General features: G+C 51.9%; 205 protein-coding genes, 1 tRNA gene, 2 other RNA genes, 1 pseudogene and 1 riboswitch (2 of these 210 cut by a window edge). Of the genes and pseudogenes, 90 read left to right on the top strand and 119 right to left on the bottom strand.

Going from position 1 to position 230,686, the window contains the following annotated elements:
* The 4 genes from pabA to ppiA all read right to left on the bottom strand — a co-directional run.
* Nucleotides 1-296, bottom strand: the 5' portion of a protein-coding gene (gene pabA, locus OGY01_RS11035) for an aminodeoxychorismate synthase component 2 (RefSeq protein WP_286493105.1). The gene continues 268 nt to the left of window position 1, outside the view; 296 of the gene's 564 nt are visible here — the first part of the coding sequence; it begins with the start codon at nucleotides 294-296; the stop codon falls past the left edge of the window.
* Between the two features lie 31 nt (nucleotides 297-327).
* A complete protein-coding gene (locus tag OGY01_RS11030) occupies nucleotides 328-930 on the bottom strand; it encodes a putative adenosine monophosphate-protein transferase Fic (protein WP_045448383.1) in 603 nt (200 codons plus the stop codon).
* A complete protein-coding gene (ficA, locus tag OGY01_RS11025; protein ID WP_200013183.1) occupies nucleotides 920-1,087 on the bottom strand; it encodes a FicA/YhfG family antitoxin in 168 nt (55 codons plus the stop codon). The genes OGY01_RS11030 and ficA overlap by 11 nt, the downstream gene beginning before the upstream one ends.
* Before the next feature lie 106 nt (nucleotides 1,088-1,193).
* On the bottom strand, nucleotides 1,194-1,766 hold the full coding sequence (gene ppiA / locus OGY01_RS11020; protein WP_048222857.1) for a peptidylprolyl isomerase A: 573 nt from the start codon (nucleotides 1,764-1,766) through the stop codon (nucleotides 1,194-1,196).
* Between the two features lie 277 nt (nucleotides 1,767-2,043).
* Between ppiA and tsgA the strand changes: the two genes are divergently transcribed.
* The 5 genes from tsgA to cysG all read left to right on the top strand — a co-directional run bounded on the left by tsgA (nucleotide 2,044) and on the right by cysG (nucleotide 8,814).
* Nucleotides 2,044-3,225: an MFS transporter TsgA gene (tsgA, locus tag OGY01_RS11015; RefSeq protein WP_045448387.1), complete on the top strand. Its 1,182-nt coding sequence runs from the start codon at nucleotides 2,044-2,046 to the stop codon at nucleotides 3,223-3,225.
* Nucleotides 3,226-3,563: 338 nt separating this feature from the next.
* A complete protein-coding gene (gene nirB / locus OGY01_RS11010; protein WP_045448389.1) occupies nucleotides 3,564-6,107 on the top strand; it encodes an NADPH-nitrite reductase large subunit in 2,544 nt (847 codons plus the stop codon).
* Nucleotides 6,104-6,430 carry a nitrite reductase small subunit NirD gene (gene nirD / locus OGY01_RS11005; protein ID WP_045448391.1) on the top strand — a complete coding sequence of 109 codons (327 nt, stop codon included), beginning with the start codon at nucleotides 6,104-6,106 and terminating at the stop codon, nucleotides 6,428-6,430. Before nirB ends, nirD begins: the two co-directional genes overlap by 4 nt.
* A gap of 180 nt (nucleotides 6,431-6,610) precedes the next feature.
* Nucleotides 6,611-7,414 carry a nitrite transporter NirC gene (gene nirC / locus OGY01_RS11000; RefSeq protein WP_045449812.1) on the top strand — a complete coding sequence of 268 codons (804 nt, stop codon included), beginning with the start codon at nucleotides 6,611-6,613 and terminating at the stop codon, nucleotides 7,412-7,414.
* Between the two features lie 26 nt (nucleotides 7,415-7,440).
* Nucleotides 7,441-8,814: a siroheme synthase CysG gene (cysG, locus tag OGY01_RS10995; RefSeq protein ID WP_045448393.1), complete on the top strand. Its 1,374-nt coding sequence runs from the start codon at nucleotides 7,441-7,443 to the stop codon at nucleotides 8,812-8,814.
* A gap of 80 nt (nucleotides 8,815-8,894) precedes the next feature.
* Here the strand turns inward: cysG and OGY01_RS10990 are convergent, their stop codons facing one another.
* From OGY01_RS10990 to OGY01_RS10895, 20 genes are all read right to left on the bottom strand, one after another.
* Nucleotides 8,895-9,989, bottom strand: coding sequence for a PLP-dependent aminotransferase family protein (locus tag OGY01_RS10990; RefSeq protein WP_286493104.1), 1,095 nt, complete (start codon nucleotides 9,987-9,989; stop codon nucleotides 8,895-8,897).
* Between the two features lie 10 nt (nucleotides 9,990-9,999).
* Entirely contained in the window at nucleotides 10,000-11,304 is a 1,305-nt protein-coding gene (locus OGY01_RS10985; RefSeq protein ID WP_286493103.1) for a YhfT family protein, read from the bottom strand.
* Between the two features lie 10 nt (nucleotides 11,305-11,314).
* Entirely contained in the window at nucleotides 11,315-11,668 is a 354-nt protein-coding gene (locus OGY01_RS10980) for a DUF2620 domain-containing protein (RefSeq protein WP_045448399.1), read from the bottom strand.
* 10 nt (nucleotides 11,669-11,678) lie between these two features.
* Nucleotides 11,679-12,557 carry a phosphotriesterase-related protein gene (locus tag OGY01_RS10975; RefSeq protein ID WP_286493102.1) on the bottom strand — a complete coding sequence of 293 codons (879 nt, stop codon included), beginning with the start codon at nucleotides 12,555-12,557 and terminating at the stop codon, nucleotides 11,679-11,681.
* Nucleotides 12,554-13,780: a phosphopentomutase gene (locus tag OGY01_RS10970; RefSeq protein WP_045448403.1), complete on the bottom strand. Its 1,227-nt coding sequence runs from the start codon at nucleotides 13,778-13,780 to the stop codon at nucleotides 12,554-12,556. The genes OGY01_RS10975 and OGY01_RS10970 overlap by 4 nt, the downstream gene beginning before the upstream one ends.
* On the bottom strand, nucleotides 13,780-14,943 hold the full coding sequence (locus OGY01_RS10965; RefSeq protein ID WP_286493101.1) for a YhfX family PLP-dependent enzyme: 1,164 nt from the start codon (nucleotides 14,941-14,943) through the stop codon (nucleotides 13,780-13,782). The genes OGY01_RS10970 and OGY01_RS10965 overlap by 1 nt, the downstream gene beginning before the upstream one ends.
* A gap of 83 nt (nucleotides 14,944-15,026) precedes the next feature.
* On the bottom strand, nucleotides 15,027-15,389 hold the full coding sequence (locus OGY01_RS10960) for a hypothetical protein (RefSeq protein ID WP_045448407.1): 363 nt from the start codon (nucleotides 15,387-15,389) through the stop codon (nucleotides 15,027-15,029).
* A gap of 14 nt (nucleotides 15,390-15,403) precedes the next feature.
* A complete protein-coding gene (gene yhfZ, locus OGY01_RS10955) occupies nucleotides 15,404-16,309 on the bottom strand; it encodes a GntR family transcriptional regulator YhfZ (protein ID WP_048222877.1) in 906 nt (301 codons plus the stop codon).
* A 166-nt stretch (nucleotides 16,310-16,475) separates the two neighbouring features.
* Complete coding sequence (gene trpS / locus OGY01_RS10950; RefSeq protein WP_045448410.1) at nucleotides 16,476-17,480, bottom strand: tryptophan--tRNA ligase; 1,005 nt, start codon at nucleotides 17,478-17,480, stop codon at nucleotides 16,476-16,478.
* Nucleotides 17,473-18,231, bottom strand: a complete 759-nt coding sequence (gene gph, locus OGY01_RS10945; RefSeq protein WP_225761397.1) for a phosphoglycolate phosphatase — start codon at nucleotides 18,229-18,231, stop codon at nucleotides 17,473-17,475. Before gph ends, trpS begins: the two co-directional genes overlap by 8 nt.
* Entirely contained in the window at nucleotides 18,224-18,901 is a 678-nt protein-coding gene (gene rpe, locus OGY01_RS10940; RefSeq protein WP_045448414.1) for a ribulose-phosphate 3-epimerase, read from the bottom strand. The genes gph and rpe overlap by 8 nt, the downstream gene beginning before the upstream one ends.
* Before the next feature lie 17 nt (nucleotides 18,902-18,918).
* The gene (dam, locus tag OGY01_RS10935) at nucleotides 18,919-19,755 is read right to left on the bottom strand and encodes an adenine-specific DNA-methyltransferase (RefSeq protein WP_045448416.1); all 837 of its coding nucleotides are present in this window, start codon (nucleotides 19,753-19,755) and stop codon (nucleotides 18,919-18,921) included.
* Nucleotides 19,756-19,872: 117 nt separating this feature from the next.
* Entirely contained in the window at nucleotides 19,873-21,153 is a 1,281-nt protein-coding gene (gene damX, locus OGY01_RS10930; protein ID WP_286493100.1) for a cell division protein DamX, read from the bottom strand.
* Between the two features lie 96 nt (nucleotides 21,154-21,249).
* Nucleotides 21,250-22,338 (bottom strand): 3-dehydroquinate synthase, encoded by a 1,089-nt coding sequence (gene aroB, locus OGY01_RS10925; protein WP_048222884.1) that lies wholly within the window; start codon nucleotides 22,336-22,338, stop codon nucleotides 21,250-21,252.
* A gap of 55 nt (nucleotides 22,339-22,393) precedes the next feature.
* A complete protein-coding gene (gene aroK, locus OGY01_RS10920) occupies nucleotides 22,394-22,915 on the bottom strand; it encodes a shikimate kinase AroK (protein ID WP_003023552.1) in 522 nt (173 codons plus the stop codon).
* A gap of 405 nt (nucleotides 22,916-23,320) precedes the next feature.
* Nucleotides 23,321-24,559 carry a DNA uptake porin HofQ gene (gene hofQ, locus OGY01_RS10915; RefSeq protein WP_286493099.1) on the bottom strand — a complete coding sequence of 413 codons (1,239 nt, stop codon included), beginning with the start codon at nucleotides 24,557-24,559 and terminating at the stop codon, nucleotides 23,321-23,323.
* Complete coding sequence (locus OGY01_RS10910; protein ID WP_045448425.1) at nucleotides 24,471-24,875, bottom strand: HofP DNA utilization family protein; 405 nt, start codon at nucleotides 24,873-24,875, stop codon at nucleotides 24,471-24,473. The genes hofQ and OGY01_RS10910 overlap by 89 nt, the downstream gene beginning before the upstream one ends.
* Nucleotides 24,865-25,335, bottom strand: a complete 471-nt coding sequence (locus tag OGY01_RS10905; protein ID WP_045448427.1) for a HofO family protein — start codon at nucleotides 25,333-25,335, stop codon at nucleotides 24,865-24,867. The genes OGY01_RS10910 and OGY01_RS10905 overlap by 11 nt, the downstream gene beginning before the upstream one ends.
* On the bottom strand, nucleotides 25,319-25,858 hold the full coding sequence (locus OGY01_RS10900; RefSeq protein ID WP_048223479.1) for a PilN domain-containing protein: 540 nt from the start codon (nucleotides 25,856-25,858) through the stop codon (nucleotides 25,319-25,321). The genes OGY01_RS10905 and OGY01_RS10900 overlap by 17 nt, the downstream gene beginning before the upstream one ends.
* Nucleotides 25,858-26,637 carry a type IV pilus biogenesis protein PilM gene (locus tag OGY01_RS10895; RefSeq protein ID WP_286493098.1) on the bottom strand — a complete coding sequence of 260 codons (780 nt, stop codon included), beginning with the start codon at nucleotides 26,635-26,637 and terminating at the stop codon, nucleotides 25,858-25,860. The genes OGY01_RS10900 and OGY01_RS10895 overlap by 1 nt, the downstream gene beginning before the upstream one ends.
* A gap of 120 nt (nucleotides 26,638-26,757) precedes the next feature.
* On the opposite strand from OGY01_RS10895, the gene mrcA reads away from it, so the two are divergent.
* A complete protein-coding gene (mrcA, locus tag OGY01_RS10890; protein ID WP_286493097.1) occupies nucleotides 26,758-29,310 on the top strand; it encodes a peptidoglycan glycosyltransferase/peptidoglycan DD-transpeptidase MrcA in 2,553 nt (850 codons plus the stop codon).
* Nucleotides 29,311-29,400: 90 nt separating this feature from the next.
* On the opposite strand, the gene nudE is transcribed toward mrcA, so the two are convergent.
* The gene (gene nudE, locus OGY01_RS10885) at nucleotides 29,401-29,961 is read right to left on the bottom strand and encodes an ADP compounds hydrolase NudE (RefSeq protein ID WP_045449813.1); all 561 of its coding nucleotides are present in this window, start codon (nucleotides 29,959-29,961) and stop codon (nucleotides 29,401-29,403) included.
* 322 nt (nucleotides 29,962-30,283) lie between these two features.
* Between nudE and igaA the strand changes: the two genes are divergently transcribed.
* From igaA to hslO, 4 genes are all read left to right on the top strand, one after another.
* A complete protein-coding gene (gene igaA / locus OGY01_RS10880; RefSeq protein WP_045448434.1) occupies nucleotides 30,284-32,419 on the top strand; it encodes an intracellular growth attenuator protein IgaA in 2,136 nt (711 codons plus the stop codon).
* A 117-nt stretch (nucleotides 32,420-32,536) separates the two neighbouring features.
* The gene (gene yrfG, locus OGY01_RS10875; RefSeq protein WP_286493112.1) at nucleotides 32,537-33,208 is read left to right on the top strand and encodes a GMP/IMP nucleotidase; all 672 of its coding nucleotides are present in this window, start codon (nucleotides 32,537-32,539) and stop codon (nucleotides 33,206-33,208) included.
* Between the two features lie 10 nt (nucleotides 33,209-33,218).
* Nucleotides 33,219-33,620, top strand: coding sequence for a ribosome-associated heat shock protein Hsp15 (gene hslR, locus OGY01_RS10870; RefSeq protein WP_048222895.1), 402 nt, complete (start codon nucleotides 33,219-33,221; stop codon nucleotides 33,618-33,620).
* A 24-nt stretch (nucleotides 33,621-33,644) separates the two neighbouring features.
* Nucleotides 33,645-34,523, top strand: coding sequence for an Hsp33 family molecular chaperone HslO (gene hslO / locus OGY01_RS10865; protein ID WP_045449817.1), 879 nt, complete (start codon nucleotides 33,645-33,647; stop codon nucleotides 34,521-34,523).
* Between the two features lie 45 nt (nucleotides 34,524-34,568).
* Here the strand turns inward: hslO and OGY01_RS10860 are convergent, their stop codons facing one another.
* Nucleotides 34,569-36,287 (bottom strand): DUF4153 domain-containing protein, encoded by a 1,719-nt coding sequence (locus OGY01_RS10860; RefSeq protein WP_286493096.1) that lies wholly within the window; start codon nucleotides 36,285-36,287, stop codon nucleotides 34,569-34,571.
* 379 nt (nucleotides 36,288-36,666) lie between these two features.
* Here OGY01_RS10860 and pckA point away from each other — a divergent pair, with 379 nt between their 5' ends.
* Nucleotides 36,667-38,289 carry a phosphoenolpyruvate carboxykinase (ATP) gene (gene pckA, locus OGY01_RS10855; protein ID WP_286493095.1) on the top strand — a complete coding sequence of 541 codons (1,623 nt, stop codon included), beginning with the start codon at nucleotides 36,667-36,669 and terminating at the stop codon, nucleotides 38,287-38,289.
* Nucleotides 38,290-38,369: 80 nt separating this feature from the next.
* On the opposite strand, the gene envZ is transcribed toward pckA, so the two are convergent.
* Together envZ and ompR are read right to left on the bottom strand one after the other, a co-directional pair.
* Nucleotides 38,370-39,722: a two-component system sensor histidine kinase EnvZ gene (gene envZ / locus OGY01_RS10850; RefSeq protein WP_045448442.1), complete on the bottom strand. Its 1,353-nt coding sequence runs from the start codon at nucleotides 39,720-39,722 to the stop codon at nucleotides 38,370-38,372.
* The gene (ompR, locus tag OGY01_RS10845; protein WP_001157751.1) at nucleotides 39,719-40,438 is read right to left on the bottom strand and encodes an osmolarity response regulator transcription factor OmpR; all 720 of its coding nucleotides are present in this window, start codon (nucleotides 40,436-40,438) and stop codon (nucleotides 39,719-39,721) included. The genes envZ and ompR overlap by 4 nt, the downstream gene beginning before the upstream one ends.
* Nucleotides 40,439-40,666: 228 nt before the next feature.
* Between ompR and greB the strand changes: the two genes are divergently transcribed.
* The 6 genes from greB to OGY01_RS10815 all read left to right on the top strand — a co-directional run bounded on the left by greB (nucleotide 40,667) and on the right by OGY01_RS10815 (nucleotide 47,961).
* Complete coding sequence (greB, locus tag OGY01_RS10840) at nucleotides 40,667-41,140, top strand: transcription elongation factor GreB (protein ID WP_045448445.1); 474 nt, start codon at nucleotides 40,667-40,669, stop codon at nucleotides 41,138-41,140.
* A 101-nt stretch (nucleotides 41,141-41,241) separates the two neighbouring features.
* Complete coding sequence (locus OGY01_RS10835) at nucleotides 41,242-43,581, top strand: Tex family protein (RefSeq protein WP_200013168.1); 2,340 nt, start codon at nucleotides 41,242-41,244, stop codon at nucleotides 43,579-43,581.
* Between the two features lie 403 nt (nucleotides 43,582-43,984).
* Complete coding sequence (feoA, locus tag OGY01_RS10830) at nucleotides 43,985-44,212, top strand: ferrous iron transporter A (protein WP_045448450.1); 228 nt, start codon at nucleotides 43,985-43,987, stop codon at nucleotides 44,210-44,212.
* 18 nt (nucleotides 44,213-44,230) lie between these two features.
* Complete coding sequence (feoB, locus tag OGY01_RS10825) at nucleotides 44,231-46,549, top strand: Fe(2+) transporter permease subunit FeoB (protein WP_045448452.1); 2,319 nt, start codon at nucleotides 44,231-44,233, stop codon at nucleotides 46,547-46,549.
* Between the two features lie 11 nt (nucleotides 46,550-46,560).
* Nucleotides 46,561-46,797: a [Fe-S]-dependent transcriptional repressor FeoC gene (gene feoC, locus OGY01_RS10820; protein ID WP_045448454.1), complete on the top strand. Its 237-nt coding sequence runs from the start codon at nucleotides 46,561-46,563 to the stop codon at nucleotides 46,795-46,797.
* Between the two features lie 225 nt (nucleotides 46,798-47,022).
* Nucleotides 47,023-47,961 (top strand): Rpn family recombination-promoting nuclease/putative transposase, encoded by a 939-nt coding sequence (locus tag OGY01_RS10815; RefSeq protein WP_200042285.1) that lies wholly within the window; start codon nucleotides 47,023-47,025, stop codon nucleotides 47,959-47,961.
* 43 nt (nucleotides 47,962-48,004) lie between these two features.
* Here OGY01_RS10815 and bioH read toward each other — a convergent pair whose 3' ends face one another.
* Entirely contained in the window at nucleotides 48,005-48,775 is a 771-nt protein-coding gene (gene bioH / locus OGY01_RS10810; protein WP_048222907.1) for a pimeloyl-ACP methyl ester esterase BioH, read from the bottom strand.
* Nucleotides 48,776-48,836: 61 nt separating this feature from the next.
* Between bioH and gntX the strand changes: the two genes are divergently transcribed.
* From gntX to gntT, 3 genes are all read left to right on the top strand, one after another.
* Nucleotides 48,837-49,520 (top strand): DNA utilization protein GntX, encoded by a 684-nt coding sequence (gene gntX, locus OGY01_RS10805; RefSeq protein WP_286493094.1) that lies wholly within the window; start codon nucleotides 48,837-48,839, stop codon nucleotides 49,518-49,520.
* Nucleotides 49,521-49,578: 58 nt separating this feature from the next.
* Nucleotides 49,579-50,154: a Fe-S biogenesis protein NfuA gene (nfuA, locus tag OGY01_RS10800; protein ID WP_045448462.1), complete on the top strand. Its 576-nt coding sequence runs from the start codon at nucleotides 49,579-49,581 to the stop codon at nucleotides 50,152-50,154.
* 316 nt (nucleotides 50,155-50,470) lie between these two features.
* Nucleotides 50,471-51,787, top strand: a complete 1,317-nt coding sequence (gntT, locus tag OGY01_RS10795; RefSeq protein WP_045448464.1) for a gluconate transporter — start codon at nucleotides 50,471-50,473, stop codon at nucleotides 51,785-51,787.
* A gap of 76 nt (nucleotides 51,788-51,863) precedes the next feature.
* Here the strand turns inward: gntT and malQ are convergent, their stop codons facing one another.
* On the bottom strand, nucleotides 51,864-53,951 hold the full coding sequence (gene malQ / locus OGY01_RS10790) for a 4-alpha-glucanotransferase (protein WP_045448466.1): 2,088 nt from the start codon (nucleotides 53,949-53,951) through the stop codon (nucleotides 51,864-51,866).
* Nucleotides 53,952-53,960: 9 nt separating this feature from the next.
* Nucleotides 53,961-56,354, bottom strand: coding sequence for a maltodextrin phosphorylase (gene malP, locus OGY01_RS10785; protein ID WP_045448468.1), 2,394 nt, complete (start codon nucleotides 56,352-56,354; stop codon nucleotides 53,961-53,963).
* A gap of 635 nt (nucleotides 56,355-56,989) precedes the next feature.
* Here malP and malT point away from each other — a divergent pair.
* On the top strand, nucleotides 56,990-59,695 hold the full coding sequence (malT, locus tag OGY01_RS10780) for an HTH-type transcriptional regulator MalT (RefSeq protein WP_045448470.1): 2,706 nt from the start codon (nucleotides 56,990-56,992) through the stop codon (nucleotides 59,693-59,695).
* A gap of 42 nt (nucleotides 59,696-59,737) precedes the next feature.
* Here the strand turns inward: malT and OGY01_RS10775 are convergent, their stop codons facing one another.
* The 3 genes from OGY01_RS10775 to glpE all read right to left on the bottom strand — a co-directional run bounded on the left by OGY01_RS10775 (nucleotide 59,738) and on the right by glpE (nucleotide 61,823).
* Nucleotides 59,738-60,496 carry a DeoR/GlpR family transcriptional regulator gene (locus OGY01_RS10775; protein WP_045448472.1) on the bottom strand — a complete coding sequence of 253 codons (759 nt, stop codon included), beginning with the start codon at nucleotides 60,494-60,496 and terminating at the stop codon, nucleotides 59,738-59,740.
* Nucleotides 60,497-60,590: 94 nt separating this feature from the next.
* Nucleotides 60,591-61,421 carry a rhomboid family intramembrane serine protease GlpG gene (gene glpG / locus OGY01_RS10770; protein WP_045448474.1) on the bottom strand — a complete coding sequence of 277 codons (831 nt, stop codon included), beginning with the start codon at nucleotides 61,419-61,421 and terminating at the stop codon, nucleotides 60,591-60,593.
* Between the two features lie 75 nt (nucleotides 61,422-61,496).
* Nucleotides 61,497-61,823 (bottom strand): thiosulfate sulfurtransferase GlpE, encoded by a 327-nt coding sequence (gene glpE / locus OGY01_RS10765; RefSeq protein ID WP_045448476.1) that lies wholly within the window; start codon nucleotides 61,821-61,823, stop codon nucleotides 61,497-61,499.
* A 191-nt stretch (nucleotides 61,824-62,014) separates the two neighbouring features.
* On the opposite strand from glpE, the gene glpD reads away from it, so the two are divergent.
* The gene (gene glpD / locus OGY01_RS10760; RefSeq protein WP_286493093.1) at nucleotides 62,015-63,523 is read left to right on the top strand and encodes a glycerol-3-phosphate dehydrogenase; all 1,509 of its coding nucleotides are present in this window, start codon (nucleotides 62,015-62,017) and stop codon (nucleotides 63,521-63,523) included.
* A gap of 105 nt (nucleotides 63,524-63,628) precedes the next feature.
* Here glpD and glgP read toward each other — a convergent pair whose 3' ends face one another.
* The 6 genes from glgP to asd all read right to left on the bottom strand — a co-directional run bounded on the left by glgP (nucleotide 63,629) and on the right by asd (nucleotide 74,466).
* Entirely contained in the window at nucleotides 63,629-66,076 is a 2,448-nt protein-coding gene (gene glgP / locus OGY01_RS10755; RefSeq protein WP_286493092.1) for a glycogen phosphorylase, read from the bottom strand.
* A gap of 19 nt (nucleotides 66,077-66,095) precedes the next feature.
* Nucleotides 66,096-67,529: a glycogen synthase GlgA gene (glgA, locus tag OGY01_RS10750; protein ID WP_045448482.1), complete on the bottom strand. Its 1,434-nt coding sequence runs from the start codon at nucleotides 67,527-67,529 to the stop codon at nucleotides 66,096-66,098.
* Nucleotides 67,529-68,824 (bottom strand): glucose-1-phosphate adenylyltransferase, encoded by a 1,296-nt coding sequence (gene glgC, locus OGY01_RS10745; RefSeq protein ID WP_045448484.1) that lies wholly within the window; start codon nucleotides 68,822-68,824, stop codon nucleotides 67,529-67,531. Before glgC ends, glgA begins: the two co-directional genes overlap by 1 nt.
* Nucleotides 68,825-68,838: 14 nt before the next feature.
* Nucleotides 68,839-70,815 carry a glycogen debranching protein GlgX gene (glgX, locus tag OGY01_RS10740; RefSeq protein WP_286493090.1) on the bottom strand — a complete coding sequence of 659 codons (1,977 nt, stop codon included), beginning with the start codon at nucleotides 70,813-70,815 and terminating at the stop codon, nucleotides 68,839-68,841.
* Nucleotides 70,815-72,998: a 1,4-alpha-glucan branching enzyme gene (gene glgB / locus OGY01_RS10735; protein WP_045448489.1), complete on the bottom strand. Its 2,184-nt coding sequence runs from the start codon at nucleotides 72,996-72,998 to the stop codon at nucleotides 70,815-70,817. Before glgB ends, glgX begins: the two co-directional genes overlap by 1 nt.
* Before the next feature lie 361 nt (nucleotides 72,999-73,359).
* Nucleotides 73,360-74,466 (bottom strand): aspartate-semialdehyde dehydrogenase, encoded by a 1,107-nt coding sequence (asd, locus tag OGY01_RS10730; protein ID WP_286493089.1) that lies wholly within the window; start codon nucleotides 74,464-74,466, stop codon nucleotides 73,360-73,362.
* Nucleotides 74,467-74,656: 190 nt separating this feature from the next.
* On the opposite strand from asd, the gene yhgN reads away from it, so the two are divergent.
* Complete coding sequence (gene yhgN / locus OGY01_RS10725) at nucleotides 74,657-75,250, top strand: NAAT family transporter YhgN (protein WP_045448493.1); 594 nt, start codon at nucleotides 74,657-74,659, stop codon at nucleotides 75,248-75,250.
* Nucleotides 75,251-75,356: 106 nt separating this feature from the next.
* Here the strand turns inward: yhgN and gntU are convergent, their stop codons facing one another.
* The 5 genes from gntU to OGY01_RS10700 all read right to left on the bottom strand — a co-directional run bounded on the left by gntU (nucleotide 75,357) and on the right by OGY01_RS10700 (nucleotide 80,351).
* Entirely contained in the window at nucleotides 75,357-76,697 is a 1,341-nt protein-coding gene (gene gntU, locus OGY01_RS10720) for a gluconate transporter (protein ID WP_045448495.1), read from the bottom strand.
* Nucleotides 76,697-77,227, bottom strand: coding sequence for a gluconokinase (gntK, locus tag OGY01_RS10715; RefSeq protein WP_045448497.1), 531 nt, complete (start codon nucleotides 77,225-77,227; stop codon nucleotides 76,697-76,699). Before gntK ends, gntU begins: the two co-directional genes overlap by 1 nt.
* 141 nt (nucleotides 77,228-77,368) lie before the next feature.
* The gene (gene gntR / locus OGY01_RS10710; RefSeq protein WP_045448499.1) at nucleotides 77,369-78,364 is read right to left on the bottom strand and encodes a gluconate operon transcriptional repressor GntR; all 996 of its coding nucleotides are present in this window, start codon (nucleotides 78,362-78,364) and stop codon (nucleotides 77,369-77,371) included.
* A 130-nt stretch (nucleotides 78,365-78,494) separates the two neighbouring features.
* Nucleotides 78,495-79,190: a quercetin 2,3-dioxygenase gene (gene yhhW / locus OGY01_RS10705; protein ID WP_045448501.1), complete on the bottom strand. Its 696-nt coding sequence runs from the start codon at nucleotides 79,188-79,190 to the stop codon at nucleotides 78,495-78,497.
* 123 nt (nucleotides 79,191-79,313) lie between these two features.
* On the bottom strand, nucleotides 79,314-80,351 hold the full coding sequence (locus OGY01_RS10700) for an oxidoreductase (RefSeq protein ID WP_286493088.1): 1,038 nt from the start codon (nucleotides 80,349-80,351) through the stop codon (nucleotides 79,314-79,316).
* Between the two features lie 459 nt (nucleotides 80,352-80,810).
* Between OGY01_RS10700 and yhhY the strand changes: the two genes are divergently transcribed.
* Nucleotides 80,811-81,299, top strand: a complete 489-nt coding sequence (gene yhhY / locus OGY01_RS10695; RefSeq protein WP_045448505.1) for an N-acetyltransferase — start codon at nucleotides 80,811-80,813, stop codon at nucleotides 81,297-81,299.
* A gap of 45 nt (nucleotides 81,300-81,344) precedes the next feature.
* Nucleotides 81,345-82,229, top strand: a complete 885-nt coding sequence (locus OGY01_RS10690) for a hypothetical protein (RefSeq protein WP_048222936.1) — start codon at nucleotides 81,345-81,347, stop codon at nucleotides 82,227-82,229.
* Between the two features lie 47 nt (nucleotides 82,230-82,276).
* Here the strand turns inward: OGY01_RS10690 and ggt are convergent, their stop codons facing one another.
* A complete protein-coding gene (ggt, locus tag OGY01_RS10685; RefSeq protein ID WP_048222939.1) occupies nucleotides 82,277-84,022 on the bottom strand; it encodes a gamma-glutamyltransferase in 1,746 nt (581 codons plus the stop codon).
* A gap of 117 nt (nucleotides 84,023-84,139) precedes the next feature.
* Between ggt and OGY01_RS10680 the strand changes: the two genes are divergently transcribed.
* A complete protein-coding gene (locus tag OGY01_RS10680; RefSeq protein WP_045448511.1) occupies nucleotides 84,140-84,583 on the top strand; it encodes a DUF2756 family protein in 444 nt (147 codons plus the stop codon).
* On the opposite strand, the gene ugpQ is transcribed toward OGY01_RS10680, so the two are convergent.
* From ugpQ to livK, 10 genes are all read right to left on the bottom strand, one after another.
* Complete coding sequence (gene ugpQ / locus OGY01_RS10675) at nucleotides 84,580-85,323, bottom strand: glycerophosphodiester phosphodiesterase (protein ID WP_048222942.1); 744 nt, start codon at nucleotides 85,321-85,323, stop codon at nucleotides 84,580-84,582. The genes OGY01_RS10680 and ugpQ overlap by 4 nt on opposite strands.
* Complete coding sequence (locus tag OGY01_RS10670) at nucleotides 85,320-86,390, bottom strand: sn-glycerol-3-phosphate import ATP-binding protein UgpC (protein WP_045448515.1); 1,071 nt, start codon at nucleotides 86,388-86,390, stop codon at nucleotides 85,320-85,322. Before OGY01_RS10670 ends, ugpQ begins: the two co-directional genes overlap by 4 nt.
* 2 nt (nucleotides 86,391-86,392) lie before the next feature.
* Complete coding sequence (ugpE, locus tag OGY01_RS10665; protein WP_045448517.1) at nucleotides 86,393-87,238, bottom strand: sn-glycerol-3-phosphate ABC transporter permease UgpE; 846 nt, start codon at nucleotides 87,236-87,238, stop codon at nucleotides 86,393-86,395.
* Nucleotides 87,235-88,122: a sn-glycerol-3-phosphate ABC transporter permease UgpA gene (ugpA, locus tag OGY01_RS10660; protein WP_045448518.1), complete on the bottom strand. Its 888-nt coding sequence runs from the start codon at nucleotides 88,120-88,122 to the stop codon at nucleotides 87,235-87,237. Before ugpA ends, ugpE begins: the two co-directional genes overlap by 4 nt.
* Before the next feature lie 100 nt (nucleotides 88,123-88,222).
* Nucleotides 88,223-89,539 (bottom strand): sn-glycerol-3-phosphate ABC transporter substrate-binding protein UgpB, encoded by a 1,317-nt coding sequence (gene ugpB / locus OGY01_RS10655; RefSeq protein WP_286493087.1) that lies wholly within the window; start codon nucleotides 89,537-89,539, stop codon nucleotides 88,223-88,225.
* A 304-nt stretch (nucleotides 89,540-89,843) separates the two neighbouring features.
* On the bottom strand, nucleotides 89,844-90,557 hold the full coding sequence (livF, locus tag OGY01_RS10650) for a high-affinity branched-chain amino acid ABC transporter ATP-binding protein LivF (protein ID WP_136345540.1): 714 nt from the start codon (nucleotides 90,555-90,557) through the stop codon (nucleotides 89,844-89,846).
* 1 nt (nucleotide 90,558) lies between these two features.
* On the bottom strand, nucleotides 90,559-91,326 hold the full coding sequence (gene livG / locus OGY01_RS10645; RefSeq protein ID WP_003023438.1) for a high-affinity branched-chain amino acid ABC transporter ATP-binding protein LivG: 768 nt from the start codon (nucleotides 91,324-91,326) through the stop codon (nucleotides 90,559-90,561).
* Nucleotides 91,323-92,600 (bottom strand): branched chain amino acid ABC transporter permease LivM, encoded by a 1,278-nt coding sequence (gene livM, locus OGY01_RS10640; protein ID WP_045448520.1) that lies wholly within the window; start codon nucleotides 92,598-92,600, stop codon nucleotides 91,323-91,325. The genes livG and livM overlap by 4 nt, the downstream gene beginning before the upstream one ends.
* Nucleotides 92,597-93,523: a high-affinity branched-chain amino acid ABC transporter permease LivH gene (livH, locus tag OGY01_RS10635; protein WP_286493086.1), complete on the bottom strand. Its 927-nt coding sequence runs from the start codon at nucleotides 93,521-93,523 to the stop codon at nucleotides 92,597-92,599. The genes livM and livH overlap by 4 nt, the downstream gene beginning before the upstream one ends.
* A gap of 104 nt (nucleotides 93,524-93,627) precedes the next feature.
* On the bottom strand, nucleotides 93,628-94,737 hold the full coding sequence (livK, locus tag OGY01_RS10630; protein ID WP_045449822.1) for a high-affinity branched-chain amino acid ABC transporter substrate-binding protein LivK: 1,110 nt from the start codon (nucleotides 94,735-94,737) through the stop codon (nucleotides 93,628-93,630).
* 526 nt (nucleotides 94,738-95,263) lie between these two features.
* Here livK and panM point away from each other — a divergent pair.
* A complete protein-coding gene (gene panM / locus OGY01_RS10625) occupies nucleotides 95,264-95,647 on the top strand; it encodes an aspartate 1-decarboxylase autocleavage activator PanM (RefSeq protein ID WP_045449824.1) in 384 nt (127 codons plus the stop codon).
* A gap of 211 nt (nucleotides 95,648-95,858) precedes the next feature.
* Here the strand turns inward: panM and livJ are convergent, their stop codons facing one another.
* The 5 genes from livJ to ftsY all read right to left on the bottom strand — a co-directional run bounded on the left by livJ (nucleotide 95,859) and on the right by ftsY (nucleotide 101,584).
* Entirely contained in the window at nucleotides 95,859-96,962 is a 1,104-nt protein-coding gene (gene livJ / locus OGY01_RS10620) for a branched chain amino acid ABC transporter substrate-binding protein LivJ (protein ID WP_200013230.1), read from the bottom strand.
* A 270-nt stretch (nucleotides 96,963-97,232) separates the two neighbouring features.
* Nucleotides 97,233-98,087 (bottom strand): RNA polymerase sigma factor RpoH, encoded by an 855-nt coding sequence (gene rpoH / locus OGY01_RS10615; RefSeq protein WP_045448525.1) that lies wholly within the window; start codon nucleotides 98,085-98,087, stop codon nucleotides 97,233-97,235.
* A 254-nt stretch (nucleotides 98,088-98,341) separates the two neighbouring features.
* Entirely contained in the window at nucleotides 98,342-99,400 is a 1,059-nt protein-coding gene (gene ftsX / locus OGY01_RS10610; protein WP_045448527.1) for a permease-like cell division protein FtsX, read from the bottom strand.
* Complete coding sequence (ftsE, locus tag OGY01_RS10605) at nucleotides 99,393-100,061, bottom strand: cell division ATP-binding protein FtsE (RefSeq protein WP_006687468.1); 669 nt, start codon at nucleotides 100,059-100,061, stop codon at nucleotides 99,393-99,395. Before ftsE ends, ftsX begins: the two co-directional genes overlap by 8 nt.
* Before the next feature lie 2 nt (nucleotides 100,062-100,063).
* Complete coding sequence (gene ftsY / locus OGY01_RS10600) at nucleotides 100,064-101,584, bottom strand: signal recognition particle-docking protein FtsY (protein ID WP_286493085.1); 1,521 nt, start codon at nucleotides 101,582-101,584, stop codon at nucleotides 100,064-100,066.
* Between the two features lie 151 nt (nucleotides 101,585-101,735).
* On the opposite strand from ftsY, the gene rsmD reads away from it, so the two are divergent.
* Together rsmD and OGY01_RS10590 are read left to right on the top strand one after the other, a co-directional pair.
* Entirely contained in the window at nucleotides 101,736-102,332 is a 597-nt protein-coding gene (rsmD, locus tag OGY01_RS10595) for a 16S rRNA (guanine(966)-N(2))-methyltransferase (protein WP_045448532.1), read from the top strand.
* Entirely contained in the window at nucleotides 102,322-102,597 is a 276-nt protein-coding gene (locus OGY01_RS10590) for a DUF1145 family protein (RefSeq protein ID WP_045448534.1), read from the top strand. Before rsmD ends, OGY01_RS10590 begins: the two co-directional genes overlap by 11 nt.
* 44 nt (nucleotides 102,598-102,641) lie before the next feature.
* Here OGY01_RS10590 and OGY01_RS10585 read toward each other — a convergent pair whose 3' ends face one another.
* Nucleotides 102,642-103,001, bottom strand: coding sequence for a DUF2500 domain-containing protein (locus OGY01_RS10585; protein WP_045448536.1), 360 nt, complete (start codon nucleotides 102,999-103,001; stop codon nucleotides 102,642-102,644).
* 141 nt (nucleotides 103,002-103,142) lie between these two features.
* Between OGY01_RS10585 and OGY01_RS10580 the strand changes: the two genes are divergently transcribed.
* Complete coding sequence (locus tag OGY01_RS10580) at nucleotides 103,143-103,769, top strand: lysoplasmalogenase (protein ID WP_286493084.1); 627 nt, start codon at nucleotides 103,143-103,145, stop codon at nucleotides 103,767-103,769.
* Nucleotides 103,770-103,844: 75 nt separating this feature from the next.
* A complete protein-coding gene (gene zntA, locus OGY01_RS10575; RefSeq protein WP_286493083.1) occupies nucleotides 103,845-106,043 on the top strand; it encodes a Zn(II)/Cd(II)/Pb(II) translocating P-type ATPase ZntA in 2,199 nt (732 codons plus the stop codon).
* A gap of 50 nt (nucleotides 106,044-106,093) precedes the next feature.
* Here zntA and tusA read toward each other — a convergent pair whose 3' ends face one another.
* Nucleotides 106,094-106,339: a sulfurtransferase TusA gene (gene tusA / locus OGY01_RS10570; RefSeq protein WP_003827551.1), complete on the bottom strand. Its 246-nt coding sequence runs from the start codon at nucleotides 106,337-106,339 to the stop codon at nucleotides 106,094-106,096.
* Between the two features lie 168 nt (nucleotides 106,340-106,507).
* On the opposite strand from tusA, the gene OGY01_RS10565 reads away from it, so the two are divergent.
* Both OGY01_RS10565 and OGY01_RS10560 read left to right on the top strand, forming a co-directional pair.
* On the top strand, nucleotides 106,508-107,173 hold the full coding sequence (locus OGY01_RS10565) for a 7-cyano-7-deazaguanine/7-aminomethyl-7-deazaguanine transporter (protein ID WP_045448542.1): 666 nt from the start codon (nucleotides 106,508-106,510) through the stop codon (nucleotides 107,171-107,173).
* Between the two features lie 72 nt (nucleotides 107,174-107,245).
* Nucleotides 107,246-107,803, top strand: coding sequence for a DcrB family lipoprotein (locus OGY01_RS10560; RefSeq protein ID WP_045448544.1), 558 nt, complete (start codon nucleotides 107,246-107,248; stop codon nucleotides 107,801-107,803).
* Nucleotides 107,804-107,806: 3 nt separating this feature from the next.
* Here the strand turns inward: OGY01_RS10560 and OGY01_RS10555 are convergent, their stop codons facing one another.
* A complete protein-coding gene (locus tag OGY01_RS10555) occupies nucleotides 107,807-109,024 on the bottom strand; it encodes an MFS transporter (RefSeq protein WP_045448546.1) in 1,218 nt (405 codons plus the stop codon).
* Nucleotides 109,025-109,156: 132 nt separating this feature from the next.
* Between OGY01_RS10555 and OGY01_RS10550 the strand changes: the two genes are divergently transcribed.
* The 21 genes from OGY01_RS10550 to nikR all read left to right on the top strand — a co-directional run bounded on the left by OGY01_RS10550 (nucleotide 109,157) and on the right by nikR (nucleotide 126,733).
* Complete coding sequence (locus tag OGY01_RS10550; protein ID WP_045448548.1) at nucleotides 109,157-110,203, top strand: AI-2E family transporter; 1,047 nt, start codon at nucleotides 109,157-109,159, stop codon at nucleotides 110,201-110,203.
* A gap of 452 nt (nucleotides 110,204-110,655) precedes the next feature.
* Complete coding sequence (locus tag OGY01_RS10545) at nucleotides 110,656-111,033, top strand: hypothetical protein (protein ID WP_144243109.1); 378 nt, start codon at nucleotides 110,656-110,658, stop codon at nucleotides 111,031-111,033.
* Nucleotides 111,034-111,101: 68 nt separating this feature from the next.
* Nucleotides 111,102-112,163 (top strand): class I SAM-dependent methyltransferase, encoded by a 1,062-nt coding sequence (locus tag OGY01_RS10540; RefSeq protein WP_045448552.1) that lies wholly within the window; start codon nucleotides 111,102-111,104, stop codon nucleotides 112,161-112,163.
* A 40-nt stretch (nucleotides 112,164-112,203) separates the two neighbouring features.
* Complete coding sequence (locus OGY01_RS10535; RefSeq protein ID WP_286493082.1) at nucleotides 112,204-112,926, top strand: beta-ketoacyl synthase chain length factor; 723 nt, start codon at nucleotides 112,204-112,206, stop codon at nucleotides 112,924-112,926.
* Complete coding sequence (locus tag OGY01_RS10530) at nucleotides 112,923-113,738, top strand: lysophospholipid acyltransferase family protein (RefSeq protein WP_045448556.1); 816 nt, start codon at nucleotides 112,923-112,925, stop codon at nucleotides 113,736-113,738. Before OGY01_RS10535 ends, OGY01_RS10530 begins: the two co-directional genes overlap by 4 nt.
* Nucleotides 113,719-113,976: a phosphopantetheine-binding protein gene (locus tag OGY01_RS10525; protein ID WP_016154854.1), complete on the top strand. Its 258-nt coding sequence runs from the start codon at nucleotides 113,719-113,721 to the stop codon at nucleotides 113,974-113,976. Before OGY01_RS10530 ends, OGY01_RS10525 begins: the two co-directional genes overlap by 20 nt.
* Before the next feature lie 12 nt (nucleotides 113,977-113,988).
* On the top strand, nucleotides 113,989-114,240 hold the full coding sequence (locus OGY01_RS10520) for an acyl carrier protein (RefSeq protein WP_005121566.1): 252 nt from the start codon (nucleotides 113,989-113,991) through the stop codon (nucleotides 114,238-114,240).
* Between the two features lie 6 nt (nucleotides 114,241-114,246).
* Nucleotides 114,247-114,828 carry a COG4648 family protein gene (locus tag OGY01_RS10515; protein WP_045448560.1) on the top strand — a complete coding sequence of 194 codons (582 nt, stop codon included), beginning with the start codon at nucleotides 114,247-114,249 and terminating at the stop codon, nucleotides 114,826-114,828.
* Complete coding sequence (locus OGY01_RS10510; protein ID WP_045448562.1) at nucleotides 114,825-116,186, top strand: AMP-binding protein; 1,362 nt, start codon at nucleotides 114,825-114,827, stop codon at nucleotides 116,184-116,186. The genes OGY01_RS10515 and OGY01_RS10510 overlap by 4 nt, the downstream gene beginning before the upstream one ends.
* A complete protein-coding gene (locus OGY01_RS10505; RefSeq protein WP_045448564.1) occupies nucleotides 116,173-116,526 on the top strand; it encodes an ApeI family dehydratase in 354 nt (117 codons plus the stop codon). The genes OGY01_RS10510 and OGY01_RS10505 overlap by 14 nt, the downstream gene beginning before the upstream one ends.
* Nucleotides 116,517-118,208: a glycosyltransferase family 2 protein gene (locus OGY01_RS10500; RefSeq protein ID WP_286493081.1), complete on the top strand. Its 1,692-nt coding sequence runs from the start codon at nucleotides 116,517-116,519 to the stop codon at nucleotides 118,206-118,208. Before OGY01_RS10505 ends, OGY01_RS10500 begins: the two co-directional genes overlap by 10 nt.
* A gap of 3 nt (nucleotides 118,209-118,211) precedes the next feature.
* Nucleotides 118,212-118,634, top strand: a complete 423-nt coding sequence (locus OGY01_RS10495) for an acyl-CoA thioesterase (protein WP_045448568.1) — start codon at nucleotides 118,212-118,214, stop codon at nucleotides 118,632-118,634.
* A complete protein-coding gene (locus OGY01_RS10490; RefSeq protein WP_045448572.1) occupies nucleotides 118,631-119,236 on the top strand; it encodes a LolA family protein in 606 nt (201 codons plus the stop codon). The genes OGY01_RS10495 and OGY01_RS10490 overlap by 4 nt, the downstream gene beginning before the upstream one ends.
* Nucleotides 119,205-121,523, top strand: coding sequence for an MMPL family transporter (locus OGY01_RS10485; RefSeq protein WP_286493080.1), 2,319 nt, complete (start codon nucleotides 119,205-119,207; stop codon nucleotides 121,521-121,523). The genes OGY01_RS10490 and OGY01_RS10485 overlap by 32 nt, the downstream gene beginning before the upstream one ends.
* Nucleotides 121,520-122,104: a DUF3261 domain-containing protein gene (locus tag OGY01_RS10480; protein ID WP_286493078.1), complete on the top strand. Its 585-nt coding sequence runs from the start codon at nucleotides 121,520-121,522 to the stop codon at nucleotides 122,102-122,104. The genes OGY01_RS10485 and OGY01_RS10480 overlap by 4 nt, the downstream gene beginning before the upstream one ends.
* A gap of 1 nt (nucleotide 122,105) precedes the next feature.
* A complete protein-coding gene (locus OGY01_RS10475) occupies nucleotides 122,106-123,275 on the top strand; it encodes a beta-ketoacyl-[acyl-carrier-protein] synthase family protein (protein ID WP_045448582.1) in 1,170 nt (389 codons plus the stop codon).
* Nucleotides 123,272-123,748 carry a hotdog family protein gene (locus OGY01_RS10470; protein ID WP_286493077.1) on the top strand — a complete coding sequence of 159 codons (477 nt, stop codon included), beginning with the start codon at nucleotides 123,272-123,274 and terminating at the stop codon, nucleotides 123,746-123,748. Before OGY01_RS10475 ends, OGY01_RS10470 begins: the two co-directional genes overlap by 4 nt.
* Nucleotides 123,745-124,476: a 3-ketoacyl-ACP reductase FabG2 gene (locus OGY01_RS10465; RefSeq protein WP_045448588.1), complete on the top strand. Its 732-nt coding sequence runs from the start codon at nucleotides 123,745-123,747 to the stop codon at nucleotides 124,474-124,476. The genes OGY01_RS10470 and OGY01_RS10465 overlap by 4 nt, the downstream gene beginning before the upstream one ends.
* Nucleotides 124,473-125,702, top strand: coding sequence for a beta-ketoacyl-ACP synthase (locus OGY01_RS10460; RefSeq protein WP_045448590.1), 1,230 nt, complete (start codon nucleotides 124,473-124,475; stop codon nucleotides 125,700-125,702). Before OGY01_RS10465 ends, OGY01_RS10460 begins: the two co-directional genes overlap by 4 nt.
* A gap of 1 nt (nucleotide 125,703) precedes the next feature.
* A complete protein-coding gene (acpT, locus tag OGY01_RS10455) occupies nucleotides 125,704-126,282 on the top strand; it encodes a 4'-phosphopantetheinyl transferase AcpT (protein ID WP_048222979.1) in 579 nt (192 codons plus the stop codon).
* A 49-nt stretch (nucleotides 126,283-126,331) separates the two neighbouring features.
* Nucleotides 126,332-126,733 carry a nickel-responsive transcriptional regulator NikR gene (gene nikR, locus OGY01_RS10450; RefSeq protein ID WP_005121550.1) on the top strand — a complete coding sequence of 134 codons (402 nt, stop codon included), beginning with the start codon at nucleotides 126,332-126,334 and terminating at the stop codon, nucleotides 126,731-126,733.
* Between the two features lie 63 nt (nucleotides 126,734-126,796).
* Here nikR and OGY01_RS10445 read toward each other — a convergent pair whose 3' ends face one another.
* Genes OGY01_RS10445 through OGY01_RS10435 form a run of 3 tightly spaced genes read right to left on the bottom strand, consistent with a single transcriptional unit; the run spans nucleotide 126,797 to nucleotide 131,732 of the window.
* On the bottom strand, nucleotides 126,797-127,921 hold the full coding sequence (locus OGY01_RS10445) for an ABC transporter permease (RefSeq protein ID WP_045448595.1): 1,125 nt from the start codon (nucleotides 127,919-127,921) through the stop codon (nucleotides 126,797-126,799).
* Nucleotides 127,921-130,668 (bottom strand): ribosome-associated ATPase/putative transporter RbbA, encoded by a 2,748-nt coding sequence (rbbA, locus tag OGY01_RS10440; protein ID WP_048222982.1) that lies wholly within the window; start codon nucleotides 130,666-130,668, stop codon nucleotides 127,921-127,923. Before rbbA ends, OGY01_RS10445 begins: the two co-directional genes overlap by 1 nt.
* Nucleotides 130,665-131,732, bottom strand: coding sequence for an HlyD family secretion protein (locus tag OGY01_RS10435; protein ID WP_048222983.1), 1,068 nt, complete (start codon nucleotides 131,730-131,732; stop codon nucleotides 130,665-130,667). The genes rbbA and OGY01_RS10435 overlap by 4 nt, the downstream gene beginning before the upstream one ends.
* A 411-nt stretch (nucleotides 131,733-132,143) precedes the next feature.
* Nucleotides 132,144-132,327: riboswitch (M-box (ykoK) riboswitch) on the top strand.
* Between the two features lie 55 nt (nucleotides 132,328-132,382).
* On the opposite strand from OGY01_RS10435, the gene OGY01_RS10430 reads away from it, so the two are divergent.
* On the top strand, nucleotides 132,383-133,396 hold the full coding sequence (locus OGY01_RS10430) for a magnesium transporter (protein WP_045448601.1): 1,014 nt from the start codon (nucleotides 132,383-132,385) through the stop codon (nucleotides 133,394-133,396).
* Nucleotides 133,397-133,433: 37 nt separating this feature from the next.
* Here the strand turns inward: OGY01_RS10430 and OGY01_RS10425 are convergent, their stop codons facing one another.
* Entirely contained in the window at nucleotides 133,434-134,627 is a 1,194-nt protein-coding gene (locus OGY01_RS10425; protein ID WP_045448603.1) for a BaiN/RdsA family NAD(P)/FAD-dependent oxidoreductase, read from the bottom strand.
* Nucleotides 134,628-134,856: 229 nt separating this feature from the next.
* Between OGY01_RS10425 and pitA the strand changes: the two genes are divergently transcribed.
* Nucleotides 134,857-136,356, top strand: coding sequence for an inorganic phosphate transporter PitA (gene pitA, locus OGY01_RS10420; RefSeq protein ID WP_045448605.1), 1,500 nt, complete (start codon nucleotides 134,857-134,859; stop codon nucleotides 136,354-136,356).
* A 72-nt stretch (nucleotides 136,357-136,428) separates the two neighbouring features.
* Here the strand turns inward: pitA and uspB are convergent, their stop codons facing one another.
* Nucleotides 136,429-136,764, bottom strand: a complete 336-nt coding sequence (uspB, locus tag OGY01_RS10415; RefSeq protein WP_003023371.1) for a universal stress protein UspB — start codon at nucleotides 136,762-136,764, stop codon at nucleotides 136,429-136,431.
* Nucleotides 136,765-137,157: 393 nt separating this feature from the next.
* Here uspB and uspA point away from each other — a divergent pair, with 393 nt between their 5' ends.
* Nucleotides 137,158-137,595: a universal stress protein UspA gene (gene uspA / locus OGY01_RS10410; protein WP_003023368.1), complete on the top strand. Its 438-nt coding sequence runs from the start codon at nucleotides 137,158-137,160 to the stop codon at nucleotides 137,593-137,595.
* Between the two features lie 282 nt (nucleotides 137,596-137,877).
* Nucleotides 137,878-139,350 (top strand): dipeptide/tripeptide permease DtpB, encoded by a 1,473-nt coding sequence (gene dtpB / locus OGY01_RS10405; RefSeq protein WP_045448607.1) that lies wholly within the window; start codon nucleotides 137,878-137,880, stop codon nucleotides 139,348-139,350.
* Between the two features lie 87 nt (nucleotides 139,351-139,437).
* Here the strand turns inward: dtpB and OGY01_RS10400 are convergent, their stop codons facing one another.
* Nucleotides 139,438-139,941 (bottom strand): RrF2 family transcriptional regulator, encoded by a 504-nt coding sequence (locus tag OGY01_RS10400; RefSeq protein ID WP_286493076.1) that lies wholly within the window; start codon nucleotides 139,939-139,941, stop codon nucleotides 139,438-139,440.
* 230 nt (nucleotides 139,942-140,171) lie between these two features.
* Between OGY01_RS10400 and OGY01_RS10395 the strand changes: the two genes are divergently transcribed.
* On the top strand, nucleotides 140,172-141,371 hold the full coding sequence (locus OGY01_RS10395; RefSeq protein ID WP_286493075.1) for an NAD(P)/FAD-dependent oxidoreductase: 1,200 nt from the start codon (nucleotides 140,172-140,174) through the stop codon (nucleotides 141,369-141,371).
* Nucleotides 141,372-141,421: 50 nt separating this feature from the next.
* On the opposite strand, the gene rsmJ is transcribed toward OGY01_RS10395, so the two are convergent.
* Entirely contained in the window at nucleotides 141,422-142,183 is a 762-nt protein-coding gene (gene rsmJ / locus OGY01_RS10390; protein ID WP_048222997.1) for a 16S rRNA (guanine(1516)-N(2))-methyltransferase RsmJ, read from the bottom strand.
* Entirely contained in the window at nucleotides 142,184-144,226 is a 2,043-nt protein-coding gene (gene prlC / locus OGY01_RS10385; protein ID WP_286493073.1) for an oligopeptidase A, read from the bottom strand. It abuts the gene before it with no gap.
* 295 nt (nucleotides 144,227-144,521) lie between these two features.
* Here prlC and OGY01_RS10380 point away from each other — a divergent pair, with 295 nt between their 5' ends.
* Together OGY01_RS10380 and gorA are read left to right on the top strand one after the other, a co-directional pair.
* Entirely contained in the window at nucleotides 144,522-145,364 is an 843-nt protein-coding gene (locus OGY01_RS10380; protein ID WP_045448618.1) for a 23S rRNA (adenine(2030)-N(6))-methyltransferase RlmJ, read from the top strand.
* 104 nt (nucleotides 145,365-145,468) lie between these two features.
* Nucleotides 145,469-146,821: a glutathione-disulfide reductase gene (gene gorA, locus OGY01_RS10375; protein ID WP_286493072.1), complete on the top strand. Its 1,353-nt coding sequence runs from the start codon at nucleotides 145,469-145,471 to the stop codon at nucleotides 146,819-146,821.
* 139 nt (nucleotides 146,822-146,960) lie between these two features.
* Here gorA and OGY01_RS10370 read toward each other — a convergent pair whose 3' ends face one another.
* Both OGY01_RS10370 and OGY01_RS10365 read right to left on the bottom strand, forming a co-directional pair.
* On the bottom strand, nucleotides 146,961-147,518 hold the full coding sequence (locus tag OGY01_RS10370; protein ID WP_200011335.1) for a hypothetical protein: 558 nt from the start codon (nucleotides 147,516-147,518) through the stop codon (nucleotides 146,961-146,963).
* A 510-nt stretch (nucleotides 147,519-148,028) separates the two neighbouring features.
* On the bottom strand, nucleotides 148,029-149,423 hold the full coding sequence (locus OGY01_RS10365) for a cytochrome-c peroxidase (protein ID WP_286493070.1): 1,395 nt from the start codon (nucleotides 149,421-149,423) through the stop codon (nucleotides 148,029-148,031).
* 425 nt (nucleotides 149,424-149,848) lie between these two features.
* Here OGY01_RS10365 and OGY01_RS10360 point away from each other — a divergent pair, with 425 nt between their 5' ends.
* Nucleotides 149,849-151,498: an alpha,alpha-trehalase gene (locus tag OGY01_RS10360; protein WP_286493068.1), complete on the top strand. Its 1,650-nt coding sequence runs from the start codon at nucleotides 149,849-149,851 to the stop codon at nucleotides 151,496-151,498.
* Between the two features lie 38 nt (nucleotides 151,499-151,536).
* Here the strand turns inward: OGY01_RS10360 and OGY01_RS10355 are convergent, their stop codons facing one another.
* On the bottom strand, nucleotides 151,537-153,126 hold the full coding sequence (locus tag OGY01_RS10355; protein WP_286493066.1) for an STY4199 family HEPN domain-containing protein: 1,590 nt from the start codon (nucleotides 153,124-153,126) through the stop codon (nucleotides 151,537-151,539).
* Nucleotides 153,127-153,302: 176 nt separating this feature from the next.
* Here OGY01_RS10355 and OGY01_RS10350 point away from each other — a divergent pair, with 176 nt between their 5' ends.
* Both OGY01_RS10350 and OGY01_RS10345 read left to right on the top strand, forming a co-directional pair.
* Nucleotides 153,303-153,842: a GNAT family N-acetyltransferase gene (locus OGY01_RS10350; RefSeq protein WP_286493064.1), complete on the top strand. Its 540-nt coding sequence runs from the start codon at nucleotides 153,303-153,305 to the stop codon at nucleotides 153,840-153,842.
* 90 nt (nucleotides 153,843-153,932) lie between these two features.
* Nucleotides 153,933-154,304 (top strand): glycoside hydrolase family protein, encoded by a 372-nt coding sequence (locus OGY01_RS10345; RefSeq protein ID WP_286493063.1) that lies wholly within the window; start codon nucleotides 153,933-153,935, stop codon nucleotides 154,302-154,304.
* Here the strand turns inward: OGY01_RS10345 and OGY01_RS10340 are convergent.
* On the bottom strand, nucleotides 154,301-154,903 hold the full coding sequence (locus OGY01_RS10340) for a helix-turn-helix transcriptional regulator (protein ID WP_200042295.1): 603 nt from the start codon (nucleotides 154,901-154,903) through the stop codon (nucleotides 154,301-154,303). The two genes, OGY01_RS10345 and OGY01_RS10340, sit on opposite strands and share 4 nt — an antisense overlap.
* A gap of 369 nt (nucleotides 154,904-155,272) precedes the next feature.
* Complete coding sequence (locus tag OGY01_RS10335) at nucleotides 155,273-156,031, bottom strand: SDR family NAD(P)-dependent oxidoreductase (RefSeq protein WP_045448633.1); 759 nt, start codon at nucleotides 156,029-156,031, stop codon at nucleotides 155,273-155,275.
* A gap of 119 nt (nucleotides 156,032-156,150) precedes the next feature.
* On the opposite strand from OGY01_RS10335, the gene OGY01_RS10330 reads away from it, so the two are divergent.
* From OGY01_RS10330 to OGY01_RS10320, 3 genes are all read left to right on the top strand, one after another.
* Nucleotides 156,151-157,050 (top strand): LysR family transcriptional regulator, encoded by a 900-nt coding sequence (locus OGY01_RS10330; protein WP_048223014.1) that lies wholly within the window; start codon nucleotides 156,151-156,153, stop codon nucleotides 157,048-157,050.
* Nucleotides 157,051-157,129: 79 nt separating this feature from the next.
* Complete coding sequence (gene yhjD / locus OGY01_RS10325; RefSeq protein ID WP_286493062.1) at nucleotides 157,130-158,131, top strand: inner membrane protein YhjD; 1,002 nt, start codon at nucleotides 157,130-157,132, stop codon at nucleotides 158,129-158,131.
* Between the two features lie 321 nt (nucleotides 158,132-158,452).
* On the top strand, nucleotides 158,453-159,775 hold the full coding sequence (locus OGY01_RS10320; RefSeq protein WP_045448639.1) for an MFS transporter: 1,323 nt from the start codon (nucleotides 158,453-158,455) through the stop codon (nucleotides 159,773-159,775).
* A gap of 45 nt (nucleotides 159,776-159,820) precedes the next feature.
* Here OGY01_RS10320 and OGY01_RS10315 read toward each other — a convergent pair whose 3' ends face one another.
* Together OGY01_RS10315 and pdeH are read right to left on the bottom strand one after the other, a co-directional pair.
* Nucleotides 159,821-161,881: an AsmA family protein gene (locus OGY01_RS10315; RefSeq protein WP_048223016.1), complete on the bottom strand. Its 2,061-nt coding sequence runs from the start codon at nucleotides 161,879-161,881 to the stop codon at nucleotides 159,821-159,823.
* Nucleotides 161,882-161,958: 77 nt separating this feature from the next.
* Nucleotides 161,959-162,726 (bottom strand): cyclic-guanylate-specific phosphodiesterase, encoded by a 768-nt coding sequence (pdeH, locus tag OGY01_RS10310; RefSeq protein WP_286493061.1) that lies wholly within the window; start codon nucleotides 162,724-162,726, stop codon nucleotides 161,959-161,961.
* Nucleotides 162,727-162,956: 230 nt separating this feature from the next.
* Between pdeH and kdgK the strand changes: the two genes are divergently transcribed.
* Nucleotides 162,957-163,886 carry a 2-dehydro-3-deoxygluconokinase gene (kdgK, locus tag OGY01_RS10305; RefSeq protein ID WP_286493060.1) on the top strand — a complete coding sequence of 310 codons (930 nt, stop codon included), beginning with the start codon at nucleotides 162,957-162,959 and terminating at the stop codon, nucleotides 163,884-163,886.
* A gap of 54 nt (nucleotides 163,887-163,940) precedes the next feature.
* Here the strand turns inward: kdgK and OGY01_RS10300 are convergent, their stop codons facing one another.
* The 4 genes from OGY01_RS10300 to OGY01_RS10285 all read right to left on the bottom strand — a co-directional run bounded on the left by OGY01_RS10300 (nucleotide 163,941) and on the right by OGY01_RS10285 (nucleotide 169,440).
* Entirely contained in the window at nucleotides 163,941-165,434 is a 1,494-nt protein-coding gene (locus tag OGY01_RS10300; protein WP_045448650.1) for a M16 family metallopeptidase, read from the bottom strand.
* A 221-nt stretch (nucleotides 165,435-165,655) separates the two neighbouring features.
* Nucleotides 165,656-166,942: a C4-dicarboxylate transporter DctC gene (dctA, locus tag OGY01_RS10295; RefSeq protein ID WP_045448651.1), complete on the bottom strand. Its 1,287-nt coding sequence runs from the start codon at nucleotides 166,940-166,942 to the stop codon at nucleotides 165,656-165,658.
* Between the two features lie 157 nt (nucleotides 166,943-167,099).
* On the bottom strand, nucleotides 167,100-169,106 hold the full coding sequence (hmsP, locus tag OGY01_RS10290; protein ID WP_071829050.1) for a biofilm formation regulator HmsP: 2,007 nt from the start codon (nucleotides 169,104-169,106) through the stop codon (nucleotides 167,100-167,102).
* A gap of 226 nt (nucleotides 169,107-169,332) precedes the next feature.
* Nucleotides 169,333-169,440 carry a type I toxin-antitoxin system toxin Ldr family protein gene (locus OGY01_RS10285; protein WP_200042298.1) on the bottom strand — a complete coding sequence of 36 codons (108 nt, stop codon included), beginning with the start codon at nucleotides 169,438-169,440 and terminating at the stop codon, nucleotides 169,333-169,335.
* Nucleotides 169,441-169,869: 429 nt separating this feature from the next.
* Here OGY01_RS10285 and megL point away from each other — a divergent pair, with 429 nt between their 5' ends.
* Nucleotides 169,870-171,066, top strand: a complete 1,197-nt coding sequence (megL, locus tag OGY01_RS10280) for a methionine gamma-lyase (RefSeq protein ID WP_045448656.1) — start codon at nucleotides 169,870-169,872, stop codon at nucleotides 171,064-171,066.
* 117 nt (nucleotides 171,067-171,183) lie between these two features.
* The gene (locus OGY01_RS10275; protein WP_045448658.1) at nucleotides 171,184-172,482 is read left to right on the top strand and encodes an SLC5/6 family protein; all 1,299 of its coding nucleotides are present in this window, start codon (nucleotides 171,184-171,186) and stop codon (nucleotides 172,480-172,482) included.
* 33 nt (nucleotides 172,483-172,515) lie between these two features.
* On the opposite strand, the gene OGY01_RS10270 is transcribed toward OGY01_RS10275, so the two are convergent.
* From OGY01_RS10270 to OGY01_RS10210, 13 genes are all read right to left on the bottom strand, one after another.
* Nucleotides 172,516-173,718 (bottom strand): sigma-54 interaction domain-containing protein, encoded by a 1,203-nt coding sequence (locus OGY01_RS10270; RefSeq protein ID WP_045448660.1) that lies wholly within the window; start codon nucleotides 173,716-173,718, stop codon nucleotides 172,516-172,518.
* A 176-nt stretch (nucleotides 173,719-173,894) separates the two neighbouring features.
* A complete protein-coding gene (gene dppF / locus OGY01_RS10265; protein ID WP_286493059.1) occupies nucleotides 173,895-174,899 on the bottom strand; it encodes a dipeptide ABC transporter ATP-binding subunit DppF in 1,005 nt (334 codons plus the stop codon).
* The gene (dppD, locus tag OGY01_RS10260; protein ID WP_045448664.1) at nucleotides 174,896-175,879 is read right to left on the bottom strand and encodes a dipeptide ABC transporter ATP-binding protein; all 984 of its coding nucleotides are present in this window, start codon (nucleotides 175,877-175,879) and stop codon (nucleotides 174,896-174,898) included. Before dppD ends, dppF begins: the two co-directional genes overlap by 4 nt.
* 10 nt (nucleotides 175,880-175,889) lie before the next feature.
* Nucleotides 175,890-176,792: a dipeptide ABC transporter permease DppC gene (gene dppC / locus OGY01_RS10255; protein WP_045448666.1), complete on the bottom strand. Its 903-nt coding sequence runs from the start codon at nucleotides 176,790-176,792 to the stop codon at nucleotides 175,890-175,892.
* A 9-nt stretch (nucleotides 176,793-176,801) separates the two neighbouring features.
* A complete protein-coding gene (gene dppB / locus OGY01_RS10250) occupies nucleotides 176,802-177,821 on the bottom strand; it encodes a dipeptide ABC transporter permease DppB (RefSeq protein WP_045448668.1) in 1,020 nt (339 codons plus the stop codon).
* Between the two features lie 162 nt (nucleotides 177,822-177,983).
* Nucleotides 177,984-179,591, bottom strand: a complete 1,608-nt coding sequence (gene dppA, locus OGY01_RS10245; RefSeq protein ID WP_045448670.1) for a dipeptide ABC transporter periplasmic-binding protein DppA — start codon at nucleotides 179,589-179,591, stop codon at nucleotides 177,984-177,986.
* Nucleotides 179,506-179,742, bottom strand: a complete 237-nt coding sequence (locus tag OGY01_RS10240; protein WP_162604169.1) for a hypothetical protein — start codon at nucleotides 179,740-179,742, stop codon at nucleotides 179,506-179,508. The genes dppA and OGY01_RS10240 overlap by 86 nt, the downstream gene beginning before the upstream one ends.
* Nucleotides 179,743-180,162: 420 nt before the next feature.
* A non-coding RNA gene (locus OGY01_RS10235) (RtT sRNA) lies at nucleotides 180,163-180,295 on the bottom strand.
* Between the two features lie 32 nt (nucleotides 180,296-180,327).
* Nucleotides 180,328-180,460: non-coding RNA, RtT sRNA (locus tag OGY01_RS10230), on the bottom strand.
* A 32-nt stretch (nucleotides 180,461-180,492) separates the two neighbouring features.
* A tRNA-Pro gene (locus OGY01_RS10225) sits at nucleotides 180,493-180,569 on the bottom strand.
* Between the two features lie 91 nt (nucleotides 180,570-180,660).
* Nucleotides 180,661-182,352, bottom strand: a complete 1,692-nt coding sequence (gene eptB, locus OGY01_RS10220; RefSeq protein WP_286493056.1) for a kdo(2)-lipid A phosphoethanolamine 7''-transferase — start codon at nucleotides 182,350-182,352, stop codon at nucleotides 180,661-180,663.
* Between the two features lie 212 nt (nucleotides 182,353-182,564).
* Entirely contained in the window at nucleotides 182,565-183,767 is a 1,203-nt protein-coding gene (locus tag OGY01_RS10215; RefSeq protein ID WP_045448674.1) for an L-lactate MFS transporter, read from the bottom strand.
* A gap of 250 nt (nucleotides 183,768-184,017) precedes the next feature.
* Nucleotides 184,018-184,722: an autotransporter outer membrane beta-barrel domain-containing protein gene (locus OGY01_RS10210; protein ID WP_045448676.1), complete on the bottom strand. Its 705-nt coding sequence runs from the start codon at nucleotides 184,720-184,722 to the stop codon at nucleotides 184,018-184,020.
* Between the two features lie 159 nt (nucleotides 184,723-184,881).
* Here OGY01_RS10210 and tag point away from each other — a divergent pair, with 159 nt between their 5' ends.
* Entirely contained in the window at nucleotides 184,882-185,445 is a 564-nt protein-coding gene (gene tag / locus OGY01_RS10205) for a DNA-3-methyladenine glycosylase I (RefSeq protein WP_200011309.1), read from the top strand.
* On the top strand, nucleotides 185,442-185,882 hold the full coding sequence (locus OGY01_RS10200; protein WP_045448678.1) for an N-acetyltransferase: 441 nt from the start codon (nucleotides 185,442-185,444) through the stop codon (nucleotides 185,880-185,882). Before tag ends, OGY01_RS10200 begins: the two co-directional genes overlap by 4 nt.
* On the opposite strand, the gene OGY01_RS10195 is transcribed toward OGY01_RS10200, so the two are convergent.
* The gene (locus OGY01_RS10195; RefSeq protein WP_286493055.1) at nucleotides 185,851-188,184 is read right to left on the bottom strand and encodes a molybdopterin guanine dinucleotide-containing S/N-oxide reductase; all 2,334 of its coding nucleotides are present in this window, start codon (nucleotides 188,182-188,184) and stop codon (nucleotides 185,851-185,853) included. The two genes, OGY01_RS10200 and OGY01_RS10195, sit on opposite strands and share 32 nt — an antisense overlap.
* 161 nt (nucleotides 188,185-188,345) lie before the next feature.
* Here OGY01_RS10195 and OGY01_RS10190 point away from each other — a divergent pair, with 161 nt between their 5' ends.
* From OGY01_RS10190 to ghrB, 6 genes are all read left to right on the top strand, one after another.
* Complete coding sequence (locus OGY01_RS10190) at nucleotides 188,346-189,008, top strand: OmpA family lipoprotein (RefSeq protein ID WP_045448680.1); 663 nt, start codon at nucleotides 188,346-188,348, stop codon at nucleotides 189,006-189,008.
* Nucleotides 189,009-189,120: 112 nt separating this feature from the next.
* A complete protein-coding gene (locus tag OGY01_RS10185; RefSeq protein WP_048223036.1) occupies nucleotides 189,121-190,137 on the top strand; it encodes a LacI family DNA-binding transcriptional regulator in 1,017 nt (338 codons plus the stop codon).
* Between the two features lie 100 nt (nucleotides 190,138-190,237).
* Nucleotides 190,238-190,987 carry a sugar phosphate isomerase/epimerase family protein gene (locus OGY01_RS10180; protein ID WP_048223039.1) on the top strand — a complete coding sequence of 250 codons (750 nt, stop codon included), beginning with the start codon at nucleotides 190,238-190,240 and terminating at the stop codon, nucleotides 190,985-190,987.
* Nucleotides 190,988-190,990: 3 nt separating this feature from the next.
* Complete coding sequence (locus OGY01_RS10175; protein ID WP_284097062.1) at nucleotides 190,991-191,929, top strand: sugar kinase; 939 nt, start codon at nucleotides 190,991-190,993, stop codon at nucleotides 191,927-191,929.
* A gap of 64 nt (nucleotides 191,930-191,993) precedes the next feature.
* The gene (locus tag OGY01_RS10170; protein WP_200011298.1) at nucleotides 191,994-193,280 is read left to right on the top strand and encodes an MFS transporter; all 1,287 of its coding nucleotides are present in this window, start codon (nucleotides 191,994-191,996) and stop codon (nucleotides 193,278-193,280) included.
* 22 nt (nucleotides 193,281-193,302) lie between these two features.
* Nucleotides 193,303-194,277, top strand: coding sequence for a glyoxylate/hydroxypyruvate reductase GhrB (gene ghrB, locus OGY01_RS10165; protein ID WP_200042305.1), 975 nt, complete (start codon nucleotides 193,303-193,305; stop codon nucleotides 194,275-194,277).
* Nucleotides 194,278-194,365: 88 nt separating this feature from the next.
* Here ghrB and OGY01_RS10160 read toward each other — a convergent pair whose 3' ends face one another.
* Entirely contained in the window at nucleotides 194,366-195,076 is a 711-nt protein-coding gene (locus OGY01_RS10160) for a DUF3053 domain-containing protein (RefSeq protein ID WP_045448690.1), read from the bottom strand.
* 378 nt (nucleotides 195,077-195,454) lie between these two features.
* Here OGY01_RS10160 and OGY01_RS10155 point away from each other — a divergent pair, with 378 nt between their 5' ends.
* The 3 genes from OGY01_RS10155 to cueP all read left to right on the top strand — a co-directional run bounded on the left by OGY01_RS10155 (nucleotide 195,455) and on the right by cueP (nucleotide 196,965).
* Complete coding sequence (locus tag OGY01_RS10155) at nucleotides 195,455-195,745, top strand: HTH-type transcriptional regulator (protein WP_045448692.1); 291 nt, start codon at nucleotides 195,455-195,457, stop codon at nucleotides 195,743-195,745.
* Between the two features lie 281 nt (nucleotides 195,746-196,026).
* Complete coding sequence (cspE, locus tag OGY01_RS10150; protein WP_000014594.1) at nucleotides 196,027-196,239, top strand: transcription antiterminator/RNA stability regulator CspE; 213 nt, start codon at nucleotides 196,027-196,029, stop codon at nucleotides 196,237-196,239.
* 186 nt (nucleotides 196,240-196,425) lie between these two features.
* Nucleotides 196,426-196,965 (top strand): copper-binding periplasmic metallochaperone CueP, encoded by a 540-nt coding sequence (gene cueP, locus OGY01_RS10145; RefSeq protein ID WP_225761355.1) that lies wholly within the window; start codon nucleotides 196,426-196,428, stop codon nucleotides 196,963-196,965.
* Between the two features lie 66 nt (nucleotides 196,966-197,031).
* Here cueP and glyS read toward each other — a convergent pair whose 3' ends face one another.
* The 3 genes from glyS to OGY01_RS10130 form a co-directional block, all read right to left on the bottom strand.
* Nucleotides 197,032-199,101 carry a glycine--tRNA ligase subunit beta gene (glyS, locus tag OGY01_RS10140; protein ID WP_045448701.1) on the bottom strand — a complete coding sequence of 690 codons (2,070 nt, stop codon included), beginning with the start codon at nucleotides 199,099-199,101 and terminating at the stop codon, nucleotides 197,032-197,034.
* Nucleotides 199,102-199,110: 9 nt separating this feature from the next.
* Nucleotides 199,111-200,022, bottom strand: coding sequence for a glycine--tRNA ligase subunit alpha (glyQ, locus tag OGY01_RS10135; RefSeq protein WP_001168551.1), 912 nt, complete (start codon nucleotides 200,020-200,022; stop codon nucleotides 199,111-199,113).
* 95 nt (nucleotides 200,023-200,117) lie between these two features.
* On the bottom strand, nucleotides 200,118-200,429 hold the full coding sequence (locus OGY01_RS10130; protein WP_045448705.1) for a YsaB family lipoprotein: 312 nt from the start codon (nucleotides 200,427-200,429) through the stop codon (nucleotides 200,118-200,120).
* A gap of 177 nt (nucleotides 200,430-200,606) precedes the next feature.
* Here OGY01_RS10130 and OGY01_RS10125 point away from each other — a divergent pair, with 177 nt between their 5' ends.
* The gene (locus tag OGY01_RS10125; protein WP_045449826.1) at nucleotides 200,607-201,602 is read left to right on the top strand and encodes an acyltransferase; all 996 of its coding nucleotides are present in this window, start codon (nucleotides 200,607-200,609) and stop codon (nucleotides 201,600-201,602) included.
* On the opposite strand, the gene yiaB is transcribed toward OGY01_RS10125, so the two are convergent.
* The 3 genes from yiaB to xylA all read right to left on the bottom strand — a co-directional run bounded on the left by yiaB (nucleotide 201,599) and on the right by xylA (nucleotide 204,982).
* A complete protein-coding gene (gene yiaB, locus OGY01_RS10120; protein WP_045448707.1) occupies nucleotides 201,599-201,964 on the bottom strand; it encodes an inner membrane protein YiaB in 366 nt (121 codons plus the stop codon). The genes OGY01_RS10125 and yiaB overlap by 4 nt on opposite strands.
* Nucleotides 201,965-202,132: 168 nt before the next feature.
* Nucleotides 202,133-203,587 (bottom strand): xylulokinase, encoded by a 1,455-nt coding sequence (gene xylB / locus OGY01_RS10115; protein ID WP_200011291.1) that lies wholly within the window; start codon nucleotides 203,585-203,587, stop codon nucleotides 202,133-202,135.
* A gap of 72 nt (nucleotides 203,588-203,659) precedes the next feature.
* Nucleotides 203,660-204,982, bottom strand: a complete 1,323-nt coding sequence (xylA, locus tag OGY01_RS10110) for a xylose isomerase (protein WP_045448712.1) — start codon at nucleotides 204,980-204,982, stop codon at nucleotides 203,660-203,662.
* A gap of 364 nt (nucleotides 204,983-205,346) precedes the next feature.
* Here xylA and xylF point away from each other — a divergent pair, with 364 nt between their 5' ends.
* From xylF to xylR, 4 genes are all read left to right on the top strand, one after another.
* Nucleotides 205,347-206,339 carry a D-xylose ABC transporter substrate-binding protein gene (gene xylF, locus OGY01_RS10105; protein ID WP_045448714.1) on the top strand — a complete coding sequence of 331 codons (993 nt, stop codon included), beginning with the start codon at nucleotides 205,347-205,349 and terminating at the stop codon, nucleotides 206,337-206,339.
* 109 nt (nucleotides 206,340-206,448) lie between these two features.
* On the top strand, nucleotides 206,449-207,990 hold the full coding sequence (locus OGY01_RS10100) for a xylose ABC transporter ATP-binding protein (RefSeq protein ID WP_048223063.1): 1,542 nt from the start codon (nucleotides 206,449-206,451) through the stop codon (nucleotides 207,988-207,990).
* Nucleotides 207,968-209,149 (top strand): xylose ABC transporter permease XylH, encoded by a 1,182-nt coding sequence (xylH, locus tag OGY01_RS10095; RefSeq protein ID WP_286493053.1) that lies wholly within the window; start codon nucleotides 207,968-207,970, stop codon nucleotides 209,147-209,149. The genes OGY01_RS10100 and xylH overlap by 23 nt, the downstream gene beginning before the upstream one ends.
* Nucleotides 209,150-209,229: 80 nt before the next feature.
* Entirely contained in the window at nucleotides 209,230-210,408 is a 1,179-nt protein-coding gene (xylR, locus tag OGY01_RS10090; protein ID WP_045448719.1) for a D-xylose utilization transcriptional activator XylR, read from the top strand.
* 69 nt (nucleotides 210,409-210,477) lie between these two features.
* Here the strand turns inward: xylR and OGY01_RS10085 are convergent, their stop codons facing one another.
* Complete coding sequence (locus OGY01_RS10085; RefSeq protein ID WP_045448721.1) at nucleotides 210,478-211,302, bottom strand: protein bax; 825 nt, start codon at nucleotides 211,300-211,302, stop codon at nucleotides 210,478-210,480.
* 316 nt (nucleotides 211,303-211,618) lie between these two features.
* Here OGY01_RS10085 and malS point away from each other — a divergent pair, with 316 nt between their 5' ends.
* On the top strand, nucleotides 211,619-213,649 hold the full coding sequence (gene malS / locus OGY01_RS10080) for an alpha-amylase (protein ID WP_286493051.1): 2,031 nt from the start codon (nucleotides 211,619-211,621) through the stop codon (nucleotides 213,647-213,649).
* 176 nt (nucleotides 213,650-213,825) lie between these two features.
* Nucleotides 213,826-215,076: a valine--pyruvate transaminase gene (avtA, locus tag OGY01_RS10075; protein WP_045448723.1), complete on the top strand. Its 1,251-nt coding sequence runs from the start codon at nucleotides 213,826-213,828 to the stop codon at nucleotides 215,074-215,076.
* A 36-nt stretch (nucleotides 215,077-215,112) separates the two neighbouring features.
* Here the strand turns inward: avtA and OGY01_RS10070 are convergent, their stop codons facing one another.
* Complete coding sequence (locus OGY01_RS10070; RefSeq protein WP_048223070.1) at nucleotides 215,113-215,586, bottom strand: 4Fe-4S binding protein; 474 nt, start codon at nucleotides 215,584-215,586, stop codon at nucleotides 215,113-215,115.
* A 190-nt stretch (nucleotides 215,587-215,776) separates the two neighbouring features.
* Here OGY01_RS10070 and OGY01_RS10065 point away from each other — a divergent pair.
* Nucleotides 215,777-215,869: pseudogene (locus OGY01_RS10065) on the top strand (class II aldolase/adducin family protein); the annotation flags it as partial.
* Nucleotides 215,870-215,983: 114 nt separating this feature from the next.
* On the opposite strand, the gene OGY01_RS10060 reads toward OGY01_RS10065, so the two are convergent.
* Nucleotides 215,984-216,724: a MipA/OmpV family protein gene (locus OGY01_RS10060; protein WP_286493049.1), complete on the bottom strand. Its 741-nt coding sequence runs from the start codon at nucleotides 216,722-216,724 to the stop codon at nucleotides 215,984-215,986.
* 121 nt (nucleotides 216,725-216,845) lie between these two features.
* On the opposite strand from OGY01_RS10060, the gene OGY01_RS10055 reads away from it, so the two are divergent.
* Nucleotides 216,846-217,799 carry a LysR family transcriptional regulator gene (locus tag OGY01_RS10055; RefSeq protein WP_045448746.1) on the top strand — a complete coding sequence of 318 codons (954 nt, stop codon included), beginning with the start codon at nucleotides 216,846-216,848 and terminating at the stop codon, nucleotides 217,797-217,799.
* Nucleotides 217,800-217,828: 29 nt separating this feature from the next.
* Here the strand turns inward: OGY01_RS10055 and OGY01_RS10050 are convergent, their stop codons facing one another.
* The 12 genes from OGY01_RS10050 to OGY01_RS09995 form a co-directional block, all read right to left on the bottom strand.
* Nucleotides 217,829-218,965, bottom strand: coding sequence for an HlyD family secretion protein (locus OGY01_RS10050; RefSeq protein WP_045448747.1), 1,137 nt, complete (start codon nucleotides 218,963-218,965; stop codon nucleotides 217,829-217,831).
* Nucleotides 218,966-218,970: 5 nt separating this feature from the next.
* Nucleotides 218,971-219,294, bottom strand: a complete 324-nt coding sequence (locus tag OGY01_RS10045; protein WP_045448749.1) for a DUF3302 domain-containing protein — start codon at nucleotides 219,292-219,294, stop codon at nucleotides 218,971-218,973.
* Between the two features lie 220 nt (nucleotides 219,295-219,514).
* A complete protein-coding gene (aldB, locus tag OGY01_RS10040) occupies nucleotides 219,515-221,053 on the bottom strand; it encodes an aldehyde dehydrogenase AldB (protein WP_045448751.1) in 1,539 nt (512 codons plus the stop codon).
* 102 nt (nucleotides 221,054-221,155) lie between these two features.
* Nucleotides 221,156-223,003 carry a selenocysteine-specific translation elongation factor gene (selB, locus tag OGY01_RS10035; protein WP_200011277.1) on the bottom strand — a complete coding sequence of 616 codons (1,848 nt, stop codon included), beginning with the start codon at nucleotides 223,001-223,003 and terminating at the stop codon, nucleotides 221,156-221,158.
* Nucleotides 223,000-224,391, bottom strand: a complete 1,392-nt coding sequence (selA, locus tag OGY01_RS10030; protein WP_286493047.1) for an L-seryl-tRNA(Sec) selenium transferase — start codon at nucleotides 224,389-224,391, stop codon at nucleotides 223,000-223,002. The genes selB and selA overlap by 4 nt, the downstream gene beginning before the upstream one ends.
* A gap of 201 nt (nucleotides 224,392-224,592) precedes the next feature.
* The gene (locus OGY01_RS10025) at nucleotides 224,593-225,201 is read right to left on the bottom strand and encodes a glutathione S-transferase (protein WP_284097071.1); all 609 of its coding nucleotides are present in this window, start codon (nucleotides 225,199-225,201) and stop codon (nucleotides 224,593-224,595) included.
* 84 nt (nucleotides 225,202-225,285) lie between these two features.
* Nucleotides 225,286-225,573, bottom strand: coding sequence for a DUF202 domain-containing protein (locus tag OGY01_RS10020; RefSeq protein WP_052369295.1), 288 nt, complete (start codon nucleotides 225,571-225,573; stop codon nucleotides 225,286-225,288).
* Entirely contained in the window at nucleotides 225,564-225,944 is a 381-nt protein-coding gene (locus tag OGY01_RS10015) for a YidH family protein (protein WP_045448756.1), read from the bottom strand. The genes OGY01_RS10020 and OGY01_RS10015 overlap by 10 nt, the downstream gene beginning before the upstream one ends.
* Nucleotides 225,928-226,809, bottom strand: a complete 882-nt coding sequence (locus OGY01_RS10010) for a MurR/RpiR family transcriptional regulator (RefSeq protein ID WP_045448758.1) — start codon at nucleotides 226,807-226,809, stop codon at nucleotides 225,928-225,930. Before OGY01_RS10010 ends, OGY01_RS10015 begins: the two co-directional genes overlap by 17 nt.
* Nucleotides 226,810-226,854: 45 nt before the next feature.
* Nucleotides 226,855-227,718 carry an aldose epimerase family protein gene (locus tag OGY01_RS10005; RefSeq protein ID WP_286493044.1) on the bottom strand — a complete coding sequence of 288 codons (864 nt, stop codon included), beginning with the start codon at nucleotides 227,716-227,718 and terminating at the stop codon, nucleotides 226,855-226,857.
* Between the two features lie 10 nt (nucleotides 227,719-227,728).
* On the bottom strand, nucleotides 227,729-229,456 hold the full coding sequence (locus OGY01_RS10000) for a sulfatase (RefSeq protein WP_286493042.1): 1,728 nt from the start codon (nucleotides 229,454-229,456) through the stop codon (nucleotides 227,729-227,731).
* 13 nt (nucleotides 229,457-229,469) lie between these two features.
* Nucleotides 229,470-230,686, bottom strand: partial view of a PTS transporter subunit EIIC gene (locus tag OGY01_RS09995; protein ID WP_286493040.1) — the 3' portion only. Its footprint extends 322 nt past the window's final position; 1,217 of the gene's 1,539 nt are visible here — the last part of the coding sequence; the start codon falls outside the window, past its right edge; it ends in the stop codon at nucleotides 229,470-229,472.

The raw sequence follows: 230,686 nt of genomic DNA, 5'->3' as shown, positions 1-230,686 counted from the left end.
ACTTTCGCCGCCCGAACCACGGTCGCGCCAAATGCCTGTGCCATCGCCTGGTGCCCCAGGCAAACACCCAACATGGGCGTTTTTCCCGCAAAATGTCGAATCACATCCAACGAGATCCCGGCGTCATCCGGGGTACAGGGTCCGGGAGAAATAACGATTTTTTGCGGATTAAGCGTGTCAATTTGCGGCAACGTCAACTCGTCGTTACGCCTGACGAGAACATCAGCGCCCAGTTCACAGAAGTATTGATACAGGTTCCAGGTAAAAGAATCGTAGTTATCGATAAGCAGGATCATGGCGGCTCCGGTACATAAGAACCGCGCTATTCTACTCAGTTTCCTCGGCTACGCTTACCACTTTACGAAATATCGCTCGCAACGCAGACAGGTCACCCATTGCACCACTTTGATTTGCCAGGTTCCACTCCGCGACCTGAATGCCATTCCAGTTGAGCACATACCCGGCATGAATCGCTAACTGCTCAAAGAAAATACGTTGCGCCAAACCGCTGCCGATACGAAACGGATGCAACACATTAATTTCGCAATAATAATGCGTGAGCCGGTCGACAAATTTTTCTTCCGGTAATCCTGCCAGCCAGGACTCTTCTTCAAGATCCTGCATCAGCGCATTACCCTCTTTCTCGATATATGCAAAATGGCAGAAACGGGTATCCCCCTGATAAATGTCGACCTCACGCAGATGACCTGCCCAGTCGAAAATATCCTGATACAGCTGGCGATGGATAGCACACAGATGCGGCAGGCCCCGTTTTAGCGGCCCCAGCTCAATCGTCGCCGCACGCAACGCCGTCAACTCCCAGGCGGCCTGCTCAAGACGCTGAGTTTGATGAACGCCCAGACGATTACGCATGACGTTCAGACCTGGATACAGATAGGGATCACGTCCATCACCAAATTTATCGCTCATAGTGCCTCCTCAATTCTTCAAGGCGCACCAGTGCGTCTTCAGCGCTCAGAGTAACCCGTGGAATATCCACGCCTTCCAGCCGCCGGCTAGCCTGAAAATTGCCGTTTCGCCGTTGTACCCAGAGACTGGACTTTTGTTTATCGGTGAGTTTTTTCACGTGACCTCCCTGAATGTGCCGACACTTGCCACAAGTATAAGCAGCAATTTCGGGTTACGCAGAGAAGGGAGAGAACGCGGACAGGAACTGCCCGCGCAAAATTCGATTATGGCAGGACTTTCGCTGACAGGATAACAATCGGTTTTGATGGCACGTTCTGGTATGGACCGACATCGTGAGTCGGAACCTGAGAAATCTTATCCGCGACATCCATACCCTTCACAACTTTACCGAAGACAGCGTAACCAAAGTCGCGCTGGCCATGATCAAGGAAGGCGTTGTCCGCAATGTTGATAAAGAACTGACTGGTCGCGCTGTCTTTGTCCGCAGTACGTGCCATGGCAATGGTACCGCGGGTATTACGCAGTCCATTATCGGCTTCATTCTTGATTGGCGGATTAGGTTTCTTCTGCTGCATCTGCTCGTTAAAACCACCACCCTGTACCATAAAGCCAGGGATCACACGGTGAAACGTGGTGTTGTTATAGAAACCGCTATTTACATAATCGACAAAATTTTGCACTGATACCGGGGCTTTCTGGCTATTCAGCTCCAGCTCAATGTTACCGGCAGAGGTTGTCAGCAGGACATGTGGGTCACCTTTCGCTGCCAGTGCTGCGGGAGAGAGAGCAGAAAGGGCGAGAACAGCTGCAACAGCCGCCAGAGTCGATTTGAGCATGAGAATTCCTTAACAAGAGCAGAAATAGAGCAAGTGAATTGATTCTAAAGAGCCTTCATGGACAAGGCCATCCCTTTACTTAATTTTACGAACCTGAAACAAATGTAACGATGCGGATTATCCCGCCACTCAAACCTCATAAAGTGACCTTGATCACATTAAAAAATGTAACGCCAACCCAATTTACCAATAAACATTTAAATACATCACTAAAACGCCTAAAATCTGCCCGCTCATAGCGCTGTCAACGCGCTTTACACTTCAATACAGGCCAGTCATGACTAACAGCAATCGTATCAAGCTCACATGGATTAGCTTTCTCTCTTACGCCCTCACAGGTGCGTTGGTAATTGTCACCGGGATGGTGATGGGAAACATCGCAGAATATTTTCATTTGCCTGTTTCCAGTATGAGTAACACTTTCACCTTCCTGAATGCCGGGATCCTGATCTCTATTTTTCTCAATGCCTGGCTGATGGAAATTGTGCCCCTGAAAACGCAATTGCGTTTTGGCTTCGTCCTGATGGTGCTGGCCGTCGCCGGGCTGATGCTCAGCCATAGTCTGGCGCTGTTCTCAGCGGCGATGTTTGTACTGGGCCTGGTCAGTGGTATCACCATGTCAATTGGGACATTCCTGGTTACCCAGATGTATGAAGGTCGCCAGCGCGGTTCCCGTCTGTTGTTTACCGATTCATTCTTCAGCATGGCAGGGATGATTTTCCCAATGGTCGCGGCATTCCTGCTGGCACGCAGCATTGAATGGTATTGGGTTTACGCTTGCATTGGCCTGGTTTATGTCGCGATTTTCATTCTGACCTTCGGCTGTGAATTCCCGGCGCTGGGTAAACATGCACAGCAGCCGGAAACGCCAGTGGCGAAAGAGAAATGGGGCATAGGCGTGCTGTTCCTGGCTATTGCTGCATTGTGTTACATCCTTGGTCAACTTGGTTTTATCTCCTGGGTACCGGAATACGCCAAAAGCCTCGGTATGAGCCTGAACGATGCGGGTAAACTGGTGAGTGACTTCTGGATGTCTTACATGGTCGGCATGTGGGCGTTTAGCTTTATCCTTCGTTTCTTTGATTTGCAGCGCATTCTGACCGTACTGGCCGGTCTGGCTACTGTGCTGATGTATCTGTTCATCACTGGCACGCCAGAGCATATGCCGTGGTTCATTCTGACACTGGGCTTCTTCTCCAGCGCGATCTATACCACTATTATCACCCTCGGCTCTCAGCAGACTAAAGTCGCATCACCAAAACTGGTTAATTTCGTACTGACCTGCGGCACTATTGGTACCATGCTGACCTTCGTGGTCACCGGCCCTATTGTCGCCCACAGTGGTCCTCTGGCTGCATTACAGACGGCTAACGGACTGTATGCCGTGGTGTTCGTGATGTGCTTTATCCTTGGATTCGTTACGCGCCATCGTCAGCACAGCACACCAGCCGCACATTAAATCTGAATACCGGATAATGATGTTAAAGCACCTTATCCGGCGTATAAAAGCATTCCCCAGGCCGGATGACCATCCGGCCTTTGATCATCCGCCTTCCCTTCTCCAGACTGCGTAGTCCTCGCAATCTTAAGAGGCAGGAGAACTCACGCCAAAACCCTTCGATTTGTATGCTTTTCATACAAACATGAAAAGCCTGTCAATTCCGTGACTTATAAAAATGCTGACAAATCAGTTATATACCTCTTAAGGAGTATATAAGGGCGAATTTGATTTGTATCAATAAGCGGGGTTGCTGAATCGTTAAGGTAGGCAGTAATAGAAAAGAAATCGAGGCAAAAATGAGCAAAGTCAGACTCGCTATTATTGGTAATGGTATGGTCGGCCATCGCTTTATTGAGGATCTTCTTGATAAATCTGATGCGGACAAGTTTGATATTACCGTCTTCTGTGAAGAACCCCGCAAAGCATACGACCGTGTACACCTGTCTTCTTACTTCTCTCACCACACCGCTGAAGAACTGTCATTGGTGCGCGAGGGATTCTACGAGAAGCATGGCGTTAAAGTATTAGTCGGTGAACGCGCGATTACCATCAACCGTCAGGAGAAGGTGATCCACTCCAGCGCAGGCCGTACGGTCTATTACGATAAACTGATCATGGCGACCGGGTCCTTCCCGTGGATCCCGCCAATTAAAGGCTCAGAAACTCAGGACTGTTTCGTTTACCGCACCATCGAAGATCTCAATGCCATTGAATCCTGCGCTCGCCGTAGCAAACGCGGTGCCGTTGTCGGTGGTGGCTTGTTAGGTCTGGAAGCCGCCGGCGCCCTGAAAAGCTTAGGCGTTGAAACCCACGTAATTGAATTCGCCCCGATGCTGATGGCTGAACAGCTGGATCATATGGGTGGCGAACAGTTACGTCGCAAAATTGAAAGCATGGGCGTGCGTGTGCACACCAGCAAAAACACGAAAGAGATCGTCCAGGAAGGTACTGAAGCACGTAAAACCATGCGTTTTGCCGACGGGAGCGAACTGGAAGTTGACTTTATCGTTTTCTCCACGGGTATTCGCCCGCGCGACAAACTGGCAACCCAGTGCGGCCTGGACGTGGCACCACGCGGCGGTATCGTGATTAACGATGCCTGCCAGACCTCTGACCCGGATATCTACGCCATTGGCGAATGCGCCAGTTGGAACAACCGTGTTTATGGCCTGGTTGCCCCTGGTTACAAAATGGCGCAGGTCGCTGTTGACCATATTCTCGGTAGCGAAAATGCCTTCGAAGGCGCGGATCTGAGTGCCAAACTGAAGCTGCTGGGTGTCGATGTTGGCGGTATTGGCGACGCACACGCACGCACGCCGGGTGCCCGCAGCTACGTCTATCTCGACGAAAGCAAAGAAGTCTACAAACGCCTGATTGTCAGCGAAGATAACAAAACGCTACTCGGTGCGGTCCTGGTGGGTGACACCAGCGATTACGGTAACCTGTTGCAGCTGGTGCTGAACGCTATCGAACTGCCGGAAAATCCGGATTCACTGATTCTGCCAGCGCACGCAGGCAGCGGTAAACCCTCAATAGGCGTGGATAAGCTGCCGGACAGCGCGCAAATTTGCTCCTGCTTTGACGTCACCAAAGGCATGCTGGTCGCCGCTATCAACAAAGGCTGCCATACCGTTGCGGCGCTGAAGGCTGAAACCAAAGCCGGTACCGGTTGCGGCGGGTGTATTCCTCTGGTTACCCAGGTACTGAATGCTGAACTGGCGAAACAAGGGATTGAAGTCAACAACAACCTGTGCGAACACTTCCCGTATTCGCGTCAGGAACTGTTCCATCTCATCCGTGTGGAAGGTATTAAAACCTTCGAAGAGTTGCTGGCAAAACACGGTAAAGGTTACGGCTGTGAAGTGTGTAAACCGACCGTTGGCTCCCTGCTGGCCTCCTGCTGGAATGAATACATTCTTAAACCGCAGCACACGCCGCTGCAGGATACTAACGACAACTTCCTGGCGAACATCCAGAAAGACGGTACTTACTCCGTTATCCCGCGTTCTGCAGGTGGTGAAATTACTCCGGAAGGTTTGGTTGCCGTTGGTCGTATCGCACGCGAATTCAACCTGTACACCAAGATCACCGGCTCTCAACGTATTGGCCTGTTCGGTGCGCAGAAAGATGACCTGCCGGAAATCTGGCGTCAGCTGATTGAAGCGGGCTTCGAAACTGGTCATGCGTACGCTAAAGCATTACGTATGGCGAAAACCTGCGTAGGCAGCACCTGGTGCCGCTATGGCGTGGGTGACAGCGTAGGTTTCGGCGTTGAGCTGGAAAACCGCTACAAGGGCATTCGTACGCCGCACAAAATGAAATTTGGTGTCTCTGGTTGTACCCGTGAGTGCGCTGAAGCCCAGGGTAAAGACGTGGGTATCATCGCCACTGAAAAAGGCTGGAACCTGTACGTTTGTGGTAACGGCGGGATGAAACCACGCCATGCTGATCTGCTGGCGGCGGATATCGATCGCGAAACGCTGCTCAAATATCTTGATCGTTTCATGATGTTCTACATTCGTACTGCAGACAAACTGACCCGTACCGCACCGTGGTTAGATAACCTGGAAGGCGGCATTGAGTATCTGAAGTCCGTCATTATTGACGACAAACTGGGTCTGAATGAACACCTGGAAGAAGAAATGGCGCGTCTGCGTGAAGCCGTCGTGTGCGAGTGGACGGAAACCGTCAACACCCCATCTGCACAGGTTCGTTTTAAACACTTTATCAACAGCGATAAACGCGATCCGAATGTCCAGGTTGTGCCTGAACGTGAACAACATCGTCCGGCCACGCCATATGAGCGCATCCCGGTCACTCTGGTGGAGGAAAACGCATGAGCCAGTGGAAAAACATCTGCAAAATCGATGACATTCTGCCTGCAACAGGCGTCTGCGCCCTGTTAGGTACTGAGCAGGTTGCTATTTTCCGCCCATATCACAGCGATCAGGTGTTTGCGATCAGCAATATCGACCCGTTCTTTGAGTCCAGCGTGCTTTCTCGCGGGCTGATTGCTGAACATCAGGGCGAATTGTGGGTTGCCAGCCCGCTGAAAAAACAGCGTTTTCGCTTAAGCGACGGTCTGTGCATGGAAGACGAACAGTTTTCTGTGAAACATTACGAAGCTCGGGTGAAAGACGGCATGGTGCAACTGCGCGGTTAATTAATTTTTAGGGAGGCGCAATGCCTCCCCTTTTTTGACGTATTTGTAGTTCTTTTATTGGTAGTCCTGATAAGCGTAGCGCCATCCGGCAATTGCAATTGCCGGATGGCGGCATAAATGCCTTATCCGGCCTACGGTTACGATTTCTTTTTATTTTTGTACTTCAAGGATAATCAACATATGTTCACAGACACTATTAATAAGTGTGCGGCTAACGCTGCGCGCATTGCACGCCTGTCGGCTAATAATCCACTTGGCTTCTGGGTCAGCTCAGCTATGGCAGGGGCCTACGTTGGCCTCGGCATCATCCTTATTTTTACTCTCGGTAATCTGCTCGACCCATCCGTACGTCCTCTGGTAATGGGTGCAACCTTTGGTATTGCCTTAACGCTGGTGATTATCGCCGGTTCTGAACTGTTCACCGGCCACACAATGTTTCTGACACTTGGCGTGAAAGCGGGCACCATCAGCCACAGCCAGATGTGGGCAATTCTGCCGCAAACCTGGCTGGGAAATCTGGTCGGTTCCGTATTCGTTGCCCTGCTGTACAGCTGGGGCGGCGGCAGCCTGTTACCGGTCGATACCAGCATCGTACATACGGTAGCACTGGCAAAAACCACCGCACCTGCAACAGTACTGTTCTTTAAAGGTGCGCTGTGTAACTGGCTGGTTTGCCTGGCGATCTGGATGGCAATCCGTACTGAAGGTGCGGCGAAATTCCTCGCTATCTGGTGGTGCCTGCTGGCTTTTATCGCTTCCGGCTACGAGCACTCTGTTGCCAATATGACGCTGTTTGCCCTCTCATGGTTCGGTCACCACAGCGATGCTTATACGTTGGCTGGAATTGGTCATAATCTGCTGTGGGTAACACTAGGTAATACTTTGTCCGGTGTCGTATTCATGGGATTGGGTTATTGGTATGCTACGCCAAAATCGGAGCGCCCTGTTCCGGCAAAAATCAACCAAACTGAGAATCTGGCATAACAGCCAAATCATTAAGGGGTAATGTCGTGGATCATTTGCCTATATTTTGTCAACTACGTGACCGCGACTGCTTGATCGTCGGCGGTGGTGATGTCGCAGAACGCAAAGCGCGGTTACTGCTGGAAGCGGGTGCCCGTTTAACGGTTAATGCACTTGCGTTTATTCCTCAGTTTACCGTATGGGCAAATGAAGGAATGCTGACGCTGGTTGAAGGGCCGTTCGATGAAGCCCTGCTCGACTCCTGTTGGCTGGCGATCGCCGCAACCGATGACGATGCCGTCAACCTTCGCGTCAGCAATGCCGCTGAATCACGACGTATTTTCTGTAACGTGGTCGATGCGCCAAAAGCCGCCAGTTTCATCATGCCTTCCATTATCGACCGCTCGCCGTTAATGGTGGCAGTCTCCTCTGGTGGCACCTCACCTGTCCTTGCCCGCCTGCTGCGTGAACGGCTCGAATCCGTGTTACCGCAGCATCTGGGCCAGGTCGCGCAGTATGCGGGGCAACTACGTTCCCGGGTGAAAAAACAGTTTGCCAGCATGGGCGAACGTCGCCGCTTCTGGGAAAAGTTGTTCGTTAACGATCGTCTGGCGCAATCGCTGGCAAATAACGATCAGAAAGCGATTGAGGAAACCACCGAACAGTTGCTCAGCGAACCGCTGGATCATCGCGGTGAAGTGGTACTGGTTGGCGCCGGACCTGGTGACGCTGGGCTGCTGACGCTGAAAGGACTACAGCAGATCCAGCAGGCCGATGTCGTGGTGTATGACCGCCTGGTTTCTGATGACATCATGAACCTTGTGCGCCGCGATGCAGATCGTGTATTTGTCGGTAAACGCGCAGGCTATCACTGTGTACCGCAGGAAGAAATTAACCAGATTCTCCTACGCGAAGCGCAACAGGGCAAACGCGTAGTACGCCTGAAAGGCGGCGATCCGTTCATCTTTGGACGCGGTGGCGAAGAGCTGGAAACGCTGTGCCACGCAGGCATTCCGTTCTCTGTGGTTCCAGGCATTACCGCAGCTTCTGGCTGCTCTGCATATTCGGGTATTCCACTGACACATCGAGATTACGCCCAGAGCGTACGTCTGGTCACCGGCCACCTGAAAACTGGCGGCGAGCTGGACTGGGAAAACCTGGCAGCAGAAAAGCAGACACTGGTGTTCTATATGGGACTGAACCAGGCTGCCACTATCCAGGAAAAATTGATCGAGTTTGGTATGCAGGCTGATATGCCGGTTGCGCTGGTAGAAAACGGAACCTCCGTTAAACAACGCGTCGTCAACGGAGCGCTGACGCAACTCGGTGAACTGGCGCAGCAGGTTGAAAGTCCGGCCCTGATTATTGTTGGTCGTGTTGTTGGATTGCGCGATAAGCTGAACTGGTTTTCGAATCACTAATTCGACGCTAACACTGCAGTATGAAGCCAATAAAAAAACCGGGAGTTTCCCGGTTTTTTTATGCCTGTCGTCACCCATTTTCAGCCAGTCATGACTTGCTTAATGCTTTCCCGCAAAATACGTAGCACCGTTTGCTCTCCACTACGGTTTGGATTAATGCGAATCGCATATTCCTCAAGCCCCGGACTGGCTTCACGAAAAGTCCCGGAGAGGCGATAAAACAGAGGAGGGAGCTCATATTTCGACTCCGCACCCACCGGATACGGCAGCGCCCCTCGTTTTTGCGCCTCTTCCAATACCCTTTTAGCTATCGGCTGATGAAACTCGACGATCAGAACCTTCGACTGCGCATTAGCGATCGCCGCCAGTTTCACCTCGGGAAGCCCCCCGCTATTCAGGTACGTTAGCAATCGCTCAGACACGCCTGCCTGCACCGCATGCATCACTGGGGCGAAAACCAGCCCCCGAAGTACCTCCAACGCCTGCGCTCCCTGAATCTGGCAGCCGCCGGAATACTGAGTCGCACGGATTCTACCGATAATATCCGCCTTGCCAACCACCGCCCCCACCCCTTCCGGCCCAAAGAGCTTAAAACAGGAGAAGGTAGAGAGCGTCGCCCCACATTCACAGCCAATACGGTCAACTTTCATCACCGCATAGTTGTCATCGGTTAACGTTGGCAGCCCACACAGGGCAATCTCCGCCAGTACTTCAGCCAGCACATAGCTGTCCTGCGGCTGCTGACGGGTATGCTGTACCAGCGCTGCATCGGGGCGATGTTCAGCGATAACCTGTCTTAATGCCGCAAGGTCATTGAAGTCGGCCCTGACCAGCTCAATTCCCATCTGCTCAACGAGCACCATCGTGGTGGGATAAACCGGCGCAACATGCACCAGTAGCCGCAGCCCTGGTTTGAGTAACGACGCCAACCCCGCGCGAATCGCCCCGGTTCCTGCGCCCTGAACCAACACCGCCGCTTCCGCATGAAAGGCATCAGCCAACACGTGTTCCACTCGCTGCGTCACCCGGGGCTGATTCAACCCAGGACTCAGCCCCAGGTCGCCGCCCGACAGAAAATCTGCACCGGGAAAGTGGTGGCAGAGGGAGTCTACAAGTGCAAACTGCTTTTGCTGCGCCTCAGCAAGTGTCAAACTTTGCAACGGAAACGTCTTCATTTACGCCACCTTATGCCGGGACAAACAGCCCCAACCAGTAAAGAATATTCAGCACAATGCCGGTTATCATCACTGCCACCACGGGTGCAGCCATTTTCTGTACCGGGCGTCCAATCGATTCGTTGAGGAAATAAATCGCGACGGCGATAGAAAAACCGGTATAGCCCGCCATCTTAATCGCAGCAAAAATAGAGCCGACCAGCAGCGCCATTTCCATCAACATATTCATGGCGTTACGAATGTTATCCGATGCGTTACGCACGGACGGATAACGTCCCAGCCATTTACCGATAGAGCGCAGCAACAGGACTTCTGCGGAAATGACCAGTGCGCCAAGAAGTGCCGCAATCCACGGATTCGGCGCTAAATAGCCCACGGCATAGACAAAGGTAAAGCCCGCCACTGCGTACACCCCGGTCGCCAGCGCCGTAGTGGCAATCAACGGCACAAAACCTAAACCGCGCATAAATTCAGCTAATGCCGCCTGATTAACCAGTGTTTGCGACTGCTCCGGTGTAATACCTGCGGAATAGGCTTTTTCCAGCGTAAAGATGGACACCTCACTACCCGCGAAAATCTTCATACTGGCAACCGCTGCAATCAATGCCCCGACAATCGCGATATACGGCAGGTTTTTAATGATCCGCGAGGTACGCTCTTCAAACACCGATAGCCCGCTGGTATCCATTCCTTCATCGCCCCGATGACGCAGGTCGTGCGTGATAGCGATCGCCAGCAGCATGATCATCCCCACGAAAATCTCGATCGATTCGGGGTTCAGATGCGGGAAGTAGCGCACGACAATAACGCGGGTCATCAGCACCACGACCGCAGCGATAAGGCTACGTTGCCAGCCGAACTGGTAGAAAATCGCCACCAGCGGAAAAAGTGCGAATGCAGAAACAACCGGAGAGCTCAGCTCACCCAAACTCCCCAGCACATCGACCGGCAACGCTGTCAGCAACTGGTTTACCGGCAGCAGGCAGGTGAGGATCAATACGCCCCAGATAGCCCCCATACCAAACGCCAGCAGACTGTTGGCCGCCAGCACACCGAGGATGTCCGTCGGCAGGAACAGCAGCCAGGCGTTGAGCAACCCGGTTTTCAGGGTGAACGAAATCCCCACTGACGCCACAAAACCAATGCTCAGACCAAAGGCAATACTCCCCGCCTCCCGGCGGTTCATGTTACCTTCGATAAGCTGCGGCAGAATTGGGCGAATGCCGTCATGGAATACGGCAGCTGACCGATACGCCAGCAGTGATGTCATACCGGTCAGGCAGGCCACCACGATAATCTGAATATACAGATCCATATTCGTGCCTTTATTTCAGATGGTTAATCAGCATTGGGATTGCGTGTTCAATGTGTTCAACGGAGAGACCAAACGCGACTTTTCCTTCCGTAATCATTTTTGCAATATGGTCGTCTTTCGCCTTAATCCCCGGCTTGGCAATGGTGCAGCTTTTGTTGTAACCAATCACCGCAATGGCAATCGACAACGCCGCGCCCGCACCGGTGTTACAAGCGCCAATGTAGTAATCCAGTTGCCCGGATTTCACCTTCATCGCCGCTTCCATATCGTTATGAATAGAGACTTCAAAGCAGCCAGGAGCCACTGTTTCGATAGTTTTTTTAATCTGCTCACGCTGTAAGCCAGCAACGCCAATCTTTTTCATTATTCTGTCCTTATTGGAAAAATTGAGAGGGGTTATCACGTAACATCGTATCCACATCGGCCTGACTGAATCCTGACTGGCGCAGCTGTGGAATAAAGTTGTTTAACAGGTAGTTGTAACCATTACCGCCATTGGCTTTCAGATGGGAGCGGCGGGTAATATCCATTGAGAGCATCACGCGGTTAAGCAACCCACGATCGCGTAACGCATGCAGCATCCCAATACGCTTTTCGTCCGGGTAGTAGCTGTTTTTACCGATGGTGTCGAACTGCACATACGCGCCGAGATCGATCATGTGCAGAATATTGTCGAGGTTATCTTTCAAATCGCAGTGGCCTACAACCACGCGAGAGAGCGAAACGCCTTGCGCTTTCAGTAGCGCCAGCTGTTCCAGCCCCATGGTGCTAAAAGAGGTATGAGTCGAAACCGGTCGCCCGGTTTCGTTATGCGCTCGTGCGGCGGCAATAAACACCTTCTCTTCCAGTGGCGTAATCACCCCTTCGCTGGAGCCAATTTCCGCAATAATCCCAGCTTTGAGTTCGCTGCCATCGATACCGATAAGGATCTCATCAATCATCTCCTGAGCAAGCTGCTCCACGCTGCGGGTCGCAACATGCTCCGGGAAAAACGCATCCTGGTAATAGCCAGTACAGGCCACCACGTTCATCCCCGTATCACGCATGATATCGAGCATAAATTGTGGATCCCGCCCCATGTATCGGTTAGTCATCTCAATAATGTTGCGAACGCCCAACGCCCGCAGATCCTTCATCTCCTGACAGATGAGATCGTATTGATCCAGTCGACAATCGAGGTTGTTCTTAAAACCAGAGAGATCGATATGCAAATGCTCGTGGACGTAGGTATAGCCCGTCGTATCAATCTTCATAAGGTGTCTCCTGTAAGTCGCAACGATGAAAGAAAAGAGGTGCCGTTTTGTGGAGGTGGTGCACCAAAAAACTCGCAAACCGTTGCCCCTACATCCGACAACGTGGTACGAACGCCCAACCGGGTGGGTTCCAGTCCCTGCTGATAAACCAATATCGGTACGACTTCGCGGGTATGGTGACTATGTCCGATGGTCGGATCGTTGCCGTGATCGGCCATGACGACCAAACAATCATCCCGAGCCATAGCCGCCAGAAGACGTGTAAGATTACGGTCGACAAGCTGTAAACGTTCGGCATAACGTGCGACATCCTCTGCGTGTCCGGCGAGGTCGGTTTCCTGGATGTTGGTGCAGATGAACACTGTTGATTTGGCCTGAAATTCATTCAGCGTGATATCCATAATCTGCTGACTGTCTACCAGGTTTTGCCAATTGCGGCCGTGAGGATTGCTGACGATATCCGCTACTTTACCAACCAGAACCGTAGGCACTCCCACCTCATACAGCTGTTGTGGTACCTGTACCCGATCATCAACGCCGTAGCCCATATGTCTGACCTGGAAACCACGTTCATAAGCACCGGAACGCGGAGCGTTAATACCGATAAAGCGGCCTTCTTTTATCTCAGCGGCATCCAGAATGCGTTGGCTGTCATTAAGCTGCCCACCAAAGGCAATCACCCGCCCTACTTGTACTTGTTCGCGTACCACGTGCCCTATCTTCAACACCTCATCAAACGGGATAACAGAAAGATTCGCGGTAAGGTTATAGACCTGACCTAAATCGGCTTCGAGGTTGTCACCCACTGCAACCGCCTGGTTGACCCACAGATACGTCAGCTCGCCACCACGTCGCTCTACCAGCCAGCCTTCGGCAATCAGTGCCCGTTCAACGTCGGCAATCACTTCGCTAAACGGCATACGTAACGGAGACTGTGGTTGGGTTCCTAAAATTTCCTGATGTCCCATAAAGGTGTCGCCACCTTCATGTTGCAATTCAGCTACGCCCCAAACCGCTGACGCAGAAGGATTCATCACACCAGGCGTATAGCCCAACGCGTTAATCAGCCCCAGTTTTTCCAGCGTGGGAAGCTGCAACTGCGGTAATTTGCCAAGAATATGTCCGCAGGTATTTGCCCCGGCATCCTGCGGCCTGACCCGCGCCACGTCTTTCATTGCGCCAACGCCAAAGCTATCGATCACCAACACCACGAATCGGGCCATCAGTCCTCCAGAACGTTGCCAAGGCTGTCGTAACGGGCCACAATTTCTGCCGCACCACGTTGAATCCCGGATACCAACACCACATCACTGCGCGTCACAAAAATTTGGGTACGGAAGCAGAACACCACCACACTGCTCACCGGGAACTCTCCAGCCAGAGGCAGGTAATAATCGATACTGCTGGCGTCGACAGGTTTCAGCTTCGCGTCAATGGGCGTATTACTGTCAGGAGTAAAAATCAGTGCATTTTGCGCATGACCGCGACGGTAATAACCACCGCCATAGCAATAGCTATCTCCACGAAAATTGTGCGAAATTTCACTCAGCCAGAGCATCGCAATACGTTCAGGTTGATCACCTTTTTGATTGGAAGGGACAGTCCCTGTCAGGGCATGTCCTGGTTCAGCATGAGTTACACCATATTTCGCCAGTAGCGGCAGCGACGCGCAGCTGCTGGCAGAAGGGGCATTAAGTTGTTCAATCTCAATTCCCGCTGCCTCTAACTGACATCTGGCTTCCACCAGAGTGTGCAGGTTTGGTGTCGGTATCGTTTCGGCAGATTTCTCATCCCATAGCAGACAAGGAAAATGCGTTAAGCCGCTCAGGCGAAGGCCAGGTAAACGACGTATTTCACTTACCACTTCATTCAGATACGTCACTGGGAAACCGCTTTCTTGTCCCGGATAAAGAAAATCATCTTTGCCATACACTTTAAGCATTACGCTCTGTTCACGACCGGTCTTTAGCGCTGCTGCAGAAACCTCACGCGCTTTCTCCAACGAAAACAGGGTAATAACGTCGGTCCCCTGAGCTACCGCTTCACTAACCTGTCGCGAAGGGATCTGCACCAGGTGTCCCTGATGTGCGACCGGCAGCCCCGCACGTCGCATGACCCGACCTTCTTTGTAATCAACGACCACAATGCCTTCGTATCCCAGCTGTAAAAGCTTGTCCGCCAGCCAGGGATTACGACCTATCTGCTTCGTCATCAAATAGAGTGACATACCGTGCTGTCTGGCTACGTCTAGCAGGCGTTTGCCATTCTCCATCACCTGGTCAACATCAATGACCCAACTGTCCGGAGCGATCTTTCCCTTCTGCCACAAGCTAACCGCAGCAGTAATAAGAGCAGGGTTCTGGCGTTTCAATGCATGTATAAACATCTGTATGCCTCGTTTCTAATCCCTCAGTTAAATATTCATTTTTTTGAATATTTAAAGTGCAATACGCCGATACTCTATTTACTTCAGACGACTTCGTGCGCCGCCATCCACAAACCGTACAGATTTGCCAACAGATACCCCTCTTCATTCGGATGCAGTGTCACCGCAAACTCTTTCAGCAAAATCTGGTGTACCAACAAAATAGTTGGCCAGAGGTTGGATTGCGTCAGTTCTGTCAACAGTTCATCATCCAGCGCTTCAATCACTTCTCCCCGACGACTGCGCATTAATGCACTTGCCATATGGGTCATCGCCATCGTCCCTTGCTCGGAATAAACCGGCAAACGCCACTCTTCATCCAGTCGCTTCACAACCTGCAGCATGCCGCTGCAGATATCTTGGTCGATAACGCCTGCGTCACACAGCAGGTTCAGTCTGTTTTCCATCCCATGCCCTTCGCTTAATAACTGGGTTCCTGCTCGCCATTTGCCACTCGTTGCTGATGGGCAAGCAGCGCCTCTTTGTTAACGATGGTACGTAGCAATTGCTGCATCGGATAATCATCTGTCCGGGTCAGCACCACAGCCTCCGTGGCCTGAAGGAATCTCGGGTCGCTAGTCAGCGGTGTAGCTTCTAATCCCAGCACCGCCAGTTCAGCCTCCGCAACCACATTCCAGATAACCGCATCTACATCCCCTTTCGCAATACGCTGAAGGCTTTCGTGATAAGGAAGATCAATTAGCTCAACATCACGCTCGCCAAAACAGGCTTCGGTCATGATCTTCTGATCCGCCGAACGATTATCCAACCCAACACGCTTCACGCTCCCGGACTCACCCTTGCGACAGATTAACTGGTGTTCACCTACATAAGTGTGCGGCCCCAGCGCCAGTGCGATGAAAAGCCCATTTTGCGCAAGGTAGCTTTCCGCCGCCAGACGGGAAACAACCGCCATGTCGTAGACACCATTTAGCAAGCATTCCACACGAATATCTGCCCCACGCATATGCGCGTAATAAAATGGAATGCCGTCAAACTGTGCCTTCAACCCACTCGCCAGTCCTTCATATAAACGGGTATAGGGCAGCGGCATTGCACAGACCACGTTATTGATGTCGACATGCTTCAACAACGTCCGATTATCCATCTCCACCAGATAGCTACCGTTGCGCCCGCGACGTTCAATACGGATCGCCCCTGAGGATTCCAGCGTTTTAAGCGCGGCCTGCGTTAACCCTACCGATGAATGGCATTCATTTGCCAGTTCATCAATCGTTTTCAAACGGTTACCGCACTTCTCTCCGAGCAAGTAACGGGCCAGGGTTGTCTGCACAACCCCCTCTTTCTTGATAAATGTCCGGCTCATCATATATTTTCAGTAAATTGAATATTTATATCTTCATTAAATTGAAGGTATAACGCAATGGGGGAATGTGCAAACGGCGAAGCGCTTCACAATTTTTGTGGGTTGCAAAAAACACAGACGAAAAAAAACCGGGGTTTACCCGGTTTTTTTAATAACACTGAATGAATCACGGCTTAGCGACAAAACCAATCGCTTCATAAACCGCTTTCAGCGTTTCAGATGCGCGAGCACTGGCTTTTTCTGCGCCGTCTTTCATTACTTTCTGCAGGAAAGCTTCATCATTACGATAACGGTGGTAGCGCTCCTGAAGCTCAGTCAGCATACCGGAAACAGCTTCCGCAACTTCGCCTTTCAGGTGACCATACATTTTGCCTTCAAAGTGCTGTTCCAGTTCTGGAATGCTCTGGCCGGTCACGGCAGAGAGAATATCCAGCAGGTTAGCAACACCCGCTTTATTCTGCAGATCGTAGCGCACAACAGGCGGCTCATCGGAATCCGTCATTGCACGTTTGATTTTTTTAACCACTGATTTCGGATCTTCCAGCAGGCCGATCACGTTGTTACGGTTGTCATCCGACTTAGACATTTTCTTCGTCGGCTCCAGCAGGGACATCACGCGCGCACCAGATTTAGGAATAAACGGCTCAGGCACTTTAAAGATATCGCCATACAGCGCATTAAAACGCTGGGCAACATCGCGGCTCAGTTCCAGGTGCTGCTTCTGATCCTCACCTACCGGTACCAGATTCGTCTGGTACAGCAGAATATCAGCGGCCATCAGTACCGGATAGTCAAACAGACCGGCGTTGATGTTCTCAGCGTAGCGCGCAGATTTGTCTTTGAACTGGGTCATACGGCTCAGTTCACCAAAATAGGTGTAGCAGTTCAGCGCCCAGCCTAACTGTGCATGCTCTGGTACGTGGGACTGAACAAAAATGGTGCTTTTCTCAGGATCGATACCACACGCCAGATAAAGCGCCAGCGTATCCAGTGTTGCTTTACGCAGCTTCTGAGCATCCTGACGGACGGTGATAGCATGCTGGTCCACAATACAGTAGATGCAATGGTAGTCATCCTGCATGTTTACCCATTGACGCAGCGCACCCATATAGTTGCCAATGGTCAATTCACCTGAGGGCTGTGCGCCACTAAAAACGATGGGCTTAGTCATTTTTCAATTCCTGATTTTCGCTATGCGGAAGCCCGAGTGCGGGCAGAAGGTCATTAATGCTGTCGTAAATTACATCTGGCTGGCTGAGATCTATCCCTTCACCGTAGTTATAACCATACGTTAGGCCAACTGAGGGACAACCAGCCGCTTTTGCGGCCTGAATATCATTACGCGAATCGCCCACAAAGAGCAATTGCTCGGGGGGAATCCCCATCCTGTCAGCCACTAACAGTAGTGGATCGGGATGCGGTTTTTTGTTTTTCACGTCGTCACCACCGATGACCACGCTAAAATATTTGGCGATGTCCAATGCGTTGAGCAACGGCGCCACAAACGGCGTTGGTTTGTTGGTCACCAGGCCTAACGGCAGGCCTTGCGCATGCAACGCACCCAGCGTATCAGCAACATGAGGGAACAAGAAGGTTCCTTCTTCAGCGATATCACCGTAATAGCGGTCGAACAGCTTACGTAAAATACGCACCTGCTCTTCAGCAGGAATGTCGTCATCTACGGGCGGTTTACCCATCGTTTTACGCAGCGTGGCACGCTCCAGACGAGCCCAGGTGAGCGCACGCTCCATCAACACATCAGCGCCATTACCTATCCAGGTAATCACGCGTTCTTCACCCGCCGTCGGTAACTCCAGCGCGTACAGCGCCATATCCACCGCTGCGGCTAATCCTGGCGCACTGTCAACCAGCGTACCGTCGAGGTCGAATGCAACGCCACGAATGTCCTGAAATTTATGCATGACTTACCTTCGCCAATTCATTGCGCATTTCATCAATGACTTTTTTGTAGTCTGGTTGGTCGAAAATTGCAGAGCCTGCGACAAACATATCAGCACCCGCTGCCGCGATTTCGCCAATGTTGTTTACCTTGACGCCGCCATCGACTTCCAGGCGGATGTCATAGCCGGATTCATCAATACGGCGACGGACTTCACGTAATTTTTCCAGCGTTTGAGGAATGAAAGACTGCCCGCCAAACCCCGGATTTACGGACATCAGCAGGATCACATCCAGCTTATCCATTACGTAGTCCAGGTAGCTCAGCGGTGTCGCCGGGTTAAACACCAGACCCGCCTTGCAACCATTCTCTTTGATGAGCTGTAAAGTGCGGTCGACATGCTCGGAGGCTTCAGGATGAAAAGTAATGATGCTGGCTCCTGCCGCAGCAAAGTCCGGGACAATACGATCAACCGGCTTCACCATCAGATGGACATCAATTGGGGCAGTGATCCCATATTTACGCAGCGACTTCAACACCATCGGCCCGATAGTCAGATTCGGTACATAGTGGTTGTCCATGACGTCGAAGTGCACGACATCGGCACCGGCAGCTAATGCTCTCGCGGTGTCCTCACCCAGGCGGGCAAAATCAGCCGACAGAATTGAGGGGGCAATCAAATACTGTTTCATCCGCTTCTCCTTGAGAATTATTTTTTCGCAGGCGTTACGACCCCTGGTTTGTACAGAGCCAGCAATTCGTTCACCTTTTTACGTGTGCCGCCGTTGCTGCTTATACTGCGCCGCACTTTGACCTGAAAATGTTTCGCCGCTTTGTACCACTCTCGGGTATCGGGCGTGTCATGGTTCGAAATTAACACCGGGATTCGCTTACTGACCAGCTTTTCCGCCATCTCAGCCAAACGGGCCTGCTCTTTTGGGCTGAAGCTGTTGGTATGATAAGCGGTGAAATTCGCCGTAGCAGACAATGGGGCATACGGCGGATCACAATAGACAACAGAGTTTACATCGGCACGATCCATGCACTCTTCATACGAAAGGCAATGGAATTCTGCATTCTGCGCTTTTTCTGCAAAATGATACAACTCTGCTTCCGGGAAATAGGGTTTTTTATAACGGCCAAATGGCACGTTAAATTCGCCACGGAGGTTATAACGACACAGGCCATTGTAGCCAAAACGGTTCAGATATAAGAACAGCACCGCACGTCGAAACGGATCCTGACAGGCATTAAATTCTTCCCGATACTGATAGTACACCTCAGCCTGATTAGTTTCAGGTACAAACAGCTCGCGTGAAGCCTGCACATACTCATCAGTACGCGCCTTCACGATGTTATAGAGACTGATGAGGTCGCTGTTGATATCGGCAAGAATATAACGAGAAAAGTCGGTGTTGAGGAACACCGACCCGGCACCCACGAAGGGTTCAACCAGACATTCACCTTGGGGCAAATGCCGCTTGATATCATCAAGCAGGGGGTATTTTCCCCCTGCCCACTTCAGAAAAGCGCGATTTTTTTTCATGCTGACTAACTAATTACACCTTCTCCGGCTGTGGAGAAAGCTCCGACAGCATCCTGCGCTTTAGTCTTTGTCCCGCAATTGGGCGAAACATCAAACAATTGCAGAACATAGCCTATCTTACTTCAAATCTGCCTGAACCTGATGCAGCGGTTTTGCCCACGGATTTTTCGCCTGAATATCGGCAGGCAACGTAGACACTGCACGTTTAGCGTCATCTTTAGACGCATACACGCCAGTCACCAGAACATACCACGGTTGACCGTTACGCGTCGTCTGATACACCACGTAGTTTTTCAGGTTCTCTTTCTTCGCCCAACCATTCAGGTTGTCGTAGTTAGAAGAACTGCTGAGCTGCAAAGTGTAATGACTGGACGGTGCGGATTTTAAAGCACCAACATTCCCTGCACTTTTCGCGCCGCCAGCAACAGGTGTTGTAGTCGTTGTCGCAGGTGCAGCAGTCTGGGCAGGCGTCGTACTTACGGTTGCTTTTGGCTCAGTTGTCGCTTTTGGTGTAGCTGTCACGGCTGGCGCTTTCGTCGTAGTGACTGGCGCTGTCGGTTCAGTGCGTTTCGCCTGAGCAACCGGTTTTGGCTCTGTCGGCGTCGCTTTCACTGTAGTTTGCGGCTTACTCTTCGGCTCAATAACAACCTGTTTGCGTTCTGCCGGACGCGTAGTTGCGTGGCGTTCCGCAGGTTCTGTTGTAGCAGTCTGACGTGCCGTATTGCCATTGCGAATTGGTGCAACGGTAGCAGGTTCAGTGGGCAGCGTAGAATTCACTACCACATTATTAACTTGTTCCTGGCCTTGCGGCTGCGTCAGGGCATTGTTCAGATCGCCCTGCACTTCAACCCGCTGCTGACCTTCAGCGGCAGCAGGTGCCTGTCCTTGGGTCGGTGTAGAGGAAATCGGTGGCAGAGAAACATCCTGCTGCGTATTGCCAGCCGGCTGAGCCGTGCTCGCTTGATCCGTTGCGTTACTGCCAGAAAGATCGATGCTCTTCTCGCCAGACGCAGTCTGATCACTGGAAGAGGAGGATGAGGGGGCCTTCAGCGCTGAACCGATACCGATGATCAACAGCAATAGCACCAGGACACCTACGCCCATCATCATGTACTGACGAGAGGCAGGTTTACTGGCAGCTTGTTTACGCTTACGCGGACGACGTTCTACACGCTCTTCATCCACGGTTTCGTCATCAGATTCATAGTCTTCTTCAACTTCTTGCTCTTCATCACGCTCTTTACGCGCACGCGTTGGACGACGATCGTCGGCATCCAGATCAACATCATCAAAATTGATTTGCGGCTCATTATCACGTTCAGACGATTGACGAGAACGACCAGTACGACGATCGCTGGGATCGGGTTTCAGCTCGTCTTCTGGTTTGAATTCATCCATTTAACACCCCACTCAAAGGTTAATGCTTACGACTTTGCACATAACCTGAAGCTAAAAGACTTACGCTTTGCAACGCAAGCCGGACCTTTCTTGTTGTTACACCTGCTGGCAATCAGCAATAGCGTTAAGAACCACCTCGTGCGACACTCCGCCGCGTACTTCACTCTTCCCTATGGCCAGCGGAAGCACTAAACGAATCTCTCCCGCCAACACTTTCTTATCACGCAGCATGTGCGGCAAATATGCCTGAGTAGACATCTCACGAGGTCCATTAACCGGTAAGCCTGCTCGCTTAAGCAGCGTAATGATGCGCTGCGTATCAGAGGAGGTAAACTGGCCCAGGCGCTCTGACGTACGAGCCGCCATCACCATACCTGCTGCAACAGCTTCACCATGCAACCAATTGCCATAACCCATTTCAGCTTCGATTGCGTGGCCAAACGTATGCCCCAGATTCAGTAAAGCACGTAAGCCCATTTCGCGCTCGTCTGCTGCGACAACTTCTGCTTTCAGCTCACAACAACGACGGATACAGTACGCCATTGCCGGGCCATCCAGACGTAACAGCGCGTCCAGATTTTCTTCCAGCCAACTGAAAAATTCACCGTCAAGAATGATGCCGTACTTGATTACTTCCGCCAGTCCCGATGCCAGCTCTCGCGCAGGAAGCGTTTTCAGACAGTCGAGATCCACCACCACGGAGGCCGGTTGGTAAAACGCGCCAATCATATTTTTACCGAGGGGATGGTTTACGGCAGTTTTGCCGCCAACGGAGGAGTCAACCTGCGACAACAGCGTTGTCGGAACTTGAATAAAACGTACACCACGCTGATAGCTTGCCGCAGCAAAACCGGTAAGATCGCCAATCACGCCGCCACCGAGAGCAACCAGCGTGGTATCACGACCGTGCGGTTTTTGCAGTAACGCGGTGAAAACCGTGTCCAGAACCGTCAGGCTTTTATATTGCTCACCATCGGGAAGGATCACGCTATCAACGTTAACACCCGCCTGTTCAAGTACGCCGCGAATCTTATCGAGATAAAGGGGAGCCAGAGTTTCGTTGGTCACCAACATAACCTGATCGCCCGATTTCAGCGGTAAGAATGAAGCCGGTTCATTAAACAAACCAGCCGCGATGGTGATAGGGTAACTACGTTCCCCGAGAGTGACTGTAATCCTCTCCATGACGCGACATCCACCTTAGTTACTTGTACCCGCAGACGAGTGTATTAAGCCAGAATCAGTTGCTTTCCAACATATGAATAATCTGGTTTGCCACGACTTTTGCGCTCTGATCGTCGGTGCGAATGGTCACGTCAGCAATCTCTTCATACAGAGGATTGCGTTCATCAGCCAACGCTTCCAGAACTTCACGAGGCGGCGATTCTACCTGCAGCAGCGGGCGTTTCTTGTCGCGTTGAGTTCGCGCAAGTTGTTTTTCAATTGTCGTTTCAAGATAGACCACGACGCCACGAGCGGAAAGACGGTTACGTGTTTCACGTGATTTAACAGAGCCACCGCCAGTTGCCAGCACAATACCCTGTTTTTCCGTCAACTCGTTGATGACTTTTTCTTCGCGATCACGGAAGCCGTCTTCACCTTCTACATCGAAGACCCAGCCCACATCAGCTCCGGTTCGTTTCTCAATCTCTTGATCAGAATCGTAAAATTCCATATTGAGTTGTTGAGCTAACTGGCGCCCAATAGTGCTTTTTCCGGCACCCATAGGCCCAACCAGAAAGATATTGCGTTTCTCTGCCATTTTTTCGGTACTACTAAGACTATTCGTTAATGGTAAACCCGCTTCGCAGACACACAGCGCAGCAGGACATGAACTGAAACCTCATAAGATATTGCGAGAGTCAGACTGAAAATTATCTCAATACTCAAGCGGGTTTGGCAACTGAATAAATCACCAATCCTTGCGCATTTCTGGTTGTGGTAGATAAGCTACCCCGTAAACATCAGGCTCAGCGACGTATCGCGTAGCCAAATGAGGCCAAATAAGCCAATGACACACCACCAGAAAGGCAAGGCATGTTCACTGCTCGCATAAGTAAAGAAAAGTACCGACGCTCAAATCGGTACTCCTTGTATGCTAAATACACCCGCACGTCAAATCCCTGAAACGTGTTCAGTGCAAAAACAACGGCTTTTCCTGCATAAGTTATTCTGTCGGGACCAGTCTTGGCGTGATAAACACGACTAACTCGCGTCGCTCATCTTCTTTGCCGTCATGACGAAAAAAATAACCCAGCCAGGGGATATCGCCTAACAGCGGGACGCTGTCCTCCGCAGATTTATTTTTACGCGAAAAAATCCCACCCAGCGCGATTGTTTCTCCACTTTTTACTTCTACCTGGGTTTCAATCTCTTGCTTATCAATAGCCAGCACTTCGCCATCCGCTTGTTGTAATACCTGACCGGGAACATTCTGGCTGATATGCAGTTTAAGTCTAATCCGCCCTTGCTGCAGCACAGTTGGCGTGACTTCCATTCCCAGCACAGCCTCCTTGAACTCAACGGAGGTCGCGCCACTTTCTCCGCTGGAAACCTGGTAAGGGATCTCACTCCCCTGCTTAATACTGGCAGGTTGCAAGTGAGATGCCAGTAACCGTGGGCTGGCAATAATATCGAGCTGCTGCTTTTGCTCGAGTGCAGAAAGCTCCAGCTCAAGTAAACGCCCATTAATACGCCCAATGTTAAACCCTACACGGGTGGTCGCAGCAGGTACGGAGATATCGCTGACAAGCGTCGTGACATCACCCACCGTCGCCGATTGTTGTGCATCAGCCAGTGACCACTTAACTCCCAGCTCGCGCAGGCTTTTCTCATTAATCGTAACAATGTGTGCCGCCAGTTCAACCTGCTCAACGGGTAAATCCATTTGCGCCACCCACTTCTCCAGAGCGAGCAGCGCAACGTTGTTATCACGCAGTAATAACCGGTTGGTTCGTTTGTCGACCGTCATGCTGCCCTTTGCACTCAGCAGCTTCTCACCGGCTTTAGCCAGCTCTGTTGCATCAGCGTAGTGCAAAATTATGTTGCGATGTTCCAGCGGTAGACTCGCCTGAATCCGTACCTGCTCACTCTCCTGACGTGCCGCATTTTCATTCTGCCAGCGAACAGAATGCACATGCAGGATGTTTCCCTCCTGACGCAGTACCAGTCCGGCGCTTTTCACCACAGTCTGGAATGCCAACTTCCACGGTACATCAGCCAGGTGCAGTGACAGTACGCCACTGACATCGGGAGAAACCACCAGATTTTTGCCTTCCTGTTCAGCAAGCGCCTGCAGCACCTGAACAACTGGAACCTCATCCACCACCAGCGTCACGTTTTGCGTTTTCCCCGCCAGCAAGGTGGGAACTATTGTCATCAGAACTGCCGCTATCCATCGCTTCATTCACCTCTCCTTGTCGTTGCCATTGCCTCCGTGACGGCTCGCAATTTTTATCCGTGTCAATGGTCATGTTTTGCGCCGTAACCTGAGAGACCGTCCAGCCACTGTTCAAAACATCGTGCTGCTCTACACGCCGCCATTTATGCTTGCCATCCAGCACCAGGCCTATCGTTCGCTCTCCCTTGATCACGGCGCCTTGATAGCGCCACGTCGATAGTTCAGAAAGCTGACAGTGATCTTCTGGCGGCTGGAAGGGATTACGCATACCGGTCAATATCAGCAAGCTGGAACACACCAACAGCCAGCGTTTACCCTTCATTCAGACGCTCCAGCTGTATCGTTAATAGCAGCTCAGCATCCTCCACGCTGAGAGAGAACCGATTGACATTCATTCCCTGCTCCGCCAAACGCACGAACATTGGCGGGATCGCATCCCAGGCTGACCTCAGCGCCATCTCGCCTCCCTGCGCGGAGGGTTGCCAGTGAATCAAACGTGTAACAGGGGTCTGGAACGCTAAAGCAGAAAAAGGAATTATCTTCTCTTCAGTTGCCGAAAGCGTTGAGTCGACCGAAGCAGCCAACTGGTACAGGTTTCGCCACTGCAATTGAATTACCGCACGTTGCTGTGTTAACGCTGTTCGTTGTGCATTTCGCGCCTGCACCGCAGGGTAAAACAGGCATAACGCGACAATAATAACCAGCGCAAAACTCCAGCCAGCCCAACAGGCGGTGCGAAAACGCGGCGATTGTGTCAACCAGCCATCACAGAGGGCTATCATGCGTAGCGCTCCGTATCAGACGATAGTGGAAATGCCAACGGCCCTGTGCATCCTGCTGTGTTTCCCCTGGGCTACCTACCTGAAGAAAGGTCTGCTGATGCAATTGATTTTCCAGCACTTTTAATGCAGCAAAGTTCAGCGTACTGCCGGTAATTTCCAGCGTATCTTGCTGCCAGGTCATTTTCGTCAACCACGCATGCTCTGGTAACAGAGCCGCCAGCCCTTCCAGAATGGGCTGCCAACTTCGCGTCTGGTCACGCAGTCTTTCTCGTTGCTGAGCTTGTTGCCATTGTTGCTGACGTAGTTGCAAACGAGGCTTTAGCGCCGCCAGGGCATCAGCCCGCATTTTTTCGGCGGTTATCAGCACAGTATCAGCCCGGTTTTCTACACGGGTAACGGCGTAATAGCTCAACGCGCAGCCGACAATCAACAGCAGTGAACCGCTAAATAAAGCCCCCCAAAACCGCAGGCAGGCATTGCGTCGTGACTGACGCCAGGGCAAAAGATTGATTGTCGGTGTCATCACTCCATTTCCCCCATAGCAAGACCCAGCGCAATGGCAAAAACGTGGCTTTCTGGAGGAATGGGCGGCTGGCGGACAGACACGACGCTTAAGGGATCGAATCCTTTGGGCGCGCACAGAGCAATGTTTTCTGTTGCCAGAGATAATGTCGCAGCAAGATCGTCAAGAACGGTAATATCACTTGCCGATTTACGTCCCCAGGCATAACGGGTCGCCCATAGCCATTGCTCATCGTCACGCCAGGCCAGACACTGTTGATGCGGTGGCAAATAGGAAATAAAGCGTTGTAGTGCGCTGGCATCAGGCGTGATGGCAGCAACCTGTACTTTCAGCGTTTGCATCAGTGTCAGGAGTGTTGAAATTTCTTTGCTTTGCGCAGCTGTCACGTTAAATGCCGGGCTTAACGTATCTTCACTATAATCAAAATTCAGCGCATCCGGCTCCATATCCAGCTCACGTGCCATAGACCCCGACAACCATGCCGTTTGTTCTGGCTCACGTAAGGTCATTGCAGGGCGTGGAAATTTTTTTTGTAGTGTCCTGTTGGCGGGAAAGGACAGATAGATATGGTGTCGGCGGGGAAGCTCACGACTCCACGGCATTAACACTGCCGCAAGCTGTTCAGGCTCGCGAATGTGACCCTCAACGATAACCTGACGTGCCAATGGCATACGCCACCAGCGTGGTAGAAACCAACCAGAGCCGTCACGAGAGACGACAACAGCCAGCACTTCATGTTGCTGAATATGCAGACCAATTTTCCAGATACTGAAAGCCATTGCTGATGATCTCCTTATCACCCGTTGCTTTAACGGGTATATCAATGCGTCTGGCTTGCCTTTATACTACCGCGCGTTTGTTTATAAACTGCCCAAATGCCACTAAATGGGAAATCTCCAGTGAAGTTCGTAAAGTATTTATTAATCCTTGCAGTATGTTGCATCCTGCTGGGAGCAGGCTCGATTTATGGCCTCTATCGCTATATTGAGCCGCAATTACCTGACGTCGCGACGTTAAAAGATGTACGTTTGCAGATCCCGATGCAGGTTTACAGCGCTGACGGCGAGCTGATCGCGCAATATGGCGAGAAACGTCGAATTCCGGTAAAGCTGGATCAAATGCCGCCGGAAATGGTCAAAGCTTTTATCGCGACAGAAGACAGCCGTTTTTATGAGCATCATGGTGTTGACCCGGTCGGGATCTTCCGTGCGGCAAGCGTAGCGCTGTTCTCCGGCCATGCGTCGCAGGGGGCAAGTACCATTACCCAACAGCTGGCGAGAAACTTCTTCCTTAGCCCGGAACGCACGCTGATGCGTAAGATCAAAGAGGTGTTCCTGGCGATCCGCATTGAGCAATTGCTGAGTAAAGACGAGATCCTCGAGCTTTATCTGAACAAGATTTATCTGGGGTATCGCGCGTATGGCGTGGGTGCCGCGGCACAGGTCTATTTCGGCAAGACGGTCGACCAGCTCAGCTTAAGCGAGATAGCCGTAATTGCCGGGCTGCCAAAAGCGCCGTCAACATTCAACCCGCTCTATTCAATGGACCGAGCTACCGCGAGACGTAACGTCGTGTTGTCACGTATGTTGAGCGAGAACTACATTACCGAGGCCCAGTACGATCAGGCGCGTAGCGAAGCCATTGACGCCAACTACCACGCTCCGGAAATAGCCTTCTCTGCACCCTATTTATCAGAGATGGTACGTCAGGAGATGTATAGCCGTTATGGCGAAAAAGCCTATGAAGACGGGTATCGCATCACCACCACCATCACACGCAAAGTACAGCAAGCAGCCCAGCAGGCAGTACGCAACAACGTAATGGATTACGACATGCGCCACGGCTACCGCGGCCCGTCGAATGTGTTGTGGAAAGTGGGTGAAAGCGCTTGGGATACCAAAAAAATCACCGATTCGCTGAAAGCTCTCCCAACCTACGGACCATTACTACCGGCAGCGATCACCAGCGCTAATCCGCAGGAAGCAACCGCTACACTGGCAGACGGCACGTCGGTTGCATTGCGCATGGAAGGCATGCGCTGGGCGCGTCCATACCGGTCAGATACACAACAAGGCCCGACACCGCGTAAAGTGACAGATGTCGTCCAGACAGGTCAGCAAATCTGGGTACGCCAGGTCGGCGATGCCTGGTGGTTGGCACAAGTACCGGACGTTAACTCCGCCCTGGTCTCTATCAACCCGCAAAACGGTGCGGTACTGGCGCTGGTGGGTGGTTTTGATTTCAATCAGAGCAAATTCAACCGTGCAACTCAGGCGTTGCGTCAGGTCGGTTCGAATATCAAACCATTCCTCTATACCGCCGCGATGGATAAAGGTCTGACGCTGGCAAGTATGCTGAATGACGTGCCGATTTCTCGCTGGGATGCGGGTGCCGGTTCTGACTGGCAGCCGAAAAACTCACCGCCGCAGTACGCCGGGCCTATCCGCTTACGTCAGGGACTCGGTCAGTCGAAGAACGTCGTGATGGTTCGCGCGATGCGAGCGATGGGCGTGGACTACGCGGCAGAATATCTGCAGCGTTTCGGCTTCCCGGCCCAGAACATTGTCCACACCGAATCACTGGCTCTGGGTTCCGCATCATTCACCCCAATGCAGGTGGCACGCGGCTACGCGGTTATGGCCAACGGTGGTTTCCTGGTTGACCCATGGTTTATCAGCAAGATTGAAAGCGATCAGGGCGGGGTCATCTTCGAAGCGAAGCCGAAAATTGCCTGCCCGGAGTGTGATATTCCTGTCATTTATGGTGATACCCAGAAGTCTAACGTACTGGAAAACAGTAACGTTGAGGACGTCGCCATCTCGCAGGAACAGCAGAATTCCACCGTGCCGATGCCGAAGCTTGAGCAGGCTAATCAGGCGCTGGTCGCACAAAGCGGGACACAGGAATATGCTCCTCATGTGATCAACACACCGCTGGCTTTCCTGATTAAAAGCGCGCTGAACACCAATATCTTCGGCGAGCCGGGCTGGATGGGAACCGGTTGGCGTGCGGGTCGCGATTTACAACGTCGTGATATCGGCGGTAAAACCGGGACCACCAACAGCTCTAAAGATGCATGGTTCTCCGGCTATGGGCCTGGGGTTGTAACCTCGGTATGGATCGGTTTTGACGATCATCGCCGCAATCTCGGACACTCCACCGCCTCTGGTGCAATCAAAGATCAAATCTCTGGCTATGAAGGTGGAGCAAAGAGCGCACAGCCGGCGTGGGATGCCTACATGAAGAGTGTGTTAGAAGGCGTTCCTGAGCAGCCGCTGACGCCACCGCCTGGCATCGTGACGGTCAATATTGATCGCAGTACTGGGCAACTGGCGAGCGGCGGAAACAGTCGCGAAGAGTATTTTATTGAGGGCACGCAGCCAACTCAGCAGGCTGTACATGAAGTGGGGACAACCATTATCGATAATGGTGAGACACACGAGTTGTTCTAATCTTTTGCCGGATGGTGCGTTGCTCATCCGGCCTACGTACAGTGGCTAAATCGTAGGCCGGATAAGCGACAGCACCACCGGACATAAAAATCAAAGTCGTCCCTGTCCTTTCAGCCATTCGCGAACCAGAAACAGTGCGCTCACATTACGCGCTTCATGAAAATCAGGATCTTCTAACAGGTCCATCAAATGTGCCAGCGGCCAGCGCACTTGTGGTAACGGTTCTGGTTCATCGCCTTCCAGCGATTCAGGATAAAGATCCTCCGCCACCACGATGTTCATCTTGCTGGAGAAATAGGAGGGTGCCATGCTGAGTTTTTTCAAAAACGTCAGGTCCTTTGCCCCAAATCCCACTTCTTCTTTCAGCTCCCGATTCGCCGCGTCAAACACGCTTTCACCGGGATCGATTAATCCCTTAGAAAACCCAAGTTCGTAGGATTCTGTCCCCACCGCATATTCGCGGATGAGAATCAGGTGGTCGTCAACAATCGGCACAATCATTACCGCTTCGCGAGTGGACGGGCGCATACGTTCATACACACGGCGTACGCCGTTGCTGAACTCAAGGTCCACGCTTTCGATTTTAAACAACCGGGATTGTGCGACGGTTTCCACTTTCAAAATCGTGGGTTTCTGTAATGATTTGCTCATCATGAGGATCTTTGCTGTGAAATCTGGGGTCATTGTGCGATAGACCGCACGGTTTCGGCAACGTGAATTGCCGTTTATTTACATTTATGTAACGTACTAAAAGTTAATTCTCATTTCAAATTAAAAGTCAATAGGTTGAAATAACTCCAGGAATTTGCTGATATTCCGTTTTTAGTGATTTTGCTATTATTCGCATTTACTGGGCTGTTCATAAAGATGCTCAAGTTCAACTCCACGCTTGCCGATAGCCAACCACAGAATCACGAATATTGTACAAGGTGCGACTGACTACACCTGACAGACTAAGTAAGATGGGGAAAGCATGAGCACCATTCTGATTTTTTTAGCTGCTTTGCTGGCCTGCTCGTTACTTGCAGGTTGGCTACTCAGATTAAAATCCAGGCGGCAAAAATTGCCCTGGAGCAACGTATTCTCAGACGCGACAAAGCGTAAACTGACACCCGAAGAGCGTGGTGCAGTCGAAAACTATCTTGAAAACCTCAGTCAAATTCAGCAAGTTCCTGGCCCAACAGGAGCCAGTACTGCGCCTGTATCGTTAACGTTGAATTCCCAAAGTAACAGCGTCATCGTTCTGACTCATTCGATTACGCGCTATGGCATCACCACCGACGATCCTAACAAATGGCGCTACTATCTGGACTCCGTTGAGGTACACCTGCCTCCATTCTGGGAACAGTACATCAATGACGAAAATAACGTTGAGCTGATCCACACCAATACGCTGCCTTTGGTTATCTCTTTAAACGGGCACACACTGCAAGAGTATATGCAGGAGGCGCGTGGCTACGCGCTGCAACACACCGCGTCTACGCAGGCATCCATTCGCGGCGAAGAGAGTGAGCAGATTGAACTGCTGAATATTCGCCAGGAAACACACGAAGAGTATGTACTTAGCCGCCCTGCGGGGCTGCGCGAAGCGTTACTGATTGTGGCTTCGTTCCTGCTGTTCTTTTTCTGTTTAATTATGCCGGATACTTTCGTGCCGTGGATGGTCGGCGGAGCCGTGCTGCTGCTAGCCGCTGGGCTGTGGGGATTGTTTGCCCCGCCGTCTAAAACCGCGCTGCGGGAAATACATTGTCTGCGTGGAACCCCGCGCCGGTGGGGACTATTTGGTGAAAACGACCAGGAGCAAATCAATAATATCTCGCTGGGAATTATCGATTTGATTTACCCGCCTCACTGGCAGCCATACATTGCGCAGGACCTCGGGCAGCAAACGGATATCGATATTTATCTGGATCGCCACGTTGTCCGCCAGGGCCGTTTTTTATCCCTGCACGACGAAGTAAAAAACTTTCCGCTACAACACTGGTTACGCAGCGCCGTCATCGCTGGCGGCTCGTTGCTGGTACTGCTGATGCTGCTGTTTTGGATCCCGCTGGATATGCCGATAAAATTCACCCTTTCATGGATGAAAGGCGCACAAACTATCGAAGCCACCAGCGTTAAGCAGCTTGAAAACGCAGGCGTTCGTGTTGGTGACACACTCCATCTGAGCGGTACGGGAATGTGTAATATTCATACACCAGGGAGCTGGAGCGCGCTGCCCGCCACGCCTTTTACGCCTTTCGACTGCTCGCAAATTATCTGGAACGATGCCCGCGCGCTGCCGTTGCCAGAATCCGATCTGGTGAATAAAGCCATTGCGCTAACGCAGGCCGTCAACCGTCAGCTCCATCCAAAACCAGATGATGACTCCCGCGTCAGCGCATCGCTACGTTCAGCAATCCAAAAATCCGGTATGGTACTGCTGGATGATTTTGGTGAAATTGTCTTGAAAACTGCCGATCTGTGCGCCGCCGAGGATGAATGCGTGCGCCTGAAAAATGCGCTGGTTAATTTAGGCAACAGTAAAGACTGGACTGCGCTGGTTAAGCGGGCAAACGCCGGGAAGCTGGATGGCGTAAACGTTCTGCTGCGACCGGTTAGCGCAGAGTCGCTGGATAATCTGGTGAATACGTCTACAGCACCGTTTATTTCACGAGAGACCGCACGGGCGGCTCAGGCGCTGAACAGCCCTGCCCCGGGGGGATTCCTGATTATTAGTGATGAAGGCAGCGATCTGGTCGATCAAGCCTGGCCATCGACCTCTCTGTACGACTACCCGCCGCAAGAACAGTGGAGCGCCTTCCAGCGCCTGGCACAGATGCTAATGCAGACTCCCTTCCGCGCTGAAGGAATTGTCACCAATATCTCTACCGACGCCAACGGCACTCAGCACATTGGCCTGCATCGAATCCCGGATCGCGCGGGCTTATGGCGTTATCTTGGCACCACGCTGTTGATGTTTAGCATGCTGGGTTGCGCCATCTACAACGGCGTTCAGGCCTTCAGACGCTACCAGCGTCACCGCTCCCGCATCGCGGAAATTCAGGGATACTACGAAAGTTGCCTGAATCCAACGCTGATTGACGACCCGGAAAGCCTGATTCGATAACACGCCCGCGCGACAGGATATGCTACCCTGTCGCGCATCTAATTTTCCTCAGGATAATTCCCAGGTGCTGATTAAAGTCAGTCTCTGGGGTCAACAAACGCAGGGGCAGCTTGAATGATGAAGTGTATTGATATTGCCTGGCAGAATGTCGACACGGTCTTGCTGGACATGGACGGCACGCTGCTCGATCTGGCGTTCGATAACTATTTCTGGCAAAAACTGGTGCCGGAAACCTATGGCGCTCAGCAAGGCATTACCCCCCGGGAAGCTCAGGAATATATTCGCCAGCAGTATCATGCCGTACAGCATACGCTAAACTGGTACTGCCTGGATTACTGGAGCGAGTGCCTGGGTCTGGATATTTGCGCCATGACGACGGAACAGGGGCCGCGTGCGGTGCTGCGTGAAGATACGGTTCCGTTTCTTGATGCCTTAAAAGCGTCCAGTAAACGACGTATTTTGCTCACCAATGCACATCCGCACAACCTGGCGGTGAAGCTGGAGCATACCGGACTGGCCTCACACCTTGATTTATTACTTTCCACCCACACATTTGGTTATCCCAAAGAGGATCAGCGGTTATGGCACGCTGTGGCTGAAGAAACGGGAATAAGTGCCGAGAAGACGCTGTTTATAGACGACAGCGAACCCATTCTCGACGCCGCTGCTCAATTCGGCATTCGTTACTGCCTCGGAGTGACCAATCCCGACTCAGGTATTGCGGAAAAACAGTATGCACGCCATCCGTCACTGAATGACTACCGCCGACTGATCCCCTCACTGATGTGAAGGAGATGCCATGAAAGAGAAGCCCTCTGTTGAAGTCAGGCTGGATAAATGGCTGTGGGCAGCACGTTTTTATAAAACACGTGCGATAGCCCGTGAAATGGTTGAAGGCGGTAAGGTGCATTACAACGGGCAGCGCAGTAAGCCGAGTAAAATTGTCGAACTGAATGCCACCCTCACCCTGCGCCAGGGAAATGACGAGCGGACGGTCATTATCAAGGCCATTACCGAACAGCGTCGCCCGGCAACTGAAGCCGTTTCGCTGTATGAAGAAACCGCGGAGAGCGTTGAAAAACGCGAAAAAATGGCGCTGGCACGTAAGCTTAACGCCCTGACTATGCCGCACCCGGACAGGCGGCCGGACAAAAAAGAGCGCCGCGACCTGTTACGATTTAAACACGGCGACAGTGAATGACTGTCACCTGCAAGAGAGATGATTATGCCGCAACATGACCAATTACATCGTTATCTGTTTGAAAACTTTGCCGTGCGCGGCGAGCTGGTAACCGTTTCGGAAACCCTGCAACAGATCCTCGAAAACCATACTTACCCGCAGCCGGTCAAAACCGTGCTGGCCGAGCTGCTGGTTGCTACCAGCCTGCTGACCGCTACACTGAAATTTGCCGGTGATATCACCGTGCAGTTGCAAGGCGATGGCCCGCTCAGCCTGGCGGTAATTAATGGCAACAACAATCAGCAAATGCGCGGAGTCGCTCGCATACAGGGCGATATCCCTGAAAATGCCGACCTGAAAACTCTGGTCGGCAACGGCTATCTGGTGATCACCATTACCCCGGAAGAAGGCGAGCGCTATCAGGGCGTGGTCGGTCTGGAAGGAGATACTCTGGCGGCCTGTCTGGAAGACTACTTCCTGCGTTCAGAACAGCTGCCAACGCGTCTCTTTATCCGTACTGGCGACGTCGATGGCAAACCAGCAGCTGGCGGTATGCTGCTGCAGGTGATGCCAGCACAAAATGCGCAGGCGGATGATTTTGATCACCTTGCTGCGCTGACAGAAACCATTAAAGCTGAAGAACTGCTAACGCTGCCTGCCAACGAAGTACTGTGGCGTTTGTACCACGAAGAAGAAGTGACGCTTTACGATCCGCAGGATGTTGAGTTCAAATGTACCTGTTCACGCGAACGTTGTGCTGGCGCACTGAAAACGCTGCCGGACGAAGAAGTGGACAGCATTCTGGCAGAAGAAGGCGAAATCGATATGCACTGCGATTACTGCGGTAGCCACTATCTGTTTAACGCTATGGATATTGCTGAGATCCGTAGTAACGCGTCCCCTGCTGACCCGCAGGTGCATTAAGTTCTTAGCCCGGCGGGCTGTTCATCCTGCCGGGCTAACGCTCGCTTACTCAGCGTAATAATTCATTTTTAGCCGTTCGCCATTAATGGTGATATCCCGCCAGACTCTGGGGGCTGAATCCAGTTTATGATTCACCAGCACCTGCAGAAGTTGGTCCTTATTGAATCCCTCCGGTAACTGAGCAACGGCGACCAGATCCCATTGTTCCCCTTTCATACCAATGACCAGACTTTCTCCCTCAGCAAATGCATACAGCACCTGTTCAGGCTTGCCATCAGCGTTGAGATCCTGATCAACGAGCACACATGCGTCCTGTTCAAAACAGGAGCTAATACGGTAGCTCTGCCCTTTGACAAACACCCAGAACGCCTCGTCTGGCTTCTTGCTGCCCGGCGCGATCATCACCTTTGGAGCTAGCTGTGTCGCGGTCAGAGTCTTAATCGGATCGCGCTCTCCCTGTAGAAGTGAGTTTAAGTCACGCCTGCGCTTACTATCCTTGTTGAACGCCTCATCATTGCGTAATGCCTCCAACGCTGCCCGTCCCGGTTTTCCGCTACGATCCAGCATATACAGACTGACCTGATCCGGCGTATTTTTACCACTGTAGTAGCGTGCCATATGACTGTTGACGCTAATGCGCCATGCGTCGAGTACGGGCGACGTCAACAGAATCAACAGCCCCAGGGCCAGTAATGAAACACCAAGGATAACCTTTCCCTGAATTTCAAGTGGGTTACGGCTACGACATAATATGCTCGCCAGATAGCCAAGCGACCAGGTCAGCAGCACAACGACAACCAGCACACCATGCAAGCGCTCAGGCGTCCAGCCATATTGGTGAATGCGCACCCATAGTGCCCAACCGGCAATCAGCATATAAATGGGGGCGACAACGAGTGAGAATTTGATCAGATAGCGTAACGCGCCAGGATAGGGTAACGCCTCTTTTTGCGGCTCGCGCACAATGGCCATCAACAGCAGGAGGATCAGCGTCAACGTGGACATCAAGCCAGCCGCCGACACCCGCTGTGAAATCGCCTCCAGCCCGGTGAAAGGCACGGTCAGCATAAACATCAGCGCTAACAGCGCAACCAGCGGTAAAAGACCCGTAGCGATAAATGTCAGTAACTTTTGAACGGCAGCCACCAAACGCGACTGCGTACGCGCCAGAACTACCGCCAGTGCGGTAATCAAGCTAAATGCCACATAACCGAACCAATCGGTCTCAAAGAAAAGCGTCTTAAAGAAGGTAATATCGACGAGCTTAAACATCTCACTCCACAGCAGGAGCACCAGCCAGAACAAGCCGTTAGTGACAAAGATAATCAGCAGCGTCAGCGTGTTAAGCCAAAAGCAGGTATAAAACTGAGAATAGCGAGACTGATCGGTACGCGCGTGGAGTTGGTATTGAATCCAGGGCAGTGCCAGCATTGCCATGAGAAGTAAGCGCCAGCCGTAAACGAAAAAAACGTCTTCCTGCCTCCACCGATTACTGCCCCCGACGTTCCATTTCAGCCAAACGCTCATCGCCAGCACAACAACGAAGATCAGTGCCATCCAGCACCACAGCGCACGCTGCCTGAAAGAAACGACAGTAAGCAGAAGTGCCGAAGTCAGCGCAACCGTTACGGGCATCCCATAGAACAGCCAGTCGCTGTTATGAGGTATGAGGTATGTCATCAGCAGATAACACAACACGCCTTGCAGCAGGCCGACTAACATCATGCCCCAACGAGTCGTAGGTGAAAGTTCAACACTATCCATATCGTTATCCTGACTGGAGAGAAAGGCTAATTATCGCATCATCTTCACAATTCGTTGCACCAACATGCCGCTTTCAGTCCACAACTGCGCGAAGTGAATCGATATTTCTCATGTTTTAGTTACGTTATTTTCTTACATGAATGCGATTACACTCACAACATTCCCGCCAAATACACTCTCCATTAACGTTTTAAGAACATTTTCCACAACAAAAAAGGGTTTCCTGCCATAATATCCGCCTCTTTGTGACAGGAGTCGCAGCGTATTCGGTCGCCCGTGATTTTGCCCGGATACGTAAATCTATGAGCCTTGTCGCGGTTAGCAACCCCTAAAAAACCTTACTATTCCAGGTAATACATATTGGCTAAGGAGCAGTGAAATGCGTGTGAACACCAGTTTAACCCCGCAAGATCTCAAGGCTTATGGTATCAATGACGTTCAGGATATCGTTTACAATCCAAGCTACGACCTGTTGTACCAGGAAGAACTTGATCCAAACCTGGAAGGTTACGAGCGTGGCGTATTAACTAACCTGGGCGCCGTTGCAGTTGATACCGGTATCTTTACCGGGCGTTCGCCGAAGGATAAGTACATTGTCCGCGACGACACCACGCGTGACACGCTGTGGTGGTCCGACAAAGGTAAAGGCAAGAACGACAACAAACCGCTCTCCCAGGAAACCTGGCAGCATCTGAAAGGGTTAGTCACCCAACAACTTTCTGGCAAGCGCCTGTTTATCGTTGATGCGTTCTGCGGTGCCAACGCAGATACCCGTCTTTCCGTGCGCTTCATTACCGAAGTCGCCTGGCAGGCGCATTTTGTCAAAAATATGTTCATCCGTCCGAGCGATGAGGAACTGGTTGATTTTAAACCTGATTTTATCGTAATGAACGGCGCAAAATGCACCAACCCACAATGGAAAGAGCAGGGTCTGAACTCTGAAAACTTCGTTGCATTCAACCTGACTGAACGCATTCAGTTGATCGGTGGCACCTGGTACGGCGGCGAGATGAAGAAAGGTATGTTCTCCGTCATGAACTACCTGCTGCCGCTGAAGGGTATTGCATCCATGCACTGCTCTGCGAACGTAGGCGAAAAAGGTGATGTGGCGGTCTTCTTTGGCCTCTCAGGTACCGGTAAAACCACCCTGTCCACCGACCCGAAACGCCGCCTGATTGGCGACGATGAGCACGGTTGGGATGACGATGGTGTATTTAACTTTGAAGGCGGCTGCTACGCGAAGACTATCAAGCTGTCTAAAGATGCCGAGCCGGAAATCTACAATGCAATCCGTCGTGATGCGCTGCTGGAAAACGTCACCGTTCGTGAAGACGGTTCTATCGATTTCGACGACGGTTCTAAAACCGAGAATACCCGTGTTTCCTACCCGATTTATCACATCGACAATATCGTTAAGCCGGTGTCAAAAGCGGGCCATGCCACCAAGGTAATCTTCCTGACCGCCGATGCATTTGGTGTTTTGCCGCCAGTCTCTCGCCTGACAGCAGATCAAACTCAGTACCACTTCCTCTCAGGCTTTACCGCTAAACTGGCCGGTACCGAGCGTGGTGTGACTGAGCCGACCCCAACCTTCTCTGCCTGCTTCGGTGCGGCATTCCTGTCACTGCACCCAACCCAGTATGCAGAAGTTCTGGTGAAACGTATGCAGGCCGCAGGCGCACAGGCTTATCTGGTGAATACCGGCTGGAACGGTACCGGCAAGCGTATCTCAATTAAAGATACTCGCGCCATTATCGACGCCATTCTGAACGGTTCGCTGGATGATGCAGAAACGTTCAGTCTGCCGATGTTTGACCTGGCGATCCCAACGGAACTGCCGGGCGTGGATGCGCGTATTCTCGATCCGCGTAATACCTACGCATCACCAGAACAATGGCAGGAAAAAGCCAATGCATTGGCGAAACTGTTTATCGAGAACTTTGAGAAGTACACCGATACACCAGCTGGTGCAGCATTGGTTAGCGCAGGTCCGAAACTGTAAATTGACGTGCCGGAAGGTGGGTATCCTTCCGGTCAACAGAAATGACCGAGACAAAAAGGGAGGCATCGCGCCTCCCTTTTTTATACGTCTTTAGTTGCACCCTGTACGCGGGTGAAAGGAACCGGAAGCCAGGCGCGAATCGACAATCCCCCGCGCTCACTGGTACCAATTTCCAGCATACCGTTATGGTTATCAATAATACGCTGTACGATAGCCAGACCCAGACCGGTACCACTGGTGCTACGCGCGCTGTCGCCGCGGACAAACGGCTGGAACAGATGTTTGCGTTGCTCCGGCTTGATACCCGGACCATCATCTTCCACCTGGAACCAGGCGCGATGTGGCTCCGTTCCGCTGCTGACCTTAATCCAGCCATTACCATAGCGGGCTGCGTTAACCACCATATTGGCGACCGCACGTTTAATCGACAGTGGATGCATCTTCACCTGAATAACGCCAGGCTGCAGTGCGGTGTCAATTTCACGCTCATAACCACTTTCCGCCGCAACCACTTCCCCCAGCACGGAGTTCAGATCCGCCATCTCCATTGGCATCTCCTGACCCGTCCGCAGGTAATCGATGAACTGCTCGATAATGGCGTTACACTCTTCAATATCCTTATTGATGGACTCCGCAAGATAACCATCTTCTTCGCCCATCATTTCCGTCGCCAGACGAATACGCGTCAGCGGCGTACGCAGATCGTGGCTGACTCCCGCCATCAGCAGGGTTCGGTCATCGGCGAGTTGCTTAACGCCCGCCGCCATATGGTTGAAAGCACGGGTAACAGAACGCACCTCTGAAGCGCCATACTCTCGCAGCGGCGGTGGGATAATACCTTTCCCCACCTGCAATGCCGCATGCTCAAGATCTACCAGCGGTCGGTTCTGGATACGAATAAACAGCCACGCCCCCCCGATAGCCAGCAGCATAATCGCCAACGTATAGCGGAACAGCGGTGAGAAATCGCCTTGATGGATTTCCGTCAGTGGTACGCGCACCCAGATATTAGGCGACAGCCAGGTTTTCAGCCAGACAACAGGCGAGCTTTTGTTGACCTCAACGCGAACTTCCGTCGGGCCACCGAGCTGTTGCGCCATCTGATGGCTTAAGAATTCATAGTGTTGCGCCCAACGCAGTCCAGCTTCTTCAGCGGCTTCGTTGGAATAGAGGGAAATTCCCAGCTCACGGTAAATTTCCCGGCGGAATGCGGGAGGCACAACCAGCTGTGTACCGTCCTCCAGTTGCAGTTTATCGGTCATCAGCATACGAACTTCGTAGGCCAGGACCTTATTAAACTGCTGGAGGCTCGGCAGGATCGCGAAGTTCAGCACCACCAGATAAGTCGTCACCAGGCTTGCAAAAAGCAAGGTGACGATGAGCAATAATGTGCGAGCAAACGAACTTCGTGGCGAGAAGCGCATTCGCCTCATGCTTTAGAACCGTCCGGGACAAAGACGTAGCCCAGACCCCATACGGTCTGAATGTAACGCGGATGTGCTGGATCCTCTTCCACCATGCGACGCAGACGAGAAATCTGCACGTCAATGGAACGCTCCATCGCGGAATACTCGCGACCACGGGCAAGATTCATCAGCTTATCGCGAGACAGCGGTTCACGCGGGTGACTGACCAGCGCTTTCAGCACCGCAAATTCACCGCTGGTCAGCGGCATAGGCTCATCTTCGCGGAACATTTCGCGAGTACCGAGGTTCAGTTTGAACTTACCGAAAGCAATTACCGCTTCTTCCTGAGAAGGCGCGCCCGGTAGCTCATTCGCCTGACGACGCAGCACAGCGCGAATACGCGCCAGCAGTTCACGCGGGTTAAACGGTTTAGGGATGTAGTCGTCAGCACCGATTTCCAGCCCGACGATACGGTCAACTTCTTCGCCCTTCGCCGTCACCATAATGATGGGCATCGGGTTACTCTGACTGCGCAGGCGGCGGCAAATTGACAGGCCATCTTCACCAGGAAGCATTAGATCCAGTACCATAAGGTGGAAGGATTCACGGGTTAGCAGACGATCCATCTGCTCAGCGTTTGCGACGCTTCGAACCTGGAAGCCCTGCTCAGTCAGATAACGCTCCAGCAGCGCACGCAGGCGCATGTCGTCATCGACCACCAGAATCTTATAGTTCTCTTGCATTGTTTTATACTCCCAAAGGTTCGCAACAATTGTAAGTGTGTATTCTTAAGAAAGCTTACGAGAGTAACCAGTGAATTCTGGTATGAATTCCAGGCTAAATTGTTACAAAGCATATTAAACAGCAGCTTAAGTATACAATGTTTCTCGCAATACATTATTTATTCTGTTGATATGCTCACGTAATACTAATTGTGCGCATCATCACAGAGTCGAAGGTAAAACAATAAGATGAAAACGCCCCTGATAACCCGTGAAGGGTATGAAAAACTCAAACAAGAGCTGAATTATCTCTGGCGTGAAGAGCGCCCGGAAGTCACCAAAAAAGTCACCTGGGCCGCAAGTCTGGGCGACCGCAGCGAAAATGCTGACTACCAGTATAATAAAAAGCGCCTGCGAGAGATCGACAGGCGTGTCCGTTATTTGACGAAGTGCATGGAGAATCTGAAAATAGTCGATTACTCCCCACAGCAGGAGGGCAAAGTATTCTTTGGCGCGTGGGTTGAGATTGAAAATGATGATGGCGATACCCGCAAATTCCGCATTGTCGGATACGATGAAATTTTTGGTCGTAAGGATTACATCTCTATCGACTCACCGATGGCACGAGCACTGCTAAAAAAAGAGGTGGGCGATCTCGCGGTGGTGAACACACCTGCCGGGGAAGCCAGCTGGTACGTTAACGAGATTGAATACGTTAAATAAGCCTGGAACATTCCGAGAGAATCGGGTCTCGGCTGGCATTTTGGCGTGTCAGTCCGTATAACTATCCCCTGATTTTTGATCCTAAAGATGAAACTAAATCCATGATGAATGATTCGTTCTGCCGCATTATCGCGGGTGAAATTCAGGCTCGCGCCGAACAGGTAGAAGCTGCCGTTCGCCTGCTTGACGAAGGGAACACCGTGCCGTTTATCGCACGTTATCGTAAGGAAATCACCGGCGGTCTGGATGACACGCAGTTGCGTAACCTGGAAAGCCGTCTGGGTTATTTACGTGAACTGGAAGACCGCCGTCAGGCCATTCTCAAATCTATCAGCGAGCAAGGCAAACTGACCGACGACCTGGCGAAAGCGATCAACGGCACGTTAAGTAAGACCGAACTCGAAGACCTCTATCTGCCGTACAAACCAAAACGCCGCACCCGCGGACAAATCGCCATTGAAGCCGGCCTTGAGCCGTTGGCTGATCTGCTGTGGAACGAACCTTCCCACGATCCAGAAACCACAGCGGCACAATACATCAACGCCGACAACGGCGTAGCGGATACTAAAGCCGCACTCGACGGCGCACGTTACATCCTGATGGAACGTTTTGCTGAAGACGCTGCGCTGCTGGCAAAAGTGCGTGATTACCTGTGGAAGAATGCGCATCTGGTTTCCACCGTAGTGAGCGGTAAAGAAGAGGAAGGCGCAAAATTCCGTGATTACTTCGATCACCATGAACCGATTTCCAGCGTCCCTTCTCACCGCGCACTGGCAATGTTCCGTGGCCGTAACGAAGGCGTGCTACAGCTTTCATTGAATGCCGATCCGCAATTCGATGAGCCGCCAAAAGAGAGTCACGGTGAGCAGATAATTCAGGATCACCTTGGCCTGCGACTGAACAACGCACCAGCAGACAGCTGGCGAAAAGGCGTCGTCAGTTGGACATGGCGCATCAAAGTGCTGATGCATCTTGAGACTGAACTTATGGGGACCGTGCGCGAGCGTGCGGAAGATGAGGCGATTAACGTCTTTGCCCGAAACCTGCACGATCTGTTGATGGCTGCTCCGGCAGGCCTGCGCGCTACGATGGGTCTCGATCCCGGCCTGCGCACCGGCGTTAAGGTTGCGGTCGTCGACGGCACCGGCAAACTGGTTGCTACCGACACCATTTATCCACATACCGGTCAGGCAGCCAAAGCCGCCGTTGCCGTTGCTGCGCTGTGTGAAAAATACAACGTTGAACTGGTAGCGATTGGTAACGGCACCGCGTCCCGCGAAACCGAACGCTTCTTCCTGGATGTGCAAAAACAGTTCCCGAAAGTCACCGCGCAAAAAGTGATCGTCAGCGAAGCCGGGGCATCTGTCTACTCCGCTTCCGAACTGGCCGCACAGGAGTTTCCTGATCTCGACGTCTCACTGCGCGGTGCGGTCTCTATCGCCCGTCGTCTGCAGGATCCACTGGCTGAGTTGGTGAAAATCGATCCGAAATCGATCGGTGTCGGTCAGTATCAACACGACGTTAGCCAGACACAGCTTGCCCGTAAGCTGGATGCGGTAGTGGAAGACTGCGTAAACGCCGTCGGCGTAGACCTGAACACCGCCTCCGTCCCGCTGTTAACGCGTGTCGCGGGCCTGACCCGGATGATGGCGCAAAATATTGTTGCCTGGCGTGATGAGAACGGTCAGTTCCAGAATCGTCAGCAGCTACTAAAAGTCAGCCGACTGGGGCCAAAAGCGTTTGAACAGTGTGCGGGCTTTCTGCGCATCAACCACGGCGATAACCCGCTGGATGCCTCGACCGTGCACCCGGAAGCCTATCCGATCGTAGAACGTATTCTGGCTGCGACCGAGCAGTCACTGCGTGACCTGATGGGCAACAGCAATGAACTGCGTAACCTGAAGGCATCTGACTTTACCGACGAACGTTTCGGGGTGCCGACCGTCACCGACATCATCAAAGAGCTGGAAAAACCGGGCCGAGATCCGCGTCCGGAGTTCAAAACCGCACAGTTTGCTGATGGCGTGGAAACCATGAATGACCTGCTGCCAGGAATGATTCTGGAAGGCGCAGTCACCAACGTCACTAACTTCGGTGCATTTGTTGATATTGGCGTTCACCAGGACGGTCTGGTACATATCTCCTCTCTGTCGAATAAGTTCGTCGAAGATCCACACACCGTGGTGAAAGCGGGAGACATTGTGAAGGTGAAAGTGCTGGAAGTGGATCTACCACGCAAGCGTATCGCCCTGACCATGCGTCTGGACGAACAGCCAGGTGAAACCAACGCCCGTCGCGGCGGCGGTAGCAATGATCGCGCTCAGGGCAATCGCCCGGCAGCGGCAGCTAAAGCGGCAAAACCGCGCGGGCGTGATACACAGCCTGCCGGCAACAGCGCCATGATGGATGCACTGGCGGCGGCGATGGGTAAGAAACGCTGACAGAATGCCGGGGGGCACTTGTGCTCCCCCGGCTATATCACTTCGATTAACAATTAAATAATACAAATTGAAGCGGTTATTTAATTAGCCAAGGACTAACCGCACAATTAATTTTCACATCGTTAACAGATGAAACCTTAATTAAACATTAAAAAATCAATAATTGCCGAATTAAATTAACGGTCTCAAACCAGATTAAATGTTGAGGCATATCAAAATTGACTCAAATTATTATCCAATTCTACATTCCGTCACACTTATTCTATTGATGATAAAAACCATTCTCATTATCATTGCATTGTTGATTATTTACTCTTTCCTCCGTTAGCTAATCATCTGGTCTCATGCCGCCCTGCAGCCCCATGAGGTAATCATCCAGTTAGCGAGATATAAGTAGGTCCCTATGCAATTCACTCCAGACACTGCGTGGAAAATTACCGGTTTTTCTCGTGAAATCAGTCCGGCGTACCGTCAGAAGTTATTGTCACTCGGCATGCTACCAGGCTCATCATTCAACGTGGTACGTGTCGCACCTTTGGGCGATCCTATCCACATTGAAACTCGCCGCGTAAGTCTGGTATTGCGTAAAAAAGATCTGGCGTTATTAGAAGTGGAAGCGGTTTCCTGTTAATACAGTGAGTCAATAAAAATGAAAAAACTAACCATTGGTTTAATTGGTAATCCTAATTCCGGCAAGACAACTTTATTCAATCAGCTCACCGGCGCGCGTCAGCGTGTAGGCAACTGGGCTGGAGTCACCGTTGAGCGTAAAGAAGGCCATTTTGCGACGACGGACCATCAGGTCACGCTGGTGGATTTACCAGGTACGTATTCACTGACGACGATCTCATCCCAGACCTCCCTCGATGAGCAAATTGCCTGTCACTATATTTTAAGCGGCGACGCCGACTTGCTTATCAACGTCGTCGATGCCTCAAACCTTGAGCGCAACCTCTACCTGACGCTGCAACTGCTTGAACTGGGTATCCCCTGTATCGTCGCGCTTAACATGCTGGACATTGCTGAGAAGCAGCAAATCCGTATTGATATCGATGCGCTTTCCGCCCGTCTTGGCTGCCCAGTGGTTCCACTGGTTTCTACGCGTGGACGTGGGATTGAAGCGCTGAAGCTGGCGATCGATCGCTATAAAGAGAACGACGCCGTCGAGTTGGTCCATTATGCTCAGCCACTGCTACGTGAAGCAGATTCTCTGGCTGACGCAATGACCGAAGAGATGCCGCTACAACAACGTCGCTGGCTTGGCCTGCAAATGCTGGAAGGCGATATCTACAGCCGCGCCTACGCGGGCGATGCTGCGCAAAATCTGGATGGTGCAATTGCCCGTCTGAGTGAAACTATGGACGATCCCGCGCTGCACATTGCCGATGCGCGATACCAGTGCATTGCCGCGATCTGCGATACCGTCAGCAACACGCTGACCGCCGAGCCAAGCCGCTTCACCACCGCTGTCGATAAAATCGTCCTCAACCGCTTCCTCGGTCTGCCAATATTCCTGTTCGTGATGTACCTGATGTTCCTGCTCGCCATTAACATCGGTGGCGCGCTGCAGCCGTTATTTGACGTCGGTTCGGTAGCACTCTTTATCCATGGTATTCAATGGATTGGTTACACGCTGCACTTCCCGGACTGGCTGACCATCTTCCTGGCGCAGGGTCTTGGCGGCGGGATTAACACCGTTCTGCCACTGGTCCCTCAAATCGGTATGATGTACCTGTTCCTCTCCTTCCTCGAAGACTCCGGCTACATGGCGCGAGCCGCGTTTGTAATGGACCGTCTGATGCAGGCGCTGGGGCTACCGGGTAAATCGTTTGTCCCGCTGATTGTTGGTTTCGGCTGTAACGTACCGTCGGTGATGGGCGCACGTACACTGGATGCGCCGCGTGAACGTCTGATGACCATCATGATGGCACCGTTTATGTCCTGCGGTGCACGTCTGGCGATTTTCGCTGTGTTTGCAGCGGCATTCTTTGGTCAGAACGGTGCGCTGGCGGTCTTCTCGCTATATGTGTTAGGTATCGTCATGGCAGTGCTGACTGGCCTGATGCTCAAGCACACCATCATGCGTGGCGAAGCAACGCCGTTCGTGATGGAACTGCCGGTTTATCACGTCCCGCATATTAAAAGCCTGATCATCCAGACCTGGCAGCGCCTGAAAGGCTTCGTCCTCCGTGCCGGTAAAGTCATTATCATTGTCAGTATTTTCCTTAGCGCGTTTAACAGTTTCTCCCTGAGCGGGAAAATCGTCGATAACATCAACGACTCAGCTCTTGCTTCCGTCAGCCGCGTTATTACCCCGGTCTTTAAACCGATTGGCGTACACGAAGATAACTGGCAGGCCACCGTGGGTCTGTTCACCGGTGCGATGGCCAAAGAAGTGGTTGTCGGTACACTGAATACACTCTATACCGCTGAAAATATTCAGGAAGAAGAGTTCAACCCGGCAGATTTCCACCTCGGTGATGAGTTAGTCGGCGCACTGGATGAAACCTGGCAAAGCCTGAAAGATACCTTCAGCCTGAGCGTCCTGGCTAACCCTATCGAAGCCAGTAAAGGTGACGGTGAGATGGCAACTGGCGCCATGGGCGTGATGGGCGAAAAATTTGGCAGCGCCGCAGCCGCTTACAGCTACCTGATTTTCGTACTGCTGTATGTTCCGTGCATTTCAGTTATGGGGGCTATCGCGCGTGAATCCAGCCGTGGCTGGATGGGCTTCTCCGTTCTGTGGGGCCTGAATATCGCCTACTCACTGTCGACGCTGTTCTATCAGGCAGTCAGCTACAGTCAGCACCCGACCTATAGTCTGGTCTGCATTTTAGCCGTCATCCTGTTTAACATCGTATTGCTGGGTCTGCTACGCCGCGCCCGTAGCCGTGTGGATATTGCGCTGCTGGCAACCAACAAAACGGTAAGCTCGTGCTGTGCCAGCACGACTGGCGATTGCCACTGAGGTTGTGGATCATGGCATCGCTTATACAGGTTCGTGATTTACTGGCTCTGCGGGGACGTATGGAGGCTAAGCAAATTAGCCACACGCTGCATACCCCGCAGCCAATGATTGACGCCATGCTGAATCAGTTAGAGAAAATGGGCAAAGCGAAGCGAATTCAGGAAGATGCCGAGGGGTGTCTTTCCGGAAGCTGCAAAAGCTGCCCGGAAGGCAAAGCCTGCCTGCGCGAATGGTGGGCTTTGCGTTAAACGTAATGCTATTTGCCGGATGACGCTACGTTTGTCCGGCCTACAAACGGCACCTAATATCCATGCTGTCCGGGATTTTGCGAAACGAATTCCATAAGAATGTCACTCTTTCAGCAAAACAGATTTATCCTCCAACCCTCTGCACATCGTTAACATTACGGGGATGCTTCCCTTTTCTACGGCAAGTAGAGTCTCATCATCTTGTTCTTCAGGTGACGGACCGCCATGAATACTGACGCTACAGCTACGCCGCATGACGCAATTTTCAAGACTTTTATGGGCCATCCAGCTACCGCTCGCGACTTTCTTCAACTTCATCTTCCAGACTCTTTACGTATTCTTTGTGACCTAAAGACACTGAAACTGGAACCGGGCAGTTTTATTGAGGACGATTTGCGTGCGCACTATTGCGATGTGTTGTGGTCACTAAAAACTCGTGAAGGCGATGGCTACATCTACACGGTTATTGAACATCAGAGCACCGCGGATGCACATATGGCGTTTCGTCTTATGCGTTATGCTATTGCAGTCATGCAGCGACATCTGGATGCGGGCCACAAAAAGCTGCCACTGGTGATCCCCATGCTTTTTTATCACGGCACCGTCAGCCCATATCCCTACTCCTTGTGCTGGCTGGATAAATTTAACGATCCGGAGACAGCCAGACAACTTTATGCGAACACTTTTCCATTAATAGATATCACGGTAATGGCTGATGACGAGATCATGCAGCATCGCCGTATAGCACTACTGGAGCTGATTCAAAAACATATCCGGAAACGAGATTTGATGGGATTAGTGGAAAAACTGGTCGTCCTGCTTGTTAAAGGAAACGCTAATGACAACCAGTTGAAAGCCCTGTTTAATTACATGATTCAGGCTGGCGACACAGCGCATTTCAAAGAATTTATGGACGAAGTAACCGGACGCCTACCTCAACACAAGGAGAGACTGATGACTATCGCAGAGAGATTACGCCAGGAAGGGCATATGAATGGGTTACAGGAAGGGTTACAGGAAGGGTTACAGGAGGGCTTACAACAAGGTAAACGAGACGAAGCACGACGCATTGCTGCCACCATGTTAGCCGACGGTATCGACAGACTGACCATTCTCAGAATCACTGGCCTTTCTGCTGAGGAGTTAATGGCAAAAAGGCATTAATGTCGGCCCGGTAAGCATCGCGTCACCGGGCAAGTCAAAGGCGCTATAACCGCTGTTTCAACGCCATCAGCGCGGCACAGAACTCACCAGGATGCGAGATAAACGGCGCATGTGCCGCTTTGGCAAACACCAGAGATTCGCTCTCCGGCCACAGTGCATCCAGCATCGGTACAACTTTGCGCGGTACCAGCCCATCAAGATATCCATACAACCGCAGGAACGGCATGCGCAATGCGCAGAGAGATTCACGCAGATCAACCGTTTTCAGGATCTCCAGCCCTCCATTCAGTACCGCCACTTCCGGCATCGGTAATGCCAGCACCGTTTTCTTCAAAGTTCGCGCGTCCTGACGTGCGGTTTCCGTTCCCATCGTTTGTAGCGCCAGAAAACGCTCTACCGTACGCTGGAAGTCTTCGCTAAGCTGTTGCTGGAATCCCGCCAGCACGTCCGGCTTAATACCCGGCCACTCATCACGAGCGCTAAAACATGGCGAAGAAGCCACAGTAACCAGCGCCTGAACACGAGCAGGATGGGTCAACGCTACCTGACTTGCTACCAGCCCGCCCAGGCTCCAGCCCAGCCAGATGGCTTTCTCTGGTGCCTGTTGTAAAACACGTTCCGCCATCTCCTCCAGTGGCATCGCGCCGAAACCCTGACTACGGCCAAATCCCGGTAAGTCGACAAGATGTAGCGTGAAATGCGAACTCAGTTCCTCACTTATGCAATGCCATACTTCCGCATTCAATCCCCATCCGTGCAGCAGCACAAGATGGCAATTTCCCGAACCTCGGGTCTGCCACCAGATGTCATTCATCAGTTACTGTTCTCTTTTTTGGAGCCTAGCCCTGTAGGCATACATTGTTAAGGATAAACCTATGCTAACAGTACCGGGATTGTGCTGGCTATGCCGAATGCCACTGACGCTGGGACATTGGGGAATTTGTTCCGTTTGTACACGGGCGACACGCCGTCATATCAATTTGTGCCCCCAGTGCGGGATGCCAGCCGCCCACACCGCCATTCTCTGCGGCCGGTGTCTGCAAAAACCGCCGCCGTGGCAGCGGTTGGTTACGGTCAATGACTATGTTCCACCGCTGAGTAACCTTATCCACCAACTGAAATTTTCGCGCCGTAGCGAGATTGCCACTGCACTTTCACGCCTGCTGCTACTGGACGTGTTGCAGGCTCGCCGTACCAGCGGGCTTCCTCTGCCGGACAGGATCGTCAGCGTCCCACTCTGGCAACGCCGACACTGGCGAAGAGGGTTTAACCAGAGCGATTTATTGTGCCGTCCTTTGGCGCACTGGCTGGGTTGTGACTGGGACAGTCAGGCAATAACACGGGTTCGGGCGACCGCCACGCAGCATCATCTCAGCGCCCGATTACGCAAACGCAACCTGAAAAATGCTTTTCGCCTTGAATTGCCGGTACAGGGACTCCATATGGTTGTTGTGGATGATGTCGTCACTACCGGAAGTACCGTCGCGGAAATCGCGCAACTGCTTTTGCGCAACGGCGCGGCGACTGTCCAGGTATGGTGCCTGTGTCGAACCTTGTAGAGCCTCGATGATGGGCGTATTATAACCAAGTAAAATAGTCAACTATTAGGCCATTACTATGATCCATATTTCCGATGCTGCACAAGCGCACTTTGCCAAACTGCTGGCAAATCAGGAAGAAGGGACACAAATCCGCGTATTTGTGATTAATCCCGGCACGCCTAACGCTGAATGCGGCGTTTCTTATTGTCCACCGGACGCCGTGGAAGCAACCGACACCGCCATCAAATTTTCCCTGCTGACCGCATATGTTGATGAACTGAGCGCACCCTATCTGGAAGATGCTGAAATCGATTTCGTTACCGATCAGTTAGGCTCCCAGCTGACCCTGAAAGCGCCTAATGCGAAAATGCGTAAAGTATCCGATGATGCGCCGCTGATGGAACGCGTTGAATACATGCTGCAGTCGCAGATCAACCCGCAACTGGCTGGCCACGGTGGACGCGTCACTCTGATGGAGATCACCGATGAAGGCTACGCTATTCTGCAGTTTGGTGGCGGCTGTAACGGCTGTTCAATGGTAGATGTCACGCTGAAAGAAGGCATCGAGAAACAGCTGCTGGGGGAATTCCCTGAACTGAAAGGCGTTCGCGATTTGACCGAACACCAGCGCGGCGAGCACTCTTACTACTAAGTCCCCATCTGTATTCGCCCGGTGACGCGCAGCGATCCGGGCCTACGTTCTTCTGCTACCATCTTGCAATTACCCCACCATAATTTGACCTGCCTCTCATAATTTAAATTTTGCTGTCCCAGGTGATTTTCAACCACCATATGTTACCCGTATCATTCTTATGGGCACCTAACTACTCCATAATAGCCAGCTGAACTGATTAGTTTTGAAGGCAATCAGCATTGGTGCTGTAAATACTCTGTTCCCGGTCGGGACAATCAGAATTTGTCATCTAAACACTGACGTTACCCATAACAAAGTAAAGGCCAGGTAAATCATGCCATTAGTCATCGTTGCTATCGGTGTAATCTTGTTACTCCTCCTGATGATCCGTTTCAAAATGAACGGTTTCATCGCTCTCGTCCTGGTGGCGCTTGCTGTCGGATTGATGCAAGGGATGCCACTGGATAAAGTCATCGGTTCTATTAAAGCCGGCGTCGGCGGAACCCTTGGCAGCCTTGCCCTGATTATGGGTTTTGGCGCCATGCTGGGTAAAATGCTGGCAGACTGCGGTGGTGCGCAACGTATTGCGACCACACTGATTGCTAAATTCGGTAAAAAGCACATTCAGTGGGCGGTAGTATTAACCGGCTTCACCGTGGGCTTTGCACTGTTCTACGAAGTTGGCTTCGTACTGATGCTGCCGCTGGTATTCACCATTGCCGCCGCCGCGAATATCCCGCTGCTGTACGTTGGTGTTCCGATGGCCGCTGCGCTGTCTGTAACCCACGGTTTCTTACCACCGCACCCGGGCCCGACCGCTATTGCGACCATTTTCCACGCAGATATGGGCAAAACGCTGCTGTTTGGTACGATTCTGGCTATCCCGACCGTTATTCTCGCCGGTCCGGTTTATGCACGTTTCCTGAAAGGTATTGATAAGCCGATCCCGGAAGGTCTGTACAGCGCCAAAACCTTCACTGAAGAAGAGATGCCTGGCTTTGGCGTCAGCGTTTGGACCTCTCTTGTTCCGGTGGTATTGATGGCGATGCGTGCTATCGCAGAGATGATCCTGCCGAAAGGACATGCCTTCCTGCCAGTTGCGGAATTCCTCGGCGACCCGGTCATGGCTACGCTTATTGCGGTGTTGATTGCGATGTTCACATTTGGTCTGAACCGTGGACGTTCGATGGATCAGATTAACGACACGCTGGTTTCCTCAATCAAAATCATCGCCATGATGCTGCTGATTATCGGTGGTGGCGGTGCCTTCAAACAGGTTCTGGTTGATAGCGGCGTCGACAAATACATCGCCTCGATGATGCATGAAACCAACGTATCTCCGCTGCTGATGGCGTGGTCCATTGCCGCCGTACTGCGTATCGCGCTGGGTTCTGCCACCGTTGCGGCAATCACCGCAGGTGGGATTGTGGCACCGCTGATTGCGACCACCGGCGTTAGCCCAGAACTGATGGTTATCGCGGTAGGTTCGGGTTCCGTGATTTTCTCCCACGTGAACGATCCGGGCTTCTGGCTGTTCAAGGAATACTTCAACCTGACCATCGGCGAAACGATCAAGTCATGGTCAATGCTGGAAACCATTATTTCGGTATGCGGCCTGGTAGGGTGCCTGCTGTTAAATATGGCAATCTAATGTAAAAAAGCCGGGTTCGCTAATGCTTACCCGGCCAACATAAATATAAAGAACCCGCCATCTGGCGGGTTCTTTTTTACCTCTTCCTGGCGGCTGCTTTTCGCCGTTTATCTAAATCCTTAATCAGCTTGTTCACCTCATCATCAGCAAACATCTTCTCAAGCGTAGTGGAGAGCTTACGTCGCCAGTTTTTATACTGATAGCTGGTCCCAGGGATGTTGACCGGCTCAGCCATATCAAGCCAGTCTTCCGGCTGCAGCCCCAGCAGGGCGCTGTTACTGTCGGCAATGTAGCGTTGCATCCCACGATTGAGGATAGGCGTCATCGACATCAGCGACGCCTTGTGCCCGGCTCGTTTCGGCAGACAGCCATATTTATGCAGCGCATCCAGCAGGCCCTGCTTCGCCAGTTCCCTGTCCTGATACAAGCCGCGCAGTACGACCTCATCCGGGTACAGCCCCAGCGTTTTACCCAGCGTCAAATCACCGCTGTCCCAATAACCTTTAAGCGTTGGAAGGTCATGCGTCGCCGCGACTGCCATTGATTGTTCCGGGTACGCTTGCGGCGCACGGAAATTCTTCTCATGGTCATTCTCAAAATAGAGCACTTTGTATGAATACACGCCGCTGTCGCGCAGCTTGCTGACAATTTCAACCGGGACAGTACCCAGGTCTTCGCCAATCACCATGCAGTGATGACGTTTACTTTCCAGCGCCAGAATAGAGAGCAGGTCGTCTACCGGATAATGCACATACGCACCGTGATCTGCTGTCTCACCGTAAGGGATCCACCACAAGCGCAGCATCGACATGACATGATCAATGCGCAGCGCACCACAGTTCTGCATATTGGCGCGCAGCAGTTCAATAAATGGCTCGTAAGCGCGCGCCGTGATGATGTGCGGATCCATCGGCGGCAGCCCCCAGTTTTGGCCGAGCGGGCCGAGTATATCCGGCGGTGCGCCAACAGAGGCTTTCAGGCAATACAGCTCACGGTCACACCAGGTTTCCGCTCCGCCTTCTGCGACGCCGACCGCCAGGTCGCGGTACAGACCGATTGGCATATCAAAGCCCTGGCTGGTTTCCCAGCAGGCGGCAAACTGGGTATATGCCAGCCACTGTAACCAGAGGTAGAAATCCACTTCATCACGATACTCTTCGCAGAACTGCTTCACCTGCGGTGAGTCCACCGACTGGAACCCCTCCGGCCATACTGGCCAACCCCAGCGCAATTCATCTTCTTTCACCTGATGCGCATGCAGCGCGTCAAACGCCGCCTGCCAGTACAGGCTATCGCCCTCCTGAGTCACAAAACGACGGAATGCCGCCATCTGTTCATCATCACGGGCAGAGAAACCTTTCCACGCCATGCGCAGCGCCGTCATCTTCAACGCGGTCACGGTGGAGTAATCAACCCACTCAGCATCCCGCGCACGTTGCAGAATTTGCTGAGTAGATGGCATCTGCCACCAGTCCTGCGCCTCTTTACTCAGACGGAAATCGTCTACCGCATTCACATCAATATAAATCACGTTCAGCCAGCGGCGTGAAGACGGGCTATACGGGCTGGCACTCTCCGGATTCGCCGGATACAGCGCATGAATCGGGTTCAGACCGATAAACGCCCCGCCACGTTTTGCTACGTCTGCCAGCATGGCGCGGAGATCACCAAAGTCGCCAATCCCCCAGTTGTTCTCTGAACGCAGAGTGTAAAGTTGCACGCATGCGCCCCACAGCTTTTTCCCGGCCAGCAAAGCCGGCGGCTCATAGCAGCGTTTAGGGGCGACGATAATACGACAATGGGTACGCAATTCTCCCTGTGTCAGGGTGAGCGCGTGATACCCCTCCGGCAACTTCGCCGGAAGGTGAAAAGATTTACCGCCGAAGACATGACCTTTGTGCTGCACGCCATCTTCGGTGGTGAGCAGCCAGCTAAACTCACCGTTACCCTCCACCGCCAGCGGCATTTTTTTCCCCACTGTATAAACCATGACGTTTGGCACCGGTGTTACCGCCACTTTCGTGGCGGAGGTAGTGCGATGCATGGCATCAAGCAAACGCCGCTTGGTTTCGGCGCCAATAGACTGCGGTTTACCGTGGGCATTGATGTAATTGGGGCTGATCCCCGCCGCCAGTGCGGCATTATCCAGACGTTTGCTTTCCATCGCGATTCCTTAGCGTTTCGCCTGCCAGATACGAGCCTGATAATCGCGGATGGAGCGATCCGAACTGAACATACCGCAGCGAGCAGTATTCAGAATGGCAGCCCGGGTCCAGGCATCCTGATCACGGTACAATACGTCGACCTGCTTCTGCGCCTCAACGTAAGCTGTGAAATCTGCCATTACCAGATACGGATCGCCGCCCTGCTTACCGATACTGTGCAGCATCTGGTCGAAGGCATGCTTATCGCCATCGCTGTATTTGCCGCTTTCCAGCTCTTTGAGTACCGCATCCAACACTTTGTCTTTCTTGCGCCATTTCACCGGATCATAGCCTTTCGCTTTAAGCCGCTGAACCTCCTCCACGGTGTGACCAAAGATAAAGATGTTCTCGTCTCCCACTTTCTCGGCGATTTCGACGTTCGCACCGTCCAGCGTACCGACCGTTAACGCCCCGTTCAGCGCCAGTTTCATGTTACCGGTGCCGGAAGCCTCTTTCCCAGCAGTCGAGATCTGCTCTGAGATATCCGCCGCCGGAATCAACATTTCCGCCGCCGAGACACAATAATCAGGCAGGAACACAACTTTCAGCTTGTCACCGACTTTCGGGTCGTTATTGATGGTTTCTGCCACCTTGTTAATGGCGAAGATAATATTTTTTGCCAGGTAGTAACCTGGTGCCGCTTTCGCGCCAAACAGGAATACGCGCGGTACGCGATCCGCCTGTGGGTTTTCACGGATTTCTTTGTACAACGCCAGAATATGCAGCAGGTTCAGGTGCTGACGTTTGTACTCATGCAGGCGTTTGATCTGAATATCAAATATCGCGTTGGTTGTAATCTCAATACCGGTACGCGCTTTGATAAACTTCACCAGCCGCTCTTTGTTCGCCAGCTTGATATCGCGATACTGCTGACGGAACGTCGCATCGTCAGCGTATTTTTCCAGATTGATCAACTGATCGAGATCGTTCGCCCACTCTTTCTTCAGCGATTTATCCAGTAAGGCAGCAAGCGCCGGGTTGCACTGTTTGATCCAGCGACGCGGCGTAATCCCGTTGGTGACGTTATGGAATTTATTCGGCCACAGCTGGTGGTATTCCGGGAACAGGTCTTTCACGACCAGGGAGGAGTGCAGCGCTGCCACACCATTGACCGCAAAGCCGCTGACCACGCACATGTTCGCCATGCGCACCTGTTTATTGTGAACTACCGCCAGCTTCGCCCAGACGGCGGCATCGCCCGGCCAGGTTTTATCGACCAGCTTCTTAAATCTGTCGTTTATCTCTTTGATAATCTGCATATGACGCGGCAGCAGTGCTTTCACCAGCTTCTCATCCCAGCACTCCAGCGCCTCCGGCATCAACGTGTGGTTGGTGTAGGCAAAGGTCTTACTGGTAATCGCCCATGCGTCGTCCCAGCTCATCTGGTGCTCATCAATCAGCACGCGCAGCAGTTCTGGAATGGCGATGGTCGGGTGGGTATCGTTCAGTTGAATGACTTCATAATCAGCCAGTTCATGCAATTTACGTCCCGCCAGATGATGACGGCGCAGAATATCGGCAACGGAGCAGGCACACTGGAAATATTGCTGCATCAGGCGCAGTTTTTTACCTGCCGTATGGTTGTCGTTCGGGTACAGCACTTTAGTCAGTTTTTCGGCGTCAATACCCTGCTGCTCTGCGCGCAGGAAATCGCCGTCGTTAAATTTAGTCAGGTTAAACGGATGTGCATGGCTGGCCTGCCACAGACGTAGCGGTTGCGCCACGCCGTTACGGTAGCCCAGTACCGGCAGATCCCAGGCCTGTCCGGTGATGGTAAACCCAGGCTCCCAGAGCCCCTCTTTGCTAACTTTACCGCCAATACCGACCTGTACATCCAGCGCCTCATTATGGCGGAACCACGGATAGCTTCCGCGATGCCAGTCATCCGGGGCTTCCATCTGCTGACCGTCGGCAAAAGATTGACGGAACAGACCGTACTGGTAGTTCAGGCCATAGCCCGTAGCGGACTGGCCAACTGTCGCCATCGAATCGAGGAAACATGCCGCCAGACGCCCCAGGCCGCCGTTACCCAACGCCGGATCGATTTCTTCTTCCAGCAGGTCGGTCAGATTGATGTCATGCGCTTTCAGCTCATCGCTCACGCCCTGATACCAGCCCAGGTTAAGCAAGTTATTGCCCGTCAGACGACCAATCAAAAACTCCATTGAAATGTAGTTAACATGACGCTGATTTTTTGCCGGTTTCGCCGCAGGTTGGGCGCTGAGCAACTCAGCTAAAGCTCCGCTCACCGCCTGCCACCACTGGCGTGACGTCATTTCTGAAGCCGACAATAAACCGAAGCGCTGCCACTGACGCGTCAGTGCAGCCTGAAAGTGATCTTTGTTGAAGGTAGGCTGTGACATAGAGATTCCAGATCCTTAGGTAATAAACAACGTTATCGCTAGTTTGCCAGGCTCGTTGTTGACCTTCCTCATCCTGGCGAGGATTAGGCAGGGAGGAGGAGTGGGGATGAGCATAAAAATGTGATCGCGGCCACTTAAAGGGGATGTGATGGCTCGTACAGATACAGAATACCCGTACATCATCCCCGAAATGCACCACACATTTCGCATTAGCCTGTTGGGCCAGGCTCTTAACCAGACAATACCAAACAGGGAGATGATGTTGAGAAAAAATATGTAAACAGAGAAATAATTTCCAGTCTGAAATACATATAATAATTAAGATATTTCACGCGAAAGTTATATGCCGATCGCAAAATTTGCCGATTTCATTAAACACCCCGGTAGGCGCACGCATAGTAAGGTATTTTTCAATACGGTAAAAATAACGTTGGATCCAGTCGCCACGCCTGTTGCGGCTCTTTGAGATAATTATTGCAATAGATGTATAAAATTGTGACATAGTGCAAAATCAGACACACAAAAAGTCCACTTAGCTTGCATAAAATGACTTTCTGGCCGACCTTATAACCATTAATTACGAAGCGCAAAAAAAATCATTTTTCCCCATTTTCACACAGTGAAGTGACTAACCTATGTTGATTCCGTCTAAATTAAGTCGTCCGGTTCGACTCGACCATACGGTGGTTCGTGAGCGCCTGCTGGCTAAACTTTCCGGCGCGAACAATTTCAGGCTCGCTCTGATAACAAGTCCTGCTGGCTACGGAAAAACGACGCTTATTTCGCAGTGGGCTGCGGGGAAAAATGAATTAGGCTGGTACTCTCTTGATGAAGGTGATAATCAGCAGGAGCGATTTGCCAGCTATTTGATTGCCGCTATCCAGCAGGCAACTGGTGGGCACTGTACGACCAGCGAAACGATGGTGCAAAAACGCCAGTACGCCAGCCTGACTTCTCTCTTTGCTCAGCTATTTATTGAGCTGGCAGAGTGGCATCGTCCGCTTTATCTGGTCGTAGATGATTATCATCTGATCTCTAATCCGGCTATCCACGAAGCGATGCGCTTTTTCCTGCGCCACCAGCCTGAGAATCTCACGCTGGTCGTACTGTCACGTAACTTACCGCAACTGGGTATCGCTAACCTGCGTGTGCGTGATCAACTGCTGGAGATAGGCAGCCAACAATTAGCCTTTAACCATCAGGAAGCCAAACAATTCTTTGACCGTCGTCTTTCATCCCCCATTGAGGCGGCGGAAAGCAGCCGAATGTGTGATGACGTCGCTGGCTGGGCAACCGCATTACAACTGATCGCCCTTTCAGCTCGCCAGAATAACAATTCTGCGCACCAATCAGCGCGCCGTCTGGCGGGTATCAACGCCAGTCATTTGTCCGACTATCTGGTCGATGAAGTTCTGGATAGCGTTGATCAGGGTACTCGTCACTTCCTGCTGAAAAGCGCCATCCTGCGTTCAATGAACGACACGTTGATTACCCGGGTAACCGGTGAAGAAAACGGCCAAATGCGGCTGGAAGAAATTGAGCGTCAGGGTTTATTCCTGCAACGGATGGATGACGTTGGCGAATGGTTTAGCTATCACCCTCTGTTTGGCAACTTTTTACGCCAGCGCTGCCAGTGGGAACTGGCGACCGAGCTCCCCGAAATACACCGTGCCGCCGCAGAAAGCTGGATGGCACAAGGTTTCCCCAGCGAAGCGATTCATCATGCACTGGCCGCGGGCGATGCCCATATGCTGCGCGATATCCTGCTCAATCATGCATGGGGGCTGTTTAACCACAGCGAGCTGGCGTTACTGGAAGAGTCACTGAAAGCCCTGCCGTGGGAAAGTCTGCTGGAAAACCCACGTCTGGTGCTGTTGCAGGCCTGGCTGATGCAGAGTCAGCATCGCTACAGTGAGGTTAACACCCTGCTGGCGCGTGCCGAGCAGGAAATGAAAGGCGATATGGAAACAACCCTGCATGCGGAATTTAATGCTCTGCGTGCACAGGTGGCGATTAACGACGGTAACCCTGACGAAGCAGAACGTCTGGCAAAACTGGCGCTGGATGAATTACCTATCGCCTGGTTCTATAGCCGCATTGTCGCCATGTCGGTACACGGTGAAGTCCTGCACTGCAAAGGCGATCTCACTCGTTCGTTGTCGTTGATGCAACAAACAGAGCAAATGGCACGTCATCATGACGTCTGGCATTACGCGCTCTGGAGCCTGATCCAGCAAAGTGAAATTTTATTCGCTCAGGGCTTTTTGCAGGCCGCCTGGGAGACTCAGGAAAAAGCGTTCCAGTTGATTAAAGAGCAGCATCTGGAGCAACTGCCGATGCACGAGTTTCTGGTTCGTATCCGGGCACAGTTACTATGGGCCTGGGCACGTCTGGATGAATCCGAAGCCTCTGCCCGCAGCGGTATTGAACTCCTTTCCACTTTTCAACCCCAGCAGCAGCTTCAATGCCTGGCTCTGCTGGTTCAGTGCTCACTGGCACGGGGTGACCTGGACAACGCCCGCAGTCTGCTTAATCGCCTGGAAAACCTGCTGGGTAACGGACGTTATCACAGCGACTGGATTTCCAATGCCGATAAGGTCCGGGTAATTTACTGGCAAATGACCGGGGACAAAAACTCGGCTGCCAACTGGCTGCGCCACACGCCAAAACCGGAATTCGCCAACAACCATTTCCTGCAAAGTCAGTGGCGTAACATCGCCCGTGCGCAGATCCTGTTGGGTGAATTCGAGCCGGCAGAGATTGTGCTGGAAGAATTAAACGAAAATGCGCGCAACCTGCGCCTGATGAGCGATCTGAACCGCAACCTGCTGCTGCTCAATCAGCTTTACTGGCAGGCAGGACGCAAAAATGACGCCCAACGCGTATTGCTTGATGCGCTGCAACTGGCTAACCGTACCGGGTTTATCAGCCACTTTGTCATCGAAGGTGAGGCCATGGCGCAGCAGTTGCGTCAGTTGATTCAGCTCAATACGCTGCCGGAACTCGATCAGCATCGTGCCCAGCGTATTTTGCGTGAGATTAACCAACACCATCGCCACAAATTCGCCCACTTTGATGAAGGATTCGTTGAACGTCTGCTGACTCACCCGGAAGTGCCGGAACTGATCCGTACCAGCCCACTGACCCAGCGTGAGTGGCAGGTTTTAGGCCTGATTTATTCCGGTTATAGCAACGAACAAATCGCCGGAGAACTGGCGGTAGCGGCGACAACCATCAAAACGCATATTCGCAACTTGTACCAAAAACTTGGCGTGGCACACCGCCAGGATGCGGTGCAGCATGCGCAGAAACTGCTGAAGATGATGGGGTACGGCGTTTAATTTTGCCCGGTGGCATTGAAGCTTACCGGGCCTACAGATGACCTAGCACAGCTCTAACTGAATGTGATTATCCGCAATCACCTGCATCACGCCCGCTGGCGGCAAGATATCGGTATAGACGGCATCCACCATGCTGATACTCCCCATATTCACCATCGCGTTACGTCCAAACTTCGAGTGATCCACCACCAACATCACATGACGTGAATTTTCAATAATGGCACGTTTGGTGCGAACTTCGTGATAATCAAACTCCAGCAATGAACCATCGCTGTCGATGCCGCTAATACCCAAAATACCGAAGTCCAGACGGAACTGTGAAATAAAGTCGAGGGTCGCTTCACCCATAATACCGCCATCACGGCTGCGCAGTTCGCCACCGGCCAGAATGATACGGAAATCCTCTTTCGCCATCAGCGTGTTTGCCACATTGAGGTTGTTGGTCACAATGCGTAAGTTGCTGTGATTCAGCAATGCGTGAGCCACCGCTTCCGGCGTGGTACCGATGTCTATAAACAGCGTGGAGCCGTTAGGGATCTGCGTGGCAACTTTACGAGCAATACGCTCTTTTTCCGCCGTCTGCGTCGCCTTACGGTCATGCCACGGGGTATTCACTGAGCTGGATGGTAATGCCGCGCCACCGTGGTGGCGCAAAATCATATTCTGATCGGCCAGATCGTTAAGATCCCGGCGAATCGTTTGTGGGCTGACGGAGAAATGCTCCACCAGTTCCTCGGTGCTGACGTATCCCTGTTTTTTTACCAGTTCAATGATCGCGTCATGTCGTTGTGTTTGTTTCATTATAAGTCCCTGGAATTAACAAAGATCTTGTGCCGGATGGCGGCTGCGGCCTTATCCGGCCTGCAATTCGCATTACCATCCCGCTCAATCTCATTCACGTTCGTTTTCGTACATGAATAGTATCTGCAAATGCCATTGCCAGACCGACGGCCAGCCCGGCAATATGTGCTCCGTTCGCCATAGACATGCCGAACAGATCAAACCAGCCGGCAACAATCCAGATCAAGGCAAAGATAATCAAACCGCGTTGCAGGAAAATACCGCTTTGCGGATCGCGCTCGCCGCGCAACCACACGTACCCCATCAACGCATAAACCACGCCAGACAATCCACCAAACCACGGGCCACTAAATTTTTGTTGAACATAGCCGCTCAGCAGCGCGCTGATAACGGTAATGACAATGAGTTTGCCGCTGCCCAGACGTTTTTCTACCGCCCCGCCGAGATACCACCACCACAGCAGGTTAAAAAGAATGTGCATCAGCGAAAAGTGCATAAAAGCGTGGGTGAAATAACGCCAGAACTCAAACTTCAGCGTCGGGTCAAACGGCCACGCCAGCCATAGCATGACCGTCTGGTCGCCCACGACGTTCATCGCGATATACACCAACACGCACGCCGCCATCACAGCCCAGGTCACCGGACCAGCCCGTTCGCGCAGCGTGGCAAGAAACGGAAAACGTTGATAGCGCAGCCCACTGTCTGTCTGGCCAGACTGCCAGCTGGCAGCCAAATAACGCGGGTCCCCTGGATTTTCCAGAAAACGCGCCAGTTCAGCCCGCACGCGCTCAGCCTGGGACTCATCCGCCAGCCAGACATCGGTTTGCTGATGTTGTTGAATTGTCAGAATAACGCCCTGTGTCGCCATATAATCAACAAATGCCTGCGCCACGCGGGGGTTAGCAAAAGAGGTAATCATCAACATTGTTGCTGTCGCTTATTCCACACAAAAGGGGACAGTATATATACCCTGCTCATTTCAGGCTGCATCTTTGTTAGCTTACGAACCAAAAGCCACTTCTGCAGGAAAATGTCGATGCCACGCATCAAAGCCGCCGTCAACGCTGTATACCGCGTCATATCCCTGTTGAAGCAGATATTGCGCCGCGCCCTTACTGCTGTTGCCGTGGTAACACATCACCATCACTGCGGTATCGAAATCATGGTCGCGCATAAATGAACCCAGCGTATCGTTAGTCAAATGAAACGCTTGTGGCGCATGACCCATTGCATAACTTTGCGGATCGCGGATATCCACCAGCACCGCCATTCCATGCAGCAACTTTTGATGGGCTTCTTCGACATTAATACATTCAAACTGATCCATGGTGTTCTCTTTTTCTTTCTCTGCAGGTGTTCAATATTACCGTCCAGTGTACGTTGCCTGCACAGGTAAACGCCATAATGTTATATGTATCACTGTAAATTGTTTATCCGATGTTACCAATGGCGCTATTCTTTGCTATTATGCTCGATAACGAACATTAATGAGCTATAACGAAAGTGCGAGAGGCCAGCATGGAAACCAAAGATCTGATTGTGATAGGTGGAGGCATCAACGGTGCCGGTATCGCGGCAGATGCCGTTGGACGCGGTTTATCCGTGCTGATGCTGGAAGCGCAGGATTTAGCCTGTGCGACCTCTTCCGCCAGCTCTAAACTCATCCACGGTGGCCTGCGCTACCTGGAACACTATGAATTTCGTCTGGTCAGTGAAGCGCTGGCTGAACGTGAAGTGCTGTTGAAAATGGCACCGCATATTGCTTTCCCGATGCGTTTTCGTCTGCCCCATCGCCCACACCTGCGCCCGGCATGGATGATTCGCATTGGTCTGTTTATGTACGATCACTTGGGCAAACGCACCAGTTTACCAGGTTCAACTGGTTTGCGTTTTGGCGCAGACTCGGTGATGAAGCCTGAGATCGTGCGCGGTTTCGAATATTCTGACTGCTGGGTAGACGATGCGCGTCTGGTTCTGGCAAACGCCCAAATGGTGGTACGTAAAGGTGGCGAAGTCTTGACCCGCACTCGCGCCACTTCCGCTCGTCGCGAAAACGGTCTGTGGATTGTCGAAGCAGAAGATATCGATACCGGTAAAAAACACACCTGGCAGGCTCGCGGCCTGGTAAACGCCACTGGCCCGTGGGTAAAAGAGTTCTTCGATGACGGAATGCACCTGCCATCACCGTATGGTATTCGCCTGATTAAAGGCAGCCACATCGTGGTACCACGCGTGCATACCCAGAAGCAGGCTTATATCCTGCAAAACGAAGATAAGCGTATTGTTTTCGTTATCCCCTGGATGGATGAATTCTCAATTATCGGTACCACTGACGTTGAGTATCAGGGCGACCCGAAAGCGGTGAAGATTGATGAAAGCGAAATCAATTACCTGCTGAAGGTCTACAACGCACACTTTAAGAAACAACTGGGCCGTGATGATATCGTCTGGACCTATTCTGGCGTCCGCCCGCTGTGCGATGACGAGTCCGATTCACCGCAGGCTATCACCCGTGATTACACGCTGGATATCCACGATGAAAACGGCAAAGCGCCGCTGCTTTCCGTCTTTGGCGGCAAACTGACGACCTACCGTAAGCTGGCAGAACACGCGATGGAAAAACTGTCGTCTTACTATCAGGGCATTGGCCCGGCATGGACCAAAGAGTGCATCCTGCCCGGCGGTGATATTGGCGGAGATCGTGAAGACTACGCGGCAAAACTGCGCCGCCGCTATCCGTTCCTGACCGAGTCTCTGGCACGCCACTACTCGCGCACCTACGGTAGCAACACGGAATGGATCCTCGGTGACGCGACCTCGGTTGCTGAGCTGGGCGAAGACTTCGGCCATGAATTCTACGAAGCAGAGCTGAAGTATCTGGTCGATCACGAATGGGTGCGTCGCGCAGACGATGCCCTGTGGCGTCGTACGAAAGAAGGTATGTGGCTGAATGCCGAACAGCAGTCGCGCATGACCCAGTGGCTGGTGGAATATGTGGAAAAACACCAGTTGTCGCTAGCGTCTTAAGACACACGCTATAAAACTGTAGGCCCGGTAAGCGTCAGAGCCACCGGGCCTTTTGCCGGATGGCGGCTAACGCCTTATCCGGCCTACAGGTCATCCTATCCCTTGTTACAACCGCACCGAATCAATATGCCAGATGTTTTCGGCATACTCTTTGATCGTCCTGTCTGATGAGAAGTACCCCATATTGGCGATATTGATCATCGACTTCGTGGTCCACTCTTCCGGACGGCGATACAGTTCGTCTACCTTATCCTGGCAATCGACATAGCTGCGGTAATCCGCCAGCACCTGGTAGTGGTCGCCAAAGTTGATTAACGAGTCCACCAGATCACGATAGCGTCCCGGCTCCTCAGGGCTGAATACGCCGCTGCCGATTTGCGTCAGCACCTGATGCAATTCTTCATCTTTCTCGTAATATTCACGCGGTTTGTAGCCTTTACTGCGTAATGCTTCGACTTCTTCCGCTGTATTACCGAAGATAAAGATATTTTCCGCACCCACATGCTCCAGCATCTCGACGTTTGCTCCGTCCAGCGTGCCAATAGTCAGCGCTCCGTTCAGAGCAAACTTCATATTGCTGGTACCGGAAGCTTCCGTCCCTGCCAGAGAAATCTGTTCAGACAGGTCGGCTGCAGGGATGATCATCTGCGCCAGGCTGACACTGTAATTGGGAATAAACACCACCTTCAGCTTGTCGCCAATCTGCGGATCGTTATTGATCACTTTAGCGACATCGTTGATAAGATGAATAATGTGCTTCGCCATGTAATAGGCCGAAGCAGCCTTACCGGCGAAGATATTGACGCGTGGTACCCACTCGGCTTCAGGATCGTCCTTAATGCGGTTGTAGCGGGTGATCACATGCAGCACATTCATCAACTGCCGTTTGTACTCATGAATACGTTTGATCTGCACGTCAAACAGCGATTTCGGGTTCACTACCACGTTAAGCTGTTGGGCAATGAGCGCAGCCAGACGCTTTTTATTCTCCAGCTTTGCCTGGCGCACTGCGTGATTCACCAGCGGATAATCACAGTGCTGCTCAAGCTCGCTGAGCTGGCTGAGATCGGTACGCCAGGTGCGGCCAATATTCTCATCCAGCACATCGGAGAGCGGCGGGTTCGCCAGCGCCAGCCAGCGACGAGGAGTCACACCGTTGGTCACATTACAGAAGCGCGTCGGGAAAATCTTCGCAAAATCCGCAAACAACGACTGCACCATCAGGTTGGAGTGCAGCTCAGAAACGCCGTTCACTTTATGGCTCACCACTACCGCCAGCCATGCCATACGCACACGACGACCGTTGGATTCATCAATGATCGACGTCCGCCCCAACAGGCCGGTATCATTCGGATACTGCTCCTGTAACGTTTTCAGGAAGTAATCGTTAATCTCAAAGATGATTTGCAGATGGCGCGGCAAAATTTTACCCAGCATATCGACCGGCCAGGTTTCCAGCGCTTCACTCATTAACGTATGGTTGGTGTAAGAGAAGACCTGACAGCACACTTCAAACGCGTCATCCCAGCTAAATTTGTGCTCATCAATGAGCAGGCGCATCAGCTCCGGAATAGACAGCACCGGATGGGTATCGTTGAGGTGAATGGCGATTTTATCCGCCAGATTGTCGTAGGTTTTGTGCAACTGATAATGACGACTCAGGATGTCCTGCACCGTGGAGGAGACCAGAAAGTACTCCTGACGCAAACGCAGCTCGCGCCCTGAATAGGTGGAGTCATCCGGATATAGCACACGAGATACGTTCTCGGAGTGGTTTTTATCTTCCACCGCCGCGAAGTAATCCCCCTGGTTAAATTTACCAAGGTTGATTTCGCTACTGGCCTGGGCGTTCCACAGGCGCAGCGTGTTGGTGGCGTCGGTATCGTAGCCCGGGATAATCTGGTCGTAAGCCACCGCGAGGATCTCTTCAGTTTCAATCCAGCGCGTTTTCTTGCCTTCCTGCTGAATACGACCGCCAAAACGTACTTTGTAGCGGGTATTGTGGCGTTTAAACTCCCACGGGTTACCATATTCCAGCCAGTAGTCCGGGGATTCTTTCTGTCGGCCATCAACAATGTTCTGTTTGAACATGCCGTAGTCATAACGAATACCGTAACCACGTCCCGGCAGGCCCAGCGTCGCCAGAGAATCCAGGAAACAGGCTGCCAGACGCCCGAGACCACCGTTTCCGAGGCCGGGGTCATTTTCTTCGTCGATCAGATCTTCAAGATCTAACCCCATACCTTCCAGTGCATTTTTTACATCGTCGTAGATTCCCAACGATAACAGTGCATTAGAAAGTGTGCGGCCAATCAGAAACTCCATTGACAGATAATAGACCTGGCGAGTTTCCTGAGACAATTGCGCACGGTTAGAACGCAGCCAGCGCTCCACGAGACGATCCCGCACCGCGAATAATGTGGCGTTCAGCCACTCATGTTTATTGGCAATGACCGGATCTTTACCAATAGTGAACATCAGCTTATAGGCAATAGAATGCTTAAGTGCCTCTACGCTGAGTGTGGGCGATGCATAAGTAAATGGAGCATTCATATAGGTGATTCCTGGATATCTATTTCAAGCGATAGTAAAGCTCACGGTAAGACTTCGCCGCGACTTGCCAGCTAAAATCCATGGTCATGGCCTGACGTTGTACAAACCGCCAAAGCGAAGGCCGGGACCACAATACGAAAGCACGCCGAATCGCCCGCAACAGCGACCAGGCATTACTATCTTCAAATACAAACCCACTGGCGATACCGTCCGCCAGGTTTTCCAGCGAACTATCAGACACCGTATCAGCCAGCCCACCGGTGCGCCGCACCAGCGGCAGCGTGCCGTACTTCAGTCCATACAATTGCGTTAAGCCACATGGCTCAAAGCGGCTGGGAACCAGAATGACATCGGCCCCACCCATGATGCGATGAGAGAAGGCCTCGTGATAACCAATCTGCACCCCCACCTGCCCTGGATGCTCTGCTGCAGCGGCCAGGAACCCCTCCTGCAACACCGGATCGCCCGCGCCGAGTAACGCCAGCTGTCCACCCTGCTCTAACAAACCCGGCAGCGCTTCCAGCACCAGGTCCAAACCTTTCTGGCTGGTCAGGCGACTTACCACTGCAAAGAGCGGCACTTTATCGTTAACCTTAAGCCCCATTGCAATCTGCAACTGACGCTTGTTCTCTGCTTTATCCTCCAACGTATCGCGGGTATAGCGCGATGCCAGCAGCAAGTCCGTTTCCGGACTCCAGATGTTTTCATCGACACCGTTCAGTACGCCGGAAAGACGCCCCTCGCGATGGCGCTGCTGCAACAAACCTTCCATCCCGTAGGCAAACTGCGGCTCAGTGATTTCCCGCGCATAGGTCGGGCTGACCGCTGTAATGTGGTCGGCGTAGTACAAACCGGCCTTCAGGAATGAAATCTGCCCATTGAACTCCAGACCATGCACATTAAAGAACGACCATGGCAATTGGATGTCATCCATATGCTTTGCATAAAACATGCCTTGATACGCCAGATTGTGCACAGTGAACACAGACTTCGCCGGATGGCCGCGCGCCGCCAGATACGCCGGGGCCAACCCGGCATGCCAGTCGTGCGCGTGCACCACATCCGGGCGCCAGAATGGATCAAGACCACAGGCCATTTCACATCCGACCCAGCCGAGCAGTGCAAAGCGCAGGACGTTATCGGTATAAGCAAACAGATTTGTGTCGTGATACGGGCTGCCGGGGCGGTCATAGAGATGCGGCGCATCAATCAGGTAAATGCCGACACCGTTGTAATGTCCGAACAGCAAGGTGATTCTGCCAGCAAAGGTATCCCGGCGCGTTACAACCTGCGCATCAGGGATACCACGGCGAATATCGGGAAACGCCGGGAGCAGCACGCGGGCATCCACTCCGTCCGCAATTTGCGCAGCGGGCAATGCCCCAATCACATCCGCCAGTCCCCCGGTTTTTAACAGGGGAAACATCTCTGAACATACGTGTAAAACCTGCATTATCGCTCCTGTTTGATCTGCAGTTTGCGTAGCATTTCACGCGTGACCAGCACAATGCCTTCCTCTGAACGGTAGAAGCGACGTGCATCTTCTTCCGCATTTTCACCAATGACCATACCTTCAGGGATAACGCAGGCGCGGTCGATGATACAGCGACGTAACCGGCACGAACGCCCTACCCACACTTCAGGTAACAACACTGCCGAATCAATGTTACAGAATGAATTCACCCGCACCCGCGGGAACAGCACGGACTGCACCACCACCGAACCGGAAATAATACACCCACCGGAAACCAGCGAGTTCAGCGTCATTCCGTGGCTACCGGAACGGTCCTGCACGAACTTCGCTGGTGGCAGTGATTCCATATGTGTACGAATCGGCCAGTCCTGGTCATACATGTCCAGTTCAGGCGTTACCGAAGCCAGATCGAGGTTCGCCTTCCAGTAGGCCTCCAGTGTTCCAACATCACGCCAGTACGGCTCGGATTCCGGGTCGGACTGTACGCAGGACAACGGGAAAGGATGTGCAAACGCCATACCCGCTTCGGTGATTTTCGGGATGATATCTTTGCCGAAGTCATGGCTTGAGTTTTCGTCCAGGTCATCTTCCGCCAAAAGTTCATAGAGATAATCGGCGTCAAATACGTAGATCCCCATACTGGCGAGGGATTTTGTTGGATCATTTGGCATGGCTGGCGGATTTGCCGGTTTTTCAACGAATTCGATAATTTTGTCGTTTTCGTCCACATCCATTACGCCAAATGCGCTGGCCTCTTCAATCGGTACCGGCATACAGGCTACGGTGCAGCGAGCGCCCTTCTCAACGTGGTCGATCAGCATGCGCGAGTAATCCTGTTTATAAATATGATCCCCCGCGAGTATCACCACATACTCCGCTTTATAGCGTCGAATGATGTCCAGGTTTTGCGTTACCGCATCTGCCGTTCCGCGATACCAGTTTTCCCCCTGCATTCTTTGCTGAGCAGGAAGCAGGTCGACAAACTCGTTCATCTCTTCGCTGAAGAACGACCAACCGCGCTGGATATGCTGTACCAGCGTGTGCGACTGGTACTGCGTGATCACGCCAATACGGCGGATCCCGGAGTTAAGACAGTTGGATAAAGCAAAATCGATAATGCGGAACTTACCGCCAAAGTGTACGGCTGGCTTGGCGCGTTTGTTGGTTAAATCTTTCAGGCGTGTCCCGCGGCCACCGGCCAGGATTAGGGCAACAGATTTCAATGGCAGCTGGCGCGCCAACATTACACGATCGTTCTTATCTAAACTCACCATGACTAACTCCTTTTTTATCTTCTCTGGAACACACACAGTCCGTGCGCAGGTCCCTGCCAGACAGCCGTAAGCACCGGATTATCCTCTCCGGCAAATGGGGGGATGGCGTGCCATTCCCCTTCAGGTAAAACGATATCTGTCACCTCAAGCGAAGCGTTTATCGCAATCAAAAAACGCTCTGAAAGCAGGATTTGCATCTGCTTCAGGCCGTTTTGCCACTCATCCGCACTTAAGGGTTGTGCATACTTGTTCAGCCAACGGACATTGCCATCACCCTCTTCCCACCAGCGATCGTTTGTTAACGCGGGGATCTGCCGGCGAAGATGAATCAAGGCGGCGGTAAATGCGGTTAGCCCACTGTTTGCCTGCTGCCAGTCCAGCCAGGTTAAAGCGTTATCCTGGCAGTAAGCGTTATTGTTGCCGTGCTGGCTATGACCATGCTCATCGCCCGCCAACAACATCGGCGTCCCCTGAGAGAGCAACAGCGTCGTTAACAGGGCATGAATGCTGTCGCGCCGCCTTTCAATCAGGTCCAGCGTGCCGCCTAACCCTTCTTTACCATGATTATCACTGTAGTTATTGCTAGTGCCGTCCCGATTTTCCTCACCGTTCGCTTCATTGTGCTTATTTGTGAAGCATACACAGTCGCGCAGCGTAAAACCGTCATGCGCAGTAACCAGATTAACCGTGGCGCTGGGTTTACGACCATTACGTTTAAACACATCGCTGGATGCTGCAAAACGTCCAGCAAACTCCCCCAGCGACAGATTACGCTGTAGCCAGAAGCGTCGGATTGCGTCGCGGAAATGGTCATTCCATTCGACAAACGGTGGTGGGAAATTACCCACCTGATAACCGCCTTCACCAATATCCCACGGCTCTGCAATCAGCTTAACGCGTGAGAGCAACGGACAGTTTTGGATGGCGGTAAACAGCGGTGCATCCTGACGAAACGCAGGCGTGCGCCCCATAACGGAAGCTAAATCGAAACGAAAACCATCCACGTGGCAGGTTTCAACCCAATAACGCAGGCATTCACACGCATACTCCACCACACCGGGATGGCTCAGATTGATGGTGTTCCCACAGCCGGTCCAGTTGTAGTAATCACCATCTTCCCTAATCCAATAATAGCTACGGTTATCAATTCCGCGCAGCGAGAAGAGCGGCCCCTCAAGATCCAACTCGGCGCTGTGGTTTAAAACGATATCGAGAATGACCTCAATACCCGCTTTGTGCAGCGCTTTCACCGCGTCACGAAACTCATCAAGAGCGCTCTCTGGCGAGCAGGCATAAGCCGGATGCAGCGCAAACATCGCCAACGGGTTGTAACCCCAGTAGTTAGATAATCCCAGCCGTTGAAGACGGGGTTCGCTGGCGAAATGCGCCACCGGCAGCAGCTCCAGCGCGGTAATGCCAAGGTGCCTGAAATAGTCAATCATCACCGGATGACCGAGCGCTTTGTACGTGCCGCGAATATCCTCCGGGATATCGGGGTGCAGATACGTCAGTCCTTTGACGTGTGCTTCGTAAATGACGGTGTTGCCCCACGGTGTACGCGGCGGGACATCATCCTCCCAGTCATATCGGTCTGATACCACCACGCACTTGAGCGCAATCTCCGCATTGTCACGATGATCCGGCTCATCCACCCCACCGTGTAGCAGCGGGTTATCTTTTAACTCGCCTTCCACGCGGCGTGCACAGGGGTCAATCAGCAGTTTCGCCGGGTTAAAACGATGACCTTGCCCAGGTTGCCACGGCCCATGTACACGATAACCATAACGCAAACCCGGTTTGGCACCGGCCAGATAACCGTGCCAGACATCACCGCTACGTCCAGGCAGGTCATAGCGGTGCTCGCAGCCTTGCTCATCGAAGACGCATAGCTCAACGCGCTCAGCGTGGGCCGAGAAGAGTGTAAAATTGACGCCATGACCGTCATACATGGCACCGTGGGGGGTGGCGTTACCGATTGCCAGTTGCGTCATCACCCCTCCCGAACCAGCCAAATCGTGGCCAGCGGAGGCAAGGTGAGACTCAACGAGTGCTGACGACCATGGCTGGCGATTTCATCGCTGTGTACCACGCCGCCATTACCGGTATTGCTGCCGTGGTAATGCATCGAGTCAGTATTAAGGATCTCACGCCATTTACCCGGCTGATTGATGCCAAAGCGATAGCCGTAACGTGGCACTGGCGTAAAGTTGCTGGCGACAATAATTTCGTTGCCAGCTTTGTCACGACGGACAAAAATCAGCACCGAACGCTCGTTGTCGTCCACCACCAGCCATTCGAACCCATACCCGTCAAAGTCGAGCTCATGCAACGCCTTGTGGTGACGGTAGGTGTGGTTCAAATCACGTACCAGGCGTTGTACGCCGTGATGCCAGTTATCGCCCCCTTCCAGCAAATGCCAGTCGAGGCTGGCATCGTGGTTCCATTCTCGTCCCTGGGCAAATTCGTTACCCATAAACAGCAGTTTCTTGCCGGGGAAGGCCCACATCCAGCCATAGTAGGCACGTAGATTGGCAAACTTCTGCCATGCGTCGCCTGGCATGCGATCAAGGATCGATTTCTTACCGTGCACCACTTCATCGTGGGACAACGGCAGAACAAAGTTTTCGGTATAGTTGTAGAGCATGCCGAAAGTCAGCTTATCGTGATGATGCTGACGATAAATCGGATCCAGCTTCATGTAGTCCAGCGTGTCATGCATCCAGCCCAGGTTCCACTTGTACCAGAAACCCAAGCCGCCCATATCCTGCGGTCTCGATACTCCGGCAAAGTCGGTGGATTCCTCCGCCATGCTCACAGCACCAGGTACCTGTTCACCAAGAATACGGTTGGTATTACGCAAAAACTCAATGGCTTCGAGGTTTTCGCGCCCGCCAAATTCGTTAGGAACCCATTCCCCTTCCTTACGACTGTAATCGCGATAGATCATCGACGCCACGGCATCGACCCGTAGCGCGTCAATGCCAAATCGTTCAATCCAGTACAGGGCGTTGCCCACCAGATAGTTGCTGACTTCACGGCGACCGTAGTTGTATATCAGCGTGTTCCAGTCCTGGTGATACCCTTCGCGCGGATCGCTGTGTTCATACAAATTGGTGCCATCAAACTCTGCCAGCCCAAAATCGTCCGACGGAAAATGGCCCGGCACCCAGTCAAGGATGACATTCAGCCCGGCCTGATGCGCGGCATTCACGAAATAGCGGAACTCATCGCGCGTGCCGAAACGACGGGTCGGTGCGTACATGCCAGTCGGCTGGTAACCCCAGCTACCATCGAACGGATGTTCGTTAATTGGCAGCAACTCAAGGTGGGTAAACCCCATCCACTTCACGTAGGGGATTAGCTGATCCGCAAGTTCGCGGTAGCTCAACCAAAAATTGTTGTCCGTATGGCGACGCCATGAGCCCAGATGGACTTCATAGATAGAGATCGGGGCATCAAACTGGTTAGCTTTTTTACGCTCCTCAGTTTGCACGACTTTTTCCGGCAAACCACAGATCAGCGATGCTGTTTCAGGACGCATTTGCGCTTCAAAAGCGTAAGGATCAGCTTTGATGCGTAGCTTGCCGTTAGCATCGATCATCTCGTACTTATATAGCTGACCATGCTGTGCACCGGGGATAAACAGCTCCCAGATGCCGCTCTCTTTACGCAGACGCATCGGGTGTCGGCGTCCATCCCAGTAATTGAACTGCCCGACTACCGAGACACGTTGTGCATTCGGCGCCCAGACGGAGAAACGAGTACCTGTTACGCCGTCCATGGTATCCGCATGTGCGCCCAGCGTTTCGTAGGGGCGCAGATGCGTCCCTTCAGACAGCAGCCAGGCATCCATATCTTGTATTAGTGGGCCAAAACGGTAAGGGTCATCAATCAGATTCTGCTGTCCATGCCAGACAACAGCCAGTTGATAGCGAAAGAAATTTTTACGTCGGGGAAGTACAGCACAGAAAAAACCGCGAGAGTCGAGACAGTCCAGTTTGCCGACTTTGCGTCCGGTTTTAGGTTCGATCACCCACACTTCGGTGGCGTCAGGCAATAGGGCACGGACTTCAAGTCCCGCTTCAGTTTGGTGCATACCGAGTACGGAAAAAGGATCCGCAAAATGGCCTGCAATTAGCGCATTAATCACGTCTCTATCAACACGAACGGACATGGTTGTCATCCTGTTTTATGTGTCACCCCTTCCAACTGATTTTCGACATCAGGTAGTGACATTTTTTTGACCTGAACGGCGCAGCACAATTGTGCATCCTCTCTGCGTCGTCCCACCTTCAGGCAACAACTTAATACCTCCGGTACTAAGCCACCCTTAAAGAATAGCCAATGCTTTATCTTACTCCCGGTAAAAAATGAAACATCTGCGCTTACTCCTGTATTACGCAAAAAAAAGGGCGACTCAGCACCCATTGTTTACACATGATTATCATCTGCCTGATGACGAACTCGTCTAACCTGGCCTACTGACTCACGTCATGTGCAGGCCAGATAAATAGAGTGCCGTCAGGCAGTCATCATTACGCCAGTTGACGCAGCATCCGGCGCAGTGGCTCAGCAGCACCCCAGAGCAGTTGGTCGCCAACGGTAAAGGCTGACAGGAACTCCGGTCCCATATTCAGCTTACGCAGACGGCCTACTGGCGTGGAAAGCGTACCGGTTACGGCCGCAGGGGTTAACTCACGCATAGTGATATCCCGATCGTTAGGCACCACTTTCGCCCATGGATTGTGAGCTGCCAGCAGTTCTTCCACGGTCGGAATTGACACATCTTTTTTCAGTTTAATGGTGAACGCCTGGCTGTGGCAGCGCAGTGCGCCTACGCGCACGCAAAGACCATCCACCGGGATCACGGAAGACGTGTTGAGAATTTTGTTGGTTTCTGCCTGCCCTTTCCACTCTTCGCGGCTCTGACCGTTATCGAGCTGTTTGTCGATCCACGGAATCAGGCTCCCGGCCAGCGGTACACCAAAGTTATCAACCGGCAGGTCACCGCTGCGGGACAGGGTTGTCACTTTACGTTCGATATCGAGAATAGCAGAAGAAGGGGTCGCCAGTTCATCGGCCACATGGCTATACAGATGGCCCATCTGGGAGAGGAGTTCACGCATATGACGTGCACCGCCGCCTGAAGCCGCCTGGTAGGTTGCTACGGATACCCAGTCCACCAGATCGTTGGCAAACAGGCCGCCGAGTGACATCAGCATCAGACTAACGGTGCAGTTACCGCCGACAAAGGTCTTAACGCCTTTGTTCAGAGCGTCGGTAATCACATCCTGGTTAACCGGATCGAGGATAATGATGGCATCGTCTTTCATACGCAGCGAAGATGCCGCATCAATCCAGTACCCTTGCCAACCGCTTTCACGAAGCTTTGGATAGATTTCGTTGGTATAATCGCCGCCCTGACAGGTCACAATGATGTCGAGCGCCTTCAGCGCTTCCAGATCAAATGCATCCTGAAGCATGCCAGTGGAGGTCGTACCAAACGTCGGTGCCGCCTGTCCGAGCTGGGAAGTAGAAAAGAAAACAGGGCGAATGGCGTCGAAGTCACGTTCTTCTACCATGCGTTGCATGAGTACAGAGCCGACCATACCGCGCCAGCCGATAAAACCAACATTTTTCATAGCGTTTTTTCCTGCAGAGATGTGTGCTGTGTATGCTAACCAGTATCCTACTGGCCTATCCTTCACCATACAAAAAGCAGCCAAAGTCGCAAGTGAAATTAATCAATGATAGCGAAGCCATCAGTAATGCGACTTATCCCGCTGCGCAAGCAAGCAGAAAGTCCGCTGTAATTATCAGGGAATTTGACTTATGAATGAAATCATTTCTGCGGCAGTTTTATTGATCCTGATTATGGACCCGCTCGGAAATCTGCCCATTTTCATGTCCGTATTGAAACATACCGAACCTAAACGTCGTCGCGCGATTATGGTTCGCGAGCTGTTTATTGCGCTGTTGGTGATGCTGATATTCCTGTTCGCGGGCGAGAAAATTCTGGCATTTCTTAACCTGCGAGCGGAAACCGTCTCCATCTCCGGGGGCATCATTTTGTTCCTGATTGCCATCAAGATGATTTTCCCCAGCGCAACCGGCAATAGCACCGGACTTCCGGCGGGTGAAGAGCCCTTTATCGTGCCGTTGGCCATTCCACTGGTTGCAGGACCGACTATCCTGGCATCGTTGATGCTGTTATCGCATCAATACCCGAATCAGATGGGACATCTGGTGATTGCACTGCTGATCGCCTGGGGCGGTACATTTGTGATCTTGCTGCAGTCATCGCTGTTTTTGCGTCTGCTGGGCGAGAAAGGTGTTAATGCGCTGGAACGCCTGATGGGGCTGATTCTGGTGATGATGGCGACCCAGATGTTCCTGGATGGTGTGCGGATGTGGATGAAGGGGTGATGTACTCGTTTTACGCCGGGAGGCGGCTTCGCCTTACCCGGCCTACGGTGTGGATATGTGCCAGTTTGTAGGCCCGGTAAGCGCAAGCGCCACCGGGCTTTCTAACTCAGCTCAGGAGCTGAAAGGCAATCATACCGACAATTGCACCGACCGTTCCGAGGATAGTTTCCATCATCGTCCAGGTCTTCAGCGTTTGTGCTTCAGTCGCACCGGTGAATTTACCGAACAGCCAGAAACCAGCGTCATTGACGTGGCTGACCACGATAGAACCACCCGCGATGCAAATAGACAGCGCCGCCATCTGCGCCCCGGAGAAGTTCAGCTGTTCAATCACTGGCATCACCAGACCGACCGCCGTTAAGCAGGCCACCGTCGCGGAACCCTGGATGATACGAACCGCAGCCGCCAGCACAAAGCAGGTAATGGCAATTGGCAGCCCCATGCCGGTTAACGCTTCACCCAGTGCCGGACCGACACCAGAATCCACCAGCACCTGCTTGAACACGCCGCCAGCACCAATCACCAGCAGAATAATCCCCGCAGGTTGCAACGCGTGACCACAGATCTCCATCACGCGGTCCTTCGCCATACCCTGACGGATTGCCAGACCATAAATAGCGACCAGGCAGGCGACCAGAATCGCGGTGAACGGGTGACCAATAAACTCAAACCATTCGTAAGCGGTAGAACCGACCGGCACAAAGCGAGCAGCAATGGTTTTCAGGCCAACCAATACCAGCGGCAGCAGGATAAGCGCGAGACTGAAACCAAAGGACGGCATTTTGCCTTCGCCCAGATGCGGCTCGGTAATATCGTCCGGCACATGCAGTTCAACGAAACGACTGATGAAATTGCCCCACAACGGTCCGGCGATAATCATGCCAGGAATTGCCGCACACAGGCCAATCAGGATCATCCAGCCGAAATCGGCGTGCATCTGAGAGGCCAGCAGCATTGGCGCAGGCCCCGGCAGCAGAAACGCTGCAGCCGCCGCCACACCCGCAAACAGCGGGATAACCAGCTTCACGAGGTTGGTGCCCGTATGACGCGCCATAGAGAACGCCACGCTTATCAGCAGCACAATCGCAACTTCAAAGAACAGCGGCAGCGCGCAAATCAGGCCGGCCAGGCCAATCGCATAATGCGCGCGGCTGTGGCCGAAGGACTTCAGCATTTTGACGGCAATCTGATCGACCGCCCCGGTCTCATGCAAAATCTTACCGAACATCGCTCCCAGAGCGACCACAATCGCCAGGAAACCGAGTGTGCCTCCCATCCCTTTTTCCATAGTCGCAGCGATTTTATCGAGCGGCATACCGGAAAAGAGACCTGCACCTATAGAAACCACCATCAAAGCAACGAAGGCGTGCATACGCGCCTTCATCACTAAAAACAGCAGTAATAAAACGGACCCTACTGCTGTTAAAACAAGCGTTAATGTACTCACTACTTACTGCCTTGGTTAATGACCTCAATGGTGCTTGCTACCACACCGTCCAGCGGCTGATCGATATCCACCACCAGAACATCACTTTCGTTCGCACCCGGTTCTTCCAGCGTTTCAAACTGGGTCACCAGCATCTGCGTTTTGAAGAAGTGGCCTTTACGCTCCTTCAGGCGGCTTTCGATAACGTCAAACTCCCCTTTCAGATAGATGAAAGAGAGATTCGGGTTACCTTCACGCAGCAGGTCACGATAGTGTTTTTTCAAGGCAGAACAGACGATAAGCGACACTTTGTTGGTACGCTGCATCGCAAAAGCGGCGTCATTCAGCGCCTGTAACCACGGTTTACGGTCATCATCGTTTAACGGCTCACCGGAAGCCATTTTCATGATGTTGCTGCGTGGATGGAGAAAATCGCCATCAAGAAACGCGGCCTGCAGTTGATGCGCCACTTCGCTGGCGACAGCAGATTTACCGCTGCCCGATACGCCCATCAGAACGTAAACGTGGTGATCATGATTAGTCGTGCTCAAAGCGTTGCCCCCACTGGTACAAGAATCAGGAAATTGTTACGGGTAACTGTTATCGGTAACATTGTCCGACCGGATAAATGGAGAAGCAATATCCATTCGTGCCAGAAGTGTATAAGTGTGAGCTACTTCAAACTTGTTGGGCTAAATAGATCCGCCCGGTGACAAGGTGAAACCTAAATCTAACATTTTAGGGGTAACTGTTTCACCACGGATACGCGCCAGCAGACGTTCTGCGCCAATGCTGCCCATCCGTTCACGCGGCGTGAGCACACTCGCCAGGCGTGGCTCCATCACCTGCCCGATATCGTGACCGTGGAAACCAGCAATCGCCATATCATCAGGGATTTTCAATCCTAACCGCTGGCATTCAAATGCCGCCCCGACAGCCAGGTCATCGTTGGTACAAAAGACACCGTCCAGTTGCGGATATTCACGTCGCGCCTGGCGGATTAGCTCAATACCGGAGGAGTAAGAAGAGGATTGTTCCACCATCACGCTGTAAGGCACCAGGTTCGCATCCCGCATTGCCTGTTCGTAGCCTCTTTGTTTGATGATAGTACGTTCATCAAGACGCGCGCCAAGATAAGCAATATGGCGATGTCCGCGAGCAATGATGGCGGCGGTCATCTGGCGAGCAGCCTCGAAGTTGTCAAAACCCACAGCGATATCAAGACACGGAGTCTGGCTATCCATCAGCTCAACCACCGGGATCCCCGCGACTTCAATCATTTTTAACGTGCGGGGAGTATGACTACGTTCGGTGAGGATCAGACCATCGATATTCCACGACAGCATCGATTCCAGACGCTCTTGTTCCATCTCGGGTTTATAGCCATAGTGCGCCAGCATAGTCTGATAACCGTGAGCGTCAGTAACGGCCTCAATACCGCGTAATACTTCAGCAAAAACCTGGTTGGTAAGAGATGGTAACAGTACGCCGATAGCGCGGCTGGTAGCGTTAGAAAGGATATCAGGAGCACGATTGGGAATATAACCCAGCTCATCAAGTGCAGCGGCAATTTTGCCCCGCAGCGCGACGGAGACCTGCTCCGGATTACGCAAAAAGCGGCTGACCGTCATTTTGGTCACACCCACGCGGTCGGCTACATCCTGAAGTACGGGTCTTTTCTTTTTCATCGTCCTGAAGTATTAAAAAGGGGATAGATATCCCCAGTTTACCACGGACGCGCGGAATTAATGACAAACGATGAAAAGCCGGATGTCGACGCTTTCGCGTTTTATCCGGCCTACAAAGGGTTACAGCACATTAGACTGGCGGCAGGTCAAACAGTAACACTTCACTATCACTGTCGGCATGGATAGAAATCGCCTGCTCGTCCCAGATAGCCAGTCCATCACTGGTGGACGCTTTGGTTCCATTAATAGTCACATTGCCTTTTACCACCTGGATCCAGACGCGGCGTTCAGCGGCAATCTGATGCACTGACTGCTCATCTTTGACCAGCGCCCAACGGTACAGCTCCATATCCTGATAAACCTTAAGCGAACCATCGCGAGCATCCGGCGAAAGCACCAGTTGTTTGCCCTGAGCGGCATCGAAACGACGTTGCTCGTAACGCGGCGTAATACCGTTCTCCTGCGGAATGATCCAAATCTGATACAGATGCAGCTTCTCAGTATCGCTCGGATTGTACTCCGAGTGACGGATCCCCGTCCCGGCGCTCATAATCTGGAATTCACCAGCCGGAACCTGCTCTTTGTTGCCCATGCTGTCCTGATGCTCTACCGCGCCTTCGAGCACGTAGGTCAGGATCTCCATATCTTTATGGGGGTGAGTACCAAAACCCTGACCTGCGTCGATAACGTCGTCGTTAATCACGCGCAGTGCAGAGAACCCCATAAAATTCGGGTCATAGTAGTTGGCAAAAGAGAAGGTATGCCAGGAATCGAGCCAGCCATGATTAGCATGACCACGGTCGTTAGCTTTGCGTAAATAGATCATTGTGTTCACCCCCAGATGTTTTCGATGAAGTAAGTGTGGACTTAATCAGTCTGGGATCATAGAGGGTGAAAATTGACTCCTCTGTTCAAAAAATATGAACAAACCCAGAGGAGTCGGTAAACGCTATTTGGCGAGCGTTATCGTCGCAGGAGATGCCTGTTCAAACGCACGTTCGAGGATTTCCAGGTTGGTAAGAACTTCAGATTCCTTGACGTAATTGGGCGTACCGGATGTCAGTGTCTGGTACAGCGCATCATAGACGCGACCATAGTCTCCCACTTCCGGTTTCACCTCTTCTTTCACCGTCACACCTTCATCATTGACGTACTCCAGCATCCCAATGGAATCGTCGGCGGCAAAACCGGGTTCACCCGGCATGATATTCGCTTTCAGGCTGGTTTCCTGTTGGTCGATACCGTACTTCACAAACGAGCCGTTCGTACCGTGGACGATAAACTTCGGGTAGTCGATTTTCACCAGATGACTGGTTTTGACAATCGCCTTCAGATCGCCGTAAAACAGTTGTGCTTCAAAGGTATCATCCGGATTCGCTTTGTTGCGCAGACTACGGATGTCATACGCCACATGATCGGGGCGGCCAAACAGCGAAATAATCTGATCCATCGTGTGCACGCCCAGACCATAAAACGCACCGTCCTGCGGCAATCCTGGTTTGGTTTCCGCAACAGGTCGGTAGTAGTCGAAATGGCTTTCAACCTCAACAATCTCGCCCAACGTGCCGCTCTCTATCGCTTTTTTGGCGGTAAGGAAGCAGGAGTCAAACCGACGGTTCTGATACGGAGTAACGGTGAGTCCCTTACTTTTCGCCAGTTCGAACAACACTTTCGCTTCAGCCAGCGTCGGGGTGAAAGGTTTCTCGACCAGTACACTTTTCCCTGCTTCCAGCGCACGTTTGGCGTATTCAAAATGGCTATCGGCGTGGGTGCAAACGATCACCAGTTTCACCTGCGGATCGTTTAAGATCTCGTCGAGGTCGCTGGTGAAGTGAATATGTGAATACTGGGGTGCCTGCTCTTCCGGTTTAGCATGACGACGGAAGATATGAGCAACATGCCAGCTCTCTTTGCGGTTAAGGACGTATGGCAAATGATAGCGCGTGGTGCTTTTACCAAAACCAATGAATGCGCAGTGTAAGGTCATGGGACAGTCCTTTTGAAGGTGATTGTCTACACCATAGCGCAAAGTGGGGGGAGACTGAATATTGGATTCTTTGCCTGATGTGGCGCGGCCTTATCCGGCCTACAAAACAAAAAGATCGACCATCGGCGTCGCCGTCAGTTTGTTAACGGCAAGCGCGCAGGGCCAGGAGCGTACACAGAGTATGTGAGGATTGTGAGCACAGCCCGGGATTAAGCTGGCAAGCAAACTAGTCCGAAACCCAGCCAAAAAAAAAGCCAGCGCAAGGCTGGCTAAAGTAATACTGGAAGCAATGTGAGCAATGTCGTGCTTTCAGGTTCTCCGTAGGGTTCCCCTGAACGCAGAGCAATAATAATCATTCTCATTCGCACTTGTCCACTTCTTTTTGCAAAAAAATGCAGTTGACGGCATTTTCAATCTCAGCGAGTGTAAATACACAATTAACCCTGCAGGAGATAAGGAATGAGTGAGATAGTGATACGCCACGCTGAACCGAAAGATTACGACGCAATTCGTCAGATCCATGCCCAGCCGGAGGTGTACCACAACACGCTACAGGTTCCTCATCCTTCTTTGGAGATGTGGCAGGAAAGACTCGCCGAGCGATCTGGAATTAAACAACTGGTCGCCTGTGTTGATGATATTGTCGTTGGGCATCTTTCCATTGAAGTCGCACAGCGCCCGCGCCGTAGCCACGTCGCCGATTTTGGTATCTGTGTAGATGCCCGATGGCAGAACCGCGGCGTTGCCAGCGCGCTAATTCGCACGATGATCGATATGTGCGACAACTGGCTGCGCGTCGATCGTATCGAGCTCACAGTGTTTGTCGATAATGAACCTGCTGTTGCGGTCTATAAGAAGCATGGTTTTGCAATCGAAGGCACAGGCAAGAAATACGGCCTGCGCAACGGTGAATACGTTGATGCTTACTTTATGGCGCGGGTGAAATAATTTTTTGGGCGAGTTATATCGCCCTTTATCTTGAAAGGACGCATTGTGAAAAAGGTTTTTTCGCTTGTTCTGCTGGCAGCAATCTTCCCTGGCTATGCCACGACCGTACAGAATCTGGACTCCGTACCCAGCGCCATTCACCATCCGGAAGGTAAGCAGATCTTCACCGAACAAATGATGGGTGCGACACCTGCCAAAGGGTTTGGCGAACTTCCGCAAGGGTTGGATGTGGCCCAATGGATTGCCTGGGTTGCGCCGAATGAAGACCCCAAAAACCTGATCATGAGCGGTGCCAAAGCCTGGGGCAAAAACGGGAAATACATTGGTGTTGCCTGTTTTGCAGATAATCAGGCAGAGGCAGAACAAACCAGGAAACGCGCAGATAACGGCTGTCCGGAAAATTACAGCACCAGCCGCGTCAATAAATTATATCTCGGCGTATTTTCCTGGCAGAATCAACAGTTGCAGCCGATCGCACGTTCAGAAAACCCGCTGGACCAGCTTTCAACATGGAATAACGCTGCCGAGAAAGAGAGCAATGATGAATCGGTCAGACCGCTGGCCTATTACACCAAACTGGATCTGGCCCCTTATCGGATCGCACCCGATACCCTGGCATTCGGGGTACGCGGCGGATACTCTGATGCGTATTCCGGCGGCGGTGCCTTCTATGAAGTGCTGGAGCTCTACGCGATCAAAGATAACAGGATAATCAACGTCTTTTCCGACCTTGTTTACCAATATCAGGATCTCGCCGGAGACTGGAATCAGGATGGAACGCGACAGCACGACATCAGCGAAAGTAAATACATCCTGAAAATGCGTTCAGCAAAAACCGAGGGGTTTTATGACCTGGAACGCGTTGATCTACAGGATAAAAGCAGTCACATATTTCGCTGGTCCGAATCGAAGCAACGGTATCTCCCGTAACCGACAGATAAGGCCTACAGCGTTCCAGACGATGTAGGCCACTAACCTTAGAACCCTGCCGTTAAATCATCCACAGAGCGTGGATCGGAAGCACCATACAGTGCGCCGTCCGGTCCAACCATGATGCTCTGGGTGCTACCCATAGCCTCTTTCAGCACCACTTTCTGCCCCTTCTGCTCCAGCAGCTTGATAGTATCCGGGCTGAAGCCTTTTTCCACACGCAGTTCATCCGGCAACCACTGGTGGTGGAAGCGAGGCGCATTGGTGGCTTCGGCAACGTTCATCCCAAAGTCGATACTGTTCACCACCATTTGCAGCACAGTGGTGATAATTCGGCTACCGCCTGGGCTGCCAGTGACCAGCCAGGTTTTACCATCTTTGACCACGATGGTCGGTGACATCGACGACAACGGACGTTTCTTCGGACCCACGGCATTGGCATCGCCGCCTACCAATCCGTAGACATTCGGGACTCCCGGCTTGGCAGAAAAATCATCCATCTCGTTATTGAGCAAAATGCCTGTGTTACCCGCCACAATACCAGTACCAAAGGTGGTGTTCAGGGTGTAGGTCACCGCCACAGCATTACCGTCTTTATCCACCACCGAGAAGTGGGTGGTCTGGTTACTTTCATATGGGGCAAGCTTACCTGGCTTAATCTGGCTTGAAGGCCTGGCCTTATTGATATCAATCTGATCGGCAAGGGATTTGGCATAGGCCTTATCGGTGAGTGCCTGCCACGGAACCTTCACAAAATCCGGATCGCCGAGATACTCTGAACGGTCGGCGTAGGCATGTTTCTCCGCTTCCGCCATCACCTGCATGGCATCGGCACTGCCAAATCCGTATTTCTTCATATCGAAGTTTTCGAGAATATTAAGGATCTGCACGATGTGAATACCGCCAGAGGATGGAGGCGGCATCGAGAAAACCTGATACCCACGATAGTCGCCGCTGATTGGCGTACGCTCCACAGCTTTATAGGTGGCTAAGTCCTCTTTGGTCATCAGACCACCGTTCTTCTTCATCTCCGCGGCTATCTGATCGGCAATCGCCCCTTTATAAAACGCATCCGGGCCGTTCTCAGCAATCATTTCCAGGCTTTTCGCCAGGTTTGCCTGTACCAGCTTGTCGCCTTTTTTCAGCGGCTCACCGTCTTTCCAGAAAATGGCTTTGCTGTTCTCGTGGTTTGGGATCACTTCACTGCCGTAGGTCTTTAGATCGTCGGCCAGCGCATCGTTAACCACAAAACCCTCTTCGGCCAGCTTCATCGCCGGGCGCACCACTTTATTCAGCGGCAGGGTGCCATACTTTTCCAGAGCCAGCGAGAAACCCGCCACAGTGCCAGGCGTGCCGGAAGCCAGATGTGAAGTCAGCGACTTTTTCGCATCAGCGTTGCCCTGTTCATCGAGGAACATATCACGGGTTGCGCCAGCAGGCGCCATTTCACGGAAATCAATCGCGGTAGTCTTTCCGTCTTTGGTGCGCAGCAGCATAAACCCACCGCCACCCAGGTTCCCCGCCTGAGGATGCGTCACCGCCAGCGCGTAGCCAACGGCAACGGCGGCGTCTACAGCATTGCCACCCTGCTTAAGGATATCAACGCCAACCTGCGTAGCCAGCGCATCCACGGAGGCCACCATCCCCTGCTGCGCGCGCACAGGATGGAACACATCTTCCTCAACACCGTATGACACCGGTGAGGGTGTCGGCGGTGCGGCGGCAACACTAAAACAACTTCCTGAGAGCAGAGCAGCAATGGCTACCCGGCGTAAAAACGTCGGTTTTATCATCGTTATTCTCCAGATGTATGGGGTCAGCCCCCACTAAGCCTGGTGCATAACTCTGAAATAATCATCGTAACGGTGAATAAGGAGTAAACTTAAGAGATCCCCGGGAGGAGAAAAGCGATGAAACGACTCTTGATATTAGCCATGCTATTGCCGTTTGCAGGCTTTGCACAGCCCATCAACACCATGAATAACCCGAATCAACCGGGTTATCAGATCCCGAGTCAGCAGCGTATGCAGACGCAAATGCAGACACAGCAAATTCAGCAGAAAGGGATGCTCAACCAGCAGTTGCAATCGCAGACGCGTATGCAACAGCAGCATATGGAAAATCAAATCAACACCAACTCCCAGCGAGTACGTCAGTCTCAGCCAGGGGAGTTGAATTCCACCCAACAGCAAATGCTGCCCAACAACAACGGTGGGATGTTAAACGGAGCCCGTAATCCGGACAGCTCGCTGAATAAACAGCAGCAAATGCTTCCGGAGAAAAAGAACGGCGACATGCTGAGACCCTCCAACACGCCGCAGCCTAACGTTCCGTTAAAAACGATTGGGCCTTAATCGGGCTGAAAATCAGGGCCAATCACATCAATAGCATCGGTACAAATGCAGTCCACTCCCCAGCGCAACAGCTCAGCAGCGCGCTGGGGCCGGTTGACGGTATACACCAGAATTCTTAAACCCGCATCGCGCAACGCGTCCACTCTCGCCTCATCCAACAGCTTATGGTTAAGATGAATCGAGATGCAGCCCAGGCGCGCGGTGAGTTCTCGCCAGTCTTCACGCCACTCGTCAAGCAGTAGCCCACGCGGCAGTTCAGGAACAGCCAATTGCGCCGCTTCAAGGGCGTCAATCTCGAATGATGAAAGCAGCGGCGGCGTCATTTCAGCCCATAATTCACGCGCGGCGAGCGCGACGGCTTTCCCCGTGATGGTTCCGCTACCCGTGGTAGGTTTAATCTCTATATTCGCCATCATACCGTGCTGGCGACAGCGCTCAGCCACCTGTGAGAGCAACGGCAACGGCTCGCCTTTGAACTCACCGCTAAACCAACCGCCAGCATCCACACGCAGCAAATCCTGCCAGTTCAGTTCACCGGCAACGCCCCAACCGTTGCTGGTACGCTCGAGGTTGTCATCGTGCAGTAAAAAGATCTCGCCATCCTTCGACAATTTAGCGTCAAATTCAATCATGGTATGCCCGTATCGCGCCCCCATGTCGATTGCCGCCAGGGTGTTCTCCGGAGCCAGTTTGCCGCCACCACGGTGGGCGACAATATGAGGATAAGGCCAGTTACTCATACGCGTTGTCCTGTTTCGCCATCAAAGAGATGCAAATGATTTTCTGGCAGATGCAGCCATAGCGTACTGCCAGCTGTCGGGCGATGCTGATGTGCCAGTCGCACCACCAACTTTTGCTCACCCCAACGTCCGTGTGCCAGGTTATCTGCTCCCAGCATTTCCAGCGTGTCGACTACCAACGGCACGCCGCCTTCGGCTTGCGAGCTTAGCGCAATATGCTCCGGGCGGATACCCAACGTCATTTTCCGTCCACTATAGCGACGATAGTCATGACCGGCAGGCAACGCCATGCCCCCCTCCAGTTCAAAATGGGTACCCGAGGCGCTGATGTGTCCGTCCATCAGGTTCATGGCCGGGCTACCAATAAAACTCGCCACAAAGCGGCTGGCGGGTTTTTCGTATACCTCGACCGGGGTGCCAATTTGCTCAGCGACACCTTTGTTCATCACCAGCACGCGCTGGGCAAGTGTCATGGCCTCAACCTGATCGTGCGTAACGTATAGCGAGGTGGTTTTCAGTCGGCGGTGCAGATGTTGTAACTCAAGGCGCATCTGCACACGCAGCTTGGCATCAAGGTTAGAAAGCGGTTCATCGAACAGGAATACCGCCGGATCGCGCACAATCGCCCGCCCCATCGCCACACGCTGCCGCTGACCACCGGAAAGCTCACGCGGGCGGCGTTTGAGCAGTTCACCCAGTTCAAGAATACGCGCGGCTTCTTTCACCCTCTCCGCAATATGTTCCTTGCCCATCCCGCGGATTTTTAACCCCCAGGCCATATTTTCTTCCACGCTCATATGCGGGTAGAGCGCGTAGTTTTGAAACACCATGGCAATACCGCGATCCTTTGGCTCCATCTCAGTGACGCGCTTACGATCAATCCAGATGTCACCGCTAGTCACCCGTTCCAGCCCGGCGACCATTCGCAGCAGCGTGGACTTACCGCAGCCCGACGGGCCGACCATCACAATAAATTCCCCGTCCGCAACATCCAGCGTCAGTGGTTGAATAACCTGGGTTTTACCGTCCCAGCTTTTAGTTACTGCCTGTAGTTTTAAACCAGCCATTTTTATTTCTCACTGTCTACTAAACCACGCACAAATGCGCGCTGCATGGCTAACACGATGATTACCGGGGGGATGAGCGTCAGCAGCATGGCTGCCATTACGTGGTTCCACTGCGTGGTGCCTTCGCCAGTGGCGATCATGCCTTTGATGCCTGCCACGGCCGTGCCCAAATTAACGTCGGTAATAATTAACAACGGCCAAAGGTACTGATTCCAGCCGTAGATAAAGGTGATGACAAACAGCGCCGCCAGGTTGGTTTTCGACAACGGCAGCACGATGTCCCGGAAGAAACGCATTGGAGAAGCGCCGTCAATACGCGCCGCTTCGACCAGTTCATCCGGCAGAGTCATAAAGAACTGACGGAACAGGAAGGTGGCGGTAGCCGACGCCATCAGCGGTAGCGTCAGGCCTGCATAACTGTCAAGCATCTTCAGGTTGGCGATAACCTCCACCGTTGGAAAGATACGCACCTCAACCGGCAGCATCAGCGTGATAAAGATCATCCAGAAAAACAGGTTACGCAGCGGGAAGCGAAACCAGACAATGGCAAACGCAGAGAGCATGGAAACCGTAATTTTCCCCACCGTAATGCTGAACGCCATGATGAAACTGTTCAGCATCATCAGCCAGAACGGCGCGCTATTGACGCCCACGCCGTTGACCCAGATGGTGTACATGTTTTCCAGCAGATGCGTACCAGGAACCAGCGTCATCGGCGTTTCAAACACCGCTTTGTTATCCAGCGTCGCCGCGACGAACGCGACGTACAGAGGAAAAAGGATCACCATAATCCCCAGAATCAACATGGTATGGCTGAATATTGTCAGCCCGCGACGATTCTCAATCATTGGTAACGCACCTTACTTTCGACATAGCGGAACTGCACCACTGTCAAAATAATGACAAGGAACATCAGCACCACTGACTGTGCGGCGGAAGCTGAGAGATCCAGTCCAACAAACCCTTCACGATAGATCTTATAAATCAGCGTAGTGGTCGCCTGTACCGGCCCACCTGCAGTCGCTGCATCGATAACCGGGAAAGTGTCAAAGAAGGCATAAACCAGATTCACCACCAGCAAAAAGAAGCTCACCGGGGCAATTAACGGCAGCGCCAGTTTAAAGAAACGGCGAATCGGCCCTGCACCATCAATTGCAGCGGCTTCTATCAACGAACGAGGGATAGACTGCAAGGCAGCAAAGAAGAACAGGAAGTTGTAACTAATCTGCTTCCAGACGGACGCGAACACCACCAGGAACATCGCCTGGCCACTGTTTTGCGCATGGTTCCAGTCATAGCCAAACTCACCGAGAAAATGCGTAATCAACCCACGTCCGGGGTTGAACAGGAAGATCCACAGCACGGCAGCGACGGCGGGGGCCACGGCGTAAGGTAATAGCATCAGCGTCTGGTAAAGACGGCTACCACGCACCACATAATCCACCAGTGCGGCAAAAAACAGCGAAACCAGCAGGCCGCTTGCCGTGACCAGCGTACTGAACTTCATCGTTGTCCAGAAAGAGTCGAGGTAGTAGATGTCATGGAACAGAGCGACGAAGTTATCCAGGCCTACAAACTGGCTGGAAAGACCAAACGGATCGACGCTTTGCAGTGAATACCACAGCGCTTCACCTGCGGGCCAGATAAAGAAAATAACGGTGATGACCAACTGCGGGGCAACCAATAAGTAGGGAAGCCAGCGCGAGCGGAACACCGGACGGGATGAGGACATTGAGGTTTGATTCCTGAACAGCGCCGGATGGCGCTACGCTTATCCGGCCTACGCGCATTTGTAGGCCGGGTAAGGCGAAGCCGCCACCCGGCATTTCACATTAAGACTTGGTCGATTGCTCAAAGCGGCGCAGCAACTGATTCCCACGTTCAACAGCGGAATCCAGCGCCTGCTGTGGCGTTTTCTTACCGGTCCATACGCTTTCCAGTTCCTCATCCACGATAGTGCGGATCTGAGGCATATTGCCCAGACGCAGACCTTTGGTAAACGACAACGGCGGTTTGTTCAGCATCTGACGTGTAGCGATATCCGCTCCCGGATTCTTGTCATAGAAACCCTGCTCACGGGTCAGATCGTACGCGGCGGTAGTAATCGGCAGATAACCTGTTTTCTGGTGCCATTCGGCAGCGATTTCAGGTTTCGCCAGGAAGTTGAGGAACTGCGCCACACCCTGGTATGTTGCTTTGTCTTTACCCTGCATCACCCACAGGCTCGCACCGCCAATAATCGCGTTCTGCGGCGCGCCTTTCACGTCGGCATCGTATGGCATCATGCCTACACCGTAGTTGAATTTAGCGTAGTGACGAATATCAGCCAGAGAACCCGAAGAGGCGGTAGTAATTGCGCAGTCACCGTTGTAGAACTTCTCAGTGGATTCATCTTTGCGCCCGAAGTAGCTGAAATCCCCTTTCTTGTTCAACTCTTCCAACAGAGCAATGTGTTTCACCTGCTCTGGCTTATTGAACTCCAGAACCGCATCGGTACCGTCAAAGCCATTATTTTTGGTTGCAACGGGTAAGCCGTTCCAGGCGCTGAAGTTTTCAATCTGGATCCACCCCTGCCAGCCGCTGGCGTAACCACACTTCATGCCTGCGGCTTTCAACTTCTCGGTGTATTCGGCCAAATCCTGCCAGGTTTTCGGCGGCTGATCGGGATCTAAGCCGGCTTTTTTAAAGGCATCTTTGTTGTAATACAGCACCGGAGTGGAGCTGTTAAACGGCTGAGAGAGTAAGTGCCCGGTTTTAGAGTCGGTGTAATACCCGGACACCGTCGGCACAAACTGGGACTCATCGAAGTTAATTCCGGCCTCTTTAAACACTTCGAAAACTGGCTTAATCGCTTTCGAAGCCATCATCGTCGCCGTACCAACTTCATACACCTGCAGCAGCGCAGGCGCGTTTCCGGTACGGAAGGCGGCAATACCTGCGCTCAGACTCTGCTCGTAATTACCTTTGTACTGCGGAACAATTTTGTAATCGGGGTTGGATTCATTAAAACGTTGCGCCAGTGAATCAACTTCTTTACCCAGTTCGCCTTCCATTGAATGCCAGAATGGGATGGTAGTTACTGCCAGAGCCTGACCTGCAAATGCCAGACTGAGAGCCAGTCCTAAAGCTGTATGTCGTAACGATATCATCGGTTATCTCTCTTGTTGTGCCGGATGCGCGATATCACGCGTTTTATGCTCGCGGGGGTAACATGACATGCTCGAATGACAGAAAAATAACTTTTTTATTACAAAAAAAAGATAGTAAGGCGACAAACAGATGGCAAGGCAGTGAAGGTTATGAGAGGAGAAAGTGGGAGCTAAGACACGTATAGATACGGTGCTGCTTATGAACACTCTGCAGGATGACAACGCTGGTGCGTTTTACCCGGCCTACGATCACGTGTAGGCCGGGTTAAGCGTTTACGCTGCCATCCTGTAGTGCCGCAAAGGGCTAACCGCCGAGATACGCGCTGCGTACCGCTTCGTTGGCAAGCAAGGCGTCACCGGTATCGGATAGCACCACATGACCGTTTTCCAGCACGTATCCGCGGTCGGCGAGCTTCAGCGCCTGGTTGGCGTTCTGCTCAACGAGGAAGATTGTCATCCCCTGCTCGCGTAGCTGCTCGATGGTGTTAAAAATCTGCTGGATAATGATCGGTGCCAGCCCCAGGGAAGGCTCATCAAGTAGCAGCAGGCGCGGTTGACTCATCAGTGCACGACCAATCGCCAGCATCTGCTGCTCGCCGCCGGACATGGTCCCTGCGCGCTGGATACGGCGCTCATGCAGGCGGGGGAACAGATCATATACCCACTTGATGCGTTCCTGAAACTGGTCACGCTCAGCAAAGAAGCCGCCCATCGCCAGGTTCTCTTCCACCGTCATACGGGAAAACACACGACGTCCTTCCGGAACAATCGCTACCGCTTCACGCATAATTTTCGCCGTCTGCCAGTCGGTAATATCTTTACCGTCAAAGACAATATGCCCGCTTGTCGCACGCGGATCGCCGCACAGCGTACCGAGCAGCGTCGTTTTCCCTGCACCGTTGGCACCAATCAGCGTCACGATTTCACCCTGGTTAATATACAGGCTGACGTCGTGCAGCGCCTGGATCTTGCCGTAGTGGGCACTGACTTTGTCAAAGGACAACATGACTTTTTCCATCTTACGCCTCACCAAGGTATGCGCGGATCACGTCCGGGTTATTACGAATCTGTTCCGGCGTCCCGTTCGCCAGCGGCGTGCCCTGGTTCACCACATAAATACGGTCAGAAATGCCCATCACCAGTTTCATGTCGTGTTCAATCAGCAAAATGGTGGTGTTGTGATGATTACGTAGTTCGGCAATCAGCTCGTCCAGCTCTTTAGTCTCTTTCGGGTTGAGACCCGCAGCGGGTTCGTCGAGCATCAGGATTTCCGGCTGCGTGACCATACAACGGGCTATCTCCAGGCGACGCTGATCACCGTACGCCAGGTTACTGGCCTGACGGTTGGCATGCTCCAGCAGACCAATACGCTCCAGCCAGGTGGCGGCGCGGTCCAGCGCTTCGCTCTGTGCACGACGGAACGACGGAGTCTTCAGCAAACCAGAGAACACGCCCGTTTTCAGTTGCTGATGTTGTGCTACCAGCAGGTTTTCAATCACCGTCATTTCACGAAACAGACGCACATGCTGGAAGGTGCGCACCACGCCCATACGGGCGATTTGCTGGCCCGGTAGCCCTTCCAGGTGCTGGTCACGCAACTTGATCGTGCCGCCGGTCGGCTTATAAAAGCCGGTCAGGCAGTTGAAGACCGTAGTTTTTCCCGCGCCGTTTGGCCCGATTAACGAAACGATCTCCTGCGGCCTCAGCTCCAGCTCAACGTTGTTGACCGCCAGCAGTCCACCGAAGCGCATCATCAGGCCGTTAACGGATAATAATGGCTGACTCATGCCTGCTCTCCTTTTGCTTGACCGTTTTTCAGCTTCAACTGTGGACGGGTCATCGGCAGCAAGCCCTGTGGACGCCAGATCATCATCAGTACCATTAAACCACCCAGCATCAACATGCTGTATTCATTGAAATCGCGCATCAGCTCGCGTGATACAACCAGCAGGACAGCCGCCAGGATCACCGCAAACTGCGACCCCATTCCCCCCAGGACGACAATCGCCAGCACAAAGGCGGATTCGGCAAAGGTAAAAGATTCCGGGCTGACAAAGCCCTGGCGAGCGGCAAACAACGTTCCGGCAAAGCCGGCAAACGCAGCGCTGATAGTAAAAGCGGTCAGTTTGATGCGCGTTGGGTTTAGGCCCAGCGAACGACAGGCAATTTCATCTTCACGCAACGCTTCCCATGCGCGACCCAGCGGCATACGTAACAGACGGTTAATGACGAAAAGCGAGAAGACCACCAGCAGCAGCGCCACCAGATAAAGGAAAATCACGCGGTCAGACGGATCATACTTCACGCCAAAGAAGTTGCTGAAGGTATCCCAGCCGCCTTCGCGGGCACTACGACTGAACTCAAGGCCGAAAAAGGTTGGTTTCGGGATCTGGCTGATACCGTTCGGACCACCGGTCACTTCAGTATTGTTGAGCAACAGAATACGAACGATCTCGCCAAAGCCCAGCGTCACAATCGCCAGGTAGTCACCACGCAGGCGCAGCACCGGGAAGCCGAGCATAAAGCCTGCAGCTGCCGAAACCAGCCCTGCCAGTGGCAGGCAGGTCCAGAAACCAAGACCGTAATAGTGGTTCAGCAGCGCGAAGGTGTAAGCGCCAATCGCATAAAAACCACCGTAGCCCAACACTAACAGACCGGAAAGACCAACCACGACGTTTAAGCCCAGACCGAGGATGATATAAATCATCGTCAGCGTGGCGATATCCACCGTCCCACGTGACACCATAAATGGCCATGCCACGGCAATGACCAGCAGCGCCACCAGGAACAGCTTTTGTTTGACAGTTGAGCCGTCAATCGCTGGCAGAATAAACTTCGGTCCGGAGACGCTTTTCAAGCTCTTCTGGAACACCGGACGCAGCAGCTGGAACAGAAAAACGACTCCAGTGCCAATAAACACCCACTGCCAGCGAATATCACTGGCGACATCAACAACCAGCTTAGTGCCATCCAGCTCTAGCTGGACGCCCATAAAGACACCCGCCAGGATGAAAAACATAACGGCAGAGAGCAGCGCCATCGCAAAATGCATTGGTTTCATACTTTCTCTACCTCCGGACGACCCAGAATACCGGTCGGCATCACCAGCAGCACCAGAATCAGCAGTGCGAACGACACCACGTCTTTGTATTCCGTACTCAGATAAGCAGAGGAAAGCGCTTCAGCTACGCCCAGAATCAGGCCGCCGATCATCGCACCAGGAATGCTGCCAATACCGCCGAGAACCGCAGCAGTAAAGGCTTTCATCCCGGCCATAAAGCCAATATACGGATTAATTACGCCGTAGAACTGACCGAGCAGCACACCCGCCACCGCCGCCATCGCCGCACCAATCACAAAGGTCAGCGCAATGACGCGGTCAGTATTGATACCCAGCAGACTGGCCATTTTCAGGTCTTCCGCACAGGCGCGGCAGGCGCGTCCCATACGTGAATAACGGATAAAAATGGTCAGCGCCAGCATCGCCATGAAGGTCACTATCCAGATAACCAACTGCATGGTAGTGATGGAAGCAGAAAAGTTTTCGCTACTGCCGATAGTCCATTGACCGTTAAACAGGCTTGGCAGCGCCACATCACGCGAGCCTTCCGTCAGGCTGACGTAGTTTTGCAGGAAGATAGACATCCCGATCGCAGAAATCAGCGCAATCAGACGCTTGGAGCTACGCACGGGCCGGTATGCCACGCGCTCGATACTCCAACCGTAGGCGCTGGCAATCACGATAGCACCGATAAATCCGGCCGCCACCAGCAGCCAGCTGGTATCAATGCCCATCATCATCAGCACGGCGATAATCATAAAGGAGACATAGCTGCCGATCATATACACCTCGCCGTGGGCGAAGTTGATCATGCCGATAATGCCGTACACCATCGTGTAACCGATGGCAATCAGCGCATAGGTGCTTCCCAGCGTGACGCCGTTAAACATCTGCTGCAAAAAATAGAGGAACTGCTCGGACATAAAATAACCTTTCCAAACCCGCCCGGACGGGATATTGAATCCACTCTAAATAATTCGAGTTGCAGCCAACGCACCTGCGATTCGAAGTATAACGAGTGGCTGCCTTATTTGGCGGCGGTGGAAGAACCATCCGCGTGCCACTGGAAGACACCAAACTCAAATCCCTTCAAATCGCCTTTTTCGTCCCAATTCAGCGGCCCAATCACGGTGTCAGCCCCGTGAGCTTTCAGATCTTTCACCAGCTCCAGCGGTTCTTTGCTACCGCTACGATCCATAGCTGTCGCCAGCGACTGTACGGCGGCGTAGGTGATCCATACATAAGGTCCAGTTGGATCTTTCTTGTCAGCTTTGAGCGCATCCACGATACCTTTATTCGCCGGATCCTGGTCATAGCGTTTTGGCATCGTAACCAGCATGCCTTCAGCGGCATCACCTGCAATGTTGGACAGTGAGGCATTACCCACACCTTCTGGTCCCATAAACTGAGTTTTCAGACCAACAGAACGGGCCTGGCGCAGCATTTGTCCCATCTCCGGGTAGTAGCCACCGTAGTAGACGAAGTCGATGTTCTCTTTTTTCAGGCGAGCAATCAGCGCAGAAAAATCTTTTTCACCCGCGGTGATCCCATCAAAGAAGACAATATTGGCTTTGCCCGCTTTCAGGCTGTCTTGTACCGAACGCGCAAGACCTTCGCCGTACTGCTGTTTATCGTGGATGATGGCGATACGCTGGGGCTTCACCGTCTCCAGAATGTATTTCGCGGCGGTCGGTCCCTGGGAGGAGTCCAGACCTGCGGTACGCATGATGTGCGCGTAGCCGCGTTGCGTCAGTTCCGGGTTGGTGGCTCCCGGGGAGATCATCAAAATACCTTCGTCTTCGTAGATATCGGAGGCTGGCTGAGTGGAGGACGAGCACAGGTGACCAATAACATACTGAATGCCGTCGTTAACGATTTTGTTCGCCACAGCCACAGCCTGTTTCGGATCGCAGGCATCGTCATATTCCACGCCCACCAGCTTGTCGCCTTTGATCCCGCCTTTAGCATTGATATCTTTAATTGCCTGACGTGCGCCATTAAATTCCATATCGCCCCACTGCGCGACCGGGCCTGACATCGCTCCGACAACAGCGACCTTAATATCTTCCGCCATGGCAGTGTGCGACATTGCCAGTGCTATCACTCCCGCGATGATTGTTTTCGCATTCCGTTTCATTAACTGAATCCCCATTCGTGATGTGTTTACACTTCATCCTTCAAGCTGCCTCAGTGTTGGCTGTTCAAATTCGTTCCAGACGAATTTGTCACTCCCTTGCCGCCTTGATGCAACTTGAATGATTTTGCGTATATATTTTGTATTTATATGGTTAAAAAGCAGACTGTGCTTTTTTTGAACTGCGCTATTTTTACCAGTCTCATTAATGGCTTAGCGCAGATTTTTAAGCATAATCAGGCTAAAATCTCTATTTTTCAGTCGATTAAGAAAAGATAATATTCTGCTTTTCACTATAGATAAACAAAAAAAAGTGCGTTTGTCAGCATAAAATAACGGCATAATGAGCGGAATAAAATGCTGCATTCCAGGGTATTATCCTGCCTATTTTTCAATCTCTAATGTTTCAAACTGTCATTATCGTTGTTACAAAACTATTAACCTGGTTATTCGCATAAAAAAGAGAAAGCGTCCGGGTGAATTATTTCGGTACACTGATTTCATCTTTTGTGATTTGGACATGCTGTCAATGAAGCTGACCATCATTCGTTTAGAAAACTTTAGCGCTCAGGATCACATCGATCTGGGCAAAATCTGGCCTGAATATTCCGCCTCATCCTTAAGCGTAGATGACGCCCACCGGATCTATGCTGCGCGTTTTAACGAGCGTCTGCTGGGAGCGGTACGTGTGACACTGAGCGGTACGCAAGGCGCGCTGGATTCATTACGTGTTCGTGAAATCACGCGTCGTCGAGGCGTCGGGCAGTATTTAGTAGAGGAGGTTCTCCGGGATAACCCGGACGTTTCATGCTGGTGGATGGCGGATGTTGGCGTCGAGGACCGAAATACCATGGCCGCGTTTATGCATGCGTTAGGGTTTACTGCGCAGGCGGATGGCTGGGAGAAAAGATAAAAAAACCGCCTCGCAATTTTCCAAGAATTTCGCGTTGCAGGAAGGCGGCAAGGGAGTGACAAATTCGTCTGGAACGAATTTGAACAGCCAAAGGCTGCCTTCGGTGAGGGACAGGGATGTCCCTCATTAAATCCCCGGGAACTTACATAAGTAAGTTTCCGGGGGGGAATAACGCAGCCAACGCCCCTGCAGCGCGAAAGGCGCAGGAAAATTATTTAGCGTCGGTTGCAGTACCGTTAGCGTGCCAGTCGAACACGCCAAACTCGAAGCCTTTCAGATCACCCTTCGAATCCCAGGACAGCGGCCCCATGACGGTTTCCACTGAGTTTGCTTTCAGGTATTTGGCAATTTCAGCTGGATCTTCAGACTGGTTCAGACCGGCCTGCAAAGACTGCAGTGCAGCGTAGGTCGTCCACACGAAGGCTCCGCTCGGATCCTGTTTCTTGGCCTTAATCGCATCTACGATTGGTTTGTTCGCAGGAACCTGATCGTAGTTCTTCGGCTTGGTTACCAGCAACCCTTCAGCAGATTCACCGGCAATGTTAGACAGCGATACGTTCGCAACTCCTTCCGGCCCCATAAACTGCGTTTTCAGACCTGCGGCGCGCGATTGACGTAAAATCTGCCCCATTTCCGGGTGATAACCACCATAGTAAACAAAGTCGATGTTCTCTTTCTTCAGGCGCGCTACCAGGGTAGAGAAGTCTTTCTCACCGGCGGTGATCCCGTCAAAGAATACTACGTTGGCGTTGCCTTTTTTCAGACCGTCCTGCACTGCGCGCGCCAGACCTTCACCATACTGCTGCTTATCGTGGATGATAGCGATGCGCTGCGGCTTCACTTTTTCCAGAATGTATTTCGCGGCGGTTGGCCCCTGATCGGAGTCCAGGCCGGTCGTACGCATAACCAGGTTATAGCCACGCGCAGTCAGTTCCGGTGCCGTAGCCGCCGGGGTGATCATCAGAATACCTTCATCTTCATAAATATCTGACGCTGGCTGAGTGGATGATGAGCAAAGGTGACCGATAACGTATTTGATCCCGTCGTTGACCACTTTGTTAGCGACCGCTACCGCCTGCTTAGGGTCACAGGCGTCGTCGTATTTCACTACGACCAGTTTGTCACCCTTAACGCCACCTTTTGCGTTGATGTCCGCAATCGCTTGTTCTGCACCGGTAAATTCCTGGTCGCCATACTGCGCCACCGGGCCCGACATCGCGCCGACGACGGCAACCTTAATATCCTTAGCAAACGCCATATTGCTCAAAGACAGGGCGATACATCCTGCCAATAACGCTTTACCCTTCATATTCATCCTGACAATCCCCATTATTGTGGTTATTACGTGTGTTGTGATGTTGTTGTTCAGCACTTTATTTCAATTATTGGATAGCCACCCGTGCTTTAGCAGCATACTCTGCTAAAACATACCCGATTTTTATTATTTTGGAATAGCTAAATTTGACATGCAGATAACAACTTGATGACAAAAAGCATAGACCTCAGGAGAGAGCAGGAGAGATAAAAACAAAAAACCCCGGATTTTCATCCAGGGTTTATAAGCATTTCCAGGTTTACTGGAAGGTTACGCTTCGATTGCCGCGCGCAGTTTTTTCATGGCGTTCTTTTCAAGCTGACGCACACGTTCAGCGGAGACGCCGTAGCGATCGGCCAGTTCCTGCAACGTCGACTTGTTGTCTTCGTCCAGCCAACGGGCACGAATGATGTCCTGGCTACGCTCGTCCAGACCCTGCATTGCGTCGGTCAGTCGGTTAGCCGCCTGCTCTTCCCAGTTGTCATCTTCGATGCCGTCAGCAAAGTTAGACGATTTATCCTGCAGATAAAGCACCGGAGCCATCGGCTGGCTGTCGGACTCGTCGTCCGAAGACATATCAAACGTCATGTCCTGCGCCGCCATACGGGATTCCATTTCGCGGACGTCTTTGCTGGAAACACCCAGCTCACGAGCAACCATTTCAACTTCATCCTGATTAAACCAGCCCAGACGCTGCTTGGTTTTACGCAGGTTAAAGAACAGCTTACGCTGTGCTTTGGTGGTCGCGACTTTAACGATACGCCAGTTACGCAGAACGTATTCGTGGATCTCAGCTTTGATCCAGTGCACGGCGAAGGAAACCAGGCGCACACCCACTTCCGGGTTGAAACGGCGCACGGCTTTCATCAGGCCGATATTACCTTCCTGAATCAGATCCGCCTGCGGCAGGCCATAGCCCGCATAATTACGAGCAACATGAACAACAAAGCGCAGGTGAGACAGGATCAGCGTTTTAGCTGCTTCCAGATCGCCCTGGTAATGCAGCTTTTCAGCCAGTGCCCGCTCCTCGTCAGCCGACAACATCGGCCACGCGTTCGCAGCCCGGATGTAAGACTCCAGGTTACCAACAGGGGCTAAAGCTAAATTTTGCATTTCTTTGGTCATTCAAATCCTCTCAATCTGTATCATCTGGCGCGATGGAAAACCAATAGCAACAACCATGCCAGAGCTTATGAGCAACGAGAATATCATTCAATCTTTTATCAGACAGTGATTTTATCCACAAGTTCCATGTCGTATTGTGTATAAATTACGCACAAAATGTGACATCACGATGAATGCGCCGGGAAGAGAAAACAGTGACTCTTTCCCTGCAGAGCGAACTACTCAGTGCAGGGAAAGATTATACCAGAGATTTTTTAATCGGGGGTAAAGTGGCGTAAATGTTGAACCGTGGCAAGCCAGGCTGCCACCCAGCCAATCATCGAGCACACCAGCAGAAGCAGCAGGCATTCATCAAATGATAAGCCATTGATATCAAACTTTGTTCCAAAAATCTGCGCCACTTCTGTTACCGCTGACGACAGCCGCATCACCAAAATTTCTGACAAAATCAGTGAAAGAAATGCGCCAGAAAAACCTAACAGCGCTCCACCGTAGAGGAACGGTCGCAGGATAAATCCATCCGTTGCACCAATCAGTTTCTGTACGTTAATGGTATCGCGACGAGCAAAGATACTCAGACGTACACTGTTACCGATGACCAGGAAGACCGCTGCCACCATCAGCACGCCAATCATCGCTGACACACGCCCAACCAGTCCCGTCAGCGCAGCCAGCCGCGCAAACCAGCTGTCATCCATGCGAACTTCATCAATACCATTGATTTGCGTAATACGGTCACGCAGCGTATTCAGCGACTCCGTGCCCTGGAAATCCAGTTTCGGGATCACCACCGCCACAGCCGGAAGCGGGTTCTCTTCCAGCATATCCAGCGCACCACCAAAACCGGACCAGTTGCGGAATTCGCCCAGCGCATCATCGCGGGAAAGATAATTCACTTTCTCCACGCCCTGCTCTGCCTGCAATTGACCCACCACCCGCGCCGCCGCATCGTCATCCAGCGTTTTTTGCAGATAAACAGTGATCTGCGGGGACGGATAATACTGGCTTGCCGCCTGGTTAACGTTCTTATAAACCATGTAGCAGACGCTTGGCAGCGTCAGGGAGATGGCGATTACCATCACCGTCAGGAATGTCGCCAGTGGCTTACTTTTCAGATCCTGTAACGCCCCCTGGAATGCATAGCGCACCTGCTCGTTAAAGACGTTGGTTTTACGCGAGTTCGGCTTCGGCGATGATTTTGCACGCTTTGGCGCGTTGCGACCACCGTCCCCCGGAGCACCGCCCGATTTACGGAAGCGGTCCAGTCGGCCACCAAACTGTTTAATTTGATTGATAGCGTCGCGCCTATTCATGAGCCAGGCCTCCATGCAGATGTCCATCGCTCAGGACAAGCTGACGATATGAACGTCGGGAGATCAGCCCAATATCGTGCGTTGCCATTAATACCGTTACTCCTACGCGGTTAAACTCTTCAAACAAGCGTAAGATCCCTTCCGACAGCGCATCGTCGAGGTTCCCTGTAGGTTCATCCGCCAGAAGTACCGCAGGCTTATTCACCACCGCACGGGCAATCCCCACGCGCTGCTGTTCGCCGCCGGAGAGTTGAATCGGGAAGTTCTTCGCTTTGTCCAACAGCCCGACCTTGTCCAGTGCCGCCGACACGCGGCGACGGATATCGTCCCCGCTGGCACCCGCAATGATGAGCGGGATTGCTACGTTGTCAAAAACGGTTCGGTCCATCAACAGATGGTGATCCTGAAAAATCATCCCGATCTGACGGCGCAGAAAAGGCACTTCACGGTTTTTTAAACGGCTAATGTCATGCCCACTGAAGTAGATTTTCCCGGCGCTGGGCCGCTCAATTCCACAGATCAGCTTCAGCAGGGTACTTTTCCCCGCACCGGAGTGGCCGGTCAGAAACGCCATCTCGCCAGGCTGCATATGGAATGTGACTCCCTGCAGCGCTTGTCTCCCACCGAGATAGGCCTTGCTGACATGTTCAAAGCGAATCATTGTTAATCCTCTCGGGCAAAAAGTGCCTCTATAAAATCGTCCGCTTTAAACGGACGTAAATCCTCGATACGTTCGCCCACGCCGATATAACGGATAGGGATGCCAAACTGGTCGGCAACCGAGAAAATTACTCCACCTTTCGCCGTACCGTCCAGCTTGGTCAGGGTAATACCGGTCAATCCCACCGCTTCATGGAACAGTTTGGCCTGGCTTATTGCATTCTGCCCGGTACTGGCGTCAAGGGTCAGCATAATTTCATGCGGCGCATCCTCGTCCAGCTTCTTCATGACACGAACGATTTTTTTCAATTCTTCCATCAGGTGCGCTTTGTTCTGCAAGCGACCTGCAGTATCAGCGATCAGCACGTCAACGTTACGCGCCTTCGCAGCCTGAATAGCATCAAAGATAACGGATGCGGAATCCGCGCCGGTATGCTGAGCAATCACCGGGATGTTGTTACGCTGACCCCAGACCTGCAGCTGTTCTACCGCCGCAGCACGGAAGGTGTCTCCGGCTGCCAGCATCACCGACTTACCCTGCTGCTCAAACTGGCGCGCCAGCTTACCGATGGTGGTCGTTTTACCCACACCGTTCACACCCACCATTAAAATAACAAATGGCGTTTTACCATCAACATTCAGCGGTTCATCAACCTTTGCCAGAATCTCGCCCATTTCATCTTTCAGCAGACCATACAGCGCTTCTGCATCACGCAGTTGCTTGCGGCTGGCGCCTTCCGTCAGATTGGCGATGATCTTGCGGGTGGTTTCCACACCCACGTCAGCGATCAGTAACTGCTCTTCCAGCTCTTCAAACAGATCATCGTCGATCTTTTTACCACGGAACAGACTGATAAATCCGGAACCGAGGTTTTCTTTTGTTTTCAGCAAGCTGCGTTTAAGACGCGCAAAGAAACCTTCTTTCGTCGGCTTTTCCTGCTCCTGCGCGGCCTCTTCTTCTACCGTTTCCTCTACCAAACCCTCTTCCGCTGGGGTGCCTTCAACCGGTACAACAGTTTCGGCTTCTTCCACCGCCACGGCTGCCAGCGCCTGCGCTTCCAGCTCTTCGTCAGTCAGTTGCGGTTCGTTATCCGCTTCTTCTTCAACCGCCTCCACAATTTCAACGGTTTCCGCTTCGGCCTGCCACTCCTCAGGTGAAGTTTCTTCAGCTTTCACCTCTTCCGGCAGCGGCAACTCTTCGCGTTCAATAACCTCAACGGCGGCCACTGTCGGTTCAGGTGCTTCAACAACCGGCTGAACATGTTCGGCAACGGGCTCTATTTCAGGCTGCAGCTTTTCGATTTCCGCAACCTGTTCCGTGACTTCAACAACTTCAGCAGCAAAAGCTTCTGATTCCGCTTCACTATGCGTTTCCTGCGCGCGAGGTTGTTCCTCTACGACGACAGTTTCTTCGGCAACCGATTGTTGTTCTTCGTTTTTTAATTCTGTCTCGTTTTCCGGTGCCTGCTCTTTTTGACCAAAGCCCAGCCAGGAAAAAAAGCCACGTTTTTTCTCTTTCGCCATTTGCGACTACACTCCCCCGCTGTTGCTTCATGGCACAGCGTCAACGCTATGTACATAGCAGCTATAAAAATGATGAAATAGTCTATCACTTAACTCAACTCACATCACCGCCTGGAACGACATGCTATAGGCGGATTGAGCAATAATCGAAATGAAAAAACCGAATCACTCAGGCAGCGGTCAGATCCGCATTATTGGCGGGCAATGGCGGGGCCGTAAACTCCCGGTTCCGGACAGTCCCGGTTTACGACCGACGACCGACCGAGTCCGCGAAACATTGTTTAACTGGCTGGCCCCGGTGATGGTCGACGCGCGTTGCCTCGACTGCTTCGCCGGAAGCGGCGCGCTGGGGCTGGAAGCCCTCTCCCGTTATGCAGCAGACGCCACGCTGCTGGAGATGGACCGTGCGGTATCGCAGCAGTTACAAAAGAATCTTGCCACACTTAAGGCAAGCCATGCCCGCGTCATCAACACCAACACGCTCGCGTTTCTGGCCCAGGCGGGTACGCCGCATAATGTGGTGTTTGTTGATCCACCTTTTCGCAAAGGTTTACTGGAAGAAACATTAACTCTTCTGGAAACAAACAACTGGCTGGCAAACGAGGCGTATATTTACGTGGAAAGCGAAGTTGAAAACGGTCTGCCTCCGGTTCCTGTTAACTGGTCGTTGTATCGCGAAAAGGTAGCCGGACAGGTCGCCTATCGCCTGTATCAACGCGAAGCCAAAGGAGAGCACAATGCTGATTAATCTGGGACGCTTATTGATGCTGTGCGTCTGGGCCTTTTTACTGCTTAATATTTTTCAGCCGTTTCCACGCCCACTCAACATCTTCGTTAACGTTGCACTGGTGTTTATGGCACTGATGCATGGGATGCAGTTAGCGCTGTTAAAAAGCACGTTACCAAAAGATGGCCCGCAGATGACCCGCGGTGAGAAAATCCGCATTTTTCTGTTTGGCGTGTTTGAGCTACTGGTCTGGCAGAAGAAAATTAAGACTCAGTTGAAGAAGTAACCGCAATGCCGGATGGCGGTTTACGCCTTATCCGGCCTGCTCAATTACGGTTGTGCGCTAAACCCCTCAAAGCGCGAGCCTTTGTAACTCAGCGTGCCCTTGTCCCCGACCGTTAATGCATGATATTGCTGCGCATCAAGACGAAACGTCTGCTCCAGACCTCCATTTTGCGGCTTGAAGCTCGCTTCATAACGCATGCTGGTGCCCGCCGGAGTCACTTCCTGCTGACGTGAACGCCTGTCGTTAAGCGGCTTTTCTCGTTTATTACTTACCACCACCTGCTTTTGCACCAGCGGTGCGGCATCATTATCCGCTTTTTCACGTCGCTGCTGAACAAAGCGAAACGATGCGGCGATAACAATTAATACAATGATAACAATGAAAAAAAGTGGTGGTTTACTCATATTATTAACCCATCAGAAAATGCGGAAATAAGCATAACCTGCCTGTTATGGTGTTGTCATCTGGCGCTATCGGCCTCTACACTGGTCAGAAGAGCCGTAGGCACCCCGCTTACGAAAAAATAACGAATTCAAGGAACTAAGATGCTTTGGTCGTTTATCGCTGTCTGTCTTTCCGCATGGCTGTTTGTAGATGCCTCTTATCGTGGCCCCGTCTGGCAACGTTGGGTCTTTAAGCCACTCACATTATTACTCCTGCTGTTACTGGCCTGGCAGGCGCCGATGTTTAACGCCGTCAGCTACCTGGTGCTGGCAGGCTTGTTTGCCTCACTACTGGGCGATGCACTGACACTGTTGCCACGTCAACGCCTGTTGTATGCCGTGGGCGCGTTTTTCCTGTCGCATTTGCTGTATACCATTTATTTCGCCAGCCAAATGACACTGTCGTTCTTCTGGCCACTGCCGTTGGTGCTGCTGGTGATAGGAGCCTTACTGATCGCCGTGATCTGGACGCGACTGGAAGAGCTTCGCTTAGCAATATGTACCTTTATCGGCATCACCCTGATGATGGTATGGATGGCCGGTGAGCTCTGGTTCTTCCGCCCAACTGCCCCGGCGCTGTCAGCATTTATGGGGGCCGCGTTACTGTTTGTCGGCAATATTGTCTGGCTGGGAAGTCATTATCGTTGCCGCTTCCGCGCTGATAATGCAATTGCCGCCGCCTGCTACTTTGCCGGACATTTCCTGATTGTTCGTTCGCTGTATCTTTAAAAACGCTTGACTCTGGAGTCGACTCCAGAGTGTATCCTCCGGTTAATACGAAATGATTATCGACCGGAGGATGCCATGTCGACACCAGATGCCAATGGCAAAAAGGCCCCACAGTTTTCTTCATTCAAGCTTGCTCCTGCACCACAGAAGGCAGATGACTGCTGCTGTGAAGGGAGTTGCTCAACCCCACCGCCCGTTTCCGATGCCGTTGAAGGTACTCGCTATTCCTGGAAAGTAGCGGGTATGGATTGCGCTGCCTGCGCCCGTAAAGTTGAAAATGCGGTCCGTCAGGTCAGTGGTGTCAATCACGTTCAGGTGCTGTTCGCGACTGAAAAACTGGTGGTCAATACCGACGCCGATATCCGCCAACAAATTGAAAAAGCGGTGCAAAAGGCAGGCTATACCCTGCGCGATGAGCAGGCTCCGCAAGAGGCCCCCGAGTCCCGATTTAAAGAGAACCTGCCGCTGATTACGCTGGTCATCATGATGGCTATCAGTTGGGGACTGGAGCAGTTCAATCACCCCTTTGGTCAGATGGCGTTTATCGCCACCACGCTGGTTGGTCTGTATCCCATTGCCCGTCAGGCCCTGCGCCTGATGAAAACCGGCAGCTACTTCGCCATTGAAACACTGATGAGCGTTGCCGCCATTGGCGCGCTGTTTATTGGTGCCACGGCTGAAGCCGCGATGGTTTTACTGCTGTTCTTAATTGGCGAACGCCTGGAAGGATGGGCAGCCAGCCGCGCCCGTAAAGGCGTCAGCGCCCTGATGGCACTGAAACCAGAAACCGCCACACGCCTGCATAATGGCAAGCGTGAAGAGGTCGCCATTCATACTCTCCAGCCTGGCGACATTATCGAAGTTGCCGCGGGTGGACGTTTACCTGCCGATGGCAAACTGGTCTCCGATTTTGCCAGTTTTGATGAAAGCGCACTCACCGGCGAATCTATCCCGGTTGAACGCGCAACCGGCGAAAAAGTCCCGGCGGGCGCAACCAGCGTCGACCGTCTGGTCACACTTGAAGTTCTCTCTGAACCCGGTGCCAGCGCCATTGACCGCATTCTGAAACTAATTGAAGAAGCCGACGAGCGTCGCGCGCCCATTGAGCGTTTTATTGACCGCTTCAGCCGGATTTACACCCCAGCTATTATGGCGGTTGCCCTGCTGGTCACCCTCGTGCCGCCGCTGCTGTTTGCTGCATCCTGGCAGGAGTGGATTTATAAAGGGCTGACGCTGTTGTTGATTGGTTGTCCATGCGCATTGGTTATCTCTACGCCTGCAGCGATCACCTCCGGTCTGGCAGCAGCGGCACGTCGTGGGGCGCTCATTAAAGGCGGTGCGGCACTGGAACAACTGGGCAGAGTCACTCAGGTGGCGTTTGATAAAACCGGAACGCTGACTGTAGGTAAACCCCGCGTAACAGCCATTCATCCAGCGAGCAATATCAGCGAGTCCGAACTCCTGGCACTGGCGGCGGCGGTAGAACAAGGCGCCACGCATCCACTGGCACAGGCGATTGTTCGCGAAGCACAAACCCGTGAATTGACTATCCCAGGGGCCAAAGCACAGCGTGCGCTGGTTGGTTCAGGCATTGAAGCGCAGGTTAATGGCGAACGCGTGCTGATTTGCGCCGCAGGTAAACAACCTGCCGAAGCCTTTACCGGGCAGATAAGTGAACTGGAAAGCGCAGGACAAACGGTAGTGCTGGTGCTGCGCAACGATGCCGTGTTGGGTGTAATTGCCTTGCAGGATACGTTGCGTGACGACGCCCGCACCGCCATCAGCGAGCTTCATCAGTTAGGTGTGAAAGGTGTGATCCTCACCGGCGATAATCCACGAGCGGCAGCAGCGATTGCCAGTGAGCTGGGTCTGGAGTTCAAAGCCGGGCTACTGCCGGAAGATAAAGTTCGGGTGGTAACCAGCCTGAACCAGCAGTCGCCGCTGGCAATGGTCGGTGACGGAATTAACGACGCTCCGGCAATGAAAGCCGCCACTATCGGCATTGCAATGGGAAGCGGGACCGACGTCGCGCTGGAAACGGCAGACGCCGCCCTGACCCATAACCGTTTGCGTGGTCTGGTACAAATGATTCAACTGGCGCGTGCCACTCACGCCAATATTCGTCAGAATATTGCGATTGCGCTGGGACTGAAGGGAATTTTTCTGATTACCACACTGCTCGGGATCACCGGATTGTGGCTGGCGGTGCTGGCAGATACGGGGGCGACGGTTCTTGTGACTGCCAACGCGTTGCGGCTGTTACGTAAAGGATAACGCGTTATGTCGGCCGGATGGGGCGCTTTAGCGTCGGCATCCGGCAGCGATTACTGACCCTTACGCACTAAATAACGGTACGGCAGAGAGTCGGTCTCTTTTGCCACCAACTCATGCTCCATAAACGTGCAGAAGCCGGGAATATCGCGGGTTGTCGCCGGATCGTCCGCGACAATCAGCAGCGTTTCTCCGGCCTGCATGCCGCGTACGGTTTTACGCACCATCATTACCGGTTCCGGGCAGCGCAGTCCCTGTGCATCAAGGGTATGGTCGGGAGAGGTAAACAAATCGCTCATCATTATCTCGTTCAATAAAAAACGGCGTTATTTTACGCTCTGTTGGTCAGTAAGCCAATCAGGTTAACGATTGCGTGAAAAACAACCATTGCAATGTGCTCTTAAAGCAGTATCATGCGACGGTTTTTTATTGGGTTCCCTCACCCCATCCAACAAAAAGGTCACAATATGACTCCGTTTACACAAACTCAGCGCGTAAAAGCGTTGTTCTGGCTATCGCTATTTCATCTGCTGGTGATCACCTCCAGCAACTATCTGGTGCAGCTTCCGATCTCCATCTTTGGTTTTCATACCACATGGGGTGCTTTTAGCTTTCCGTTTATTTTCCTCGCAACCGACCTGACCGTACGTATTTTTGGCGCACCGCTGGCACGACGCATCATCTTTGCAGTGATGGTCCCCGCGCTGCTGATCTCATATGTTATTTCAGCACTGTTTTATATGGGATCCTGGCAGGGATTCGGCGCGCTGCTGCACTTTAACCTGTTTGTTGCCCGTATCGCCGCCGCCAGCTTTATGGCCTACGCGCTGGGACAAATTCTGGACGTGCATGTCTTCAACCGTCTGCGTCAGAACCGTCGCTGGTGGCTGGCACCCACGGCTTCAACGTTGTTTGGCAATATCAGCGATACGCTGGCCTTCTTCTTTATCGCCTTTTGGCGTAGCCCGGATGCCTTTATGGCAGAGCACTGGATGGAAATCGCGCTTGTTGATTACTGCTTCAAGGTGCTGATCAGTATTATTTTCTTCCTGCCGATGTACGGCGTGCTGTTGAATATGTTACTGAAAAGGCTGGCAGATAAATCCGAAATATCGGCATTGCAGACGAGTTAAAGGTTCATTTTCCGAGTTGTGATAAGATGGACGAATGAGCCGTTATGGCCGTTTATCGAAAGGAAGAAGTCAATGCGCAATCTGGTTAAATATGTCGGTATTGGCCTGCTGGTTATGGGGCTTGCGGCCTGTGATAATAGCGATTCAAAAGCGCCAGCAGAGGGTGCTGCCGCAGAAAGTAGCGCTACCGGACAACCGGTTAGCCTGCTGGATGGCAAACTCAGTTTTTCCCTGCCAGCAGACATGACCGATCAGAGCGGCAAGCTGGGTACTCAGGCCAACAACATGCACGTGTACTCTGATGCTACCGGCCAAAAAGCAGTGATTGTGATTGTCGGCGATGATACCAGCGAAGACCTGGCTGTTCTGGCAAAACGTCTGGAAGATCAGCAGCGCAGCCGTGACCCGCAGTTACAGGTGGTCACTAACAAGTCGATTGAACTGAAAGGTCACACTCTTCAGCAGTTAGACAGCATCATCTCCGCGAAAGGCCAGACTGCTTACTCTTCCGTGGTACTGGGGAAAGTCAACAACCAGCTGCTGACTCTGCAAATCACGTTGCCTGCTGACGATCAGCAGAAAGCGCAGACTACCGCAGAAAATATCATTAACACCCTGGTTATCCAGTAATCGTTAAGATGATGATGCGGCCTCCGATGATGCAATCGGGGGCCGTTTTTTTAGCCTCCAGGTCAGCAGGAACGCCACCGCAACCAGCCCGGCTGCCGCCAGATAGATAACTGGCACGTCCGCCCATGTCATCACCAACCCCGCCAGCGGCCCGGTGACCCCTAGCGATAAATCCATAAACACCGTATAAGTTGCCAGCGCAGCACCCTGATTCTGTTGCGGTACAGCTTTTACCGCCACTACGCCCAACGCAGGGAAGACCAGCGAGAATCCCGCACCTGCCAGCAAAACGCCTATTTTCGCCATCCACGGCATGGATGCCATCCCTACCAGCAGCAGCCCAACGATCTCTACGCTGAAGCAGATCATCGCCACATTCAAACCACCTAACCGATTGATACCATTTGGGAATAACAAACGAGTACCGACAAACGTGCAACTGAACAGCGTTAGCGCAAATGCAGCACCGTCCCAACCTTTGGCGTCATAAAACAGCGTAATAAAGGTGGCGATCACCCCAAATCCTGCGGAGGCCAGCGCCAGCGCCATGCCATACAACCAGACGCGTCCGAGTACCGCGCGAAACGGCAGCGGTTTGCCCTTGCTGGCCTTCACTGCCGGGCGAGGGAGTGCCAGCAGTATCGCCAGTAGCGCCACCCCCATGACGGTTAATGCCAGTCCTTGTAATCCGCCCCAGGCATAGCACAGTACGCCTAGTGGTGCGCCTATCGCCATCGCGCCGTAGGTGACGATGCCATTCCACGAAATCACCCGGCCAATGTGTATTGACCCCACTACTCCCACGCCCCACAACGTGGATCCCGTGCCAGCAAAACTTTGCCCAATTCCCAGTATCACGCGTCCCAGACACAGCAGCAGCAAACTCGCCATTGGCCAGCCGCTGGTCGAACCTGCCAGCAAATAGCCCAGACCACTTAAAAAGCAGCCACACAGTCCGAAAACTACGATCTTCTTCGGCCCCAGCAGATCGGCATATCGACCAGCATGGGGACGACTCAGTAGCGTGGCGAAATACTGCAGGCTAATCACCAGTCCGGCCCAGAAGGCGCTAAAGCCCATAACATCATGGACATATCCCGGCAGAACCGCGAGCGGCAAGCCGATAGTCAGGTAGCTGGCGAAGTTAAACATCACCACGGAGACAATGCGCAGATTGAGACGTAATCCGCTAAACGTTGGTTCAGCGACGGGTTCGGGCATGGAGGGTCACCACATTTTTACAACAGTGTTTCATATCTACCATGTTGCAGAAGAGAAATCAGCAGCCAGATTAGGAATATCTGTCGCAAGCCAGCCGCTACACTTAATGCAAAACGTAAAAAGGAAGAATACATGACAACCTCTCCGCCCGATAAAACGGGTTTGCACATTCTGCTCAAACTTGCCGCTCTGGTTGTTATCCTCGCAGGCATACATGCCGCCGCAGATATTATTGTGCAACTACTGCTGGCCCTCTTTTTTGCCATTGTATTGAATCCACTGGTCACCTGGTTTATTCGCCGGGGAGTACGTCGACCGATCGCCATTACGCTGGTAGTGATGGTGATGTTGATCGTTCTCACCGCGCTGGTGGGTGTTCTTGCTTCCTCAGTCAATGAGTTTATCGGCATGCTGCCAAAGTACAACAAGGAGCTAACACGCAAAGTACTGTATCTGCAGGATATGATGCCCTTTCTTAATCTGCATATGTCGCCAGAGCGCATGCTACAACGCATTGATTCTGACAAGCTGATGACCTTTACAACCACGCTGATGACCGGAGTTTCCGGTGCGATGGCAAGCGTCGTCCTGCTGGTAATGACGGTGGTATTTATGCTGTTTGAAGTACGCCATGTCCCCTACAAAATGCGTTTTGCGCTGAATAATCCGCAAATCCATATTGCTGGTCTTCATCGGGCATTAAAGGGCGTCTCTCACTATCTGGCGCTAAAAACGCTACTCAGCCTATGGACAGGAGCTATCATCTGGCTTGGGCTTGCGCTAATGGGTATTCAGTTTGCTCTGATGTGGGGCGTACTGGCATTCCTGTTAAATTACGTACCCAATATTGGTTCCGTCATTTCCGCCGTACCACCGATGATCCAGGCACTGTTGTTCAATGGCATCTACGAATGCGTGCTCGTTGGCGCACTTTTTCTGGCGGTACATATGGTGATTGGTAACATCCTTGAGCCACGCATGATGGGACATCGCTTAGGATTGTCGACGCTGATCGTATTTCTCTCCTTGCTGGTATGGGGATGGCTACTCGGCCCGGTAGGAATGCTGCTCTCCGTACCATTAACCAGCGTGTGCAAAATTTGGATGGAAACCACCACAGGCGGCAGCAAACTGGCTATTTTACTTGGACCAGGCAGACCCAAAAGCCGGCTTCCCTGAAAAAACTACCAACCGGGGTAGTTCTTACACGACCATTAAACTGGTATAAGCGTAGATATATATGCCGATTTGCCATAAATAAGATAATGAAAATAAGTTCATTATCTTATTTAAGGAAACACATTAAATTCATGAATTGAATATATAAAACAATAAATTTCAAAAATCATTTAACCCAAACCAACCCTCTATATTTAAAGGTTATTTCCATTGATATCGTTTGCTTGACAACCTATACTTATCACCGACAATAGCGACGTAGACTTTCCGTTGCAGAAAAACATAGAATATTATACTCAGGTAATTCCATCACCTTGCTATCAGTCTTGTGAAATAGACCACAAATTTAGCTTAAATAAAATCACAAGGTGATGCGGGTGATCATTATTTCGCAGCTTATTATTTAACACGTATAAACAGTACTTTGATAGGGAGTTTTAATGAAACAGTATATTAAATGGTTTGCGGCAATTGCTGTTGTCGGTGCGCTGGCAGGTTGTGCGCGTACCGCGCCGATTGATCAAGTACACTCCAGCGTTAGCGCAGGGCACACTCAGGATCAGGTTAAAACCGCAATTCTGAAAGCAGGCGTTCAACGCCAGTGGATCATGTCTGAGGTTAGCCCTGGCGTCATCAAAGCACGTCAGCAAACCCGCGATCATGTGGCTGAAGTCCGTATTACCTATACCGCCACCAGCTACGACATCAAATATGACAGCAGCCTCAATCTGCAGGCTTCAGGCGGGAAAATTCACAAAAACTATAACCGCTGGGTGCGCAATCTGGATAAAGACATCCAGATCAATTTGTCAACCGGTGCCAATCTGTAATTATGCCTAAAGTCGGGCCGATAAGGCCCGATACTCTAACTATCTGCCATTTAACAGGTTGTTCCCACATGTACGAACAGGATTCGCTTAGCGCACTGGATGCCATTACTGAAGCACAACGAATCGCATTTGCCCCTATGCTTTTTCAAACCGCGTTGTGCCTGCGAAATGCGGGAGTACTCGCCTGGCTGGACAAGCAAGGTAAACGCGGCGCGACACTCGACGAAATTACTGAAAACAGTACCATCAACGAATATGCCGCCAGCATACTGCTGGATATGGGGTTAAGCGGGCGAATCATTACCTATAAAGAGGGGCATTATTACCTCGCTAAAGTCGGTCATTTTCTTTTACATGACACGATGACGCGTGTGAATATGGATTTCACCCAGGATGTTTGCTATCAGGGTTTGTTCTATCTGGAGAATGCACTGAAAGAAGGTAAACCCGCTGGATTAAAAATCTTTGGTGACTGGCCAACAATCTATCCCGCTCTGTCGCAATTACCGCCGGCTGCGCGTGAAAGTTGGTTTGCTTTCGATCATTACTATTCAGATGGGGCATTTGACGCCGCACTGCCATATGTATTCGCCAGCGCCCCTGCAACCCTGTACGATATTGGCGGAAATACCGGGAAATGGGCATTACGTTGTTGTCAACATGATGACAATATTGCAGTAACCCTATTAGATTTACCGCAACAAATTGCACTTGCACGTGAAAATATCGAAAATGCAGGATTATCTCATCGCATAAATTTCCATCCTGTGGATATGCTTAGCGATTCGCCTTTACCCGCCGAGGCGGATATCTGGTGGATGAGCCAATTCCTGGATTGTTTTTCTCCGGAACAAATTATCACCATGCTTAGCAATATTGCCCGCGTGATGAAACCCGGCGCAAAGTTGTGCATTATGGAACTGTTTTGGGATGCCCAAAAATTTGAAGCGGCCTCATTTAGCCTGAATGCGTCTTCGCTTTATTTTACCTGTATGGCGAATGGCAACAGCCGTTTCTACAGCGTAGAGAAGTTTTATCACTATCTGAATCAGGCAGGATTTCAGGTAGATGAACGCCACGACAACTTAGGTGTTGGACATACTTTATTGATATGTCAGAAGAAAAAATAATAAACAATCGGAACTACCGATTTATCGCGGACGCGCGTTGATGAAATTTGCATTAAACATTATCGACTGGCAGGCCAAGGCGCCAGGGTTAAGCGAAAGGACACAGTGGCATGAATGGTCACGGCTTTCGCACGCTATCGATCCAGCCGCACCACTGGCTAAACTCAGTGAGTTACCGATGATGACGGCTCGCCGCCTCAGTTCCGGCAGCAAGCTGGCCGTCGATTGCGGGCTGGCGATGCTACGCCGCCATGAGATCGATGCCATCCTCTATACCAGCCGCCACGGTGAACTGGAGCGTAACTACCGGATCCTGCACGCCCTGGCAACAGAGCAGGCACTCTCACCGACCGATTTTGCCCTTTCTGTGCATAACTCCGCCGTGGGTAACCTGACTATCGCTGCGAAAAAACCGATCGTCTCTTCCTCACTCTCTGCAGGCAGGGATACATTCCAGCAAGGATTATGCGAAGTCATGAGCCTGTTGCAGGCGGGATATCAGCGCGTGTTAATGGTCGATTTCGACGGTTTTCTGCCTGAGTTTTATCACCCACAACTGCCTCCTGAAATGCCGACATGGCCATTTGCCGTCGCGCTGGTAATTGAATCAGGTGATACCTGGCAATGCAAAACCCGTCCGCATAGCGCCCATAGTGAGACCACGTTGCCGCAAAGCTTGTTGTTTTTACAGCACTATCTACAGGATATCGATACGTTTACCCTGCCGGGTGAACGCGTGCAGTGGCAGTGGAGTCAGGGATGAACAGGATACTTCTGCGCCTTAATTGGGGATGGCGGCTGGTAATGACCGGATTTTGCTTTGCCTTGTTTGGTCTCGGGGGACTACTGCTTTCTACTATCTGGTTTAACTTATTGTTAGTTGCGATATGGAATAATACCAGACGTCGGCGCATCGCCAGACGCAGCATTGCCGCCAGTTTTCGTCTCTTTTTAACCGTGGCGAAACGACTTGGCGTACTGGATTACCGCATTGAAGGACGAGACATCTTGCGCAAAGAGCGAGGGTGTCTGGTGGTCGCCAATCATCCGACGCTAATCGACTATGTGTTACTGGCCTCGGTTATGCCGGAAACGGACTGCCTGGTGAAAAGCGCGCTCCTGAAGAATCCGTTCCTCGGCGGCGTAGTCCGGGCGGCAGATTACCTGATTAATAGTCAGGCCGATGCGCTATTGCCTGCCTGCCAGCAACGGCTGGAACAAGGCGATACAATTTTAATTTTCCCCGAGGGTACTCGCACACGCCCCGGAGAGGAAATGACGCTACAGCGCGGTGCAGCAAATATCGCTGTGCGCTGCAGCAGCGATTTACGCATAGTGACCATTAACTGCAGCGAACAAATGCTGGATAAAGAAAGCAAATGGTATGACGTCCCATCGGTAAAACCCGTATTTACTATTTCAGTACACGAACGAGTTAAAATCGATCAATTTTACGATGCAAATTCACAAGAACCGGCGCTGGCCGCAAGGCAGTTAAACCGGCATCTTTTGCTTCAATTACAACCAGGTAATTTACCTCTTTCAGGAATTAATGATGCAAGCGCTTTATCTTGAAATCAAAAATCTCATTATAACGACACTGAATCTCGACGAACTGACAGCTGACGATATTGAAACCGAAGCGGCACTCTTTGGTGATGGCTTAGGGCTGGACTCGATCGATGCTCTGGAGCTGGGTCTGGCGGTGAAAAACGAGTATGGCGTGGTGCTCTCTGCTGAGAGTGAAGAGATGCGCCAGCACTTCTTCTCCGTCGCCACGCTGGCATCTTTCATTCACGCGCAACGTGCCTGAGGATAGTCCGTTATGACCGAACAAAAAGCCATTTACGAAGAAGTCTCCTCGCTGCTGGTTAAGCTATTCGAAGTCGACCCACAGGATATCAAGCCTGAGGCACGCCTGTACGAAGATCTGGAGCTCGACAGCATTGATGCCGTCGACATGATCGTGCATCTGCAAAAGAAAACCGGTAAGAAAATCAAGCCGGAAGAGTTCAAAGCAGTACGCACCGTACAAGATGTCGTCGATGCGGTAGAACGCCTTCTCAAAGAAGCGTAACTCACCGTGTCGGGCACTCGCTCGCTGCCAGTCGTACAACTGCTAACAGGTTTACTGCTGTTGGCCTGGCCATTTTTAATCTGGTTTGGCCTGGCGCATAACAGCCTGCACTGGCTGCTGCCGTTGATGGCGCTACTCCTGTTTTTACGCTTTCGCCAGACCCGGCGACAGGCGGGGCCGTTGCGCGTCGTGACACAGGTAGTGGCGGTCGCTGGCATCACACTGTGCATTGCCAGCTATCTGCTCAAAACGCACCAACTGTTGCTGTTTTATCCGGTGGTGGTAAATGGCGTCATGCTGGCGGTATTTGGCGGCTCACTCTGGTCAGCCATGCCAATTGTCGAACGGCTGGCGCGACTGCGTGACCCAAACCTTCCCGAAGCAGGTGTGCGCTACACTCGCCGTGTGACGCAAATCTGGTGCGCCTTTTTCATCCTTAACGGCAGCGTTGCGCTTTTTACCGCACTGTATGGCGATATGTCACTGTGGACGACCTGGAACGGTATGATCTCCTATCTGCTGATGGGAACACTCATGGCGGGTGAGTGGTTAGTTCGCCAACAGATGATAAAACGAGATACCCAATGAAGCAGCCCCTCACTCTTGCTCAATGGCTCAGTGCCCCACGTCCGGACGGAGTGCCTGTAGCGTGGCAGGAAGAGCACACCTGGACACTTGGTCATCTGCGCCATGATGTGGCCCGGTTGATAACGCATCTGCAGCAGCAGGAAGGTGAACGCTGGGCATTGTGCTTCGAGAACAGTTATTTATTTATCGTCGCACTGCTGGCAACGCTCCACGCAGGCAAAATACCGGTGATCCCTGGTCATTGCCGTGTTTCATTATTAAACGAGCAGCATGCGCTGTTTGATGGCGTACTGAGCGATAAAGCGCTGGACTGGCAAGGTGCACTGCTGGTTGTCAGTTCTGCCATGAAACCCGCTACCTACGATATTACTTTCCCGGCAATACCCAGCGACGCCTTCGTGGAACTCTTCACCTCCGGCTCCACCGGCCAGCCGAAACGGGTCATCAAGCCAATCAATCGTCTGGATAACGAAGCCGCGCTGCTCGCGACGCGTTTTGCCGATCGCCTGGCAGGTTGTCGGGTGGTCGCGTCAGTGGTGCCACAGCATCTGTATGGTCTGACGTTTCGTATCTTCTTGCCAATGGCCTTAGGTTTACCGTTACATGCTGCAATGCTGTGGTACGCCGAGCAGTTGGCGGCGCTAAGCCATGAACATCGCTATGTGTTTATCAGCAGCCCGGCGTTTCTGAAACGCCTCGATCATCAGCTTACCCCGCCGCCGGTCGAGATGATTCTGTCCGCAGGCGGCATGCTGCCCTGGCAGGACGTCACGCAGGCCGCTGACTGGCTGAACGTATGGCCCGATGAGATCTACGGCAGCACCGAAACCGGTATCCTCGCCTGGCGTTATCGCCAGCGGGATGATGTGGCATGGCAGCCCTTCCCTGGGGTCAGATTCCAGCCAGAAAATGAGGCATTTCGCGTGTTTTCTCCACTTATCGCCGCTGATGATGGCCTGTTGCTCGACGATATTCTGCATTTTACAGAAAGCGGGCAGTTCCGTCTGATGGGTAGACGGGGTCGCGTGGTCAAAATTGAAGAGAAGCGTATTTCACTCAGCGAAGTGGAGCAACGCTTACTGGCTCTGGACGGTATCCGCGAAGTCGCGGCATTGCCCGTCTCACGCGGAGGTCGTCAGGGAGTTGGCGTCTTGTTAGTGCTGGATAACGAGGCGCGTCAACGCTGGCATGAATGCGGGGGTAAACCGCAAGAGCTGAGCTGGAGGCGCTCGCTGCTGCCGTGGCTGGAGCCGGTCGCCGTTCCTCGCTACTGGCGCGTGATTGACGAAATCCCGGTCAACAGTATGAACAAGCGTGTCTATGCGCAATTACAGGAGTTATTTCATGAAACCCCATGAAATCGAGCGCCACCAGGCACAGCCTCAACAGGCTGAGATCGTTTTACATCTCGACCCTTCTTTGTTCTGGTTCAGCGGGCATTTTGCTGTGCAGCCGCTGCTGCCTGGCGTTGCACAGCTGGATTGGGTGATGCATTACGCCACCACGCTGCTGATCCCCGGCTGGCGTTTTCACAGTATTCAGAACGTGAAATTCCAGTCACCGCTCCTGCCGGGAACAACCGTAACCCTGAGTCTGAGCTGGCAGGAAGAGCGTCAGATGCTCTCTTTCAGCTACCAGCGTCACGACGGCGAAGCGCGTCATACCGCCAGCAGCGGGAAGATTCGGTTATGTCACTAACCTTTTCCCCTTGCGTGCTGATCCCTTGCTACAACCATGGCGCGATGATGTCGCGCGTACTGGCACGTCTACAGCCGTTTGACCTCCCCTGCATTGTGGTCGACGATGGCAGTGATGACGCCACACGGGATGAACTGGCTCGCCTGGCAGCTGAAAATAGCAATCTGACATTAATCCGCCTGCCTGTAAACGCGGGCAAAGGTGCTGCGGTGCTCCGGGGAATGCAGGCCGCGGCAGACGCAGAGTTCAGCCATGCGGTGCAAGTGGATGCCGACGGACAGCATGACATTGAAGATATTCCCAGACTGCTTGCGCTGGCGAAAGAACATCCGACGGCACTGATTTCCGGACAACCGATTTACGATGGCTCAATTCCCCGCTCGCGCCTGTACGGACGCTGGGTAACCCACGTCTGGGTGTGGATAGAAACGCTTTCGCTGCAGTTAAAAGACAGCATGTGCGGTTTCCGGGTGTATCCGGTTGCGCCAACGCTTCAACTGGCGCAGCGCGTGACGCTTGGCAAGCGAATGGATTTTGACACCGAAGTGATGGTACGCCTCTACTGGCAAGGCAACACCAGCTATTTTATTCCAACCAGGGTTACCTACCCACTGGATGGACTGTCCCATTTCGACGCGCTCAAAGACAACCTGCGCATTTCACGGATGCATACACGCCTGTTCTTTGGCATGTTGCCGCGCATCCCTTCCCTGCTTCTTCGCCGCTCATCCACACACTGGGCACATCAGCAAGAGGTCAAAGGGCTGTGGGGAATGCGTCTGATGGTGCTGGTCTGGCGTTTTCTGGGACGCAAGGTATTTTCCCTGATGCTATATCCGGTAGTCGGCGTTTACTGGCTCACGGCTTCGGCCGCTCGTAAAGCATCTCAGAGCTGGATTAGCCGCGTACGGGCACAACTGACCGCACGTCAGATGGCAGTGCCGTCAAACCTAACCAGCTATCAACATTTCCTGCGTTTTGGCGACGCAATGTTAGATAAAATTGCCAGTTGGCGCGGTGAACTGCACTTTGGTCGCGATGTGGTTTTCGCGCCAGGCGCAGAAGAGGCGTTAAACGTCAGCGATCCGCGGGGAAAACTACTGCTGGCTTCACATCTGGGCGATGTCGAAGCCTGTAGGGCTCTGGCCCAACTACAGGGCAGCAAAACCATCAATGCACTGGTATTCAGCGAGAACGCCCAGCGTTTCAGGCAAATCATGGAAGAGATGGCCCCACAGGCCGGACTAAACCTGCTTCCGGTGAACGATATCGGCCCGGATACCGCCATTCTGCTCAAAGAGAAACTGGAGCGCGGAGAATGGATCGCCATCGTCGGCGATCGCATCGCGGTAAATACCCAACGTGGCGGCGAATGGCGCGTCTGCTGGAGCCGCTTTATGGGACAAGCTGCTCCCTTCCCGCAGGGGCCGTTTATCCTTGCGTCTATTTTACGCTGCCCGGTCGATCTGATTTTTGCCCTACGCCAGCAGAATAAACTACGCATTCACTGCGAGCCGTTTGCCGACCCGTTGCTCTTACCGCGCGCCAGCCGGCAACACGCGTTACAGAATGCTATCGATCGCTACGCCGAACGCCTGGAGCACTATGCGCTTCAGTCGCCGCTTGACTGGTTTAACTTTTTCGATTTCTGGCAACTGCCGGATACCAAAGACAAGGAGTAAAGGGTGCTTAACGATCCCCGATTTACGGCTGAAGTCGAGCTGACTATTCCGTTCCATGACGTCGATATGATGGGCGTCGCGTGGCATGGCAACTACTTCCGCTATTTCGAGATTGCCCGTGAGGCACTGCTGAACCAGTTCGATTACGGCTATCGGCAGATGAAAGAATCTGGCTATCTGTGGCCGGTGGTCGATACACGGGTGAAATACCGTAACGCCCTGACCTTCGAACAGCGTATCCGTGTACGTGCTCAGATTAAGGAATTCGAAAATCGTCTGCGTATCGGCTACGAAATTTTCGATGCTGAAACAGGGAAACGCGCCACCACGGGCTACACCATTCAGGTCGCGGTGGACGAAAAAAGTCGTGAGCTATGCTTCGTCAGCCCGGATATTCTGTTTGAACGCATGGGGGTCACACCATGAAATTATGGCCACTGCTGGCGCTACTCATCAGCCCATTCGTCAGCGCCCTGACGCTTGACTCCCTGCAACAGCGTTTTACCGAACAGCCGGTAGTCCGTGCCCACTTCGATCAAACCCGGACGATAAAGGATCTGCCGCAGCCGTTGCGATCTCAGGGCCGGATGCTGATCGCACGCGACCAGGGCTTACTGTGGGATCAAACCGCTCCGTTCCCGATGCAGTTGCTGCTGGATGACAAACGGATGGTTCAGGTGATTAACGGTCAGCCACCACAAACCATCACCGCCGATAACAACCCGCAAATGTTCCAGTTCAACCATCTGCTGCGTGCGTTATTCCAGGCGGATCGTAAAGTGCTGGAGCAGAACTTCCGTGTAGAGTTTGCAGATTTAGGTGAAGGCCGCTGGACGCTACGCCTGACGCCTATTACCACACCGCTGGATAAGATTTTTGCGACTATTGATTTAGCCGGAAAAACCTATCTGGAGAGTATTCAGCTCAACGATAAACAGGGCGATCGCACCGATATCGCGCTTTCTCAACACCAACTGACGCCAGCGCAACTGACCGATGACGAACGCCAACGCTTTGCAACCCAGTAAACGTCCCGCGCTGTTATGGGGAATCGCCTGCCTGATACTGCTGGGCGTTTTGCTGACGCTGCTACCTCAGGCGCGTCTCAACAGCAGCGTGCTGGCAATGTTGCCAAAACAGACGTTGGGGACCATACCACCGAGCCTGAACGAAGGTTTCATGCAGCGCCTCGACCGGCAACTGGTCTGGCTGGTGAGTCCCGGTAAACGGCCAGACCCGGCGGTGGCCCACGGCTGGCTGACGTTGCTGCAAAAATCACACGCGCTGGCACAGGTGAAAGGCCCGATGGATGCCGACAGCCAGCAGGCATGGGGGGCATTCTTCTGGCAAAATCGCAACGGCCTGATAGATAACGACACCCGCGCCCGACTGCAAAACGGCGGTGAAGCGCAGGCCCAGTGGATCCTCTCCCAACTTTACTCAGCCTTTTCCGGCGTCAGTGGTAAAGAGCTGCAAAACGATCCACTGATGCTGATGCGCGGCTCGCAGCTGGCGATGGCCAAAAACGGCCAGCGCTTGCGCCTGATGGATAGCTGGCTGGTCACTCAGGATGAACAAGGCAACTACTGGTATCTGCTGCACGGCGAACTGACCGGTTCATCGTTTGATATGCAACAGACACACCACCTGGTCACCACGCTTACTACGCTGGAAAATGAACTCAAAGCACAATATCCCCAGGCACAACTGTTGTCGCGCGGGACGCTGTTCTATAGCGATTACGCCAGCCAGCAGGCGAAACAAGACATCTCTACCCTCGGTATAGCTACCGTGATCGGGGTGATACTGCTGATTGTGGCAGTGTTTCGCTCGCTGCGCCCGCTGCTGCTATGCCTGATTTCGATTGGTGTTGGCGCGCTGGCAGGTACTGTCGTCACGCTGCTGATTTTCGGTGAACTCCACCTGATGACGCTGGTCATGAGCATGAGCATCATCGGTATTTCCGCTGACTATACGCTCTACTATCTGACCGAGCGGATGGTACACGGTGCGGAAACATCGCCATGGCAAAGTCTCGCCAAAGTGCGTAACGCACTGCTGCTGGCCTTACTCACCACCGTCGCAGCATACCTGATCATGATGCTGGCCCCCTTCCCCGGAATCCGTCAAATGGCGGTATTCGCGGCGGTGGGTCTGAGCGCCTCCTGCCTGACGGTGATTTTCTGGCACCCATGGCTGTGCCGCAGTCTGCCGGTGCGTCCGGTTCCGGCGATGGTGCTGATGTTACGTTGGCTTGCCGCCTGGCGACGCAATAAAAAACTTGCCGTTGGCCTGCCGGTAGCGCTGGCGCTGTTCTCGCTGGCAGGCATGGCGACGCTGCGCGTGGACGATGATATCTCCCAGCTACAGGCGCTGCCGCAGGATATTCTGGCTCAGGAAAAAGCGATTACTGCCCTGACCGGGCAAAGCGTCGATCAGAAGTGGTTTGTGGTGTACGGCAAATCTGCACAACAAACGCTGGAGCGGCTGGAAACCTTTATTCCGGCGCTGGAACAGGCGAAAAAAGAGGGATTACTCGGCGGATATCGCACTATTCCGCTAAATTCGCTCGCCCGACAGCAACAGGATCTCACTCTGCTTAAAGACGCTGCGCCCGCTGTAACGAAAGCCCTGAATCACGCCGGACTGGCAACGGTAAATCCCGACCTTACCGCCATGCCGGTAACAGTCGAAGCCTGGCTTGCCAGTTCAGCCAGCGAAGGCTGGCGGTTACTGTGGCTGACACTGGCTGATGGCGAGAGCAGCGTACTGGTTCCCGTTGAAGGCGTTAAACAAAGTACGGCATTAAACACACTCAGCGCGAAATATCCCGGCGTCGCGTGGGTGGACCGTAAGAGCAGCTTCGACACGCTTTTCGCCCTGTATCGCCATATCCTGACCGGCCTGCTATGCATTGCGCTGGCGGTAATCGCTTGCGGGGCTGTCATCCGACTTGGCTGGCGTAAGGGTTTTATCAGCCTGGTACCCTCAGTGCTGTCTTTAGGTTGTGGCCTGGCGGTACTGGCCCTGAGTGGTCATGCGCTCAACCTGTTCTCACTGCTGGCCCTGGTGCTGGTATTGGGAATCGGCATTAACTACACGCTGTTTTTCAGTAATCCACGCGGCACACCGCTGACATCGCTGCTGGCTATCACTCTGGCGATGATGACCACGCTCCTGACGCTCGGCATGCTGGTATTCAGCGCCACTCAAGCCATCAGCAGTTTTGGCATTGTACTGGTGAGCGGTATTTTCACCGCATTCCTGCTTTCACCACTGGCGATGCCTGGTAAAAAAGAGAAAAAAAGAAAATGATCAAACAGACATTCTGGCGCGCCGCCGCACTGGTCGCTACGTTAATTCTCACCGGATGCAGCCACTCACAACCGGAACAGGAAGGCCGTCCGCAAGCGTGGCTGGAGCCGGGCACTCGCGTGACGCTGCCTGCCCCGGGGATTATCCCCCAGGTTAATTCACAACAGTTGCTGACCGGCAGTTTTAATGGCAAAACCCAGTCACTGTTGGTAATGCTTAACGCCGACGACAGGAAAATAACGCTTGCCGGGCTGTCGTCGGTCGGCATTCGTCTGTTTCTTGTGACTTACGATGAAAAAGGCTTACATACCGAACAATCAATCATCGTGCCGCAACTGCCGCCAGCCAGCCAGGTGCTGGCTGACGTGATGCTCAGCCATTGGCCAATTAGCGCCTGGCAGCCACAATTGCCGAAAGGCTGGACGCTCATTGATATGGGTGACACACGCGAACTGCGCAACGCCAACGGCAAACTGGTTACGGAAATCACGTATCTGAATCGGAAAGGAAAACGCGAGCCGATCAGTATCGAGCAGCACGTTTTTAAATACCACATCACCATTCAATATCTGGGTGACTGAAATGATCTACATTTCTGCCGTTGGCATGATTAACGCATTGGGCAACGACGCCGATGAAATCGCAGCTAACCTCACACGTGGCATAGCACCCGGAATGCGCGCCCGCACAGACTGGCTGCAAGGGCATCCGTGCGCCGTATTAGCAGGCATTGACGGTGAACTTCCAACCATTCCCGACAATTTTCGCGCTCATCGTTCACGCAATAATCAGCTGCTGCTGGCGGCACTGGCGCAAATACAGCCACAGGTGGATGACGCCATCGCCCGGTATGGCCGCGATCGGATTGCTATCGTGCTCGGCACCAGTACCTCCGGACTGGATGAAGGTGACGTTCACGTTGATCTCACGCTCAATGGCAAAGAGAGCACCGAATGGCACTATCCGCAGCAGGAGTTGGGCGATCCCTCGCGCTTTCTCAGCCACTGGCTGGCGCTGGATGGTCCGGCCTTTACCCTCTCAACTGCCTGTTCATCCAGCGCGCGCGCTATTATGAGCGGACGTCGCCTGATTGAATCCGGTCTGGCGGACATCGCGATTGTTGGCGGTGCTGATACGCTCAGTCGGATGCCAATCAACGGCTTCCACAGTCTGGAATCTCTCTCCCTGACGCGGTGTCAGCCGTTTGGCCGCGACCGTAGCGGGATCACCATCGGCGAAGGTGCCGCGTTGATGCTATTGACCCGTGAACCACAGCCCATTGCGCTACTGGGCGTCGGTGAATCCAGCGACGCTTACCATATTTCAGCTCCCCATCCACAGGGGGAAGGTGCTATTCGCGCCATAGGCCAGGCGCTTAACGACGCGGGGATTACGCCGGATCAGGTGGGCTATATCAATCTGCACGGTACCGCTACACCGTTAAACGATCAGATTGAGTCCAAAGTCGTGAACGCGATTTTTGGCGAAAATGTCCCGTGCAGTTCGACTAAACACCTGACCGGGCACACTCTGGGCGCGGCCGGGATTACCGAAGCAGCCATCAGTATGTTGATTTTACAACGCGACCTGCCGCTGCCGCCGCAGGATTTTAGCCAGTCGCCACGCGATGAAACGCTGCCGCCCTGCGGCATCATTGAGCAGCCGCAGCCGCTGGCTCGCCCGGTAATCTTGTCTAATTCGTTTGCCTTCGGCGGGAACAATGCCAGTATCCTGCTCGGGAGAATCTCATGAGCCACTATTTATCGCCTGGCGACTATTTACCGCACGATGCGCCGATGCTGCTACTCGAAGAGGTCGCAAGCGTGACGGACGAGACCGCCATCTGCCGCGTGACAATATCAGCAAACAGCGTGCTGGCCCTCTTTCTCGATCCAGACGGCAACCTGCCCGGCTGGTTCGCGCTGGAATTAATGGCGCAGACCATCGGCGTCTGGTCTGGCTGGCACCGTCAGCAACAAGGTCAGGAGAGTATTGCTTTAGGCATGGTGCTTGGCGCGCGCGAGTTAGTCTGTGCTGCGGGGGTTCTGCCTGCAGGCAGGATGCTAAGTATCAATGTCAAATTGCTGATGCAGGACGCACGTTTCGGCAGCTTCGAATGCGCCATTCAGGCGGGCGAAGAGACGCTGGCAACCGGTCGCGTCAACACCTTCCAGCCGACATCTGAAGAAATTAACACGCTATTTCAACAAGGAGCGTCCACATGAGTCGTTCAGTTTTAGTTACGGGTGCCAGCAAAGGTATCGGTCGCGCCATCGCCCTACAGTTGGCGGCGGACGGTTTTGTGGTCGGCGTTCACTATCATCGTGATGCGCAAGGTGCGCAAGAAACGCTAGATTCTATCCTCACCGCTGGTGGCGCAGGGCGTCTGCTGACGTTTGATGTTGCTAATCGCGAACAGTGCCGTGAAGTACTGGAGCAGGATATTGACGCACATGGCGCATGGTACGGCATCATCAGCAACGCCGGGGTCACCCGCGATGCCGCTTTCCCTGCGCTCAACGATAATGACTGGGATGCGGTGATCCACACCAACCTCGACAGTTTCTATAACGTCATTCATCCATGCATTATGCCGATGATTAGCGCACGCCAGGGCGGACGTATCATCACGCTGTCCTCGGTTTCCGGCATAATGGGCAATCGCGGCCAGGTCAATTACAGTGCAGCAAAAGCAGGGATTATCGGTGCAACCAAAGCGCTGGCCATTGAGCTGGCAAAACGCAAAATCACCGTAAATTGCATCGCACCGGGACTCATTGATACCGGAATGATCGAGATGGAGGAAGCCGCGCTGAAAGAGGCCATGTCGATGATCCCAATGAAACGGATAGGTCAGGCCGAAGAAGTGGCCGGACTTGCCAGCTATTTAATGTCGGATGTGGCGGGTTATGTGACTCGTCAGGTGATTTCCATCAATGGAGGGATGTTATGACACGTCGTGTCGTGATTACAGGCATGGGCGGCGTCACCGCCTTTGGGGAAAAATGGCAGGATGTCTCCGCCAGGTTACTGGCGTATGAAAATGCGGTACGCAAAATGCCGGAGTGGCAGGTTTATGACGGACTGCACACGCTGCTTGGCGCGCCGATCGACGATTTCACCCTGCCGGAACACTATACCCGCAAGCGTATTCGCGCCATGGGACGCGTGTCGCTGATGTCCACGCGCGCATCCGAACTGGCACTTGAACAAGCAGGGCTGATTGGCGATCAGATACTGACCAACGGTGAAACTGGAATCGCGTACGGTTCCTCCACCGGAAGTACCGGCCCGGTGAGCGAGTTCGCCACCATGCTGACCGAGAAGCACACCAATAACATCACCGGCACAACTTACGTGCAGATGATGCCGCACACCACTGCCGTTAACACCGGTCTGTTTTTCGGCCTGCGCGGGCGGGTAATCCCAACCTCCAGCGCCTGCACCTCTGGTAGTCAGGCGATTGGTTACGCATGGGAAGCTATTCGACACGGTTATCAAACGGTGATGGTCGCAGGTGGCGCAGAAGAACTGTGTCCTTCTGAAGCCGCAGTGTTTGATACACTATTCGCCACCAGCCAGCGCAACGATGCACCGAAAACCACCCCCTCCCCGTTTGATGAAAAACGCGATGGTCTGGTGATTGGTGAGGGCGCGGGCACGCTGGTGCTGGAAGAACTGGAACACGCTAAAGCGCGCGGGGCCACTATTTACGGCGAAATCGTCGGTTTTGCTACCAACTGCGATGCTGCGCATATTACCCAACCACAACGCGAAACGATGCAGATTTGCATGGAAAAATCGTTGAAGATGGCCGGTATTGGTGCCCGGGATATCGGTTATATTTCTGCACATGGTACCGCAACCGATCGTGGTGATATTGCAGAAAGCCAGGCAACCGCCGCAGTTTATGGTGATAATGTACCGCTCTCCTCGCTTAAAAGTTATTTTGGGCATACCCTTGGCGCCTGTGGCGCACTGGAAGCCTGGATGAGTCTGCAAATGATGCGTGAAGGCTGGTTTGCACCTACGCTAAATTTGAGCCAGCCAGATGCCAATTGCGGCGCGCTGGATTACATTATGGGTGAAGCCCGCAAGATTGATTGTGAGTTCCTGCAGAGCAATAACTTTGCGTTTGGCGGCATCAATACTTCCATTATCATCAAACGTTGGCCCTGATATGTACCGGATCGTTCTCGGGAAAGTTTCTACTTTAAGCGCTGGCACATTGCCTCCCGCGCTCTTCGAGCAGGCACCGCAGGGTGCTCGCCGTGAACGCTGGCTGGCGGGCCGCGTGCTGCTTTCCCATACCCTTTCGCCATTGCCTGACATCATCTACGGCGAGCAAGGAAAACCGGCTTTTACAGCCGACACGCCGCTATGGTTCAACCTTAGCCACAGCGGCGATGACATCGCTCTGCTGCTCAGCGACGAAGGGGAAGTGGGCTGCGATATTGAAGTCGTACGCCCACGCGACAACTGGCAGACGCTGGCAAATACGGTGTTCAGCCTGAGAGAACATGCCGAAATAGAAGCAGAACATCCAGACCAACAGCTGGCGGCTTTCTGGCGTATCTGGACGCGTAAAGAAGCCATCATTAAACAGCGAGGCGGTAGCGCCTGGCAAATTGTCAGCGTCGACAGCACCACGCTGACATCCTCGCTCTCTGTTAGCCAGTGTCAGCTCGATACGCTGAGCCTGGCAGTGTGTACTCCGACACCATTTACCCTGACAGCCGACGCCGTTCAGAGGCTGTAACTCCCGCATTCCCTGTGCGCCGACGCACCATATGAAAGGTTAACTGCAGATGCAACGAGTCACCATTACTCTCGATGACGATTTACTGGAAACGCTGGATAGCCTGAGCCAGCGCCGTGGCTACAACAACCGCTCCGAAGCGATCCGTGACATTCTGCGCGGTGCGCTGGCACAAGAGACCACCCAGGAGCACGGCACTCAGGGTTTCGCCGTGCTGTCCTATGTTTACGAACATGAGAAACGCGACTTAGCCAGCCGCATTGTTTCAACCCAACATCATCACCATGATTTGTCAGTCGCCACGCTACATGTTCACATCAACCATGACGACTGCCTTGAAATCGCCGTTCTGAAAGGCGACATGGGCGATGTCCAGCATTTTGCTGACGACGTCATTTCCCAGCGCGGCGTACGCCATGGCCATTTGCAGTGTTTGCCAAAAGAAGAGTAATTGCCCGTTACGTTGCCGGGGGCGCTTAGCTTGTCCGGCCTACGTCGGTTCTGTTTTCCGGCACTACGCCATTGTGCCAATCGTCTTTCTGAAACGCAGCAGTGCTATCAGGAAGAACGCGCAGCCGATCGCCAGTAACGTCAGGAACTGCGGCCAGACGATGCTGAACCCTGCGCCACGATAGAGTATCGCCTGTGCGAGACTGACAAAGTGGGTGGTCGGCATGGTCAGCATGATATCCTGCACCGCCTGCGGCATGCTTTCGCGCGGCGTAGAACCCCCAGAGAGCATCTGTAATGGCAGCAGCACCAGAATCATCAGCAACCCCAGTTGTGGCATTGAACGCGCCAGCGTGCCCATAAAAATGCCAATGGACGTTGTGGCAAACAGGCTCAGCGCCACGCCGAGCATAAACAATGGTATGGAGCCTTCAATCGGCACGCCGAGAACGCCTTTCACCATCAGCATCAACGACAGGCCAGAAACCACCAGCACCACCAGCCCCATCGACCAGATTTTTGCCATCATTATCTCAAACGGCGTCACCGGCATCACCAACAGGTGCTCAATGGTCCCGTGTTCGCGCTCGCGGATCAGCGCCGACCCGGTGAGTACAATCGCCAGCATGGTGATATTGTTGATGATTGCCATTACCGCCCCGAAACGCGCGGGTTCCAGATTCGGGTTGAAGCGCATACGGATCTCCAGCCCGACCGGCGTCATACTGTTATCACGATAGCGAGCAACAAAGCTGTTCACCTCACCACTGATAATATTCTGGATATAGCTGTTGCCAGTAAATGCCTGGCTCATACGCGTGGCATCCACATTAACCTGTAGCTCTGGTTGCCGCCCTGCCAGCACATCACGCTGAAAGTTGGGGGGAATATTCACCGCAAAGGTATAACGTCCGGCATCAAGGCCAGCATCCATTTCATCCGCGGTGATCATCTCCGGCGGTAAAAACCATGGGCGATAAAAACTGTTCACGATACGGTTCGACAGTTGTGACTGGTCCATATCGGCAATAGCAATCGGCGCAAGATGCAGAGAACCCGGCAGAACCGTTGCAGAAGAATAAACCGAAATGGTGAAGGCGAAGACAATCAGTGCCAGCATCGCCTTATCACCCAGCAGGCTGCGCAACTCTTTGACTCCGAGGTTATAAATATTGCGTAATCGGCGCATCACCCCTCCTGTTTTTTCAGCAGCAACACGCTCAGGCCAATCACCACCGGAATAGCGATCACCAGCGGGATAAACAACTGCCAAAGATCCATCAAATCCAGCGCTTTCGAAAACGTGCCGCGCGCAATGGTCAGAAAGTGGCTGGTCGGGTAAATTTCACCGATCCAGCGCCCCGGTCCTTCCAGCGACGCCACCGGATCGATCATCCCGGAAAACTGCGTTGCCGGGATCAGCGTAATAATCGCCGTACCGAAGATGGCCGCAATCTGGCTTTTCATAAACGTGGAGATCAGCAATCCCAGACCGGTAGCGATAGTGACATACAGCAACGCAGCAAGCGTCAGCGTCAAAAAACTCCCCTTATGTGGCACGCCAAAAACAAATACCGATAGCGCACACAGCAGCAGAAAGTTCAGCATCCCCAGTACGATGTAAGGCAGTTGTTTACCGAGTAAAAACTCACTGCGGGTAGTGGGCGTGACATACAGGTTGATTATCGACCCCAGCTCTTTCTCGCGCACCACGCTCAGGGCGCTAAGCATCGAAGGGATCATCATCAACAGTAATGGGATCACGGCAGGAACAATCGCAGGCAGGCTCTTCACATCCGGGTTATAGCGATAGCGTGTTTCAATGGTCATCAGTCCGTTCTGCCCGCTGGCGTTTGGTTGACGCGCCATCACGTCTTGTAGCCAGGCCTGGTGCATCGCCTGTACGTAACCCCTCACCGTTTCGGCACGGCTGGGCATCGCGCCATCCACCCAGACACCAAGCTGCACCGGCGTGCCGCGTGCAATGTCACGACCAAAATTAGGTGGAATTTCTATTGCTACCGCCACCTCACCCGAGCGCATCCGTTTGTCCAGTTCGTCATAACTGGTAAGCGGCGGTTGCTCGATAAAATAGCGGGAACCAGACAGATTCAGCGACCACGCCTGGCTACTGACGGTTTGGTCACGATCGAGCACCGCAAAACGCAGGTTTTCCACATCCATGCTAATGCCGTAGCCCATAATCAACATCAGGATCACCGTACCCATCAATGCCAGTGTTGAGCGGACCGGATCGCGCCGTAGTTCGAGTGCTTCACGGCGGCTGTAACTGAACAGACGCCGCAGGCTAAATCCCTGACGTGGCGGCAAGCTACTCTCATGCTCAACCGGAGCATCTGCTGGCGGTAACTGAGTTTCAGGGGCCGGCCCTGCTGCTTCCTGTAACCAGGAGATAAATGCCTCCTCCAGACTGGCTGCACCACGCTGCTTCACCAGTTCCCGAGGCGTACCACTGGCGAGCACTTTTCCGGCGTGCATCAGCGACATACGGTCGCAGCGCTCCGCCTCATTCATAAAGTGGGTGGAAATAAAAATGGTTACTTTATCCTGACGAGACAAATCAACCATCAGTTGCCAGAACATATCCCTGGCCACCGGGTCAACGCCGGAGGTAGGCTCATCAAGAATTAACATTTCCGGGCGATGAATCACCGCCACTGCCAGCGACAGGCGCTGACGTATCCCCAGTGGTAACGCGCCAGGCAGTACATCTTCGACATCGGCCAGCGTAAAGCGCTCACTCATCTCTTTTACGCGCTCAGGGATCTCCGCTTCCGGAATATGAAAGAGACGTGCGTGTAGTTCCAGGTTTTGCCGCACGGTCAGTTCGCTGTAGAGCGAAAAAGCCTGCGACATATAGCCCACCCGACGACGAGTGTCTATATTCTTCGGATCAACCGCTTGTCCGAACAACCACGCCTCACCCTCACTGGCTGGTAGCAGCCCGGTGAGCATCTTCATAGTGGTGGATTTACCGCAGCCGTTCGAGCCGAGAAAACCAAAGATCTCTCCGCGTGGTATGCGAAAATTAACGTGATCAACGGCAACAAAATTACCGAAGCGCATGGTCAGATCCCGCGCTTCGATGGCTATCTCTTCTTGTTCTGCGTGATAAGGCGGGATCACGACCGGTTTGTGCGCCTGACGCTGGGCTTCAGGTAACAGTGCGATAAACGCCTGCTCCAGCGTGTCGCTGTTGGTTTTTTCACGCAGGTGCTGCGCACTACCTGTGGCTAATACCTCACCCGCGTTCATCGCTACCAGCCAGTCAAAACGCTCGGCCTCTTCCATATAGGCAGTCGCGACCAGCACGCTCATGTTGGTCTGACGCTGGCGAATGCTGTTAATCAACTCCCAAAACTGGGCGCGGGAGAGCGGATCCACCCCGGTGGTAGGTTCATCAAGGATTAATAATTCCGGGTCATGGATCAACGCACAGCACAACCCCAGCTTTTGTTTCATCCCACCCGAGAGTTTCCCGGCAGGACGATCGCGAAACGGCGCCAGACCTGTGCTATCCAGCAGCTCTGTTATTCGCGCCTCGCGCTCTGCTTTATCATGGCCAAACAGGCGTGCGAAAAAATCGACGTTCTCATACACCGACAGCGTGTGGTACAAGTTTTTCCCCAACCCCTGAGGCATCCAGGCTATGCGCGGGCAGACATCGCGGCGGTGCTTCGGGTCACGCATGTCGCCGCCCAGCACCATCACGTTGCCGCGCTCAATAACCCGAGCGCCGGAGATGAGGGACAGTAAGCTCGACTTACCCACACCGTCCGGGCCAATCAACCCCACCATGCAGCGGGCGGGGATATCCAGCGTGATATTGTTCAGCGCTACCGTTGCCCCGTAATGCTGACTCACGCCGTCAAGGTGCGCCACGGGAGGAACGGGAACCAGCGCCAGTTGCGTCATTGCGGTAACCTCACCACCAGATCATCCGGCCAGGCACGACTTTCATCAAGACGTACCCAGGCCATGCCCGGCAGCCCGGTTTTGACGTATTCCAGATGCTGCTGTAACAGCTCCGGTGGGATGCGGGCTTTTACACGAAACATGAGTTTCAGCCGTTCATCGCTGGTTTCGACCGTTTTTGGCGTAAATTGCGCCACGCTGGCAACAAAGCTGATGGTTGCCGGAATACGCAGATCGGGCGCGGCATCCAGTACCAGACGCGCTTCACCACCAATTTTTAGCAGACCAGCCTGTTCAGTAGGCAGGAAAAACGTCATGTAGACATCGCTGAGATCGACCATATTCAGCACCCGCCCACCGGCTGAAAGCACTTCACCCGGTTCAGCTACGCGGTACTGCACGCGACCATCGCGCGGAGCCTTAAGCTCGCTATCATCGATATCTGCCGCAATCCGTCGTTCGGTTGCCTGCGCAGCTTCAACACGAGTTTGCGCCTGAATAATGCTGGTGCGGGCTGCTTCAATAGCCGCTTTCGCCGCAGAGACCTGTGCCTTTGATGATTCCAGCGCAGCCCGCGCGCTTTCGGCAGCGGCACGATCGTCATCCAGTTGTTGCTCAGACACCGCTCCACGTTGTGACAGCGAACGGGAACGAATATGACGTTTAGAGACCGACTGCAGTTCCGCCTCGCGCTGCTTTACTACCGACTGCGCGGCGCGCATTTCACTTTGCCGCTGTTCCAGCAACGCGCGCGCCGCCGCAACGGCACTTTCTGCCTCTTTGATTTGCGCGACCGCTTCCAGCCGCTGCTCGTGTAGCACGCGGGTATCCATTTTCGCCAGCACCTCGCCCTGGCGAACGAACTGCCCTTCCGACACGAGGATCGTGTCAATACGCCCGGCAATCTTGGTGGCTATATCTACTTCGGTAGCTTCAATTCTGCCATTACTGGCAGCAAATCCTTCCGGTACTCCTGCCGGACGTAGCATCCACCATACTATCGCGGCGGCCACCACCAGGAGGCCTGCCCCCCACCACACCAGATGACGCTTAATTTTATCCATATTCGACCCGCTATAATCCCTGTTACCAAACGATGCGTGTCACAAAGACCACTGAACAGCTATTCAGCGGGAGATTCCATCCGGGATGAGAAGGAATGAAAAGTAAAGGCCAGACGGTGGGCAGGCGTCACGACAACGCTCACCGCAAAGGAAGTGAATGACGAAGATGCTGTGAAATCGGGTAGTAATGTTGTCATCATCAGCGTTCCTGGCCGGAAATGAAACACGCATACTCATAACTGCTATCTATTGAATACTAACACCTGGATTCGATATGTCTATTCGGTTGTAGTTTCCAGTTCTGCTCTACCGCGCTCCGACTCAGAAATTATTCCGTATATCAACGATTGATAAACAAACGTAACTATAAACATAATCAATAATTAGACATCCCTATAATAGCGGCTCATTTACCGATCTCGTTATGGCGAGGCTCCTGCACAAATATAAGTTACCGCCCTGCTGGTATCGAGAGAGACCACTCAGGGAAATACAGGCATCCATCGAATCAAGGTGTTGCCAAGGTAACTTCTGACGATCTCACCATCGGACAGATACGTTGTTCAGTGCTAAAACCAGGACGTAGGGATCTGCCTGTGCTAATCCTGTCTTGTTCGCCCCTATGAGAGCTTTTTATAGGGAATTACACCATGTCATCTATGCAACTCTGCGCCGCCCATCTTCCTGAGCCGGATTTTAATGGCGATGCCATCGCGCAATATATGCGTACCGATTTTATTACCCTGCCGGATCATCTCAGCGTGAACGGTGCCCGCGAATACTTTGTCTCACAGCTCACGACGGATGATATTCCTGGTCAGGTTTTTGTGGTTGCAGGGAAAGCGCTACGCGGGGTGTTATCCGTCAAGCGCCTGCTGCAGGAAAAAGATACGTCGCTGAACATCAACCATATTATGGACAGCTGTCTGTTCCATGTTAAGCCTGATGATGAACGGGCAATGGTCGTTGCCGAGCTAGCCGAGCGTGAACTCGATCTGGTTGCTGTAGTTGAGAAAGGCGATCTGGTCGGCTGTCTGATGGAAAAAGAGATAGCCCATCTACAGGAGGATGATGTTACCGAAGACGTACAGCTTCAGGGAGCGACACTGCCGCTGGAGAAACCCTATCTGGAAATTAGTCCGTGGACATTGTGGAAAAAACGTTCGGTCTGGCTCCTGCTGCTGTTTGTCGCGGAAGCCTACACAAGTAGTGTAATTCAGCACTTCGAAGAGGCGCTGGAATCAGCGATCGCGCTGGCCTTTTTTATTCCGTTGCTAATTGGTACCGGCGGAAACAGCGGTACGCAGATCACTTCGACGCTGGTACGTTCAATGGCGCTGGGAGAAGTGCGGCTACGGGATATGGGCCGGGTGATCCGCAAAGAGGTTTCAACTTCCTTGCTGATCGCCCTGACACTAGGTCTGGCAGGCTGCATACGCGCCTGGATGATGGGCATCGGCATGGAAATCACACTGATCGTCAGCCTGACACTGGTCTGCATTACGCTGTGGAGCGCCGTGGTGTCATCAGTGATCCCAATGTTGCTCAAGCGTATTGGCATTGACCCGGCCGTCGTATCCGCGCCGTTTATCGCCACGCTTATCGACGGTACCGGGTTGATTATCTACTTTAAAATTGCCCAGTATTTTCTTGGCCTGAACTAATATAGCGCCCGGTAACTCAGGTTATCGGGCATCACATTCACGCAGACGCCAAATCCTGCGCACACGCCCAGGCGCTCGACCATGCCCACTGGAAGTTATACCCGCCCAGCCAACCAGTGACGTCCATCACTTCACCGATAAAATAGAGACCTGGTACTTTACGCGCTTCCATCGTACGTGATGACAGCTCATTGGTATCCACGCCGCCCAGCGTGACTTCCGCCGTGCGATACCCTTCTGTGCCGTTTGGCTGCACGCGCCATTCGGTCAGGGTTTCCACCAGTGCCTGCTGATCGCGCACGTTAAGCTGTTTCAGCGTCACATCCGGAAGTTGCCCTAACTGCTGCAAACACTCGACCAGACGTTTGGGCAACTGCATCGCCAGTGTGTTCTTCAGGCTCTGATTAGGGTGTGCGCTACGCTGTTCGTCGAGGAAAGCCTCAAGGTCTACATCGGGCAACAAATTAATGCTGACAAATTCACCTGGCTGCCAGAAACTGGAAATCTGTAAAACCGCCGGACCTGAAAGGCCACGGTGCGTAAAGAGCAGGTTTTCACGAAACACAGTGCCGTCTTCAGCGGTGATAACGGAAGGTACAGACACGCCAGAGAGCACCTGAAGCTGCTCCAATAGCGGCTTGTGCAGCGTAAAAGGCACCAAACCTGCACGCGTCGGCAGCACGTTCAGACCGAACTGTTCAGCAATTTTATAACCAAACGGCGAAGCGCCAAGACCCGGCATGGATAGCCCTCCGCTCGCAATAACCAGCTTTTTCGCACTGACCGTCATGCCGTTCAGCAAAATCTGGAAGCCGTCATCATCACGCGCTACGCTCAGGACTTCGCTACGTAACCGCATTGTAACGTTACCTTTTTCGCATTCTGTCACCAGCATATCGACAATTTGCTGAGCAGAGTCGTCGCAGAACAACTGACCGAGCGTTTTTTCATGCCAGGCAATGCCGTGTTTGCCGACCAGATCGATAAAATCCCACTGCGTATAGCGAGCCAGCGCTGATTTGCAAAAATGCGGGTTTTGACTCAAATAAGCCGCCGGCTCCACATAAAGATTGGTAAAGTTACAGCGCCCCCCGCCAGACATGAGGATCTTGCGCCCAGGCTTTTTACCATTATCAATCAGCAGTACGCGACTACCTGCTTGTCCTGCCTGCGCGGCACAGAACATACCCGCTGCGCCAGCGCCTATAATAACGGTATCAAACCTTTCCACGTTGCGATCCTCTCTAAAAAGCGGGCGTGAATTGTAAAGATTCCTCAGTGGTCGCACCAGCACCAAACTATCAATAATAGGTATTTATCTGAATTCTATAGGATAATTCTTTAGTGGTGTAAAACAAAGCAGGAGATATATCAAAAAAACTCTATATTTCACTTTGCCCGCGCCGCCAAAGTCACTGATAATGCGCCGCGTTCATGTCCTCAAAATGGCGTAACGTCCTATGCTACATTTGTTTGCTGGCCTGGATTTACATACCGGGCTTTTACTATTGCTTGCTCTGGCTTTTGTGCTGTTCTACGAAGCAATTAACGGCTTCCATGACACAGCAAATGCTGTCGCAACCGTGATCTATACCCGTGCAATGCGTTCGCAATTGGCGGTTATCATGGCTGCGGTATTCAACTTCTTTGGTGTTTTGCTGGGTGGTCTCAGCGTAGCTTATGCCATCGTGCATATGCTGCCAACGGATCTGCTGCTCAACATGGGTTCCTCACATGGCCTCGCCATGGTGTTCTCTATGCTACTGGCGGCAATTATCTGGAACCTCGGTACCTGGTACTTTGGTTTGCCAGCATCCAGCTCCCACACGCTGATTGGCGCGATCATCGGTATTGGTTTAACCAATGCGCTGATGAACGGCACTTCGGTGGTGGACGCACTTAACATCCCGAAAGTTATCGGTATCTTTGCCTCGCTTATCGTCTCGCCGATTGTCGGTCTGGTGGTTGCAGGCGGCCTCATTTTCATTCTGCGTCGTTACTGGAGCGGTACTAAAAAACGGGCCCGTATCCACCTGACGCCAGCGGAACGTGAAAAGAAAGACGGTAAGAAAAAACCACCTTTCTGGACGCGTATCGCACTGATCCTCTCTGCTATCGGCGTGGCGTTCTCTCATGGCGCGAACGACGGACAGAAAGGCATTGGTCTGGTGATGTTGGTACTGATTGGCGTAGCGCCTGCAGGTTTCGTAGTGAATATGAACGCCTCCGGTTACGAAATTACTCGTACCCGCGATGCTATCAATAACGTCGAAACCTTCTTCCAGCAGCGTCCTGATCTGCTGAAGCAAGCCACTGGCGTAGATCAGCTCATTCCGTCGCCGGAAGCTGGCGTGCCAACGCAAGCTAACGAGTTCCATTGCCACCCGGCAAATACCATCAACGCGCTTGAGCGTGCAAAAGGTATGCTGGCGAATCTGGAAACTTACGACAAGTTAAGCGTTGAGCAGCGCGGACAACTGCGCCGCATTATGCTGTGCATCTCCGATACCACCGATAAAGTGGTTAAGCTGCCTGGCGTAAGCGCTGACGACCAGCGTCTGCTGAAGAAACTGAAAACCGACATGCTGAGCACCATCGAGTATGCGCCTATCTGGATCATTATGGCCGTTGCTCTGGCTCTGGGCTGCGGTACGATGATTGGCTGGCGTCGTGTGGCAACCACTATCGGTGAGAAAATTGGTAAGAAAGGCATGACCTATGCTCAGGGGATGTCGGCGCAGATGACCGCCGCTGTCTCTATCGGTCTCGCCAGTTATACCGGTATGCCTGTTTCCACCACCCACGTTCTCTCCTCTTCTGTTGCGGGCACGATGGTTGTTGACGGTGGCGGCTTACAGCGTAAAACAGTGACCAGCATTCTGATGGCCTGGGTCTTTACCCTGCCTGCGGCGATTATTCTTTCTGGGGTACTGTACTGGCTCTCCCTGAAGCTTATCTAAGCGAATGCACAGTAAAAAAGCGGGCCAGGAAACTGACCCGCTTTTTTTATATCTGCCGTAGAGTGACGTGGCTTAGTGCCAGATTATCAACGCAACCATACTGATTAATACCAGGCCGCATAACGCGCTGGTGAGAATGAACTGACCGCGAACCCGCTCACAGCGGCGTATAAATTCATCATCATGATGATCACGGTAGCGCTGCGCGTAGATATACCACACCAGCCGCATCTGCTTATTGGGTTGCCCATGCGAGGTAAAAAAGCCGCCTCCATCTACATACTGGTAGAGCAATGGATCGCAACCACGAAGTACGACTAACAGTGCGCGCAGCGAAGAAAAATAGCGCGCCATATTAACAATGCAAACGACACATAAAGCCCAGAATAATGCAATGGTGCTTATCATATCCCCTCCCCGGCGACCCGCCCACGGAACTCCTCTCCGGGGCTACCGCTACCCGATACCCTGCCAAACCATTCAGTGAAGAGTGCTACCGAAACCGCTCGTGTTTGTATCTCGTATCCGAACGCCTCTCTAGATAGTGTAGGAGATTAGTTAATTTTTTTGCCAGAAGGTTAATCACTATCAATGCAATTAGCTGAAAAATTTGTTTAACTAATTGGCAATCAAGGCGGATTGACGGATTATCCCGGTCGCTATAATGTAAGGATAGTCCTTAAATGGTACGTCTTTACGACTGGGCTAGCCCCGCGCACAACGTTCGCAGGACGCGGATGACGCGGCGGCAAATGAACGCCAGAAGGCTAGTCATCGACAACTTATGGAAGGAGTAACACTATGGCTTATAAACACATTCTTATCGCGGTTGATCTTTCTCCGGAAAGTAAAGTTCTGGTTGAAAAAGCGGTCTCTATGGCGCGGCCTTACAATGCAAAAGTCTCCCTTATCCACGTTGACGTAAACTATTCCGATCTGTACACCGGGTTAATCGACGTGAATCTGGGTGATATGCAGAAACGTATTTCTGAAGAAACTCATCACGCGTTAACCGAGCTGTCCACCAATGCTGGCTACCCTATCACCGAAACCCTGAGCGGTAGCGGCGACCTGGGTCAGGTTCTGGTTGATGCCATTAAAAAATACGACATGGACCTGGTCGTTTGTGGTCATCACCAGGATTTCTGGAGCAAGCTGATGTCCTCCGCACGTCAACTGATCAACACCGTTCACGTCGACATGTTGATTGTTCCGCTGCGTGACGACGAAGAAGCATAAAATGCTTGCCGCCGGGAAGTAACCCGGCCTGCTGCAAACATTTACGCCTGTAAGCGCCCGCCTCTGCGGGCGTTTTTGTTTTTATCCCTTCGGCACTTATCAGTACATCAACCCAACAAATAAATCATAATTAGTGTGATCAACTAATTGGATCGAAAACTATCTCTATAATAATCTACTCTCGCGGCTAATCTCCGCAGTCTATAACAAAATAAGACTTTTTCGGCGCGTTTTAGCATACGCGTTCATACTTTTCGGGATGGCTTTGAAAGGCGAAGGAATATGAATACAAGTGCACCTACGGGCTTGCTGCAGCAACCTCGTCCGTTCTTCATGATCTTTTTTGTAGAATTATGGGAACGATTTGGCTATTACGGCGTTCAGGGCATCCTGGCGGTTTTTTTTGTTAAGCAACTCGGGTTCTCCCAGGAACAGGCGTTTATCACCTTCGGTGCGTTTGCCGCATTGGTGTATGGCCTAATCTCCATTGGCGGCTATGTCGGCGACCACCTGTTAGGGACAAAACGCACGCTGGTTCTCGGTGCTATTGTGCTGGCAATTGGCTACTTCATGACCGGGATGTCACTACTCAAACCCGATCTGATCTTTATCGCGCTGGGTACTATTGCCGTAGGCAACGGGCTGTTTAAAGCTAACCCGGCAAGTTTGCTGTCAAAATGCTATCCCCCAAAAGATGCCCGACTGGACGGCGCCTTCACCCTGTTTTATATGTCGATTAACATCGGTTCGTTGCTGTCGCTGTCGCTGGCACCGGTAATTGCCGATAAGTTTGGTTACGCCGTTACCTATAACCTGTGTGGTGCCGGACTTATCGTCGCGCTGCTGGTCTACTTTGCCTGCCGCGGGATGGTGAAAGACATTGGTTCTGAGCCAGACCATAAGCCGCTGGTATTCCGCAACCTGCTCTATGTGCTGGCCGGTACAGTGGTAATGGTGTTTATCTGCGCGTGGCTGATGCACAACGTTAAAATCGCTAACCTGGTACTGATCGTTCTGTCGATTGTTGTGACTATTATCTTCTTCCGCCAGGCATTCAAACTGGATAAAACCGGACGCAACAAGATGTTTGTGGCCTTTATTCTGATGTTGGAAGCGGTGGTGTTCTACGTTCTGTATGCGCAGATGCCGACGTCACTGAACTTCTTTGCCATCAATAACGTACACCACGAAATCCTGGGATTCGCCATCAACCCGGTTAGCTTCCAGGCGCTGAACCCGTTCTGGGTCGTTCTTGCCAGCCCGGTACTGGCAGCGATTTATACCCGTCTGGGTAACAAAGGCAAAGACCTGACCATGCCGATGAAGTTTACTCTCGGTATGTTCTTGTGCTCACTGGGATTCCTGACCGCCGCCGCCGCCGGCATGTGGTTTGCTGATGCACAGGGCCTGACATCGCCGTGGTTTATCGTACTGGTGTACCTGTTCCAGAGCCTGGGTGAGTTGCTGATTAGCGCCCTGGGACTGGCAATGGTCGCCGCACTGGTGCCGCAGCATCTGATGGGCTTTATTCTTGGGATGTGGTTCCTGACGCAGGCAGCAGCCTTCCTGATGGGGGGTTACGTTGCGACGTTCACCGCAGTACCGGAAAACATCACCGACCCGTTACAGACATTACCTATCTACACCAACGTGTTCAGTAATATCGGTCTGGTAACGCTGGCAGTCACAGTGGTGATGGCGATTATGGTGCCGTGGTTGAACCGGATGATTAATACGCCAAGCACCGAACAATAATACTCAGTGCCGGATGGCGGCTATCGCTTGATCCGGCCTGTATTCAACATGCCCGATACACCTTTCGCTATCGGGCATTTCCAACCGTTATCCTTTGCGCGCGTCAATCCACTCCTGCACTTCAATGACAAAAGTGTCCGGCGCTTTGCGGTACATCTTGCGGGCCAAATCCAGAATTGTGTGCTGGCCGAGCGCTTCTTCCATCCGCTGCTGAGCCATATCCATCACTGAACGCACACCGCAGATCCCTACACATGCCCACTCTGGCGGTTGCTCGTCAAATACCGCCAGTCTTTGGCGTATTTCACGGCATTCAAAAATGCGCTTATCGCCATCAATCGCGTTTACCACATCCAGCACCGTAATATGTTCAGCTGGTTTGGCGAGCTGAAAACCGCCGCCCTTACCCTCGATACTGCGCACCAGGCCCGCTTTCGACAGGCGGGTAAATATCTTGGCCAGATAGTCATACGGCACACTTTGCAATTCAGCAATTTCCCGAACGCTCATATCCCGCGCGTCGCCTCTACTGTCGACCATACACATCAGGCTATGAATGCCGTACTCAACCCCGGAACTGTAGAATGCCATTATCTTATCTCAGCCAAAATTAATCTGAGTTATTGTAGCTTTTTCAACTGAATCTTGCCATAGACCGCGTACACACGCGCTGAAACTAAAAAATAAATAATATAAATATCAAATAAATAGTTGCATTTAAGCACCTTGTTCCCTTCATATTTTGCAAATCGCATTGCATTTAATAACTACGACCAATAAAATCCGAGTAAATAAATCGTGATGACCAGTGAGAAAACCGAATGCGTAAACAAATTCTGATCGTAGGCGCCGGCTTTGCCGGTATGTGGGCAGCGCTGAGTGCCGCGCGCCTGGCAGATAAACACCAGCAATCCATTGATATAACAGTTATTGCACCCCAGCCAGAGCTGCGTGTTCGCCCCCGTTTTTATGAAAACAACGTCCAGACGCTGGTCGCACCTCTGCAACCGCTGTTTGACGTAACTGGCGTAAAATTCCTCAGCGGCACAGTATCTCAGTTGCTTGTGCAATCAAAAGAGGTGAGCTGGACAGATGCGGCTGGCAACACGCAACTGCTCGGCTACGACCGATTGATTCTGGCAAGTGGCAGCCAGGTAAACCGTTCAATGGTCGCTGGAGCGGCTCAGCACGCTTTTGACCTCGACCAGCTGGAAAGCGCAGCCGTACTGGAGCAACACCTGAATGATCTGGCACATCAGCCAGAAAGTGAGGCACGCAATACCGTAGTAGTGTGCGGCGGCGGTTTTACCGGCATCGAAATGGCGCTGGAGTTACCTGGCCGTCTGCGAGAAATTCTTGGTGCCGATGCTAAGACCAGAGTTGTCGTAGTTGAACGAGGCGCACAACCAGGCGCACGCTGGAGCAAAGCGTTGCGCGATGTGATTGCTGAAGCCTCCGCTGAGCTGGGTGTAGAGTGGCTGGTAAATGCAGAGGTCGAAAGTGTAGATGCTTCTGGTGTCACACTGAAAGACGGACAAACCATCGGTTCACACACCGTTATCTGGACGGTCGGTGTGCAGGCAAACAGTTTGACGGCGCAAATTGACGCCCCGCACGATCGCCAGGGTCGTCTGCACGTAAATGCAAATTTGCAGGTGGTGGGACATGACGATATTTATGCCACTGGCGATGTGGCGTACGCCGCCACCGATGACAAAGGCAATCATGCCTTAATGACCTGTCAGCATGCCATTCTGCTGGGCAAATTTGCCGGTAACAATGCCGCAGCAAGCCTGCTCGACGTGCCGCCGCTGCCGTACCGCCAGGAAAACTACGTCACCTGCCTGGATCTTGGCGCATGGGGTGCGGTGTATACCGAAGGTTGGGATCAGCAAGTGAAACTGACCCGCGCAGAGGCGAAGAAGTTAAAACTGTCGATCGTCAGCGAGCTGATTTATCCGCCGAAGGCTGATAAAGCGGTCGCGTTTGAGATAGCCGATCCGCTGGCACCGTTTGTGTAATCGGAATTGCCGGATGCGGCTAACAACCTTATCCGGCCTCTACACGCTACTTAACCATGAATTGACGGCGTTCCGGCGTAAATATCAAACCGGTGTCCTTTGGTCACCACTGCGTTGGGAGTTGCGATATCTGCAAGCGGTGGGGCGTAATCCGGGCGCTTCACCACCACGCGTTTGGTGGCAAGCTGGCGAGCAGGCTCCAGCAGGCCATCAGCGTCTAAATCCGGGCCCACCAGCGACTGAAACACGCGCATCTCTTTTTTGACCAGCGCGCTTTTCTGCTTATGCGGGAACATCGGGTCAAGATACACCACCTGTGGACGTGGAGTGATATCGGTTAGCGCCGTCAGACTGGATGCGTGGATCAACTGCAACCGTTCCTGCAGCCATGGACCAATCTCAGCATCGGCATAGCCACGCGTCAGACCATCGTCGAGCAGCGCCGCAACAACCGGATTGCGCTCCAGCATCCGCACACGACAGCCAACAGATGCCAGCACAAAAGCATCACGTCCCAGCCCCGCCGTGGCATCCACCACATCCGGCAAATAATCACCTTTAATGCCGACCGCCTTTGCCACCGCTTCGCCGCGTCCCCCGCCAAATTTGCGCCGATGGGCCATCGCCCCACCGACAAAATCCACGAAGATGCCGCCAAGTTTTGGCTCATCACGTTTGCGCAACTCCAGATGCGACGTCGTCATCACCAGCGCCATCAGATTGTCTTCATCCTGCTCCAGTCCCCAGCGGGTAGCCAGAACAGATAAGGCGCCGTTTCCGGCGCCCGTCTCATCAATTAAGCAGATCTTCACTTACGCTTTAATACCATAGTGTTCAAGCATCGCATCCAGCTCCGGCTCGCGGCCACGGAAGCGTTTGAACAGCTCCATCGGTTCTTCAGAGCCGCCACGAGTCAGAATATTATCGAGGAACGACTGACCGGTTTCACGGTTGAAGATCCCCTCCTCTTCAAAACGAGAGAAAGCATCTGCTGCCAGCACGTCTGCCCACAGATAGCTGTAGTAGCCCGCCGCATAACCACCCGCGAAAATATGACTGAAGGCGTGCGGGAAACGACCCCAGGCAGGCCCCGGAACAACGGCAACCTGCTTTTTGATCTCTGCCAGGGTTTCGAGAATTTTCGCCCCTTGCTGCGGATTAAACTCGGCGTGCAGGCGGAAATCGAACAAACCGAACTCCAGTTGGCGCAGAATGAACAACGCTGCCTGGTAGTTTTTCGCCGCCAGCATTTTATCCAGCAGCTCTTTCGGCAACGGTTCGCCGGTTTCATAATGGCCGGAGATAAACGCCAGCGCTTCCGGCTCCCAGCACCAGTTTTCCATAAACTGGCTCGGCAGTTCGACCGCATCCCACGGCACACCGTTAATACCGGAAACACCTGCAGTTTCGATGCGGGTCAGCATATGGTGCAAGCCGTGACCGAACTCGTGGAACAGGGTAATCACTTCATCGTGAGTAAACAGCGCCGGTTTGCCATTAACCGGACGGTTGAAGTTACAGGTCAGGTAAGCGACCGGTTTTTGCAGCGTGCCGTCGGTTTTACGCATCTGGCCAACGCAGTCGTCCATCCACGCCCCGCCACGTTTGTTTTCACGCGCGTAGAGATCAAGATAGAAGCTGCCGCGTAGCTCATTGTTTTCGTCATACAGTTCGAAGAAGCGCACTTCCGGATGCCAGACATCGACGTCTGAGCGCTCTTTAGCGGTAATGCCGTAAATGCGCTTAACCACCTCGAACAGGCCGTTAACGGCTTTGTTTTCCGGGAAGTACGGGCGCAGTTGCTCATCGCTGATGCTGTAAAGGTGCTGCTTTTGCTTCTCGCTGTAGTACGCGATATCCCACGGTTGCAGCTCATCAACGCCAAATTCAGCGTTGGCAAAAGCACGCAACTGGGCCAACTCTTTTTCACCCTGCGGACGCGCGCGTTTCGCGAGATCTGTCAGGAAGTCGAGCACCTGCTGCGGGTTTTCCGCCATTTTGGTGGCGAGTGATTTATAGGCGTAGCTGTCAAAACCCAACAGTTGAGCCAACTCGTGACGCAACGCGAGGATCTCTTCCATGATCGGGCTGTTGTCCCATTTACCCGCATTTGGCCCCTGGTCAGAAGCGCGGGTTACATAGGCGCGGTACATCTCTTCGCGCAACCCCTGGTTGTCACAGTAGGTCATCACCGGCAGGTAGCTCGGGATATCCAGCGTCAGCAAATATCCTTCCTGCTCTTTGGCTTCTGCCTGCGCTTTCGCGGCAGCCAGCGCACTTTCAGGCATTCCTGCCAGCGCTTTTTCGTCGGTAACAAGTTTCGTCCAGCCCATGGTGGCGTCGAGAACGTTGTTGCTGTACTGGTTGCCCAACTCAGACAGACGCGTGGCTATTTCGCCATAACGCTGCTGTTTTTCCTTCGGTAAACCGATACCAGAAAGCTCGAAATCACGCAGCGCGTTATCGACAGCTTTTTTCTGTGCAGTATTCAGAGAGGCGTAATGAGCACCATCTCGCAAATCACGGTACGCTTTGTACAGACCTTCGTGTTGCCCAACCCAGGTGCTGTATTCGGACAACAGTGGTAGCGTCTGTTCGTAGGCTTCACGCAGTTCCGGGCTGTTTTTCACCGAGTTCAGATGGCTTACCGGAGAGAAGATACGCCCCAGTACATCGTCCACTTCCGCCAGTTTTTGGCAGAGATTTTCCCAGGTGTACGGTGCACCCTGCGCAACCACTCGCTCAACGTTTTCACGGCAATCATTCAGTGCCTTAGTCACTGCAGGCACAACATGCTCAGGCTGAATTTTGGAAAACGGCGGCAGTTCGAAGGGCGTCAGTAATGGATTTGTCATATGCACAGTCCTGGTTAAAAAAAGGAAACGAAACGCTCAGGCGTTTTCGCGGGATGACGACGCCAAAGCATCTTATCCGACCTACAGGTATCACCATTTGTAGACCGGATAAGGCGTCAGCCGCCTTCCGGCGCGTAATACTCAGTAGAATGGGGTTAAGTGTAGAGGATTTCAATGCCGGGCGTGGCGGAAAAACGCCCGCTGGCGCTTAGCGATCGGGCCTGCGGGTAATCTGTACCGTTCTACTGTAAACTGTGGCAAATCGTTTATTATATTACCTGGAATACGTTTACCCATGCTCAGTTATCGCCATAGCTATCACGCTGGCAACCACGCCGACGTCCTTAAACACACGGTTCAGAGTCTGATCATCGAGTCACTCAAAGAGAAAGAAAAACCGTTTCTCTATCTGGACACCCATGCTGGCGCTGGCCGTTATCAGCTGAGCGGTGAACATGCCGAGCGTACTGGCGAGTATCTGGAAGGCATCGCCCGTATCTGGCAACAGGACTCCCTCCCGGCTGAACTCGAACCCTATATTTCCGTCGTGCAACATTTCAACCGTAGTGGTCAGTTGCGCTATTACCCAGGATCTCCGCTGATTGCCCGCCAGTTGCTGCGCGAACAAGACAGCCTGCAATTAACTGAACTGCACCCGAGTGATTTTCCGCTGCTGCGCTCCGAATTCCAGAAAGACGAGCGTGCCCGCGTAGCCAAAGCTGACGGCTACCAGCAGTTAAAAGCAAAATTACCGCCGGTTTCCCGTCGCGGGTTGATCCTTATCGATCCACCGTACGAAATTAAAACCGACTATCAGGCCGTGGTTACCGGCATCAATGAAGGCTATAAGCGTTTCGCAACCGGCACCTATGCACTGTGGTATCCAGTGGTCCTGCGCCAGCAAATCAAGCGTATGGTGCACGATCTGGAAGCCACCGGCATCCGCCGCATCCTGCAGATTGAACTGGCGGTTCTCCCGGACAGCGATCGGCGCGGTATGACGGCTTCCGGCATGATTGTGATTAACCCGCCGTGGAAGCTGGAGCAGCAGATGAACAGCGTGCTACCGTGGCTGCACAGCAAACTGGTTCCGGCAGGAACCGGGCATACTTCGGTAAGCTGGATCGTGCCGGAGTAATCGCAGCCATCGGTGGAACCTTTCGATTTCAGGTATACAATCGCGAATATTTTGGCGGATGGCGAAACGCTTCTCCGCCCTACAATGAACATGAAGGAGCGGTCATGACCAAACACTATGATTACATCGCTATCGGCGGCGGCAGCGGCGGAATTGCCTCCATTAACCGCGCGGCAATGTACGGCCAAAAATGCGCATTGATTGAAGCCAAAGAACTGGGCGGCACCTGCGTCAACGTTGGCTGTGTACCGAAGAAAGTGATGTGGCATGCTGCTCAAATCCGGGAAGCGATCCATATGTATGGCCCGGACTACGGTTTCGATACCACCATCAACAAATTCGACTGGGACAAACTGATCGCCAGCCGCACCGCTTATATCGACCGTATTCACACCTCTTACGACAACGTGCTGGGTAAAAATAACGTTGATGTGATCAAAGGCTTCGCCCGCTTCGTTGATGCTAAAACCATTGAAGTAAACGGTGAAACCATCACTGCCGACCATATTTTGATTGCAACCGGTGGTCGCCCGAGCCACCCGAATATTCCCGGTGTGGAATACGGCATTGATTCAGATGGCTTCTTTGAACTGCCAGCCCTGCCGAAGCGCGTTGCGGTTGTCGGTGCGGGTTACATCGCCGTTGAGCTGGCTGGCGTAATTAACGGCCTGGGTGCAGAAACACACCTGCTCGTGCGTAAACATGCGCCGTTGCGCAGTTTTGACCCGATGATTGTTGAAACCCTGGTTGAAGTGATGAACGCCGAAGGCCCGACTCTGCATACGCATGCCATCCCGAAAGCAGTGGTTAAAAACGCAGACGGCAGCCTGACCCTGGAGCTAGAAGATGGTCGCAGCGAAACTGTGGATTGTCTGATTTGGGCAATCGGTCGCGAACCGGCAACCGATAATTTAAACCTGGCGGCAACAGGCGTGAAAACCAATGAAAAAGGTTATATCGTCGTTGATAAATTCCAGAATACTAACGTAAAAGGCATTTACGCTGTCGGTGATAACACGGGTGCCGTTGAACTGACACCTGTTGCCGTTGCCGCAGGTCGCCGTCTGTCCGAACGTCTGTTTAACAACAAACCGGACGAACATCTGGACTACAGCAACATCCCGACCGTGGTCTTCAGCCACCCGCCGATTGGTACTGTAGGCTTGACCGAACAGCAGGCTCGCGAACAGCATGGCGATGACCAGGTAAAAGTGTATAAATCATCGTTTACCGCGATGTACACCGCGGTGACAACTCATCGTCAGCCGTGCCGTATGAAGCTGGTTTGTGTAGGGCCGGAAGAGAAGATTGTCGGTATCCACGGCATCGGCTTTGGTATGGATGAAATGTTGCAGGGCTTCGCGGTCGCACTGAAAATGGGCGCAACCAAGAAAGACTTCGACAATACCGTTGCAATACACCCGACCGCAGCGGAAGAGTTTGTCACGATGCGTTAATATTGAAAACGCAGCTATACATGTTCTCAGCTCTGGAAAACTGGTTGTAAAAGGCCAGTTTTCCTTACTGAATAGTGTGTATATGTAAGCCCCCAGAATCATTGGGCCATTCACATTTGAAAGATCCATTCTCTATCAGTCATGACAAGGCGATATGACTGGCCGCAATGTATTCTGAAAGAAATAAAGTGTGAATGCTTACGTTCTCGATGCCTACAGTTTTAATAAGAGCCCGGTGATGACTGTGAGCGGCCTGGTGTGAAATACTGCGTGCTCTTACCCAGCGCATATAACGCTCCAGCCCCGCCGCAGCCATGCTCATACGCGCACGACCTGACAGCGTAGTATTTTCCGGGCAACTCCTGCTGAAATATCTAGCAACCTGCGCCGATCGCTCACGAAAACTTTTCGCTGATATTCTGGCGGGCCAGAAACAGGGCAACAATTTCGTTCCACTGCGGTAACGCAAACCGGGCAGAAAAAAAATAAGGTTGCAGTTCGTCTGCTTCAAATAACAGCACAGACGGCGATGCAACACCCTGTTCCGGACGAAAATATAGCAATCGCCACTACTGATCCCTGGGTTCTGATTTAGCAGTTCCTCAGGAGAAACAATGATTGCTTGCTGATGCTTTATTAACGCTGCAGCACCAAGCGCGAAATACTGATTATCTGAAATAATATATACAGCCTTCATTTTGAACATCCTATAAAAAAGCCGTCGACTACAGACTTGAGAACTATTTCGCAACTACCGTAATCTGGTAACGATAAAAAATTATAAGTAATAAAAATGAAACGCTTTTATATATTACAGGATATCTTCCACCCCAAATATAAGCTATATAATAATCAGATCATGGTATAAAAAGACAACAAATAACAATTTATAAACAAATACATATAATCCGACGTAGCGGTATTTTTTCTTATTTCTGTACGTCTTCATCGTTTAAAATAAGTGTTACAAATAATTCGGGGCCGAGAGTATTGAAGATGAACCGAAAAATATACAGTTTTATTGATGTATGAGATGGTAGGCTTGTTGAAGTGTCGTCGAGTTGGCCGTCGCCAGAGATGAATTCGTTCCCCTACTGACCGTCGAATAGTAACAGTGACATGCGTCGGCGTTACGCTTACCAGGCCTAAAAGTCACGGCAATCAGTAGGCCGGATAGGGCATCAGCCGCCATCCGGCATTGTATTGATTACTTACTCTGCATATACGGCGTATAAACCCCGTTAAGGCTTTCAAGGAACGCAACGATATCGTCGATATCTTCCTGCGGGAGTTCTTTGCCAACCTGATAGCGCAGCATCAGTTTGACAGCACCGTCGAGCGTTGGAACATCACCCCGATGGAAATAAGGTGCCGTCAGTGCAACGTTACGCAATCCCGGTACTTTCTGGCGCAATTTGTCACGTAATTCATTGGTAACATTCATACGGCCAATATCAGCGGCTGTCACTTCACCGAAATTAAAGTCCTTTTTCAAACCCAATGGTTCAAATGAACGTCCACCCAGAATAATACCGCCATGACAGGTCGCGCACTTGTTATCCTTAAACAACTGATAACCATGCTTTTGCTGGGCAGTTAACGCCGCTTCATCACCGCGAAACCACTTATCGAACGGCGAATTTGGCGTAATCAGCGTTTTCTCAAACTCAGCAATGGCATCGGTAATATTATCGCCGCTGAATCCCTGGGGGTAGACTGCGGTAAACTCTTGTTTCAGTAGCGGATCTTTATCCAGTTTCTGGATAATTTCATCCCAGGATTTCGATGCCATTTCAATCGGGTTCAACGGTGGACCGCCCGCCTGAGCCTGCAATGTCGGCGCACGACCATCCCAGAATTGTTCAACGTTAAAGACCGAGTTAAATACCGTCGGCGCATTAATAGGACCGACTGCACCACCCACACCAATTGACGTTTTTCTGCCATCCACGCCGCCCGCATTCAGGGCATGGCAGTGGGCACAAGAGATCGTACTGTCTCCGGATATACGCGGATCATGATAAAGCGTAAATCCAAGGGCCACTTTTTGGGCGTCAGTCGGGATGCTTTCCGGTATCGGCTGAACAGGTTCATTACGATGTTGAGGTGCGGTATCACGACTGGCGTAGTACTGCTCACGTTGTTTCGCGATCCAGCCAAGGATCTCTTCGCGCTCCGCATCACTCACCTTACCGGCCCAGTGCAGCGCGGTGTAGCGCGTCGGCGGCATGGTGTCATACTGCATTACCCATTCGATTTTATTCAGATCGCTTTGAGAGACAGGTTTATCCGCGACCAGCGCAGCACGAACAGCTTCAAGATTGAAAGATTTATATCCCAGTTGGATGTCGTAATTCATCAACTGTTTAGCGACAGGAAAAGAAGAATAAAAAGGCAATTCTGCCGAAGGCGTGTGGCAATAATCGCATCCTTTTTCGCGTAAAAAACCTAAAACTTTATTATTGGCTTCCAGTGTAGAGGCCTGAACATCAGCCTGTTTACTTCGTTGATTATCGTGGTACCACACATAACCGGATAATCCAAAATAACCGATCACGATGCCTGCTATAGCAATCGCGGTAAGACGGGTAATGATTTTCATTATTTTACCCTCACCGTTGTGAGTTATTGTGACCCAGAAAATTAAAATAATTAATGCGCAGTCTTTGTCAGACCTGACCATCATAGGAAATGAGGGGGATATTATTTTGATAAGTATCAATCAATTACATGGAGCAGAACTATCAATAGAATAGCCTGTGCCTATTATAAGCAGGAGCCACTACGTATTTCTGTTCACATATCGTTGCAATCGAATGTTCCGAAAATGAAATATATCCATTTTCGCGTAATTAAAAATTACCCATTGTTATCATTGAGATACATTTATTCATTGATTCCTGAAAACCATAAAAGTGTGATTGAACGCACGCTTTATCCATCAAATACCGAAGCGAATGTCTACGCTTAACAGACAGCCGGGCAATAGCCTTACCCTTTCCACATCCACCGGAGGTCTTTCTCATTATGCTCAACCAGAAACTATCCCACGCCCCTTCAGAAGAACTCACGATCGATGTCGATCTGCTTTATGAAATGGATCCGCGCGAGTTAAAGCTGGATGAAATGATTGAGGCAGAGCCCGAGCCAGAGATGATTGAAGGGCTACCCGCCTCTGACGCCCTGACGCCAGCCGATCGCTACCTTGAACTGTTTGAGCACGTCCAGTCGTCAAAACTGTTTGCCGACAGTAAAACATTCCCCGACTGCGCGCCCAAAATGGATCCGCTGGATATTCTTATCCGCTATCGCAAAGTCAGACGACATCGTGACTTTGATCTGAAACGCTTCGTCGAGAACCATTTCTGGCTACCGGAAACGCCCTCCAGTGAATACGTTTCCGACCCGGATAGCTCGCTGAAAGAGCATATCGACCAACTGTGGCCAGTACTAACGCGCGAGCCGCAGGATCACATTCCCTGGTCTTCGCTGCTGGCGTTGCCACAGTCGTATATTGTACCAGGCGGACGGTTTAGCGAAACCTACTATTGGGACTCCTACTTCACCATGCTGGGCCTGGCGGAGAGCGGCCGGGAAGATCTTCTGAAGTGTATGGCGGATAACTTTGCCTGGTTGATTGAAAACTATGGCCACATCCCAAACGGTAATCGCACTTACTATCTGAGTCGCTCTCAACCACCGGTATTTGCGCTGATGGTGGAATTGTTTGAAGAGGATGGCGTGCGCGGTGCGCGTCGTTACCTGGATCACCTAAAAATGGAGTATGCGTTCTGGATGGATGGTGCCGACTCCCTGGTACTAAACCAGGCCTACCGCCACGTCATCAGAATGCCGGACGGTTCATTGCTCAACCGTTACTGGGACGATCGCGATACTCCTCGCGATGAATCCTGGCTCGAAGACGTAGAGACCGCCAAACATTCAGGTCGTCCCCCCAATGAGGTCTACCGAGATCTGCGTGCTGGCGCTGCCTCCGGTTGGGATTACTCCTCACGCTGGCTTCGCGATGCAGGTCGCCTTGCCAGTATACGCACCACCCAGTTCATCCCTATTGACCTGAACGCATTCCTGTACAAGCTGGAAAGTACCATTGCCAATATTTCCGCGCTAAAAGGCGATCGAGAAACCGAAGCGTTGTTCCGTCAGAAAGCGGGTGACCGCCGTACCGCCGTGAACCGCTATTTGTGGGACGATGAAAATGGCTGTTATCGTGATTACGACTGGCGCCGCGAACAAATGGCTCTCTTTTCTGCAGCCAGTATTGTGCCACTGTATGTAGGTATGGCGACCCATGAGCAAGCCGACCGACTCGCCAACGCAGTACGTAGCCGCCTGCTAACACCCGGTGGAATTATGGCGACGGAATATGAAACTGGCGAGCAGTGGGATAAACCTAATGGCTGGGCGCCGTTGCAGTGGATGGCAATTCAGGGGTTCAAACTGTATGGTGATGACCATCTGGGGGATGAAATTGCCCGCAACTGGCTGAAAACAGTTAATATTTTTTACCAGGAGCATCACAAACTCATCGAGAAATACCACATCGCGGACGGCACGCCGCGAGAAGGCGGCGGCGGGGAATATCCGTTACAGGATGGCTTTGGCTGGACCAATGGCGTGGTCCGTCGCTTAATCGGCCTGTATGGGGAACCATAGTCGCCTGACTGCCTGATAATGCAATACTTGTCAGGCAGTTAGTTAATCGCATCATAAAGCGCTGCGTGAATTTTCTGCCATTTTTTGTTCTCTGCGCTTGGCTCTGCGGCCACACGCAACTGAGCTTGTTCGGCGTTATATTGTTGACGTGCGACAACGTCCGGTACCGAGCAAAAACTTTTTAAATAGCTTTTATGCAGCGACGTTAAGGATGCTCCATTCGACATTGCGTGGCTTAGCGTACTCATAAACTGCTGACAAGGTTTAGCCTCATCCATCTGCGAGGGATAACGTAAAAGCAGTTTCAGAACATCGGTATTGCCTGTCGAGAACGCCTGCTCCGTCCATGCCAGTTTCCAGTCCATACCGCCCTGCAAAAACAGTGACGTGACGCGAGTATCGTTGCGATCGATGGCAGCCCGCATATTGAATGAATCCCAGGAGATTCCCATTCGGGTCACCGTTTCCCGGGCTGAAGGCGCATCACGCCGCGGTTCTTCCTGCACAATTTCAACGGACTTCCCGGCGGACGCAAGCGGAGCAGGTGTACTGAAGAGCCAGAATGCCCCCAGCGATATCACCAGCACCATCACACCAACAGCAACCCACAGCATGCCTGAAATGAGCTGCTCGCGTTCTTCTGCCGTACGCTTTGCCCGTTTATCTGGCGGATCGATACTGTCAGCGATTTCCTGTTTATCTCCCCCGGCCTGCTCATCTTTTTGCCTTGCCGTTTCCCAGAACTGGCGGACGAGGTCCTCATCTGATTCCAGATACGACGGGGGATTAGTACGGATACGCCGCTCTTCAAACGCCCGCTGCACAGGGTGCGTAATTTGCCCGTACTGGTGATTTAACAGCATCAATTGTACTGATGTCAGCGGCTGCTGAGCGATAACGCGGTTTCGTGCCTGACGGCAGTCATCCAGAAACATACGCAGCGTTAAGCGCGGTTCGACAAACAGTGTGAGCACCGAAGTATCATTAAAAATCTGGGTAAAGTGACGAACAAACAGCTTCTTATCAACAACCATCAGCGCCAGTTCGCTAAACATCATACCGTCCAGCGCATCACGCCCTTCACCCAGCTTTAGCCAGCGGCGCAGACGATCGGCGCCAAAATGCTGTTTCAGAAAACTGTTTAGCGGGTGTTGATCCGGCCATACCCGGGCGACGAGGGATTTTAGCGTTAACTCTATTGCACGTAGCTGGCGCTGGGCCTTTACCTGTGCGTCCTGACTCCCTGTGTCAAACTCGGTTTGATAGTTCAGCAGCGGCTGCTGCTGGCGCAAATGTTCCAGGGAGGCCACAAAGCGCAGCGCAGAGATCAGCTGATTTTCACTGACATCCTGACCACTTTCATACTGAGGCACATTCTGTTGAAGATGGCGCAATCGCAGGGTGAACTGGCTCAGTTGCGCATCATTCATCTGAAGCCGTCTGGCCACAATCCCCCAACCGCCTAAATTCAGCCGGGCCTGATCGAGTTGCTCCAGAAACCAGCGTGGATCCTTGCCCTCAGCGACGTGTACGCCTAACAGCAGTAAGATTTCCACCGATGCCTGGCGGATGATCCCCAAACAGTGTTCAAATGGCGTACATGTCGCCTGTAACGCGCTATTGGTCATTATCATCCCTAAAAGAGCCGCGAAAATGCGACTTCACAATGTATTTATTTATCTTTTTATAAAGCGGCACTCCACAGATGTGTGCCGTTGTAGACTAAAACATATTCATATACCAAATAGATACGTTTTACAGTGATAACCGCGTAATCGTTGAAAATTATTCAGGAGATAAGCCTGTGCCGGTATTAAAAACATCACGTCTTACCTGTCGCCCACTGGATCAAGGCGATTGGGCGTTCTTTTTAAAATTACAGCAAAACCCTGATGTGATGCGATTTGTCTCCGACGCACGCACTGAAGAAGATGTGCTGGCGGTATTCAACTCACGTTTACCCGAGTGGTCTCCAGGAAGCCCACACTGGCTATGTCTGGTGGTTTGCGACAACGACACAGGGTTACCGCTTGGCGTCACTGGATATATTCATGAAAACAATGAATGTGCCGAAGTCGGTTTTTTGTTCGCGCCAGAAGCACAAGGTAAAGGATATGGCGCAGAATCCCTGCGTGCCATCTGCGACTTCGCGTTTACAATTGGAGGCCTACGCCGGTTGACGGCCTGCGTCACCGCAGGCAACCATGCTTCACGACATGTGCTGGAAAAGGTGGGATTCATTCATGAAGGCACGCTACGCGAAAGTTACTGGCTGCATCAAACCTGGCATGACGACTGGATTTTCGGCTTGTTAAAGCGTGAATACCTCTCACCAATGCCATAAGGCGTTTTACTGAAAAAACCGGCTGAATGGCAACTACTATAGCGAGCCGTTCTCTTTAGAATGATGATCTTTACATGAAGAGAGATCGGTATGCAGCTCTATTCAGCACATTTTACGCCGACCTGTATCGCATTTATTAAACAATGGCAGGGTCTGTCACTGGAAAAGTATCAGGACAAAAAGGGTATATGGGTCATTGGTTACGGGCATGAAATCACTGCAGATGAAAACTTCGATAAACCTATTTCAGTCATGCAGGCAGATAAACTGCTGCTCGATGATTTGTATGCCTGCGAGGCATTAATACGGACGAAGTTGCCACAACTTAACGATCTGTTTCAGCAGGAAGCGCTTATTGCGTGGATACTCAGCATTGGGATGAAGCAATTTTGTACTTCAGAAATGGGGTCGCTCATATTTCACAGCCAGACACTTTCTGACTGTGAAATAAGTACCCGTTAGTATGATTCGTTTAACATCATTGCTGCCTGAGTACGGTTTTTTACCTCCAGCCGCTGATAAAGCGATTCAAGATGTGCTTTTACCGTCCCGGTACTGATATTTAACGCCCGACCAATTTGTTTATTAGATTCTCCGGCTGCCAGCATAGTCAGGATCTCTCGCTGACGTGCGCTTAACGCTTTTATACTTTGGTTACCGTTTTCTGATACCGCTAAGTAATCTCTGGGTAAAAACATCATACCCATCGCTACGCTGTTGATCGCCAGCGTGAACGTTTCCGCGTCAGAATCGCGCGGGACAACCGCCAGTACGTTTAACTGAGTGACTTCCTGCAGCCATTTTTTTCGGCAATCTGTTGCCGTTATCAACACTTTTACCGCCGAAAATAGCTCCGCTATTCGCTGCAGTATTCCACGGCAGAATTCGCCATCAAGATCGCCGTCAAGCATCACCAGCGCATCAGGATTTTCTTCCAGTTTTCGCCAAAGGTCATCTGCCTGACTGACACCCTGAACATCCACTCCTGGAATACGTTGTTGTAAACTTACATTCATTCCATGAATAAATATTGACTGCCTGTCAAACATTATTACCTGCATTATTTCTCTCCGTCCAAATAAGATATTAGCCTTAACACGCGAAGGGTATTACCTACGGGGTAAAATAAGAACTCACCATTTGGCAGAGGCCATTCTACCGATGACAGGATAGGAAAGAAGCAGAAATTATAAATAGTTACAGCTCACAAAAAAGGATTACATAAAGCGTTTAAAATTACGTCAAAGCTTAAGGAACTTCTTATTTTTAGCGTTCAAAAATACCTTTGCAAATATTAATTTCTAAGAGTCTATAACGTTGGCTAAAAATAAGGAACCACGGATGATCGGAGAATATGTTACAAAACACAATATAGCATTAAGTGCTTACTCAGCAGGTACCGCGACCTACTGAATAAGCACCCTGCAGATTTACAGGAACATCCCGCCAGATACCTCGATACGCTGCGCTGTCATCCAGGCCAGGTCATCGCTGAGTAGTGCAGCAATGGCATCACCAATATCATCCGGTAATCCGACACGCCCCAGCGCCGTTTGCGAGGCGATATAGGCATTCAGCTGTGCATTGTCCCGTACGTTCCCACCGCTAAAATCAGTTTCTATCGCCCCTGGAGCAATAATATTTGCAGTAATCCCGCGCTCACCTAGCTCTTTGGCCTGGTAACGGGTTAACACTTCCATCGCCCCTTTCATGGCAGCATATGCACTGTAGCCAGGCAGGGCAAAACGCGATAATCCGGTCGAGACATTGAGGATCCTGCCCCCCTTTTTCATCAGCGGTAAAAGGCTCTGCGTCAGGAAAAAAGGCCCTTTAAAATGGATGTTCAAAAGTTGGTCAAATTGCGCTTCGGTGAATGCCGAATACGGCGCGTTAATGCCGATCCCGGCATTGTTCAATAAATAATCAAACCCATCGCTTTGCCACTGCGTCTGTAATGCTTCCTGCATCTGTTCAACAAACAGAGGGAAAGCGGAAATATCTCCGACATTCAACGACAATGCTGCTGCTTTGCCACCAGATTGTCTGATTTCATGCACAACCTGCTGCGCTTCTTTTTCATTGCTGTTCCACGTCAGAATAATACCAATTCCTTTGTTCGCCAGCTTCAGCGCCGCGTTTTTACCGAGTCCACGACCGCCACCGGTCACCAATGCGATACGTTGCGTCATAAGAAACCTCATTTCAGGTGTTGTGAAGATTGAGACAGAGCTTATTAGGTGTTAAAAAAACAATAAATATCGCTGATTACGCATTACTGTTTCATCCAGAACAACAATAAGGTATGGCAATGGATAAAATTCACGCAATGCAGTTGTTCATCCGCGTCGCAGAACTGGAAAGCTTTTCTCGCGCAGCGGAAACGCTCGGACTCCCTAAAGGTAGCGTATCGCGCCAGATACAGGCCCTGGAAAACTCGCTGGGTACGCAGCTTCTTCACCGCACCACCCGACGCGTACAGCTTACCCAGGACGGTATGATCTATTACGAACGTGCTAAAGATCTGCTGAGCAATCTGGATGAACTGGACGGGTTATTTCATCACGATCCGGCCAGCATCAGCGGTAAGCTGCGGGTTGATATGCCGGTTGGCGTCGCAAAGAATCTGGTAATACCCCGCCTGCCGGATTTTTTACATCAATACCCAGGTCTTGAAATTGAACTGAGCAGCAGCGATCGCCTGGTAGATTTGATTCGTGAAGGTTTCGACTGTGTGGTGCGTGTTGGTACGTTAAAAGATTCCGGGCTAATTGCTCGCCCGCTGGGAAAACTAACGCAGGTTAACTGTGCCAGCCCACAATACCTGGCCCGTTTTGGCTATCCGGAAAGTCTGGAAGATTTGGCTTCACATGCGGTGGTGCATTACTCAGTGAATTTAGGCTCGCGTTCACAGGGTTTCGAGGTGGCGACAGAAAACGGCACAGAATGGGTGAAAACCGGCGGCATGCTGACGGTGAATAGCACCGAAACATACCATGCGGCATGCCTTGCCGGGTTAGGCATTATTCAGGTACCACGCATAGGTGTACGTGAGGCATTACGCGCCGGAACGCTGGTCGAAGTGTTGCCGCAGTATCGCCCAGAGCCTATGCCGGTTTCTTTATTGTATCCGCACCGTCGCAATCTCTCCCGTCGGGTGCATCTGTTTATGGAATGGTTAACCGGCGTGATGAAAGACTATGTGGATTAGTCTGTTAGACCGATTTTCGGGATTCTGGCTTGAGCAGGCTATAATGACTTGAGTGCACAAAATAAGGACTACCGACCGGATGACGCAGGAACACGATGCAAAACACCCTACGCATACACAAGAACCAACTCCCACAACGCCTGAGAGCAACGCGAAGGCGAACCAGGCTCTGAAAACGGCCATAACCCTGGCGGAAAAGGTCCAGCGCCAACCTGTTATCGCCCACCTCATCCGCGCCACGGAGCGTTTTAATGACCGAATGGGGAATCAGTTTGGCGCAGCCATCACCTATTTCTCGTTCCTGTCGATGATTCCCATCCTGATGGTGTCGTTTGCCGCTGCCGGTTTTATTCTCGCGTCACATCCCACGTTGTTGCAGGATATCTTCAATAAAATCCTGATGAACGTCAGCGATCCTACCCTTGCGTCCACGCTGAAAAACACCATCAATACCGCCGTTCAACAACGTACCACCGTCGGTTTGGTGGGGCTTGGGATCGCGCTCTATTCCGGTATTAACTGGATGGGAAATCTACGTGAAGCTATTCGCGCCCAGTCGCGGGATGTCTGGGAGCGCACACCGCAGGATCAGGAAAAAATCTGGATAAAATACCTGCGCGATTTTGTCTCATTGATTGGTTTGCTGATTGCGCTGATCGTTACCCTCTCCATTACGTCCATCGCCGGTTCCGCTCAGCAGATGATTATCTCTGCACTTTATCTCGACGGTATCGAATGGCTGAAGCCAGCCTGGCGACTGATCGGCCTGGCCATCTCAATTTTTGCCAACTATTTGTTGTTCTTCTGGATATTCTGGCGATTGCCGCGCCACCGTCCGCGTAAGAGAGCGCTTATTCGCGGCACATTTATTGCGGCGCTTGGGTTTGAAGGGATTAAAATTATTATGACGTATATGCTGCCGTCGCTGGTGCAATCACCATCAGGTGCGGCGTTTGGCTCCGTGCTAGGGCTGATGGCATTCTTCTATTTCTTCGCCCGCCTGACCTTATTCTGCGCGGCCTGGATAGCAACAGCTGAATACAAAGATGACCCGCGCATGCCGGGGAAAACTCGCCGCTAATTCTCATCCCAACAGCGGATTCGTGAGCCGCCTCCGGCTTACGTTCCGCAAGGATCTGTAGGCCAGATAAGATACCTGTATCGTCATCCGGTACTCTTTTTAGAATATAAATCCAGTACGTAACTTTTATTTAACCAAAAACCAGTTTTATTATCCAAGTTTTAAATTATGTGAAGCATTTCATGGAAGAGAAATCTTCAGCCTAAAAATTATCCCCTTTTTGACATATTTTTGACCAGACTCAACGCTTGTTACAGATTGAAATGTCTCTTTTGCTGTGCGTAATATGACCTTTCGTTCGACCAAAAATAAGAAAATATTATGCAAGCAACAGCCACAACGCTCGACAATGAACAGGAACACACGCCGGTCAACTCGCGCAATAAAGTCGTCGTCGCCTCACTTATTGGCACTGCCATTGAGTTCTTTGACTTCTATATATACGCGACCGCTGCAGTGATCGTGTTCCCCCATATCTTCTTCCCGCAGGGCGACCCAGCAGCGGCAACGCTTCAGTCTCTCGCGACCTTTGCCATCGCCTTTGTCGCACGGCCAATTGGTTCTGCCGTGTTCGGACATTTCGGTGACCGCGTAGGGCGCAAAGTGACACTGGTTGCGTCACTGCTCACCATGGGGATTTCTACGGTCGTCATTGGTCTGCTGCCGGGTTATGAAACTATCGGTATTTTTGCACCACTACTGCTGGCACTGGCACGTTTTGGTCAGGGTTTGGGACTTGGTGGCGAATGGGGCGGCGCAGCGTTGCTGGCAACGGAAAACGCCCCTCCGCGTAAACGCGCGTTGTACGGCTCGTTCCCACAGCTGGGCGCACCTATCGGCTTCTTCTTTGCCAACGGCACGTTCCTGTTGCTCTCCTGGCTGCTTACCGATGAGCAGTTTATGAGCTGGGGCTGGCGCATACCGTTTATCTTTTCTGCTGTGCTGGTGATCATCGGCCTGTACGTTCGTGTTTCGCTGCATGAGTCGCCAGTTTTCGCTAAAGTGGCTGCGGCGAAAAAGCAGGTTAAAATCCCGCTGGGTACCTTGCTGACAAAACATGTACGCGTAACGATCCTCGGTACGTTTATCATGCTGGCAACCTATACACTGTTCTATATCATGACCGTCTATTCAATGACGTTCAGTACCGCAGCTGCCCCGGTGGGTCTTGGCTTGCCGCGTAATGAAGTGTTGTGGATGTTGATGATGGCGGTGATTGGCTTTGGCGTAATGGTTCCCGTGGCGGGACTGTTGGCCGACGCGTTTGGTCGTCGCAAGAGTATGCTTATCATCACGACGCTTATCATTTTGTTCGCGCTGTTCGCCTTTAAACCGTTGCTGGGTTCCGGCAATCCGGCGCTGGTGTTCGCTTTCTTGTTGCTGGGGTTAAGCCTGATGGGGCTGACATTCGGTCCGATGGGCGCGCTGCTACCAGAGCTCTTCCCGACCGAGGTTCGCTACACTGGCGCATCATTTTCGTATAACGTTTCGTCAATCCTTGGGGCTTCCGTTGCTCCGTATATTGCCGCCTGGTTGCAGGGAAACTATGGTCTGCCAGCGGTCGGCATTTACCTGGCGTCAATGGCGACATTAACGCTGATAGCACTGTTGTTAACCCACGAAACACGTCACCAGTCGTTATAATTTGCTTGCCGGATAGCGGTGCTATCCGGCAATTCTCTTCTGCAATCACTTCTTCATCTGCGACAAAATAGTCCTGCACTGGTTGGCCTCACCTTCAGAGGGTGAAATCAGCGCCAGCAGGGCAGCCGCAGGTGTGACTAAGGTTGCCAGCGCTGCGGCAACCGCGCCACGCGCAATCAGCGGCCCGGCTTTCACCCCGGCCTGTGGATCCTTGAATGTCCCGCGAACATACAGCGGTGAACGCAGGGTGATAATACGGATACCTTTACTCTCGGGATCAATGGTTAAATCCAGCTGTTCAGAGGCAAAGCTCGCGGTTCCGGTCACATTGATGACCGCATTTTCGGTATCGAACGCAAAAATCTGCGGACGCGCAACACCATTGACGATATCCAGATTCGCCGCCGCACAGTTCACCCGGACCTCGTCATCACCGAATATCTGCCCGACGATATAGTTACCCAGATTCAGTCCAACAATTTCCATCAGATTTCGACTGATAAGACCATCATTCATCAGCAGCTTCAGATTGCCATTACTGTTACCAAGCAGTGCCGCCACTGAATTCCCGCTACCGCTAAATCTGGCATCTCCGTTCATTTCGCCCAACGTTTTCTGCATCAGTTCCACATCCGGCATTAGCTCTTTCAGCTTCAGGCGGCGAGCCTGTATATCCGCACTTCCTTGCATCGGCTTTTTATTCCCTTGCAAATGGATGCTTGAAACAATGCTGCCCCCCGCCAGACCAAATTTCAGCGGCTGCAACCGCAAGTCGGCATTTTTCAGGATGATATGAGTGGAGAGATCGCTGATGGGCAGGCTACTGCCGTGCTCAATACGTCGTCCTTTAAAACGCACGTCAGCGTCCATCACGTTCCATTTATCGGTTTCGAAGCGGTCGTATGGCAACACTTTACCCGCAGGCTGAACGCTTTTTTCACCTTTGCGTTGTTCAGATTTTTTCGCCCGCTCCGCACCTTTCCCGGAGTCGACGCCAATCAGTGGTCCCAAATCAGCTAACCGCAACTGGCGCGACTCAACATCGCCTTCCAGCTTCGGACGCGGCTTACCAGTGGTATAGGCGAGCGTACCGTGAATATCGCTGTCGCCAATGCGGCCATTAAAATCACGATAATTAAAAACTGAAGATTTGCCGGTATCGATTTTTGCCACCAAGCGCCCGTCAGTTTCAAATGGTGGGGTGTCCGGCAGAAGTACCCCCGTCAAATCGTACAAATCCCCTAATGAATCACCTGAGAATTTAAGCTGGAGATCCACGCCCCCCATCTTCATCGGATCCTTCACCGTTCCTGTAAATGCCACACGCGTGTTATCCGAACGGAAATCGGCCTGTACCGGGAAAGGCGTACCTTCCCCCCGTAATGCCAGCATTCCACCTATTTTCCCTGTCCCGGTTAGCGGTTCGCCGTTATATCGCCCTTGCGCTTTCAGACCAAAAACGTAGTCTCCGACGCTGGCGCTACTCTCTTTGCTTTTCGTTCCGGTCACTTCACTAAAGGGAAGCGGCTTGCCCAACGGATCGACCAGAATTTCAATCTCAGAGCGAGTCACCTTATCGTTGATGGCTATGCGCCCCTGATCGAACAGAATGTTATCCAGACGAAAAGACCAGGCAGACGGCGAAGTATTGGGTTCGCGATTGTCATCTCCCGCCAGGGTAAAGGTCCAGTTGTTGTTTTTCTCCGACAGGCGGATAAGTCGTGCATCCGGTTTCACCAGCTTGATCCACGGTAGCCAGACGGTTTTCGTCAACAAAGCCAATGGGGCAAGCGTCGCTTCAACACGGGGAAGATGTACCATCGTGACATCAGGAATATCTGGCGGGTTGCCGAGGATGATATCTTCAGCATGAACATGCGGCCACGGAATCCAGCTTCGCCAACCGGTCTCCTGCTTCTGGCGCTCCCAGACAACGCCTAAATCACCCCGAATGGCGAATGGTCGGTTAAGTTCAGTAGAGACTTTCTGGTTGATGGTCGGTTTGAGCCGGTTCCAGTCAAATGTCGCAATCACCATGATGAGTACGACGATCAACAACAAGAAAACCCCTGATACTATGGCGGTTATTTTGCCTGCTTTCGTCATATATTACGTCCTCGTTTCCATCCTTGCCTGTCCTAAAGATAGTCCAGCAGGGCAAAAGGAGACACGCTACGACCATATCAAAGCGACAATATCACCTCTTCAAGGGTATCCAGTGGGACCGGACGAGAGAGGAAATAGCCCTGTGCGGCGAAAGCCGGTGAGTTTTGCACATCACGCCACTCTTCCAGCGTTTCTACACCTTCGACGATCACGCCACGGCAATAGCGGTTCATTAACTGTAATAACAGCGTGAACAGGTTCCGACCTTCCGGCGTCTGGCGCAGCATAACAAACAGGTCCCGCGCCACTTTAATGTAGTCATAACTGACTTCGCTGAGGGCCGAAAAATTCGCCATTCCGGTACCAAAATCATCCAGCCAGAGTGGCCCGAACTCGCACATAGAGGCGAAAGACGATCCCTTCGGCAGGCGAATATGCTCCACCAGCTCGAATCGCAGCCAGGGCAGGCATTCGATGATTTTCAGTATTTCAGCATCCTGGCGCATCGCAATTAACGTCGGTCCATCAACATTCACTGACGCCAGCAGACCGTGGGCCCTGAAAAATTCGCCTTTTAACTGCAACTGGTGAAGCTGCTCTTTCACCACGTCAACCCGGTGTCGAACGGCCACTTCAGCAAAATAACGATCCGGCGCAATACGGTGGGAAGGGTTATCAGGATGGCTCACGACAGTCAGCAGCTCAACGGCCATCAGTCGCCCATTGGTCTGGTAAATCGGCTGATAGGTGTAAGCACGCTCGCACTGCAGCCAATAGCGTCGCTCAAGCAAGCTTTCGATACTCGCATCAGGCGTAATTAGCTGCTGGGTAACCTGCTTTATCATCTGAGGTGTCCTGTAAATAAGAGTGTGACTGACCGGACTCGTCAAAGGTTATCGGCGCTCGGGCGCAGAACTTTACGTTCAGCGCAACGCAAAATAAAAAACTAAGCGGCAAAAATCACACAGAACACGTGCTGGCTCAAAAAATTAATGGAACGATGTTTTAATATAGTTGACCACATACTACCCACAGCGCACACTAACGCTAATTTTTTTCAGAGCAGGTTACGACTATGTCCAGAAAGATTGCCGTGATTGGCGAATGCATGATTGAGCTGTCACAGAAAGGTGCTGATGTTCAGCGCGGATTCGGTGGCGACACGTTGAATACATCCGTTTATATCGCCCGTCAGGTCGATTCTGCGGCACTTTCCGTACACTATGTGACGGCGCTGGGCACTGACAGTTTCAGCCAACAAATGCTGGAATCCTGGCACAGCGAAAACGTCGATACCTCTTTAACGCAGCGTATGGAAAATCGCCTCCCAGGTCTCTATTACATTGAGACAGACAACACCGGTGAACGCACCTTCTATTACTGGCGTAATGAAGCTGCGGCAAAATTCTGGCTGGAGAGTGAACAGTCTGCCGCCATTTGCGAAGAACTGGCCACATTCGACTACCTGTATCTGAGTGGAATAAGCCTGGCGATATTAAACCCATCCAGCCGTGAGAAGCTGCTGTCGCTGCTCCGCGAATGCCGCGCCAACGGTGGGAAAGTCATATTTGACAACAACTACCGTCCACGTCTGTGGAGCAGTAAAGAAGAGACGCAGCAGGTGTATCAGCAGATGCTGGAATGCACCAATATCGCGTTCCTGACGCTGGATGATGAAGACGCATTGTGGGGCGAAAAACCCGTTACCGAGGTGATTGCCCGCACTCACGCAGCTGGTGTGCAGGAAGTGGTTGTGAAGCGTGGTGCAGACTCTTGCCTTGTTTCCATCGCTGGCGAAGAACTCATTGATGTACCGGCTGTAAAATTACCGAAAGAGAAGGTCATTGATACCACGGCTGCAGGAGACTCCTTCAGCGCAGGATATCTGGCAGTACGCTTAACCGGTGGCGATGCCGCAGAAGCCGCCAAACGCGGCCACCTGACAGCAAGCACTGTTATTCAGCATCGTGGGGCGATTATTCCACGCGACGCAATGCCACAATAGAATGTCACACTAGTTTTATTCCCCCTCTCCCGACCGGGAGAGGGAAATTCCTGCTTATTGCACCGGCGGAATATCCGTCACTTCAGGATGAGCCTCATCCGTTTCGACAGCAGTCGCCGCGGTTGTCACAGGTGCCATGATTTGATCCCACGTAGCCTGCAAGTCCTTCATATTGAATTCAGGTTCACCTTTCGGCTGGAGCAGAATTAACGCCATCTCTTGCGATAATTGCTGGCGCAGGTTCTGGTTCAACATTTCGACGGTCAGGCCGTTGAGGAAGTTCTGGCGTAAACGCTGGTACTGCTCTGGCGCGATATCCACTACCTGATTTTGCAGCGAACGCAGCCGCTGGCTGATCAAAATATCGGTATCGGTACGACCATAGGTGGCAAACAGTTTCTGCAGCTCCAGATTCTTTTGCGCCACCAGCGCATTGAACTCTTCTTCCGGTAGACCTTTATCACGCACTTTCGCCAGTTCACGCGCGACCATGCCAAGATTCGCGTTCAGTTTATCGTTCGGAGACTCAACGTTAATGGCGCACTGCGCGCGCAGGAACAGAACCCGACAGTCAAAACCAAGGCCGATATCTTTAGCGTTGTTTTTGGTTAGCGTTTGCTGAATATGCCAGAACAGCGCCTCACGGGCTAAATCAGCACGCCAGTAGCGCAACAGCGCGGAGGATTCGCGGATAGGCTGCCACGGTGTATCCCACATGATGGAAAGGCGATCCTGACGCACTGCATCGGTCATAATGCTAACCGCTTCGGCACGCAGTGGAGAGAGCGTAGGTACTGGTGCCGGCGTTTCGCGTTTTCCTTTTAACTCACCAAAGGTTTTATTGATTTGCTCAGCCACGCTGCGCGCATCAACATTACCGACGATAATCAGCGTCATGGCATCCGGGGTATACCATTTCTGATAGAACGACTGAATTTTCGCCGCATCAATTGGTGTTTTCAGCGGATCGGCGGGATCATGTCCCAACAGCGTCGATCCCTTCAGACGATAACGCCACCACCCTTCTTTGGTATCCATAGGCCAGGTCGCAACCATATCTTCGCTATTCAGCGCATGATTGACCGTTTCAGGCGTGATGGTCAGCTTGCCGGAAATGTTCGCCAGATAAGATAACGACTCTTTCAGCAGGTCATTGCGGCTGTTAGGCAAACTGAGGTTATACAGTGTGGAATCATAGGAAACGATAACGGGCGGCATGGGACGTTTTGGATCGAACCCCTGCTGCCACAATGAACGGGCTTGCGCGGCATCCAGACCACCGCTTTGCGTCAGCGCAATGCGAGGGATCGCATGGCTGAAACCACTCTGTTGCGTACTTTCGGTGAGTGAACCGGTATTAACCAGCAGGCGAACCTCTATGCGGTCGCTGGGACGCTGGGGCGTGGCGAGAACTTGCCACTGTAAGCCATTTGCCAGCGTGCCCTGTTGCCACGCCGGGTCAGGCTGGAGCGCATCTGCCTGCACATAGCCGGCAGAGGCCATCATCAGCAAGCCGCCCGCTAAAAGTCGAATTTTTGTGCCCTGCATGTGAACCCCTGATCAACAATCCTGGTAATAAAAAGACAGTCCTGAAAGGACTCTCTGAATATGACGTTAAAAACACTTCGTGTTAGACCGCGAGAACATAAAAATGTCACGGAAGAAGTGAAAAAATCCCAAAGCCATCGTATTGATGAATTCGGGCACAGGGGTCAATTATGCGCAGGAGCCCGTAGCCCTACAAGGGACTACGGGCATAAGTGACGAGATTAAGAGGATAATTCGTGCGTTTTGCCATCCGGCGCACGATTATTCAGCACATCATCCAGCTTTTTGTGGTCCAGTTCTTTCACCCATTTAGCAACGACAACCGTTGCCACACCGTTACCAACCAGGTTGGTCAGCGCGCGGGCTTCAGACATGAATCGGTCAATACCAAGAATCAACGCCAGACCGGCAACCGGCAAATGACCCACGGCGGAGATAGTCGCAGCCAGAACAATAAAGCCGCTTCCGGTAACACCCGCAGCCCCTTTCGAGGAGAGCAGCAGCACCACCAGCAGAGTTATCTGATGGAAGATATCCATATGACTGTTCGTTGCCTGCGCGATAAATACCGCCGCCATCGTCAGATAGATCGACGTACCATCAAGGTTAAACGAGTAGCCTGTAGGGATAACCAGTCCGACCACCGACTTCCGACAGCCCAGCTTTTCCATCTTATCGAGCATACGCGGCAGCGCCGACTCGGAAGAAGATGTGCCCAGAACGATCAACAGTTCTTCACGGATATAGCGGATGAACTTGAAGATGCTAAAGCCGGTTGCACGGGCAATCGATCCCAGCACCACCACCACAAACAGAATACAGGTGATGTAGAAGCAGATAATCAGCTGACCCAACTGTACCAGCGTTCCGACGCCATATTTACCGATGGTAAAGGCCATGGCACCGAAAGCACCGATTGGCGCCAGGCGCATGATCATGTTGATGATGCCGAAAATGACCTGCGAGAAGCTTTCAATTACGTTGAAAATCATCTGGCCTTTGCTGCCCAGACGATGCAGAGCAAAACCAAACATTACCGCAAACAGCAATACCTGCAGGATGTTGCCACTGGCGAACGCCCCAATGACGCTACCCGGGATGATATCCATCAGGAAGCCCACAATCCCCTGGTCTTTTGCCTGTTCAGCGTAAATCGCTACTGCTTTAGCATCCAGCGTCGCCGGATCGACGTTCATCCCGGCACCAGGTTGCACCACGTTGACGATGATAAGACCGATGATCAGTGCAATTGTACTGACCACTTCAAAATAAAGCAGGGCAACCGCACCGGTGCGGCCTACTGCTTTCATACTTTCCATACCTGCAATGCCGGTGACGACAGTACAGAAGATGACAGGTGCGATGACCATCTTAATAAGCTTAACGAACGCGTCGCCAAGCGGTTTCATTTGGGCGCCTAATTCAGGGTAGTAATGGCCAAGGAGAATACCAATGGCAATTGCTGTCAGGACCTGAAAGTAAAGGCTTTTGAAGATAGAGGTTTTCATAGGGTGTCCTTAAAGTAAAAACCACAGGTCTTGTAAGGTTTTATTTAACCTGCGGCCTTAAAGTAACACCCACACAACATCACAGAAATGTACAAAGATCATAATTGATACAAAAATGTTAAAAAATTTGAGCTGGCTCGCACAAGCGCTACCTTTTTTAACTTTTGTAATCAGGCCATTCCTTCGTTAAATAACGTTCTTCGAAGATATCTGCCGGAACCGGACGGGCAAACAGGAATCCCTGGGCCACTTCCACTCCCGCCTGCGATAACCACTCTCGCTGCGCTTCGGTTTCGACACCTTCGGCGATCATCTGCAAATCGAGGCTGTGGGCCAACTGAATAATTGCAGTGATCATGCTGCTGTCTTCCGGTAATCCTTCAACAAACATCTTATCGATTTTGAGCACATCTACCGGCAGCGACTTCATGTGTTGCAGCTGTCGAAGCCCCGCATAGCCCATGCCAAAGTCATCCAACGCGATACGTACACCCGCATTACGCAGTGGCCGCAAAATAGCCACAGCGGCGTTCGGATCATCGATATGTCGGCTTTCGGTCACTTCCAGAATCAATGTGCCTGGCTTAATACGATAGCGGTTTAGCAGTTCCAGCAGGTCAGACACCATACTCGGGTGCATCAGTTGCAACGCCGAAAGATTCACCGACAGCGGCAACATCAGGCCGCGCTCCTGCCAGGCGGAAAGCTGGCGACAGGACTCTTCAAGTATCCAGTAGCCGACCGTTATCATCAGACCGCAGGATTCAATCCTGTCGATTAACCCTTCCGGCAGCTCCCAGCTTCCGTCCGGTTGTTGGATCCGCAATAACGCTTCTGCACTCAACATCTTACCGCTGGATATCTCTACCTGTGGCTGTATCCAAAGCGCAAACTGCTGATTATCCAGTGCGGTGAGAATGTCATTCTCTTCCGTTAAACGCTGCTGTGCTTCTTCCATTTGCTGCGGGTCAAAGAACTGAATTTGGTTTTTACCTCTGCGACGCGAGGTTAATGCTGCCGAGAGTGCGCGACTGTATAGCTGTTCAGCACTCAAGTCACCGTAATACATCGCCACTCCAATGTTGCAGTTTGGACGTAGCTGAATGCTTTGAATAGGCAGCCGCTCATTCATGATAGTGAGTACTTGCTGACCTAATGTAATCGCATGCCAGGGTTCCTTCACACCGTGTGCAATAATGGCAAAGTCATAGCCACTCACCTGGGTCAGCACCATTCTGGGCGCCAGCACCGATTTCAGTTTCTCGACCAGCGTTAGCAACAGGATCTCCCGCTGGGTTTCGGTCAATACACCCGCGGTATCACGCAGGGTCTCACAGGTGACAATCATTAGCGCCGTGGTTTGCTGGCGGGTAACGACCTGCTCCAGTAGCCCCATCAGAAAGGTCTTGTTGGGTAGATCAGAAACCGGGAACCGCATCGAATGGTCGTTTTGTTCTTCAGTGTAGCGCTGCACCATCTGCTGATTCAGGTTATAACTGCGCACCAGCATACCAATCTCATCATCCTGATGCAGGCGTGGTAACGCCAGTTGGTAGCCAATCAGCTGCTGTTGAGGAATATCGTTCAACTCGCGAGCAATTTTGCGTAACGGATGCACAATCAAACGGTTAATGCACCAGGAGATTGCCACCGTCAATATTAAGGACAAAAGTAAGTAAATGGTCACTAACGTTGAGAGCGTGCTCATGACGAATTTGTACATGCGATACGAATCCGCCTGCAGAACCAGATACGCCAGAGGCTGCGGGTTGGCGGAGCGCTCAAGAGAATAGACCGGCAATGAAATCTGTACCGGCAGTTCAAACAGGCGAGTCACCATCACCGGGACAGGGCGTTCGGGAATAAAGCTCATCCGTAATGCCTGAAACTGATTAGGCAGGACAACATCAGCGCGGCTGACCACGCCCGCGGGCTGAATTCGGCTTAAAATCGTTTCCGCTTCGGGGATATCCGCTTTCAGAATAGAGGCCGACAGAGGTTCACGGACGGAGCGAGCGATGCTTTCAAGTTGCGTAGCCGTGTTGTAGCGATTCTGCTGTACCAGATGAAACAGCAAAACGGTGCAAAAAATAAAAACAAACACCATGACAACGGCCGCAACCATCGCCATCTGCTTAATTGTTAACGAGCGACTGACACGCAAACTGACTCTCCACGGATAGACGAAACTGCCGTCAGAGTATACCCGATCGTAGCCGTATTAAGAGAGGCGCTATCTGAAAACTTCCCCGCACGCATTATCGCAGCAGGTTAGCCACATAGCGATGGAACTTACCTGCAATAAAGACGAAAAAGACCGCAAGGTTTATCCCTGCGGCCTGGTCCGGGCGTATATTGCCATTACAGCAGGCTGACGCCCATAAGCCCTGTCACTTCCTGTTACGCAGCCAGTTCACAATCAGACTGGCAGTAATGCCAGCGATGACCGGAGCAACCAGACCGTGCCAGAAGGGAATGCCTAACTGCGCGAACGTCATATAACCGCCTGTATTGCAATGGCAACTTTTCGCGGCTATTCTTGAATTGTCTGGATTCAAGTTAGCCCCCGTTATGTTGCCGGTTTATACCAAACAACGTGCGGGGGTTTTCTCTTTCCAGCAACCTATGCCGCCAGGGATCAAGCCCCCGCAACATTGCGCCTCACCGGACGAGTCCGGCTTGACGCGGATTCTATGTCAACAATTACGGCCTATCACCCCACCATAACTCAGTCTGCGTGAAGCTTCGCAATCAGACTTGTACGCGCACATCCTTCATGGCTGGAAAATTTTTTGCCAGATGGCAACTTTCCTGACAGCTTACTAAACAGCGATTTATCTAATGCATTGATATCCATAGGTTCATTTTATGGCACAGCGATTGCTATTTGAGTGTGAGCTGTTCTGTTCCGAATTAAAGGAGATATCATGTCTGACTGTCGTACTTACGGATTCAATACTCAGATCGTTCACGCGGGGCAACAACCCGATCCTTCCACTGGCGCGCTTAGTACGCCTATTTTCCAGACTTCAACGTTTGTTTTTGACAGCGCCGAACAAGGTGCCGCCCGCTTTGCGCTCGAGGAGTCCGGGTACATTTATACCCGTTTGGGTAACCCCACCACCGACGCGCTGGAGAAAAAGTTGGCGGTACTGGAAAAAGGCGACGCCGCATTGGCAACCGCATCCGGTATCTCAGCCATCACAACGTCACTGCTGACCCTGTGCCAGCAGGGCGATCATATCGTTTCCGCCAGTGCAATTTACGGCTGTACTCATGCTTTTCTGTCCCACAGCATGCCGAAGTTCGGTATTAACGTGAGCTTCGTTGACGCCGCAAAACCCGATGAAATCCGTGCTGCCATGCGCCCGGAAACTAAAGTGGTATATATCGAAACGCCAGCCAACCCAACGCTCTCACTGGTCGATATTGAAACGGTGGCTGGCATAGCCCATCAACAAGGTGCATTGCTGGTCGTGGATAACACCTTTATGTCGCCATACTGTCAGCAGCCTCTGCAGTTAGGTGCCGACATCGTGGTGCACAGTGTGACCAAATATATCAACGGTCACGGAGACGTGATTGGCGGCATCATTGTTGGCAAGCAGGATTTTATCGACCAGGCACGATTCGTCGGGCTGAAGGATATCACCGGCGGCTGTATGAGCCCCTTCAACGCCTGGCTGACGCTGCGTGGTGTTAAAACGCTGGGCATTCGTATGGAACGCCACTGTGAAAACGCGTTAAAAATTGCTCGCTTCCTGGAAGGTCATCCGTCTATTACCCGAGTTTATTATCCTGGCCTGCCTTCACACCCGCAGTATGAGCTGGGTAAACGCCAGATGAGTCTGCCGGGAGGAATTATCAGCTTCGAAATCGCCGGAGGCCTGGAGGCTGGCAGACGGATGATCAATTCTGTAGAATTGTGCCTCCTCGCGGTCAGTCTCGGTGATACCGAAACCCTCATTCAGCACCCAGCGTCTATGACACATTCGCCCGTTGCGCCAGAGGAACGGCTTAAAGCAGGTATTACCGACGGACTTATCCGTCTTTCTGTAGGTCTTGAAGATCCAGAAGATATTATTAACGACCTTGAACACGCCATCAGAAAGGCAACATTCTGACCATTACGACCTGAACCGACGCCGCTCGGTTCAGGTCGTTGAGAATCAAGGCACAACAGCCTGGTTATACGCACAATCCTTTTTCAGGGAGAGTGGGTATTTTGGGCAGGGGGTTCTATGCAGGACAACACATTACAATTAAGCAACAATACAGCAACCGCCGTACCATTCTCACAAAAAATACCGTTCACGAAATACGATTTTGGCTGGGTGCTACTCTGCATCGGCATGGCAATTGGTGCCGGAACGGTACTGATGCCAGTACAAATTGGCCTGACAGGTATTTGGGTATTTATTGTCGCATTTATTATTGCCTACCCAGCAACCTATATTGTGCAGGATATTTATTTAAAAACATTATCAGAAAGCGAAACCTGCAATGACTACACCGATATTATTAGTCATTACCTGGGAAAAAACTGGGGAGTGTTTCTCGGTGTCATTTATTTCCTGATGATTATCCATGGTATATTTATATATTCATTATCCGTTGTTTTTGACAGCGCTTCATATATAAAAACCTTCGGGCTGACTGATGCCGATCTTTCACAATCGATCATCTATAAAGTAGCTATTTTTGCTGTACTGGTTGCTATTGCCTCCGGTGGGGAGAAGCTGCTATTCAAAATCTCCGGTCCAATGGTAGTGGTGAAAGTGGGTATCATCGTTGTGTTTGGTTTTGCGATGGTTCCACACTGGAATTTTAGCAATATCAGTGCGTTCCCAGAGGCGTCAGTGTTCTTTCGTGACGTACTGCTGACCATCCCATTCTGCTTCTTTTCGGCGGTGTTTATTCAGGTGCTGAACCCAATGAACATCGCCTACCGCAAACGGGTGTCTGACAGAATACTGGCTACACGCATGGCCATTCGCACCCATCGAATCAGTTACATTACGCTGATTGCGGTGATCCTGTTCTTCTCGTTTTCATTTACCTTTTCCATTAGCCATGAAGAAGCTGTATCGGCCTTCGAGCAGAATATTTCTGCGTTGGCACTGGCGGCTCAGGTTATTCCAGGACAAATCATCCATATTACCTCAACGGTATTAAATATCTTTGCCGTGTTGACTGCATTCTTCGGTATTTATCTGGGGTTCCATGAAGCGATTAAGGGCATTATTCTTAACGTACTAGGGCGCGTAATCGACGTTGAGAAAATTAACCCGCTGGTTTTAACTCTGGGTATTTGCGCGTTTATCGTAACAACACTGGTTATTTGGGTGTCATTCCGCGTGTCGGTGTTGGTATTCTTCCAGATGGGCAGCCCACTTTACGGTATCGTTTCGTGCATTATTCCGTTTTTCCTGATCTATAAAGTGACGCAACTGGAAAAACTACGCGGGCTGAAAACCTGGCTTATCCTGCTGTACGGAATTTTGCTGTGTCTGTCGCCGTTATTGAAACTGATTGAATAGTCCGCATTGTGCGCCGTCAAATCCTGGCGGCGCTTAACTCACACTCTCCAGTTGATAGCTGCGGATTTTATTCAGTACCGTGGTATGAGATACCCCCAACGCTTTGGCAATATGCCGCGACGAGACATTTTCTTCAACCATCTGCTCGATTAGCTGACGCTCAGCGTACTGAACTTGCTCTTTAAAAGGGCGCTCGGCATGGACCTGCTTAGCCGATGGCATATTTGTCATCCCCAAATCCTCTCTGGTAATAACATCGGATTCCGCCATCAGCATCAGACGAATAATAGTGTTTTCCAGCTCGCGAACGTTTCCCGGCCAGGCGTGATGATGCAATGCCTCAAAACAGGCTTTATCCAGAATCAGACGTCGCTGGAATTCCTTTGCGTATTTCTGCACAAAATGGCGAATAAGTTGGCTGATATCCTGCGGGCGCTCCCGTAAAGGAGGAATGGTGAGGGAAAGCACGTTAATACGATAATAAAGATCGGCCCGTAGCAGGCGTTGTTCGACCATTTCCTCCAGATTTGCGTTGGTTGCCACAATAATGCGCACATTTACTGGAATAATTTGTGCCCCACCAACGCGACGTATCCCACCATCCTGAAGAACACGCAGCAATTTAGCCTGTAAACTCAACGGCATTTCACCAAATTCATCCAGAAACAGGGTGCCTTTATCAGCCATTTCAAACAGCCCCTTTTTACCTTTGCAGTCAGCACCGCTGAATGCCCCTCTTTCATAGCCGAAGAATTCACTTTCCATCAGCGCCTCTGGTAACGCTGAGCAGTTAACGGGAATAAACGGGTAAAAGCGCCGATGCCCGGAATTATGGATAGCCCGGGCCAGCAGCTCTTTTCCGGTACCGGTTTCACCCCGGATTAAAACGGTATATTTGCTATCCGCGATTCTGATCGCCTTTTCAATCAGCAACTGCATGCTCTGGCTGCTGCAAATAATGTCTGAAAAATAACGCGGGCGAGTCAGATCCGGTGACGATAGCCCTGCAATCTCTTCAGAAAGCCAGGCAACGTTAATAATATCAGTACGCTGGTTTAAACGAGATTCAACGCCAGAAATATCCTGCAGTTGACGACACCACGACTTAATCAGGATCCTGCCCGTCGTCACTTTCATTGAAATGATATTAATGTCACAGAAAGAGAACTCCTTAAGAACGTCCTCAACCATAGACAGGCGGTCAATTGTTTTAATATCCCAGCGTATCGTAACCACATTTGCTCCAAATAGTTAGCAACTGCGAAGTAGATATTTCTGTGATGCTTACAGTACTGAACACATTCTAGCCGACACGGCAGAATGTTCTGCCAATAACCTCACACTGTGGGGATAAAAACAAAGATATAAAAAACCGGAGCACAAGGCTCCGGTTATCAGGTCATAACCCACGTTTATTGCTGTGGGTTCTCATCCTGGTCGACGGCAAAGCATGCCACCAACTGACCACCATAGTCTTTAAGCTGGGGTTGTAGCTGAGTACAAGGACCAAAACGACGGCGGCAACGGGCATTAAACGCGCAGCCCGGCGGTGGGTTCAATGGGCTTGGCAGCTCGCCGGTCAGCTTGATACGCTCCCGGCGGTCATCCGGGTTCAGCCGTGGCGTCGCGGAGAGCAAAGCCTGCGTATAAGGATGACGCGGATTATTGAAGATTTGATCCTTGGTTCCTTTCTCCACACAGCGGCCGAGGTACATCACCATGACTTCATCGGCAATATGTTCCACTACCGACAAATCGTGGGAGATAAAGATATAGGACAGCCCCAGATCCTGCTGCAGATCCATCATCAGATTCAGTACCTGTGCGCGTACGGATACGTCGAGCGCGGAAACAGGTTCATCGGCAATCACCACGTCCGGATCAAGCATCAGACCACGGGCAATCGCGATGCGCTGACGTTGACCGCCGGAGAACATATGCGGGTAGCGGTCATAGTGCTCAGTTTTGAGACCCACTTTCGCCATCATCGCCAGCGCTTTTTCACGACGCTGTTCTTTGCTGAGCGAGGTGTTGATCAGCAACGGCTCCTCCAGAATCTGCCCCACTTTTTTACGCGGATTCAGAGAACCGTACGGGTTCTGGAACACAATCTGGATTTTCTGTCGACGCAGTTTTTGCGCCTGCGGGTCGTGTTTAAGCAGATCCTGTCCCTGGTAATACAGCTCACCGCCGGTTGGAACTTCAATCATCGTCAGCAGGCGACCGAGCGTCGATTTCCCACAGCCTGACTCTCCGACCACTGCCAGCGTTTTACCGCGTTCAAGGGTGAAAGACACACCGTCCAGCGCTTTCACCAGGCGCTCCGGAGCGAACATGCCCTTCTTCACCGGATAATGTTTTTTCAGGTCAATTGCCTGCAACAATGGTTGTTGCGAGGTGGCATCATGCGTACTCATAGCCCAGGCCTCCCGGCATCATCGAGTGGGTAATGGCATTTCGACTGGCGACCGTCGCCCAATATGTTCAGCTCCGGTTCAACGCTACGGCACTTATCCGTTGCATACGGGCAGCGCGGGTTCAGCAGACAGCCGTTCGGACGATCGTATTTACCCGGAACCACGCCCGACAGCGATGCCAGGCGCGCTTTATCCTGGGCAAACTCCGGTAGCGCACGCAGCAATGCCTGAGTGTACGGATGCCGAGGAGCGCGGAAAATATCGTGCGCAGCCCCGGTTTCCACCACCTGGCCGGCATACATCACAATGATTTTGTGCGCCGACTCAGCCACCAGCGCCAGATCGTGAGTAATCAACACCAGCGCCATATTTTCTTTCTGCTGTAGCTCCAGCAGCAACTCAATGATTTGCGCCTGGATGGTCACATCCAGCGCCGTTGTCGGTTCATCGGCAATCAGCAACTTCGGACGGCAGGCAATCGCCATCGCGATCATCACACGCTGGCTCATACCACCGGAAAGCTGGTGCGGATAAACATCCAGACGCGAGGCGGGATCGGGGATGCCCACCAGCGTCAGCAGGTCAATCGCCCGCTGAATGCGGGTTTTCTTGTTACCACCCTGATGAACCTTTATGGCTTCCATAATCTGGTAGCCAACGGTATAGCACGGGTTCAGGCTGGTCATCGGATCCTGGAAGATCATCGCCACTTCTGCGCCCACCAACTGACGGCGCTCTTTCTCAGAGATACGCTTCAGGTCGCGACCGTTAAACTCCAGCGCCTCAGCCATTACGCGGCCAGGGTAGTCAATCAGCCCCATAATCGCCAGCGAGCTGACGGATTTACCCGAGCCGGATTCCCCCACAATGCCAACCACTTCACCCTGGTTTACACTGTAGCTAATGCGGTCTACAGCGCGGAACTCGGAACCCACATCGCCGAAATGCACTGATAATTTATCTACATTTAATAACGCCATCTCGAACCTCTTACTGCTTCAGTTTGGGATCGAGCGCGTCACGCAGACCGTCACCCATCAGGTTAAATGCCAGCACCGTCAGCAGGATCGCCAGACCCGGGAAGGTCACGACCCACCATGCACTTTGCGCGAACTGCAACACGTCGGAGAGCATGGTGCCCCACTCCGGCGTCGGCGGTTGCGCACCCATGCCAAGGAAGCCAAGCGCGGCCATATCGAGAATGGCGTTAGAGAAGCCGAGCGACGCCTGAACAATCAGCGGCGCAAGACAGTTAGGAAGAATATTAACGAACATCTGGCGCATCGCTCCGGCCCCCGCCACACGGGAAGCGGTAACATAGTCGCGGTTGACTTCCACCAGTACGGCGGCGCGCGTCAGACGCACATAGTGTGGCAATGCCACAAACGTCAGCGCCAGCGCGGCGTTACCGATAGACGGACCAAATACCGCTACCAGCACCAACGCCAGTAACAGGCTCGGCAGCGCCAGCATGATATCCACTACGCGCATGATGATGTTATCAACAATACCGCCGAAGTAGCCCGCAACCAGCCCCAGGACCACTCCCATCATCAAGGAGAGTACTACCACCAGACAGCCGACCAGCAGCGACAGACGAGCACCGTACATCAGGCGAGACAACACATCGCGCCCTACGTCATCCGTACCAAACAAATGCGCCATCGTACCGCCTTCCTGCCATGCAGGCGGAGCCAGCAGCGTATCGCGGAACTGATCAGCCGGGTTGTACGGCGCGAGGACGTTTGCAAAGACCGCAATCAGGATCATCACAACAACGTATACCAACCCAACAACCGCACCTTTGTTGCGTTTGAAATAGTGCCAGAACTCCTGCAACGGGGTCATGGGCACCGGTGCAGTAATAACTTTATTTTCAGTAACCTGTGACATGATGGCCCCTTACTTCTTATGCCGAATACGCGGGTTCACCACGCCGTACAGCAGGTCTACCAGCAGGTTGACGAGAATAATCATCGTCGCCACCAGCAATACGCCGCCCTGCACAACCGGATAATCACGGCGTTGTAACGCATCAATCAGCCACCGCCCCAGACCCGGCCACGAAAATATGGTTTCGGTCAGGATTGCCCCTGCCAGCAGCGTACCGACCTGCAGGCCGATAACGGTCACGACGGGCAGCATGGCATTGCGCAGCGCATGAATGATGATTACACGCATCCGCGTCAAACCTTTGGCGCGAGCAGTGCGAATATAATCTTCACCCAACACCTCCAGCATTGACGAACGGGTCATACGCACTATCACCGCCAGCGGAATTGTCCCCAGCACCATCGCAGGCAGGATCATATGCACCACGGCATCAATGAAGTTGCCCTCTTCACCCCAGATGGCGGTGTCGATCAGCATGAAACCGGTGAGTGGATTGGAATCATCAAGGAACACCATGTCGCTTACCCGCCCGGAAACAGGCGTCAGATTCCACTGCACGGAGACCAGCATGATCAGCATCATGCCCCACCAGAAGATAGGCATGGAATAACCGGTCAGAGCCAGGCCAACTGCGGTATGGTCGAAAATGGAACCACGCTTAACAGCAGCGAGTACACCGACTGGAATTCCCACTGCGGTAGCAAAAATCATGGCGCAGACGCCTAACTCCAGCGTCGCTTTAAAGCGAGGCACAAACTCTTCCCACACCGGTAAACGGCTTTTCAGTGAGATACCCAAATCGCCATGCATCACCCCCCAAATATAATGGAGGTATTGTTGCCACATCGGCTTATCCAGACCGAGTTCAGCTAAGAGTTGAGCATGGCGCTCAGGGGAGATACCACGTTCACCTGCCATGATCATCACCGGATCACCGGGGATCATATGGACGAAGGCAAAGGTGAGAAGAGTGATACCGATAAACGTGGGGATGACGAGTCCCAAACGTCGGAGAATGAACTGCAACATAACCCGGATTCTCTCTAATGACGTGCAGCCTGGTGACAGCACGTCTGTATTGCTCACAAATCTTATCTCCCCCTCAAGCGAGAAGGAGATAAAGCATTACTGCCAGATCGCGTTACGCGGGTCCGACTTAACGGTACGTAACGCGGCCTGGCTTGCTTTTAATTATTCGACAGAGACATTTTCGAAGTGGTGTTTGCCTAATGGATCAACCACATAGCCTTTGACTTCTTTACGCACCGGCTCATATACGGTGGAGTGAGCAATAATCAGTGCCGGAGCCTGGTCATGCATCACCACCTGAGCCTGTTTGTAGAGTTCAATACGCTTATTGTGATCGTCGGTCGCACGCGCCGGCTGAATCAAATCTTCAAACGGCTTGTAGCACCAGCGAGAGTAGTTGGAACCATCTTTCGCTGCTGCACAGCTGAACAGCGTAGCGAAGAAGTTATCCGGATCCCCGTTGTCGCCGGTCCAGCCCATCATAACGGCCTGGTGCTCACCAGATTTGGCGCGCTTGAGGTACTCGCCCCACTCGTAGGTGACAATCTTGGCCTGAACGCCAATTTTCGCCCAGTCAGCCTGGATCATCTCAGCCATACGGCGTGCGTTCGGGTTGTACGGACGCTGTACCGGCATTGCCCACAGCTCAACAGTGAAGCCTTTGTCCTGACCCGCTTCTTTCAGCAGCGCTTTGGCTTTCTCTGGATCGTAGCTGTAGTCTTTAACGTCATCGTTGTAGCCCCACATAGTTGGTGGGATCAGGTTTTTCGCAGCAACACCTGCACCCTGATAAACGGCTTTGATGATTGCTTCTTTGTTCACCGCGTAGGTCAGCGCCTGACGGACTTTCACGTCATCAAACGGTTTCTTCTCGGTGTTGAAAGAGAGATAGCCAACGTTCAGACCCGCCTGCTCCATCAGATTGATGTTTTTATCCTGCTTCATACGTGCGATATCAGCCGGATTCGGGTATGGCATTACCTGGCACTCATTCTTCTGCAGTTTGGCATAACGCACAGAAGCGTCAGGCGTAATGGAGAAGACCAGACGGTCGATCTGCGGTTTGGTGCCCCAGTAGCCTTCGAATGCTTTATACAGAATACGGGAGTCTTTCTGGTACTGCTGCAGCTGGAACGGACCGGTACCGATTGGGTTCAGATCCACTTTCTCCGGGGAGCCCGCTTTCAGCATGTTGTCAGCATATTCTTTGGAAAGAATAGAGGCGAAGTCCATAGCCAGGTCCGCAAGGAACGGCGCTTCAGGACGCGTCAGCACGAACTGAACGGTTTTATCGTCAACTTTCTTCACTTCGCTTATCAGGTCTGGCAGGCCCATTCCTTCGAAGTATTCATAGCTGCCGCCAGACACTTTATGGTACGGGTTCTGAGCATTTTTCTGACGATCGAAAGAGAACACCACGTCATCGGCGTTAAAATCACGCGTTGGTTTAAATTCTTTATTGTCCTGCCACTTCACACCCTGACGCAGGTGGAAGGTATATGTTTTACCGTCTTCGCTGATTTCCCACTTCTCAGCAAGGCCCGGAATAACTTCAGTCGTACCAGTTTTGAATTCAACCAGGCGGTTATAAATCGGCACTGAGCTGGCGTCATAAGTGGTACCAGAGGTGAAAAGCTGTGGGTTAAAGCCTTCAGGAGATCCTTCTGAACAATAAACCAGAGTTTTAGCCTGTACGCTTGCTGCGACGGTCATAGCCACCAGGCTCAGACCAAGCTTCAGCATCCCTGACTTCTTCAAGGAAATACTCATTCTTCTGCTCCAAATGTGATGTTTGTTGTTTTACCCTTTGCAGTGGGTTTGCACCGCCTGGCCTTTTTTGTTTTTTACCCGGCCGGGTCGGCGTTAAGAGGATAGGGATTCCGTTCACATAAGCGACTGAGTTGCAGTGCGGATTCTCCATGAAATGCCCCTCATGCCCTACAATCTGTCAACAGAATGTGAAAACGTCAATACAGGTAACCGTGATTTACACCAAGGGTGAGAATTCGCAAACAAAGATTAAAAAAAGTGCAGACTGATATTTTCAGCAGGGAAATTTGTGCTACGCGTACTATGCCAGAATAAATATCTTCATATTTAGCAACATTTGGTGATTAACATTTATGCAGATTATGAAAAATTTCTAAATTAATGCTGCATATCTGAGCGATTAATACCATGAACGTTAAAACGCACAGCGGAAAATGCTAGGTTCAGCCATAAGTAACGCAAAAAAAGATTCAAGCTAATATAAAAAAAGACAATGGAATATGTCACAGAATCGTTAACTGTCAGTGGGAAGTGGTGCACAATTTTTGCAGATGAAATGAAGGTAAGTTTTTAGTCGGTGATAGAGGACTACTCGCCACTTCGTGGCTCGCCCTGCGGGCCGTTGCTGTTGCAACGTTCTCTCGCGCTGCTCGAGTCGAACCTCTTACCCCCGGAGGTTCTCATCCTCGCGACTACAAATGCAAAAAACCCTGCTCGTTGAGCAGGGTTTTAAATTTGGTCGGTGATAGAGGACTACTCGCCACTTCGTGGCTCGCCCTGCGGGCCGTTGCTGTTGCAACGTTCTCTCGCGCTGCTCGAGTCGAACCTCTTGCCCCCGGAGGTTCTCATCCTCACGGCTACAAATGCAAAAAACCCTGCTCGTTGAGCAGGGTTTTAAATTTGGTCGGTGATAGAGGATTCGAACCTCCGACCCCTTCGTCCCGAACGAAGTGCGCTACCAGGCTGCGCCAATCACCGAATGCGGGGCGCATCTTACTGCGCAGGTGCGCGCCCGTCAATCCCTACGTCACAAAATGGCATTCGATCGGCGAGAAAGTCAGCAGCCCCGTTACTGAGCCGTAGCCTTCTGTTCGTCCGGGATACGACACCAGTTATTGTTCTCGTTAATACCACCATTTGGCGAGGTATAACCAAGGCAACCTAAAATGGTGTCATACAGTTCCACATGGCGACGCGGCACCTTCATATCGGCCTCTTGCTTCAGGTGGGCAAACGCCTTCGAATGCTCGGGATCTTCCAGATACTTGTCAGACATCCACACCAGCATGGGAACGCGGAACTGCTCTGGCGGAGCCATTTTACGCGGCGTACCGTGCAAATGCTCACGCTCGTTAATCGACTCACCGTGATCCGCGGCGTAGAACACTATCGCTTTCTTATCTCGCAACTGGTCATACACTTTGGTAATAAAGTGATCAACATAGGTCACCGAGTTATCAAACGAGTTGATCATCTGCGCCTTCGAGCAGCCGCTATCAACATCGACACACTCTGGCTTCCATTGGGCATAATCGCGGGTGTAGCGCTGCGTGTAGTTAAAGTGCGATCCTTTGGTATGCAGAATAATCAGATGCTTGCCATTATCATCCTGCTTTAAGGATTGCTGCATCTCATCAATCAGCAGCATATCGTCAACCGTTTTGCCACGGTTCCGTGGTTCAGCGCCAATCTGCTCACGATAGGCGATGTTTTCCGCCATCGTATTGCTGTAGAACCACATCTCACTTTGCATCGCGTAAAGATCGGTACTAAACCCTAACTGACTGAGAACGGAAAAGATGTTTTGTTCTTTCAGAGTACGCTGCGGGTTATCGTCTGCCCCACCCTCACGTACGAACATACAGCGCAGTGAAAGCTTGGTTGCGGTATCACACGAATAGCCACGGAATGCCGCGAGGTTTTTTTCCTGAGCCAGTCTTGGGGTGGTATTTCGCTCGTAACCAAAAATACCCATGTGATCCCAGCGCGTCGTTTCACCGATAATAAAGACGACATAGGTATCATCGATATTCTTTGGTGCAACGTAGGTAAACTTCTTCGCCGGATTCATCAACGATTTGTTATCTGAAGACTCATCAACCTGTGCCCAGGCATACAATCCAAGCGCGGAAAGCCAGTTTGAAGGCAGATAGGAGTTCGCCACTACGCCGCCGTAGCTGGGTAAATCAATTCCCGTTTCGCGTTCAACTGTTTTCTGCTGCATACCAAGCAGACGAATCGGCGCCCACACCATCAGGCCAGCCAGCACGACCACGGCCACGCTACGCCACCTTTGTCCTGGCGTACGAACCTGTTTTAACAGGGTGTAACGACAGCGATTACTCCAGATCAGGAGCAAAGGAAAAACGCTGACAGAAACCAGCCAGGCGATGAAATGCCAGCCCACAACTTCCTTCGATAAATCAATATCTGTGGTTATTACCGAGGCAATAATGCCGTAACCAATCACCACATTCAGGAAGGTCATGTAATAGCTTGCACCTGCGGAGCAAAGCACTACAAAGGTGGCCAGTACACGCCAGACGCGTCGACCAAATAAAGAGAGAACACGAAGTAAAAAGAAGGTCGCCAGCACCGCGCCAGCTAATTCAACGACCGCAGAGATTCCTTTCCAGGCGGTAAATTCCTGCGCAAAGCTGCCGAATCGGCGATAAAAAACTGCGCAGTTCATAAACAGACCGATATAGAGCGCAAGCAAGAAGCTAAGCTTTTGCTGCGTCATCGACTTAATATATCTCATGCAAAAAAACCCTGGAAATCGGGATAAAAACACCCTGTGCAACAGTCAATCAGACCAGACAGGTGAAAGATGCGACAACAGCAGAGATGAAATGTCTACAAGCGCGGGTAAGTAGACCACAGGAGGGAGCAAAAGTGCTTATGGAGAATGCAAACAGCGCACATATTTTTGTAAATATATGCGCCGTGTATTAATCAGACGACTAAATAAGATTAGGCGTGCGCCTCGGTAAATACGCTTCGCTGTGGCTGACGAATGGTGGTAGACAGTGCCAGTGAGATGATAAGCAGCGCGAAGATAACACAGAAGGTCACATAGAAGCCGCCAAACAGCGAGGCGATGATTGAACCGCAAATGCTGCCGATCCCAAAGCCAAGGTAGATAACACCATAGTTTTTCGCCAGATTATTCAGGCCGAAGAACTCACTTACCAGTGACGGGAACACGGTAATGGTGCCACCAAAGTTAAACGCCACACAGGCAATCGCTGCAAAAAAGGTCGTGCTATTAAGCGGAGCGAAAAGCAGTGCCGCCATACCGACCAGAGAAACAACCTGACCAATGGTGATAACACGAATACGGGAAATTTTGTCAGACAGAATACCCAGCACCAGACGACCTGACAGGTTAGCGATAGAAATCACCGTTACCGCATTGGCCGCCGTCGCCACATCCATATGCGCCAGGCTTTGTGCGATATCTTTCGCCACACCAATCACATACAGACCACTCATACACGCTGTCAGGAACATCACTGCCAACATCCAGTACTGTGGTTTACGCATGGACTGTGCCAGGGTGTAGTCGTTCTCAACAACGCCATTTACTGACTTCACTTCCTGATTTGGTGCATCTTTCATCAGCGTGGAACCAAAGACAATCATCACCAACGCAATTGCACCCCAGATGATGAACGTTTTTTCCAGTCCAACGGTGGCCAGCAAATGGGTGTCGATAAATTTAAACCCGAGGCTGCCCAGACCATAAGAGCCGATAGCAAAGGCGGAAATCAGCCCTTTACGCTCAGGGAACCATTTTACGCAGTTAGAAAGCGTTAACAGATATCCAGCGCCGTCCGCCAGGCCGACCAATACCCCTGCGCTCAGCCACAACATAATCAGGCTGTCTGAGTGTGCCGTTAAGAAAAAGCCCACGCCCAGCAGGATACCGGATGCCATGGTGACGCGTTTCACGCCAAAACGTTCCTGAAGTTTACCGGCGACAGAAGAAGAAATCGCCAGGCCCAGGCTCAGCAAGCCAAAGGAAAATGCGACCTGGCTGACAGGCGCATCCAGCTTAGAGGAGAGCGCGCCATTAAACAGGCTCCAGGTATAAACAGAACCTAAGGCAAATTGGGTAATGATAGTGCCGATAAGTGTTAGCCAGCGGGTACGCTGATAATCAGAAGTTTTCATGGCAGTCTTCCTGCATAAACAAAAGGGAAATTCTCTGCTGACAACCATAACGAAGTGCAGTTTATGCAGGGAGAAAAAGGCATGAGATGCCATCAGGACGGAATGAAATGCCTGGATTGCGGAATGAATGACTAGACAAAAAGTCGGGGGACTGAGTTTTCTCGCATGAGTTAGTACACACTATCGCTGGAAGGCGTGTGATTATTGATCTAAATATGTAAAAAAGTTGTTTTGGTTACGCATCATCTGGTTAAAATTTGGCACTCACCCCCATGGTGTACATATAGTCACTATTATTTGTACTTTTTTCCGCCTGAGAGAGCGCTGCATAAGCAGCCATGTGCGGGTTGAGCAGCATATCTGCCCCCACGGTAACATCCAGCCAGTTACCGTCCTGGCTCGCTGCCGTCATACGGCTGAGGCCAGACTGCGCCTTCCAGATATTCTCGCCAAACTGCTGGTTATAGCTGATTTGCGCCCACGGTCTAACATCGCCAAACTGCGAATCTACCCGCCAGCCAACTGTACTCACGCTGGCATGCCACAGCGGATCGATTTGTGTCACAGAGGTCGCGCTGTCACCAAACTCGTTATAGGTAGAGGTTGTTGAACCGTCATAATGCAGGGCAGCAACCGGACCAGTAGTTACCTGCCTGGCCAGGGGAAAATTCCAGCCCATGCTCATACCGCTGGTTGCATCCAGAGTCTTTTGGTCCGCCATATTCATCACCGGTCCTGCTACGTTCTGAGTGGAGCGAATGCGCTCTTCCAGTACGTCGTTATAACGCGGTTGGTGATCGCTGTCCCATGTATAACGTTCAGCCGTATGACCTGACATAGCATCAACGATATATTCTTGTTGCCAGCCATATGCGGTATTGGTGGACAATGCACATACTACGACGCTCACCAGAAAGCTTAACCTCTGGCGACCACTACTGTTTCTTATAATCATCAACGCGACTCCAGAAAAGAGCCGAATTCGGCGATATTATTGTCATTGTGTGAAGGATATCGGGCACATCAGGCCCTGTATTAAATATTGTCTTTTTAGCTGGCGCGTCAAGGCGGGCCGAATGAATTTTTTACGCCAGTAAAAACAGCGAGGAAGAATATGCAGCGTTGCGGCTGGGTCAGTCAGGATCCACTTTACATTGCCTATCACGACAAGGAATGGGGCGTCCCCGAAAACGATAGCAAAAAGCTGTTCGAGATGATCTGTCTGGAGGGACAGCAGGCCGGATTGTCGTGGATCACCGTATTGAAGAAGCGGGAAAACTATCGCCACGCTTTTCACCACTTCGAGCCAGCAACCGTTGCAGCAATGACCGAAGATGACGTAGAAAGGCTGGTACTGGATGCCGGCATTATTCGCCATCGCGGAAAAATTCAGGCCATTATTGGCAACGCGCGTGCATACCTGGCGATGGAGAAAAACGGTGAACCCTTTAACGAGTTCGTCTGGTCATTCGTCAATAATCAACCGCAGGTGACGCGCGCCGCCAGTCTGAGCGAAATTCCCACCTCCACCCCTGCGTCTGACGCACTCTCTAAGGCATTAAAAAAACGCGGGTTCAAGTTTGTTGGCACCACTATTTGTTACTCCTTTATGCAGGCCTGCGGCCTGGTTAACGACCATGTCACCGGTTGTATTTGTTACCCGGGAGGATCTACATGATTCGCGAATCAAAGGCTGACGATCTTGCACCGATTCTGGCGCTATGGATGGAAAGCACTATTTATGCCCACCCCTTTATCGATGAACGCTACTGGCGCGAAAGTGAGTCCGTTGTACGCGATGTCTATTTGCCAGCCGCACAAACCTGGGTATGGGAGGAAAACGGTGTGCTAAAAGGCTTCGCCAGCGTGATTGAAGAACGCTTTTTGGGCGCACTGTTTGTTGAGCCTGCCGCCATCAGAAGTGGGATCGGCAAAGCGCTGGTGCAGTATGTGCAACAGCGCTTTTCATTACTCAGCCTGGAGGTCTACCAGAAGAATCAATCTGCGGTGAATTTCTACCATGCGCTGGGTTTTCGAATAGAAGACAGCGCATGGCAGGAAGAGACTCACCATCCAACATGGATTATGAGCTGGCAGGCGGATCAAACGCCGTAAGCGCAAGCGCAGGCCCGCTGTACTTTTCGAGCCACGCCAGCGCGGTATTACCCGCGCAGCCGTTCCCCAGCTTTGAGCTGGGGAGATCTTTGGTCAGTACATTCACCGCACCATTTTTACAGATCCCCCCGGCAGACAGATCTAAATCAGGCCAGGCACCTTCGTGAATACAAATGACTCCAGCTTTAATGCCTTCAGTCACCACCGCACCGGCCAGAATATGGCCGCGATGATTCCACACTCTGACCGTATCGCCATCCACGATGCCACGCGCTTGCGCATCCTGTGGGTGAATTGTCACTGGCTCCCGATCTGCTACCGCATACTTCTCACGTAGCGCACTGTAATTCAGCTGGCTGTGCAAACGGTGTGCCGGATGGGCTGAAAGCACCTGCAACTGGTCGGGTTCAGCATTCCCGAACCATTCATCCGGCTCCAGCCACATAGGGTGTCCCAAACAATCTGCATAGCCGTAACCCGCAATCTTCTGCGAGTAAATTTCGATCTTTCCGCTCTCCGTTTTCAATGGATACTTATGCGGGTCTCGGCGAAAATCGGCAAAACGGATAAACTGCGCATTGGCTGATTCTTCCGGCATTTCGATGAGTGTATTTGCCTGCCAGAATTCGGTGAATGGTGGCAACGTCACCTGCTGGCTGGCACCGCGTTGCCCGGCAATGTTGTAAAAAGTCTCCAGCCACTCCAGCTCGCTTTTGCCTTCCGTAAACCGTTCGTAACCGCCTTGCTCCCAGCGCTCGCTCAGTTCGGCAAAAACATCAAAATCATTGCGTGCTTCATCACGCGGCGCAACAACCTGTTTCATCGGCACCAGATGCTGATTGCTGTAATCCCCGGTCATGGTTAAATCGTTGCGCTCAAAAGAGGTCGTTGCGGGTAATACAATATCGGCGTGCCTGGCTGCCGCAGTCCAGAAACACTCCGAGATAACCACCAGCTCTGGCTTTTGCCAGGCACGGATCAGGCGATTCGTGTCCTGGTGATGGGTGAAGTTTGCTCCGCCCGCCCACCAGAGAAAACGGATGTCGGGAAAATGTCTGTCCATACCGTTGTGCTGATAGAAACCTCCGGGGTTCTCCAGCGCTTCGACAATACGCGCCACCGGAATTTTATCTACCGCATCGGTGCCGCCTTTTACGCTCCCCTGCATCGAGGCCAGGACAGCAGCGCGACGTGTCGGATTACCGCCATTAGCAAAATGGTACGAGAGGCCAAACCCTCCGCCAGGAGTGCCAATTTGGCCGAGCATGGCGGCAAGTGTGACAATCATCCAGTGCTTTTGCTCACCATACTGCTGGCGTTGCATACCCCATCCAGCCATCAACATAGTGGTATTTTGGTGAAATATTTCGGCAAGTTCGCGTATTTTCGCCGCCTGAATTCCACAAATATCCGCTGCCCACTCTGCTGTTTTGGCCATATCATCGGTTTTTCCCAGTAGATAATCAGCAAACCGTTCATAACCGGTAGTACAGCGAGCCAGGAAGGCCTCGTCATGCCAGCCGTTCTCCACCAGCGTATGCGCAATCCCCAGCATCAGCGCAACGTCGGTCCCCATATGTGGGGCTATCCATTCCATCTTGTCACCGAAGAAATCGACGCTTTCCGATCGCATAGGATCAATGCAGATCAACCGCTTACCGCTGTTTCGCAATGCCTCAAAGTACGTCAGCCCTTGTTCGTCAGAGGCATTCCAGGCAATCTTCAGAGTGTTGAGCGGATTAGCGCTCCATAACACCACCACATCGCTGTGTTCCAGCACCACCGGCCAGCTGGTCTGCTGCTGGTAAACTTCGTTTCCACCCACCACATACGGCATGATGGCCTGTGCAGCCCCGGTAGAGTAATCCCCCAGATGCCCGGTATACCCTCCTGCCAGCGCCATGTAACGCTGCAACAAAGTTGATGCTTTGTGTAACACACCGTTTGAACGCCAGCCATACGAGCCGGCAAAAATCGAAGCAGGTCCGTAGCTCTCACGGATGCGTTTATGCTGCGTATGAATAAGATTCAGCGCGTCATCCCAGCTTACGCGGACAAACTCATCCTGCCCACGCACGCCCAGCGGAGCCTCTGGCGAGGCGAGAAACCCTTTACGTACCATAGGAAAACGCACCCGCGTTTTGCTGTGTACCTGATCGCACACAACGGTTTGCAAAGAGTTGGGGTGGGATGTGGGCAGTGCGCCACGGGAGGAGAACACGGTATCGCCATCTGTCTCCACGAGAATGGGTCCCCAGTGTGCGGCGGTTAATACCGAGTAACGTGCGGGTGAATTAGCCAAGATGGCACTCCTGAATGCGATGTGACGGGGATATTTATTATGCCGTTCAATGTTACTTACAAATTTCAGAGTCTTCCCTGGAATTTTCTTCATGTTCACACGTCATAATCATCCGCCACGGTCGCTGTGGTAAAGAAGAAAAAAGTCATTAAGGAATTGAGATGAAGAAACGTGTATTTGTGATTGCTGCCATCGTGAGCGGCGCCCTGGCAGTTTCTGGCTGCACAACAAACCCATATACCGGTGAGCGCGAAGCGGGTAAATCCGGCATGGGTGCGGGCATTGGTTCGCTTGTTGGCGCTGGCATTGGCGCGCTCTCCTCGTCGAAGAAAGATCGCGGCAAAGGCGCGCTGATTGGTGCAGCAGCAGGCGCTGCTGTTGGTGGTGGCATTGGTTATTACATGGATGTGCAGGAAGCGAAACTACGCGAAAAAATGCAGGGAACTGGCGTAAGCGTGACGCGCAGTGGCGATAACATCATTCTGAATATGCCAAATAACGTCACCTTCGACAGCAGTAGCGCTAACCTGAAACCAGCAGGGGCAAACACCCTTACCGGCGTGGCAATGGTGCTGAAAGAGTACAATAAAACCGCAGTAAACGTATTAGGCTTTACTGACAGCACCGGCAGCCAGGATCTGAATATGCGCCTGTCACAACAGCGTGCTGACTCTGTAGCCAGTGCCCTGATCACTCAGGGTGTGGAAGCAAACCGTATTCGCACCCGTGGTATGGGCCCGGCGAACCCGATCGCCAGCAACAGCACCGCCGAAGGCAAAGCACAGAACCGTCGTGTAGAGATCACCTTAAGCCCAATCCAGTAAACGTATGCGCCGGGTGGAGGCTCCGCCTTGCCCGGCCTACGTCCGGCAGGAAGCACTTGCCATCGTCAATTTTCGCGTTAAGGTGTTCTCACTTTCTGGCGAGGGAACCTTAATGGCAAAATCAGCACGCCCAACCATCAGCGATGTGGCAAAAGCCGCTAAAACGGGTAAGACCAGCATTTCACGTTACCTTAACGGTGAGAAACATCTGCTATCCGACGCGCTGTTGGCCCGTATTGAACAAGCCATTGCCGATCTCGACTATCGCCCCAGCCTGATGGCGCGAGGCCTGAAACATGGCCGTACCCGTCTGATCGGACTGATTATCGCCGATATTACCAATCCCTACTCCGTTAATGTCCTGAGCGGTATTGAAGCGGCCTGTCGCGAAAAAGGTTTTACCCCTCTGGTCTGTAACACCAACAACGAAGTGGATCAGGAACTGCATTATCTCGACCTGCTGCGAAGCTACCAGGTTGAAGGAATTGTGGTGAATGCTGTAGGCATGCGTGAAGAGGGGTTAAACCGCCTGCAACAGTCCGCACTACCGATGGTGCTAATTGACCGTAAAATCCCTGATTTCGCCTGCGACATGGTCGGGCTCGATAACACTCAGGCAGCAACGGTCGCCACTGAGCACCTGGTCGAACAAGGTTTTGAAGCTATTCTGTTTCTCAGCGAACCTTTAGGCATGGTTAATACCCGCCGCGAGCGCCTGAGTGCCTTTCGCGCGACGCTGGCGCAATACCCTGGCGTCATCGCAGAAAATGCCGAAGTCCCGTTGGCGGAAAATATGCAACTGGATGACACGCTGCGCCAGTTTCACCAACAACATCGGGGAATGCGCAAAGCTGTTATCTCAGCCAACGGCGCCCTCACGCTACAGGTTGCCCGCGCACTGAAGCGGATTGGCCTCAATTGGGGCAGCGACATCGGCCTGCTCGGTTTTGATGAGCTGGAATGGGCCGAGCTGGCAGGCGTGGGCATTACTACTTTGAAACAGCCGACGTGGCAGATTGGTTATACCGCCGTAGAGCAGGTTGTGCGCCGGATTAATGGTGGATCCGATGCCATTCAGGAGCAGGTTTTCTCCGGTGAACTGATCGTTCGCGGCTCCACCGCCCGCTAAATTTCCTTCGTGATGGTGATCATAAATTCGGCATCATGCCCTTTTCTTTGGAACCGGTTCCATCTAGCGTTATAGCAAGAGCGATAGTTTTGGAGTTTCCATGAACAGAAAAATTATGGTGGTCACCGCCGCCTACGGCTATGACCAGGTACGCGCAGCCGGTGGGCAAACCGCGATATTGCCCGTCATTGCAGAAGCTGGCGCGGACGGCGTCGAAATTCGCCGCGAAATGTTGACCAACACCGAGCTCAACACGCTGTCAACCATGGCGTCAGCTATTGAAATTTTTGGTCTGCTGGCCTGCTACTCCGCACCAGAGCCGCTGTTCCTTGAAGATGGTAGTCTCAATCCCCGGATCCCATCACTGCTTCAGGAAGCACAGGTCCTGCAGGCTCTGTGGTTAAAAGTATCCCTCGGACATTTTTCCCATACAGATCAGTTCGACACATTGCGTAACTGGCTGGATACCAGTGGTATGGAGCTGGTCGTCGAAAATGATCAAACACCTTGTGGCCGCCTGCAACCAATGCAGCGTTTTAACGAAGCCTGCCAGACCCTGAACCTGCCGGTAACTCTGACCTTCGATATGGGCAACTGGTTGTGGGTAGGCGACACCCCGGAAGAAGCAGCGCAGCAGCTGGCATCTGCCGTGGGATATATACATGTGAAAGCCGCCACACCACATCACGACAGCTATCGTGCTGTGCCGCCTGATGAAGCAGACTCACGCTGGATGACGCTGCTAAACAAACTGCCCGCAGATGTGCCGCGCGGCATTGAGTTTCCCCTGGAAGGGCAAGATTTGGCGGCGGTAACCCGTCACTACGTCGATCTGTTACGCAAGGAGTAACGCATGAAAAATTCACTGGATGTCGTCACCATTGGTGAAGCGATGGCGATGTTTGTCGCCACGCAAACGGGTGATTTGGCGGACGTAGAGCAGTTTATCAAGCGCGTAGCGGGCGCTGAACTCAATGTGGCAACCGGCCTTGCCCGCCTGGGCTTGAAGGTCGGCTGGGTGAGTCGCGTGGGTAACGACAGTTTTGGTCGTTTTATTCTTAAGTCGCTGGCGAAAGAAGGGATTGATGCGCAGGGAGTTACCCAGGACGGGCGCTACGCAACCGGCTTTCAGTTAAAATCTAAAGCCGAAAATGGAACCGATCCCATTGTGGAGTATTTCCGCAAAGGCTCCGCCGCCAGCCACCTCAGTGTTGAGGATTATCACGATGGATACTTCTCCAGCGCGCGTCATCTGCACCTGAGCGGCGTTGCGGCAGCACTGTCAGCAAGTTCATATGCGCTGCTGTCTCATACTGCCCGCACCATGAAAGCGATGGGTAAGACAATCTCATTTGACCCGAACCTACGCCCGGTGCTGTGGAAAAGCGAAACAGAAATGGTGGAGAAACTCAATCGATTAGCCTTTCAGGCTGACTGGGTTCTACCGGGGTTAAAAGAGGGCATGATTTTAACCGGGCAACAGACCCCTGAAGGCATCGCAGACTTTTATCTGCGCCACGGCGTCAAGGCAGTGATCATCAAAACCGGGGCCGATGGCGCCTGGTATAAAGCCGCCAATGGCGAGCACGGTAGTGTCGCGCCAGTGAGAGTCGACAACGTAGTCGACACCGTTGGCGCGGGCGATGGTTTTGCCGTGGGTGTAATCAGTGCACTACTGGAAGGACGCTCTCTGCATCAGGCAGTAACCCGAGGCAACAAAATTGGTGCACTGGCCATTCAGGTTCAGGGCGACAGCGAAGGCTTACCCACACGTGAACAATTAGGGGAATAAACCCCCGACCCTCTCTGTACCCTACATGCAGAGGCGGCATAACAGCATAACCAGAGGGCAATCTATGAATAGCTCAACAAATGCAGCAAAACGCTGGTGGTACATCATGCCGATCGTGTTTATCACGTACAGTCTGGCGTACCTTGATCGCGCGAACTTCAGCTTCGCATCCGCCGCCGGAATCAACGAAGATCTCGGCATTACCAAAGGGATTTCCTCCCTGCTGGGTGCCCTGTTTTTCCTCGGTTATTTCTTCTTCCAGATCCCTGGAGCGATTTACGCCGAGCGCCGTAGCGTACGAAAACTGATTTTTATCTGCCTGATCCTGTGGGGAGCCTGCGCGTCACTGACCGGTATGGTCAGTAACATCCCCATGCTCGCTGCCATTCGCTTCATTCTTGGCGTTGTTGAAGCCGCGGTCATGCCCGCGATGCTGATTTATATCAGTAACTGGTTTACGAAGTCCGAACGTTCACGCGCCAATACCTTCCTGATCCTCGGCAATCCGGTAACCGTCCTGTGGATGTCCGTTGTTTCCGGTTATCTGATTCAAGCGCTGGGCTGGCGTGAAATGTTCATCATTGAGGGCTTCCCGGCCATCATCTGGGCGTTTTGCTGGTGGGTGCTGGTAAAAGACAAACCTTCACAGGTGGGCTGGTTGTCGGAATCCGAGAAAGCGGCGCTGCAGGCCCAACTGGAAAAAGAGCAGCAGGGTATTAAAGCCGTACGTAATTACAGTGAAGCTTTCCGCTCACGTAACGTGATCTTGTTGTGCCTGCAGTATTTTACCTGGAGTATTGGCGTCTACGGCTTCGTCCTGTGGCTCCCGTCCATCATCCGTAGTGGTGGCGCAAATTTAGGTATGGTGGAGGTCGGTTGGCTTTCATCAGTACCTTATCTGGCAGCAACGGCAGCGATGATTCTGGTCTCATGGGCTTCAGATAAACTGCAAAACCGTAAACTGTTTGTCTGGCCGCTGTTACTGATCGCCGCTTTCGCCTTTATCGGCTCCTGGGCCGTTGGTGCTGACCACTTCTGGGTTTCTTACACCTTGTTGGTGATTGCAGGTGCGGCAATGTACGCTCCTTACGGTCCCTTCTTCGCCATCATTCCAGAAATGCTGCCTCGTAACGTTGCCGGGGGAGCAATGGCACTGATTAACAGCATGGGCGCATTAGGCTCATTCTTTGGTTCCTGGTTTGTCGGCTACCTCAATGGCACCACCGGCAGCCCTTCCGCCTCATACATTTTTATGGGGGTAGCGCTTTTTGTCTCAGTATGGCTAACTCTGATTGTCAGACCAAGTTCTGCTAATAATCAGCAACTTCCAACTGGCGCGCACCACGCTTAAACACTAACTTACGGAGATTCGTATGAAGCCGTCCATTATTCTCTACAAAGCGTTACCTGACGATTTGCTGCAACGCCTGGAAGAGCATTTTACTGTGACTCAGGTGCCCAACTTGCGCCCGGAAACAGTAACACAGCACGCACAGGCCTTTGCCAGCGCGGAGGGACTGTTAGGCTCAAGTGAAACCGTCAATACCGCCCTGCTGGAGAAAATGCCCAAACTGCGTGCGACATCAACAATCTCCGTCGGCTATGACAATTTTGACGTCGATGCTCTCAACACACATAAGGTGCTGTTGATGCACACGCCAACAGTGCTGACAGAAACCGTCGCTGATACGGTGATGGCGCTGGTGCTAAGCACAGCCCGCCGCGTGGTTGAAGTAGCTGAACGAGTGAAAGTCGGTGAATGGACCAAAAGTATTGGCCCAGATTGGTTTGGCACCGATGTGCACCACAAAACGCTGGGGATTGTCGGCATGGGCCGCATTGGGCTGGCTCTGGCGCAACGTGCTCATTTCGGTTTTGGCATGCCGATTCTCTACAACGCGCGACGCCACCATAAGGAAGCAGAAGAGCGCTTCAACGCGCGTTACTGCGATCTGGACACACTGCTGCAGGAGTCTGACTTTGTCTGCCTGATTCTGCCGTTAACAGAAGAAACGCATCACCTGTTTAGTACAGAGCAGTTTGCCAAAATGAAGTCCTCCGCCATTTTCATCAATGCGGGTCGTGGTCCGGTCGTGGATGAAACCGCGCTGATTGCTGCTCTAAAAAACGGGGAGATTCATGCGGCAGGTCTGGATGTGTTTGAGCAGGAACCGCTGTCGGTAGACTCACCGCTGCTGTCAATGCCAAACGTAGTGGCAGTACCGCATATTGGCTCAGCAACCCATGAAACACGCTATAACATGGCGGCCTGTGCGGTAGATAACTTAATCGATGCGCTACAAGGAAAGGTCGAGAAAAACTGCGTGAACCCGCAGATTTTGGGGTAAAAAATACCGGGTTGCGTTAACGCATACCCGGCATTTTGTATATAGCTGTAGGCCGGACAAGGCGAAGCCGCCATCCGGCATACTGCCATTACTGGGCTGCACTCACCGCAGCAGTCCAGGCTTGAGTAAAGGCCTGGTGCTGAGAAGCCAGCGGGCCAATCAGCGTATTGTACTGACTTGCCTGTTGTGATGTTGGGAACTGGATACCGTTCGCAACAAAGCTCACCTGCGTATCCTGTTGCGCCACAAAATCACCTACCTGTACCAACTGCTGCGTGAAGATTTGCGCGGCAGGTATCAGCGGCTGTAACGCCTCAGCAGGCGCGGTTACCACTTTGTTGTAGACCTGATCAAAAACAGGCTTCAGGTCGTCGCTCTGCTTCAACGCACCGTGTGCAGCATCGGCCTGGAGTTTCGCGTTCTGCAACTGCTGTCCTAACACACCCAGCGCACCATTTGCCTGACGTAGCGGTTCACGCTGAGTCACATAATCCTGAGGAACACGAATTGCATTGACGCTATCAACAACCGGACGCAGACCGGAGTCCATCGCCTGATTTACCTGCTGCGAATAGCCGTAAAGAATCGCGTAATCGGACACAAACGGGCCAAACTGTTTTTTCTGATCGGCGGTAAGCGTCGGTAAACGCTCCCCACTACGCATTGCAGTATTCTGCAGAAAATCGATAAACGCTTTACGCTGATCGCCTTCTTTATCAAAACACCCACTCAGGCCAACTACCATTAAGAGCGCCAAAACAGGCGCAAACCAGCGAGAGCAGGACTTACCTGTCGCCATTTTAATACTCCTTTCACCCAAAAATGCGCACAACGACACCCGCGTGCCTGACGATGACAAGGATAGTCCAGGTCAGCCCCGCAAGATACCCTTTCCACATAATCTTGTAAGGGAAAATCCCCCTCCCCATCGTCCTTCCTTTACTAACCAATGTTCCATTCCTCGCACGGTGTAATTTTTTAGTAATCTTTACAATTGGAATCCGTTGTCTGGAGATCCCGACCGTTATCAAATCGTTAGCAAACTACAGGTTGCCCCATGCGAGACGCTGAAACGAATCCATAACCAGAACCTTCAGCCCGCCTTCATTTTTTACGACTATTCTTAATGAGCTTTGATCAAATTCACGATCCCGTTGTGTGATTTTAGGAGTTCTCAATGGAATACAAAGATCCTATGTTTGAACTGCTGAGCAGTCTGGAACAGATTGTTTTTAAAGATGTATCGCAGACGGTAACCCTGACGCAAAAATCCAACCCTTTCACCGAATTTGAACAGCTACGACGAGGGACTGGATTAAAAACAGATGATTTTGCCCGTGTAATGGGCGTTACGGTCGCGATGGTTCATGAGTGGGAGTCTAAACGCGTAAAGCCTTCCAGCACTGAATTGAAATTGATGCGCCTGATACAGGCGGACCCAAGATTAAGTAAGCAGTTGATGGATTAGAACATTTTTCACATTTGATTTAAGAACGGCCCTGAAAAAGGGCCGTTTTCTCGCCGTCGCTATCCACAAAAAAGAAAATAGTAGTTGCATCCCTATGCGTAAAATGAGTTAATGCACTCAACGGTTTGACGTACAGACCATTAAAGCAGTTTAGTAAGGCAAGTCCCTTCAAGAGTTATCGTTGATACCCTTCGTAGTGAGCATTTCCTTTACTGTTAAAAAATCTGTAAAGCACGCCATATCGCCGAAAGGCACACTTATTTTTTAAAAGGTAATACACTATGTCCGGTAAAATGACTGGTATCGTAAAATGGTTCAACGCTGACAAAGGCTTCGGCTTCATCACTCCTGACGATGGCTCTAAAGACGTGTTCGTACACTTCTCTGCTATCCAGAACGATGGCTACAAATCCCTGGACGAAGGTCAGAAAGTTTCCTTCACCATCGAAAGCGGCGCTAAAGGCCCGGCAGCTGGCAACGTAACCAGCCTGTAAGCTTAAAAAAGCTCAGAATTCAAGATCCCTGCCAAACGGCGGGGATTTTTTTATTTGCACGTTGCGATAAATCCCTCTCCTCTCTTCTTTGCATTACTTTACCCACTACACCTTTGACCTTTCCCTAAGGGCAAGCTTTATAGTACGTCGGCATGTATTCCACAATTTTCACAAGGAATTGAAGCTATGTCGAAATCCTCACTGCTGCTGCTTTTGGGTTTATTCACAGCCAGTAACGTATTTGCAGCAACCCCAGAGTCAACCTTTCTGGCGCAACATGGGCTTAGCGGGAAATCCGTCGAACAAATGGTAGAAACCATTGACCAGTCGCCTCAGAGTCGTCCATTACCCTACTCTGCTTCCGTTACCAGTACGGCTCTTAAGCTGTCTTCCGGTGAGCAGGTTTATACACTGCCGCTCGGCGATAAATTCTACCTATCCTTTGCCCCTTATGAATGGCAAACGCACCCCTGCTTTAACCACAGTCTCTCTGGCTGCCAGGGCGAAATGCCTGAGAAGACTTTTGATGTCAAAGTGACGGATAACAGAGGTGATGTTGTCGTACAAAAAGAGATGAAAAGCGGCCGTAATGGATTTATCGGCGTATGGCTACCGCGCAATATAGAAGGCACGATCGAAGTGAGTTATAACGGTAAAAGTGCGGCTCATTCCATTAAGACGATGAATGATAGCCAGACCTGCCTGACAGAATTGCAACTGCGCTGATAGCATAAAAAATGCCGGATAGCGCAATTTTGCTTATCCGGCATTTTCTAAGTCATTTCACGACAATTACTGCAGCAGTGAAATATCCGCCACGCGCAGGAACAGCTCGCGCAGTTTTTCGAGCATAGAGAGACGGTTAATACGTAGCTCTTTATCCTCGACGTTCACCATCACTTTCTCGAAGAAAGCATCCACAGGCTCACGCAGTTCAGCCAGCTCAACCAGCGCTTCCTGGTAGCGGCCTTCAGCGAAGAACGGCTCGAGCTTGTCACGCAGCACGACAACCTGCATCGCCAGCGCAATCTCTTCCGGCTCTTTCAGCGTTGACGCATTCACGCGGTCATTCAGCTTCTCTTCTGACTTCGCCAGAATGTTCGATACACGTTTGTTGGCAGCAGCCAGCGCAGATGCAGCTTCCAGCGTACGGAAGTGCGAAACCGCCTTCATGCGTGCGTCGAAATCAGCCGGACGAGTCGGACGACGCGCCAGCACAGCCTGAATGGTATCAACGCTGTAACCTTCATCCTGATACCAGGCGCGGAAGCGGCCGAGCATAAAGTCGATAACGTCATCAACCACATTAGCGTTAGTCAGCTTATCACCGTACAGACGAACCGCTTCTTCGGTCAGCGTTTGCAGATCCAAAGTCAGGTTTTTCTCAACAATGATACGCAGTACGCCCAGCGCAGCACGACGCAGTGCAAACGGGTCTTTGTCACCTTTCGGATGCTGGCCGATACCGAAGATACCCGCCAGGGTGTCCATCTTATCGGCAATCGCTACCGCACAGGCAACCGGGTTGGACGGCAACTCATCGCCGGCAAAGCGAGGCTGATACTGTTCGTTCAACGCCACAGCAACATCTTCCGCTTCGCCATCATGACGTGCGTAGTGCATGCCCATCACGCCCTGAGTGTCAGTGAACTCGAAGACCATGTTGGTCATCAGGTCACATTTTGACAGCAGGCCCGCACGGGTCGCATGATTAACATCAGCGCCAATCTGACCGGCAATCCAGCCCGCCAGCGCCTGAATACGATCGGTCTTATCACGCAACGTACCCAGTTGCTGTTGGAACAGCACGGTTTGCAGGCGCGGCAAATGGTCTTCCAGACGTTTTTTGCGGTCGGTATTGAAGAAGAACTCGGCGTCAGCAAGACGCGGGCGAACCACTTTCTCATTACCGGAGATGATTTGCTGTGGATCTTTAGACTCGATATTGGCGACGAAGATAAAGTTCGGCAGCAGTTTGCCGTCGTTCGCATATACCGGGAAGTACTTCTGGTCACCTTTCATGGTGTGGACCAGCGCTTCAGAAGGTACGGCGAGGAATTTTTCTTCAAATTTTGCCGTCAGCACCACTGGCCATTCAACCAGAGAGGCGACTTCTTCCAGCAGACTTTCGCTCAGATCGGCGTTACCACCAATCTTACGCGCCGCTTCTTCGGCATCGGCTTTAATTTTTGCCTTACGCTCGGCGTAATCGGCAATCACTTTACCGCGCTGACGCAGGATTTCAGGATACTGATCGGCATTGTCGATGGTGAATTCCGGCTCGCCCATAAAGCGGTGGCCACGAATCACGCGATCGGACTGAATACCCAGGATCGTTGCCGGAATAACTTTGTCGCCCAACAGCAAGGTCACAGTGTGAACCGGACGCACAAAGTGAACGTCAGACGCACCCCAGCGCATCAGTTTCGGGATCGGCAGCTTAGCCAGCGAGGTGGCGATCATGTCAGGCAGCAGCGTTTCAGCACTTTCGCCTTTCACATGCGCACGATACAGCAACCACTCACCTTTATCGGTGGTCAGGCGTTCAGCCTGATCAACAGTGATGCCGCAACCACGCGCCCAACCCTCTGCCGCTTTGCTCGGATTACCGCTGGCATCAAATGCCTGGGCAATTGCCGGACCGCGTTTTTCAACTTCGCGGTCAGGTTGAGACTCAGCCAGAGCGGCTACCTTCAGCGCCAGACGACGCGGGGCGGCAAACCACTCAACATTGCCGTGCGCGAGGCCGGCGTTATCCAGCTCCGCGGTAAAGTTCGCAGCAAAGGACTCTGCCAGGCTGCGCAGTGCTTTTGGTGGCAGCTCTTCAGTGCCGATTTCCACCAGAAAAGTTTTCTCAGACATGGCCGCCTCTTATTTGTCTTTGTTGCACATCGGGAAGCCAAGGGCTTCACGGGAAGCGTAGTAAGCTTCTGCCACTGCTTTAGTCAGGGTGCGAATGCGCAAAATATAGCGCTGACGCTCGGTGACGGAGATGGCTTTACGCGCATCCAGCAGGTTGAAGCTATGGGCGGCTTTCAGAATACGCTCGTAGGCAGGCAGCGGCAGCGGATTTTCCAGTGCCAGCAACTGCTGAGCTTCTTTCTCGTACTGCTCGAAGCAGGTAAACAGGAAATCCACATCGGCGTATTCGAAGTTGTAGGTGGATTGCTCCACTTCGTTCTGATGGAACACGTCGCCGTAAGTGGTTTTACCCAGCGGGCCGTCGCTCCAGACCAGGTCGTAAACGCTGTCTACGCCCTGAATGTACATGGCCAGACGTTCCAGACCGTAGGTAATTTCCCCGGTCACCGGCTTGCATTCCAGACCACCCACCTGCTGGAAGTAGGTGAACTGCGTGACTTCCATGCCGTTCAGCCACACTTCCCAACCCAGACCCCAGGCACCCAGCGTTGGGTTTTCCCAGTTATCTTCCACGAAACGAATGTCGTGAATGGTCGGGTCCATACCCAGCTCCTTCAGAGAGCCCAGGTACAGTTCCTGAATATTGTCCGGTGACGGCTTAATGACGACCTGGAACTGATAGTAGTGCTGTAAGCGGTTCGGGTTTTCGCCGTAGCGACCGTCGGTCGGACGACGAGAAGGCTGCACATAAGCAGTTGCCATCGGCTCCGGCCCCAGCGCGCGCAGGCAGGTCATTGGGTGAGAAGTCCCCGCGCCGACTTCCATGTCCAATGGTTGAACAATGGTGCAGCCCTGGCGAGCCCAGTAATCCTGTAAGGTCAGGATCAAGCCCTGGAAGGTCCTGGTATCAAACTTTTGCATATTATTTCGTGCTGGATACGTGTGGATTTAAAGGAAGCGGTCAGTATACCCGCTGGCTGCAAGATATACAGTACGAAACGGGAAAAAGGGGGCACTTAGCGCATGGAAAGGTGCAAAAACTGCCCGTCTGCATCAAATGAGCAGACAAAACTCTCTTTACGGAAGGTAGAACCGCGCATCTCATAGCTACCCTGGAATTGTTCAAAGCCGGTAACATCAATTTTCTGGGTCGCAGTGTTATAGCGTTCGGCAGCCTCATTTTTGCACAATGATTCCATATCCAGCGAACGCGTAGGAGTGACTTTGACCTTTTGCGCCTTCTGTTCGGCCGCGGACGATTGAGGGTCGGCGCATCCTGCCAACAGGAAGGTTGTCACCATCACAGGAAAGAAATACTTCATCATCATTTTATTACCGCCTGTTTTGCTGGTCAGTCTTATTATTATTTATGTCTGAAACTCGATTCCTATTGTGAGAATCTCCTCGGACCACCACAAGCTTTAGCGTAAGAACTCGGATTATTCCAGTGAGACACGCCGACAAAATGCCAGTCAGATTATTTTTAAATGGAAACAGAGGAACTGATGCAGCCCAAAATTTTCTGGATTGATAACCTGCGAGGGATTGCCTGTTTAATGGTAGTTATGATTCATACCACTACCTGGTACATCACTAATGCGCAAATCGTCAGCCCAGTAAACTGGGATCTTGCCAATGTGCTAAATTCAGCCTCACGCGTCAGCGTACCGTTGTTTTTTATGATCTCGGGTTACCTCTTTTTTGGCGAGCGAAGTGCTCAGCCACGACATTTTGTGCGTATCGCACTCTGCATTCTGTTTTACAGCTCCGTAGCACTGGCCTACATCCTGTTATTTACCTCAATCAATGCCAGGCTATCGCTAATAAATCTGTTGCAGAAACCGGTTTTCTATCACCTGTGGTTTTTCTTCGCCATCGCCGTCATCTATCTGGTATCACCACTGATTCAGGTAAAGAATATCAGCGGGAAAACGCTGCTGGCGCTAATGGTTGTACTTGGTGTCATTGCCAATCCCAACACCGTATCGCAAAAAATCGGCGGTTTTGAGTGGCTGCCCATCAACTTATACATCAACGGCGATACGTTCTATTACATCCTGTACGGCATGCTGGGGCGGGCAATTGGCATAATGGAGACGCAAAAACGCGCATTAACCTGGCTCAGTGCGTTACTGTGTCTCGTTAGCGTGGTTATTATTTCTCGGGGGACGTTGCATGAACTCCACTGGCGAGGCAATTTTGCCGATACCTGGTATCTCTATTGCGGTCCAATGGTATTTATTTGCGCTATATCACTGCTGACACTAATCAAAAATACGCTCGGCACGCGCACCATACCGGTACTTGGCCTTATTTCTCGCCATTCACTGGGTATTTATGGCTTCCATGCGCTGATCATTCATGCATTGCGCACGAATGGGATCGAGTTTAAAGCGTGGCCCCCGCTGGACATGCTGTGGATTTTTAGCGCCACCCTGGCAGGTAGCTTGCTGCTTTCCATACTGTTGCAACGAATAGATACGCGCAGACTGGTGAGTTAAGTCTCATCAGGTTGATCTTTTTTCAACGGACGCAACAGCAGGATCTGTCCCAGTAAACCCATTACGAATGCCGCCGGATACAGCCCCATTTCGACAGGTAATAACGGGGCATTCCATATTCCTACCAACAGTAATCCTGTTGTTATCAATGCCACCATCTGACATACAGAGGAAAAGCGTTCATCATTCTGATTAAGATTTTTAGCATGATGATAAGCATACGTAACGAACATCCCCGTCACCAACACACCCAAAAAATACCCTTTTCCGCTCAACAGTGGGCATGCCCGCCATAAACCAACAATGTAAATAAGTGCGCCAGAAAGGAATAACATCCATGACCACAACCTCAAAGTCTTCATTGGGATCTCCTTATCCATCAGGGATGATGATATGAAGTACCCAAAGGAGATCACACAGGAAATAGTGCCAACGCTGAGATTTAAGAATTAATTCATACTCAATTTCTATTGTTTTGATTTAGTCATACAGAAGATTTATCCCCCTCTACTGAGCAGAGAGGGATAAGGTCAGGACATTAGCGGTAGCAATTGCTGGTAGATACGACGGAAGGTTTCGCGACGTTGCTGAAAGAGAGCATGGCGCTCTGCGTCAGGGTAATGCGACTGCTCCAGCACAAGCTGAGGCAGTAAATCAGATAATGGCTTCCGGGGGTTTATTGCAATTTGCGCCAAACGTGCCGCCCCCAAAGCAGGGCCGACATCGCCACCAGTACGGTAATCCAGTTGCAATCCACTGATATCAGACAGCATCTGTCGCCAGTATTCACTGCGCGCCCCACCACCAATCAACGTAATGCTGGCCGGTTTAACGCCGCAGGCATGCACCACATCCATCCCGTCTGCCAACGCAAAACCGACCCCTTCCAGAACAGCTTGAGCCAGTTCAGCCGGACCATGTTGATGGGTCAAACCAAAAAACACGCCCTTCGCCTGCGGGTTGTTGTGCGGCGTACGTTCACCGGACAGATAGGGTAAAAACCAGACAGGACCGGCGTTGTCATCCGCCTGTTGCGCCGCGCTAATCAGTGCCGGAACGTTCGCCAGCCCGGTTAATTTCGCCGCCCAGTCAAGGCAGGACGCCGCGCTGAGCATAACCGACATCAGGTGCCAGCGCTCAGGTAAGGCGTGGCAAAAACTGTGCACCGCGCTTTCTGGTTTGCTGAGGAACCCATCACTGACCGCAAAATAGACACCAGATGTACCTAGCGAGAGCATCGCCTGACCAGCATTCATCATGCCTATGCCGACCGCTCCTGCCGCGTTGTCACCACCGCCAGCAACGACCGGGACTTCCGACATTCCCCATGATTGGGCAACAGCAGGCAACAGTGTCCCGGTAATTTCGCTACCTTCATACAAAGCAGGCATATGCTCACGGGTCAGACCACATGCTTCCAGCATGACATCACTCCAGTCACGCTTCGCCACATCCAGCCACATCGTACCCGCCGCATCAGACATATCGCTGGCAAAATCACCGGTCATGCGCAGACGCAGATAATCTTTCGGTAACAGGACTTTCTCAGTCTGGCGGAAAATCTCCGGCTCATGGCGTTGAACCCACAGCAGTTTTGGCGCAGTAAAACCAGGCATCATCAGATTGCCCGTGATCTTACGGGACTGCGGAATCAGATTTTCCAGCATCACGCACTCTTCAGCGCAGCGTCCGTCATTCCACAAAATTGCCGGGCGTAATACCTTCTGTTGCTTATCAAGTAGTGTCGCACCGTGCATTTGTCCGGCAATCCCTAGCGCCTTCACCCCTCTGAGTGAATGTTGCTGAGACAGCGCTTTTACGGCGCGATCCGTTGCCAGCCACCACTGTTCAGGATCCTGCTCCGACCATAACGGATGAGGACGTGAGACCGTGAGCTTCTCCGCTTGTGAGGCCACCACATCACCCTGCTCGTTCAGCAGGATTACCTTTACGCCTGATGTACCAAGATCTATCCCGATATACATAGGGTATCTTTCCTTAAAGAAATGCCCGGTAGCGCAAAGCTATCCGGGCTTACGCACGCTCTCAGAGGCCTGTTATTTGTCGAACAAATACTGGTTTACCAGATTTTCCAGCAGTTCCTGATGACCGCTTTGGTGCACTGGTGCCAGGTTATGTTGTTCAGCGTACTGCGCAATTTCCGTTAACGTCATCTGACCTTTCAGAATTTGCTGGCCCAGCTCACTATTCCAACCGGCATAGCGTTTTGCCACTCGCTGATCCAGACCACCGTCTTCAATCATACGGGCCGCGACTTTCAGCGACAGCGCCATGGTATCCATAGCACCAATATGCCCATAAAACAGATCGTATTTATCGGTGCTCTGGCGACGTACTTTGGCATCAAAGTTCAGACCGCCGGTGGTGAAGCCACCTGCTTTCAGGATTTCGTACATCACCAGCGCATTCTCTTCCACGCTGTTCGGGAACTGGTCAGTATCCCAGCCCAGTTGCGCGTCACCGCGGTTTGCATCGACAGAGCCAAACAGACCAAGGGCGATAGCGGTGGCGATCTCATGATGGAATGAGTGACCCGCCAGTGTGGCGTGGTTTGCTTCGATATTCAGTTTGATCTCTTTTTCCAGACCGAACTGCTTCAGGAAACCATAAACAGTCGCTGCATCGTAATCGTACTGGTGTTTTGTTGGTTCCTGCGGCTTCGGTTCGATCAGCAGCGTCCCCTGAAAACCAGTTTTGTGTTTGTGCTCCACCACCAGTTGCATAAAGCGTCCAATCTGCTCGCGTTCCTGACGCAGATCGGTATTCAGCAGCGTTTCATAACCTTCACGACCGCCCCACAGGACATAGTTCTCGCCGCCTAATTTATGCGTGGCATCCATGGCCGTCACGACCTGCGTGGCCGCCCAACTGAAAACTTCCGGGTCCGGATTAGTGGCCGCGCCTGCGCCGTAACGCGGGTTAGTAAAGCAGTTTGCCGTACCCCACAGCAGTTTTACACCGCTCTGTTCCTGTTTTTCCGCCAGAACATCAACCATCTGGGCAAAGTTGTTTTTATACTCTTTCAGCGAGGCACCTTCAGGTGAGACGTCAACATCGTGGAAACAGTAGTAAGGCACGTTCAGTTTGTGGAAAAACTCAAATGCCACATCCGCTTTCCGCTTCGCTAATTCCAGCGCTTCACCAGGCTGTTGCCACGGGCGATTAAACGCGCCAACGCCAAACATATCTGCACCATTCCAGCAAAAGGTATGCCAGTAGCAGGCCGCAAATCGCAAATGATCTTCCATGCGCTTACCCAACACAATTTCATCTGGGTTGTAGTGACGGAATGCTAATGGATTGGTTGATTTAGTGCCTTCATAACGAACACGATCAAGCTGGTCAAAATAGGCTTGCATAATGAGCTCCATAATCAGGTAATGCGGCGGGTGATTGATAATGTCGTAATATTGGGCACTCCCCACATATTGCTCAATTATGTTATTTCACACTGCTATTGAGATAATTCACAAGTGTGCGCCACTTCTCAAAATAAAAACCTTCAATTAAAAAAACGTTACTTATCAAAGATAAATGTAATCATGCTGGTCAATCATTTAAAATAAGATCCCGGTCATAAATTAGAAAATAAACCAAAAAACGTAACTGGAAGATAAAAATCTATAATTGCCTTCTGTGCATTACCTGTTAAAAATCTGCTACGTCTTACGCTGTGATTGTTACTTTTACTGTTGTCTATCCCCTACAAAAGGCATCACGATTATGAAGATGAAAAATATTTTACTCACTGTCTGTACCTCTCTTTTACTCACCAGCGTCGCAGGTCATGCCAAAGAAGTTAAAATCGGTATGGCAATTGATGATCTCCGTCTGGAACGCTGGCAGAAAGACCGCGATATTTTCGTCAGCAAAGCTGAATCTCTCGGGGCGAAAGTATTTGTGCAATCGGCGAATGGTAATGAAGAAACCCAAATGTCGCAGATTGAAAACATGATCAACCGAGGCGTTGATGTCCTTGTGATAATCCCTTACAACGGCCAGGTATTAAGTAACGTTATCAAAGAAGCAAAACAAGAAGGGATAAAAGTACTGGCTTACGATCGCATGATCAATGATGCCGATATCGACTTTTATATCTCTTTTGATAATGAAAAGGTCGGAGAATTACAGGCTCAATCATTAGTCAATATCGTACCACAAGGAAATTATTTTCTGATGGGCGGTTCACCAGTCGATAATAATGCGAAACTGTTCCGTGCCGGACAAATGAAAGTATTAAAACCGTATATCGACAGCGGAAAAATTAAGGTTGTGGGCGATCAGTGGGTTGACGGTTGGTTACCTGAAAATGCCTTAAAGATTATGGAAAATGCGTTAACCGCCAACAATAACAAAATTGATGCAGTGGTTGCCTCAAATGACGCAACGGCTGGCGGTGCGATCCAGGCGCTGAGCGCACAAGGGTTATCAGGAAAAGTCGCTATTTCCGGACAGGATGCAGACCTTGCAGGTATCAAACGCATCGTTGCTGGAACACAAACGATGACAGTTTATAAACCCATTACTCTGCTCGCTAATACTGCCGCAGAGATCGCAGTCGAACTCGGAAATGACCAACAGCCAAAAGCTGATTCCACGCTGAATAATGGCCTGAAAGATGTTCCTTCCCGGCTACTAACGCCAATTGACGTGAACAAAGACAATATTAACGAGACAGTCATCAAAGACGGATTCCACAAGAAAAGCGATCTATAAGCGTTATGCCCTCTGCAAAATCGGAGGGCAACAAACGTGGTTTCAAAATAGCCACGGGTATACGTGAACGTCCACGCAGGGTTCTCTTATTGGCTTATGTGGAGCAGTTATGCCATATCTTCTTGAAATGAAAAACATTACCAAGACATTCGGCGTAGTGAAGGCTGTTGATAACGTTAGCCTCAGGGTCAATGCTGGCGAAATCGTTTCACTATGCGGTGAAAATGGTTCAGGTAAATCGACATTAATGAAAGTGCTGTGTGGTATTTATCCACATGGAACCTACGAAGGCGATATCATTTTTTCCGGCGAAACCATAAGGGCCAGCCATATTCGTGATACCGAACGCAAGGGTATTGCAATTATTCACCAGGAATTAGCACTGGTTAAAGATCTGACCGTTCTGGAAAATATCTTCCTAGGCAGCGAAATCACCCTTAACGGTGTTCTTGATTACGACATGATGACGCTACGCTGCCAAAAATTACTCGCTCAGGTCAGTTTGTCTATCTCACCAGATACGCGCGTGGGCGATTTAGGTTTAGGCCAACAACAGTTGGTTGAAATTGCTAAGGCGCTGAATAAGCAAGTTCGGTTGCTTATTCTGGATGAACCTACCGCCTCGCTCACCGAGCAAGAAACCGCAATACTGCTGAATATCATACGTGACCTGCAGCAGCATGATATTGCCTGCATTTACATTTCACACAAACTGAATGAGGTTAAAGCCATATCAAATACCATTTGCGTTATTCGCGATGGTCAACACATCGGCACGCGCGATGCCACCAGCATGAGTGAAGACGATATTATCACCATGATGGTAGGCCGTGAGCTCACTGCGCTTTATCCCAGTGAGCCTCATACGGCGGGAGAAGAGATTTTACGGGTTGAACACCTGACTGCCTGGCATCCCGTAAATCGTCATATAAAGCGCGTCAACGATATTTCTTTCTCCCTCAAGCGTGGTGAAATTTTAGGCATTGCCGGGCTGGTCGGCGCCGGACGCACCGAAGCCGTACAGTGTCTGTTTGGCGTCTGGCCGGGTCGCTGGGAAGGTAAGATATTTATCGAAGGCACTCAGGTGAATATCCGTAATTGCCAGCAAGCGATTGCTCAAGGTATTGCCATGGTGCCCGAAGACAGAAAAAGAGATGGCATTGTTCCGGTGATGGCGGTGGGAAAAAATATCACGCTGGCTGCGCTCGATAAATTTACCGGGGGTATGAGCCATCTTGATGATGCCGCAGAACAAAAATGTATTCTGGAATCTCTTCAACAGCTCAAAGTGAAAACATCATCTCCCGACCTTGCAATCGGGCGTCTGAGCGGAGGTAACCAACAAAAAGCGATACTCGCCCGTTGCCTCCTGCTAAATCCCCGAATCCTCATTCTTGATGAACCCACCAGGGGAATTGATATCGGCGCCAAATATGAGATCTACAAACTGATCAATCAGCTCGTTCAGGAAGGGATCGCCGTGATTGTCATCTCTTCTGAATTACCTGAAGTTCTCGGACTGAGCGATCGCATCCTGGTGATGCATGAAGGAAAACTGAAAGCTAACCTGGTAAATCATAACCTGACTCAGGAGCAGGTGATGGAAGCCGCATTAAGGAGCGAACATCATGTCGAAAAACAATCCGTCTGACGCGAAACTTTCAGCCCCACAGGCAAGCGGTTTCCCCGCAATTAAATCGCTTAACTTACAAGTCTTCGTCATGATTGCGGCAATCATCGTGATTATGCTGTTCTTCACCTGGACCACGGACGGTGCTTACCTGAGCGCACGTAACGTCTCTAACCTGCTGAGACAGACCGCGATTACCGGCATTCTTGCCGTTGGTATGGTGTTCGTGATTATTTCCGCCGAAATCGACCTTTCAGTTGGTTCAATGATGGGGTTGCTGGGCGGTGTAGCGGCGATCTGTGACGTCTGGTTAGGCTGGCCGCTACCACTGACTGTGATCGTCACGCTGGTTCTGGGCTTACTCCTCGGTGCATGGAATGGATGGTGGGTAGCCTACCGCAAGGTACCGTCGTTTATTGTTACCCTCGCGGGTATGCTGGCGTTCCGCGGTATTCTTATTGGGATAACCAACGGGACAACGGTATCACCCACCAGCGCTGCAATGTCTCAGATTGGTCAGAGCTACTTGTCCGATGGCACAGGCTTTATCATCGGCGCTCTCGGTTTAATGGCGTTTATTGGCTGGCAGTGGCGCGGGCGTATGCGTCGTCAGACTTTAGGTCTTGAATCTCCCGCATCAACGTCGGTTGTGGGTCGCCAGGCATTAACCGCCATTATCGTATTAGGGGCAATCTGGCTATTGAATGATTATCGCGGTGTCCCTACTCCCGTGCTACTGCTGACGTTGCTGTTGCTCGGGGGGATGTTTATGGCAACACGAACCGCATTTGGTCGGCGGATCTACGCGATTGGTGGCAACCTGGAAGCCGCCCGCCTTTCCGGCATCAACGTTGAGCGCACCAAACTGGCCGTCTTTGCCATTAACGGTTTGATGGTTGCCATTGCCGGGTTAATTCTTAGCTCGCGACTTGGTGCAGGCTCTCCTTCTGCCGGAAACATTGCCGAGCTGGACGCCATTGCCGCATGTGTGATTGGAGGAACCAGCCTGGCGGGAGGGATCGGAAGTGTTGCCGGTGCCGTCATGGGCGCATTTATTATGGCATCTCTGGATAATGGAATGAGTATGATGGATGTTCCCACCTTCTGGCAGTATATAGTGAAAGGGGCGATTTTATTGCTGGCGGTATGGATGGATTCAGCAACTAAACGCCGCGCCTGAATTTAAGAAGTGGGTGAGTCGCAATGCCGGTTAATGCAACCGGCATTGTCTTTTCTACATGATTCAGCAGGAAAAGAACCATGTTTGATAAACGTCATCGCATCACGCTGTTATTTAATGCCAATAAAGCTTACGACCGCCAGGTTGTTGAGGGTGTGGGCGAGTATTTACAAGCATCACAATCAGAGTGGGATATCTTTATTGAGGAAGATTTTCGTGCTCGCATTGATAACATCAAAGAGTGGTTAGGGGATGGCGTCATCGCCGACTACGACGACGATGACATCGCGCAACTGCTTGCTGACGTCGACGTTCCCATTATCGGTGTCGGTGGCTCCTACCATCTTCCTGAGCATTATCCACCAGTCCATTACATCGCCACCGATAACCATGCTCTGGTAGAAAGCGCCTTTCTGCACCTGAAAGAAAAAGGGATTAACCGCTTTGCGTTCTATGGCCTCCCCGCCTCCAGCGGCAAGCGCTGGGCCGCAGAACGTGAATATGCGTTTTGCCAGTTGGTTGCAGAAGAGAAATACCGTGGCGTAGTGTATCAGGGCCTGGAAACCGCACCTGAATACTGGCAGCACGCTCAAAACCGGCTGGCGGACTGGCTACAAACCCTGCCGCCACATACCGGTATTATTGCCGTCACAGATGCGCGTGCTCGACATGTTCTACAGGCCTGCGAGCATCTGCACATCCCGGTACCAGAAAAGCTGTGTGTCATTGGTATTGATAACGAAGAACTGACCCGCTACCTGTCGCGGGTGGCATTGTCATCTGTTGCGCAGGGGGCAAGACAAATGGGGTATCAGGCAGCCAAACTACTGCACCGACTGCTGGCTAACGAAGAGATGCCTTTACAGCGCATCCTGGTCCCTCCCGTGCGCGTTGTTGAGCGTCAGTCTACAGACTATCGATCCCTCACCGACCCTGCTGTCATCCAGGCCATGCATTACATTCGCAATCATGCCTGTAAAGGAATCAAGGTTGATCAGGTGCTGGACTCTGTTGGGATTTCGCGTTCGAATCTGGAGAAGCGGTTTAAAGAGGAGGTTGGAGAGACCATTCATGCCGTGATCCACGCTGAAAAGCTGGAAAAAGCACGCAGTCTGTTAATTTCCACTACATTATCAATAAACGAGATTTCGCAGATGTGCGGCTATCCGTCCTTGCAGTACTTCTATTCTGTCTTCAAGAAGGAGTACGACACAACGCCGAAAGAGTACCGCGATCGATACAGTGAGGTATTGTTGTAGTCGTGCCAGAGGAGGCTGAGCTTAACAGGTCTACGCATTCACCACGCAGGCCTGTTAAAGCAAAGCTGCTTACATATGCGCAGCGATTAAGCGCTGATTATCCTGGTACATAGCGAACAGATAGTTATTGTAGCTCTGCCCTTTAGTGGAATAACCCTTCAGCTTATGGATCATCGCGGTTGCCGTAACTTCCTGATCGGCTTTACGCAACTGAGCGCGAGATTTACGGAAGGAAGAGTAAGCCGGATGCGTATTCAGGTTAATGACATAGGCATTTACCGACTCTTTCACCGATTCAAACTGTGAGTAACCTTTCACCTTGCCCGGTGCATTATTACAACGACCTTTACCGCATTTCATGCCAAACAGGTTGTTATTGCTACGTGCCAGCTTAGACGTTCCCCAGCCACTTTCTGCTGCGGCCATCGTTGCCACCATGCTGGTTGGGATAATGTCTACACGCTCAAGCAGCGTATTCCACGGAATTTTACGCGTGTTACCAGACCAGTTCACCTTGTAACGTTTGGCGATATCTTTCATACGCGCACGTTCAGTCGGCGACCAGCGATTCTGGTACTGCTTTGAAATCAGCCAGTTACGTTCAGCAGTAATGGCAGCATTTTGACTGGTAATAAAAGGCATAACCGTCCGGAGAAACGCTTTTTTTCTAGGTGTTCCGGAAGGGTATTTTCGCAAATCAGGAAGTGAACTGCTCTTTGCACTATTGCGAGAATACTCTTGTTTACTGCTTACCTGTTTAATACTTGTCTTGGTTATGTGGGACTTCTGACTCGTTGTCGTCGTGTGCGTCTTTGCCAGCACCTCACCCGAAAATGCAATGGTGAGTAACATGAGAATCATTGCCCCATATCGTCGAATGGGAGTCAATATCATTAGGTCTCCTGGTCGGATTTATACATTCCAACACCTTATATTTTTCACAAAAATGAGAGATGAATCTCAAATCATATCAAAAATAGCCGTCAAGAGCACCCAAAGGAATAGTCCAATTCTGAAACTATGTCACGCACTAGCGGTTAAGATTGTCATTAATTCGAAGAAAATGTGGTGGTTATCGCAAAATACGTGCGTTTTTTGCACTTGATCGCTCACCCTCACTCCTCATCCTGACGGAATGCGCTCAAGGGATGAGTTTCTGGCCCCATTTCACTGGCAAACTGGCGAAAATCGCAGCATCAAGGACAGCATTATGAAAATGGCCGCCGTTGCGCTGGCACTCTTGCCCGGCATTACAATCGCCTCAACATGGACTGCTCAAGGCTTCCCTGTCTTCGAAACAGAAGGTACGGGTAAGTTTGTCAGCCATGCAGCGTTGACGAAGGGTACTCGTCCTTTAATCCTAAATTTTGACCAACAGTGCTGGCAGCCAGCCAATACCATAAAACTCAACCAGATGCTGTCACTGAAACCCTGTGAGGGCACACCACCACAGTGGCGTTTATTCAAAGACGGCAATTACACGCTGGAAGTTGATACCCGTTCCGGAACACCGACGCTGATGCTCTCGGTAAAAAACGCTGCAGAACCCATCACCGCTCAGATTCAACAATGTCCAAAATGGAATGGTTCGCCGCTGACGCTGGACGTAAGCCAGACCTTTCCTGAAGACACCGTCGTACGCGATTACTACAGTCAGCAAACAGCTACCGTAAAAAACGGGCAGATTACATTGCTGCCTGCCGCAACCAGCAACGGCCTGTTATTGCTCGAGAGAGCAGAAACGAACGCACCCGCCGCATTCGACTGGCATAACGCCACGGTCTATTTCGTGCTGACGGATCGCTTTCAGAACGGCGACCCAACCAACGACTACAGCTACGGTCGCCATAAAGATGATATGCAGGAAATTGGGACGTTTCACGGTGGCGACTTACGCGGCCTCACCAGCAAACTGGAATATCTGCAACAGTTAGGGATCAATGCTCTATGGATCAGCGCACCATTTGAGCAAATCCACGGTTGGGTTGGTGGCGGCACAAAAGGAGATTTTCCCCACTACGCTTATCACGGCTATTACACCCAGGACTGGACCACACTTGACGCCAATATGGGCAACGAAGCAGATCTGCGCGCACTGGTGGATGGCGCACATCAACGCGGCATCCGTATTTTGTTCGATGTCGTCATGAACCACACCGGTTACGCCACGCTTGCGGATATGCAGGAATATCAATTTGGCGCATTGTACTTATCAGGTGATGAGCTAAAAAAAACGCTCGGGGAACGCTGGACGGACTGGAAGCCTGCCGCCGGGCAAAGCTGGCACAGCTTTAATGACTACATTAATTTCAGCGATAAAGCCGCATGGGAAAAATGGTGGGGGAAAAACTGGATCCGCACCGACATTGGCAACTACGACAACCCGGGTTTTGACGACCTGACCATGTCACTGGCCTTCCTGCCCGATCTTAAAACTGAATCCACCACACCTTCCGGCTTGCCGGTGTTCTACAAAAACAAACCAGACACTCGCGCCAAAGCTATCGCGGACTATACGCCACGGGATTATTTGACCCACTGGCTCAGTCAGTGGGTACGAGACTACGGTATTGACGGATTCCGGATCGATACAGCCAAGCACGTCGAACTTCCCGCCTGGCAGCAACTGAAAACACAGGCCAGCGCAGCGTTGGTTGAATGGAAGCACGCTAACCCTGACAAAGCGCTGGATGATAAATCCTTCTGGATGACTGGCGAGGCATGGGGACACGGCGTCATGCAAAGTGATTATTACCGCCACGGCTTCGATGCAATGATTAATTTTGATTACCAGGAGCAGGCAGCCAAAGCTGTCGACTGCCTGGCCAATATGGATCTCACCTGGCAGCAGATGGCGGAAAAATTGCAGAGTTTCAATGTACTCAGCTATCTTTCATCGCACGATACGCGTCTGTTCCGCGAAGGTGGGGATAAAGCCGCCGAGCTGTTGCTGCTGGCTCCGGGGGCAGTACAACTCTTCTATGGTGACGAATCCGCCCGTCCTTTTGGACCAACCGGTTCTGATCCATTGCAAGGCACGCGCTCAGATATGAACTGGCAGGACATTAACGGGAAATCAGCCGCCAACGTCGCACACTGGCAGCGAATCAGTCAGTTCAGAGCCAGACATCCTGCCATCGGCGCAGGAAAACAAACCACGCTCACATTACAGCAGGGATATGGATTTATACGCGAACATAGCGACGATAAAGTGATGGTTGTTTGGGCAGGCCAGCCCTGATCCCACCGAGCTTCCCGTACCGAATAGTGCGGGAAGCCGGATGCAATATAAAAAACCAGCCATTCAAAAATCTGCAGCACAAAACATCAATTCGGACTTCGGGACCTGATTTGCACCCTGCCATAGGGAGCGTTATGGTTAGCCACTTTAATACTGAGTTCGACAGACCACCTGCTATGACATTCTCACTTTTTGGCGACAAATTTACCCGCCATTCAGGCATCACACGCCTGATGGAGGACCTCAACGACGGTTTACGTACCCCCGGTGCCATCATGCTCGGCGGCGGCAATCCGGCGCAAATCCCGGAGATGCAGGATTACTTCCAGACTCTGCTGGCAGAGATGCTGGAAAACGGCAAAGTCACTGATGCGCTTTGCAATTATGACGGTCCACAAGGTAAAACCGAGCTACTGTCTGAGCTGGCGAAACTGCTGCGCGAACAACTGGGCTGGGATATCGAACCACAAAATATTGCACTGACAAATGGCAGTCAGAGCGCGTTTTTCTACTTATTCAATCTCTTCGCAGGACGCCGCGCTGACGGAACCACCCGAAAAGTGTTATTCCCCCTGGCACCGGAATACATTGGCTACGCCGATTCAGGGCTGGAAGAGGAGCTCTTCGTGTCGGCACGGCCGAACATTGAGCTGTTACCGGAAGGCCAGTTCAAGTATCACGTTGATTTTGAACACCTGCACATTGGTGAAGAGACAGGCATGATTTGCGTGTCGCGTCCAACCAACCCCACTGGTAATGTGATCACTGACGAAGAGTTGATGAAACTGGATCGTCTGGCCAACCAGCACGGTATCCCGTTGGTGATTGATAACGCCTATGGCGTCCCGTTCCCCGGTATTATTTTTAGCGAAGCACGCCCGCTGTGGAACCCAAACATTGTGCTGTGCATGAGCCTTTCCAAGCTCGGCCTGCCAGGCTCCCGCTGCGGCATTATTATCGCTAATGAGAAAATCATCACCGCCATCACCAATATGAACGGCATTATCAGCCTGGCGCCTGGCGGTATGGGACCGGCGATCATGTGCGAGATGATTAAGCGCAACGATCTGCTACGTCTGTCAGAGACCGTTATCAAGCCGTTTTATTATCAGCGCGTTCAGGAGACAATTGCGATCATTCGTCGCTATTTATCCGAAGATCGCTGCCTGATTCATAAACCAGAAGGGGCAATTTTCCTGTGGTTGTGGTTTAAGGATTTACCGATCTCCACCGAACTGCTGTATCAACGCCTCAAAGCGCGCGGTGTCCTGATGGTTCCCGGCGATTACTTCTTCCCGGGGTTGGATAAGCCCTGGCCACATACCCACCAGTGCATGCGGATGAACTACGTTCCGGATCCGGAAAAAATCGAGGCTGGCGTGAAAATTCTGGCAGAAGAGATCGAACGCGCCTGGCTTGAAGGCTGACAGAAAACCCGACCGGAATACAGGTCGGGCTTCGCATTACAACGGCTGGGAACGCAGACGCTGCTGCTGAATCTTATTGGCATCCATACACTGCAACGCACTGGTTGGGCAGGCTTCAACACACGCCGGGCCAGCTTCACGATGCCAGCACAGATCGCATTTAATCGCCTGCACCCGTAACGTATGCGCGACAACATTCATCGCCCCGAACGGGCAGGCCAGCATGCAGCTTTTACAGCCGATACAACGTTCCTGTTCTACGAAGATATGCCCATGTTCGCGACGAATAGCGTGAGTTGGGCAGACATTGGCACAGGGAGCATCTTCACATTGATGACAGGCGACCGCAGTGGTAAATGCGTTGTCTTTAATGACCTGAATGCGTGGGACAAACGCGTCGGAGGAGATCGTCGCACAATCCTGGTTTTCCTGATGAGATACCACACAGGCAACTTCGCAGGTTCGACACCCAATACATTTCGCCGCATCAGCCATAATAAACCGGTTCATTGCCCTCTCCCTCTGCGTTAAAACCACAGAGTGCCAGAGAGCGCGCCCCGGCTGCCTTGATCAGACAGGGGAATCGGTTAAATTTTGTCAGGTGCCTGAACGACTACGGGTAAACGCCTAATCGCGAACGGTAAAGCCCATCGCTGAATAATCGATATAAGCGCGGGTAAGCAGAATACAGGTCCCGGCGGCGGTATTAGTGCATTCGCACGGGCCGTTTACCTGGGGTAAAAATGCTGCTGACGCCGTACATAACGCCGTGGTTCTTGAGGAATGCGCCTATTACAGACGCTGCAATCATATAGCTGTAATGATATGACGGATGGCGACTGTTAGTGCTATCCGTCAAAGCATCATGAAAAGATTACCCTCTTCCGTGAGGGCAAACGGGTGAGAATCAGAAACGCCAGCTCACCCCTGACAGGAAAGTGAAGCTGTCGTCGCGATCGACCATTGGGCTATTCTTAATATCGTCTGGTAGCACGCTATAATTGGCGCTGGCCAGCAACGTCAGGTTTGTGGTTAACGCATATTTTGCGGACAGGCCGACATAAGGTGTCCAGCTATCGCCAGGGGAAAAGCTTGATAACCCGCTACGCCGAGATTCACTGCCAGACACGCCGTAGTAATATTCGTTGAAATTCTCGTCATAGTAGAGAACGCCAATGGCCGGGGTGAGCGTCAGTCTGTCCATCGGCATTTGGCGGAACAGAGACACTTCTCCAATCCAGCCATTGCTGTTGTCCAGAACATCCGCTGCAGCAGAAACTTTTACGCTGCCCCAATTCTCATGGTGATACCACGCAGCCCCTGCCATCGCAGTACTGTCGCGCTTGTCCAGTTGCTTCATAGCATGATCATCGTTATCAGCGGGATCAAACTCAAGCGGCATCCATGAGGCAGTAATGCTAAATTCATTACTTTTACTCTTGGACAGAATATAGCCTAACGTTGTTTGTCTAAAATAGAATGATTCACTTTCATAACTGACAAGCGGTACTGCGTGAACATTATCATTATATCCACGATAAGGAGATTCATTATATACAGCCCCACCGCCAATAGAAAATTCTGCGGCTGTTGCACTAGCCATAAAAGAAAAGGCAAATAGCACCACAATATTGCGTTTAATTAACATGCCAACATTCCATTTTAAAATAAGCTACAAAGCGCCAGCATAATAATGCTTACAATTTCATCAGTGCAAGATTCATATTTATATAGTAATATATAAATTCATATATATATTGGGTTTGGCGATGAATAAATTACAACTCAAACACCGGGAGCTGAAGATTATCTCTGTCATTGCTGCCAGTGAAAATATCAGCCATGCAGCGACTGTTCTCGGCATCGCGCAAGCCAACGTCAGCAAGTATCTCGCTGAATTTGAATCAAAAGTTGGGTTAAAAGTATTTGATCGAACCACCCGACACCTGACCCTCACGCCTTTTGGCACAGCGCTACTCCCTTACATCAATGACATGTTGGACAGAAACGATCAGTTGAATAATTTCATTGCTGATTATAAGCATGAAAAACGTGGTCGGGTAACGGTATATGCGCCTACGGGGATTATTGCTTACTTATCGCAGCATGTTATTGCCAAAATACAGAATATCGGTGGTATTACTCTTTCTCTAAAAACATATAATCTGGAACGTAAAGCATTTTATGAGGGCGCCGAATTCCCTGATGACTGTGATATTTTAATAAGTTATGCACATCCTAAAGATGAATCACTGGTTGCCAGTTTCATTACTAAATATGCCGTCACGGCTTTTGCCAGCGAGGAATATCTCAAAAAACATCCTATTACCAGTCCTGAAGAGCTGGAGCATCACTCCTGTATTCTAATTGATTCAATGATGATTGATGATGCTAATATTTGGCGATTCACCTCAGCCGAAGGTAAAGAGATACAAGATTATCGCGTGACGGGAAATTACGTCTGCGACAATACGCAGTCAGCGCTGGCGCTGGCCCGTAACCATCTGGGTATTGTTTTTGCGCCGAATAAAAGTGTGCAAAAAGAAACGCAGTCCGGGTTGCTGGTCCCTTGCTTCTCTGAGCAACATAAATGGTGGCTGGATCTCGTGGCTATTTTCCGTAAGCGCGAATATCAACCCTGGCGCGTACAGTTTATTCTTGATGAGATGTTAAATGAGATACGCCAACAGCTTACTCAGGCGCAACAGCAGCAACCTGAGTAGGCAAAAATGGCAAGCAGAACAGCCTACGCTTAGTGGTCGAGATACAGGTAATGCACCCAACTGGTCATCCGTAACAGCACCTTGCGCATCACTGACACGTGGGCAAAATGGTCAGAATAGACGGCTACCTGTGCATAAATACCATCGGGCAAAGCGTTTAAATCTTCATTTTCATTCAGATCTATCGTAGCAATAACGCCCTCAGAACCGGGGGTGGAGTTTAAGGATTGTAGCGTCCCATTTGACTGGTACGTACCACCCGGAACCGCAGGGCTAATCGCCGTCAACTTACCGCTAAATACCTTACCCGGCAGCGCATTAAACACCACTTCAGCTTCATCGCCCGGTTCCAGTCTCAGCAGCGAGTTTTGACGGAACTGGGCAATAATTTGCCGTTTTTGGTCTGGAATAAAGACCATTACCGGACGCATAGGCAGAGCTGCGGCATAGGTACCCGGTCGAATCAGCACCTGCGTGATATAACCATCGCTGGGCGCCCGTACCACAGTTTGCTCAAGGTTAAATTCGGCTTCTGCCAACTGGGCTTTCAGGCTGGCAATTTGTGAATGTTCCCCCAATACCATGCTGTCTAACTGACTCTGTATTTGCTGTTGCTCTGCGACGGATGATTTCACTGACGCTTCCTGCGCCAGATAGTTCTGCCGCGCCGCATCAATGTCGCGTTCAGAAAAAGGATTCACCTTCGCCTGGCTACCCTGCGCATAGCGCTGGTAATCTTTCGCCAGCTTGTCGCGCGTGGCTTTTGCCTGTTGCGTGTTAGCCTTCATTTCATCTAACTGCGCGGCAAGAGCCTGCTCTTTATGCTGTGCCGTCACAATATCAGCTTTCAGGCGGTCAACCCTCGCCTGATAGCGACCAGGGTTAAGTTTAAACAGGACCTCGCCTTTTTTGATTAGCGTATTCTTCTTATCCGTCACTTCTGTTACTACACCCGTTACCTGAGGCACTACGGGAATAGAAACCACTGCTTTTTGCGCCTTAAATGTATACGGATGGTTATAATTCATCAGTAATATAAGTCCGCAAACAATAAATATGCCGCCCAATGCTGCTGTTGGTACGGTCCATTTATTTACAGGGATTTTAAATATTTTAAATATCGACCATGCGCACGCCACATAGGTCAGAACGATCAGTAAATCCATCAATATTACTCCGCCGGGGAGGTCTTAACCTCGGCCAGTTTCTTTTCCAGATCGGCTACCCGTGCCTGAAGCTGGTTAAGGGAAGGATCAGCACTCTGCATACCCCACCCTCGCTCCGGGCGATAAAGCGTTGCCCAGATCCATAAAAATGGCCAAATAACATGCAAAGTAAACAAACTTACCCAGCCCGCAACATGTATTGCATCGGCATGAGGATGGTTACGTTTTTTTGCAATCAGATAGGGAATATCATGCAGAATAATAACCCCATAAAAAATAACCAGGAATACAAAAATAAGCACTCCTAATGCAAAATAATCAAGAAACATATTTGCCTCAGGGATTTAAATTAATAAATTTGTCTGCTATTTGTTTTAAACAATAGAGTTAAGAATAATAGATGAACGGCCAGAACGTATGCAATTCTCTTATTTATATAACGATATATGGGTTTCTATATACTCTAAATATTTCGGGCTGCAGGAAGACGAAAAGCATAACGATATGCCCGGTATCGCTTAGCGATACCGGGCAATGATTGAGGGGAATTTAAAACAGTCCCAGCGGTTTATCAGAGTAGCTCACCAGCAGGCACTTGGTCTGCTGATAATGCTCCAGCATCATTTTGTGGGTCTCGCGTCCAATGCCTGATTGTTTATAGCCGCCGAAAGCCGCATGTGCCGGGTAAGCATGATAGCAGTTGGTCCATACACGCCCCGCCTGGATACCACGCCCCATCTTATATGCCAGATTGCCGTTACGGCTCCAGACGCCAGCACCAAGTCCATACTGAGTATCGTTAGCGATTTCCAGCGCTTCCTCCATGGTTTTAAAGGTCGTGACAGCCAGCACCGGACCAAAGATCTCCTCCTGGAATACGCGCATATTGTTCTTACCGTACAGAATGGTCGGCTCGAGGTAATATCCCTCTTTTAACTCTCCATCCAGCTGCTTACGCCGCCCGCCGGTCAGCACATCAGCACCTTCTTTCTTACCAATATCGATATAGTTGAGGATGGTTTCCAGTTGACCATGCGAAACCTGCGCCCCCATCTGCGTTACGCTATCAAGCGGGTTACCGCTGCGAATACTCTCCACGCGGCGAATAGCACGCTCCATAAAACGCTCGTATATAGATTCCTGCACCAGCGCACGGCTCGGGCAGGTACACACTTCGCCCTGGTTAAAGGCAAACAGTGCAAAACCTTCCAGCGCTTTGTCAAAGAACGCATCTTCTTCATCCATCACGTCAGCAAAGAAGATATTGGGCGATTTGCCGCCCAGCTCCAGCGTAACAGGAATGATGTTTTGCGTTGCGTACTGCATGATCTGCTGACCCACTTCCGTTGAGCCGGTAAACGCCACTTTCGCAATGCGTTTTGACGTTGCCAGATACTCGCCAATTTCTCCACCAGCACCGTTGACCACGTTCACCACGCCTGGCGGCAGCAGATCACCGATCACTTCCATTAGCAGCAGTACGGACAGCGGTGTCAGGCGGGCAGGTTTCAGCACCACGCAGTTGCCGGCCGCCAGGGCAGGCGCCATTTTCCAGCTCGCCATCAACAGCGGAAAGTTCCACGGGATAATCTGCCCAACCACGCCCAGGGGTTCATGGAAGTGATACGCCACCGTATCGCTGTCGACTTCACTGATCCCCCCTTCCTGCGCACGAATGCAGGAGGCGAAATAGCGGAAATGGTCAATTGCCAGTGGTACGTCAGCAGCACTGGTTTCGCGAATGGGTTTACCGTTGTCCCAGGTTTCTGCGGTCGCCAGCAGCTCGAGATTTTGCTCCATTCGATCGGCTATTTTGAACAGAATCGCCGCACGATCCTGCACGGAGGTATGCGCCCATTTATCTTTTACTTTGTGCGCGGCATCCAGTGCCAGATCGATATCCTTCTTGCCGGAAGAGGCCACTTCGCACAGTAATTGCCCGGTTACCGGTGTCAGGTTCTGGTAATACTCACCGTCCGCAGGTGCGACCCAGTCGCCGCCGATAAAGTTATCGTATCGAGCTTTTAACTTCAGAGGGTAACCATACTCGCCGGGATAAATACGCGTTGAAGGGGGGTTATTAGTCATGACCATCTCCTTGCTGTAGGGGTACTACAAAGGTAGATGGGGCTGGCGAATTATTCGCCAGCCTTTTACTGCTTTACGACAGCGGTCACGGATTAAATGACATCAACTCTTTTCGGGGAATAGCAACGCATCCCGCAGTAAATGATCATTGCCCCGACGACGGGTAAAACCGATGCGGTCAAAATATTCCAGAATCTGGATAGCCAGTTTACGTCCCACGTTAAGCCGATCGCGGAAATCGGCGGCACACGTCGATCCTCTTTCCTGATCGAGTTCGCGGATCATATTAGCGAAGGCGACAATCCGATCGTTACGGTAATAGCGATCTTTAACGATCGCAGTAATGATGCCTTGCTGGGCTGCCTGTCGTAACGCCAAACGCATAGATTGCTCATCCGTGCCCGTCTCTTTCGCCAGATCCCGCACCCACCATGGTTCATCACCAAAAAGAGGTTCGACTTTTTGCCAGATCGCCTGCTGTTCATCACTGAAACCAGCTTTATGATCCGGCAAATGCAGCCAACCATGATGGCTATGGATAGCACCGCTATCGCGCATTTTTTCAATCAGCAACAGCACCAGCGCTTCGTCTTCCATCGGCAAGGCCATACGCCGCAGACGCTCACGCCCCGGTCCTGGCTCATCGCGATGCTGCTCATGGTACGTTGCCAGTGTATCGAGGATTTTGCGCTGCCAGCGTGCTGCAACAGGCGCATTCAGCAGACTGTAGCCGGCCTGAATAAAGCCATGCTGCTCAATCAACGGACGCATACCGTTGCCATTGAGTTGCCGCGCCCACGCGAAATCAGGAATATTCACCGCCCCGCGCGTCAGATGTATTGCCAGCGCGTCGCCGTCATCCTGCGCATTTTCCAGTGCTGACAGCCACTGCAGGTATTCCGGCTTACGCTTGCCCCGACGCGGCGGGTTGAGCGTTACCACGCGGGCGCCAGCTAACGTGGTACGCGCAGAAATGTCACGCAGCACCAGTCTGTCGTTATCAGCCAGCCACAGCGGAGTATCAAAAACCAGTTCCGCCAGCGTTCCTTCGAGCAGAGAAATCCGCCCGGTAACGTGGCTGGCCGCGTGATGAATGTGTAACGGTTGCCACTGCATTAGCGGGGCCGAATGTTCTAAGGAAACAATGACACGGGTAAAAGCCTCCGGCGGCGCATCAGAAAGCAGCCAGTCACCACGGTTGAGCTGTTCTTTTTCAGCATCTCCGACAATATTCAGCGCAATACGCTGACCAGCATGGGCATGCTCACAGGCCTGGTTCTGCGCATGCAGGCTACGCACGCGCATCGGTTTGTTAACGCCCGTCAGCCACAGCGAATCGCCCACATTGACTTCACCACTGAGCGCGGTACCTGTTACCACCAGGCCTGCACCTTTTACCGTAAAGGCACGGTCAATCGCCAGGCGGAAGCTGTGATTGCTGGCATGCTCGCGCGTAGGTAATTGCAGCAAATGGTCACGTAAGATATCGATCCCACGCCCTTCACTGGCGGCGGTCACAAAAAGTGCTGCATCCGCAAAACCATAGTTAGCCAGTGTTGTTTGGACCTCTGCACGCACCTCGTTAATACGCGCCTCATCCACGCGATCGGCTTTCGTCAGTGCCACAGTAAGCTGCGGATTACCCGTCAGTTGCAGGATCTGCAAATGCTCACGTGTTTGCGCCATCACGCCGTCATCGCAGGCAACCACCAGCAGAGCGTGGTCGATACCGCCGACCCCCGCCAGCATGTTGGACAGAAACTTTTCATGTCCGGGAACATCGATAAATCCAAGTACGCGTCCGTCAGGCTGCGGCCAGTAGGCATAGCCGAGATCGATGGTCATACCGCGCTTTTTTTCTTCTGGCAGGCGGTCGGCATTCACGCCGGTAATCGCCTGTAATAACGTCGTTTTTCCGTGGTCAACGTGTCCGGCGGTTGCAATAATCATTTCAGCATCATCTCCATAAACCGGGTCTCGTCTTCAAGACAGCGCAGATCCAGCCATAAGCGGCCATCATAAATCCGCCCAATGACCGGCACCGGTAGCTCGCGCCAGTGGGCGGCCAGCGCCTCAAGACGACTACCGCGCCCGTCATGCGGGGTAAACGTTAATGCCGCACTGGGCAGCCGATCAACAGGTAGCGAGCCGCTGCCAATCTGCGACAAGCAAGGCATCACGTTCAGTGCGAACGTGTCGCCGTAATGTTCTTCCAGCCGCGCCTGTAATCGTTGTGCCTGAGCGCGGATGGCCTCTTCAGTACGGGTGAGCAAACGTAACGTCGGTAATTTCTCTGCCAACACCTCCGGGTGCAGATAGAGCCGCAGCGTCGCTTCCAGTGCCGCCAGGGTCATTTTATCGGCCCGTAACGCGCGTTTCAGCGGATGGTGCTGTAATCGGGCAATCATCTCTTTCTTACCGACGATAATCCCCGCCTGTGGCCCGCCCAACAGCTTGTCGCCTGAGAAGCTGACCAGGCTTACGCCTGCGGCGATCAACTGCTGTGGCATTGGTTCCTTCGGCAAACCATACTGGCTGAGATCGACCAGCGAACCGCTGCCCAGATCCGCCACCACCGGAATATCCAGCTCCTGACCCATCACCGCCAGTTCCATCTCATCTACCGCTTTGGTAAAGCCTTCGATGCTGTAATTACTGGTATGCACTTTCATCAGCAGAGCTGTGTTTTCATTCACTGCCTGGCGATAATCACTGGCGTGGGTACGGTTGGTCGTGCCAACTTCACGCAACACACACCCAGCCTGGGACATGACATCCGGAATACGAAACGCACCGCCAATTTCCACCAGCTCACCGCGTGAAACCACCACCTCTTTGCCACTGGCGGTTGCGGCCAGCATTAACAGCACCGCTGCCGCGTTGTTATTTACGATACAAGCGTCTTCCGCCCCGGTAATGCGACATAGCAAATCCGCCAGGGCACGATCACGATGTCCGCGCCCTGCACCGTCCAGATCGTATTCCAGTGTGACCGGCGTACGCATAGCCTGCACAACAGCATCAATCGCTTCTTCCGCCTGCGATGCACGCCCAAGGTTGGTGTGCAGCACTGTCCCCGTCAAGTTGATAACCGGACGCAGCGCGCTTTGCGATTCCCGTTCCAGCCGGGTGCAGGCCTCTTGCGCCCAGTCGTTGCACCATGCCGGAAGCGCTTGTACGTCGCGAATCGTTTCCCTGGCTTCGTCGAGCATATGGCGAAGCAGGTCAACCACCCGGGTGTGACCGTGGGACTCACGCAAGACTGAAAAGGCGCTATCGCGCAATAAACGATCGATAGCAGGAAGCTGGCTGTAAAGTGAACGCATGTCGGTTGTCATGAAAGGGCCTGGCTGTTGGTGGCCCTCTCCACCGTGGAGAGGGCTATCGATATAGGGAGGATTGTACCGTGACTTTACTCATGCGGACATACATACACAAAATCAATCAAGATGCGTCGAGGTGGCAAGAGAATGAATCCCCAGGGGCGAACGAACGTTGCCAACAAAGAGGCAGCTTGATGGATGAGATGTATATGCCTATCAAGCTTTCGGCGGCTCTGTGCGGGCAAAGCTTTCTCGCTGAAAGAGTGTTTCCACCAGTTTGACCAACCGCGGCCGGTCCACACACCAACCGGGTGCAATCCGACGAAAATTGAGATAGCCCACCGCGCAGGCAATGGCGATGGTTGCAAGGTTAACCGAGTCTGTTTTAAGCGTACCGTCTGCCAGATAACCTTCCAGCACATCCAGGCTGCGGGTAATTTTCTCGCGCTGGCGCAACAGTTCGGTTTCCGATTGCTGCGCACCAGGACGAGCCTGTTCGCGAACAGAGACTAACCCAGCCTCCATAACACCGTCAGCCAGTGCTTCAAGCTGACGAATCTTAAGTGCCGCCAGCGGTTCGCGCGGCAACATGGCGGGCGCAATATCCAGCAGCTCAATGTATTGCGCAATAATCGGGGAGTCGAACCAGAACTCTCCCTCATCGGTGACCAGCGCGGGTACTTTTCCTAACGGATTATATCGTGCTACGCCGTTTTCAGCGTTATAGGGGAGTTCGTTAACAAATTCGAAAGTGATGCCCTTTTCCAGCAACAGAATAGAAATTTTTCGCACAAAAGGGCTGGTGTAGCTGCCAATGAGTTTCATACCGTGTCCTTTTTGCCAACAAAAAAATAGACTGCGCCTCTGGTTGCCCATAAGCGAACAATTTGGGATACAGCCTAGTATGGCTCAGATGATTTCAAAAAGACGGCAAAGGAAGAGAAATCCCAATAACAGGCTACTTAATACGATTGAAAATGAGACATATAGCTTATTTTTACCGCGCTGATGTAACAGGATGATCGATGCGCAACTCATCAACAAAAAAGTCGCAATCGCATAAGGCCATTCACCAAAATGAAGCCATCCCCGCAGCGTTAATACGGCGGGTACCATCATTGAAAACGCGGTACGTCTCCAGGAAAGTGCCGTGCGTTCAGGCTGAAGTCCAGGATCGCGGTTGGCGCTTACCCCCACAGCATTATTCCCAGTAATACCGCCACAACAACAAGAAACAGAGACAACGCAAAGATAAAGCGGGTATAGCACAACTGGCTGTCCAGGCGCATAGCGTATTCATTATGCCGCCAGCGCCGCCACGCCAGACCACCAAGCAGGGCTCCGCCCATGACAAGAAATAATGCAAGGGAGTGGCGTAAACCAGGAGAGGAGAGCTGCGGAGAAAATTGATCAACGCCCACCGCACCCGCCATTAATGCCAGAGCGGTGCGGATCCAGGCAAGAAAAGTACGTTCATTGGCAAGTGTAAAACGATAATCGGGTTTTTTACCCGCCAGCCACCATTTACCAACAGGTTTTGGAGCAAAATCATTATCCTGAGGACTCACGTTTAATCCTTTCTTTTATCAACAACTCTTTAATCGACAATCCGGTCACTCCGCTATCCCGCAGGTTGTGACGCGTAATTTCGGTACATAAAAACTCGATAATAAACAACTGCGAAATACGCGTAGAAATTGAATCCCCTTGCATCGGCCCTGCTTCACCACTTGTCAGCCAGAATGTATTCGCCAGCTCGTTCAGCGGTGAGTGATGACTATGTGTTATCGCCAGGGTGTAAGCGCCCCTTTTTTGAGCCAGACGAAACGCATTGACTACTTCTGGCGTCTCTCCTGAATGGGAAAATGCGACCACCAGGTCGTCAGCCTTCAGATTGGCCAGCTTAAGGGTCATCGTGAAGCGATCGGTAAACGCTTCAGAGTCAATTCCCAGACGATTCATCTTGTCGCGCGCCTCCAGCGCTGCCAGTCCAGATGCGCCAAATCCAACAAACATCACGCGCCGGGCCGCCAAAAAGCGCTCAACAACGGGCTTCACCACTTTCATATCCAGCAGGTCAATCGTCTCCCGACTTGAGGTCTCAATCATCAAGGCGATTTTTTGTGCTACTTCGTTGCGCGAATCATCCAGAAAAATATCCGGTGAAGATGGCAATGACAGATCGCTTTCCGTCAGTAGTTCCCGCTTGAGATCAGCCTTCAGGTTCAGCAACCCGTCATAGCCCACTTTCTTACAAAAACGCACGATAGTCGCTTCACTGACGCCAATTTCCAGCGCCAGTTTCTTTACTGGTAGCTGCACGACCAGGCCCGGGTTTTGCAAAATATAACCGGCAATTTTTCCATCAGTATCCCCAAGGCTACCGAGGATATTCGCAAGATAAACGCGCACGTTTTTTTTATTCACACTCATTACGGGCTCTCCTGACCGCGAGATAAGTCAGGTAGTTTATCCCGCTTACCGTCCGCTGTCTGCCGGGAACCTGACCGAGAGCCAATGGCTATGCTGCTCTCCTGCATTCAGCCATTGAATGCCTCTCTTATGCGCTATTTGTCCGTCAAAACAGGGATCGTCCGTGGTGCCAGATAAGGGTTCCACGCACAATAAATTCGCGCCAGGTATGCCCCACAGGGCCAGCCATTGCTGGTTTCCAGCAAAGACTATCTGTTCAACGCCATCCGGCGAGCAAACCGCCCAATGGTTATCATCACTCTGCGAAAAATAGACGGCACCATGGTTAAAGCTCTCCGGCAGAAGCGAAAATGTCGCGATACCGGGGGCATTATCGCTGATCTGCAATGTCCTCTTCTGCGTAGCAAACGGCCCCGTGCACACTGAATTGAATCGCACCGTCCAACCTGGTTCACTCGCTACAGGCAGTGCAAATCCTGGATGCCAGCCAGAGGAATAGCCCCACGTTTCATCACTTGTATTGAATACCGACCATGTCACACGTATACCGTCGGATTCTAGATACCATCCAATACGAACCTGCCAGGAAAATGGCCACACCTCGCGTGTGCTGGCCGTATCATGAGCTTCAATCACCAGGTGAGTTGCATCCTGCTCCACGCAGTCAAATATCTGATAACGCAGAAAACCGTGTGCGGAGAGCGGAAAAAAGCGCTCTCCCTGCCATAGCCCGTTATGGATAAGCTGGCCTACAACGGGGAAAAGCTGCGTCGCCGAGTTATTCCACACGTCTGGTTGCGGTTGCCATATCCAGTTGCGTTGGCCTTTGTTATCCCACAGCAAGCTAAGCTCCGCGCCGGTTGCCTGCACGGTCATACGAAAGCGGGCGTTTTCTAAATTCCATTCCACTTTCCCGTTCCTATGCCGTACGCAGTAATAAGCGCGTCTGGTAGACCATGGCGCGATGTTTATCACCGGTAAATAACTTATCGATTAATGCGAAAATATCAGCTTCATCAACACTGCACCCCACGGTCAGTTCCAATGCGTCTTCGCTGCTGTTGCGGATCAAAAACGCCAATGCCTCTGCAACGCCAGGATGCGCACAGGCATACCCTGCGCTCTGTTCATGTTGTCGTTGGATAAATTGCGCATCGCGCTCAGGCGTGAGTGGATCGAGTTCGAAGCGCGTATACAGTTCTGGCGGCGCATCATGCTGTTGCATCATGGGGATCAACGCGGCGGCATAGCGTTGAGATAAGGTTCCATCATTAAGTGGCTGAAACTGTCCCGGATCGTTTTTAACATCGAACAACTTATCGCCAAAGCGCCATGGATTAAGATAACCAAAGGTGGCGGGGATCTGCATCACCTGTACACCCTGGGTAAAATCGAAGCCCGGATGAATACGAATATCCTTTAGCTCATCAATTTTAAAAGGGCTATCAATACGCGTAGGCATCAACGTATATTCATACAGATTCGTTTTATTCTGCTCGCGCGGGCAGCGCATATAAACATATTCACCATCGGTGATATTGATATGGCCACCAAAATAACCAAACAGCGCATAATCACGGATCGACTCATCACGTTCAATGGCCGGGCGCAGCGGTTTTCCTGTCATGGTTGCCGGGCGGGGAATATCAAAATATTCCAGTAACGTCGCCGGAATATCTATTGTCTGCGCCAGTGCGCTACGTCTGACACCCTGCGTTTTACTGCGCGGATCGCGGATAAAGAACGGCGTATTAGCGATTTCGTTATACACCGGCATGATATTTTTACCCCACCACTGGTGCTCCCCCAGCAGGAACCCATGGTCGGTACAGACGATAAACAGAGTGTCATCCCACAGATCCAGCGCCTTAAGTTTATCCATCACCTGACCAAGATAATCATCACACATGGTGATTAGCGCCTGATAAAACTTACGGACTTTCTGATCTTCTGACCCGCCAGGCGCTCCACAGTAATAGGGTACCCAGCCGTCGAATTCACCGGGTTTACAGCCATACTTCGCCAGGTACTTTTCAGGAACGAAGAACGGTTCGTGCGGATCAAAACACTCGATTTGTAAAAACCAGTTATCCTGGTGTTGGTTAGTTTCGAGAAACTCTATACCCGCGCTAATCGTGCGGTGGGTAAAATGTTCCTGCTGGGTAGGCATAGCAGCACGATTGATTAAATCCTGGGTCATACGTCCGGCACGACGACGAAGCGTCTCTTCATCCTCGTTGCCCTGCCAGTGGATTAGTGGCTTTTCAACCTGTCCTTTCCAGCAATCCCCCTCTTGCCCGCGAATAAACTCAAATGTGGAATAACGCGTATGATACGTCGCGCCACCGTCGCGCCAGTAGTGCTTATGGTCAGTAACCATATGTGTATGCACACCATTCTGACGCAACGATTGCATCGCCGAGAAATCAAAAGGTTCCAGCGGTCCCCAACTACGATGCAGAAAATTATAGCGCCCGGTATGTAGCTCACGTCGTGCGGGCATGCAAGGCATGCTCCCTACGTAAAAGTTATCGAACTGGGCGGACTCCTGCGCCAGACGCGTAAAATTCGGCGTTATCGCATCACCGCCATAGGGCGCAAGGTGATTACGGGTTAGGGTGTCGAACATCAACATAACTGCTTTCATAAGACCGCTCTCTTTATGAACCGATAAATTCTTCAATTTCGTTTTTAATCAGCGTGACATGAGGTCCATAAACAACCTGTACGCCCTGACCGCGAATGAATGCGCCTTTACTGCCAAGCTGTTTGAAGTCATCCAGCCTCACCTTCTCCGGCTCATTTACAGTGATACGCAAACGAGTTGCACAGCAGTCCACATCGACAATATTGCTGCGACCGCCTAACGCCTCAACGATCCCGGCAGCACGTGCATCCGTTGCCACGTTCACGACCGGCGTTTCTTCGCTTTCATCTTCACGACCCGGCGTTTTCAATTGCCGCCATTGAATGATGAAACGGAAGGTAAAGTAATAGACGCTGAACATCACAACACCCAGCGGCAGCATGTAAACCCAATTGGTTTTGGCGTTCCCCTGCAACACCCCAAAAAGCAGGAAGTCCACCAGCCCACCGGAGAATGTCTGACCGACCGTAATCTCCAGGATATGCGTCAGCATGAATGCAACACCGGTTAAGACGATATGCACGGCGTAAAGCAGCGGTGCGCAGAACATAAATGCGAACTCGAGTGGTTCGGTAATCCCGGTCACGAATGCGGTCAATGCGGCAGAAAGCATCAAGCTGGCGACTTTCTTTTTGTTTTCCGGTTTTGCGCAGTGATAGATCGCCAACGCAGCACCCGGCAGACCAAACATGAAATCGGCAAAGCGTCCGGCCATAAAGCGTGAAACACCAATGTAGTACTGCGTTACCGAAGGATCGGCCAGTTGAGCGAAAAAGATATTCTGTGTGCCTTCGACGACATGGCCATTAACAACGGCTTCACCACCGACGCTTGTTAACCAAAATGGCATGTAGAAAAGATGATGTAACCCCAGAGGGATCAGGCATTTGAGGATCATGCCGTAAATTAACGTACCAAGATAACCGGTCTTTTCAACAAGAATGCCAAGGTGAGAAATCCCTGCCTGCACGTGCGGCCAGACCCAGAACAGCGCAACGCCAAGAAAGATGGCAAAGAACGACGTCATTATGGGGACAAAGCGCGAACCGCTAAAAAATGCCAGCATATTAGGTAGCTGAGTTTTTCCATACCGGCTATGTGTCCAGGAGGTTAGCAACCCACACATCACCCCACCAAGCACACCGGTTTGCAGCGTCGTGATCCCCAGAACACTCGCCTGCCCGGCAGCGGCGAGATTTTCTGTCGCCAATGTTCCCGTCAGCAACAACA

The organism is Citrobacter sp. Cm038 (assembly GCF_030333105.1).
Classification (GTDB): domain Bacteria; phylum Pseudomonadota; class Gammaproteobacteria; order Enterobacterales; family Enterobacteriaceae; genus Citrobacter; species Citrobacter murliniae.
The sequence above is the reverse complement of the archived record's forward strand: the minus strand, read 5'-3'. Positions and strand labels throughout refer to the sequence as shown.

Excerpts from the sequence above, each read along its gene's own strand:
- prlC (WP_286493073.1), bottom strand. The coding sequence starts at position 144,226 with ATGACAAATCCATTACTGACGCCCTTCGAACTGCCGCCGTTTTCCAAA.
- OGY01_RS10160 (WP_045448690.1), bottom strand. The coding sequence starts at position 195,076 with ATGGCGACAGGTAAGTCCTGCTCTCGCTGGTTTGCGCCTGTTTTGGCG.
- yrfG (WP_286493112.1), top strand. The coding sequence starts at position 32,537 with ATGAAGTGTATTGATATTGCCTGGCAGAATGTCGACACGGTCTTGCTG.
- OGY01_RS10315 (WP_048223016.1), bottom strand. The coding sequence starts at position 161,881 with ATGACGAAAGCAGGCAAAATAACCGCCATAGTATCAGGGGTTTTCTTG.
- OGY01_RS10530 (WP_045448556.1), top strand. The coding sequence starts at position 112,923 with ATGAACAGGATACTTCTGCGCCTTAATTGGGGATGGCGGCTGGTAATG.
- OGY01_RS10400 (WP_286493076.1), bottom strand. The coding sequence starts at position 139,941 with ATGGCATTCTACAGTTCCGGGGTTGAGTACGGCATTCATAGCCTGATG.
- dam (WP_045448416.1), bottom strand. The coding sequence starts at position 19,755 with ATGAAAAAAAATCGCGCTTTTCTGAAGTGGGCAGGGGGAAAATACCCC.
- nirD (WP_045448391.1), top strand. The coding sequence starts at position 6,104 with ATGAGCCAGTGGAAAAACATCTGCAAAATCGATGACATTCTGCCTGCA.
- yhfZ (WP_048222877.1), bottom strand. The coding sequence starts at position 16,309 with ATGAGCCGGACATTTATCAAGAAAGAGGGGGTTGTGCAGACAACCCTG.
- uspB (WP_003023371.1), bottom strand. The coding sequence starts at position 136,764 with ATGATAAGCACCATTGCATTATTCTGGGCTTTATGTGTCGTTTGCATT.
- OGY01_RS10070 (WP_048223070.1), bottom strand. The coding sequence starts at position 215,586 with ATGAACCGGTTTATTATGGCTGATGCGGCGAAATGTATTGGGTGTCGA.
- glyQ (WP_001168551.1), bottom strand. The coding sequence starts at position 200,022 with ATGCAAAAGTTTGATACCAGGACCTTCCAGGGCTTGATCCTGACCTTA.
- ftsX (WP_045448527.1), bottom strand. The coding sequence starts at position 99,400 with ATGAATAGGCGCGACGCTATCAATCAAATTAAACAGTTTGGTGGCCGA.
- aroK (WP_003023552.1), bottom strand. The coding sequence starts at position 22,915 with ATGGCAGAGAAACGCAATATCTTTCTGGTTGGGCCTATGGGTGCCGGA.
- avtA (WP_045448723.1), top strand. The coding sequence starts at position 213,826 with ATGACATTCTCACTTTTTGGCGACAAATTTACCCGCCATTCAGGCATC.
- pckA (WP_286493095.1), top strand. The coding sequence starts at position 36,667 with ATGCGTGTGAACACCAGTTTAACCCCGCAAGATCTCAAGGCTTATGGT.
- greB (WP_045448445.1), top strand. The coding sequence starts at position 40,667 with ATGAAAACGCCCCTGATAACCCGTGAAGGGTATGAAAAACTCAAACAA.
- OGY01_RS10490 (WP_045448572.1), top strand. The coding sequence starts at position 118,631 with ATGAAATTATGGCCACTGCTGGCGCTACTCATCAGCCCATTCGTCAGC.
- OGY01_RS10050 (WP_045448747.1), bottom strand. The coding sequence starts at position 218,965 with ATGGATTTACTGATCGTTCTGACCTATGTGGCGTGCGCATGGTCGATA.
- feoB (WP_045448452.1), top strand. The coding sequence starts at position 44,231 with ATGAAAAAACTAACCATTGGTTTAATTGGTAATCCTAATTCCGGCAAG.
- dppD (WP_045448664.1), bottom strand. The coding sequence starts at position 175,879 with ATGGCGTTATTAAATGTAGATAAATTATCAGTGCATTTCGGCGATGTG.
- dtpB (WP_045448607.1), top strand. The coding sequence starts at position 137,878 with ATGAATACAAGTGCACCTACGGGCTTGCTGCAGCAACCTCGTCCGTTC.
- OGY01_RS10380 (WP_045448618.1), top strand. The coding sequence starts at position 144,522 with ATGCTCAGTTATCGCCATAGCTATCACGCTGGCAACCACGCCGACGTC.
- OGY01_RS10330 (WP_048223014.1), top strand. The coding sequence starts at position 156,151 with ATGGATAAAATTCACGCAATGCAGTTGTTCATCCGCGTCGCAGAACTG.
- glpE (WP_045448476.1), bottom strand. The coding sequence starts at position 61,823 with ATGGATCAGTTTGAATGTATTAATGTCGAAGAAGCCCATCAAAAGTTG.
- yiaB (WP_045448707.1), bottom strand. The coding sequence starts at position 201,964 with ATGAAGACTTTGAGGTTGTGGTCATGGATGTTATTCCTTTCTGGCGCA.
- OGY01_RS10335 (WP_045448633.1), bottom strand. The coding sequence starts at position 156,031 with ATGACGCAACGTATCGCATTGGTGACCGGTGGCGGTCGTGGACTCGGT.
- OGY01_RS10550 (WP_045448548.1), top strand. The coding sequence starts at position 109,157 with ATGACAACCTCTCCGCCCGATAAAACGGGTTTGCACATTCTGCTCAAA.
- gph (WP_225761397.1), bottom strand. The coding sequence starts at position 18,231 with ATGCATAAATTTCAGGACATTCGTGGCGTTGCATTCGACCTCGACGGT.
- OGY01_RS10470 (WP_286493077.1), top strand. The coding sequence starts at position 123,272 with ATGAGCCACTATTTATCGCCTGGCGACTATTTACCGCACGATGCGCCG.
- gorA (WP_286493072.1), top strand. The coding sequence starts at position 145,469 with ATGACCAAACACTATGATTACATCGCTATCGGCGGCGGCAGCGGCGGA.
- dppF (WP_286493059.1), bottom strand. The coding sequence starts at position 174,899 with ATGAGTACGCATGATGCCACCTCGCAACAACCATTGTTGCAGGCAATT.
- cspE (WP_000014594.1), top strand. The coding sequence starts at position 196,027 with ATGTCCGGTAAAATGACTGGTATCGTAAAATGGTTCAACGCTGACAAA.
- OGY01_RS10465 (WP_045448588.1), top strand. The coding sequence starts at position 123,745 with ATGAGTCGTTCAGTTTTAGTTACGGGTGCCAGCAAAGGTATCGGTCGC.
- rpe (WP_045448414.1), bottom strand. The coding sequence starts at position 18,901 with ATGAAACAGTATTTGATTGCCCCCTCAATTCTGTCGGCTGATTTTGCC.
- ftsY (WP_286493085.1), bottom strand. The coding sequence starts at position 101,584 with ATGGCGAAAGAGAAAAAACGTGGCTTTTTTTCCTGGCTGGGCTTTGGT.
- OGY01_RS10000 (WP_286493042.1), bottom strand. The coding sequence starts at position 229,456 with ATGAAAGCAGTTATGTTGATGTTCGACACCCTAACCCGTAATCACCTT.
- damX (WP_286493100.1), bottom strand. The coding sequence starts at position 21,153 with ATGGATGAATTCAAACCAGAAGACGAGCTGAAACCCGATCCCAGCGAT.
- OGY01_RS10285 (WP_200042298.1), bottom strand. The coding sequence starts at position 169,440 with ATGACGTTCGCGCAGTTAGGCATTCCCTTCTGGCACGGTCTGGTTGCT.
- malS (WP_286493051.1), top strand. The coding sequence starts at position 211,619 with ATGAAAATGGCCGCCGTTGCGCTGGCACTCTTGCCCGGCATTACAATC.
- ugpE (WP_045448517.1), bottom strand. The coding sequence starts at position 87,238 with ATGATTGAGAATCGTCGCGGGCTGACAATATTCAGCCATACCATGTTG.
- nirC (WP_045449812.1), top strand. The coding sequence starts at position 6,611 with ATGTTCACAGACACTATTAATAAGTGTGCGGCTAACGCTGCGCGCATT.
- OGY01_RS10300 (WP_045448650.1), bottom strand. The coding sequence starts at position 165,434 with ATGCAGGGCACAAAAATTCGACTTTTAGCGGGCGGCTTGCTGATGATG.
- OGY01_RS10100 (WP_048223063.1), top strand. The coding sequence starts at position 206,449 with ATGCCATATCTTCTTGAAATGAAAAACATTACCAAGACATTCGGCGTA.
- OGY01_RS10585 (WP_045448536.1), bottom strand. The coding sequence starts at position 103,001 with ATGAGTAAACCACCACTTTTTTTCATTGTTATCATTGTATTAATTGTT.
- glpG (WP_045448474.1), bottom strand. The coding sequence starts at position 61,421 with ATGTTGATGATTACCTCTTTTGCTAACCCCCGCGTGGCGCAGGCATTT.
- OGY01_RS10365 (WP_286493070.1), bottom strand. The coding sequence starts at position 149,423 with ATGAAAATCATTACCCGTCTTACCGCGATTGCTATAGCAGGCATCGTG.
- ugpA (WP_045448518.1), bottom strand. The coding sequence starts at position 88,122 with ATGTCCTCATCCCGTCCGGTGTTCCGCTCGCGCTGGCTTCCCTACTTA.
- kdgK (WP_286493060.1), top strand. The coding sequence starts at position 162,957 with ATGTCCAGAAAGATTGCCGTGATTGGCGAATGCATGATTGAGCTGTCA.
- OGY01_RS10345 (WP_286493063.1), top strand. The coding sequence starts at position 153,933 with ATGCAGCTCTATTCAGCACATTTTACGCCGACCTGTATCGCATTTATT.
- OGY01_RS10815 (WP_200042285.1), top strand. The coding sequence starts at position 47,023 with ATGAATACTGACGCTACAGCTACGCCGCATGACGCAATTTTCAAGACT.
- xylR (WP_045448719.1), top strand. The coding sequence starts at position 209,230 with ATGTTTGATAAACGTCATCGCATCACGCTGTTATTTAATGCCAATAAA.
- livG (WP_003023438.1), bottom strand. The coding sequence starts at position 91,326 with ATGAGTCAGCCATTATTATCCGTTAACGGCCTGATGATGCGCTTCGGT.
- OGY01_RS10590 (WP_045448534.1), top strand. The coding sequence starts at position 102,322 with ATGCTGATTAATCTGGGACGCTTATTGATGCTGTGCGTCTGGGCCTTT.
- feoA (WP_045448450.1), top strand. The coding sequence starts at position 43,985 with ATGCAATTCACTCCAGACACTGCGTGGAAAATTACCGGTTTTTCTCGT.
- malQ (WP_045448466.1), bottom strand. The coding sequence starts at position 53,951 with ATGGAAAGCAAACGTCTGGATAATGCCGCACTGGCGGCGGGGATCAGC.
- glgA (WP_045448482.1), bottom strand. The coding sequence starts at position 67,529 with ATGCAGGTTTTACACGTATGTTCAGAGATGTTTCCCCTGTTAAAAACC.
- aroB (WP_048222884.1), bottom strand. The coding sequence starts at position 22,338 with ATGGAGAGGATTACAGTCACTCTCGGGGAACGTAGTTACCCTATCACC.
- OGY01_RS10485 (WP_286493080.1), top strand. The coding sequence starts at position 119,205 with ATGACGAACGCCAACGCTTTGCAACCCAGTAAACGTCCCGCGCTGTTA.
- OGY01_RS10895 (WP_286493098.1), bottom strand. The coding sequence starts at position 26,637 with ATGGCTTTCAGTATCTGGAAAATTGGTCTGCATATTCAGCAACATGAA.
- livJ (WP_200013230.1), bottom strand. The coding sequence starts at position 96,962 with ATGAATATGAAGGGTAAAGCGTTATTGGCAGGATGTATCGCCCTGTCT.
- nikR (WP_005121550.1), top strand. The coding sequence starts at position 126,332 with ATGCAACGAGTCACCATTACTCTCGATGACGATTTACTGGAAACGCTG.
- gntX (WP_286493094.1), top strand. The coding sequence starts at position 48,837 with ATGCTAACAGTACCGGGATTGTGCTGGCTATGCCGAATGCCACTGACG.
- OGY01_RS10510 (WP_045448562.1), top strand. The coding sequence starts at position 114,825 with ATGAAGCAGCCCCTCACTCTTGCTCAATGGCTCAGTGCCCCACGTCCG.
- OGY01_RS10190 (WP_045448680.1), top strand. The coding sequence starts at position 188,346 with ATGAAGAAACGTGTATTTGTGATTGCTGCCATCGTGAGCGGCGCCCTG.
- OGY01_RS10965 (WP_286493101.1), bottom strand. The coding sequence starts at position 14,943 with ATGTTTATACATGCATTGAAACGCCAGAACCCTGCTCTTATTACTGCT.
- OGY01_RS10670 (WP_045448515.1), bottom strand. The coding sequence starts at position 86,390 with ATGGCTGGTTTAAAACTACAGGCAGTAACTAAAAGCTGGGACGGTAAA.
- rsmD (WP_045448532.1), top strand. The coding sequence starts at position 101,736 with ATGAAAAAACCGAATCACTCAGGCAGCGGTCAGATCCGCATTATTGGC.
- OGY01_RS10700 (WP_286493088.1), bottom strand. The coding sequence starts at position 80,351 with ATGACCTTACACTGCGCATTCATTGGTTTTGGTAAAAGCACCACGCGC.
- OGY01_RS10475 (WP_045448582.1), top strand. The coding sequence starts at position 122,106 with ATGATCTACATTTCTGCCGTTGGCATGATTAACGCATTGGGCAACGAC.
- hofQ (WP_286493099.1), bottom strand. The coding sequence starts at position 24,559 with ATGAAGCGATGGATAGCGGCAGTTCTGATGACAATAGTTCCCACCTTG.
- ompR (WP_001157751.1), bottom strand. The coding sequence starts at position 40,438 with ATGCAAGAGAACTATAAGATTCTGGTGGTCGATGACGACATGCGCCTG.
- acpT (WP_048222979.1), top strand. The coding sequence starts at position 125,704 with ATGTACCGGATCGTTCTCGGGAAAGTTTCTACTTTAAGCGCTGGCACA.
- OGY01_RS10680 (WP_045448511.1), top strand. The coding sequence starts at position 84,140 with ATGAAACGACTCTTGATATTAGCCATGCTATTGCCGTTTGCAGGCTTT.
- OGY01_RS10900 (WP_048223479.1), bottom strand. The coding sequence starts at position 25,858 with ATGACACCGACAATCAATCTTTTGCCCTGGCGTCAGTCACGACGCAAT.
- OGY01_RS10180 (WP_048223039.1), top strand. The coding sequence starts at position 190,238 with ATGAACAGAAAAATTATGGTGGTCACCGCCGCCTACGGCTATGACCAG.
- glyS (WP_045448701.1), bottom strand. The coding sequence starts at position 199,101 with ATGTCTGAGAAAACTTTTCTGGTGGAAATCGGCACTGAAGAGCTGCCA.
- ugpB (WP_286493087.1), bottom strand. The coding sequence starts at position 89,539 with ATGATATCGTTACGACATACAGCTTTAGGACTGGCTCTCAGTCTGGCA.
- igaA (WP_045448434.1), top strand. The coding sequence starts at position 30,284 with ATGAGCACCATTCTGATTTTTTTAGCTGCTTTGCTGGCCTGCTCGTTA.
- OGY01_RS10060 (WP_286493049.1), bottom strand. The coding sequence starts at position 216,724 with ATGTTAATTAAACGCAATATTGTGGTGCTATTTGCCTTTTCTTTTATG.
- cueP (WP_225761355.1), top strand. The coding sequence starts at position 196,426 with ATGTCGAAATCCTCACTGCTGCTGCTTTTGGGTTTATTCACAGCCAGT.
- OGY01_RS10055 (WP_045448746.1), top strand. The coding sequence starts at position 216,846 with ATGAATAAATTACAACTCAAACACCGGGAGCTGAAGATTATCTCTGTC.
- xylB (WP_200011291.1), bottom strand. The coding sequence starts at position 203,587 with ATGTATATCGGGATAGATCTTGGTACATCAGGCGTAAAGGTAATCCTG.
- OGY01_RS10990 (WP_286493104.1), bottom strand. The coding sequence starts at position 9,989 with ATGAAGACGTTTCCGTTGCAAAGTTTGACACTTGCTGAGGCGCAGCAA.
- yhjD (WP_286493062.1), top strand. The coding sequence starts at position 157,130 with ATGACGCAGGAACACGATGCAAAACACCCTACGCATACACAAGAACCA.
- OGY01_RS10175 (WP_284097062.1), top strand. The coding sequence starts at position 190,991 with ATGAAAAATTCACTGGATGTCGTCACCATTGGTGAAGCGATGGCGATG.
- nudE (WP_045449813.1), bottom strand. The coding sequence starts at position 29,961 with ATGAGCAAATCATTACAGAAACCCACGATTTTGAAAGTGGAAACCGTC.
- OGY01_RS10355 (WP_286493066.1), bottom strand. The coding sequence starts at position 153,126 with ATGACCAATAGCGCGTTACAGGCGACATGTACGCCATTTGAACACTGT.
- OGY01_RS10155 (WP_045448692.1), top strand. The coding sequence starts at position 195,455 with ATGGAATACAAAGATCCTATGTTTGAACTGCTGAGCAGTCTGGAACAG.
- selB (WP_200011277.1), bottom strand. The coding sequence starts at position 223,003 with ATGATTATTGCAACCGCCGGACACGTTGACCACGGAAAAACGACGTTA.
- OGY01_RS10185 (WP_048223036.1), top strand. The coding sequence starts at position 189,121 with ATGGCAAAATCAGCACGCCCAACCATCAGCGATGTGGCAAAAGCCGCT.
- OGY01_RS10340 (WP_200042295.1), bottom strand. The coding sequence starts at position 154,903 with ATGCAGGTAATAATGTTTGACAGGCAGTCAATATTTATTCATGGAATG.
- envZ (WP_045448442.1), bottom strand. The coding sequence starts at position 39,722 with ATGAGGCGAATGCGCTTCTCGCCACGAAGTTCGTTTGCTCGCACATTA.
- zntA (WP_286493083.1), top strand. The coding sequence starts at position 103,845 with ATGTCGACACCAGATGCCAATGGCAAAAAGGCCCCACAGTTTTCTTCA.
- OGY01_RS10215 (WP_045448674.1), bottom strand. The coding sequence starts at position 183,767 with ATGAAAACTTCTGATTATCAGCGTACCCGCTGGCTAACACTTATCGGC.
- OGY01_RS10240 (WP_162604169.1), bottom strand. The coding sequence starts at position 179,742 with ATGGAGAATCCGCACTGCAACTCAGTCGCTTATGTGAACGGAATCCCT.
- OGY01_RS10085 (WP_045448721.1), bottom strand. The coding sequence starts at position 211,302 with ATGATATTGACTCCCATTCGACGATATGGGGCAATGATTCTCATGTTA.
- ghrB (WP_200042305.1), top strand. The coding sequence starts at position 193,303 with ATGAAGCCGTCCATTATTCTCTACAAAGCGTTACCTGACGATTTGCTG.
- OGY01_RS10010 (WP_045448758.1), bottom strand. The coding sequence starts at position 226,809 with ATGAGTGTGAATAAAAAAAACGTGCGCGTTTATCTTGCGAATATCCTC.
- OGY01_RS10500 (WP_286493081.1), top strand. The coding sequence starts at position 116,517 with ATGTCACTAACCTTTTCCCCTTGCGTGCTGATCCCTTGCTACAACCAT.
- malT (WP_045448470.1), top strand. The coding sequence starts at position 56,990 with ATGTTGATTCCGTCTAAATTAAGTCGTCCGGTTCGACTCGACCATACG.
- glgC (WP_045448484.1), bottom strand. The coding sequence starts at position 68,824 with ATGGTGAGTTTAGATAAGAACGATCGTGTAATGTTGGCGCGCCAGCTG.
- dppB (WP_045448668.1), bottom strand. The coding sequence starts at position 177,821 with ATGTTGCAGTTCATTCTCCGACGTTTGGGACTCGTCATCCCCACGTTT.
- xylA (WP_045448712.1), bottom strand. The coding sequence starts at position 204,982 with ATGCAAGCCTATTTTGACCAGCTTGATCGTGTTCGTTATGAAGGCACT.
- xylF (WP_045448714.1), top strand. The coding sequence starts at position 205,347 with ATGAAGATGAAAAATATTTTACTCACTGTCTGTACCTCTCTTTTACTC.
- glgB (WP_045448489.1), bottom strand. The coding sequence starts at position 72,998 with ATGTCCGTTCGTGTTGATAGAGACGTGATTAATGCGCTAATTGCAGGC.
- livM (WP_045448520.1), bottom strand. The coding sequence starts at position 92,600 with ATGAAACCAATGCATTTTGCGATGGCGCTGCTCTCTGCCGTTATGTTT.
- OGY01_RS10025 (WP_284097071.1), bottom strand. The coding sequence starts at position 225,201 with ATGAAACTCATTGGCAGCTACACCAGCCCTTTTGTGCGAAAAATTTCT.
- OGY01_RS10910 (WP_045448425.1), bottom strand. The coding sequence starts at position 24,875 with ATGAAGGGTAAACGCTGGCTGTTGGTGTGTTCCAGCTTGCTGATATTG.
- OGY01_RS10130 (WP_045448705.1), bottom strand. The coding sequence starts at position 200,429 with ATGATGATGAAGTATTTCTTTCCTGTGATGGTGACAACCTTCCTGTTG.
- asd (WP_286493089.1), bottom strand. The coding sequence starts at position 74,466 with ATGAAAAATGTTGGTTTTATCGGCTGGCGCGGTATGGTCGGCTCTGTA.
- tusA (WP_003827551.1), bottom strand. The coding sequence starts at position 106,339 with ATGAGCGATTTGTTTACCTCTCCCGACCATACCCTTGATGCACAGGGA.
- dctA (WP_045448651.1), bottom strand. The coding sequence starts at position 166,942 with ATGAAAACCTCTATCTTCAAAAGCCTTTACTTTCAGGTCCTGACAGCA.
- rpoH (WP_045448525.1), bottom strand. The coding sequence starts at position 98,087 with ATGACCAAAGAAATGCAAAATTTAGCTTTAGCCCCTGTTGGTAACCTG.
- glgX (WP_286493090.1), bottom strand. The coding sequence starts at position 70,815 with ATGACGCAACTGGCAATCGGTAACGCCACCCCCCACGGTGCCATGTAT.
- bioH (WP_048222907.1), bottom strand. The coding sequence starts at position 48,775 with ATGAATGACATCTGGTGGCAGACCCGAGGTTCGGGAAATTGCCATCTT.
- OGY01_RS10360 (WP_286493068.1), top strand. The coding sequence starts at position 149,849 with ATGCTCAACCAGAAACTATCCCACGCCCCTTCAGAAGAACTCACGATC.
- nfuA (WP_045448462.1), top strand. The coding sequence starts at position 49,579 with ATGATCCATATTTCCGATGCTGCACAAGCGCACTTTGCCAAACTGCTG.
- OGY01_RS10200 (WP_045448678.1), top strand. The coding sequence starts at position 185,442 with ATGATTCGCGAATCAAAGGCTGACGATCTTGCACCGATTCTGGCGCTA.
- OGY01_RS10560 (WP_045448544.1), top strand. The coding sequence starts at position 107,246 with ATGCGCAATCTGGTTAAATATGTCGGTATTGGCCTGCTGGTTATGGGG.
- megL (WP_045448656.1), top strand. The coding sequence starts at position 169,870 with ATGTCTGACTGTCGTACTTACGGATTCAATACTCAGATCGTTCACGCG.
- OGY01_RS10170 (WP_200011298.1), top strand. The coding sequence starts at position 191,994 with ATGAATAGCTCAACAAATGCAGCAAAACGCTGGTGGTACATCATGCCG.
- livF (WP_136345540.1), bottom strand. The coding sequence starts at position 90,557 with ATGGAAAAAGTCATGTTGTCCTTTGACAAAGTCAGTGCCCACTACGGC.
- ftsE (WP_006687468.1), bottom strand. The coding sequence starts at position 100,061 with ATGATTCGCTTTGAACATGTCAGCAAGGCCTATCTCGGTGGGAGACAA.
- OGY01_RS10430 (WP_045448601.1), top strand. The coding sequence starts at position 132,383 with ATGTCATCTATGCAACTCTGCGCCGCCCATCTTCCTGAGCCGGATTTT.
- ppiA (WP_048222857.1), bottom strand. The coding sequence starts at position 1,766 with ATGCTCAAATCGACTCTGGCGGCTGTTGCAGCTGTTCTCGCCCTTTCT.
- OGY01_RS10535 (WP_286493082.1), top strand. The coding sequence starts at position 112,204 with ATGAAATTTGCATTAAACATTATCGACTGGCAGGCCAAGGCGCCAGGG.
- OGY01_RS10125 (WP_045449826.1), top strand. The coding sequence starts at position 200,607 with ATGCAGCCCAAAATTTTCTGGATTGATAACCTGCGAGGGATTGCCTGT.
- OGY01_RS10565 (WP_045448542.1), top strand. The coding sequence starts at position 106,508 with ATGACTCCGTTTACACAAACTCAGCGCGTAAAAGCGTTGTTCTGGCTA.
- OGY01_RS10395 (WP_286493075.1), top strand. The coding sequence starts at position 140,172 with ATGCGTAAACAAATTCTGATCGTAGGCGCCGGCTTTGCCGGTATGTGG.
- tag (WP_200011309.1), top strand. The coding sequence starts at position 184,882 with ATGCAGCGTTGCGGCTGGGTCAGTCAGGATCCACTTTACATTGCCTAT.
- OGY01_RS10210 (WP_045448676.1), bottom strand. The coding sequence starts at position 184,722 with ATGATTATAAGAAACAGTAGTGGTCGCCAGAGGTTAAGCTTTCTGGTG.
- OGY01_RS10580 (WP_286493084.1), top strand. The coding sequence starts at position 103,143 with ATGCTTTGGTCGTTTATCGCTGTCTGTCTTTCCGCATGGCTGTTTGTA.
- feoC (WP_045448454.1), top strand. The coding sequence starts at position 46,561 with ATGGCATCGCTTATACAGGTTCGTGATTTACTGGCTCTGCGGGGACGT.
- glgP (WP_286493092.1), bottom strand. The coding sequence starts at position 66,076 with ATGAATGCTCCATTTACTTATGCATCGCCCACACTCAGCGTAGAGGCA.
- gntT (WP_045448464.1), top strand. The coding sequence starts at position 50,471 with ATGCCATTAGTCATCGTTGCTATCGGTGTAATCTTGTTACTCCTCCTG.
- OGY01_RS10320 (WP_045448639.1), top strand. The coding sequence starts at position 158,453 with ATGCAAGCAACAGCCACAACGCTCGACAATGAACAGGAACACACGCCG.
- OGY01_RS10520 (WP_005121566.1), top strand. The coding sequence starts at position 113,989 with ATGACCGAACAAAAAGCCATTTACGAAGAAGTCTCCTCGCTGCTGGTT.
- pitA (WP_045448605.1), top strand. The coding sequence starts at position 134,857 with ATGCTACATTTGTTTGCTGGCCTGGATTTACATACCGGGCTTTTACTA.
- hslO (WP_045449817.1), top strand. The coding sequence starts at position 33,645 with ATGCCGCAACATGACCAATTACATCGTTATCTGTTTGAAAACTTTGCC.
- livH (WP_286493086.1), bottom strand. The coding sequence starts at position 93,523 with ATGTCCGAGCAGTTCCTCTATTTTTTGCAGCAGATGTTTAACGGCGTC.
- glpD (WP_286493093.1), top strand. The coding sequence starts at position 62,015 with ATGGAAACCAAAGATCTGATTGTGATAGGTGGAGGCATCAACGGTGCC.
- OGY01_RS10835 (WP_200013168.1), top strand. The coding sequence starts at position 41,242 with ATGATGAATGATTCGTTCTGCCGCATTATCGCGGGTGAAATTCAGGCT.
- OGY01_RS10975 (WP_286493102.1), bottom strand. The coding sequence starts at position 12,557 with ATGAAGATTGATACGACGGGCTATACCTACGTCCACGAGCATTTGCAT.
- ugpQ (WP_048222942.1), bottom strand. The coding sequence starts at position 85,323 with ATGAGTAACTGGCCTTATCCTCATATTGTCGCCCACCGTGGTGGCGGC.
- OGY01_RS10480 (WP_286493078.1), top strand. The coding sequence starts at position 121,520 with ATGATCAAACAGACATTCTGGCGCGCCGCCGCACTGGTCGCTACGTTA.
- OGY01_RS11030 (WP_045448383.1), bottom strand. The coding sequence starts at position 930 with ATGAGCGATAAATTTGGTGATGGACGTGATCCCTATCTGTATCCAGGT.
- OGY01_RS10045 (WP_045448749.1), bottom strand. The coding sequence starts at position 219,294 with ATGTTTCTTGATTATTTTGCATTAGGAGTGCTTATTTTTGTATTCCTG.
- dppC (WP_045448666.1), bottom strand. The coding sequence starts at position 176,792 with ATGTCACAGGTTACTGAAAATAAAGTTATTACTGCACCGGTGCCCATG.
- dppA (WP_045448670.1), bottom strand. The coding sequence starts at position 179,591 with ATGAGTATTTCCTTGAAGAAGTCAGGGATGCTGAAGCTTGGTCTGAGC.
- OGY01_RS10775 (WP_045448472.1), bottom strand. The coding sequence starts at position 60,496 with ATGAAACAAACACAACGACATGACGCGATCATTGAACTGGTAAAAAAA.
- OGY01_RS10460 (WP_045448590.1), top strand. The coding sequence starts at position 124,473 with ATGACACGTCGTGTCGTGATTACAGGCATGGGCGGCGTCACCGCCTTT.
- OGY01_RS10275 (WP_045448658.1), top strand. The coding sequence starts at position 171,184 with ATGCAGGACAACACATTACAATTAAGCAACAATACAGCAACCGCCGTA.
- livK (WP_045449822.1), bottom strand. The coding sequence starts at position 94,737 with ATGAAACGGAATGCGAAAACAATCATCGCGGGAGTGATAGCACTGGCA.
- gntR (WP_045448499.1), bottom strand. The coding sequence starts at position 78,364 with ATGAAAAAGAAAAGACCCGTACTTCAGGATGTAGCCGACCGCGTGGGT.
- yhgN (WP_045448493.1), top strand. The coding sequence starts at position 74,657 with ATGAATGAAATCATTTCTGCGGCAGTTTTATTGATCCTGATTATGGAC.
- uspA (WP_003023368.1), top strand. The coding sequence starts at position 137,158 with ATGGCTTATAAACACATTCTTATCGCGGTTGATCTTTCTCCGGAAAGT.
- OGY01_RS10860 (WP_286493096.1), bottom strand. The coding sequence starts at position 36,287 with ATGGATAGTGTTGAACTTTCACCTACGACTCGTTGGGGCATGATGTTA.
- OGY01_RS10540 (WP_045448552.1), top strand. The coding sequence starts at position 111,102 with ATGTACGAACAGGATTCGCTTAGCGCACTGGATGCCATTACTGAAGCA.
- pdeH (WP_286493061.1), bottom strand. The coding sequence starts at position 162,726 with ATGATAAAGCAGGTTACCCAGCAGCTAATTACGCCTGATGCGAGTATC.
- OGY01_RS10505 (WP_045448564.1), top strand. The coding sequence starts at position 116,173 with ATGAAACCCCATGAAATCGAGCGCCACCAGGCACAGCCTCAACAGGCT.
- rbbA (WP_048222982.1), bottom strand. The coding sequence starts at position 130,668 with ATGACGCAACTGGCGCTGGTTCCCGTTCCTCCCGTGGCGCACCTTGAC.
- tsgA (WP_045448387.1), top strand. The coding sequence starts at position 2,044 with ATGACTAACAGCAATCGTATCAAGCTCACATGGATTAGCTTTCTCTCT.
- OGY01_RS10980 (WP_045448399.1), bottom strand. The coding sequence starts at position 11,668 with ATGAAAAAGATTGGCGTTGCTGGCTTACAGCGTGAGCAGATTAAAAAA.
- OGY01_RS10370 (WP_200011335.1), bottom strand. The coding sequence starts at position 147,518 with ATGAAGGCTGTATATATTATTTCAGATAATCAGTATTTCGCGCTTGGT.
- aldB (WP_045448751.1), bottom strand. The coding sequence starts at position 221,053 with ATGACTAATAACCCCCCTTCAACGCGTATTTATCCCGGCGAGTATGGT.
- selA (WP_286493047.1), bottom strand. The coding sequence starts at position 224,391 with ATGACAACCGACATGCGTTCACTTTACAGCCAGCTTCCTGCTATCGAT.
- trpS (WP_045448410.1), bottom strand. The coding sequence starts at position 17,480 with ATGACTAAGCCCATCGTTTTTAGTGGCGCACAGCCCTCAGGTGAATTG.
- OGY01_RS10525 (WP_016154854.1), top strand. The coding sequence starts at position 113,719 with ATGCAAGCGCTTTATCTTGAAATCAAAAATCTCATTATAACGACACTG.
- hslR (WP_048222895.1), top strand. The coding sequence starts at position 33,219 with ATGAAAGAGAAGCCCTCTGTTGAAGTCAGGCTGGATAAATGGCTGTGG.
- eptB (WP_286493056.1), bottom strand. The coding sequence starts at position 182,352 with ATGAGATATATTAAGTCGATGACGCAGCAAAAGCTTAGCTTCTTGCTT.
- ggt (WP_048222939.1), bottom strand. The coding sequence starts at position 84,022 with ATGATAAAACCGACGTTTTTACGCCGGGTAGCCATTGCTGCTCTGCTC.
- OGY01_RS10960 (WP_045448407.1), bottom strand. The coding sequence starts at position 15,389 with ATGGAAAACAGACTGAACCTGCTGTGTGACGCAGGCGTTATCGACCAA.
- malP (WP_045448468.1), bottom strand. The coding sequence starts at position 56,354 with ATGTCACAGCCTACCTTCAACAAAGATCACTTTCAGGCTGCACTGACG.
- OGY01_RS10970 (WP_045448403.1), bottom strand. The coding sequence starts at position 13,780 with ATGGCCCGATTCGTGGTGTTGGTGATCGATAGCTTTGGCGTTGGCGCA.
- yhhW (WP_045448501.1), bottom strand. The coding sequence starts at position 79,190 with ATGATCTATTTACGCAAAGCTAACGACCGTGGTCATGCTAATCATGGC.
- OGY01_RS10905 (WP_045448427.1), bottom strand. The coding sequence starts at position 25,335 with ATGATAGCCCTCTGTGATGGCTGGTTGACACAATCGCCGCGTTTTCGC.
- panM (WP_045449824.1), top strand. The coding sequence starts at position 95,264 with ATGAAGCTGACCATCATTCGTTTAGAAAACTTTAGCGCTCAGGATCAC.
- OGY01_RS10985 (WP_286493103.1), bottom strand. The coding sequence starts at position 11,304 with ATGGATCTGTATATTCAGATTATCGTGGTGGCCTGCCTGACCGGTATG.
- OGY01_RS10445 (WP_045448595.1), bottom strand. The coding sequence starts at position 127,921 with ATGCGCCGATTACGCAATATTTATAACCTCGGAGTCAAAGAGTTGCGC.
- nirB (WP_045448389.1), top strand. The coding sequence starts at position 3,564 with ATGAGCAAAGTCAGACTCGCTATTATTGGTAATGGTATGGTCGGCCAT.
- OGY01_RS10435 (WP_048222983.1), bottom strand. The coding sequence starts at position 131,732 with ATGGATAAAATTAAGCGTCATCTGGTGTGGTGGGGGGCAGGCCTCCTG.
- yhhY (WP_045448505.1), top strand. The coding sequence starts at position 80,811 with ATGAGTGAGATAGTGATACGCCACGCTGAACCGAAAGATTACGACGCA.
- OGY01_RS10555 (WP_045448546.1), bottom strand. The coding sequence starts at position 109,024 with ATGCCCGAACCCGTCGCTGAACCAACGTTTAGCGGATTACGTCTCAAT.
- xylH (WP_286493053.1), top strand. The coding sequence starts at position 207,968 with ATGTCGAAAAACAATCCGTCTGACGCGAAACTTTCAGCCCCACAGGCA.